The sequence below is a fragment of the Streptomyces sp. NPDC017890 genome, assembly GCF_044328675.1.
GTDB lineage: Bacteria > Actinomycetota > Actinomycetes > Streptomycetales > Streptomycetaceae > Streptomyces.
The window spans coordinates 1-230686 of the sequence record NZ_JBIRHU010000011.1 but is presented as its reverse complement, the minus strand read 5'-3'; the positions used below and the strand labels follow the sequence as shown (position 1 = coordinate 230686).

The window sequence follows — 230686 nt, the reverse complement described above, 5'->3', positions numbered from 1 at the left end:
GGTCACCGCGCACGGGCACTGACCGGCGGATCGCCAGGTGTCTATGGTGATCAGGTGAGCGAGCAGACGCAGGAGCGGGCCCGGGAACGGGAAGCGGACGCGGAGCGCCGCGTGGTCGTCGTGGGCGCGGGCATGGCGGGGGTGCAGACCGCCGTCGCCCTGCGGGAGCAGGGCTTCACCGGCACCGTGACACTGATCGGCGCGGAGCCGCACCAGCCGTACGACCGCCCCCCGCTGTCCAAGGCCGTCCTGCTCGGCACGGCCGAGGGCTCCGCCTTCGACGTCGACTTCGAGGCCCTCGGCATCACCCTGCGGCTCGGCTGCGAGGCCCTGGGCGTCCGCCAAGGCGCGCACGTACTCGACACCTCCGCGGGGCCCGTGCCGTACGACGTCCTCGTCCTCGCGACCGGCGCCGAACCGATCCGGCTGCCCGGCTCGGAGGGGGTGCCCGGCGTGCACCTGCTGCGCACCCTGGACGACGCCGAACGGCTGCGCCCGGTGCTCGCCCGGCAGCACGACATCGTGGTCGTCGGCGCGGGCTGGATCGGTGCCGAGTTCGCCACCGCCGCGCGCGAGGCGGGCTGCGCGGTGACCGTCGTGGAAGCCGCGGGACGGCCCCTCGCCGACGCGCTGCCCGACGAGGTCGCCGCGCCGATGGCGGCCTGGTACGCCGACGCCGGCGCCGTACTGCGCACGCACGCGCGCGTGGAACGCGTCGAGCCCGGCGGCCCGGGGGAGCCCGGCCACGTGGTGCTCGACGACGGCTCGCGGCTGCCCGCCGGCGCGGTCGTCGTAGGCATCGGCGCCCGGCCCGCCACCACGTGGCTCGCCGGCTCCGGGGTCGACCTCGGCGCGCACGGGGAGGTTCTGGCCGACGACCGCCTGCGCACCTCGATGCCGGACGTCTACGCGGTCGGCGACTGCGCCTCCTTCCCCTCCGGCCGCTACGGCGAGCGGCTGCTCGTGCACCACTGGGACAACGCCCTCCAGGGCCCGCGCACGGTCGCCGAGAACGTCATCGGCGCCACCACCGGCGAGGCCCCGGCGGCCTACGATCCGGTGCCGTACTTCTGGTCCGAGCAGTTCGGCCGCTTCGTCCAGTACGCCGGTCACCACACGGACGCCGACACCACTCTGTGGCGCGGCGACCCCTCGGGACCCGCCTGGACGGTCTGCTGGCTGCGCGAGGACCGCCTGGTCGCCCTGCTGGCGGTGGGCCGCCCCCGGGACCTGGCCCAGGGCAGACGCCTGATCCAGGCGGGCGCGACGATGGACCCGCGGCTGCTGGCCGATCCGGCCAGGCCGCTGAAGGCGGCGGCCGCGTAGTCCGCCCACGTTCACCCGTTTTCCGCACTCCGACCGGCCCGGCCCGCCGGCCGTTGCGCGCTCTCCGGTCCGGTTCGCCGGCCCGGGTCGGACGGGTCCGGCTTCCGACTGTCAGTGCCAGATGGCAGGCTTGAGCCGTGACCGAGATTGACGCAAAGATCGATGCTCTCGTGCCTGCCTGGCTCACCGTCCCCGACATCGCCGAGATGCTCGGCGTCGAGGTGACCCGCGTACGCCAGCTGATCAAGGAAGGCCAGCTCATCGCCGTACGCCGCGGTGAGAACCGCGCGCTGCACATTCCCGCGGCCTTCATCGACGAGGACAAGGTCGTCAAGGGCCTGGTCGGGACCCTGACGCTGCTGCGGGACGACGGCTTCACGGCCGAGGAGATGCTGGAGTGGCTCTTCACGCCCGACGAGACCCTGCCCGGCACCCCCGCGCAGGCGCTGAGCGAGAACCGCGGCACGGAGGTGAAGCGCCGCGCCCAGGCGCTCGCCGTCTGACCTGACACACACCGTTCAACGCACGGGCCGCGGCGCCACCGCGGCCCGTGAGCAACAGCCGTGCGGCCCACGCGGGCCCACGCCACCGAACCTGGGGGACCCGTATGCCCGACACCGACGCCACCGCCCGCGCCCGGCTCGCCGACGCCCGGCTCTACCTGTGCACGGACGCCCGCCGCGACCAGGGCGACCTGCCCGAGTTCCTGGACGCGGTGCTGGCCGGTGGCGTCGACATCGTGCAGCTGCGGGACAAGGGCATGGAGGCGGGGGAGGAGCTGGAGCACCTCGAGGTCTTCGCCGACGCCTGCGCCCGCCACGGCAAGCTCCTCGCGGTGAACGACCGGGCGGATGTCGCCCACGCGGCCCGCGCCGACGTGCTGCACCTCGGGCAGGGCGACCTGCCGGTGCCCGCCGCCCGGGCGATCCTCGGCGACGACGTCCTCGTCGGCCGCTCCACGCACGCCGAGTCCGAGGCCGCAGCGGCCGCCGTCCAGGACGGCGTGGACTACTTCTGCACCGGCCCGTGCTGGCCGACCCCCACCAAGCCAGGCCGCCACGCACCCGGACTCGGCCTGGTCCGCCACACGGCGTCCCTGGGCACCGACCGCCCGTGGTTCGCCATCGGCGGCATCGACCTCGGCAACCTCGACGAGGTGCTGGCGGCGGGCGCCCGGCGCGTCGTCGTCGTCCGCGCGATCACCGCGGCGGACGACCCGGGCGCGGCGGCCGCCGAGTTCGCGAAGCGGCTGCGGCAGGCGTAGGGCCGGGGCCCGTCCCCGGCGGGTACTGGCGGGTGCCGGAGGCATGTGTCGGAGGAGTGTGTCCAAGGGGTGGACAACAACTCGACAATGCGGACAAATGTCCCGCATCCGGTTGGGTGACCGCCGCCCGCCTGGCTAACCTGCCCGTATGGCCCTCGGAACCGCATCCACCAGGACTGATCGCGCACGCACCGTGCGCGACATGCTCGCGTCCGGCAAGACGACGTACTCGTTCGAGTTCTCCGCGCCGAAGACGGCCAAGGGCGAGAAGAACCTGTGGAGCGCTCTGCGGCGGGTGGAGGCGGTCGCGCCCGACTTCGTCTCCGTGACCTACGGCGCCGGCGGTTCCACGCGCGCGGGGACGGTCAAGGAGACCCAGCAGATCGTCGCCGACACGACGCTGACCCCCGTGGCCCACCTCACCGCCGTCGACCACTCCGTGGCCGAGCTGCGCAACATCATCGGCCAGTACGCCGACGCGGGCATCCGCAACATGCTGGCCGTGCGCGGCGACCCGCCCGGCGACCCCACGGCCGACTGGGTCCCGCACCCGCAGGGCCTGACGTACGCCGCCGAACTGGTCCGGCTCATCAAGGAGTCGGGCGACTTCTGTGTCGGCGTCGCGGCCTTCCCCGAGATGCACCCGCGCTCCGCCGACTGGGACTCGGACGTGACGCACTTCGTCGACAAGTGCCGGGCCGGCGCCGACTACGCGATCACGCAGATGTTCTTCCAGCCCGAGTCCTACCTGCGCCTGCGCGACCGGGTCGCCGCGGCCGGCTGCGAGACCCCGGTCATTCCCGAGGTCATGCCGGTGACCAGTGTGAAGATGCTGGAGAGGTTGCCGAAGCTCAGCAACGCCTCGTTCCCGGCCGAGCTGAAAGAGCGGATCCTCGGAGCACAGGACGATCCGACCGCTGTACGCTCCATTGGCATCGAGTTCGCCACGGAGTTCTGCGCGCGGCTGCTGGCCGAGGGTGTGCCCGGACTGCACTTCATCACGCTGAACAACTCCACGGCGACCCTGGAAATCTACGAGAACCTGGGCCTGCACCACCCACCGCGGGCCTAGACCGGTCGCACGTACTTACGACACACTGCGTAACGGCCACTGGGAGAGGGGCGTACATGGGCTGGACGGTCCTCTACATCGCGTTCGGGGGCGTCGCGCTGTGGCTGCTCGGTGAAGTGCTGCTGCAGTACAAGGCGCGGCTGCGCTGGCGACTGCTCGCCTTCGGCGGCTTCCTCGGTGTCGTGGTCGGTGTCCTGATCCCGTCCGTCATCGTCATCGGGCTGGGCGCGGCCGCCTTCGCGGTCGGCCAGACGTACGTCACGCTGTCGTTCCGCCGCGGCTTCGAGGCCGGCTGGGCGGTCAACGCCCCGGCGGGTCTCGTCGGCAAGCGGGTCCGTCCCGAACGGGGCCGCAAGGAGCCGACGCTGGAGGTGTCCGGCCTCGAAGCGGCCGAGGGCGGCCCGGACGGCCACGACGACCGTACGCGCGGTCACGCGCAGGGGCAGGACGACCTCCCGTACGGCCACGACGGCTACGACCGCGACGACGTCTTCACGCCGGCCCGCCCCGCCGACCCCCCGGCCGCGGAGGCCACCGCCGTCTACGCGCCGCAGCCCATGCCGGACGACACCGGCTCGTACGGTGTGTACGCCGACGCCGGATACGGCCACGACCAGCAGGCACCGGCCGCGGCCGCGCAGGGCACCGACCAGCCCTACGCCTACGACTACTCGGGCTACGGGCAGCAGCAGGGGTACGGCTACGACACCGGCGACCAGCAGCAGTACGCCGCCTACTCCGACCCGTACATCGGCACCCACACCTACGGCGGGGCTTCGTACGACACCGGCTCCTACGACACGACCGGCGGGCAGCAGTACGGCCGGCAGGGCTACGGGCAGGACCAGTACGCCGCCGGCACGCCCGGCGGCTACGGCGGCGAGACGCCGGCCGGCGGGGTGTGGGTGCCGCAGCAGCGCAGCACCGACGACCCCTACGGTGGCGAACTCCCGCAGGAGCAGACGTATCCGTACCAGGGCAACGGCCAGACCCAGGGCCAGACCCAGGGCCAGGGTTACGACGAGCAGTACCGCTTCTGACGACGCCTCCGGGACCGGGTCACCGGTCCCGGCCGCTCACTGGGAGCCCCGGAACTCCGGCCCCTCCACGACGAGTCCGGCGACCAGCGCGCCCGACATGCCAGCGTGCGGCAGCCCCCCGCCCGGGTGCGACCAGCCGCCGGCCGTGAACAGCCCGCCCGTACGCGTGCCGTTCGCCGCGTGCAGCAGGCGCCCGCCGGCCCCCGCCAGAGCCGGCACCGGAATCGCGCCGTCCGCCACCCCGGTCGCCGCCGCGACATCGGCCGGGGTGCGTACCTCGTGCCACAGAAGACGGTCGCGCAGATCCGGTACCGCACGCTCGGCGACGCCGATCAGGTGCTCCGCGTGGCGGGCGGACACATCGGCGGCAGCCCGGTCCACCCCGCCGCCCAGGGCGGGCACCACGGCGGTGAGCGTGACCGCCTCGTGGTCCGCGTCCGGGACCAGTCCCGGGTCATCGGGGCGCAGGACCGTGACGGTCGGCCGCGCCGCCATCGCGGGCTCGGCGCCGAACAGGCCGTCCAGCTCGGCCTCCCGGTCCTCCGCGTGCACCACCGTCCGGTGCGCCGTGCCCTCGGGACGGCCGCCCCGCAGCGCCAGCAGCACCGTCAGCCGGCTCGCCCCGCCGCGCTGCGGCGGCACCTCGCCGTCCCCCCGCACCGCCGACCCCCCGCAGAGGCGGTCCAGCACATCGGGCGCCACACCGGCCACCACGAACTCCGCCTCGGCGACGCCGCCTTCGGCCAGCTCCACGCCCGCCACCCGGCCGTCCTTCTCGACGACAGCCGCGACCTCGGCGCCGAAGTGGAACTCGACCCGGCGGGCCAGGCACCGCTCGTACACCGCCCGCGCCAGCTCCCGCAGACCGCCGCCACGCACGTACCACATACCGAAGGCGTACTCCATGTACGGCAGCACGGCGGTGTTCGCCGGGGCGGTCCGGGGATCCAGGCCGTACCCGAGGGCGTGGCTCTCCAGGAGGGCGGCGAGCCGGGTGTCCCGCAGCTCCCAGGCACCGATCTCGGCGAGCGTGCCGGCCCGGCGGGTACGCAACAGCCGCTTGTGCGGGACCGCCGGATAGGGCTCGCGCTCGGCCAGCACCGTCCAGTTCGGCCACAAGGGCTCCTCGAGGAGCGGGCGGCGCGTTCGGTCCCAGGTCTCCCGGGCTCGCACCAGGAAGTCGCCCCAGCGCTGCCCGGCGGCCGGGCCGAGCGCCCGGTCCAGGGAGGCGACGACGCCCGCCCGCGAGGCGTTCGGCAGTGAGACCTCCGTGCCGTCCGCGAACACGTGCCGTGACGACGGGTCGACCTGCACCAGCTCGACACACGCCTCCAGCGGCTCCTTGCCGGTCTTGACGAACAGGTCGCGCCAGACCGCGGGCAGGGGCAGCAGACCGGGACCGGTGTCGAAGGAGAAACCGGCCCGCTCGAAGCGGCCCAGGGCGCCCCCGTACGTCCCGGTCCGTTCGTACACCGCCACCCGGTGGCCTGCGACGGCCAGCCGGGCGGCGGCCGCCATCGCGCCCATCCCGGCGCCGATCACCGCAATCCGTGCCATGCCAGGGACTTTATCCGCCGCCACCGACAGTCCGGGTCCGGGGGCCGGGCCGCGCACCTGCGGGAACGGCCGGAGAGGGGCCGGAGCTGAGTACCGGGACGGGCGCGCGCGTGACCGGTCGGTGACGCGCCGCTGTGAGCCGGGGTGCGCACGACTGAGTACCCGTACCTAGCCCGGCAGATGAGTACGCGCGCGGATGGGGCACGACCTGCGGGAACGAGAGAGTGGAGGCACGGAGAGGGGCACGGCTCCGAACCGGCGACACGGGGCGCCGGAGCGGAGCCGGGCCCGCGATCCGCTCCTTCCGCCGACCGAGGCCGGCGGGAGCGAGGCACGGGGGAACCCGGGGGACCGACCGAGAACGGGGTTCCGACGGGGGGACGTACGGGGGAGCAGGAGAAGGCGCCGGTCCGACGGCGGCCCGCGGGGGACGCGGCCGCCACGGACCGGCGCTCTTCGTGTGCGGCCGGCGGCCCGTGCGCGGCTGTCTCAGGGGCGGCCGCTCACGCGCCCCTGAAGCAGCCGGGACAGGGCCGCGTGCACGTCGTCGAGGGAGCGTTCCGCCTGGAACGACTTCCAGTCCAGCGCCGCCACCAGAACCATGCCGACCAGCGCCGCGGCGGTCAGCGGTACGTCGATCTCCTCGCTGAACTCACCGCTCGCCACGCCCTCGCGCAGCACGCCCTCCACCACCGCGACGGCCTCCTGGCGGACCACCAGCAGCGTGGACTGCCAGGCCCGGTTGGTACGCCACAGCTCGGCCACGTACAGCTGGGTGAAGGCCGGGTAGCGGTCGATGAAGACGAGCCCCGCGCGGATCATCGCGTCCAGGGCGTCGACCCGGCCGCGGCCCTCCCGCGCCGTTCGCTCCGCCGCCTCCCGCAGGGACGCGGTGAGGAGCCCGACACCATGGCGCAGCAACTCCTCGAAGAGGACGGACTTGCTGGCGAAGTTGTAGTAGACCGTGCCCTTCGCGACCCCGGCGCGCTCGGCGATCTCGTCCACGGTGGTGGCGGAGAAGCCCTGCTCGGCGATGAGGGTGACGGCCGCCTCGTAGAGCTTTTGCCGGGTGGCCTCGCGACGGCTGCTGCCCTGCGAAGCGGCGCTGCTGCTTTCCATGGTCCCGATTGTCACAGCACCTTCCCCGGGGACGTCACCGCAGGGCCCGCGGCCGTCACAGGCCTGTCCGGGACGCGCCCGGTCCTGCCCCTCCACCGCGGCCGCGCGCCGGGGCCTGCGTGGAGCGTGGCCGGCACAAAAGGCGAACCGAACCCACGATCGATACAAAAGGCCAGGTCAAGACGGATTGTCAGTGGCATACCTCACGATGGGCACAAACGGCACCTCTTGCCAGGGCGTGCCGTCACGGAGACGACAGGAGGATCGTCATGGCCCACTCGTCCGCAGCCGCCGCCCGGCGGCGCCGCGCGGCCGGCCCTGCACCCTCACTGACCGGCCCGGCGAGCGACGTGCACCCCGTACTCCGCCGGACGACCGCCCCGCCCGCCGCCCTCGACCTGCTCGCCCAGGCCCGGTCCGGACTGGAGGAGGCCACCGCCCTCGAAACGCCGAACGAGCGATACGCGACGGCCCATCTCGCTGCCCTGCGCACAGCCGCCGCGGTGCTCGCGGCACGAGGCCGCCCCGAGACCACTCCACGGGCACGGGCCCGCATCCGCAGCGCCTGGGAGGTGCTCCCCGAGATCGCTCCCGAGCTCTCCGACTGGAGCGCGCTGTTCGCCGCGGGAGCCCGGCGCCGGGCGCGGGCCGAGGCGGGCATCCAGGGTGCCGCCAACCGGCGGGACGCCGACGACCTGATACGCGACGTGGCGATGTTCCTGCGGCTCGTGGAGCGGATGCTGGTCCTCCAGCCGGTCCTGCCCCAGCCCCGCCCCGACCCGGACCAGCCGGACACGGACCGTCCGGAGTCCGTCGGCGTCCAGCCGGACCCGGGCCGCCCGGAGGCCGTCGGACCGGGCCCGGACCGCCCGGGCCATCACCTGCCGGACGCGGGATGAGAGCCCCGGACAGCGGGGACACGGGGCACCCTGGGGGCCGGTGGTACGGGATGACCGGTCGGCTCACCGGAGGCAATAGGGTGGGAGACGCCTGAAGCCTGCCCCTTCCCGTACCCGGGCCGGGGCGGCAGCCCGTTCGCTCCGCCCGTGCCCGAGGCGGTGCCGCGCCGAGGAGTCAACTGCCGTGTCGGACCCGATGCGCCCGCCCGTCTCCCCCCACCGCCCGCAAACGGCGTCGCCGCGCTCCGAGCCCTCTCGTTCCCGCGCCGCCCTCCGGACCGCTGTGGTCTGGGACGTCCTCCAGGACGCCCTCGACCGTCGGGTCAAGGCCACGGGACGCCAGTCGCTGGACGTCCTGGACACCGGTGGCGGCAGCGGCAACTTCGCGGTACCCGCGGCCCGCCTAGGCCACCGCGTCACCGTCGTCGACCCGAGCCCCAACGCGCTGTTCGCCCTGGAGCGCCGCGCCGCCGAGGCCGACGTCGCCGACCGCGTCCGGGGCGTCCAGGGAGACGCCCACGGCCTCTTCGACGTGGTCGAACGGGGCGGCTACGACGTCGTGCTGTGCCACGGCGTCCTGGAGTACGTGGACGACCCCGCGGAGGGCATCCGCAACGTGGTGGCCGCGCTGCGCGCCGAGGGCGTCCTCAGCCTGCTCGCCGCGGGCCTCGGCGGGGCCGTGCTGGCGCGTGCCCTCGCCGGCCACTTCACGGAGGCCCGGCAGGCGCTCGGCGACCCGGACGGCCGCTGGGGCACGGGTGACCCCGTGCCGCGCCGGTTCACCGCCGAACAGCTCACCGCACTGGTCGAGGCCGCGGGGCTCCGGATCGGGGCCGTACACGGCGTGCGGGTCTTCGCCGACCTCGTCCCGGGAGTGCTGGTGGACACGGAGCCAGGCGCCATGGAGGCGCTGCTGAAGCTGGAGGCCGCGGCGGCCGAGCTGGCCGCGTTCCGCTCCGTGGCCACCCAGCTCCACGTGCTCGGTGAGACGCGAGGGGCCCAGGAGCCCTGAGCCGCCCGGTGGGGTAAGGCGCTGATCAGGGGCGCGACTGCAGATGGAGTACGCCACAGGCCCCCCGAACGGGGGCCAGTCGCCGTATGATCGAGGGAGACCGCCCGGCATGACGGGTCGGCCGCTGGGGAATGGGAACTTCAGCAGCCGGCACGGCCATGACGGAGACCGGTTGGCCAATTGGCGTAGAGGGGCGGGTTTCACGGGGGCGATTCCCTGCCTATCCTGAAGGGACCCCCCCGGGTCGCCCCGGCGACTGCACGATGAGGAGGACTCCGTGCCGCTCTCGGAGCACGAGCAGCGCATGCTCGAGCAGATGGAGCGAGCGCTGTACGCCGAAGATCCCAAGTTCGCGACAGCGCTCGAGGGAAGCGGGCTGCGTACGTACACCCGGCGACGGGTCTACCAGGCGGTCGCGGGCTTCCTCGTAGGTATTGCGCTCCTCATGGCCGGTATGGTCGCCCAGCAGGTCTGGCTCAGCGTGGTGGGCTTCCTCGTCATGCTGGGCTGCGCGGTCCTCGCCGTGACCGGCTGGCGCAAGGCCCCGAAGCCGGGCGAGCAGCCCGCAGCCGGTACCGGACCACAGGCGCGCCGTCAGGGGCGGCAAAAGCGCTCCATGATGGACCGCATCGACGAGCGCTGGCAGCGCCGTCGTGATGAGCAGCAGGGCGGTCAGTAGCCCTCGGGCAGCCGCTCACCAGGACATCCGCGTGAGGGGGTGGCCACCGCCGAGGTGGTCACCCCCTCACGCGTACCCATGTGTGCCCGGGGCCGGGGTCCGGAGAGAGCCGGGCCGGCGCACCCGGCGGGACGTGGTGGTCACCGGACAGGGCCGAGGGTCGGCGCTCCCGCACACAGCCCCAGCCCCGCCGGCCCGCCCCCGTCGGCCCGTGGTCCTTGTGTCCCGGTCTCGCGCTCTGGAGTCCTCCGGGCGTCGGCCCGTCGGCCCGTGGTCCTTGTGTCCCGGTCTCGTGCCCTGGAGTCCTCCGGGCGTCGGCCCGAGACCTGTCTTCCGCGTCCGGGCCTCGCAACCCGTCGTTCCCCGAGACGCGTCCCCCGCGCCCCGGTCCCGTGCGGCCGTGTCTCCGCGTCCTCGGCTCAGCCCTGCTGTCCCGATGCCTTCCGGAACGTCGGCCGGGCCGCCGCGGCACGCTGTTTCAGGCCCGTCCACCACGCCGACACCGCCCAGGACACCCGCACGGTCGAACGCGGGGCGAACCGTGCGCGCAGCCGCGTGCCGCGGCCGGCCGCGGCACGCAGACCGGCGCTCGCCCGGTGGACGTCCTCCGTGAGACCCGCCGTCGGGCGGGGCCGGGGCGCGTAGAGAACCTGCTCCACGGCATCCGCCACCCGGTGCACCGCCGCCGCGGCCGTCGGCTCGAGCCGCCCGAGCCGGACGATCCGGGCCGCCGCCATGCGCGGGGTCTGCGACTCCTCCGGCAGGATTGCGAAGTCCCATGCCGTGTCGGTCAGCTCCTGCCAGACCGCGAGAGTGTGCGGCACCGCGTCCGCCCCGGTCCGGCCGTGCGCTCCCAGCCGTACCGACCGGGTGCGCAGCCGCCACAGCATCGGCGCGAGCGGGACCAGCAGGACCGCGAGCCCTCCCAGGACCCAGGCCGGCACCACGTACCACTTCGGGCCGTCCCCGCCCGTGACCGGTGCGGCCGCCGCGGACTCGCTGGCGCAGGCGTCCAGCTTCTTGTCCTGGGCCGTGCAGCTCTCGCTCGCCGAGGGCGCCGCCGACGGCTCCGTCTCCGTGTTCCGGGACGGCAGACCGGGATCCGGCACCGAGCTGCCCGGCGTCTCCGGCAGGGTGTACGACGGGGTCGACCCACGCGTCGGAGTCGGCTCGAAGCGGGTCCAGCCCACACCCTCGAAGTACACCTCGGGCCAGGCGTGTGCATCCCGCAGCCCCACCGACACCGTGCCGTCCGCCTGCGGGGAACCCGGCGCGAAGCCGACCGCGACCCTGGCCGGGATGTCCAGGGTGCGGGCCATCGCCGCCATGGCGAAGGAGAAGTGGACGCAGAAGCCCTGCTTGTCCGCGAGGAAGCGGGCGATCGCCTGGGAGCCGCTGCCGACCTTGACCTGCGTGTCGTACTCGAAACCGCCGTTGACCGCGAAGTACTCCTGGAGCTTGACCGCCTGCTCGTAGGGGTTCGCCGCGCCGGCGGTGACCTCGCGGGCGGTCCGGGAGACCACGTCGGGCAGTGAGTCCGGCAGCTCGGTGTACTCCCGCTCCAGTGCCGAGGGCGGCTGCGGAGCGGCGGCGAGCTGGTCCGCGGTCGGCCGCACGTCCAGGCTCCGCACCTCGTACGTCAGTCCGCGCGTGTTCTGGCCATGGTCGCCGACCAGGGTCATGCCGACGGGTTCGTAGCGCCAGTTGCCCGCGACCTGCACGTCGCTCGGCGGGTACGGCATCGGCAGCCAGTCCTGGGCGTACCAGTCCGCGGCCGAGACGGTGGTCCGGGTCTCCGCGCGCTTGACGTCGGGGCCGAGGCCGACCGGCGTGGGGAACCTGCCGTCCGGCACGGCGGTGATGTTCCGCTTGGACGGCTTCCAGGTGGTGCCGTCGAAGTCGTCCAGGGACACGATGCGCAGGTACAGGTTCGACAGGTCGCTCGAGTCGGTGTCGACGGAGAGGACCTCTCGGTTCTCGTCCACGTTGAGACTGTCGCGCAGTGAGACCAGGGGGTTCACCGCGGAGATCGTGCCGCCGCCCCCGGTCCCGGAACCGACGCCCGTCCTGGCGCTGTCCAGCAGCCCGCCGTTCATCGCGGGCAGGGCCAGCGGCACCACCAGGGCGACGCCCAGCGCGAACGCGCCGATGCGCCGCCCGGTGCGGACCGGGGCGACCGCGCCGCTCTGCTCCCCGCCCGGGGTGCGTGGCGTGCCGCCGAAGACCCGGCCCCACTGCGAGAGCCGGTCACGTCCCTCGGCCAGCAGCAGCATCAGGTAGCCGGCCGCCGCGACGAGGAACCACAGCCAGTCGGTGCCGCCCTCGGACAGCCCCGCGGCCACCGAGTAGAGCGCCAGCAGCGGCAGCCCGGCGGGGGCGGCGCTACGGAAGGTCACCGCGAGGGTGTCCACCAGCAGCCCGATCACCAGGACACCGCCGACCAGCATCAGCCGGATGCCGTCGGACTCCAGCGGCGCCGGGATCGCGTACCGGGCGATGTCGTCGCCCCCCTGCTGCAGCAGGTCGGCGAAGCGCTGGAAGGCCTGCGGGCCGGGGATCAGCCCGGCGAGCGCCTGCTGCCGGGCGAAGACCAGGGTCAGGAGCACCAGCGTGACCAGGGCCTGCGCGGCGATGGTCAGGGGCCGGGCCAGCGGGACCCGGCGGGCCGCCGCGCCCACCCCGGCCTGGACCGCCAGCAGGAACGCGGCCTGCAGGATCCAGGTGGCCGGGTCGACCAGGGGCAGCAGCGCACACGCCGCCATCAATGTGGCCGCCCACGCGCACAGCGCCAGCCGCGCCCGACCACTCATCGCGTGCCCTCCCGGCCGGTGGTCGTCGTGGAGCCGGTGTGGCCGCGGTCGGCCGGTCGCTCGTGGCGTCCGGGTGCGGTCGCGCAGGCCTTCGGTGTCGGTCGTGCGGGTGCGTTCACCGCGTGCCCTCCCGGCCGATGGTCGTCGTGGAGCCGGTGTGGCCGCGGTCGGCCGGTCGCTCGTGGCGTCCGGGTGCGGTCGCGCAGGCCCTCGGTGTCGGTCGTGCCGGTGCGTTCACCGCGTGCCCTCCCCGCCGCTCGCCGTCGCGAGGCCGGTGCGTTCGTGGTCCGCCAGGCGCCAGAGTTCCTCCAGCGGGGCGCCCCGCGGCACGTTCACGGCGGTCCAGCCCGACTCGCGCAGCATCCGCAGCCGTTCCTCGTCCCTGCCCGACGGGCCGGGCACGCCGGCCGGTTCCCGCGACCAGGCCGCACTGTCCAGGAGGAAGGCGACGGCGCCGCCGCTGCGCTGCCGCATCTTGGCGGCCACCGCGGCCTGCTCCTCGTCCAGGTCACCGAAGAACGCCACCAGCAGCCCCTCGTTCCCGCCGCGCAGCACGTCGTACGCCCGGGACAGGCCGGTGCCGTCGGAGTGGTCGATCACCGCGAGGGTGTCCATCATCAGCCCGGCCGCGTCGGCCGTGCCCTGGCTCGCACCCGCGAAGCCGTCGGCGCCCTCGCCGGGCACCGAGTCGCCGGAGTCGGTGAGCAGCCGGACGGAGAAGCCCCGCTCCAGCATGTGCACCAGCACGGACGCCGCGCCCGAGACCGCCCACTCGAAGGCCGAGTCGGGGCCGGCGCCCTCGAAGGCCACGACCCGGGTGTCCAGGAGCACCGTGCAGCGGGCGCGCTGCGGCTGCTCCTCGCGGCGCACCATCAACTCGCCGTAGCGCGCGGTGGAGCGCCAGTGCACGCGGCGCAGGTCGTCGCCGTAGCGGTACCCGCGCGGGATCACGTCGTCGTCGCCCGCCAGCGCGAGCGAGCGCTGCCGGCCCTCGCCGTACCCCATCGCCTCGCCGCTCAGCCGCACCGGAGGCAGCGCCTCCACGCGCGGGATCACGGTCAGGGTGTCGTACGTCGAGAAGGAGCGGGTCAGCTCGCACAGCCCGAACGGGTCGGTCAGGCGCAGTTGGAGCGGGCCCAGCGGATAGCGGCCGCGCAGGTCGGAGCGGACCCGGTAGGACACCTCGCGGCGACCGCCCGGCTCCACCCGGTCGAGTACGAAGCGGGGGCGCGGTCCGAGCACGTACGGCACCCGGTCCTGGAGCATCAGCAGGCCGGTGGGCAGCCGTGAGACGTTGTCGATACGCAGGTGCACCCGGGCCTCGCTGCCCGCGGGTACCCGCCCGGGGGAGAGCCGGCGGCTGCCCGCGACCCGGTACCGGGTGCGGTAGAGCACGGTCGCGCAGACCAGCGGCAGCACGCCCAGCAGCAGTCCGACGCGGAGCAGGTCGCTCTGGCCGAGGACGTAGGCACAGACGGCGGCGGCGATGCCGGCGGCCAGGAAGGAGCGCCCGCGGGTGGTCAGACCGGTCAGGGCGGTGCGGATGCCGCCGCTCTCGCCCCGGTCGTCCTGGGACCGGGCCGTCCCCCCCGTGTCCATCACAGCCTCCGCGGCGGTTGCCGGTCGTACGCCGACGAGCCGTGGCCCACGCCGAAGCCCGTCTGCTGCTGCGGCGCCGCGGGCACCGGGGTGCGCTGCAGGATCTCGTGGACGACCTGTTCGGCGGTACGGCGGTTGAGCTGGGCCTGGGCGGTGGGCAGCAGGCGGTGGGCCAGGACGGCGACCGCGAGGGCCTGCACGTCGTCCGGCAGCGCGTACTCCCGGCCGCTCAGGGCGGCGGACGCCTTCGCCGCGCGCAGCAGATGCAGCGTGGCGCGCGGTGAGGCGCCGAGTCTGAGGTCCGGGTGAGTGCGCGTGGCGGCGACCAGGTCGACGGCGTACCGCCGCACCGGGTCGGCGACGTGAACGCCCCGGACCGCCTCGATCAGCTTGAGGATGTCGTGCGCGTGCGCCACCGGCTGCAGGTCGTCCAGCGGGTTCACCCCGCCGTGCACGTCGAGCATCTGCAGCTCGGCCTCCGGACTGGGATAGCCGATGGAGACCCGCGCCATGAAGCGGTCGCGCTGCGCCTCCGGCAGCGGGTAGGTGCCCTCCATCTCGACCGGGTTCTGTGTCGCCACCACCATGAAGGGGCTGGGCAGCTCATAGGTCTGGCCGTCGATGGTGACCTGGCGCTCCTCCATCGACTCCAGGAGCGCCGACTGGGTCTTCGGCGAGGCGCGGTTGATCTCGTCGCCGATCACCACCTGCGCGAAGATCGCGCCCGGTTTGAACTCGAAGTCGCGACGCTGCTGGTCCCAGATGGACACCCCGGTGATGTCCGAGGGCAACAGGTCCGGCGTGAACTGGATCCGGCGCACGGAACAGTCGATGGACCTCGCCAGCGCCTTCGCCAGCATGGTCTTGCCGACGCCCGGGACATCCTCGATCAGCAGATGGCCCTCGGCGAGCAGCACGGTCAGCGAGAGTCGTACGACCTCGGGCTTGCCCTCGATCACGCCCTCCACCGAACCGCGCACCCGCTCAACCACAGCGGTCAGATCAGTGAGGCTCGCTCGATCGTCATAGGTCGTCACCGGCCCTCCTCGGCCTTTCCCCGCGCTCCCTGGGAAGCGGGAGTACCCCAACTTGCCGGGCGGCCCCCGCGTCGCGGACCGGCCCACCCCGAATCACGGACAGCGCGCGGAAAAAGTTCCGCGCGACACCACTTCCCGCATTCTTGCTGCCGTTACCGATTCGTGTCACTCGCCTGTGGACAACTGGCCGCGATATGTCGGGCCTTACGGCCTTTGCGGCGCTTGCGCGGCGGAAGTCATCGGGGCGGGCGACCGGGTCAGGCGGGGTCGACCTCGCGCAGCAGGCCCGTCTTCACGTCGAAGACGAAGCCGCGCACGTCCTCGGTGTGCAGCAGGAACGGTGAGGTGCGCACCCGCTCGATCGACTGCCGCACGTCCTGGTCGGCGTCCCGGAAGGCCTCCACCGCCCACGCCGGGCGCTGGCCGACCTCCAGTTCCAGGTCGTGCCGGAACTCCTCGGTGAGGGTTTCCATGCCGCACCCGGTGTGGTGGATGAGGGCCACGCTGCGGGTGCCGAGCGCCCGCTGGCTGATGGTGAGGGAGCGGATCACGTCGTCGGTGACGACACCGCCCGCGTTGCGGATGGTGTGGCAGTCGCCGAGCTTCAGGCCGAGCGCGGCGTGCAGGTCGAGGCGAGCATCCATGCAGGCCACGACGGCGACACGCTGGACGGGGCGGGCGTCCATCCCGGGGTCGGTGAACGCGGCGGCGTAGCGCTCGTTCGCCTCGACGAGCCGGTCGGTGACGGTGTGGTCGCCGACTATGGCGGATTCGGAGCCGGCGGGTACCGATGCAGAAGTCGTCATATCCATGACGTTACTGGCCGTCCCCCTCCCTGGCCTGCTGTGAAGCGGGACAAAGAACGTCATCAGGGCTTGTTGTGAGCCAACCCACAGGGTGGCGCGAACGCGTCCGTACGAGTGAAAAGCGGCGCGGCACCGGTTTGCGGACGCCGGCGTCCGCGACGCGCAGGCCGGTTGATTGACCGGGCGACAGGGTGGACTAAAGTGACGCGAAGCGGGAGGCGAGGCTCTCCCCGCTGGACTGAACACCCCGGAGACCTGGGCGACGTCCCGCCAGATCTCCCCGCGTGCGCGGCGCGTACGTACGGCTCGGCCTCCTCCCGCTCCCGGCCGGCCGACGCTTCCGGCGCCGGCAGGCCTCCCCTTCACGAGCGGGAGGGGACCCGGCGGTACGTGTCGCCGCGCCGGACCTGAGAGGCCGCCCCACTTGAGCCAGAGTCGACACGTCCCGGTGATGCTCCAGCGGTGTCTGGACCTGCTGGCGCCCGCCCTGACGGAGCCGGGGGCCGTGGTCGTCGACTGCACGCTGGGACTCGGCGGGCACAGCGAGGCGCTCCTCGAGCGCTTCCCCGAGGCCAGGCTCGTCGCCCTCGACCGGGACAAGGAGGCCCTGCGCCTGTCCGGCGAGCGGCTCGCGCCGTACGGCGAGCGCGCCACCCTGGTGCACGCCGTGTACGACGAGCTGCCCGACGTGCTCGACCGGCTCGGCATCCCGCGCGTCCAGGGCGTGCTGTTCGACCTCGGCGTCTCCTCCATGCAGCTCGACGAGGCGGACCGCGGGTTCGCCTACGCCCAGGACGCCCCGCTCGACATGCGGATGGACCAGACGACCGGCATGAGCGCCGCCGAGGTCCTCAACACCTACCCGCCGGGCGAACTCGTCCGCATCCTGCGGGCGTACGGCGAGGAGAAGCAGGCCAAGCGGATCGTGTCCGCGGTCGTGCGCGAGCGCGAGAAGGAGCCGTTCAGCAACAGCGCTCGCCTCGTGGAACTGATCCGCGACGCGCTGCCGCAGGCCGCCAAGCGCACCGGCGGCAACCCGGCCAAGCGCACCTTCCAGGCCCTGCGCATCGAGGTCAACGGCGAACTGGCCGTCCTGGAACGGGCGATTCCGGCCGCCGTCAAGGCGCTCGACGTCAGCGGGCGGATCGCCGTGCTGTCGTACCACTCGCTGGAGGACCGGCTGGTCAAGCAGGTGTTCGCCGCGGGTGCGGCCAATACCGCGCCGCCCGGACTGCCGGTCGTCCCCGAGCGCTACGCGCCCAGGCTCAAGCTGCTCACGCGCGGTGCCGAACTTCCCACCGAGGAGGAGATCGCCGAGAACCGGCGGGCGGCACCGGCACGGCTGCGCGGAGCCCAGCGCATCAGGGAGGACATCGAGTGAGGCAGGCCAGGCGCGGGGGCGGACGGCCCTTGCGGGCCAAGGGAGAGCGAGTGGGCGGGAAACCCGAACTGAAGGGGAGGGCGGCCCGGCTGGCGCGGCTCCTCCCGCCCGTCGGCGGGCGCGGCCAGGCGGCCCGCGCCCCGTTCGTCCTCCTGGTGGTCGTCCTCCTCGGCGGCGGACTCATCGGGCTCCTGGTGCTGAACTCCGCCATGAGCGAGGGCTCCTTCCAGCTGGACGACCTGAAGCAGGAGACGAAGGAGCTCACCGACGAGGAGCAGTCGCTGCAACGGGACATCGACGCCTACTCCGCCCCGCGGGCCCTCCAGCGCCGCGCCCGGGAGCTGGGCATGGTGCCCGGCGGAGATCCCGCCTTCCTCGCCCCCGACGGCACGGTCAAGGGCTCGCCGAGCCCCGCGTCCGCCGCGGCCACCCCGCTGGTCATCGCCCCCGAGGCGCTCACGCAATCGCCCGCCACCGCTCCCCCCGGCACCGAGCCGACCGGCCCGGCCGCCACCGCGGCCACCCCCGCCCCGAACCCGACTCCCGGCAGGTGACGGAAGTGTCCGACAGGGAACCGCCGCGCCGCCGAGTGCCCGGACCCGCGAGGCCCGTCCGCCCGGGCGGACGGCGGCAGCCCGGCCGCGGCGCCCGGCCCGCCCGCCGACCGGGCGCGCCCTCGCCCGCCGCGCCCCGCGTCCTCCGGCTGGGCAGCCCGCGCCCGCGCCTGCGCCTGATCGGCCTCGTGCTGACGCTGGTGCTCTCCGCCTTCGTCGTACGGCTGCTCCAGGTGCAGGCCGTCGACGCCGGCACCTACGCCGCCAAGGCCGAGCAGAACCGCTACGTCGTCCACACCCTGCCCGCCGAGCGCGGCGGGATCACCGACCGCAACGGCGTGGCCCTCGCGACCACCGTGGACGCCTACGACATCACCGCCGACCCCACGATGTTCACCCGGGAGCAGCTGGAGGTCGGCGACGGCCCCGAGCAGGCGGCGGCGCTCCTCGCGCCGATCCTCGGCGAGGACCAGGAGGACCTGGTCGACCGGCTGCGCCCCGAGAACGAGGGACTGCGCTACGTCCGTCTCGCCCGCCGGCAGACCCCGCAGGTGTGGAACCAGATCAAGGACCTGAAGACCGCGCTGACGAAGAAGACGGAGACGGACAAGTCCGCGGTCAACGTCCTCGCGGGCGTCTTCGCCGATCCCAGCAGCAAGCGCGTGTACCCGGGCGGCGACCTCGCCGCCGGCATCCTCGGCTGGGTCGGCGCGGACGGCAAGGGCGGCGGCGGCCTGGAACGGAAGCTGAACGACACCCTGGCCGGCAAGGACGGCAAGATCCGCTACGCGCAGTCCGGGGGGCGCCAGGTACCCACCGCCGGTTCCACCGAGACGCCGGCCGTGCCCGGCAGCGACGTCGAGCTCACCATCGACCGCGACATCCAGTGGGCCGCCCAGCACGCCATCAGCGAGCAGGTGAGGAAGTCCAAGGCGGACGGCGGCTACGTCATAGTCCAGGACACGGCCACCGGCGAGATCCTCGCCATGGCCAACTCGCCCGGCTTCGACCCGGGCGACCTCGCCCACGCCGACCCGGACGCGCTGGGCAACGCCGCCCTTCAGGACGCCTTCGAGCCCGGCTCCACCGCCAAGGTGCTGTCGATGGCGGCGGTACTGGAGGAGAACGCCGCCACACCGATGACCCACCTCACCATCCCGAACCGGCTCAAGCGCGGCGACCGGCTCTTCAAGGACGACGTCGACCACCCGACCTGGTACCTCACGCTCAACGGCGTGCTCGCCAAGTCCAGCAACATCGGCACCATCATGGCCACCGGCGAGCTGGGCAGGACGCAGGAGGAGGCCAACAAGGTGCTCTACTCCTACCTGCGCAAGTTCGGCGTGGGCGGTTACAGCGGGCTCGGCTTCCCCGGCGAGACCAAGGGCATCCTGGCGCCGCCCGACCAGTGGTCGACGTCGCAGCAGTACACGATTCCTTTCGGCCAGGGCGTCTCCGTGAACGCGCTGCAGGCGGCCTCCGTGTACTCGACCATCGCCAACGGCGGCGTCCGCGTCGAGCCCACCCTCGTCCGCGGCACCAAGGGGGGCGACGGACGCTTCACGCCGTCCTCCGAGCCCAAGAAGACCCGTGTGATCAGCGAGAAGACGGCGAAGACCCTCGCGCAGATGCTGGAGTCCGTCGTCGACGACGAGGAGGGAACCGGCACCAAGGCCCGCATCCCCGGCTACCGCGTCGCGGGCAAGACGGGCACGGCCAACCGGGTGGATCCGGCCACCGGCAAGTACCGCGGCTACACGTCGTCGTTCGCCGGGTTCGCCCCCGCCGACAAGCCTCGCGTCACCGTCTACTGCGCCATCCAGAACGCCACCGAGGGCAGCTACTTCGGCGGCCAGATCTGCGGCCCCATCTACAAGCAGGTCATGGAGTTCACCCTGAAGACCCTCCAGGTCCCGCCGACCGGGGCCGCCCCCGCGAATCTCCCGGTCACCTTCAAGCCCTGATCCGGACCGACCAGTCCTGACCAGCACCGAGCCAGTACCGAGCCAGCGCCGATTCAGTACCGAGCCACCAGGAACCACCCGTGACGACGATCACCCCCGAGCCCGGGAACCAGAGCACCTCCCCCACCTCACTTCGCCCGGAAGCCGGTACGCCCGGTACGCTCACCGCCGTGCCACACGCTGATCAGTCCCAAACCACCCAGAAGGGCCACCCCGTGACCTATCCGGGACCGCCCCGGCCGGCGCGGATCTCCGCCACACCCCTCGCGGAACTCGCCGGTCAGCTGGGTGTCACCGTGCCGGACAGCGCCGCCCGGGTCACGGGCATCACCCATGACTCGCGCGCCGTCCGCCCCGGTGACCTGTACGCCGCCCTACCCGGAGCCCGTGCCCACGGCGCCGACTTCGTCACCCAGGCCGCAGGCCTCGGCGCCGCCGCCGTGCTGACCGACCCGGCAGGTGCGGAGCGCGTCGCCGCCACCGGCCTGCCGGCGCTCGTCGTCGAGGACCCGCGCGCGCGGATGGGCGAACTGGCGGCCACGATCTACGGCCACCCCGGCCGCGATCTCCTCCAGATCGGTATCACCGGCACCTCCGGCAAGACCACCACCGCCTACCTCGTCGAGGGCGGCCTGCGTACGGTGAAGTCCACCGGGCTCATCGGCACGGTCGAGATGCGCATCGGCGACGAGCGCATCAAGTCCGAGCGCACCACACCCGAGGCCACCGACCTCCAGGCACTGTTCGCGGTGATGCGCGAGCGCGGCACCGAGGCGGTCGCCATGGAGGTCTCCAGCCACGCCCTCGTGCTCGGCCGGGTCGACGCCTGCGTCTTCGACATCGCGGTCTTCACCAACCTCAGCCCGGAGCACATGGAGTTCCACTCCGGCATGGAGGACTACTTCCAGGCGAAGGCGCAGCTGTTCACGCCGGAACGCAGCAGACTCGGCGTGGTCAACGTGGACGACGAGTACGGGCGCCGCCTCGCGAACGAGGCCACCGTCCCGGTCGTCACCTACTCCGCCGAGGGCCACCCGGACGCCGACTGGCGCGCCGACCGGGTCGAGGTCGGCCCGCTGGACTCGACGTTCACCGTGCTCGGCCCGAAGGGCGAGCGGATCGCCGCCAAGTCGCCGCTGGCCGGCCCGTTCAACGTGGCGAACACCCTCGCCGCGATCGTCGCCCTCGCCGCCGCAGGCCTCGACCCGCAGGCCGCCGCCGACGGCATCGCCGCGGTGCCGGGCGTGCCCGGCCGGCTGGAGCGCGTGGACGAGGGACAGCCCTACTTCGCGGTGGTCGACTACGCCCACAAGACCGACGCGGTCGAATCCGTCCTGAAAGCGCTGCGCAAGGTCACCGAGGGCAAGCTGCACGCCGTGCTCGGCTGCGGCGGCGACCGGGACACCACCAAGCGGGAGCCGATGGGCGCCGCCGTGGCCCGGTTCGCCGACACCGCCGTACTGACCTCCGACAACCCCCGCTCCGAGGACCCCCTCGCGATCCTCGCCACCATGCTCCAGGGCGCGGCGTCCGTGCCCGCGTACGAGCGCGGCGAGGTGCAGGTCTTCGAGGACCGGGCCGCCGCGATCGCCGCCGCCGTCGCCCGGGCCGAGCCCGGCGACACCGTGCTGGTGGCGGGCAAGGGGCACGAGCAGGGCCAGGACATCGCCGGGGTGGTCCGTCCCTTCGACGACCGCCAGGTGCTTCGCGAAGCCATCCAGAAGACCCAGGGATGAAATCCCGAATGATCCAGATGATCCAGGGGATGAACTTGTGATCGCCCTCTCTCTCGCCGAGATCGCAGAAGTCGTCGGCGGGCGGATGCATGACATACCGGATCCGTCCGCGCAGGTCACCGGGCCGGTCGTCCGTGACTCCCGGGAAGCGGGGCCCGGCAGCCTCTTCGTCGCCTTCGTCGGCGAGCGGGCGGACGGCCACGACTTCGCGTCGGCGGTCGTCGGGGCGGGCGCGGTGGCCGTTCTCGGCTCCCGCCCCGTCGGCGTGCCCGCGATCGTCGTGGACGACGTCCAGGCCGCTCTCGGTGCCCTGGCCCGGCACGTCGTACGGCGCCTCGGCGCCACCCTCGTGGCGCTCACCGGGTCCGCCGGCAAGACCAGCACCAAGGACCTGATCGCCCAGGTGTTGCGCCGCAAGGCGCCCACGGTGTTCACGCCCGGCTCCATGAACAACGAGGTCGGGCTGCCGCTCACCGCGCTCACCGCCACCGACGAGACGAGGTTCCTCGTCCTGGAGATGGGCGCCCGCGGCATCGGCCACATCCGGTACCTCACCGAACTCACCCCGCCGAAGGTCGGCCTCGTCCTCAACGTCGGCTCGGCGCACATCGGCGAGTTCGGCGGCCGGGAGCAGATCGCCCAGGCCAAGGGCGAACTCGTCGAGGCGCTCCCGGCGGCCGAGGAGGGCGGCACCGCGATCCTCAACGCGGACGACCCGCTCGTACGGGCCATGGCCTCCCGAACGAAGGCGAAGGTGATCCTTTTCGGAGAGTCCGACGAAGCGGACGTCTCCGCCGAGAATGTGCGACTCACGGACAGCGGACAGCCTGCCTTCAGGCTTCACACACCCTCCGGTGCAAGCGATGTGACCATGCGCCTGTACGGTGAGCACCACGTGTCGAACGCGCTCGCCGCGGCCGCCGTCGCCCACGAGTTGGGCATGTCCGCAGACGAGATCGCCACCGCGCTCTCCGAGGCGGGCTCCCTCTCCCGCTGGCGGATGGAGGTCACCGAGCGCCCGGACGGCGTGACGGTCGTCAACGACGCCTACAACGCGAACCCCGAGTCCATGCGAGCCGCCCTGCGCGCGCTCGTGGCGATGGGCAAGGGACGCCGTACGTGGGCGGTGCTCGGTCGGATGGCCGAGCTCGGGGACGAGGCGCTCGCCGAGCACGACGCGGTCGGGCGGCTCGCCGTCCGGCTCAACGTCAGCAAGCTCGTCGCGGTCGGGGGCAGGGAAGCCCGATGGCTGCAACTGGGCGCATATAACGAGGGTTCGTGGGGTGAGGAGTCGGTGCACGTGTCCGACGCACAGGCGGCGGTCGACCTGTTGCGCAGCGAGTTGCGCCCAGGGGACGTCGTGCTCGTGAAGGCGTCCCGTTCGGTAGGTCTGGAGAGCGTCGCCGCGGCGCTGCTGGAGACCGGCGCCGAGGGTGAGGTTGCCGCCCGATGATGAAGCAGATCCTGTTCGCAGGAGTCATTGGCCTGTTCCTGACGCTGGTCGGCACCCCGCTGCTGATCAAGCTCCTGGCCCGCAAGGGCTACGGCCAGTACATCCGTGACGACGGCCCGCGCGAGCACGCCAGCAAGCGCGGTACGCCGACCATGGGTGGTATCGCCTTCATCTTCGCGACGGTCGCCGCGTACTTCCTCGCCAAGGTGATCACCGGCTACCTGGAAGAGCCCGGCGTCGACACCGCGCCGACCTTCTCGGGCCTGCTGGTGCTCGGCCTGATGGTGGGCATGGGCCTGGTCGGCTTCCTCGACGACTACATCAAGATCGTCAAGCGGCGCTCGCTGGGCCTGCGGGCCAAGGCGAAGATGGCCGGCCAGCTGATCGTCGGTATCGCCTTCGCCGTGCTCTCGCTGCAGTTCGCGGACAACCGCGGCAACACCCCGGCCTCCGACAAGCTGTCGTTCATCACCGACTTCGGCTGGTCGCTCGGCCCGGTGCTGTTCGTCATCTGGGCGCTGTTCATGATCCTGGCGATGTCGAACGGCGTGAACCTGACCGACGGTCTGGACGGTCTCGCCACCGGCGCCTCCGTCCTGGTCTTCGGCGCCTACACCTTCATCGGCGTCTGGCAGTTCCAGGAGTCCTGCGCCAACGCGCTGACCCTGACCAACCCCGGCGCCTGCTACGAGGTGAGAGACCCCCTCGACCTGGCTGTGGTCGCCTCCGCGCTGATGGGTTCCTGCCTCGGCTTCCTGTGGTGGAACACCTCGCCGGCCAAGATCTTCATGGGCGACACCGGTTCGCTCGCGCTCGGCGGTGTGCTCGCGGGTCTGGCGATCTGCTCGCGCACCGAACTGCTGATGGCCATCCTCGGCGGCCTGTTCGTCCTGATCACCATGTCGGTGGTCATCCAGGTCGGATCCTTCCGCCTCACCGGCAAGCGGGTCTTCCGAATGGCGCCACTCCAGCACCACTTCGAACTCAAAGGCTGGTCCGAGGTCCTTGTCGTGGTCCGTTTCTGGATCATCCAGGGCATCTGCGTGATCGTCGGACTGGGCCTCTTCTACGCGGGATGGGCAGCGGACAAGTGACCTCCTCCTCGGTGCCTTTCGACTTCCAGGGCAAGCACGTCACCGTCGCCGGCCTCGGCGTCTCCGGTGTCCCGGCGGCCAGGGTCCTGCACGGTCTGGGCGCGCGCGTCACCGTCGTCAACGACGGCGACGACGAGCGCGCGCGGGCGCAGGCGGCCGAGCTGGAGGCGCTCGGCGTCACCGTTCGCCTCGGTACTGCGTCCGTCGGCGGCTCCGCCGCGGACGCGACCCTGCCCGAGGGCACCGAGCTGATCGTCACCGCGCCCGGCTGGAAGCCGGACAAGCCGCTGTTCGCGGCGGCGCGCGAAGCAGGCGTCCCCGTCTGGGGCGACGTCGAACTGGCCTGGCGCCTGCGCGGCCTCGACGGGAGGAAAGCGGCGCCCTGGCTGGCGGTCACCGGCACCAACGGCAAGACCACCACCGTCCAGATGCTGGCGTCGATCCTGAAGGCCGCGGGCCTGCGCACCGCGGCCGTCGGCAACATCGGCGTCTCCCTGCTGGACGCCGTCACCGGCGACCAGGAGTACGACGTACTGGCAGTGGAGCTGTCCAGCTACCAGCTCCACTGGGCGCCCTCCCTGCGCGCCCACTCGGCCGCCGTGCTCAACCTCGCCCCCGACCACCTCGACTGGCACGGCTCGATGGAGGCCTACGCCGCCGACAAGGGCCGTATCTACGAGGGCAATCACGTCGCCTGCGTCTACAACGCGGACGCCACCGCCAAGCCGTCCACCGAGGACCTGGTCCGCGAGGCCGACGTCGAGGAGGGCTGCCGGGCCATCGGCTTCACCCTGGGCACCCCCGGCCCCTCCCAACTCGGCGTCGTGGAGGGCATCCTCGTCGACCGCGCCTTCGTGGAGAACCGGCAGAAGAACGCCCAGGAGCTCGCCGAGGTCTCCGACATCGACCCGCCGGCCCCGCACAACATCGCCAACGCCCTTGCCGCGGCGGCCCTCGCCCGCGCCTACGGGGTGTCCGCCGCCGCCGTACGGGACGGGCTGCGCGCCTTCACGCCCGACGCCCACCGCATCGCGCACGTCGCCGACGTCGACGGCGTGGCGTACGTGGACGATTCCAAGGCCACCAACACCCACGCCACCGAGGCCTCCTTGGCGGCGTACGACTCGATCGTCTGGATCGCCGGCGGGCTGGCCAAGGGCGCGACCTTCGACGAGCTGGTCACCGGGGCGGCCGAGCGGCTGCGCGGGGCGGTACTGATCGGCGCCGACCGCGCCCTGATCCGCGAAGCCCTGGCGCGACACGCCCCCGAGGTACCCGTGGTCGACCTCGACCGGACCGACACTGGGGCGATGCTCCAGGCCGTCCAGGAGGCCCAGCGGCTCGCCAGGCCCGGCGACACGGTCCTGCTGGCACCGGCCTGTGCCTCCATGGACATGTTCACCAACTACAACAAGCGCGGCGACGCGTTCGCGGAGGCCGTTCGCGAACTCGGCGCCTGACCCGGCAGCCTCCTGCGCCGGGTGACCTCGGGAAGACGCGTGGGACGGTCCATGCCGACGTACAGCGGAGGCCGCGATGCCGGGTAGTCCCCAGAGCCGTACCGGACGTCCGCCCGTACAGCGGACCGTCAAGCGACCCGCCACGCCGGGGCCGCGGCGCGAGAACCCCGCGCTCCGCCTCTACCACCGCCTCCGCCGTGCCTGGGACCGGCCGCTGACCGCGTATTACCTGATCTCCGGCGGCAGCGCGCTGATCACCGTGCTCGGTCTGGTGATGGTCTACTCGGCCTCCCAGATCACCGCGCTCCAGCTGTCGCTGCCGGGGTCGTACTTCTTCCGCAAGCAGGCCCTGGCCGCGCTGATCGGCGCCGGGCTGCTGGTGGCCGCCATGAAGATGCCGGTGAAGCTGCACCGGGCGCTGGCCTACCCGATCCTCGCCGGTGCCGTCTTCCTGATGATCCTCGTGCAGGTGCCGGGGATAGGGATGGCGGTCAACGGCAACCAGAACTGGATCTCGCTGGGCGGCTCCTTCCAGATCCAGCCCAGCGAGTTCGGCAAGCTGGCCCTGGTGCTGTGGGGCGCGGACCTGCTGGCCCGCAAGCAGGACAAGAGACTGCTGACGCAGTGGAAGCACATGCTGGTGCCGCTGGTGCCGGCCGCGTTCATGCTGCTCGGGCTGATCATGCTCGGCGGTGACATGGGTACGGCGATCATCCTGACGGCGATCCTGTTCGGTCTGCTCTGGCTCGCCGGCGCGCCCACGCGGTTGTTCGCGGGTGTGCTCTCGATCGCCGTGCTGCTCGGCTTCATCCTCATCAAGACCAGCCCCAACCGTATGGCCCGGCTCGGCTGTCTGTTCGCCGCCGACCCCGGTCCGAACGACTCGTGCTGGCAGGCCGTGCACGGCATCTACGCCCTCGCCTCGGGCGGGCTGTTCGGTTCCGGGCTCGGGGCGAGTGTGGAGAAATGGGGCCAACTCCCCGAGGCGCACACCGACTTCATCTTCGCCGTCACCGGTGAGGAACTGGGCCTGGCGGGGACGCTGTCGGTGCTCGCCCTGTTCGCGGCTCTAGGCTATGCGGGTATCCGCGTGGCCGGACGCACGGAGGACCCCTTCGTGAGGTATGCCGCGGGAGGCGTGACCACCTGGATCACGGCCCAGGCCGTGATCAACATCGGTGCGGTCCTCGGGCTGCTGCCGATCGCCGGTGTCCCCCTCCCGCTGTTCTCCTACGGGGGTTCCGCCCTGCTGCCGACCATGTTCGCCATCGGACTGCTCATCGCCTTCGCGCGCGAGGAGCCCGGTGCGCGGGCGGCGCTTGCGCTGCGGCAACCTCGCTTTGGTAGAAAGCGGGGAGCCGGGGGTACCGGCTCCAAGCGGAGCCCCCGGAGTTGGAACACGATGCGACGGCGTGCCTCGGTGGCGCGTTCGTCCGGAGAGCGGTGAATTTCGGTGCATGTCGTACTCGCCGGCGGAGGAACCGCGGGCCACATCGAGCCCGCGCTCGCCCTCGCGGACGCCCTGCGCAGGCAGGATCCGACCGTGGGGATCACGGCCCTGGGCACGGAACGCGGCCTCGAGACCCGCCTCGTACCCGAGCGCGGGTACGAACTGGCGCTGATCCCGGCCGTACCGCTGCCGCGCAAGCCCACCCCCGAACTGATCACCGTCCCGGGCCGGCTGCGCGGCACCATCAAGGCGACCGAGCAGATCCTGGAGCGCACCAAGGCGGACGCCGTGGTCGGCTTCGGCGGCTACGTGGCCCTGCCCGGCTACCTCGCGGCCAAGCGGCTCGGCGTGCCGATCATCATCCACGAGGCCAACGCCCGCCCGGGCCTGGCCAACAAGATCGGCTCGCGGTACGCCGCGCAGGTCGCCGTCTCCACCCCCGACAGCAAGCTGCGCAACGCCCGCTACATCGGCATCCCGCTGCGCCGCTCCATCGCCACCCTCGACCGGGCCGCCGTGCGCCCCGAGGCCCGGGCGGCGTTCGGGCTGGACCCCAACCTGCCGACGCTGCTGGTCACCGGCGGCTCGCAGGGCGCCCGGCGGCTCAACGAGGTGATCCAGCAGGTCGCCCCCTGGCTCCAGCAGTCGGGCATCCAGATCCTGCACGCGGTCGGCCCGAAGAACGAACTGCCGCAGGTACACCAGATGCCGGGGATGCCCCCGTACATCCCGGTAAGTTACCTGGACCGGATGGACCTCGCGTACGCCGCGGCCGACATGATGCTGTGCCGCGCGGGCGCGATGACCGTCGCCGAACTCTCCGCCGTCGGGCTCCCGGCCGCCTACGTTCCGCTGCCCATCGGCAACGGCGAACAGCGGCTCAACGCCCAGCCGGTGGTCAAGGCGGGCGGCGGACTGCTGGTGGACGACGCGGAACTGACGCCCGAGTGGCTGCAGCACAACGTCCTGCCCGTGCTCGCCGACCCGCACAAGCTGTACGAGATGTCCCGTGCCGCCGCCGAGTTCGGCCGCCGGGACGCCGACGACCTGCTCGTCGGCATGGTGTACGAGGCGATCGCCGCCCGTGCGCGCCGCTAGTCAGGAATGACGGAGGGCAGGGAGCGTGGCCGGACCGACCACCGCCGAGCGCGGTGTACGCCAGCAGAAGTCGTCCGGCCCGCCCCGGGCGCGGCGGTTCGGCCCGCCCCGCCTTCGTACGATCATCATCCTGGTCATCGCCCTCGTGTTCGCCGCGGGCGGGACCGTCTGGCTGCTCTACGGCTCCAACTGGACGCGCGTGGAGAACGTGTCGGTCTCGGGGACCCGTGTCCTGACACCCGCACAGGTGCGTGAGGCCGCCGACGTGCCCGTCGGTGACCCGCTGGTCTCCGTCGACACCGGGGCACTCGAGGCGCGGCTGCGACGGGAATTGCCCCGTATCGACGAGGTGGGCGTGGAACGTTCCTGGCCGCACGGAATCGTGCTGAAAGTGACGGAGCGTACCCCGGTCCTGATTGCCCAAAAGGGAAGAAAGTTCGTGGAAGTGGACGACGAAGGCGTCCGTTTCGCCACGGTGTCCCGGGCGCCGAAAGGCGTTCCCGCACTGAAATTGGAGCCCGCCCGTTCCGGAACGACGGCGGCGAGTCTGCGCCGATTCGACGAGGACCGTCTGGTCCGCGAGGCGGTGCGGGTCGCCGGCCGCCTTCCGGACGCGGTCGCGAAGGACGTACGGGTCGTCAAGGTCCGTACCTACGACGACATCTCGCTGGAGCTGAGCGGTGACCGGACCGTGGCGTGGGGAAGCGGTGAACTGGGCTCGCGGAAGGCGCGGGTGCTCACCGCGCTGATGAAAGCGACGCCCGACGCGCGGCACTTCGACGTAAGTGTCCCCACCGCCCCGGCGTCATCAGGGAGTTGACGGGTATACGTGCAGGCCAGCACCCTGGTTGGGCAGCGCTACGGCTGATCACATAGGGTGAAAAGAAAAACGGGAGGTTCGGCGTGTTCGTTGAACGTGCGCCACTTGTCGACTTAGTGTCCTGTTCGGAAGACTCCAAGGAACGGACACACTGGTAACCCTAAACTTCAGCGTTAGGGTTCGGGTCGGCGCTACGGACCGTCCCAATCGGCATCAGTCGTCGCTCGCGGGGGAGCAGTGCCCCGACGGTCCGACGACACGTAACTCGAGGCGAGAGGCCTTCGACGTGGCAGCACCGCAGAACTACCTCGCAGTCATCAAAGTCATCGGTGTCGGCGGCGGTGGTGTCAATGCCATCAACCGGATGATCGAGGTCGGTCTCAAGGGCGTCGAGTTCATCGCCATCAACACCGACGCGCAAGCTCTGTTGATGAGCGACGCCGACGTCAAACTCGACGTCGGCCGCGAACTCACCCGCGGACTCGGCGCCGGAGCCAACCCGGCCGTCGGCCGCAAGGCCGCCGAGGACCACCGCGAGGAGATCGAGGAGGTCCTCAAGGGGGCCGACATGGTCTTCGTGACGGCCGGTGAAGGCGGCGGCACCGGCACCGGCGGCGCGCCCGTCGTGGCCAACATCGCCCGCTCGCTGGGCGCCCTCACCATCGGCGTGGTCACGCGCCCGTTCACCTTCGAGGGACGGCGCCGCGCCAACCAGGCCGAGGACGGCATCGCCGAACTCCGCGAAGAGGTCGACACCCTCATCGTCATCCCCAACGACCGGCTGCTGTCCATCTCGGACCGCCAGGTCAGCGTGCTCGACGCGTTCAAGTCCGCCGACCAGGTGCTGCTCTCCGGTGTGCAGGGCATCACCGACCTCATCACCACGCCCGGCCTGATCAACCTGGACTTCGCCGACGTGAAGTCGGTCATGTCCGAGGCCGGTTCCGCCCTCATGGGCATCGGCTCGGCCCGCGGCGACGACCGCGCGGTGGCCGCGGCGGAGATGGCGATCTCCTCGCCGCTGCTGGAAGCCTCCATCGACGGCGCCCGCGGCGTACTGCTCTCCATCTCCGGCGGTTCCGATCTCGGCCTGTTCGAGATCAACGAGGCCGCCCAGCTGGTCAGTGAGGCCGCCCACCCCGAGGCCAACATCATCTTCGGCGCGGTCATCGACGACGCCCTGGGTGACGAGGTCCGGGTCACCGTGATCGCGGCCGGCTTCGACGGCGGCCAGCCGCCGTCCAAGCGGGACAACGTCCTCGGCGCCTCCTCCGCCAAGCGCGAGGAGCCCACCCCGGTACGGCAGAGCGAGAGCCGTCCGTCCTTCGGCTCGCTCGGCAGCGTCAAGCCGAAGGAGGACCCGGAGCCGGCCCCGGTGCCGGAGCCGGTGAGCGACCTGCCGCCGGTCTCCCCGCCGCCGGTCCCGCCGTCCCGGACCTACTCGGACAGCGCCGCCGAGGAACTGGACGTGCCGGACTTCCTGAAGTGATAGGACAGCGCGACACCGTGAACGGCGCGCACTTCGGCTTCACCGACCGGTGGGGCGGAGTGAGCGCCGTTCCGTACGAGGAGCTCAACCTCGGCGGCGCGGTCGGTGACGACCCCGGCGCCGTCACGGCCAACCGGGAGCTGGCGGCCAGGTCACTGGGCGTCGCCGCGGCCCGGGTGGTCTGGATGAACCAGGTGCACGGTGCCGACGTCGCCGTGGTCGACGGACCCCGGGGGGACGACCCGGTTCCGCGGGTCGACGCGATCGTCACCGCCGAACGCGGTCTCGCTCTCGCCGTACTCACCGCCGACTGCGTGCCCGTCCTGCTGGCCGACCCCGTCGCCGGCGTCGCCGCCGCGGCCCACGCGGGCCGGCCCGGCCTGGTCGCCGGGGTCGTCCCCGCCGCCGTACGGGCCATGACGGAACGCGGCGCAGACCCGGCCCGGATCATCGCCCGCACCGGACCCGCCGTGTGCGGCCGGTGCTACGAGGTGCCGGAGCGGATGCGGGCCGAGGTCGCCGACGCCGAACCGGCGGCGTACGCCGAGACGAGCTGGGGCACACCGGCGGTCGATGTGAGCGCCGGCGTGCACGCACAGCTCGAACGCCTCGGGGTGCGCGACCGGGCGCAGTCGCCGGTGTGCACCCTGGAGTCGAAGGACCACTTCTCGTACCGACGCGACCGCACCACAGGGCGGCTCGCGGGCTATGTCTGGCTGGACTGATGGGGCATGACGGACCGTAAGCAGGAACTCGCCGCGAATCTGGCGAAAGTGGAGGAGCGCATCGCCGCCGCCTGCGCGGCCGCGGGGCGCCGCCGCGACGAGGTGACCCTGATCGTGGTCACCAAGACCTATCCGGCGGACGATGTGCGCCTCCTTGCCGGACTCGGTGTGCGTCATGTCGCCGAGAACCGCGACCAGGACGCGGCACCCAAGGCCGCCGCATGCTCGGATCTGCCGCTTTCGTGGCATTTCGTCGGTCAGTTGCAGACCAACAAAGTACGGTCCGTGGTCGGCTACGCGGACGTCGTGCAGTCCATCGACCGGGCCAGGCTCGTCACGGCACTGTCCAAGGAAGCCGTGCGGGCCGGGCGTGAGGTGGGCTGCCTGCTCCAGGTCGCGCTCGACGCGGGAGAGGGTGGGCGAGGTGAGCGCGGTGGCGTCTCGCCCGCGGGAATCGAAGAGTTGGCCGACCTGGTCGCCGGATCGGAGGGGCTGCGGCTCGACGGACTGATGACCGTCGCCCCGCTCACCGGCGAATACGCGGGACGCCGACAGGCCGCCTTCGAGCGCCTCATGGATTTGTCGACCTACGTGCGCCGAACCCATCCGGCTGCGAACATGGTCTCCGCAGGGATGAGTGCGGACCTCGAAGAGGCCGTGGCCGCCGGAGCGACACATGTGCGCGTCGGCAGTGCGGTACTCGGAGTCCGCCCCGGGCTCGGGTAACGTCGCCAAGAAGTCGGACCACAGCAGAAAATATGGTCATTACCGCCGAAAGGCGGACGCAACGACCTCGTGGATCGCGGGCATTTGGCAGTCGTCAGCCGATCCACCACAGAGCGGAGGACTCAGAGCATGGCCGGCGCGATGCGCAAGATGGCGGTCTACCTCGGCCTCGTGGAGGACGATGGGTACGACGGCCGGGGGTTCGACCCCGACGACGACTTCGAACCGGAACTGGACCCGGAGCCCGAGCGGGACCACCGGCGGCACGAGCCGGCGCACCAGCCGCACGGTTCGCATCAGCCCCTGAGGGATGAAGAGGTGCGAGTCGTACAGCCGCCCGCGCAGCGCGAGCCGGTGCCCCGTGCCACTTCGCTCGCGGCGGAATCGGGCCGCCCGGCGCGTATCGCGCCCGTGGCATCCATCACACAAGAACGCGCAAGCCTGGAAAAGAGCGCACCGGTCATCATGCCCAAGGTCGTGTCCGAACGAGAGCCCTACCGGATCACCACACTTCACCCCCGGACCTACAACGAGGCCCGTACCATCGGGGAACACTTCCGTGAGGGCACGCCGGTGATCATGAATCTCACTGAGATGGATGACACAGATGCGAAGCGACTTGTCGACTTTGCGGCCGGTTTGGTGTTTGGTCTTCACGGCAGTATCGAGCGGGTGACGCAGAAGGTGTTCCTGCTGTCTCCTGCTAACGTCGATGTCACGGCGGAGGACAAGGCCCGCATCGCAGAGGGCGGGTTCTTCAACCAGAGCTGAGACGCACCACCGGTACAGAGCAAGAACGCGGATCCGACAACGGGTCCGAGAGATGGTTCAGGGGAGAGGGAAGCACAGGTCATGAGCGTGGTCCTGGATGTCGTCTACATCGCGCTGATGTGCTTCCTCATCGTGCTCATCTTCCGGTTGGTCATGGACTACGTCTTCCAGTTCGCCCGCTCGTGGCAACCCGGCAAGGCGATGGTGGTCGTTCTCGAGGCCACCTACACTGTCACCGATCCACCGTTGAAGCTTCTGCGGCGGTTCATCCCGCCGCTGCGTCTCGGGGGCGTGGCGCTCGACCTGTCCTTCTTCGTACTGATGATCATCGTCTACATCCTGATCTCGATCGTGAGCCGGCTGTGATCGATGAGAGAGATACGGGCTTGCCGAATGCCGACGACAACGTTGAGGTGAAGAGATGCCGTTGACCCCCGAGGACGTGCGGAACAAGCAGTTCACGACCGTCCGCCTCCGAGAAGGCTATGACGAGGACGAGGTCGATGCCTTCCTCGACGAGGTCGAAGCCGAACTGACCCGACTGCTCCGCGAGAACGAGGACCTGCGCGCCAAACTGGCCGCGGCGACGCGCGCGGCTGCGCAGAACCAGCAGAACATGCGCAAGCCCCCGGAACCGCCGCAGGATCAGCAGCACCAGCAGCAGGGCCCGCCCCAGCAGGGCGGTATGCCGCAGCAGGGCATGCGAGGTCCCGGCGCTCCGGTGCCCGCCGGCATATCGGGCCCGCCGCAGCAGCAGATGGGTGGCCCCATGGGTGGCCCGCCCCAGCTGCCGAGCGGTGCCCCGCAGCTGCCCGCCGGCCCCGGCGGACAGGGTGGCCCGCAGGGTCCCGGCCCGATGGGCCAGGGTCCGGGGCCGATGGGCCAGGGCGGCCCCGGCCCGATGCAGGGCCAGATGGGCCCCGGCCCGATGGGCGGCCCCATGGGCGGTCCGCAGGGTCACGGCGGCCCCGGTGGCCCCGGTGGCATGCCCGGTCAGGGCGGCCCCGGTGGCGACAGCGCCGCCCGTGTCCTGTCGCTGGCCCAGCAGACCGCCGACCAGGCGATCGCCGAGGCCCGTTCCGAGGCCAACAAGATCGTCGGCGAGGCGCGTTCGCGTGCCGAGGGTCTGGAGCGGGACGCCCGTGCCAAGGCCGACGCCCTGGAGCGGGACGCGCAGGAGAAGCACCGCGTCGCGATGGGCTCCCTGGAGTCCGCCCGCGCCACGCTGGAGCGCAAGGTCGAGGACCTGCGCGGCTTCGAGCGCGAGTACCGGACGCGGCTGAAGTCGTACCTGGAGTCGCAGCTGCGTCAGCTGGAGACCCAGGCGGACGACTCGCTCGCCCCGCCGCGTACTCCCGCGACGGCCTCCCTGCCGCCGTCCCCGGCGCCTTCCATGGCACCGGCCGGCGCGAGTGCCCCGTCGTACGGCGGCGGCAACCAGTCGATGGGCAGCGGGCCGAGCCAGTCCGGTCCGTCCTACAGCGGTCAGCAGCAGATGTCGCCGGCGATGACCCAGCCGATGGCTCCGGTACGGCCGCAGGGCCCGTCGCCGATGGGGCAGGCGCCTTCGCCGATGAGGGGCTTCCTGATCGACGAGGACGACAACTGACAGGTTGACGAACGGTAGTACGGCGTAGCAGCCGACAGCGTTCAGGGCGGGCCCCGGGTTTCTGACCCGGGGCCCGCCCTCGTGTGTGGTGCGGGTGCTGTGGGTGCTGGGCGAGGGGATGCTGTCGCAGCCCGGCGTTGCGAGGTGCCGCTGCGCCCACCCGTGCCGCCCCAGCTGCACGACTGCCCGCAGCCACGCGAAAGGCCCGCTTCCCCGTCGGGGGAGGCGGGCCTCTCGGTGATCGTCTCGGTTACGCCTTCCGCAGCCGGAACGTCAGGGACAGCCCCTCGTCCGTGAACGGCTCCCCGTACGTGTCGTCCGCCTCACCCTGCGCGAAGTCCGTCGCGAGGACCTCGTCGGCGATCAGGCCCGAGTGGCCGGTCAGGGCGGCGATCGTCGCCGGGTCCGTGGCCGTCCAGCGCAGCGCGATCCGGTCGGCGACGTCGAGGCCGCTGTTCTTGCGGGCCTCCTGGATCAGGCGGATCGCGTCACGAGCGAGGCCCGCGCGGCGGAGCTCCTCCGTGATCTCCAGGTCCAGCGCCACCGTCGCGCCCGAGTCGGAGGCGACCGACCAGCCCTCGCGCGGCGTCTCGGTGATGATCACCTCGTCGGGGGCGAGGGCGATCGCCTCGCCGTCGACCTCCACCGACGCCGTGCCCTCGCGCAGGGCGAGGGAGAGCGCCGCGGCGTCCGCGTTCGCGACGGCCTTCGCGACGTCCTGGACGCGCTTGCCGAACCGCTTGCCCAGCGCACGGAAGTTGGCCTTCGCGGTCGTGTCGACCAGGGAGCCGCCGACCTCGCTCAGCGACGCGAGGGACTCGACGTTCAGCTCCTCCGTGATCTGCGAGTGCAGCTCGGGGGTGAGCGCGTCGAAGCCCGCCACCGCGATCAGCGCGCGCCGGAGCGGCTGCCGGGTCTTGACGCCCGACTCCGCGCGCGTGGCACGGCCCAGCTCCACCAGGCGGCGGACCAGCACCATCTGCTTCGACAGCTCCGGGTCGATCGCCGACAGGTCCGCCTCAGGCCAGGAGGACAGGTGCACGGACTCGGGGGCGCCCGGGGTGACCGGCACGACCAGGTCCTGCCAGACCCGCTCGGTGATGAACGGGGTCAGCGGGGCCATGAGCTTGGTGACCGTCTCGACGACCTCGTGCAGCGTGCGCAGCGCCGCCTTGTCGCCCTGCCAGAAGCGGCGCCGGGAGCGGCGTACGTACCAGTTGGACAGGTCGTCGACGAACGCGGACAGCAGCTTGCCGGCGCGCTGTGTGTCGTAGGCGTCCAGCGCCTGCGTGACCTGGTCGGTGAGGGCGTGCAGTTCGGAGAGCAGCCAGCGGTCCAGGACCGGGCGCTCGGCGGGCTCCGGGTCGGCCCCGCTCGGGGCCCAGCCCGAGGTGCGGGCGTACAGGGCCTGGAAGGCGACCGTGTTCCAGTAGGTGAGGAGCGTCTTGCGGACGACCTCCTGGATGGTGCCGTGGCCGACGCGGCGGGCCGCCCACGGGGAGCCGCCGGCCGCCATGAACCAGCGGACCGCGTCCGCGCCGTGCCGGTCCATCAGCGGGATCGGGTCCAGGGTGTTGCCCAGGTGCTTGGACATCTTGCGGCCGTCCTCGGCGAGGATGTGGCCGAGGCAGACGACGTTCTCGTACGAGGACTTGTCGAAGACCAGGGTGCCGACGGCCATCAGCGTGTAGAACCAGCCGCGGGTCTGGTCGATGGCCTCGGAGATGAACTGCGCCGGGTAGCGGGACTCGAACAGTTCCTTGTTCTTGTGCGGGTAGCCCCACTGCGCGAACGGCATCGAACCCGAGTCGTACCAGGCGTCGATGACCTCCGGCACGCGCGTGGCCGCCTTGCCGCACCCGTCCTGCGGGCAGGCGAAGGTGACCTCGTCGATGTACGGGCGGTGCGGGTCCAGGGCGGACTGGTCGGTGCCGGTCAGCTCGGTGAGTTCGGCGCGGGAGCCGGCGACCGTGAGGTGGTCGTCCTCGCAGCGCCAGATGGGCAGCGGGGTGCCCCAGTAGCGGTTGCGGGAGAGGGCCCAGTCGATGTTGTTGTTCAGCCAGTCGCCGTACCGGCCGTGCTTGACCGCGTCCGGGAACCAGTTGGTCTTCTCGTTCTCCGCCAGGAGGCGGTCCTTGATCGCCGTGGTGCGGATGTACCAGGAGGGCTGCGCGTAGTACAGCAGCGCGGTGTGGCAGCGCCAGCAGTGCGGGTAGCTGTGCTCGTACGGGATGTGCTTGAAGAGCAGGCCCCGGGTGTCCAGGTCCTCGGTCAGCTTCTCGTCGGCCTTCTTGAAGAAGACGCCGCCGACCAGGGGGACGTCCTCCTCGAAGGTGCCGTCCGGGCGGACCGGGTTGACCACCGGCATGCCGTAGGAGCGGCAGACCTTGAGGTCGTCCTCGCCGAAGGCGGGGGACTGGTGGACCAGACCCGTGCCGTCCTCGGTGGTGACGTAGTCGGCGTTCACCACGTAGTGCGCCGGCGCCGAGCTGTGCCCGTCGGCTGCCTCGCCGGCGCTCGGGAACTCGACCAGCTCGAAGGGCCGCTGGTACCTCCAGCGTTCCATCTCGGCGCCGGTGAAGGACTGCCCGGTGGCCTCCCAGCCCTCGCCGAGGGCCTTCTCCACCAGCGGCTCGGCGACGACCAGCTTCTCCTCGCCGTCGGTCGCGACGACGTAGGTGACGTCGGGGTGCGCGGCGACCGCGGTGTTGGACACCAGGGTCCAGGGCGTGGTCGTCCAGATCAGGAGCGCGGCCTCGCCGGCGAGCGGGCCGGAGGTCAGCGGGAAGCGCACGAAGACGGACGGGTCGACGACCGTCTCGTAGCCCTGCGCCAGCTCGTGGTCGGACAGGCCGGTGCCGCAGCGGGGGCACCAGGGGGCGACGCGGTGGTCCTGGACCAGCAGGCCCTTGCCGAAGATCTCCTTCAGCGACCACCAGACGGACTCGATGTACTCCGGGTCCATCGTGCGGTACGGGTCCTGGAGGTCGGCCCAGTAGCCCATGCGGGTGGTGAGCTCTTCGAAGGCATCGGTGTGGCGGGTCACCGACTCGCGGCACTTGGCGTTGAACTCGGCGATGCCGTACGCCTCGATGTCCTGCTTGCCGGAGAAGCCGAGCTCCTTCTCCACCGCCAGCTCGACCGGCAGGCCGTGGCAGTCCCAGCCGGCCTTGCGGCCCACGTGGTACCCGCGCATGGTGCGGAAGCGGGGGAAGACGTCCTTGAAGACGCGTGCCTCGATGTGGTGGGCGCCCGGCATGCCGTTGGCGGTGGGCGGGCCCTCGTAGAACACCCACTCGGGGCGGCCCTCGGACTGCTCCAGGCTCTTGGCGAAGATCTTCTGCTCGCGCCAGAAGTCGAGCACCGCGTGTTCGAGCGCGGGCAGGTCGACCTGGGCGGGCACCTGGCGGTACTGCGGCTGCGTATTCAACGAGCTTCCTCCGGCGGACGTGCTGCCTTCCGTCGGAGGGACGAGAGCCGTGCTCCCGCGGTACCACCCTCCTTGGCCCTCCGGTGCTTCGTGTGCGCCGGTGAGCCCCCTCATTGGGGTCGCGAGCCGGTTCTACTCGCCGTGACCGTCCGGTCACGGCTTTCCTCCGGCGGCTCCGGGGTGATCTTCACGTCGCGCTCGCCCCCGGGCTCACACCGTCCCCGGGTCGCTCTGGGCTGCGTACGCCGCTACTCGTCCCCATCCACGCTTTTCGCTGCGCCCAGTGTACGGCGCCGCGGGGACAGCGGCCGACCGGTTTTGTCACCTGGGGGAGCGGGGGCGCCGTACGGTCTCCGGACGCCCGGGCGTGACCCGAATGCCGTCGTCGGGCGTCCGGCTCCCGGGCGGCCCGGCGGGCTCCGTCCCGGCGGATTACCCGGCGGGGAGCTGGGCACAACGCATGCATGCTCACCGCGCGGCGCGCGGTGGGCCGGCGAATCGGGCGGCGTGCCCCGTTGCCGCGGGACCCGAGTCGATTTATCGTCCCAGCACGATTCGCGCGCAAGATCACAATATGTGAAGGGGCCGCGGCCATGGTGGCGAAGAAGACCGCCGTACAGCAGTCGGAGGCGACTGCGAAGAAGTCCGCTGCCGAGAAGGCGACGGCCGCCGAGAAGACGCCGCCCGCGAAGAAGACGCCGCCCGCGAAGAAGACCACCGGGAGGAAGACCGCCGCGCAGGAGAGCACCGCGGGGGACGGCCCGGCGGAGAAGCCCGCGGCGAGGCGGCAGGGCGCGGCGGGGAAGACCGCGGCCGGGAAGACCGCGGCGAAAAAGAGCACGGCGAAGAAGAGCACGGCGAAGAAAGTGGGCGCGGCCGAGGCCGCGGAGCAGACGGGAGCCACGACGGTGGTTGCGAAGAAGACTCCTGGCACGGCCACGGCGGCCAAGTCCGCCGTTCCCAAGGCCCGCGACGCCGCGGACCCCGGCGACCTCGCGGTCCGTCCCGGAGAGGAGCCCTGGACCCCGGAAGAGGCCGAGGCGGCGCGCGGGGAGCTGCAGTCCGAGGCCGACCGGCTGCGCACCGAGATCGACTCCTCCGAGCGGTCGCTGCAGGGCATGATGCGCGACTCCGGGGACGGCGCGGGCGACGACGAGGCGGACACCGGCAGCAAGAACATCACGCGCGAGCACGAACTGGCGCTGGCCGCCACCGCGCGCGAGGTGCTCACCCAGACCGAGCGCGCCCTGGAACGCCTGGACGCGGGCACCTACGGCCTGTGCGAGAACTGCGGCAACCCCATCGGCAAGGCGCGCATGCAGGCCTTCCCGAGGGCCACCCTGTGCGTCGAGTGCAAGCAGAAGCAGGAGCGCCGGTACTGAGCAGGTAGGGGAGGGAAGGCGTGCCGTACCCTCGTCCTCAGTCAGGTACCTAGGTTGAGGGACTCACGTGGCAGAGGCGGAGCGCATCATCGGTACGCCGGACACCCCGGACGCGGCCGGGGACGGGCAGGAGCGGCCCGACGCCGAGCAGGAGCAGCCCCCGGAGCGCCCCCGGGGCAAGCGGCGGATCGCCGTGCTCTTCGCGGTCGCCGCGTTCGCGTATCTCCTCGACCTGGTCAGCAAGATGATCGTGGTCGCCGAGCTGGAGCACCAGGAGCCCATCGAGATCGTCGGGGACTGGCTGCGGTTCGTGGCCATCCGCAACGCGGGCGCGGCCTTCGGCATCGGCGAGGCCTTCACCGTGATCTTCACGGTGATCGCGGCGGCCGTGATCGTCGTGATCGCCCGCCTCGCGCGCAAGCTCTACAGCCTGCCGTGGGCGGTCGCGCTCGGCATGCTGCTCGGCGGCGCCCTCGGCAACCTCACCGACCGGATCTTCCGCGCGCCCGGCGTCTTCGAGGGCGCGGTCGTGGACTTCATCGCGCCCAAGCACTTCGCCGTCTTCAACCTCGCCGACTCGGCGATCGTCTGCGGCGGCATCCTGATCGTGATCCTCTCCTTCCGGGGCCTCGACCCGGACGGGACCGTCCACAAGGACTGAGCGCGCGGTCGGGAGTGTCCGACCCGTCCGGCATACTCGACGGGGTGAGCACGATTCCCGAGATCCGTACCCTGCCCGTGCCCGACGGCCTGGAGGGCGAGCGCGTCGACGCCGCCATCTCCCGCATGTTCGGCTTTTCCCGTACCAAGGCCGCGGAGCTCGCCGCGGCGGGCAAGGTGCAGGTCGACGGATCGGTGGTCGGCAAGTCCGAGCGCGTCCACGGCGGCGCCTGGCTCGAGGTCGAGATGCCGCAGGCGCCCGCGCCGGTGCAGGTGGTCGCCGAGCCCGTCGAGGGCATGGAGATCGTGCACGACGACGACGACGTGGTCGTGATCGTCAAGCCGGTGGGCGTCGCCGCCCACCCGTCCCCGGGCTGGAGCGGCCCGACCGTCATCGGCGGACTGGCCGCCGCCGGGTACCGCATCTCCACCTCGGGCGCCGCCGAGCGGCAGGGCATCGTGCACCGCCTCGACGTGGGCACCTCCGGCCTGATGGCGGTGGCCAAGTCGGAGCGGGCGTACACCTCGCTCAAGCGCCAGTTCAAGGAGCGCACGGTCGACAAGCGCTACCACACGCTCGTCCAGGGCCACCCCGACCCGACCAGCGGCACCATCGACGCCCCCATCGGCCGCCACCCCCAGCACGACTACAAGTGGGCCGTCACCGCCGAGGGCAAGCCCTCCGTCACGCACTACGACCTCATCGAGGCCTTCCGCGCCGCCTCCCTGCTCGACGTGAAGCTGGAGACCGGCCGCACCCACCAGATCCGCGTCCACATGGCCGCCCACCGCCACCCCTGCGTCGGCGACCTGACCTACGGCGCCGACCCCACGCTCGCCAAGCGGCTGCGCCTCACCCGCCAGTGGCTGCACGCCGTACGCCTCGGCTTCGAGCACCCCGGCGACGGACAGTGGGTCGAGTACGCCAGCGACTACCCGGAGGACCTCCAGCAGGCCTTGGACCTGGTCCGCGAGGAGACCTACGGATGAGCGCCCCGGACCGGGCACCGTCGTACGAGGTGCGGGTCGCCGAGGGCCCCGGCGACCGGGAGGCGTGCTTCGCGGTGCGCAAGGACGTCTTCGTCGTCGAGCAGAAGGTCCCCGAGGACATCGAGTACGACGCCCACGACGCCGGCGCCGTGCACGTCCTGGCGGTCCGGGCGGACGGCGTACCGCTGGGCACCGGCCGCCTGCTGCACGGCGAGGCCGCCGCCGCGAAGAACGGCGACGGCGACCCGGCCGTCGGCTCCCTGGGCCGACTCGCCGTGACCCGGGACGCCCGCGGAATGGGCGTCGGAGCCGCCCTGGTCCGGGCCGTCGAGGAGGCGGCACGCGCGCGTGGACTCACCGCCGTGGACCTGCACGCGCAGACCCACGCCCTGGGTTTCTACGAGCGACTGGGGTACGAGGCGTACGGGCCCGAGTTCCCCGACGCCGGGATCCCCCACCGCGCGATGCGGCGCGCCCTGTAACCGGGGCGCCGAACGGGCTGGTGGGGCCGGTGACGTGGCAGGCTTGAGGTCCGCCGTCACAGCCCCTAGACCCCACCGGAGCGCTGACCGTGGATCAGTTGGCCCTGTTGTTCATGCTGCTGCTCGGGGCCCTGCTGAGCGTCCCCGCCGGTGCCCGGCTCGGGCTGCCGGCGCCGGTGCTGATGACGGTCCTCGGGATCGTCCTCGCGCTGCTCGACTTCGTGCCCAACGTCGACATCCCGCCCGAACTCATCCTGCCCGTGCTGCTGCCGCCGCTGCTGTACGCGGCCGTGCGGCGCACGTCATGGAGGCAGTTCGCGGCCAACAGACGCCCGATTTTCCTGCTGGCGGTCGCGCTGGTCTTCGTCACCATGACCTGCGTGGCCGCGGTGGCCGGCGCCATCGTGCCGGGGCTGCCGATCGCCGCCGCCTTCGCGCTGGGCGCCCTGGTGGCGCCGCCCGACCCGGTCGCGGCGACCGCCGTCGCCGGGCAACTGGGGCTGCCGCGCCGCCTGGTGTCCATCCTGGAGGGCGAGGGACTGTTCAACGACGTCACCGCCATCGTCCTGTACCACGTGGCCATCGCCGCGGCGGTCGGCGGCACCTTCTCGCCGTGGCGGGCCGGACTCGACCTGGTGGTGTCCGCCGTCGTCGCCGTCGCGGTCGGTCTCGCGCTGGGCTGGGCCACCAACAAGCTGCTGAGCGTGCTGGGGGACGCCACCCTGCAGATCGGCCTGACGCTGCTGGTGCCGTACGGGTCGTACGTCCTGGCCGAGGAACTGCACGGCTCCGGAGTGCTCGCGGTGCTCACCACCGCGATGTTCCTCGCCGAGTACGCCTTCGACGCCGACGACGTGATGACCCGGCTCGCCGGGCACACCGTGTGGGACGTCGTCGACACGCTCGTCACCGGCGTCGCGTTCGGCCTGGTCGGCCTGGAACTGCACAACGCGATCCGCACGGCCTCCGGACGCTGGACCGAACTGCTCGGCTGGGCCGCGGTGATCGCCGGCGTGGTGATCCTCGTGAGGCTGGTGTGGCTGCTGCCGGCCACCTGGCTGACGAAACGGCTGCACGCCGGACGCGACCACGACGAGGACATCCCCACGTCCTGGCGGGAGACCGTCGTCATGTGGTGGTCAGGGATGCGGGGCGTCGCCTCGGTCGCGCTGGCGCTCGCGATCCCGCTGGAGACGGACGACGGGTCCGCCTTCCCCCACCGTGAGGAGATCGTCTTCATTGCGTTCGGCGTGATCATGGTCACGCTGCTGCTGCAGGGTCTGACGCTGCCGTGGCTGGTGGGCCGGCTCGGGGTGCGGGCGGACACCGAGCGGGAGAAGCAGTACGAGAAGGAGCTGGCCGTCCGGGCGGCCAGGGCGGCCAGGCAGCGGCTCAGGGAGATCGAGTCCGTCGAGGAACTGCCGGAGGAGCTGTCCGAGCAGATGCTGCGGCGCGCCTTCGACATCGGGCTGCGGATCAGTCCCGACGTCGGCGACGAGGAGCGACGCGAGGCGCAGGAGCAGCGGGACCGGCGGCTGAAACGGGTCCGCCGCATCCAGGGCGAGATGCTGAGCGCCGCCCGCCACGAGGTGCTGGCCGCACGCAGCGAGCCCGGGGCCGCCCCGGAGATCGTGGACCGCGTCCTGCGCCACCTCGACGTGCGCAGCCTGCGCTGAGGCGGGCCCCGCGCGGGTCACAAGCGCTTCGTCGGCTGTTCCGGGACGGAGCGGGGGGACCCGCCGGGGGAGCGGCGGGGACGCTGGAAACCGTCCCGGGACGGGCGCAGGGGCGCGTCCGCCGTGTTGATCCGCGGCAGGGCGTACGGGTGCTCGTCGGCGAGCCAGCGGATCATCCCCTCGCGGACCGTGACCCGTACCGTCCAGATGTCGTCGGCGTCCTTCGCCGTCACCAGGGCCCGCACCTGCATGGTGTTCGGGGTGGTGTCCGTGACGGTCAGGTTGTAGTCGCGGCCGTCCCAGGCCGGGCACTCGCGCAGGATGTCGCGCAGCCGCTCGCGCATCGGCTCCAGCGGCGCGGAGTGGTCGAGGTGCCAGAAGACCGTCCCGGTCATCTGAGGCGTGCCGCGCGACCAGTTCTCGAACGGCTTGGACGTGAAGTACGACACCGGCATGGTGATCCGGCGCTCGTCCCAGGTCCGCACGGTCAGGAACGTGAGCGTGATCTCCTCGACCGTTCCCCACTCCCCGTCGACCACGACCGTGTCGCCCATGCGCACCATGTCGCCGAAGGCGATCTGGAACCCGGCGAACATGTTGCTGAGCGTGGACTGCGCGGCGATGCCGGCCACGATGCCGAGCAGACCGGCCGAGGCCAGCAGCGAGGCGCCCGCCGCGCGCATCGCCGGGAACGTCAGCAGCATCGACGACACGGCGACCACGCCGACGACCGCCGAGACCACCCGCATGATCAGCGACACCTGGGTGCGGACGCGCCGTACCCGGGCCGGGTTCCGCTGGGCGTGGGCGTGGGCGTAGCGGGAGTACGACGTCTCGACGACCGCCGCGGCGATCCGGATCACCAGCCAGGCCGCCGATCCGATCAGCACCAGCGTCAGCGTCCGGCCGACGCCCTCCCGGTGCTCGGGGAACACCTGTGCCTCGACGTACGACCCTCTCAGCAGCGCCGAGCAGAGGAGGAGCTGGTACGGGATGCGGGCACGGCGCAGCAGCCCCCACAGGGGTGTCTCGGGGTGCCGTCCGTCGGCCTTGCGCAGCAGGAGGTCGGTGGCCCAGCCGATGACCAGGGTCAGCAGGACGGAGCCGCCGACCACGATCAGCGGGCGGAGTATGGTCTCCATCCCTCGAACGTAACCGCCGCGCCGCGCTGTGAACCTGTGACTTCCGTCCCGTCCCGGGTATCGACGCGACCGCGTTGTCACACCCGGCTGGCACCATGGCCCCATGAACATCGTGCTCTTTCACTCGACCCTTGGCCTCAGGCCCGCGGTGCGGCAGGCCGCCGACCGGCTGCGCGACGCCGGGCACCAGGTGTGGACTCCGGATCTCTTCGAGGGCCGGACGTTCGACACGGTCGAGGAGGGCATGACCCACCAGGAGGAGACCGGCAAGGAGGAGCTGCTGAAGCGGGCCGTGCTGGCCGCCGCCCCCTATTCCGAACGGGGACTGGTGTACGCCGGGTTCTCGCTCGGTGCCTCGATCGCGCAGACCCTCGCCCTCGGCGACCAGCGCGCCCGCGGACTGCTGCTCCTGCACGGCACCTCGGACATCGCCGCCAACGCCTCCGTCGACGATCTGCCGGTCCAGCTGCACGTCGCGGAGCCGGACGCCTTCGAGACGGACGACTGGCTCAGCGCCTGGTATCTCCAGATGGGCCGGACCGGCGCCGACGTCGAGGTGTACAGGTACGCCGGGGCCGGCCACCTCTACACCGACCCCGACCTGCCGGACTACGACGAGGAGGCGGCCGAGGCCACCTGGCGGGTGGCGCTCGGCTTCCTCGGGACGCTGGAGGAGGACGCGGACCGGGCCGGGGATCAGACCGGGGCGTAGACGCGCTCGACCCGCTGCGTTCCACTGCGGGTGCGGTACGAACGGGCCCACTTCGACGTGGCGTCCGGGTCGGTGCGGTCGGAGACGACGTAGTAGTCCATCTGCGTCCGGTCCGCGGTGATGTCCAGCACGCCGTAGCCGTGCCGGTCGGTGTCGACCCAGTGGACGTGCCGGTTCGCGGCCCGGATGACCGGTGCCGCGATCGCCGAGACCGTGCCCTCGGGGACCTTCACGATGTCGTCGAGGTTGTCGGAGGTCACCGAGGTGACGACGAACTCCGTGGCGGCCGAGGCGGACAGCGGGTACGTGGCGGCGTTGTACGGCACGTCGTTGGCCCAGGCCATGTGGATGTCGCCGGTCAGGAACACCGTGTTGCGGACGGCGTTCGCGCGCAGGTGCGCCAGCAGTTCGCGGCGGTCGTCGGTGTACCCGTCCCACTGGTCGGTGCTGAGGGCGAGGCCCTCCTTCGGCAGGCCGAGCAGCTCGGCGAGCGGCTTCAGCAGCTCGGCGGGGACCGAGCCGATCGCGAACGGCGAGATCATCACCGGGTTGCCCACCAGCCGCCACGTGGTGTCGGACGACGTGAGTCCGGCCTTGAGCCAGTCCAACTGGGCGCGGCCGGTGAGGGTGCGCTCCGGGTCGTCGACCTCGCCGTCGCCGAGCGACACCTGCTGCGAGCGGAAGGAGCGCAGGTCCAGCAGCGACAGGTCGGCCAGCCGGCCGAAGCGCAGCCTGCGGTAGGTGGTGCCGGCGATCGCGGGTCGCACCGGCATCCACTCGAAGTAGGCCTGCTCGGCGGCGGCCTGACGCGCCGCCCAGGTGCCCTCGGCGCCCTCGGTGTGGTTCTCGGCGCCGCCCGACCAGGTGTCGTCGGCGATCTCGTGGTCGTCCCAGATCGCGACGACCGGCGCGGCGGCGTGCAGCGCCTGGAGGTCGGTGTCGGTCTTGTACCGGCCGTGACGGACGCGGTAGTCGGCGAGCGTGAGGATCTCGTGGGCGGGCGCGTGCGGTCGTACGACGGTGTCGCGGGTGCCGTACTCGCCGGTGCCGTACTCGTAGATGTAGTCGCCCAGGTGCAGCCAGGCGTCCAGGTCTCCGCGGGCCGCGAGATGCCGGTACGACGAGAAGTGGCCGGCCTCCCAGTTGGCGCAGGAGACCACGCCGAAGCGCAGGCCGGTGACGGCCGCGTCGGCCGCGGGGGCGGTGCGGGTCCGGGCGGCGGGGGAGTCGGTGGGGCCGGCGGAGAAGCGGAACCAGTAGTCCGTGGCGGGCGCGAGGCCCCGGATGTCGGCCTTGACGGTGTGGTCGGAGGCGGCCGTCGCCGTGGTGGACCCCTTGGCGACGATGTTCGTGAACGCCTTGTCCGTGGCGACGACCCAGCTCACCTCGGTGTCCGGGCCCGCCCCGGAGCCCGGTATCGCCTCCGGTGTCGGGGTCACCCGGGTCCACAGCAGGACGCCGTCGGGCAGCGGGTCGCCGGAGGCGACGCCGTGCAGGAAGGCGGGGGCGGCGTCGGCGGCACCGGCGGGCAGCGCCGCGGCGAGCGGGGCGGCCAGGACGGCGCCGGCCGCCGCGGCCTTGACGACCGTACGGCGGCTCGGGGTACGGGTGTTCGCGCCATCGGCGGGCGACGGAACGGTGTTCTCGGATGATCTGTGTCGACTGGCCACGGACGATCAGGTTACTGATCGGTATGCGCGCGGGCGGGCGAACTCGCGAAAGTTCGCCCGCCCGTCGGCCGTGCTTCGGTGCGGCGTCACCCCCGCAGGGCCCTCGGCAGGGCCCTGCGGGGATCACGCGGGGATCACTTGGTGACGCCCGCGTCCTTGAGCGCCTTCTGCCACTCGGCGTCGGTGCCCGGGGTCTCGATCACCTTGTCGTTGATCTTGACGGTCGGGGTCGACTGGACGTCCTCGGCCTTCTGGAAGGAATCGCTCATCTTCATCGCCCAGGCGTCGTAGGTGCCCTTCTCCACGGCGTCCTGGAACTTCTTGTTGCTCTTCAGGGCCTCGACCGTGTCCGCCACCTTGATCAGGTAGTCGTCCTTGGCGAAGTCGTCGGTCGACTCCGACGGGTGGTGCTCGGAGGAGTAGAGCGCCGTCTTGTAGTCGATGAACGCCTCGGGGCTGACGTTCAGCGCGGCACCGAGCGCGCTCAGCGCGTTCTTCGAGCCCTCGCCGCCGAGGTTCCCGTCGAGGAAGGTGCCGATCGTGAAGGAGAGCTTGTAGGTGCCGTCCTCCATGCCCTTGTTGACGGCCTCGCCGACGCCCTGCTCGAAGGAGGCGCAGCCCGGGCAGCGCGGGTCCTCGTAGAGGTGGACGACGTTGTCGCTCTTGGAGTCGCCGAGGGTGACCGTGGTGCCGTTCTTGCCGGAGGTGTTGGCAGGGGCCACCACCTTGGCGTCGGCGGCCTTCTCCCAGCCCGAGGGCTCGTTCATCTGCATGACGGCGTAGCCGATACCGCCGGCTATCGCCAGCACGCCGACGATGGAGCAGGCCACGACGACCTGCCGCCTGACCTTGTCACGCTTGGCCTGACGCTCGCGCTCCTCGCGCAGGCGCTCACGGGCCGCCGACTTGGCCGCCTGGCTGTTCCGCTTGCTCATGGTGGTGATCTCTCCGGGGACGCGCACACGGGGGTGTGCGGAATACGTATGGGGGGACTGCTGGTGCTCGGTGACGGGTCACACGAGGGCGGCCGAGCACGGCGGTCCGCGCCGTCCCAGGGAGTGTGTGAGGATCCGCTCGCGGGCGCCGGTGGTCCGGACGGCCGAAGGCGCCGGGCGGCGCACCGCCGCCGGGGCCCGGCGTACGCTCACGGCCGCGACGGCGAGCAGCAGCGGCCGGAAGGTGGTCGCGGCCACCGCGCTCAGCAGCTGGGCCAGCGCCTGCTCGCCGCGCCGCAGCCAGGCCGCCGCCAGAAGGCCGACGGCGACGTGCGCGCCGAGCAGCAGCCAGGCGGTCGAGGGGCCGGCGTCGGCGAGCACGGTCGCCAGCCGGTCGGTCTCCGCGCCGGTCACCCGGGTCAGCGGGGCGGCGACACCGGCGTGGACGCCGGTCCCGTCGCCGCACAGCACGTCGAAGCCCACGGAGCGCAGCGGACCCGCGACCGGGCCGCCCGTCCGCCCGTAGCAGACGTGCTGGCCGGTGGTGAAGACCGTGTCGGCGGCCAGCTCCAGCGGGATCAGCAGGGCCGCGATCCGCCCGAAGCCCCGCTCGCGCCGCCCGGCCAGGGCGTACGCGATCAGGAACACGGCGGCGGCGACCGCTGCCACTGTGGGCAGCGGCAGGGGAACCCCGGACAGCAGCACGTGCGACGCGGTGCTGAGCGTCACGACGAATGCCGTGAACAGCGCCGCGCGTACGGCTCTGAGCGGGGTTCCGGATATGTCCATAGCGATTGGAGAGTCTGTCATGGGGCCCGGTAAGGGACCCCTAAAGGGTTCCTGTGCGAGAGCCGACGGTTACAGACCCGGAATCCGGCCGTTGCGGAACAGGTCGACGAAGGTCTGGTGGTCGGCACGCGCGCGTGCGCCGTAGCGGTGGGCGAAGTCGACCAGCAGGGGCCCGAAGCCCTCCTCGTCGGCTGCGATCGCCGCGTCGATGGCCCGCTCGGTGGAGAAGGGCACCAGGGACTCGCCGGACTGGTCGTCCGCCGCCGCGTGCATGGTCGCCGTGGCCCGGCCCAGGTCGGCGACGACCTCGGCGATCTCCTCCGGGTCGTCGATGTCGCCCCAGTCCAGGTCGACGGCGTACGGCGAGACCTCCGCGACCAGCTGGCCCGAGCCGTCCAGCTCGGTCCAGCCCAGCCACGGGTCGGCGTGCGCCTGGAGGGCGCGCTGGGAGATCACCGTGCGGTGGCCCTCGTGCTGGAAGTAGTCCCGGATGGCCTGGTCGGTGATGTGCCGGGAGACCGCCGGGGTCTGGGCCTGCTTGATGTAGATCACGACGTCGTTCTCCAGGGCGTCGCTGTTGCCCTCCAGGAGGATGTTGTACGAGGGCAGGCCGGCCGAGCCGATGCCGATGCCCCGGCGGCCGACGACGTCCTTCACGCGGTAGGAGTCCGGGCGGGCCAGGGACGACTCCGGGAGCGTCTCCAGGTAGCCGTCGAAGGCCGCGAGGACCTTGTAGCGCGTGGCGGCGTCCAGCTCGATGGAGCCGCCGCCCGGGGCGAAGCGGCGCTCGAAGTCACGGATCTCGGTCATCGACTCCAGCAGCCCGAAGCGGGTCAGGGAGCGGGCGACGCGCAGTGCCCCCAGCAGCGGCCCCTCCGCGGTGTCCAGCGTGAACGGCGGCACCTCGTCACTCTTGGCGCCGGTGGCCAGGGCGTGGATCCGCTCGCGGTACGCGCCCGCGTACACCCGCACCAGCTCGGTGATCTGCTCGTCGCTGAACGCCTTCGCGTACCCGATCAGCGCTACGGAGGCGGCGAAGCGCTTGAGGTCCCAGGTGAAGGGTCCGACGTAGGCCTCGTCGAAGTCGTTGACGTTGAAGATCAGCCGGCCGGTCGAGTCCATGTACGTGCCGAAGTTCTCCGCGTGCAGGTCGCCGTGGATCCACACCCGGGAGGTCCGCTCGTCCAGGTACGGGCCGCCGCTCTTCGCACCGAACTCCTGGTCCACGGTCAAATCGTGGTAAAAGAGGCATGCCGTGCCGCGGTAGAAGGCGAAGGCCGAGGCGGCCATCTTCCGGAACTTCACGCGGAACGCCGCCGGATCCGCGGCCAGCAGCTGGCCGAAGGCGGTGTCGAAGACGGCGAGGATCTCCTCGCCGCGGTGCTCCTCGTTGAGCTGCGGGACCGACATGCCTGGTGCCTCCTGGTGCGGGTGGTGCGTGACGAGTGGAGCGGATCTCCACTCGGAACAACGTTCGAAGGGATGCGGGAGTGCCCGCGCCCGGGGCCCTCGCCCCGACACGCGGGCCCGTCCTCGAAGGTACGCGCGGAACGCCTCGCAGTGTCAGTGGCGAGGCTTAGACTTCGACGCTGACCCCCGGACTGACCGCAGCCCGTAGCCCGTAGTTTCCTCAGGAGGCCGCACGTGTCCAAGCCGCCGTTCACGCACCTGCACGTCCACACCCAGTACTCGCTGCTGGACGGTGCCGCACGGCTGAAGGACATGTTCGACGCCTGCAATGAGATGGGCATGACACACATCGCCATGTCCGACCACGGCAACCTGCACGGGGCGTACGACTTCTTCCACTCCGCGAAGAAGGCCGGGGTCACCCCGATCATCGGGATCGAGGCGTACGTCGCCCCCGAGTCGCGCCGCAACAAGCGCAAGATCCAGTGGGGCCAGCCGCACCAGAAGCGGGACGACGTCTCCGGCTCGGGCGGTTACACCCACAAGACCATGTGGGCGACCAACAGCACCGGCCTGCACAACCTCTTCCGCCTCTCCTCCGACGCGTACGCCGAGGGCTGGCTGCAGAAGTGGCCCCGGATGGACAAGGAGACCATCTCCCAGTGGTCCGAGGGGATCGTCGCCTCCACCGGCTGCCCCTCCGGCGAGGTGCAGACCCGGCTGCGCCTCGGCCACTTCGACGAGGCCCTCCAGGCGGCCTCCGACTACCAGGACATCTTCGGCAAGGACCGGTACTTCCTGGAGCTGATGGACCACGGCATCGACATCGAGCACCGGGTGCGCGAGGACCTGCTGCGGATCGGCAAGAAGCTCGGCATCCCGCCCCTGGTGACGAACGACTCGCACTACACCTACGCGCACGAGGCGACCGCCCACGACGCCCTGCTGTGCATCCAGACCGGCAAGAACCTCTCCGACCCGGACCGCTTCCGCTTCGACGGCACCGGCTACTACCTGAAGTCGACGGACGAGATGTACGCCATCGACTCCTCCGACGCCTGGCAGGAGGGCTGCGCCAACACGCGCCTGATCGCCGAGATGATCGACACCACCGGCATGTTCGAGAAGCGCGACCTCATGCCGAAGTTCGACATCCCCGACGGTTTCACCGAGGTCACCTGGTTCCAGGAGGAGGTCCGCCGCGGCATGGAGCGCCGCTTCCCCGGCGGTGTCCCCGAGGACCGCCAGAAGCAGGCCGAGTACGAGATGGACGTCATCATCCAGATGGGGTTCCCGGGCTACTTCCTCGTGGTCGCCGACTTCATCATGTGGGCGAAGAACCAGGGCATCGCCGTCGGCCCCGGCCGAGGCTCCGCGGCCGGGTCGATCGTGGCGTACGCCATGGGCATCACCGACCTCGACCCCATCCCGCACGGCCTGATCTTCGAGCGGTTCCTCAACCCCGAGCGCGTCTCCATGCCCGACGTCGACATCGACTTCGACGAGCGCAGGCGCGTCGAGGTGATCAGGTACGTGACGGAGAAGTACGGCGCCGACAAGGTCGCCATGATCGGCACGTACGGCAAGATCAAGGCGAAGAACGCCATCAAGGACTCCGCGCGCGTGCTGGGCTACCCGTACGCGATGGGCGACCGGCTCACCAAGGCGATGCCCGCCGACGTCCTCGGCAAGGGCATCGACCTCAACGGCATCACGGACCCCACGCACCCCCGCTACAGCGAGGCCGGCGAGATCCGCTCGATGTACGAGAACGAGCCGGACGTGAAGAAGGTCATCGACACCGCCAAGGGTGTCGAGGGCCTGGTGAGGCAGATGGGCGTGCACGCCGCCGGCGTGATCATGTCCAGTGAGCCCATCGTCGACCACGCCCCGATCTGGGTGCGGCACACGGACGGCGTGACCATCACGCAGTGGGACTACCCGCAGTGCGAGTCGCTCGGCCTGCTGAAGATGGACTTCCTGGGCCTGCGCAACCTCACGATCATGGACGACGCCGTCAAGATGGTGAAGTCCAACAAGGGCATCGACCTCGACCTGCTGTCGCTGCCGCTGGACGACCCCAAGACCTTCGACCTGCTCCAGCGCGGCGACACGCTCGGCGTCTTCCAGTTCGACGGCGGACCGATGCGCTCGCTGCTGCGGCTGATGAAGCCCGACAACTTCGAGGACATCTCCGCCGTCTCCGCGCTCTACCGTCCCGGCCCCATGGGCATGGACTCGCACACCAACTACGCGCTGCGCAAGAACGGCCTGCAGGAGATCACGCCGATCCACAAGGAGCTGGAGGAACCCCTCCAGGAGGTGCTGTCCGTCACCTACGGCCTGATCGTCTACCAGGAGCAGGTGCAGAAGGCCGCCCAGATCATCGCGGGTTACTCGCTCGGCGAGGCCGACATCCTCCGCCGCGTGATGGGCAAGAAGAAGCCCGACGAACTGGCGAAGAACTTCGTCCTCTTCCAGGAGGGCGCCCGCAAGAAGGGCTACAGCGACGAGGCCATCCAGGCACTGTGGGACGTGCTGGTCCCCTTCGCCGGCTACGCCTTCAACAAGGCGCACTCGGCCGCGTACGGACTGGTCTCGTACTGGACCGCGTACCTGAAGGCGAACCACCCCGCCGAGTACATGGCCGGTCTGCTCACCTCGGTCAAGGACGACAAGGACAAGTCGGCCGTCTACCTGAACGAGTGCCGGCGCATGGGCATCAAGGTCCTCCCGCCCAACGTCAACGAGTCCATGTCGAACTTCGCCGCGCAGGGCGACGACGTGATCCTCTTCGGTCTCTCCGCCGTCCGCAATGTCGGCACCAACGTCGTCGAGTCGATCATCAGGTGCCGCAAGGCCAAGGGGAAGTACGCCTCCTTCCCCGACTACCTGGACAAGGTGGAGGCCGTCGTCTGCAACAAGCGGACGACGGAGTCGCTGATCAAGGCCGGCGCCTTCGACGAGATGGGACACACCCGCAAGGGCCTCACCGCGCAGTACGAGCCGATGATCGACAACGTGGTCGCGGTCAAGCGCAAGGAGGCCGAGGGCCAGTTCGACCTCTTCGGCGGCATGGGCGAGGAGCAGAACGACGAGCCGGGCTTCGGACTCGACGTCGTCTTCGGCGAGGACGAGTGGGACAAGACCTATCTCCTCGCCCAGGAACGGGAGATGCTCGGCCTCTACGTCTCCGACCACCCGCTCTTCGGCCTGGAGCACGTCCTGTCCGACAAGGCCGACGCGGGCATCTCCCAGCTCACCGGCGGTGACTTCGGCGACGGCGCGGTCGTCACCATCGGCGGCATCATCTCCGGCCTGCAGCGCAAGATGACCAAGCAGGGCAACGCCTGGGCGATCGCCACCGTGGAGGACCTGGCCGGCTCCATCGAGTGCATGTTCTTCCCGGCGACGTACCAGCTGGTGTCCACCCAACTCGTCGAGGACGCGGTGGTGTTCGTCAAGGGGCGGCTCGACAAGCGGGAGGACGTGCCCCGGCTGGTCGCCATGGAGCTGATGGTCCCCGACCTGTCCAACGCGGGCGCCAACGCGCCCGTGGTCCTCACGATCCCCGCCACCCGGGTCACCCCGCCGATGGTCAGCCGGCTCGGCGAGATCCTCACCCACCACCGGGGCGACAGCGAGGTCCGGATCAAGCTCCAGGGGCCGACGAAGACGACGGTGCTGCGCCTGGACCGGCACCGGGTGAAGCCCGATCCGGCCCTGTTCGGCGACCTGAAGGTGCTGCTCGGGCCGTCCTGCCTGGCGGGCTGAACGACCGAGGCGGTCGAAGCGACCGGGGCCCTCAAAGAGCCTGGGACCGTCAAAGGGCGGGACCGTCAAAGAGCCTGGGGCCGTCAAGGAGCCCGAGACTGCCGAAGGGCCGGGACCGCCGAAGGGCCGGGACCGCCGACGAGTCCGGGACCGTCGAAGCGACCGAGGGGCGTACCCGTTGCCGGGTGCGCCCCTCGGACGTGCGGGCCGCAACGGCCCGTCGTACCGGTGTCAGTTGTGGCCGAAGCGCTTCTGCCGCTTGCGGGAGGCGGCGTCGCCGGGCGTCAGCTGCGGGCCGTGCTGCTCCTCGCGGTCCAGCACGGGCGTCTCGGCCGTCCGCTGGGGGCGCTCGGCCTGGGGCTGCTTACGATCACGGTTGTTCTTGTTCTTGGCCATGGTGATCTACCTCCTGAGGGGGATCTGGGGACCAGGACCGGAACCAGATTCACACAGGCCAACAAAGAACGCATATCGGGCAATTACCGTCCGTGACGCGGTTCCTCGGGGTGCGAGGGCGGGCGGCCCGTGCGGAAACGCCACGCCGAAGATCGAGTTCGGGCCGTTAACCTCCGCGTGGTCGGGCAGACTCGAAGGAAGCCCGAAGCAAACCTCCCGGAAAGAGGGTGGATCGCGTGGACCGCTGCATCGTCCTGGTGGACGCCGGGTATCTGCTGGGGGCCGCCGCCAGTCTCCTCGCCGGAGAGCCCTCACGCTCGCGCATCACCGTCGATCACGCCGCCCTCATCCACGGGCTCCGTGACCGCGCCGAGTCCGACACGCAGCAGCCCCTGCTGCGCATCTACTGGTTCGACGGCGCCCCCGACCGCGTCCCCCAGCCCGAGCACCGCCGGCTGCGCGTGATGCCCCGGGTCACCGTCCGGCTCGGCGCGCTGACGCGCAGCGACGGCCGCTGGGCGCAGAAGGGCGTGGACGCCGCCATGCACGCCGAGCTGACCGAGCTGGCCCGCAACCGCGCCTGCTCCGACGTCGTCCTGGTGACCGGCGACGGCGACCTGCTGCCCGGCATGATGGCCGCCAAGGAGCACGGCGTCGCCGTCCACCTGTGGGCCGTGCAGGCCGCCGACGGCGACTACAACCAGTCCGAGGACCTGGTCGCCGAGGCCGACGAGCGACGCGTGCTGGACCGTACGTGGATCACCAAGGCCGTACGCGCCAAGGAAGTCGGCGGGATCTGCGCGCCGCCGCCCGTGCCCCGCCCCGAGATCGCCGCGATCCTCTCCGCACCGCTGCCCGAGTCCGCCCTGTCCGCCGCCGCCGAGCGGCGGCCCGCCGAGGAGCCGGAGCACCCCACGACGACCAGCGCCGCGCGCAACGGCTCCGAGGAGCGCGTACCGCCCGCCAAGGGCGTCCCCACCCCCAAGGACCTCGCCGCCCTGCGCGCCCCCGGCGTCGCCCACCCCGCCCCGCCCCCGCCGACCGCCACACTGCGCTGGTCCTCGGACAGGGGCTGGGTCGACCGGTCAGCCGCCGAGCCCTCCGAGGCCGTCTCGATGCCGACGCTGGCCCAGCTCACCACGGCCGAGCAGCGCTGGGCCGACCGCGAGGAGGACATCACCACGGTCGGCGGTGACCCGTACGAGGTCGGGCAGGTCTTCGCCCGCCGCTGGCTGGAGCGCCTCGGCGACCACGGCCACCTGCAGAAGCTCTCCGGGATGTACCCCCGCATCCCGCACCGCGTCGACGGGGAACTGCTGCGCTACGCGGCCCGCTTCGGACTGCTGGCCCACAAGGACGATCAGATCGACGAGCACGATCGGTACGCGATCCGGGCCGGGTTCTGGCGGGAGGTCGACCTCCGGACGGCGACCGAGCGCACCCCCGTGCCGGAGTGAGGCCCTCCGCGGCTGTCCCGGCTTTCCCCTGGCTTCCCCGCCGGCTTTCCTCCCGCTTTCCCCGGCTGAATCGACACTTATGGGCGGACCCGAGGGCGGGGCTGGGGGACGGACCCCGTAGTCTCGTCCCTTGTGAGTACGCGCGCGGCACAGGCACTTCGACCCGGTGGCGATGCCGTGTGCGTGGTGCGCGGGCTGACCAAGACCTATCCGCCGGTACGCGGCCGGCGCGGCGTTCCCGCCACCCCCGAGGTGCGGGCCACCGACGACGTGACCCTGGAGATCCGCCGCGGTGAGATCTTCGGACTGCTCGGGCCGAACGGTGCCGGCAAGTCCACCCTCGTACGCCAGCTCACCGGGCTGATGCGGCCCGACGGCGGCAGCGTGGAGATCCTGGGACACGACATCGTGCGCCACCCGGAGCGGGCCGCGCGGATCCTCGCCTACCTCGGGCAGGAGTCCAGCGCCCTGGACGAGCTGACCGTGTCGCTCGCCGCCGAGACCACCGGACGGCTGCGCGGCCTGGAGGTGCGGCAGGCACGCGCCGAGCGGGACGCCGTCCTGGACGAGCTGGGCCTGACCCCGCTCGCCGCCCGCCCGATCAAGAAGCTCTCCGGCGGGCAGCGCCGCCTGGCCTGCTTCGCCGCCGCGCTGGTGGGAGAGCGCTCGCTGCTCGTCCTGGACGAGCCGACCACCGGCATGGACCCCGTGGCCCGGCGCGCGGTGTGGGGTGCCGTCGACCGGCGGCGCGCCGAGCGCGGCACCACCGTGCTGCTCGTCACCCACAACGTCATCGAGGCCGAGACCGTCCTCGACCGGGTCGCCGTCCTCGACCGGGGGCGCGTGATCGCCTGCGACACGCCCTCCGGACTCAAGGAGAAGGTCGCCGGCGAGGTCCGCGTCGACCTGGTGTGGCGCGAGAGCGCACCGCTGAACGTGCCGGAGGTCGCGGCCCTGCGCGACCGCGCCGCCGAGTCGGGACGCCGCTGGACGCTGCGGCTCGCCCCCGAGGAGGCCCGCGCGGTCGTCGCCACCGTCACCGGTGGCGCCGCCTTCGCCGCCCTGGACGACTTCACCCTCGCCACGCCCAGCCTGGAGGACGTGTACCTGGCGCTGGGCGGCGCCGCGCGGCAGGGGCTGGTGAGGGCTTGAGCACCCGAACGGTGAGCACATCGGCCGCCGCGTCCGTATCCGTCAGGGCGACCGCTTCGAAGGACACCGACCGAAGCCTCGAAGGACCCAACGAAGGGGAGCACCGCGACGTGAGTGTCGTACCCGCCGATGTCCTGCCGGGCGGTGCCCTGGCCGCCGACGAGCAGGGCGGCGCCGGCGCGGCCGAGCTCGGCCCCAAGGCACGGCTGTGGCCCTCCCTGGTGGCCGTGTACCGGGCGCAGCTGTCCCGGGCGCGGGTCGCGCGCATCCCGCTGCTGTTCGTGGCCACCTTCCAGTCGATCGGCATCATGATCCTGATGCGCGGGGTCGTGGACGGCGGCGGCGAGGCACAGGCCGTGGTCGCCGGGTCGGCGGTGCTCGTCGTGGCCTTCGTCGCGCTGAACCTCCTCGCCCAGTACTTCGGCCAGCTGCGCGCGAGCGGCGGCCTCGACCACTACGCGACGCTGCCGGTGCCCCCGGCCGCCGTGGTGCTGGGCGCAGCGGGCGCGTACGCGTCCTTCACCGTGCCGGGGACCGTGGTGACGGCGGTGTTCGGATGCCTGCTGTTCGGGTTGCCGATGACGCACCTGTGGGTGCTGGTGGCCGTGATCCCGCTGGCGGGCGCCGCTCTCGCCGGGCTGGGCGCGGCCCTGGGGCTGCTCGCGCCCCGTCCGGAGTTCGCCACCCTCCTCGGCCAGCTGGGCATGTCGGCGGCGCTGCTGCTGGGCGTGCTGCCGGCCGAGCGGATGCCGGAGGTGGTCCGCCTGGCGCGGGACCTGCTGCCCTCCACGTACGGCGTGGAGGCCTTCGCGCGCACCTTCGGGGACCAGCCCGACTGGGCCTTCGTCCTCGGTGACCTCGCGGTGTGCGCCGTGGTCGGCGTGATTTCGCTGGCGGTCGCCACCTGGGCGTACCGTCGGGCCGCCGTCCGGTGACGCGCCGCACAGGCGGGTTTGGCACGATGGCGGGGTGACCGCACCTCTGACTCCGCCACCGCCACCGAACGAACGCTCGTCGTATCAGGGCGGGCCGGTGCCGCCGCCCGTCGGTGCGCACGCGATGGGCGCCGCGTCCGGCGCCACGCACGACCACCACGGCGAACAGGACGGCCCCGGGATGTTGACCGAAGTGCGTCAGGCCGCCGTGACCGTGGTGGCGGTGGCGCTCTCCGGGGCGCTGCTGGGCGTGCTGTGGTGGCAGCTGGCACCGAGCGTGCCGCTGGTCGGCGGCGTGCTGGGGGACAGTTGGGCGGTCGTCCCCAAGAACCCCGAGGGCGAGCGGGTGGTCGGTGTCGACGGCGTGTTCACGCTGCTCGCGCTGGCGTTCGGCGTACTCAGCGCGGTGGTCGTCTTCCTGCTGCGGCGGCGCGGGGGCGTGCCGCTGGTGGTGGCGCTGGGCGTCGGCGGGCTGCTCGGGTCGCTGCTGGCGTGGCGGGTCGGCGTGTCGCTGGGGCCCACCCAGGACGTGATCGCCCACGCGAAGGACGTGGGCCAGGGGGTGACGTTCTCCGCGCCGCTGAAGCTGGGCGCGAAGGGAGCGTTGCTGGCGTGGTCGGTGGCGGCGCTGGTGGTTCACCTGGCGCTGACGGGGCTGTTCGGGCCCAGGGACCCGGATCCGGACCCCTGGCCGGAGCCGCGGCGGTAACCGCCGGGACCGTACGGGGAGAAGCCGGCGCAGGCCCCGCTGGGCGGGGCGGCGGCCGTGGATCGCCCTGCGCTTTCTGATGCGCCACCTGCGTTTGCGGGTTCTCTTCGACATGTTCTGTCCGACAACCGAGAACGGGGCGCCCGTCGAGGAGGTGCGCGATGTCACGCGCGGCCGATCGGGGCGAGGACCGCTTCCGTCAGCTCGGCCAGGGCGTCGGGGGTGAGTTCGACCTCGAGGCCGCGGCGGCCCGCCGAGACGCAGATCGTGGCGTGGCCCGAGGCGGACGCGTCCAGGACCGTCGGGAGTCGCTTGCGCTGCCCCAGGGGCGAGATGCCGCCCCGCACATAGCCCGTGGTGCGCTCGGCCAGGGCCGGGTCGGCCATCGCCGCGCGCTTGCCGCCGACCGCGGCCGCCAGCGCCTTCAGGTCCAGCTGGCCGGCCACCGGCACCACGGCGACCGTCAGCGCGCCGTCGACGTCCGCCACCAGCGTCTTGAAGACCCGCTCCGGCGAGACGCCCATCGCCTCGGCCGCCTCCTCGCCGTAGGACGGGTGGGCGGGGTCGTGGTCGTACGCGTGGACCGTGTACGTCGCTCCGGCCGCCGCGAGGGCGACCGTCGCGGGGGTGCCGCCGGACTGCTGCTTCTTGGACTTCTTCGCCATGGGGCCAGTACCTCAGTTGAGACTCGTGGGACCGCGCGTCAGGTCAGCCGCCGGCAACGACGGCAGCGTACGGATGACGGCCGTCTCGGAGCGAAGGAGTTTCAGCTCGTCCCTCAGGCGGGAGGCGGTGTCCGGGGCCTGGAGCAGACGCTGCTTGGTCGGCGTGTCCAGCATCATCGCGGCGGCGACCAGGTAGGAGACGACACCCGGTTCGTCCGGCAGTTCGGCACCGGTCGCCAGCGACCGTTCGCGCGCCCCCGCCAGCCGCTTCTGGTACTGCCGGAAGGACCGCAGCACCCCTTCGGCGAGCGCCCCCGCCCCGTCGCCGGGTTCCTCGGGCAGCGGCTCCAGCTCGGCCGTCAGGAACGGGCCCGAGGCATCCACCGAGAGCAGCCGCACCCGGTTCGTGCCGGTGGCCAGCACCTCGAAAGTGCCGTCGGCGCGTTCGCGGATCGTCGCCGCGTCCGCGATGCAGCCCACCTTGTGGAACGCGTTGACCGGGTCGGGCCCGAACCCGGCCGTCGGTCCGCGCTCGAGCGTCGTCGTCGGGTCGGGCAGACCGGGTGCGCTCCGGGCCACCTCGTAGCCGTCGCGGATCGCCACGACGGCGAACCGGCGCGGTTCGTCCTCGGGAGACTTCAGCAACTCGCGCATCATGGCGCGATAGCGCTCCTCGAAGATGTTGAGCGGGAGCACCAGCCCCGGGAACAGGACCGAGTTCAGGGGGAAGAGGGGGAGCCGGACGGTGGTCACGACCCAGAAGCCTAATGGTCGCCGGGGCGGCCGCGGCCGCCCTGCCCACTTCGTGGCCGCACTGAACCCGTCGCCCCCGGTGCGGCGGCCACCGCCGCACGGACGTCGGCGCGCACCTGGAGGAAGCGGCCGAGCGGGTCGTCCGCGTCCCGGTCCCAGGGGAAGGACGTGACGTACGGGCCGGTCAGACGCAGTTGCTCCGCCGCGTCCTGGCTGCGCTCCAGGCGCACCAGGACGTACGCCAGCAGGTTCCGCAGCTCGGCCGGCCGGGGGTCGGCCGCCGGGCGGGCGGCCGAGAGGGCGATCGCGCGGTCGGCCGCCGCGTCGAGGCGGGCCCGGTGCACGCGGTCCGCGGCGCCGCCACCGCTCGCGGTCAGGCAGGTGAAGGCCGCCCTCAGCGGCAGCGCCCGTACGAGCGCGTTCTCGGGCGCGTCCTGCGCGGCCGTCTCGGCGAAGTCCAGGCACTCGCGGTGGGCACCGGGCGAGGCGGCGGCCAGGTAGTCGAGGGCGGCGACGTGGCATCCGTAGTGGTGCGGGGCGCGGAGGACCGCCTGCGCCCACAGGCGCTCGAACTCGAGGTGCCCGGAGTGCGCGCCCCGAGCCGTGTCCAGCGCGGTCCGCCACGGCACCGGGTCGCGTCCGGCGGCCTCGGCGGCGGCCGTGACGGCGGGGGCGATCTGGCGCAGCAGTTCTGTGCGGGCCGGCGAGTCCCAGTGGCGGTCCACCGTCAGCCGGGCGCCGACCAGCAGGGCGTCGGGGTCGTCGGGGGCGGCGGCGCGCCAGTCGTCGAGCCACGCGGAGCGTGCGCGCGCGAAGGCGGCCAGCCGGCTCGCGTAGCGGTCGCGGTGCTCCCACTCGGCGTTCTCGCGGGTGCGGGCGAGGAGGCCGGCGGCGGGGGCGTACTCACCGCGCGCCGCCGCGACGAGCGCGGGGGCGAGGCGGTCGTCGGGGGCGTCGAGGAGCACGTCGTCGTCTTGGGCGGGCCGGGACGTCCGGGGGCGGGCCCGGGCCGCCGTCCGGAGGAACGCGCGCAGCATGGCCAGTACGACGGCCGACGGTTCGCGATGGTTGTGCGGTTCGGCTCTGCCTTCGGCCGTTCGTGTCCCACCCGCACCATCCGTGCGAATCCCGCCGTCGGGCACAGGCGGCCCCGGCGCGGCCTTCCCGCTGTCGGTGGCTGTCGGTGGCTGTCGGTGGCTGTCGGCCCGGAGGGCGTTCTCAGCGCCTTCGGCCGGGGGCGGGCGGAAGCCCCGGCGGGAAGCCCTGCGCCCTCCGGACGGGGCGTGCTGCCCCGGCGAGTGCGGTGCCGCCCTCGGCGGCGGGTGTCGCGCTTCCCGCCGGGCGGGGCGGCGAGATTCCGCGGACTCGAGGGTGTCCTCGCCCGTGGAAAGAACCTGCAGACCCAGGCCGAGCGGCCCGACCACCCGGGCCGAGGCGGCCGCCGGGCCCCTGGACACGGGCCATGAGCGACTCGTCGGTCCAGAATCCCCCGCCGCCCCGGGCGTTGGAGCCACTTGCCGGGCGAGGTGCCTTGCCCCCGGGGCGGGGTGCCGCGCCCGCCCAGGGGGCTGCCGTGTCTCCCCCGGGGGCGGGGCCCTGCGTTCCTCGCCGGGAAGGCGGTCAGTTCCGGCGGAGAAGCCGCGTCGCTCCCGCCGCGACCGTGGTCGCCAGGACCCAGCCCAGCAGGATCAGGGCCGTCGCCAGCCACTGCCAGCCGTCGCGCAGCTGCCAGGAGCCGGCCTGGCCCAGGTCGATGACCGGCAGCAGCAGGTCGAGGGCGAAGAGGGCGGGGTTCCAGTCCGGATGCTCGCCGCTCTTCAGCGGCGGCGGGTCGGCGCGCGCGAAGGCGAGCGAGCCGGCCGCCCACAGCACCGCCATCCACACCGCGGCCCGACCCGGACGGTAGCCGTAGGCGACCGTCCAGTCCTGGGCGTAGCCCACCAGCTTCGCGGCGACGGGCAGGCTCTCGCGGCGCCGCCGGTGCTTGGCGAGCAGCACCTCGCGGGCGTCCTCGTCCTCGCCGCCGGCCCGCAGCACCGCGGCGAGGCGCTCGTACGGCTCCGGGTGGTACTCGGCGGTCGCGGCGCCCACCCAGCGCAGCCGCTTCGCCAGCGGGAACGGCCCCCGCGGCACCAGGTTCTCGTAGGCGAAGCCGCCCATGTGCAGCCGTCCCGGGCCCGGCCAGCTGTCCGCCCGGTCCATCAGGTTGACCACCCGCGCCCCCGACAGCACCACCCGGCCGCGCGCCGGCCGCTGGCCGAGGAACCGCAGCTCGGGCGTCTGCACCCGGCGCAGCGACAGCTCCTGCTCGTCGGTGAAGGTGAACCGGGCGTGCTCGAAGTCGACGGCGTCGCCGAACCGCCCGTCGTCCAGCCGCACCCCGCCCTCGCACTCGAACCGCTGGATCCGCGTCCCCTGCGCCGGAGTCGTCCCCCGCAGCAGCGGGCTGCCGAGCCCGGCCGGGGTCAGGTACAGCGTGCGCTCCACCGTCAGCTGCGGGGCGTTCAGCGCGTGCCGCGTGTACGGGTTGAGCAGCCGGGCACCGCGCAGGCTCAGCGAGACGCCGACCTGGGCGCTGCGCAGACTCACCTCGCCGTACGACTCCAGCATCTCGGCCTGGAGGTCCTGGCCGACGCTCAGGCCGTCCGCGGCGATGGAACGCCCGCTGCGGTCCCGGTGCACGATCGCCTGGTTGAGCAGCAGGTCGGTGCCTATCTGCGCGTCGGTGAGCCGGATGCCGGCCCGGAACCGGCAGCGCGGCAGGTGCAGATCGCCCTCGGTCTGCAGCCGGGCCGCCTCCAGCCGCGGCACCGCGCAGTCCACCAGCCGTACGGTCGTGAAACGGGTCTCCGGCAGCAGGACCTCCCGCTCGAACCGGCAGCGCCGCAACTCGACGTAGGGCACCACGGTGCCGCCCGAGAGCTCCATCGTGTCGCTGATCCGCACACCCACGAGTTGCAGCGAGGACACCCGGCCCGCGAGCGCGGGAGGACCGTCGAGAAGCAGCCAGCACACGATGCGGGCCCGCACCGTCCGCTCGGGCCCCCACGGATGCCCGCCGTGCGGGTCGTCGGCGAACGCGTCGCCGCTGCTCAGGTCGTAAACGCTGCCGTTGCGGAAGGCCTGCCACATGCCGGCCTCGGTGGCGGTCAGGTCGTCCGGCAGCTCTCCGTCACGGTGGCCGGCCCCCTCGGTCACGGCGCTTCACTCCCTCCCCGGCTACTCGTCGGTCGCTCACACTTCGTACAACCGTTCATGCCCACTGGGTGACATCTTGAACACTCACAGTGAGGTCGATCCGTCGGGGCCCGGCGTGGGCCGCGAGGGGCCGTCGCGTTCTGTATCAGCCATTGATACGCGCGGACGGTGCCCGACGCGGGTCTGAGAGAATTGGTTCCGTGATCTCCCGAATCGATCTGCGCGGCGACGCCCTCCCCGAGGGCCCCGCCCTGCGCGACCTGCTGCCCCGAGCCGACTTCGACGTCTCGGCCGCCCTGGACAAGGTGCGTCCGATCTGCGAGGCCGTGCATCATCGTGGCGACGCGGCGCTGATCGACTTCGCCGAGCAGTTCGACGGCGTCCGGCTCGACCAGGTGCGGGTTCCGGCCGCCGCGCTCACCCGCGCGCTGGAGGAGCTCGACCCCACCGTGCGCGCGGCACTGGAGGAGTCCGTCCGCCGCGCCCGCCTCGTCCACCGCGAACAGCGCCGCACCACCCACACCACGCAGGTCGTCCCCGGCGGCTCGGTCACCGAGAAGTGGGTGCCGGTCGAGCGGGTCGGCCTGTACGCGCCCGGCGGGCGCTCGGTCTACCCGTCGTCCGTGATCATGAACGTCGTGCCCGCGCAGGAGGCCGGCGTCGAGTCGATCGCGCTCGCCTCCCCGGCCCAGGCCGAGTTCGGCGGCCTGCCGCACCCGACGATCCTCGCCGCCTGCGCCCTGCTCGGCGTCGACGAGGTGTACGCGGCCGGCGGCGCCACCGCCGTCGCGATGTTCGCGTACGGCACCGAGTCCTGCCCGTCCGCCAACATGGTCACCGGCCCCGGCAACATCTGGGTGGCCGCCGCCAAGCGCTACTTCACCGGAAAGATCGGCATCGACGCCGAGGCCGGCCCGACCGAGATCGCGGTACTGGCCGACTCCACCGCAGACCCGGCGCACGTCGCCTCCGACCTGATCAGCCAGGCCGAGCACGACCCGCTGGCCGCGGCTGTCCTGGTCACCGACTCCGTGGAACTCGCGGACGCGGTCGAGAAGGAACTCCAGCCGCAGGTCGAGGCCACCAAGCACATCGACGACCGGATCGTGCCCGCGCTGAGGGGCCGCCAGTCCGCGATCGTCCTGGTCGACGGCCTGGAGGAGGGCCTGCGCGTCGTCGACGCGTACGGCGCCGAACACCTGGAGATCCAGACAGCCGACGCCGCAGCCGTCGCCGACCGCGTCAAGAACGCCGGCGCGATCTTCGTCGGCCCCTGGGCGCCCGTCTCGCTCGGCGACTACGCGGCCGGGTCCAACCACGTCCTGCCCACCGGCGGCTGCGCCTGCCACTCCTCGGGCCTGTCGGTGCAGTCCTTCCTGCGCGGCATCCACATCGTCGACTACACGCGTGACGCGCTCGCCGAGGTCGCGCACCACGTGGTGACGCTCGCGGAGGCGGAGGACCTGCCCGCGCACGGGGCGGCGATCAAGGCACGGTTCGACTGGAAGGTCCCGGACGGCAAGTGACAGGCATCGACGATCTCCCCGTACGGGACGAGCTTCGCGGCAAGTCCCCCTACGGCGCGCCCCAGCTGGACGTGCCGGTACGGCTGAACACCAACGAGAACCCCTACCCGCTGCCCGAGGCGCTGGTCGATCGGATCACCGAGCGGGTCCGCGAGGCAGCCCGCGACCTCAACCGCTACCCGGACCGGGACGCGGTCGAGCTGCGCGCGAAGCTCGCCGAGTACCTGACGAAGACCTCCGGGTACGCCGTGGACGGGCGGGGCGTCTGGGCGGCCAACGGCTCCAACGAGGTCATCCAGCAGCTGCTGCAGACCTTCGGCGGTCCGGGCCGCACCGCGATCGGCTTCGAGCCGTCGTACTCGATGCACGGCCTCATCGCGCGCGGCACCGGCACGGGCTGGATCTCCGGCCCGCGCCACGAGGACTTCACGATCGACGTCCCCGCCGCGCAGAAGGCGATCGCCGAGCACCGCCCGGACGTCGTCTTCATCACCACCCCCAACAACCCCACAGGCAACGCGGTCCCGGCCGAGACGGTCCTCGCCCTCCACGAGGCGGCGCAGGCCGCCAAGCCCTCGATGGTCGTGGTCGACGAGGCCTACATCGAGTTCAGCCACGGCGCCTCGCTGCTGCCGCTGCTGGCAAACCGGCCGAACCTGGTCATCTCCCGCACGATGTCCAAGGCGTTCGGTGCGGCGGGCCTGCGCCTGGGCTACCTCGCCGCGCACCCGGCCGTCGTCGACGCCGTCCAGCTCGTACGGCTGCCGTACCACCTGTCGGCCGTCACCCAGGCGACCGCGCTGGCCGCCCTGGAACACACGGACACGCTGCTGAAGTACGTCGAGCAGCTGAAGACCGAGCGGGACCGGCTGGTCGCCGAGCTGCGCGCGATCGGCTACGAGGTGACCGAGTCCGACGCGAACTTCGTCCAGTTCGGGCGGTTCGCGGACTCCCACGAGGTCTGGCGGAAGATCCTCGACCGGGGCGTCCTGGTCCGGGACAACGGCGTACCGGGCTGGCTGCGGGTCACCGCCGGCACCCCGGAGGAGAACGACGCGTTCCTCGACGCGGTACGTGAAGTCAAGAAGGAGCAGAACACATGAGCCGCGTGGGACGCGTGGAGCGCACGACCAAGGAGACCTCGGTCCTCGTCGAGATCGACCTCGACGGCACCGGCAAGACCGACATCGCCACCGGCGTCGGCTTCTACGACCACATGCTCGACCAGCTCGGCCGGCACGGTCTGTTCGACCTGACCGTGAAGACCGACGGCGACCTGCACATCGACTCCCACCACACCATCGAGGACACCGCCCTCGCACTGGGCGCCGCCTTCAAGCAGGCCCTCGGCGACAAGGTGGGCATCTACCGCTTCGGCAACTGCACGGTCCCGTTGGACGAGTCCCTCGCCCAGGTCACCGTCGACCTGTCCGGCCGCCCCTACCTCGTGCACACCGAGCCCGAGAAGATGGCGCCGATGATCGGCGAGTACGACACCACGATGACCCGGCACATCCTGGAGTCCTTCGTCGCCCAGGCCCAGATCGCGCTGCACGTGCACGTGCCCTACGGGCGTAACGCGCACCACATCGTGGAGTGCCAGTTCAAGGCGCTGGCCCGGGCCCTGCGCTACGCCTCGGAGCGCGACCCGCGCGCGGCCGGCATCCTGCCTTCCACGAAGGGTGCCCTGTAACCCATGAACGGTACGTCCACCGCGCTGATCGTCGTCGGCCTGTTCTTCATCGGCGGCATCATCTCCTTCGCCAAGCAGCAGATGCCCAAGGGCCTGATCGTGCTGCTCTCCATCGGCGCCGCGATGTGTCTGTTCGCGGGCGTACTGAGGCTGGAGGTGTGGAGTTGACCGCCACCACCAAGCGGGTCGTCGTCTTCGACTACGGCTTCGGCAACGTCCGCTCCGCCGAACGTGCCCTCGCGCGCGCGGGAGCCGACGTCGAGATCACCCGTGACTTCGACAAGGCCATGAACGCCGACGGGCTGCTCGTCCCGGGCGTCGGCGCCTTCGCCGCCTGCATGGAGGGCCTGCGGGCCGCGCGCGGCGACTGGGTCGTCGACCGCCGGCTGTCCGGCGGGCGCCCGGTGATGGGCATCTGCGTCGGCATGCAGATCCTGTTCGCGCGCGGCATCGAGCACGACGTGGAGGCCGAGGGCCTGGACGAGTGGCCCGGCACCGTCGGACCGCTCCAGGCCGACATCGTGCCCCACATGGGCTGGAACACGGTCGAGGCGCCGGCCGACTCGCAGCTCTTCGCGGGTCTGGACGCGGACGCCCGCTACTACTTCGTGCACTCCTACGCCGTCCACGAGTGGACCCAGGAGTCGCACAACCCGCTGATCGCCGCCCCCAAGGTGACCTGGTCCACGCATGGCAAGCCCTTCGTGGCGGCCGTGGAGAACGGCGCCCTGTGGGCCACGCAGTTCCACCCGGAGAAGTCCGGCGACGCCGGCGCCCAGCTCCTCACCAACTGGATCGAGACCCTGTAGAGATGAGCCCGGTAGAGATGAGCAAGCTCGAACTCCTCCCCGCCGTCGACGTCCGCGACGGCCAGGCCGTCCGCCTCGTGCACGGCGAGTCCGGCACCGAGACCTCCTACGGCTCCCCGCTGGAGGCCGCTCTCGCCTGGCAGCGCTCCGGCGCCGAGTGGCTGCACCTCGTCGACCTGGACGCCGCGTTCGGCACCGGCGACAACCGTGAGCTGATCGCGGAGGTCGCGAAGGCCATGGACATCAAGGTGGAGCTCTCCGGCGGCATCCGCGACGACGCCACCCTCGCCGCGGCCCTCGCCACCGGCTGCACCCGCGTGAACCTCGGCACGGCCGCCCTGGAGACCCCCGAGTGGGTCGCCAAGGTCATCGCCGAGCACGGTGACAAGATCGCCGTCGGTCTCGACGTACGCGGCACGACCCTGCGCGGCCGGGGCTGGACCCGCGACGGCGGCGACCTCTACGAGACGCTGGCCCGCCTCGACAAGGAGGGCTGCGCCCGCTACGTCGTCACCGACATCGCCAAGGACGGCACCCTCCAGGGCCCCAACCTGGACCTCCTGAAGAACGTCTGCGCGGCGACCGACCGCCCGGTCGTGGCGTCCGGCGGCGTGTCGTCCCTGGACGACCTGCGCGCGATCGCCGGTCTCGTCCCGGCCGGTGTCGAGGGGGCCATCGTCGGGAAGGCCCTCTACGCGAAGGCGTTCACCCTGGAAGAAGCCTTGGAGGCTGTGTCGTCATGACATCCGAAGCCGTACGGCGCGTGCAGAGCGGAAGTCCCTGGGAAGACTCTTTCGGTTTCGCACGTGCCGTGGCGGCGGGTGATCGAGTCATCGTGGCGGGCACGACCGCCTTCAAGGGCGACCTGCTGTACGGCGACGGCGACCCGTACGAACAGACCAAGGTCGCCTTCGCCACCGCGGTCGAGGCGATCGGCGAGTTCGGGCTGGACATCGAGTCCGTGATCCGGACCCGTGTGTACCTGGCACATTCACGGGACGTCGACGAGGTGGGCCGAGCCCACAAGGAGCTGTTCGACTCCGTACGCCCGGTCACGACCCTGCTGGTCGTGGAGGGCTTCATGGACTCGCGGGTCCTGGTGTCGGTGGAGCTGGAAGCATTCAGAGGACAGTAAGAGGCATCGAAGGAGCCGTGGATTCATGACCCTGGCGGTCCGAGTCATCCCCTGCCTGGACGTGGACAACGGCCGGGTCGTCAAGGGCGTCAACTTCCAGAACCTGCGCGACGCGGGCGACCCCGTCGAGATGGCCAAGGTGTACGACACCGAGGGCGCCGACGAGCTGACGTTCCTGGACATCACCGCCTCGTCGGGCAACCGCGAGACGACGTACGACGTGGTGCGCCGCACCGCCGAGCAGGTGTTCATCCCGCTGACCGTGGGCGGCGGCGTGCGCACCGCCGACGACGTCGACAAACTGCTGCGGGCCGGCGCGGACAAGGTGGGCGTGAACACGGCCGCCATCGCCCGCCCCGACCTGATCCGCGAGATCGCCGAGCGCTTCGGCCGCCAGGTCCTCGTCCTGTCGGTCGACGCCCGCCGCACCGAGGCGGGCACCTTCGAGGTGACCACCCACGGCGGCCGGCGCGGCACCGGCATCGACGCGGTGGAGTGGGCGCACCGCGCCGCCGAGCTGGGCGCGGGTGAGATCCTGCTGAACTCGATGGACGCGGACGGCACGAAGGACGGCTACGACCTGGAGATGATCGCGGCGGTTCGCAAGCACGTGACCGTCCCCGTCATCGCCTCCGGCGGCGCGGGCCGCCTCGCCGACTTCCCGCCGGCCGTCGGGGCGGGCGCGGACGCGGTGCTGGCGGCGTCCGTCTTCCACTTCGGTGATCTGCGGATCGGGCAGGTCAAGAGCGCACTGCGCGAGGCGGGACACCCCGTCAGGTAGGCACGGGCGGACACGCCTGCCGCACCCCGGAGACGCGAAAGGAAAATTGCGCAACAAGTGTTGTGCAATTTTTCTTTCGTAACTTACGGTGGTGGCATGCCGAGCCGGGAGAACCAACCGATCACCGACCTGGGCACCCTCAAAGCCCTGGCCCACCCCCTGCGCATGCGGCTCTACCGAGGGCTGCGCGTCGCCCGCACGGCGACCGCCTCGCAGCTCGCCGAGCAGGTCGACGAGGCCGTCTCGCTGGTCAGCTACCACCTGCGCAAACTGGCCGAGCACGGGCTGGTCGAGCAGGCCGAGCCGCAGAGCGCGGACGGCCGGGAGCGCTGGTGGCAGCCCTCCTCGAACAGCGTGAGCATCCGCGACGAGAACTTCCGCGACGCCCCCGAGCGGGCGGCCGCCCACCTCGCCGCCACCCGGCTCTTCCACGAACAGCGCGCCGACATGTACCGCCGCTACCTCGACGAACGCCCCACCTGGGGCCCCGAGTGGAACTCCGCCGCCCCCGACAACGAGTCCCTGCTCCGGCTGACCCCCGCCGACCTCGGCGAACTGGCCGCGGAGCTGCTCGCCCTGGCGAAGAAGTACGACGAGCGGGGCCGGGCCGCCGAAGCCGCCGGCGACACCGAAGGACGCGAGAACGTCGCGCTGCACGTGTACGGATTCCCCTTCCGTGGCTGAGAGGGGCACGTCCGTGCCGGACACACTCACACCCCGGGTCGCCGCCCCCGGCCGCGCCGCCCACCGCGACCCCAACGTCCTGCGCTGGGTCGCGGCCTACACCGCCTCCACGCTCGGCGACAGCATCTTCTTCCTCGCGCTGTCCTGGGCCGCCGTGCAGCACGGCAGCCCCGCCGAGGCCGGGATCGTCACGGCCGTGAGTGCGGTGCCGCGCGCCCTGCTCATGCTCGGCGGGGGAGTGATCGTCGACCGGCTGGGACCGCGCAGGGTCGTCATCGGCAGCGACACCGTACGGTGCGCGGCGGCCCTCGTGGTGGCCGCACTGCTCTTCGCGACCGACCCCGGGCTGTGGCTCCTCGCCGTCCTCGCCCTCGTCTTCGGCGCGGTGGACGCCCTCTTCCTGCCCGCCGTCGGGGCGCTCCCGGCCAGGATCACCGGCAAGGACCAGCTCGCCCGCGTCCAGGGCATGCGGGGCCTCGCCATCCGCTTCTCCTCCGTCGTGGGCGCCCCGCTCGGCGGCCTCGGTGTGGCGATCGGCGGCGCGGCGGCGGCCTTCGCCGGCGCCGGTCTGCTGATCGCCGTGTCCGTACCGCTGCTGATATCCGTGCGGATGCGCGAGCTTCCCCCCGACGACGCGCCGCCCGCCCCGGGCGGCACCGCGTGGCGGGACCTGCGGGACGGGCTCGGGTACATCCGCCGGCACCGCGTCCTCGGGCCGCTGATGCTGGTCATCGCCCTCGGCGACCTCGGCTTCGTCGGCCCGCTCAACATCGGCCTGACCCTGCTCGCCGACGAACGCGGCTGGGGAGCCTCCGGAATGGGCTGGGTACTCGCCGGCTTCGGGGTGGGCGCGGGGACGGCGGCCCTGCTGCTGACCGTCCGGGGACGCGTGCCGCACGCCGGGTACGTCATCGCCGGCGCCCTCATCCCCGGCGCGGCCGCGATCGGCGCGCTGGCGCAGGCGCCCGCCCTTCCCGTCGCCGTCGGGACGGCGCTGCTCATCGGCCTGCTCGCGGGGCTCAGCGGCGCCCTGTGCGGGGCTCTGCTCCAGACCGGGTCAGCCCCCTCCTACCTGGGGCGCGTCACCGCGGTCGGCGGCATCGTCAGCCTCGGCATCGCCCCGCTGAGCATGCCGCTGTCCGCCGCCGCCATCGGCGTCTGGGGCACCGGCCCGGTCTTCGTCGTCAGCGCCGCGGTCTGCGGCCTCGGCGGGGTCGTCGCCCTGTGCGCACCGGGGGTACGCCGGGCCGAACTGCCGAGGTGACCGGCGGACCTCAGATCCCCAGCTGCCTCGTCTCGTGCAGCCGGGCGATCGCGTCCTTCTCGCCCTCCAGCTCCACCTTCGCGGCGCTCTGCCGGCCGTAGGCGAACAGCAGCAGCTCGGACGGCTCGCCCGTCGCCGTGACCACCGGCGTGCCGCGGTGGGCGACCGTCGTCTGGCCGTTCGGACGGCGCAGCACCAGTCCCGTCGGGATGCCGCGGCCCATCAGGCGGGCGGTGCGCTCCAGGCGCGACCACAGGCCGTCCTGGAAGACCGGGTCCAGCTCGCGCGGCGACCAGTCCGGCTGGGCACGGCGCACGTCCTCGGCGTGCACGTAGAACTCCACCGTGTTCGCCGCCTCGTCGACCTGCTTGAGCTGGAACGGCGAGAACCGCGGCGGGCCGGTGCGGATCAGCTGGATCAGCTCCTCGTACGGCTTCGCGCCGTACTCCTCCATCACCCGGTCGAGCCGGGACGCCAGCTGCTTGATCAGGGTGCCCCCGGCGGCGTCCGGCCGGCGCTCGCGCACCACCACGTGCGCGGCGAGGTCCCGGGTCCGCCAGCCCTCGCACAGGGTCGGACCGTCCGGCCCCGCCGTCTCCAACAGGTCCGCGAGCAGAAGTCGTTCACGCTTGGCGAAAGTCGACATGCTGTCAGCCTACGGCCGCCGACCGGGTCCGCCCAATGGACAGCGCCGGGCCGTGTCCGTCCCGCGCGGCACAATGGGCGCATGACCAGCAGCTCCCCCCGGCGGCCCAGCCCGCTCGCCCCGGAGATCGCCGACCGCCTCAAGCGCAGCGCCGACGGCCTCCTGCCCGCCATCGCCCAGCAGTACGACACCGGGGAGGTGCTGATGCTCGGCTGGATGGACGACGAGGCACTGCACCGCACGCTGACGACGGGTCGCTGCACCTACTGGTCGCGCAGCCGCCAGGAGTACTGGGTCAAGGGCGACACCTCCGGACACCTCCAGTGGGTGAAGTCCGTCGCCCTGGACTGCGACGCCGACACCGTCCTGGTCAAGGTCGACCAGGTCGGCGCCGCCTGCCACACCGGCGCGCGCACCTGCTTCGACGCGGACGTGCTCCTCGCGGACGGCGCGGGCTCCGGCGCGCCCGGCGCGGATCAGTAGGGTCTGCCGACATGGACGACACGGACGTCATGGACCTCGACACCTTCCGCAAGCTGGCCGCCGACCGCCGGGTGATCCCGGTCAGCCGCAAACTCCTCGCCGACGGCGACACCCCGGTCGCGCTGTACCGCAAGCTCGCCGCCGAACGCCCCGGCACCTTCCTGCTGGAGTCCGCGGAGAACGGCCGCACGGCGTTCCAATGGTCCCGCTACTCCTTCGTCGGCGTCCGCAGCGCCGCCACCCTCACCGAGCGGGACGGCGAGGCCCACTGGCAGGGCACCCCGCCCGTCGGCGTTCCCACCGACGGCGACCCGCTCGCCGCCCTGCGCGCCACCGTCGAGGCCCTGCACACGCCCCGCGACCTCGCCCACGACCTCGGCCTGCCGCCCTTCACCGGCGGCATGGTCGGCTACCTCGGCTACGACATCGTGCGCCGCCTGGAGAAGGTCGGTCCCGGCGAGCGCGACGACCTGAAGCTTCCCGAGCTGACCATGCTGCTCACCAGCGACCTCGCCGTCATGGACCACTGGGAGGGCTCGGTCCTGCTGATCGCCAACGCGATCAACCACAACGACCTCGAAACGGGCGTCGACGAGGCCTACGCCGACGCGATCGCCCGCCTGGACGCCATGCAGGCCGACCTCACGCGCGCGGTGGCCCAGCCCCCGGCCGCGCTGCCGCCCTCCGAGCTGCCCGAGTACACCGCGCTGTGGGGCGGCCCCGACTTCCAGGAGGCCGTCGAGGACATCAAGGAGCGCATCCGGGCGGGCGAGGCCTTCCAGGTCGTGCCCTCCCAGCGGTTCGAGACGCCGTGCACGGCGAGCGCCCTGGACGTGTACCGGGTGCTGCGGGCCACCAACCCCTCCCCGTACATGTACCTGCTCCGCCTCGACGGCTTCGACGTCGTCGGGTCGTCCCCCGAGGCGCTGGTCAAGGTCGAGGACGGGAGCGCCATGGTGCATCCCATCGCCGGCACCCGCCCCCGCGGCGCCACCCCGCAGGAGGACCAGGCCCTCGCCGACGAGCTGCTCGCCGACCCCAAGGAGCGCGCCGAGCACCTCATGCTCGTCGACCTCGGCCGCAACGACCTGGGACGGGTCTGCGAGCCCGGCTCGGTCGAGGTCGTCGACTTCATGTCCGTGGAGCGGTACTCGCACGTCATGCACATCGTCTCGACGGTCACCGGCCGCGTCGCCCCGGGCCGCACCGCCTTCGACGTCCTCACCGCCTGCTTCCCGGCCGGCACGCTCTCCGGCGCGCCCAAGCCGCGCGCGCTGCAGATCATCGACGAACTCGAACCCTCCCGGCGCGGCCTGTACGGCGGCTGCGTCGGCTACCTCGACTTCGCGGGCGACTCCGACACCGCCATCGCCATCCGCACCGCCCTGCTGCGCGACGGCACCGCCTACGTGCAGGCCGGCGCCGGGGTCGTCGCCGACTCCGACCCGGCCGCCGAGGACACCGAGTGCCGCAACAAGGCGGCGGCGGTGCTGCGGGCGGTGCACACGGCCAACCGGCTGGGGCAGTAGAGCGGTCCGGACCGAGGCGGTGGGACTGTCGGGCCCGGACGGCGGGGCGGTCCGGCCGGGAGAGCGGGGCGCTCCGGCCGGCACGGTGACGGTGGGGGCGGTCCGGCCGGGACGGTGGGGCGATTCTCACGTCCGCCAATCCGAGCCCCGGGTGACGGTTCGCCCGGGGTTCGGGTGATAGTGGAGTACGTGACAGCCGTTCCTCACCCCCGTACCCCAGCCGCAGGACCCGCCCGGGCCGGCCGCCGGAGCCTCGCCGCCGCCCTGCTGTGCGGCGCGCTCGGCGCGGCCGTCGCCCTGCTCGCCACCCGGCAGGAGTGGGCGGAGGGCACCGCGACGGTGGCCGGCGGCGCGTTCCCCCTGACCGCCAAGGGCAGCGACGTCACGGGCGTCCCCGCGGCGCTCGCCATAGTGGGCCTCGCCGCGCTCGTCGCCGTCTTCGCCGTCCGCCGCGCGGGCCGGTTCGCCGTCGCCGCCTTGCTCGCGCTGAGCGGCGCGGGCACCGTCGCCGCGGCCCTGGCCGGCGCCTCCGACAGCTCCGCGCTGGACGACAAGGCCGCGAAGGCCGCCGGCGACACCTCCGCCACCGTGGACGCCCTCTCCCACACCGCCTGGCCGTACGTCGCGGCCGTGGGCGGCGCCCTGATCCTGCTGGCCGGACTGCTCGCCCTGCGCTACGGCCGCCTGTGGCCCGCCATGTCCGGCCGCTACGAGCGGGACGGCACCCCGCGCCCGCGCCGCAAACCCCAGGCCGTCGACCCGGACCGACCCGAGGACCTCTGGAAGGCCCTCGACCGGGGCGAGGACCCGACCGGCGCCTGACCACCCGAGGTTGGCCCGCGCGCCCGCGGGCACCCGTGGACGCGGTACGCGCACCCTGCCGCCGTCACGCGCGCGTGGGAGCACCCCCGCTCACGGCGCGCGCGCCCGTGCGGGACAATGGGCGTGAGCGTCCCGCTCAGACTTGGCACACAGCAACGAGGAGCAAGCAATGTCGGGCAGCAGCCACGGTCACACCCCGGCCGCCTGGACGGGTGTCATCATCGCCTTCATCGGTTTCTGCGTCGCGGGCGTGTTCATGGTGGCGGCCCAGCCGGTGGGCTTCTGGGCCGGCATGGTGGTCGTGCTTCTCGGCGGTGCCGTGGGCGGCGTCATGCGCATGATGGGCCTCGGCCAGCCGAAGTCGAACCACCCCGTGCACCAGGTCGCGGGCGAGCGCGAGCCGGCCGGCGCCAAGGGCTGACCGCACGGCGGTCGCGGTACTTCCCGAGCGGTACTTCCCGGGGGGCGGATCGGCACGAGGTGCCTGAGCCGCCCCTCACGTGCGTGTACGGCCCGGCAGGGGCAGAATGCGGAGCGTGGACGCCGAGACCGGGAAGCCGACGCGGAGCACGACCGTGACACGGGGCGCGCCCGCCCTCCTGGGCCTGGCCGTCCCGGCTGGCGTGCTCGCGGCCGTCGTAGGAGCCTTCGCGTACGTGGCACGCGTGGACCCGGGCGAACCCGGCCACTACCCCGTCTGCCCCCTGCTGCGCTTCACGGGCGTCCACTGCCCCGGCTGCGGCGGTCTGCGCAGTGCCCACGCGTTCGTCCACGGGGACGTGCTGACCGCGCTGCACGCCAACGCGCCCGCCGTCCTCGGCTACCTGGGCTTCGCCGTGCTGTGGACCGTCTGGGTGGTGCGCGTGGTGCGCGGCCGCCCCGTGCGGATCGACCTCGGCCCCGTCCACCTGTGGACACTGGGGGCGTTGCTGCTGGTCTTCACGGTGGTCCGGAACCTGCCCTTCGGTGGCTGGCTCCGCCCTTGATCACCCGGTGGACGTCCGGCACCGGGCACCTCCCGCCCGAGCCGTGCGAAGCTGGTCCGCGGACGGGGCGGGACCGGCGTCAACCGGATGCGAGGCCCGTGCCCCGCTCCGGATACCATCACAGTGACCACAGGTTTCGCCGTCTGAAAGGGGGCCGCTCGCGTGAGTGTGCTCGACGAGATCATCGACGGAGTCCGTGCCGACCTCGCGGAGCGGCAGGCGCGCGTCAGCCTCGACGAGCTCAAGGAGCGCGCGGCCAAGGCTCGCCCCGCCAAGGACGGCGTGTCCGCGCTGCGCGGCGACGGCGTCAAGGTCATCTGCGAAGTCAAGCGCTCCAGCCCGTCCAAGGGCGCGCTGGCCGCCATCGCCGACCCGGCGGGACTCGCCGCGGACTACGAGGCGGGCGGCGCCGCCGTCATCTCCGTCCTCACCGAGCAGCGGCGCTTCGGCGGTTCGCTGGCCGACCTGGAGGCGGTCCGCGCGCGCGTGGACATCCCCGTGCTGCGCAAGGACTTCATCGTCACCTCGTACCAGCTGTGGGAGGCCCGCGCGCACGGCGCCGACCTCGTGCTGCTGATCGTCGCGGCCCTCGAGCAGCCGGCGCTGGAGTCCCTGATCGAGCGGGCCGAGTCCATCGGCCTCACCCCGCTCGTCGAGGTGCACGACGAGGACGAGGTCGAGCGCGCGGTGGACGCCGGCGCCAAGATCATCGGCGTCAACGCGCGCAACCTGAAGACGCTCGAGGTCGACCGCGGCACGTTCGAGCGGGTCGCCCCGGAGATCCCCGCGCACATCGTCAAGGTCGCCGAGTCCGGCGTCCGCGGCCCGCACGACCTCATCGCCTACGCCAACGAGGGCGCCGACGCCGTCCTGGTCGGCGAGTCCCTGGTCACCGGCCGTGACCCCAGGACGGCGGTCTCCGACCTGGTGGCGGCCGGGGAGCACCCGGCACTGCGGCACGGGCGCGGCTGACCCCGCTACACTCGCCGACGATGACGCTCCCGCTCACCCCGACCGCCAGGGACCCGTATGCCCGCCTCGCGCGCGGCTGCCGGCCCCGGGGCTGCCGCGCGCCCGCGCGCAGGGTGCACGGTCGCAGGGTGCGGTACGTCCTCGGAGACGAACCCGGGCAGGTCAATGGCATGCGATGGCCTCAGCGCCCCGTAAGGGGCGCGGGGAACTGCGCGAGCAACCAGAGACGGCCTGAAGGGGCCTGACGACCCGCGCCCCACGGCGAAGGTGCCCACACCAGACACTCACCGTGAGGTTCACGCATGCCCAGCAACTTCTTCATCCCCGACCCGGAGGGGCAGGTCCCCAGCGCCGAGGGCTACTTCGGCGAGTTCGGCGGCAAGTTCATCCCCGAGGCCCTCGTCGCGGCGGTCGACGAGGTGGCCGTCGAGTACGACAAGGCGAAGGCCGACCCCGAGTTCGCCCGCGAGCTGGACGACCTGCTGGTCCACTACACCGGCCGCCCGTCGTCCCTCACCGAGGTCCCCCGTTTCGCCGCGGAAGCGGGTGGCGCCCGGATCTTCCTCAAGCGCGAGGACCTCAACCACACCGGCTCCCACAAGATCAACAACGTGCTCGGGCAGGCCCTGCTGACCAGGCGCATGGGCAAGACCCGCGTGATCGCCGAGACCGGCGCCGGCCAGCACGGCGTGGCGACGGCCACCGCCTGCGCGCTCTTCGGCCTCGACTGCACCATCTACATGGGCGAGATCGACACGCAGCGCCAGGCCCTGAACGTGGCCCGCATGCGCATGCTCGGCGCCGAGGTCATCGCCGTGAAGTCCGGCAGCCGCACGCTGAAGGACGCGATCAACGAGGCCTTCCGCGACTGGGTCGCCAACGTCGACCGCACGCACTACCTGTTCGGCACCGTCGCCGGCCCGCACCCCTTCCCGGCGATGGTGCGCGACTTCCACCGCGTCATCGGCGTCGAGGCCCGCCGCCAGCTCCTGGAGCAGGCCGGACGCCTCCCGGACGCCGCGATCGCCTGCGTCGGCGGCGGCTCCAACGCCATCGGCCTCTTCCACGCCTTCATCCCCGACGCGGACGTCCGCCTCATCGGCTGCGAGCCCGCCGGACACGGCATCGAGACCGGCGAGCACGCGGCCACCCTGAGCGCGGGCGAGCCGGGCATCCTGCACGGTTCCCGGTCCTACGTCCTCCAGGACGACGAGGGCCAGATCACCGAGCCGTACTCGATCTCGGCCGGACTGGACTACCCGGGTATCGGCCCGGAGCATTCCTACCTCAAGGACTCCGGCCGCGGCGAGTACCGTGCGGTCACCGACGACGCCGCCATGCAGGCCCTGCGCCTGCTGTCGCGCACCGAGGGCATCATCCCGGCCATCGAGAGCGCCCACGCGCTGGCCGGCGCCATCGAGGTCGGCAAGGAGCTGGGCAAGGACGGGCTGATCGTCGTCAACCTCTCCGGCCGCGGAGACAAGGACATGGACACCGCCGCCCGCTACTTCGGGCTGTACGACACCGACGCCGAGGTCGCCGCCGACGAGGCAGGCACCGCCGAGATCGAGGGGGACGCCAAGTGAGCGGGAACGTACAGCTGCTGAACGACACCCTCGCCGCGGCGAAGGCCGAGGGCCGTTCCGCCCTCATCGCCTACCTCCCCGCCGGGTTCCCGACCGTGGACGGCGGCATCGCGGCGGTCAAGGCCGCGATCGACGGCGGCGCCGACGTCGTCGAGGTGGGACTGCCGCACAGCGACCCCGTCCTCGACGGGCCCGTCATCCAGACCGCCGACGACATCGCCCTGCGCGGCGGCGTGCGCATCGCCGACGTCATGCGCACCGTCCGGGAGGCGCACGCGGCCACCGGCGCGCCGATCCTCGTCATGACGTACTGGAACCCCATCGACCGCTACGGTGTCGAGCGCTTCACCGCCGAGCTGGCCGAGGCGGGCGGCGCCGGGTGCATCCTGCCCGACCTGCCGGTCCAGGAGTCGGCGCTGTGGAGGGAGCACGCCGACAAGCAGGGACTCGCCACCGTCTTCGTGGTCGCGCCCAGCAGCAGGGACGCCAGGCTCGCCGAGATCACCGCGGCCGGCAGCGGATTCGTCTACGCCGCCTCGCTCATGGGCGTCACCGGCACCCGCGAGTCGGTCGGCGCGCAGGCCGAGGACCTGGTGCGGCGCACCCGCGCCACCACCGGCATCCCCGTCTGCGTCGGGCTCGGCGTCTCCAACGCCGCGCAGGCCGCCGAGGTGGCCGGCTTCGCCGACGGCGTGATCGTCGGCTCGGCGTTCGTCAAGCGCATGCTGGACGCTCCCGACGACGCGGCCGGCCTGGAGGGCGTCCGCACCCTCGCCGCCGACCTGGCGAAGGGCGTGCGCGGACAGGCGTGACGGCAAGCACGTGACGGGGTCCCCCGTACGGGTGGACCTGTGACCGGGGAGGCGCGCTGCGCCTCCCCGGTTCGTTCTGCGGGGTGTGAGCGAGAAGAACCGAGAGGGAAAGCGCACCGCCCGTCAGAAGCTGGCGGCCGAGCGCGAGAAGCAGAAGTCCAAGGACAAGCGCCGGCGCGCGCTGATCGTCGGCGCGAGCGTGGTCTGCGTCCTGGGGCTCGCGGCGGTGATCGGCGTGGTCGCCGCGAACGCGGGCAAGGACGACGGCAGCGAGGCGGCGGGCCCGGTCGTGGCGCCCTCCGGGGCGCAGGGCAAGGACAGCCTCGCGATCCCCGTCGGCAAGGAGAGCGCGAAGTCCACGCTCACCGTCTGGGAGGATTTCCGCTGCCCGGCCTGCAAGGCCTTCGAGCTGGCGTACCGCGACACGATCCACGAGCTCACCGAAGCCGGGCAGCTCAAGGTCGAGTACCACCTGGCGACGATCATCGACGGCAACATGGGCGGAACAGGCTCCCGCAAGTCCGCCAACGCCGCCGCCTGCGCCCAGGACGCGGGCAGGTTCACGTCGTACCACGACGTGCTGTTCACCAACCAGCCGGCGGAGTCCGACGACGCCTTCGCCGACGAGAGCAAGCTGCTCGACCTGGCACGCGAGGCCGACGGCCTCGACACCACCCTCTTCCAGGAGTGCGTCAGGAACGGTACGCACAACAGCTGGGTGGAGAAGTCCAACAAGGCCTTCCTCGACGGCGACTTCGGCGGCACGCCGACCGTCCTGCTGGACGGCGAGAACATCTACCAGGACGGCTCCCTGACACCGGCGAAGCTGAAGCAGATGGTGCGGGACGCCAACAAGTAGCGCGGCGACGGACGGTTCCGGAGCGCCTGCGGGGCGCTCGTTCCGTCCGCCCGTTACGGACCCGTAGCCGGGCTGCCCTCCGCGGGTCCCGCCCGACACGGTAGCGTCGACCCTGCCATGGAACTTGCCTTCATTCCCAGCCCGTCGCGCGGGGTGCTGAACCTCGGTCCCATCCCGCTGCGCGGCTACGCGTTCTGCATCATCATCGGCGTCTTCGTTGCCGTCTGGCTAGGCAACAAGCGCTGGGTCGCCCGGGGCGGGCGGCCCGGCACGGTGGCCGACATCGCGGTCTGGGCCGTTCCGTTCGGCCTGATCGGCGGCCGGCTCTACCACGTGATCACGGACTACCAGCTGTACTTCAGCGAGGGCCGTGACTGGGTCGACGCCTTCAAGATCTGGGAGGGCGGCCTCGGCATCTGGGGCGCGATCGCGTTCGGCGCGCTGGGTGCCTGGATCGGCGCCCGGCGGATGGGCGTCCCGATGCCCGCGTACGCCGACGCCGTCGCCCCCGGCATCGCCCTCGCGCAGGCCATCGGCCGCTGGGGCAACTGGTTCAACCAGGAGCTGTACGGCAAGGCCACCGACCTCCCCTGGGCCGTGGAGATCACCTCGTCGGCAGACGGCCGGGTGCCGGGCACGTACCACCCGACGTTCCTGTACGAGTCGCTGTGGTGCATCGGCGTCGCCGTGCTCGTCATCTGGGCCGACCGCCGCTTCGAGCTCGGCCACGGGCGGGCGTTCGCGCTGTACGTCGCCGCGTACTGCGCGGGCCGGTTCTGGATCGAGTACATGCGCGTCGACGACGCCCACCACATCCTGGGTCTCAGGCTGAACAACTGGACCGCGCTCCTCGTCTTCCTGCTCGCCGTGGTGTACCTGGTGCTCTCGGCGCGGATGCGGCCGGGCCGCGAGGCCGTCATCGAGCCGGGCGCGGAATCCTCCGGCGGTGACGCCGGGGACGACGCGAAGGACGCCGCCGGCGCCGGTTCCGAGGATGCCGGGGACGGCACCGTGAAGCACGAGACCGGCGTGAAGGACGAGACGGACGTGAAGGACGAGACCGGCGTGAAGGACGTGAAGGACGGAGCCGACTCGGCCAAGAAGGGCTGACGGCCCGCCGCCGTACGTCGCCGAGGGCGCCCGGAACTCTCCGGGCGCCCTCGGCGTATGTCAGGACAGGGCGGGCCGCCGGGCCAGCGACAGGGTGCGCTGGGCCGTCGCCACCACCGCCGCGTCGATGAACCGTCCGTCCGGCAGCGCCAGCGCGCCCGGCTGGGCGGTGGCCGCCTTGACGATCGTCTCCGCCTCCTCCAGCTCCCGCTCGGTGGGCAGGTACGCCCGCTCGATGATCGGCAGCTGGCGCGGGTGGATCGCGGCGCGCCCCAGGAAGCCCAGGGCGCGGCCGTGGGCGCAGGACGCCGCCAGGCCCTCGAGGTCCCGGGTGTCCGGATGCACCGTCTGCGACGGCGGTACCAGGCCCGCTGCCCGCGCGGCCACGACCACGCGAGAGCGCGACCAGTCCAGGCCGGCGTCGCCGCGTACGCCGAGGTCGGCGCGGAGGTCCGCCTCGCCGAGGGCGATACCGCGCAGCGACGGATGGGCGCCGGCGATGAGGTGGGCCCGCTCCACGCCGAGGGCCGATTCGAGCAGGGCGTACAGCGGTGGCCCGCCGGTGGCCGTCGCGACGCCGGTGATCTGTCCGGGGGACGTCACCTTGGGCAGTCGCAGCCCGGACAGCCCCGGCAGCGCGGCCAGCGCCGCCAGGTCCGCCGCGGCGAGTGGCCCGTCCAGGGCGTTGACGCGGACGTGGACCGGCACCGGCTGCGGCTCGGTGAGCAGCTCGGCGGTGGCCTCACGGGCGTAGTCCTTGCGGTCCGGGGCGACCGCGTCCTCCAGGTCGACCACGACGACGTCGGCACCGGCGGCCAGCGCCTTGGCGACCACCCGGGGCCGGTCCCCGGGGGCGTACAGCCAGGTCAGCGGGGATGCGGTCATACGACGCCCTCCTCGCGCAGCTCCTTCACGTCCGCCGGGGTGAGGCCCAGCTCGGTCAGCACCTCCTCGGTGTCCGCGCCGTGCGGGCGGCCCGCCCAGCGGATCGCGCCGGGGGTCGCGGAGAGCCGGAAGAGGACGTTCTGCATGCGCAGGGGGCCCAGCTCGGGGTCGTCGACGGTGGTGACGGTGTCGAGGGCCCGGTACTGCGGGTCGGACATCACGTCCCGTACGTCCTGGACCGGGGCGACCGCCGCCTGGGCCTTCTCGAACTCGGCGAGCACGTCGGCGCGGCTGTGCCGGGCGATCCAGTCGCCGACCGCCGCGTCGAGCACGTCGGAGTGCCGGGCCCGGTCGGTGCCCGTGCCGAACCAGGGCTCGTCGATCAGCTCCGGGCGGCCCACCAGGCGCATCACGCGCTCGGCGACCGACTGGGCGGAGGTGGAGACGGCGACCCAGGTGCCGTCGGCGGTGCGGTAGGTGTTGCGCGGGGCGTTGTTCTGCGAGCGGTTGCCGGTGCGCGGCTGGACGTGGCCGAGCTGGTCGTACCAGGTCGGCTGGGGGCCCAGCACGGTCAGGATCGGCTCGATGATCGCCATGTCGACGACCTGGCCCTCGCCGGTGCGTTCCCGGGCGGCCAGCGCCGTCATCACGGCGTACGCCGTCGCCAGCGCGGCGATGGAGTCGGCCAGGCCGAACGGCGGCAGCGTCGGGGGAGCGTCCGGCTCGCCGGTCATCGCGGCGAAGCCGCTCATCGCCTCGGCGAGCGTGCCGAAGCCGGGGCGGCGGGCGTACGGGCCGAACTGGCCGAAGCCGGTGACGCGGGTGAGGACCAGCCGGGGGTTGACGGCGGACAGTTCGTCCCAGCCCAGGTCCCACCTCTCCAGGGTGCCCGGGCGGAAGTTCTCGATGACGACGTCCGCGGTCGCGGCGAGGCGGAGGAGGGTGGTGCGGCCGGCGGGCTTGGACAGGTTCAGGGTGATCGTGCGCTTGTTGCGGCCCAGCAGTTTCCACCACAGGCCGATGCCGTCCTTGGCGGGGCCGTGGCCCCGGGAGGGGTCGGGCCGGTCGGGGTGTTCGACCTTGACGACCTCGGCGCCGAAGTCGCCGAGCATGGTGGCGGCGAGCGGGCCCGCGAAGAGGGTGGCGAGGTCGAGGACGCGCAGACCGGTCAGTGGGGAGGCCGGGGAGGCGGGGGAGGCGGGGGCAGGGGTCACGCGGGGCTGGGGCATGGGCGGGTGGCCTCCCGGTGGGTGAGGTGGGCGAGGGTGTCGAAGCCGGTGCCGTCGAAGTCGCCGACGGAGGTGGCCAGGCGGTTCTTCAGCGGTGCCGTCCAGTGCTCGGGCAGGGCGGCGGGGGAACCGGCGAGGAGGCCGGCGACGCTGCCGGCGGTGGCGCCGTTGGAGTCGGTGTCCCAGCCGCCGGACACGGCACGGGAGACCGAGCCGGTGAAGTCGCCGTCCGCGTGGGTGAGGGCGGCGGCGATCAGGGCCGTGTTGGGGACGGCGTGGACCCAGTGGTGGGTGGGGGAGTGGCGGGCGTGGAGCGCGTCCACGACCGTGTCGAAGCCGGTGTGCGTCCCGGCGAGGCGGATGGCGTGGCGGACGGCGGTCGCGAGCCGGGAGCCGGGCGGTACGACCGTGAGGCCCGCGCGCAGGCAGGCGTGGACGTCATGGGCACCGGTGGCGGCGGTGGCGATGACGGCCGCCGCGAACATCGCCGCGTAGACGCCGTTGGCGGTGTGGGTGAGGGTGGCGTCGCGGTGCGCCTGCGCGGCAGCGGCTGCCGGGTCGCCGGCGTTGGTCCAGCCGTGCACGTCGGCCCGGATCAGGGCGCCGATCCACTCGCGGAACGGGTTGCGGTGGCGGGCGGTGTGCGGGGGTTCGAGGCCGCCGAGCAGGTTGCGGTAGGCGAGGCGTTCGGCGGTGAAGGTGCGGCCGGCGGGGAGTTCGTCGAGCCAGAGGCGGGCGACGTCGGCGGTGGTGAAGTTCCTGCCGTGGCGTCGGAGGAGCAGGAGGCCCAGGAGGGGGTAGTTGAGGTCGTCGTCCTCCGGCATGCCGTCGATGTTCTCCGCGAGGGAGGTGGGTGCGGAGCGGCGGTTCCACGGGTACGCGGTGGTGAGGTCCCCGGGCAGGCCCCGGGCGGTGAAGTACGTGGTCGGGGGCCAGTTGCCGGCGGCCCGGGCGAGGAGCCGGATGCCGGTCAGGGGGAGCTTCTCGACCGGTTTGCCGAGGAGGCAGCCGGCGGCCCGGCCGAGCCAGGCGGCTTCGAGGCGGGCGCAGGACACGGTGACGGCCGAGGATCGGGGTGCGGGCCAGCCCGGGCACAGGGCCTTGATCCGGTCCAGGTCCGTGGGCTCCGCGTCGGCCAGCGGGCTCGGCAGGCCGGACAGTTCGTCCAGCAGGTCCTCCGCGAGCCGCCGCAGGCGGCGGGAGGCCGGCCGGGAGGAGGCCCCCGCCCGGGCGGGGGCCTCGCAGCCGCCCGCCGCCCGCCAGCGCGCCGCGACCGCCGACGGGTCCCGGCCGTCCTGCGCCGCCTGGCGCAGCTCGTGGCCGATCAGGTCCTCGGGCTGGACCCAGGTCAGCCGGAGCATCCCGCACCCCCGATCGCGGTGAACGCCCGCTCGTGCGCGCGGCGCCGCGTCACGTCGCGCTCGAAGACCTCCCGGGCCACCGAGGTGAGTGTCGACGCCGGTTGCCACAGGTCCAGGCGGCTCGCCTCCGCGACCGTCTTCGCCCAGTCCTCCGGGACCGGTGAGCCCAGCGCCCCGGCCAGCGCGCCCGCCATCGTGGCGATGGAGTCGCAGTCGCGGCCGTAGTTCACCGCGCCGAGGACCGCGTGCCGGTAGTCGCCACCGGCGACGAGGAGCATGCCGAGGGCGACGGGCAGTTCCTCGATCGCGTGCAGCCGGGACGGGCGGCGGGCGCCGAGCGAGGGCGCGCGGTAGTCGGCGCCCACCGTGTCGTACGGGGCGACCGCCTCCCGCAGCGGCACGAGCGCCGACTCGAACTCCGAGTACCGCGAGGCCACTTCGCAGACCGCCTCGATCGCCGCCCGGGTGCCGTCCTTCGCCAGGGACAGACAGGCCGCCACCACCGAGGCCGGCGTCGCCCCGGGCAGGCAGGCCGCGGCCACCGCCGCCGCGAGGACACCGGCCGCCTCACGGCCGTACGACGACTGGTGCGCGCCCGCGACGTCCAGCGCCTCGGCGTAGGCGCCCGCCGGATGGCCCGCGTTGACCAGGCCGACCGGGGCCATGTACATCGCGGCACCGCAGTTGACGATGTTGCCGGTGCCCGCCTCGCGCGGGTCCACGTGGCCGTAGTGGATCCTCGCCACCAGCCACTTCTCCGCCAGGAAGATCCGCTGGAGCGGGATGGCCTCCGCCTCCAGTTCCGGAATCCAGCGCGGGTCGGTCATCAGGTCCGGGACCAGGTGCTCGGCGACCGAGTAGGCGTCGAGGTGGTCGCGGACCGTGTCGTACACCCGTACCAGCGCGTGGGTCATCAAGGTGTCGTCGGTGATGTGGCCGTCGCCCTTGTGGTACGGGGCGATGGGGCGGGCGGTGCGCCAGGCGCCGCCGTTCCAGGGGCCGACGACGCCGTGGACGCGGCCGCCGTGGCGTTCGAGGATCTGCTCGGGGGAGTAGCCCTCGACCGGGCCGCCGAGGGCGTCGCCGACGGCCGCGCCGACGAGGGCGCCGGTGACGCGCTCCTCCAGGGTGGCCGTGCCGCTTTCCGTTGTGCCGGGTGTCCTCATGTCATGTCTCGTCCTTCTCGTCCCTGTGGTCCTTCCGGGCCTTCTGGTCCTTCTCGCCGGGACGGTTGCGTGGCGTGCAGGAGTCCGGCGAGTTCGACCAGGTCGGTGCCGGTGAGGCGGGGCAGTACGCAGCCGGGCAGGGTGCGGCAGGCCTCCCTCCAGGACGCGGGGACGGACGTGCCGCCGCCCAGCGCGCCGGTGAGGGCGCCGGCCAGTGCGGGAGCGGAGTCCGCGACCCTGGAGAGGCAGGCCGCCGCCGGTACGGCCTCCGCGACGCGGCCCCGGGCGGCGGTGGCCAGCGCGAGGGCGACCGGGACGGTCTCGGCGGCGGCGATGCCGTAGCTGTAGACGTGGTCGACGATCCTGTGCTCCAGCAGTGGGACGAGAGCGAAGGCGCTCTCGGCGTCCGCCGCCAGTGCCAGCGCCAGGCGGGCGTTTCGGCCGATCTCCGTTTCCTCGGGGAGTTCGGCGAGCGCGGCCGTCACGCAGGTACGTACGTCGGTGCCGTCGAGAGCGCACGCCACTGCCGCCGCCATGGCCCGGGCGCCGTGCACGCCGTCGCCGTCCTGGGTGTAGCGGGCGTCGAACTCGGCGAGGTCGGCGGCGAGCCGCGGGGCGCCGGGGTGGGCGACGGCGAGGACGCAGGCCCGGACGCAGGCGGCGTCGTCGAAGTAGTGCGGGTTGTCGTGGCCGGTGGCGGGCGGGCGCAGGCCGGTGGCGAGGTTGCCGAGCCCGGCCCGTACCGAGATGCGGGCGCGCAGCGGAAGTACGGCCGACTCGACCTCGGGGGCGCGGTCTGCCGCGGCGGCCACCTCGCTGGCGACGGCGTTCCAGGTCAGGTCGATCGCGGCACGCATCCGCCGCTCCCGGCTGAGGTCGCCGAGCGCGCTGTCGTCCCCGGCGCGCAGCACCGCCTCCGCCGCGAAGGCGGCCCACTCGGCGTCGTCCGACGGTCCGAGGCGGAGCGGCTCCGAGGGCTGGTTGAGGGCGATGGGGACGGGGAGGGTGGTGGTCGCGTTCTGCTCGGCGAAGGTGTCCAGTTCGCGGGTGAGGCGGCGCGTCCACTCGGGCATCCGGGCGGCCCGGTGCCGGGCGGCGGGCCAGCCGGCGGCGTCCCCCGCGGCGAGCCCGAGGAGAAGGCCCTCGATACGGTCGGGCCCCGGCGCCGCGCGGGCCGGCGTGGCGGACCCGGGCTCGGCTCCCGGCCGGTGCCCGCTCCCGGCGGGCGCCGACTCCTCCGGCGCGCCGGGCGGGGCGACGTACGCGGTGGTGGCCGGCTCCTCACCGGCGGCACGGGACCTGCTCACGGCCCCACCCCCGTCGCCGCGTCACCGTACGGCACGGTTCCGGGCCCGGCGCGCCCTGCGGGGTCCGGCTCCGGTACGGCGGTGCCGCGCGGTGCCGGGCCCTGGTCCGCCGCGGCGAGAGGGGCGCTGCGTACCCGGTCGCCGTGCTCCGCGAGCGCGCCGCCCGGTACCGGAGCGAGCCGGTCGTCCCGTACCGGAGCGAGCCCGTCGTCCGGTGCGGACTTCTGGTCTCGGTGGGGTGGGGGCTTCTGTCCTCGGTTCGGTGGGGGTTCCGGGTCTCGGTCCGGTGCGGACTCCTGGCCTCGGTCCGGTGGGGGCCCCTGTGGTCGGTCCGGTGCCGGTTCCAGTCCGCGGGCCGACCCGGCGGGCCCTGGTACGGAGCCGTCGGCGGGTCCCGGTACGGAGCCGTCGGCGGGCGCCCGTACGGGGCCGGTGTGCCGTGTGGCGTGCTCGCCCGGGGCGGGGGCGTCGCGGGGGCGGGGGCTCCCGCCCCGTGGGCCGTTGCGGGCCCGGGCGGTGCGTGAGCGGTCCTCCCGGTCCTCCGCGTCCCGGTCCTCCGCGTCCCGGTCCTCCGCGTCCCGGTTCTCCGCGCTCCGCGTCTCCGCGTCCCGCGTCAGCAGGTCCGCGACCTCCAGCACATGGTGGCCCGCCATCGACGGCAGGCAGCTGCCGCGGGCCGGGCCGATGGCCGCCGCCCACTCGGCCGGGATCGCGGCGGCGCCCCGGGACGCACCGGCCAGGGCGCCGGCCACCGCCGCCGTGGTGTCGGCGTCGCGGCCCATGTTGACGGCCGTCAGCACGGCGTCCGTGAAGTCGCCGTCGGCCGCCGCGTACGCGCCGAAGGCGAGGGCGACCGCCTCGGGGGCGAGGTCGGTCCAGGGGTAGCCGCCGATGACCACCGCGGAGCGGACGGCGCGTTCGCCGAGGTGGGCCGCGGTCATCGCGCGGCGCAGGCAGCGGGCCGTCCAGGAGTCGTCCGGGACGACGGCCAGGGCGGAGGCCACGACCGCGACGGTCGGCGCCCCCGCCATCGCCGCCGCGACACCCGCCGCCACCGCCTGGCCGCCGTAGATGCCCTCGCCGTCGTGGCTGACCGAGCCGTCGATCGCCACCAGCCGGGCAGCCTCGGCGGGCCGGCCCGCCGCGAACACGCCGTGGGGCGCGGCCCGCATGGCCAGTCCGTCGCTCCAGGCGTGGCGGTGCTGGGCGGAGACGGGGGCGGCCAGACCGCGGCGCAGGTTCTCCAGGGTGCCGCGTTCGCTGAAGCCCGCGCCCCGGAACGGGCCCTCCTCCCGGTCCGCGATCCACTCGTGCCAGGCCGTCTCGACATGGCCGGGGGTGAGTGCGGAGCCGTATCGGGCCAGCAGCAGGCCCGAGAAGATCGCGTACTCGGTGTCGTCGGTGCCGGCCGGCTTCTTCGCCACGTATCCCGTGATCCGCCCCCAGCGGGCGCGGATCTCGGAGGGCAGCATGTTCTCGGCCGGCGCCCCGAGGGCGTCGCCGACGGCCAGCCCGAGCAGCGCGCCGCGGGCCCGTTCGCGGAGTCCGACGGCGTCCCCGGGCGCGGGGGCCGGGGGAATGCAGGCGGTGGATGCCATGCGGCCTCTCCTCTCCCTTTGCGGATGTGTCCCCGGTGCGGTGCGCAGCGCAGCCTCACAGGCTTCAGCGTCACCCGGTCGACATATGTGCACACAAGATCACGGATGAGCGTCGGGAGGTAAAACCGCAGGTAAGCCCAGCCTTTCCTTGCTGGCGACGTGGAATTTGCCGACGTAGATTGGTTGTTGTCGAGAAGTAGAACGTGTCCAAGCTAGTTTTTCCGGGGGATCCCGCATGGCCATCATCGAAACCGAGGCGCCGCTGCACGAGGCGCACCGCGACAACCACACGCACCGCGACGTGAACGGCGGCTGGCTGCGCCCCGCCGTCTTCGGCGCGATGGACGGCCTGGTCTCCAACCTCGCCCTGATGACCGGCGTCGCGGGCGGCGCGGCCGCTCAGCAGACCGTCGTCCTGAGCGGGCTGGCCGGGCTGGCCGCCGGCGCCTTCTCGATGGCCGCCGGCGAGTACACCTCCGTCGCCTCGCAGCGCGAGCTCGTCGAGGCCGAGCTGGACGTGGAGCGCCAGGAGCTGAGGAAGCACCCGGCGGACGAGGAGGCCGAGCTCGCCGCGCTCTACGAGGCCCGCGGCGTCGAAACCGGCCTCGCCCGCGAGGTCGCCCGTCAGCTGTCCCGCGACCCCGAGCAGGCCCTGGAGATACACGCCCGCGAGGAACTGGGCATCGACCCCTGCGACCTGCCGTCGCCGCTGGTCGCGGCCGTTTCGTCGTTCGGGTCCTTCGCGCTGGGCGCCCTGCTCCCCGTCCTGCCGTTCCTGCTCGGTGCCAGTGCGCTGTGGCCCGCGGTGGTGCTCGCGCTGGCCGGGCTGTTCCTGTGCGGCGCGGTGGTCGCCAAGGTCACGGCACGCAGCTGGTGGTACAGCGGGCTGCGGCAGCTCGTCCTCGGTGGCGCGGCGGCCGGTGTGACGTACGTCCTGGGCAGTCTGTTCGGAACGGCCGTAGGATAGCTCGGCTCGGACTTATGCGTCGGACCGCATAAGTAACCGTTACTCGCTGGTTTCGAGCGTGTGATCCCCGGGCATGAGCCGTAAGCGCTGCAGGCAACGAGGCCCGCCGCGCGCCCGCGGAGTGAGCGACGGCGCTTCCTCCGCGTCTCGGACCGACGGGCATCGATCTGTCCGCTTCGGTCTCCACAGCCTCCACCGCCGGGTGTGCGGAACCCCGCCGCGACCCCTCGGTGTCCACATGTTGGAACGGATTATCCCGCTTTCCGAGAACCGCTCCATCATGTAATCTGCACCAAATTTTGCACACACGCAGAGGGCCAACGTCGTCCCTCGGCACTTTGCACCTGCCAGATGACGACGACGGGAGAGCCGATGCGTACGCCGCGCCAGCCGTCCCAGCACTCCGCGAATGGCCAGAACCGGTCCTTCATGGATGCTCGCCCTGCCGCGCAGGGTATGTACGACCCCCGCAACGAGCACGACGCCTGCGGCGTCGGTTTCGTCGCCACTCTCACCGGCGAGGCTTCGCACACCCTGGTCGACCAGGCGCTCACCGTGCTGCGCAACCTGGAGCACCGGGGCGCCACCGGCTCCGAGCCCGACTCGGGCGACGGCGCGGGCATCCTCTCCCAGGTACCGGACGCCTTCTTCCGCGAGGTGGCCGGATTCGAACTGCCCGAGGCCGGGGCGTACGCCGTCGGCATCGCCTTCCTGCCGGTGGACGGCACCGAGGACGCCGTCTCGCGAATCGAGACGATCGCGACCGAGGAGGGCCTCACCGTCCTCGGCTGGCGCGAGGTCCCGGTCGCCCCGCAGATGCTCGGCGCCACCGCCCGTTCCACCATGCCGGTCTTCCGCCAGATCTTCGTGACCGACGGCACGTCGCAGGGCATCGCCCTCGACCGCCACGCCTTCGCGCTGCGCAAGCGCGCCGAGCGTGAGGCCGACGTCTACTTCCCGTCGCTGTCCGCGCGGACCATCGTCTACAAGGGCATGCTGACCACCGGCCAGCTGGAGCCGTTCTTCCCGGACCTGTCCGACCGCCGCTTCGCCTCCGCGATCGCGCTCGTGCACTCCCGGTTCTCGACGAACACCTTCCCGGCCTGGCCGCTCGCCCACCCCTACCGCTTCGTCGCGCACAACGGCGAGATCAACACGGTCAAGGGCAACCGCAACTGGATGGTCGCCCGCGAGTCCCAGCTCGCCTCCGACCTGTTCGGCTCGTCCCCCGACCTGGAGCGGCTCTTCCCGATCTGCACGCCGGACGCCTCGGACTCCGCCTCCTTCGACGAGGTCCTGGAACTGCTGCACCTCGGCGGGCGTTCGCTGCCGCACTCCGTGCTGATGATGATCCCGGAGGCGTGGGAGAACCACGAGTCCATGAACATCAAGGACTCGGCCCGGCGCGCCTTCTACCAGTTCCACTCCACGATGATGGAGCCCTGGGACGGCCCCGCCTGCGTCACCTTCACCGACGGCACCCAGGTCGGCGCCGTCCTCGACCGCAACGGCCTGCGCCCCGGCCGCTACTGGGTCACCGACGACGGCCTCGTCGTCCTCGGCTCCGAGGTCGGCGTCCTGGACATCGACCCGGCCAAGGTCGTCCGCAAGGGCCGCCTCCAGCCCGGCCGCATGTTCCTCGTGGACACCGCCGAGCACCGCATCATCGAGGACGACGAGATCAAGGCCCAGCTCGCGGCGGAACAGCCGTACGCCGAGTGGATCGAGGCCGGCGAGATCGAGCTGTCCGACCTGCCCGAGCGCGAGCACATCGTGCACACCCACGCCTCGGTCACCCGCCGCCAGCAGACCTTCGGCTACACCGAGGAGGAACTGCGCGTCATCCTCGCGCCGATGGCCAAGGCCGGCGCCGAGCCGATCGGCTCCATGGGCACCGACTCACCGATCGCCGCGCTCTCCGACCGCCCCCGGCTGCTCTTCGACTACTTCACCCAGCTGTTCGCGCAGGTCACCAACCCGCCGCTGGACGCGATCCGCGAGGAGCTGGTCACCTCCCTGCGCTCCTCCCTGGGACCGCAGGGCAACCTGCTCGACCCGACGGCCGCGTCCTGCCGCAGCGTCCTGCTGCCCTTCCCGGTCATCGACAACGACGAGCTGGCCAAGCTCATCCACATCAACGCCGACGGCGACATGCCCGGCTTCAAGGCCGCGACCCTCTCCGGTCTCTACCGGGTGCACGGCGGCGGTGACGCGCTGGCCGCGCGCATAGAGGACATCTGCGCCGAGGCCGACGCCGCCATCGAGAACGGCGCCCGGCTCATCGTCCTGTCCGACCGCCACTCGGACGCCGAGCACGCACCGATCCCCTCGCTGCTGCTCACCGCGGCCGTCCACCACCACCTCATCCGCACCAAGCAGCGCACCCAGGTGGGCCTGCTGGTCGAGGCCGGTGACGTCCGCGAGGTCCACCACGTCGCCCTGCTCATCGGCTTCGGCGCCGCCGCCGTCAACCCGTACCTGGCGATGGAGTCCGTCGAGGACCTGGTCCGCGCGGGCACCTTCCTGCCCGGCGCCGAGCCCGAGCAGGCCATCCGGAACCTGATCTACGCCCTCGGCAAGGGCGTCCTCAAGGTCATGTCCAAGATGGGCATCTCCACCGTCGCCTCCTACCGCGGCGCCCAGGTCTTCGAGGCCGTCGGCCTGGACGAGGCCTTCGTCGCGAAGTACTTCAACGGCACCGCCACCAAGATCGGCGGCGTCGGCATCGACGTCATCGCCAAGGAGGTCGCCGCCCGGCACGCCAAGGCGTACCCGGCCAGCGGCATCGCGCCCGCCCACCGCGCCCTGGACATCGGCGGCGAGTACCAGTGGCGCCGCGAGGGCGAGCCGCACCTGTTCGACCCGGAGACGGTCTTCCGCCTCCAGCACTCCACGCGCTCCGGCGAGTACGACATCTTCAAGAAGTACACCGAGCGCGTGAACGAGCAGTCCGAGCGCCTGATGACGCTGCGCGGCCTGTTCGGGTTCAAGAGCGACCGGCAGCCGATCTCCCTCGACGAGGTCGAGCCCGTCTCCGAGATCGTCAAGCGCTTCTCCACCGGCGCCATGTCGTACGGCTCCATCTCCCAGGAGGCGCACGAGACCCTCGCCATCGCCATGAACCAGCTGGGCGGCAAGTCCAACACCGGTGAGGGCGGCGAGGACCCGGAGCGCCTGTACGACCCGGCGCGCCGCTCCTCGATCAAGCAGGTCGCCTCCGGCCGCTTCGGCGTCACCTCCGAGTACCTGGTCAACGCCGACGACATCCAGATCAAGATGGCCCAGGGCGCCAAGCCCGGCGAGGGCGGCCAGCTGCCCGGCCACAAGGTGTACCCCTGGGTCGCCAAGACCCGCCACTCCACGCCCGGCGTCGGCCTGATCTCCCCGCCGCCGCACCACGACATCTACTCCATCGAGGACCTGGCCCAGCTGATCCACGACCTGAAGAACGCGAACCCGCAGGCGCGGATTCACGTCAAGCTGGTCTCCGAGGTCGGCGTCGGCACGGTCGCGGCGGGTGTGTCGAAGGCGCACGCGGACGTCGTCCTCATCTCCGGCCACGACGGCGGCACCGGCGCCTCGCCGCTGACCTCGCTGAAGCACGCGGGCGGCCCCTGGGAGCTCGGCCTCGCCGAGACCCAGCAGACCCTGCTGCTCAACGGCCTGCGCGACCGGATCGTCGTCCAGACCGACGGCCAGCTCAAGACCGGCCGGGACGTCGTCATCGCCGCGCTGCTCGGCGCCGAGGAGTTCGGTTTCGCGACCGCGCCGCTCGTCGTCTCCGGCTGCGTCATGATGCGCGTCTGCCACCTGGACACCTGCCCGGTCGGCATCGCCACCCAGAACCCGGTGCTCCGCGACCGGTTCTCCGGCAAGGCCGAGTACATCGTGAACTTCTTCCGGTTCATCGCCGAGGAGGTCCGCGAGATCCTCGCCGAGCTGGGCTTCCGCTCCATCGAGGAGGCCGTCGGCCACGCCGAGACCCTCGACGTCACCCGCGCCGTCCACCACTGGAAGGCACAGGGCCTCGACCTGGAGCCGCTGTTCCACGTGCCCGCGCTGCCCGAGGGCGCGGTGCGCCACCAGACGGTCCTCCAGGACCACGGGCTGGAGAAGGCGCTCGACAACCAGCTCATCAAGCTCGCCTCCGACGCCCTGGGCGCCTCGGACGCGACCGACGCCGTCCCCGTGCGCGCCCAGGTCGCCATCCGCAACATCAACCGCACGGTCGGCACCATGCTCGGCCACGAGGTCACGAAGAAGTTCGGCGGCGCGGGCCTGCCCGACGACACCGTCGACATCACCTTCACCGGCTCCGCCGGCCAGTCCTTCGGCGCCTTTGTCCCGCGCGGCATCACGCTGCGCCTGGAGGGCGACGCCAACGACTACGTCGGCAAGGGCCTGTCCGGCGGCCGGATCGTCGTCCGCCCCGACCGGGGCGCCGACCACCTCGCCGAGTACTCCACCATCGCCGGCAACACCATCGGCTACGGCGCCACCGGCGGCGAGATGTTCCTGCGCGGCAAGGTCGGCGAGCGCTTCTGCGTCCGCAACTCCGGCGCGCTGGTCGTCTCCGAGGGCGTCGGCGACCACGGCTGCGAGTACATGACCGGCGGCCACGCGGTCGTCCTCGGCGAGACCGGACGCAACTTCGCGGCCGGCATGTCCGGCGGCGTCGCCTACGTCATCGACCTCGACCGCGACAACGTCAACGCCGGCAACACGGGCGCGATCGAGGCACTCGACGACACCGACCGGCAGTGGCTGCACGACGTGGTGCGCCGCCACCACGAGGAGACGGGCTCGACCGTCGCCGAGAAGCTGCTCGCCGAGTGGCCCGCCGCCGTGGAGCGCTTCAGCAAGATCATTCCCAGTACGTACAAGGCAGTGCTCGCCGCCAAGGACGCCGCCGAGCGAGCCGGTCTCTCCGAGACCGAGACCACCGAGAAGATGATGGAGGCGGCGACCAATGGCTGATCCCAAGGGCTTCCTGAACCACGGACGCGAGGTCGCCCAGACCCGCCCCGTCGAGGAGCGCGTCAAGGACTGGAACGAGGTCTACGTCCCCGGCTCCCTGCTGCCGATCATCAGCAAGCAGGCCAGTCGGTGCATGGACTGCGGCATCCCGTTCTGCCACAACGGCTGCCCGCTCGGGAACCTGATCCCCGAGTGGAACGACTACGCCTACCGCGAGGACTGGCAGGCCGCGCAGGAGCGCCTGCACGCCACGAACAACTTCCCGGAGTTCACCGGCCGGCTGTGCCCGGCCCCGTGCGAGTCGGCGTGCGTGCTCGGCATCAACCAGCCGCCGGTCACCATCAAGAACGTCGAGGTCTCGATCATCGACAAGGCGTGGGAGACCGGGGACGTCGCCCCGCAGATCCCCGAGCGCCTTTCCGGCAAGACCGTCGCCGTCATCGGCTCCGGCCCGGCCGGTCTCGCCGCCGCCCAGCAGCTCACCCGGGCCGGCCACACCGTCGCCGTCTACGAGCGCGCGGACCGCGTCGGAGGCCTCCTGCGGTACGGCATCCCCGAGTTCAAGATGGAGAAGCGGCACATCAACCGCCGCATCGAGCAGATGCGCGCCGAGGGCACCCGCTTCCGTACCGGTGTCGAGATCGGCCGCGACCTCAAGGCCACCGACCTGAAGAAGCGCTACGACGCCGTCGTCATCGCCGCCGGCGCCACCACCGCCCGCGACCTGCCGGTCCCCGGCCGCGAGCTCCAGGGCATCTACCAGGCCATGGAGTACCTGCCCCTGGCCAACAAGGTCCAGGAGGGTGACTACGTCGCCCCGCCGATCACGGCCGAGGGCAAGCACGTCGTCGTCATCGGCGGCGGCGACACCGGCGCCGACTGCGTGGGCACCGCCCACCGCCAGGGCGCGGCCTCCGTCACCCAGCTGGAGATCATGCCCCGCCCGGGCGAGGAGCGGAACCCGGTCTCCCAGCCGTGGCCGACCTTCCCCATGCTGTACAAGGTCACCTCGGCCCACGAGGAGGGCGGCGAGCGGGTCTACGCCGTCTCCACCACCCACTTCGAGGGCGACGAGGACGGCAACGTCCAGTGGCTGCACATGAGCGAGGTCGAGTTCATCGACGGCAAGCTCACCCCCAAGCCGGGCACCGAGCGCAAGATCCCGGCCCAGCTGGTCACCCTCGCCATGGGCTTCACCGGCACGGACCGGGAGAACGGACTGGTCGACCAGTTCGGCCTGGAGCTCGACGCACGGGGTAACATCGCCCGGGACGCCGACTTCCAGACCAACGTGCCGGGTGTCTTCGTCGCCGGTGACGCCGGCCGCGGCCAGTCGCTCATCGTCTGGGCGATCGCGGAGGGCCGCTCGGCCGCCCGCGGCGCCGACAGCTTCCTGACCGGAGCCAGCGAACTGCCGGCCCCGATCCGCCCGACGGACCGCGCCCTCGCGGTCTGACGGACGGAACAACCGAAGAACGTCCCGCACAAAGGCGTGCGGAACACTGATGGCGCCTGCCCTGTCCCCGACCGGACAAAGGGGCAGGCGCCGTCGCATGCGCGGCTACGGCGGCCTGTACGTCTCCCCGTACGACCCTTACAGCGGGATCTCTCCGCCTGTCAGCTCCGAGACCCTGACCACCGCCGTCACCGCCAGCAGCACCACCAGCCCCACGCACGCCCCCACCTGCACCGTCACCCGGCGCCCGTCCCGGGGCGCGTACGCGTACGCCAGGCCCAGCGCGCCGCCCACCAGCAGGCCGCCGAGATGGCCCTGCCAGGAGGTGAGCCCGGCGGACACCACCAGCCACAGCAGCAGGAACGCCATGAAACGGTTGACCGAGGCCGTGTCCGCGCCCACACGGCGGTGCAGGACGTAGTACGCGGCACCCAAGCCGAAGATCGCGCCCGACGCGCCGACCGAGGACTGCCCGGGGTCGGAAAGCACCAGCTGCAGGACGGACCCGCCGAGCGCCGACAGCAGGTACAGGACGGCGAAACGGACCCGGCCCAGCATCAGCTCCACCACCCGCCCCAGCTGCCACAACGCGACCATGTTCATCGTGATGTGCAGGATCCCGAACGTCCCCTCGAAGGGCGACAGGTGGAGGAAGGCACCGGTGAGCATCCGCTCCCACTCACCCGCGACGATCCCCTCGGCGCGGAAGTCCCCCAGGTACACGCCCCGGTAGACGTAGTGGCCGCCGTCCGGGCCGACCAGTCGCGCCGCGACCATCGAGAACCGGTCCACGATCTCCGGCCGCACCACCTCCGCCAGGTACGCGAGGAGGCTGAGCCCGAACAGGACGTACGTCACCACAGGCGTCGTCGAGACCCGCCCGCCGACGATCGTCCGCGCCTGCCGGAGCGACCGCGCCCCCTCCTTCACACACTCGGGGCAGTGGTGCCCCACGGACGCCTCCCGCATGCAGTCGGGGCAGATGTGACGCTCGCAGCGGGTGCAGCGGACGTGGCACTCCACCGCGGGATGGCGGTAGCAGGTGGTGACGGCGGACTCGGAATCCACGGCCGGCTCCTCGGGACGGGACGGACGGTGAGCCGGTGGGGACGGCGGCGAACAAAATAGCGAACGCCTGTGGACGAGCTGAAAGGAGGGTCGCGCCGTGCCGTAACCTCGGCAGCCAGATGCCGTAAGTCCCAGGGATGACGGGGGAGTCCGCATGGCCGCGATCAGTCTCACCAAGGTGCGGGAGACCGCCCCCGCGCTGGTCGAACCGTACAAGAGCGCCGGGGTGTCGCTGACCAAGCACGGACTGGAGGGGACCCGGGCGGCGGTCTACCTCGTCGTCGACTACTCCGGCTCCATGAAGCCGTACTACAAGGACGGCAGCGTACAGGCGCTCGCCGACCGGGTGCTCGGACTGTCCGCGCACCTCGACGACGACGGCACCGTACCGGTCGTGTTCTTCTCCACGGACGTCGACGCCGTCACCGACATCGCGCTCGCCGACCACGAGGGGCGGATCGAGCGGATCGTGGCCGGCCTCGGACACATGGGCAAGACCAGCTACCACCTGGCCATGGACGCCGTCATCGACCACTACCTGGACAGCGGCGCCCGCCACCCCGCCCTGGTCGTCTTCCAGACCGACGGCGGCCCCATCAACCGGCTCGCCGCCGAACGGTACCTGTGCAAGGCGGCACCGCTGCCCCTGTTCTGGCAGTTCGTCGGCTTCGGCGACCCCGGCAGCCGCCAGTTCGAGTACCTGCGCAAACTCGACGACCTCGCGGTCCCGGCCAAGCGGGCCGTCGACAACGCCGGGTTCTTCCACGCGGGCCGCGACCCGCGCAAGGTGACCGACGCCGAACTGTACGACCGCCTGGTCGGCGAATTCCCCCAATGGCTGGTGGCCGCACGCGCGCAGGGCATCGTGCGGCCCTAGGAACCCCCGGGACGGGACGGCCGGTGAGGGGTCAGTGCGTCAGCGAGAACCCCAGCACCACACCCGCCGACACCTCCACCGTCCCCGGCGCGAGATCTCCGGCCGAGCCGCCGCCCCCGCCGCCGTGGCCGCGGTACTGGCGGAAGGACTCGGCGTCCACGTCCTGGATGTGCACCACCGGGCCCAGCCGCACCCCCGCCGCCTCCGTGTACACCTCGGCCTTGCGCCGGGCGGCCGCCACCGCCCTGCGGCGGGCCTCGTCGCGCATCGCCGGCTTGTCGTGCACGTCGAACTCGACGCCGTCGATCCGGTGCGCGCCCGCGTCGACCGCGTCCACGATCAGCCGCTGGAGATCGTCCAGCGCCCCGGTCTCCACGGAGTACGAGGTCTGGCAGCGGTAGCCGAGGAACCTCCGCTCGCCGCCGTAGCCGTCGTACTCCGAGCTGAGCTTGAGCCGGGAGCCCGAGACCGAGGTGTCCGGTATCCCGTGCCGGCGCAGCACGTCCCGCAACCGCGTCACCGCCGTGCCCGCCTCCTGGAACGCCCGGTCCGGCGCGGGCTCCAGCACGTCCACCGCCAGCTTCAACCGCACCAGCTGCGGCTCGGCCCGCACACTGCCCGCACCGAAGACACTGATCCCCCAGGGCTCGTCGATCGTCTCAGTCATGCGCGCATTGAAGCACCGCACGCCCGTTCACGTATCGCACTCCAGTACCGTCCGGCACAGCCCGCACCGCGCCCGCACCCGCCCCCGCACCGGCACCCTGATCCGCTGATGACAGGTCGGGCACGGGAACGACACCCGCAGCGGCCCCCGCCCGCCCGGCGTGAAGGAGTACGGCCCGTCCACCGGAAGGGCCGCGGCACCATGCGGGTCCTGGGCATGACGCCGGTCCCGCGCATACCGGCGTCGGCCCGCCCAGCCCGCACCGGTCAGCGGCGGCTGCTGCTCGTCCCGGCGCGCCCGGGCCATACCCTTCACGTACGCCGTGTAGGCCTGCGCACTGGTGAACCACACCGACGGGTCCTCACCGAACACCAGCGCCCGCTTCGCCAGGACGTAGCCGAACTCCTCCGGCGTCAGATACCCCAGCTTCTGCGACGACGCCGAATCCTCCCGATAGGCGTCCAGCAGCAGCCAACCGGCACCCAGATACGTCGTCGCCGTGTCGGTGAGGATCTCGTTGTCCCGAAGACCGGCGAAGGACAGGTCGAGACGGTGCAGATACACGTGCATCACCTCGTGCGCCAGGGCCGCGCCGATGTCCCGGCGATGCGCGCGGAACCGGTCGTTCAGCTCGATGAAGTACTCCGGACCCGCCGCGAGCTCGACACTCGCCGCATGCGTCATCTCCCGGAAGGACACGATCATCCGCGCATCCGGAAGACGGTAATGACGCACCAGCTCGTGCGCCACCCGCTGCGCGCCCAGATACAGGTCATCGGTGTCGCAGAACGCCACGTCCGCCGGCGCCACGCTGGCCGAGAACGTCCGCACGGTGTCGCACGACAACCGCCTGTACAGCGCGGTGACGGCCGCCCGCACCGTCTCCAGATGCGGGAAACCATGCTCGACCGGTCCGCCGTTCGCCACGCCCGACCCCCAAGACGCCCGAAGCCCTGCCCCCACTGTACGAGGACAGCCGGGCCGCCGGGCGTTCACCGCCTGAGACGGTCAGCCACGGCCCGCAATCCGCCCTTAGGGTGAACACCCATGACCACCAGCCACACCGGTACCGGTGCCGTCGACCCCGCCGTCCGTGAGGAGCTGGCCCGGCTGCGGGACAGCATCGACAACATCGACGCAGCCGTCGTCCACATGCTCGCCGAACGCTTCAAATGCACCCAGCAGGTCGGCCACCTCAAGGCCCGGCACCAGCTGCCGCCCGCCGATCCGACCCGGGAGGCGAAACAGATCGCCCGGCTGCGCACCCTCGCCGAGAGCGCCAAACTCGACCCGGCGTTCGCCGAGAAGTTCCTGAACTTCATCATCGCCGAGGTCATCCACCACCACGAGCGCATCGCGGAGGACAACGGCAACGGCAGCGCCCCGGCCTCCGACTGACTCCGCGGGCCCCGCGCCCCCACCCACGGGGGCGCACGCCGGAGAGCACGCCGGCCACCGCGGCGGACCGGACAAACCCCGCGTACCCATCCGCCTCTGTGCCCTGCCGACCGCATCAGGCAGCATGTCGTGCATGTCCGTACTGACGCGCGACGAAGCGCAGACCCGAGCCCGGCTCCTCGACGTCCACCACTACACGATCGACCTCGATCTGACCCGTGGGGACGACACCTTCGACTCCCGCACCGTCATCCGCTTCACCGTCCGCGGCGAGCCGGACACCACGGACACCTTCGTCGAGATCAAGCCCGCCGAGCTGCGCACCGTCACCCTGGACGGACACCCCCTCGACCCGGCCGGCCTCGACGACAACCGGCTGACCCTGAAGAACCTCACCCCCGGCGAGCACGAGCTGCACGTCGAAGCGGCCATGCGCTACTCCCGCACCGGCGAGGGCATGCACCGCTTCACCGACCCCGCCGACGGCGAGACCTACGTCTACACCCAGCTGTTCATGGACGACGTCCAGCGCGTCTTCGCCGCCTTCGACCAGCCCGACCTCAAGGCCGTCTTCGACCTGACCGTCACCGCACCCCAGGGCTGGACCGTCCTCGCCAACGGCATCACCGAACACACCGGCGACGGCCACTGGAAGGCCGCCACCACCCCCCTCATCTCCACCTACCTCGTCGCAGTCGCCGCCGGCCCCTGGCACTCCGTACGCACCGAACACCGCGGCCTGCCCTTCGGCCTCCACTGCCGCCGCTCCCTCGCCCCCCACCTGGACGCCGACGCCGACGAACTCCTCGACGTCACCCGCGGCTGCTTCGACCGCTACCACGAGAAGTTCACCGAGCCCTACCCCTTCGACTCCTACGACCAGGCGTTCGTCCCCGAATTCAACGCCGGCGCCATGGAGAACCCCGGCCTGGTCACCTTCCGCGACGAATTCGTCTTCCGCTCCGCCGTCACCGACACCCAGCGACAGACCCGCGCCATGGTCATCGCCCACGAGATGGCCCACATGTGGTTCGGCGACCTCGTCACCCTCAAGTGGTGGGACGACATCTGGCTGAACGAGTCCTTCGCCGAGTACATGGGCTACCAGACCACCGCCGAAGCCACCCGCTTCACCGACACCTGGACCGACTTCGGCGTCGCCCGCAAACCCTGGGGCTACGACGCCGACCAACGCCCCTCCACCCACCCCGTAGCCCCCGAAAACGTCCCCGACACCGCCTCCGCCCTCCTCAACTTCGACGGCATCTCCTACGCCAAGGGCGCCTCCGCCCTGCGCCAACTCGTCACCTGGCTCGGCGAGAAGGACTTCCTCGCCGGCATCAACACCCACTTCGACCGGCACAAGTTCGCCAACGCCACCCTCGCCGACTTCATCGACTCCCTCGCCGCCACCACCGACCGCGACGTCCACGCCTGGGCCGACGCCTGGCTGCGCACCACCGGCGTCGACACCCTCACCCCACACGTCACCGGCGACAACGGCACCCGCGCCCTCACCGTCCACCGCACCGGCACCCGCCCCCACCGCATCGCCGCAGGCCTCTACGACCAGGACCTCACCGACCAGGGCCGGTTCACCCTGCGCGAACGCCTCGACCTCGACATCCCGCAGACCGAACCCCGGCCCATCGGCAAACGCCCCGCCCTCATCGTCCTCAACGACGGCGACCTCACCTACGCCAAGATCCGCTTCGACACCGACTCCTTCCAGACCCTGCGCACCAGCCTCTCCGGCCTGCCCGACCCCCTCACCCGAGCCGTCGCCTGGAACGCCCTGCGGGACGCCGTCCGCGACGGCCAGCTCCCCGCCACCACCTACCTCGACATCGCCCGCGCCCACCTCCCCCACGAAACCGACCTCGCCCTCGTCGACGGCGTCCTCACCTTCGCCGCCACCCAGGTCGCCGACCGCTACCTCACCCCCGCACAACGGCCCGCCGCCCTCACCACCCTCACCGACCTCTGCCGCGACCTCATCCGCCGCACCGAGGACGGCGACCACCCCGGACTGCGCCTCATCGCCGTACGCCACCGCATCGCCACCGCCGCCCACCCCGACACCATCGCCGCCTGGCTCGCCGACGGCAGCATCCCCGGCGGACCCGAACTCGACCCCGAACTGCGCTGGCGCATCCTCACCCGCCTCGCCGTCCTCGGCGCCACCGACGAAGCCGCCATCGCCGCCGAACTCGAACGCGACCCCAGCGACACCGGCCAGGAAGGCGCCGCCCACTGCCGCGCCGCCCTGCCCCACCCCGACGCCAAGAGCCGCGCCTGGCACGCCATGTTCACCACCGACGACCTCTCCAACTACCTGTTCACCGCCACCGCCAAGGGCTTCTGGCAGCCCGAACAAGCCGACCTCGTACGCGACTACGTACCGCGCTACTACACCGAAGCCGTCGCAGTCGCCGCCCGCCGCGGCCCCGCCATCGCCGACGCCGCCGGCCGCTGGGCCTTCCCCGCCCACGCCGTCGACACCGACAACCTGCGCCTCGGCCAGGAATGCCTCACCGACGCCGACCCCACCCCCGCCCTGCGCCGCAAACTCACCGACCAGCTCGACGACCTCGCCCGCGCCCTGCGCGTACGGGAGACGAACACCCACTGACCCCGACGCGGCCGGCCCCCAGCCCGGGGCCGGCCGCAGGCATACCACTTTCGGGTTGTGATCTTGAGCTGTCCGGGCGTACGCACACCACCGCGTACAAGCTGGAACCCCCCGCCGAACCGCGCCCGGAGGACAGCCCATGGGCCTGCCGCCCCTCGCCTCGGGCCCGCACGGCCCCGACGCCCTACGACCCCTGCTCGACACCGTCCTCGACGCACTGCACGCCGGCACCACCGCACGCGGCGGCCCCCTGCCCGCAGGCGGCCCCGACACCGTCACCGCCCGCCTGGCGGACGCGGCCGGCGACATCCTGCCCGACCACGGCGACCCCGATGCCCTCCGCACCCTGGTCACCGCACTCGCCGAAGGCGCCGCCGACCCCGCCCACCCCCTGTGCGCCGCCCACCTGCACGGCCCACCCCTCGCCGTAGCCACCGCCGCAGACCTCGCAGCGAGCGCCCTCAACCCCTCCCTCGACTCCTGGGACCAAGCACCCGCCGCCTCCACCCTCGAAACCCTCGTCACCCGCGCCCTCGCCCGCGAAACCGGCGCCGCCGACGCCCTCATCACCACCGGCGGCACCGAATCCAACCAACTCGCCACCCTCCTCGCCCGCGAAACACACGGCGCGGGCCTGCGACTCATCCACGGAGCCAACGCCCACCACTCCGTACCCCGCGCCACCTGGCTACTGGGCCTGCCCGAACCCGTCACCGTCCCCGCCCCCGCCGGCACCCTCGACCCCGCCGCCCTCGACGAAGCCCTGACCCAGATCCCCGGACCACACCTCGTCGTCGCCACCGCCGGCACCACCGACGCCGGCCTCATCGACCCCCTCCCCGAAATCGCCGACCGCTGCACCGCACACGGCGCCCGCCTCCACATCGACGCCGCCTACGGCGCCGGCCTCCTCTTCAGCGAACAGCACCGCCCCAAACTCGCCGGACTCGAAGCCGCCCACACCGTCACCCTCGACCTGCACAAACTCGGCTGGCAACCCATCGCCGCCGGCCTCCTCACCGTCAAGAACCCCGACGACCTCACCGCCCTCCACCACCACACCCACTACCTCAACGCCGACGACGACACCGACGCCGGACTCCCCGACCTCCTCGGCCGCTCACCCCGCACCAGCCGCCGCCCCGACATCCTCAAAATCGCCGCCACCCTCAAAACCCTCGGCCGCACCGGACTGGGCGCACTCGTCGACCGGGTCTGCGCGCTGGCCGAGGAGTTCGCCGCCCTCGTCCACCACCACCCCCGCTTCGAACTCCACGCCCCACCCACCATCAGCACCGTCCTCTTCCGCCCCACCCACACCACCGACGCCACCGTCGCCGCCCTGCGCCGCACCCTCCTCACCACCGGCCAGGCCGTCCTCGGCCGCGCCCACGCCGACGACCGGCTCTGGCTCAAGGCCACCCTCCTCAACCCCCACACCCACCCCGACGACCTCGCCACCCTCCTCACCCTCGTGGAAAACGCCCTGAAAGGACACACCACGCGATGAACACCCCCACACCCCACACCCCCGACACCCCCCACGACCTCGTCGGCATCGGCATCGGCCCCTTCAACCTCTCCCTCGCCGCCCTCGCCGACCCCCTCACCCACCTCCACACCGTCTTCTACGACCAGCGCCCCGCCTTCCACTGGCACCCAGGCCTGCTCATCGACGGCGCACGCATCCAGGTCCCCTTCCTCGCCGACCTCGTCACCCTCGCCGACCCCGCCAGCCCCTGGACCTTCCTCAACCACCTCAAGACCCGAGAACGCCTCTTCCCCTTCTACTTCGCCGAACGCTTCCACATCCAACGCACCGAATACGACGCCTACTGCCGCTGGGTCGCCGACAACCTCCCCACCCTCCGCTTCCACCACCAGGTCGACGCCGTCCGCTGGAACCCCGAACGCGACCTCTTCGAAGTCGACTACACCCAACTCGGCCCCGAGGGAGAAGCCGAAGCCCTCGGCCGCACCCACACCCGCAACGTCGCCCTCGGCATCGGCACCGAACCCCACATCCCCGACCCGCTCAAACCCCTCGCCGAAGCCCCCGGCGTCCCCGTCATCCACGCCGCCCACTACCTCGACCACCGCGAAACAATCCTCACCGCCGACCACATCACCGTCATCGGCACCGGCCAGTCCGGCGCGGAAATCTTCCTCGACCTGCTACGCCACCGCCCCACCGGACACGAAAGACTCCACTGGCTCGGCCGCACCGAAACCTTCGCCCCCATGGAGTACTCCAAACTCGGCCTGGAACACTTCACCCCCGACTACACCCGCTACTTCCACGCCCTCACCGAACCCGTCCGCGACCGCCTCGTCACCGCACAGTGGCAACTCCACAAAGGCATCGACGCCGACACCACCGCCGCCATCCACGACGAGCTCTACCGCCGCACCCTCGACGGCGGCTGGCCCGACACCGTCCTCACCCCCGGCGTCCACGTCCGCACCGCAGGCCGCATCGCCACCACCCAGATCGAACTCCACCTCGAACACGCCCAGCAGAAAACCCGCTCCCGCCTCACCACCAACGCCGTCATCCTCGCCACCGGCTACCGCGAACGCCCCCTCGACCGCCTCCTCGCCGGCCTCGACCCCTACATGCGGCTCGACAACAGCGAACGCCCCCGCATCGACGAACACTTCCGTCTCCTCCTCGACCCCTCCGTCACCGGCTCCGTCTACGTCCAGAACGCCGAAACCCACACCCACGGCGTCGGCACACCCGACCTCGGCCTCGCCGCCTGGCGCAGCGCCACCATCCTCAACGACCTCACCGGACAGCAGCCCTACCCACTACCGCACCGCACCGCCTTCACCACCTTCGGACTGCAGAACGGACTGCCCCAGATCCCCTCCGCACGCCACCACCGGACACTCACCCCCCTGGCGGACGGAATCTGAGACAGCCCCGGAAAAGACCGGCTCAGAACACCGGCACACCGTCCCGCGTCAACGACCAGCCCACCGACGCGAAGTCACCCGGGTCCAGCACACCCCTCGCCGTCACCCACTCCGCGATCCGCGTACGGATCTCCGTCGACTCCGACCACAACTCCCTCGCCGACGCCACATGCGGGAAGGCACCACCACCATTGGCCCGGTAGTTGTTCACCGCCAGCACGAACTGCTGCGCATCCACCAGCGGAGCACCGCCGTAGGCGAGATTCCTGATCCGCGAACCGGGCGCCCGCGCGACATCGATCTCGTACGTCAACCCCGACACGTAGTCGTAGTTGTAGTCCGGACGGCCGTTCGCATTGGTCAGCTTCTCCACGTCCACCGGCGCACCGGCCGCCGTCCGCACGTAGTACTCCGCCGAGAACTCCAGGTACTCCCGCAACTGGGCACCCGTCATCAGCTTCGCCACCAACGTGTTGTCATACACGTACAGACTCGACAGATCCCGGATCGTCACATCCCCGGCCGGGATCTCCGAGGTCCGCGAGAACGGCGACGCCTGCGCCAGCACCGGCAGCGCGGCGAACTCCGTACCGGCCAGCGCCTCCCTGACCACATCCTCCTGCACCCTGGTGATCAGATCGATGATCGGAGCATCCTTGTAGCGCGCCTCCGCGGTCGTCAGCGTCTCGGTCGCCGTGCCGACCACCTGATTGACGTACGCCACGACCTTCGCGTGCTCGTCCGCGAGCAACTCGGTGATCTTCGGGTCGTCCGCGACGGTGTTCGAGTTCCGCAGCGACGCCTTCACCGACTCCACCCGCCAACGACCCCGCTCGAAGACCAGCTCGAAGTCGAAGAGAGTGAGCCGCTCGGCATAACACAGCGGCTCCGACAGCACGACCGTCCTCCCGGTCTCCTCGTTGACGACCTTCAGCTCCTCGATCTCCGTGTGCGCGTGCCCCACCAGAATCGCGTCGATACCCGGCACCAGCCGGGCCACATCGGCCGCCGCGTTCTCGACATACGGCACCTGATCACCGTACGAGGACGTCCCGGACGACCCGGAATGCGCCGACACCACCACCACGTCCGCACCCATCGAACGCAGCTTCGGCACCCACTTGGCCGCCTGCTCCTCGAGACCCGGGAACGCCAGCTTCCCCTGCACGTACGCCTTGTCCCAGATCGCGATACCCGGATTGGTCAACCCCAGCACCGCCACCCTCACCGGCGGCGCGCCCTTCACCCGGAACGTCTTCATGAAATACGGCGGGAAGGCCGGCCTCAGCGTCTTCGCGTCCACCGCGTTCGCACCGAGCAACGGAAAGTCACACTGCTCCTCGAACTTCCGCAGCGTCTCGATGCCGTAGTTGAACTCGTGATTGCCGAGCGCCACCGCGTCGTACCCGATCGCGTTCATCGCCTGCGCCATCGGGTGCACCGGACCACCCTCGGCGGTGATCGGATCGACCTTCGCGTAGTAGTACGTCAACGGAGTGCCCTGGATGGTGTCGCCCGCGTCCAGCAGCAGCGTGTTGCGGCGGCCCTTCTCCTCACGGACCTGGTCCACCAGCGTCGAGACACGGGCCAGCCCCTGCGCGTTGCCCGCCGCGTCCGCGTACTCCGTGTCCTTGAAGTAGTCCCAGTTGAAGACGTGCCCGTGCAGGTCGGTCGTGCCCAGCACCGTCAGCGCGTACCGCTTCGGCTTCTTACGACCACCCCCGTGCGCGGGGGCCGCCCCGGCCGCCGGAGCCGCCACCGCGCCGGCCAGCGCGACACCCGCCCCCGTCACGGCGGACCTGCTCAGGAACTTCCGGCGGTTCAACGGCATGGCTGACTCTCCTCGGTGACCCGTGAACAACTGTGGCAACGCGCGTAGATTCCGTCCTGGGCGCGACGTCTGTCAAGAGGCGGCAACCGGATGAAATGCTCATCGGAGCAGCACCGCGCACAATTCAACTCTTGTCAATAACCCTTTACTCAAAGGTTGTTGAGTGGACATGCGCGGCCAATTCGCTACCCGTCGGTAAGTCATAGGCTCTGACCCATGCGCCGAGCAAAGATCGTCTGCACACTTGGGCCCGCCACCGACTCGTACGACCAGATCAAACACCTGGTCGACGCCGGAATGGACATCGCCCGCTTCAACTTCAGCCACGGCACCCACGCCGAACACGAAGAGCGATACCACCGCGTCCGCAAAGCATCCGACGAGACCGGCCGCAGCGTCGGCACCCTCGCCGACCTTCAGGGCCCGAAGATCCGACTCGGCCACTTCACCGAAGGCCCCGTACTCCTCGAACGCGGCGACACCTTCACCATCACCGTCGAAGAAGGCACCGCCGGTGACCGCCACACCTGCGGCACCACGTACGCCGGCCTCGCCACCGACGTCACCCCCGGCGAACGCATCCTCGTCGACGACGGCAAAGTCTGCCTCGAAGTCACCCGCATCGACGGCCCCCGAGTCCACACGACCGTGATCGAAGGCGGCATGGTCTCCGACCACAAGGGCCTCAACCTCCCCGGCGTCGCCGTCTCCGTCCCCGCCCTCTCCAAAAAGGACGAGGACGACCTCCGCTGGGCCCTGCGCAACGGCTTCGACGTCATCGCCCTCTCCTTCGTCCGCAGCGGACGGGACGCCCTCGACGTCCACCGCATCATGGACGAAGAAGGCCGCCGCCTCCCCGTCATCGCCAAGATCGAAAAACCTCAGGCCGTCGACAACATCGAAGACATCGTCGCCGCCTTCGACGGCATCATGGTCGCCCGGGGCGACCTCGGCGTCGAAATGCCCCTCGAACAGGTCCCCATCGTCCAAAAGCGCGCCATCAAACTCGCCAAACGCAACGCCAAACCGGTCATCGTCGCCACCCAGATGCTCGACTCCATGATCGACAACGCCCGCCCCACCCGTGCCGAAGCCTCCGACGTCGCCAACGCCGTCATCGACGGCACCGACGCGGTCATGCTCTCCGGCGAGACCAGCGTCGGCAAACACCCGACCGAGACAGTGCGCACCATGGCCCGCATCGTCGAGGCCGCCGAAGAGGACATCCTCGCCAAAGGCCTCCCCCCACTGACCGACCGCAACAAACCCCGCACCCAGGGCGGCGCCGTCGCCCGCGCGGCAGCCGAGATCGGCGACTTCCTCGACGCCAAGTTCCTCGTCGCCTTCACCCAGTCCGGCGACACCGTCCGCCGCCTCTCCCGCTACCGCTCGCCCATCCCACTGCTCGCCTTCACCCCCGAACCGGCGACACGCTCACAGCTGAGCCTGACCTGGGGCGTGGAGACCTTCCTCGGCCCGCACGCGGACTCCACGGACGCGATGGTCGACCAGGTGGACGAACTCCTCACCCGCTACGGACGCTGCCAGAAGGGCGACGTGGTGGTCATCACGGCCGGCTCACCGCCCGGGGTGTCGGGCACGACCAACCTGGTCCGGGTGCACCACATCGGGGAGGACGACAGCCCCACGTAGGCCGGTCGTCAGTACTTGGGGCCGACGTGGGCGTCCATGAGGGCTACGGAGGCTTTGCGGGCTACGGAGATGGTGACGGCCGCGCGGCTTTGGTTGAGTGACTTCCACTCGACGCCGACGCGGTCGAGAGCAGCGGTGAAAAGCCTGATGATGTCGGTCGATGTGTTGGTGAAGAAATACCTGGGGTATTCGTAACGCTTGCGCTCGCCGCCGACGAGCCGGGTGGTCCAGTTGGTGATCCGGCAGCCGTCGGAGTGGATCAGGCCCCGGATGAACTCCCAGGGGTGGACGTCGACGATCTCTTGCTGCCAGGGTTCGAGTGCGATGGTGCGGTCGTGCTTCCTTCCAGGCCCGTGCTGGGGGAAGAGGCAGTGCAGGTGCTTCGAGTAGACCTTCACGTTGTGGCAGCCGGTTCTGCGGACACGGCAGACCGAGTTGTCGGGGAAGACCGCACGCATGGCCTGTTCGCAGTCGTCCATGAGCCCGGGCCATGAATCGGCGCAAGCGATCATGAGGTTCGGCACGCGGTGTTCGGAGTAGTGGCTGACATGGCCATCGCCGAGGTAGAGACCCAGTAGGTAGTTGTAGGCGGGCTCGTCCAGTTCCCGTCCATGACACCTGGGGCAGCTCGGATCGTGCTTGCCAGGGCATTCGCCACGCTTGGCCAGGTCCAGGTGCTTCCAGTAGCTGATCGTGCCCGCCGGGATGTTCAGAGCTCGTGCAACGTCCGCGTTCTTCGCGCCGCCGCGCAGCAGTGTGAGGGCTTTCTGTCGCACGTCAGTGCTGTGGAAGTTCATGCGATTACGGTGCGTCAAGGCGGGGACGCGGCGTGCAGCAGAAAGCGGAGGATCACGAGAACGTGATCCTCCGCTTTTGCCGTCTGTGCCGGGTACGGGACTCGAACCCGTATGTCCTTTCGAACAGATGTGTTTGAGACATCCGCGTATGCCAGTTCCGCCAACCCGGCCGGTCAGCCTTCAGGAGTGTACCGGTTCACCCTAGGCCGCCGCAGCTAGGTAGGCTCTTGTCAGCAGTACTGCCTGCCCCGGAACAAGGAGCGCCCACGTGACCGCCCCCGAGTCGCCCCAGCCCGCCGACGTGCCCGAAGACGAGAAGTCGCACGTTCCTCCGCTGACGACCCGTGTCGTCATCGCCGAGGACGAGGCCCTGATCCGGCTCGATCTCAAAGAGATGCTGGAGGAGGAGGGGTACTCCGTCGTCGGTGAGGCCGGTGACGGTGAGCAGGCCGTGGAGCTGGCCCGGGAGCACAAGCCCGACCTGGTGATCCTCGATGTGAAGATGCCCAAGCTGGACGGCATCTCCGCGGCGGAGAAGATCGCCGAGGAGAGCATCGCGCCGGTGCTGATGCTGACCGCGTTCTCGCAGCGCGACCTGGTGGAGCGGGCGCGGGACGCGGGTGCGATGGCGTATCTCGTGAAGCCGTTCAGCAAGAGTGATGTCGTGCCGGCGATCGAGATGGCCGTGTCGCGGTTCACGGAGCTGAAGGCGTTGGAGAAGGAGGTCGCGGACCTGAGTCTGCGGCTGGAGACGCGGAAGCTGGTGGACCGGGCGAAGTCGGTGCTTCAGACGGAGTACGGGCTGACGGAGCCGGCGGCGTTCCGGTGGATCCAGAAGACGTCGATGGACCGTCGGATGTCGATGCAGCAGGTGGCCGAGGCGGTCATCGAGGACGCGGAGGAGAAGAAGGCGTCCAAGGGCTGAACCTGCCGAGGGGTACGAACGAGGCCCGCGTCCCTGTGGGGGGCGCGGGCCTCGTCGTGCGGTCGGCCGGTTCGGGTCAGTCTTCGCCGAGGTAGGCCTTGCGGACGGATTCGTCGTGGAGGAGGTCTTGTCCGCTGCCGGTCAGGACGATGTTGCCGACTTCCATGACGTGGCCGTGGTCGGCCAGGGAGAGGGCGGCTTGGGCGTTCTGTTCGACGAGCAGGATGGTGGTGCCTTGGGATTTCAGTTCGGCGATGGTCGACATGATCTTCTGCATCATGATGGGTGAGAGGCCCATGGAGGGTTCGTCGAGCATGAGCAGTTTGGGTTGGGACATCAGGGCGCGGCCCATGGCGAGCATTTGCTGTTCGCCGCCGGAGAGGGTGCCTGCGGCTTGTTTTCTGCGTTCGCCGAGGATGGGGAAGAGGTCGTAGGCGCGTTGGATGTCTTTTTCGATGCCGGGTCTGTCGCTGCGCAGGAAGGCGCCGAGGCGGAGGTTGTCCTCGATGGTCATGCGGGGGAAGATGTGTCGTCCTTCGGGGGAGTGGGCGAGTCCGAGGGAGACGATTTGGTGTGCGGGGATTTTCTTGAGTGATTTGCCGCCGAATTTGATTTGGCCGCCGACTGGTTTGAGGAGGCCGGAGAGGGTGCGGAGGGTGGTGGTTTTGCCGGCGCCGTTGGTGCCGATGAGGGTGACCACTTCTCCGGCGTCGACTTTGAAGGAGATGCCTTTGACGGCTTCGATCTTGCCGTAGGCGACGCGGAGGTCTTCGACCTCGAGGAGTGCGGTCATCGGTCGTTCTCCTTGCCGGCCGCGGTGTTCTTGGTGGTGTCGGCCTGGGCGTGGGCTTCGGCGGCTTCCACTTCGGCGGCCTCGGCGGCGCCGGGGTCGTTTGCGAGGGGTTCGCCGAGGTAGGCGGCGATGACGCGTTCGTCGCCCTGGACGGTGGCGCTGTCGCCTTCGATGAGTTTTTCGCCTTGGACGAGGACGGCGACGCGGTCGCAGAGGTTGAAGATGAAGCGCATGTCGTGCTCGATGACGAGGACGGCGATGCCCATGTCGCGGATGGCGAAGACGAGTTCTTCGGTGGCCCGGGTCTCCTGGGGGTTCATGCCGGCCGTCGGTTCGTCCAGGAGGAGCAGGCCGGGTTCGCTGGCGAGGGCGCGGGCGATTTCCAGCTTGCGTTGTTCGCCGTAGGGCAGGTTTCGTGCGAGGTGGTCGGCTTTGGCGGCGAGGCCTATGAACTCGAGGAGTTCTGTGGCGCGTTCGCGGCTGGCGGCTTCGGCTTTGTGGAAGCCCGGGCCGCGCAGGACGGCTGACCAGAAGCCTTCTTTGGTTCGGGTGTGGCGGCCGACGAGGACGTTTTCCAGGACGGTCATGTTGCCGAAGAGGCGGATGTTCTGGAAGGTGCGTGCGATGCCGGCGGCGGTGACTTTGAAGGATTTGGCGGGCAGGATTTGGTCTTGGTAGCGGACTTCGCCTTCGGTGGGGATGTATAGGCCGGTGAGGCAGTTGAAGAAGGTGGTTTTGCCGGCGCCGTTGGGTCCGATGAGGCCGACGATCTCGCCGCTGTTGACGGTGAGGTCGACGCCGTTGACGGCGGTGAGGCCGCCGAAGCGCATGGTGACGCCGCGGGCGTCGAGGACGGGGGTGCCGGGGGTGGGTGTGCCCGGGGTGTCCTTGGTGGTGGTGTCGGTGGTCATGGTGGTCAGGCCCCTGTCTTGCTCAGGGTGGTCGGTGCTTCGGCTTCTTCGTGGAATTCCAGCTTGCGGCGCCTGTTGGCGATGAGGCCTTCGGGTCGGAAGCGCATGAGGAGGACGAGTGCGAGTCCGAAGGCGAAAAGCTGGTAGTCGCCGAGGAACTGGAGCTTGTTGGGGATCAGGAAGAGCAGCGAGGCGCCGATGAGGGGGCCTGCGATGGTGCCCATGCCGCCGAGTACCACCGCGGCGAGGAGGAAGGCGGAGTTGGGTGGGGTGGTGCCGGCGAAGAGGTACTGCTCGGGGGTGACGGTGTAGGTGACGTGTGCTTGTACGGTGCCGGCGAGGCCGGCGAGGGTGGCGCCGACGGCGAAGGCGATGAGTTTGACGCGGAAGCCGTTGATGCCCATGGCGAGGGCGGCGGTTTCGTCTTCGCGGATGGCGACCCAGGCTCGGCCGATGCGGGAGTCGCCGCTGCGTCGGAAGACGAGGACGACGACGGCCGTGATGATGAGCATCAGGAAGAAGTAGTTGGCGAACCGGCCGATGGTGAAGCCGGCGATGTCGTGCTGGACGCCGAGGTCGAAGCCGAGGATGTTGAGGTCGGGGATGGACGAGACGCCGTTGGAGCCGTTGGTGAGGTCCGGACCCGAGGTGCCGTCCAGGTTGTTGGCGGTGATGCGGAAGATCTCGCCGAAGCCGAGAGTGACGATGGCGAGGTAGTCGCCGCGCAGCCGCAGGGTCGGGGCGCCGATGAGGACGCCGAAGACCAGGGATGCCAGGGCGCCGACGATGACCGCGGCCCAGAAGGGGAAGTGGACGTCGAACGGTGAGCTGGGCGATCCGGAGACCAGTGCGGCGGCGTAGGCGCCGACGCCGAGGAAGGCGACGTATCCGAGGTCGAGGAGGCCCGCGAGGCCGACGACGATGTTGAGGCCGAGGGCGACGGTGGCGAAGATGAGGATGTAGACGCCGAGGGTGGCGTACTGGTCGTCGGACTGGGTGAAGGGGAAGCATGCCGCGGCGATGAACGCGCCGCAGACGGTGATGTTCTGGTGTCGGGCGGTGATGACCGTGATCTGGGCGATCAGGCCGGACCGGTGCACGGCGGTGAAGCCGAACCCGGCGACGATCAGGAAGCCGACGAAGAGTTCGTCGTACTCGGTGCCGATGCCGTAGGTGAAGACCAGCAGGGCGATGGCGAGGACGGCGACGATGATCAGGATTTCGGCGTAGGAGGGCAGTGCGCGCGCGGGTCGCGGTGTGCCGGTGGCGAACGCCGCTTTGACGATCTGCCAGTTGTGTGCGGTGGTGTGCTTGAACTGCTCCCAGCCGGTGTCGTCGGGGTCGAACGGGTCGGGTTCGGGGCGTTCGAAGGGCAGGGCGAGCGAGCCGAGGAGGGCGGTCAGGGTGGCGGCTGCGGCGACGTAGGCGCCGGGTTCCAGGTTGACCAGGCCGCCGAGTTGGGCGCTGATCGCGGTGATCGTGTACCAGGTGGTCGTGAAGGTGGCGAGGGCGGCGAATTTGACGGCCGCGTCGGCGCCGGCGGGTACGAGCCAGCGCAGTCCCTTGATGCCGTACGAGGCAAGGCCGAACAGGGTGGTGAGGGCGCCGGCGACCAGCACCAGCACCTGGAGGCCGCCCGGGTAGCCGTAGACGGTGAGGTCGCCGGGGAATTCGGCGGTCCAGGTCCAGGCGAGGAAGGTGGAGACGATGGTGAGGATGCCGCCGCCGGTGGCGAGGGCGCGGCCGATGGGCGCGGGGATGCCGATGAGGCCGGTGGTGTCTCCGGCGGCGGTGGGGCCGGAGGGCTTCTGAGCGGTGGTCTGTGTGGTCATCGGTGTCACGCCCTGTCCGCAACGCGTTCGCCGAGGAGGCCCTGTGGCCTGAACAGCAGCACGAGGATGAGGAGGATGAAGGCCCAGACGTCGGCCCAGGTCTGGCTGCCGAATTTGTCGAGGCCGGGTATGTCGGCGATGTAGGCGGCGGCCAGGGTTTCGGCGACGCCGAGGACCACGCCGCCGATCATGGCGCCGTAGATGTTGCCGATGCCGCCGAGGACGGCTGCGGTGAAGGCCTTGAGACCGAGGATGAAGCCCATCTTGAACTCGATCTGGCCGTACTTGAGGCCGTAGGCGACGGCTCCGACGGCGGCGAACACGGCGCCGAGGGCGAAGGCGACCACGATGATGCGGTCGGTGTTGACGCCCATCAGCTTCGCGGTGTCCGGGTCCTGGGCGGTGGCTTGCATGCCGCGTCCGGTGCGGGTGCGCATCACGAAGTAGGCGAGGATGGCCATGCTGGCGGGGGCGGCGAGGAGCAGGAAGATGTCGCCGGTCTGGATGGTGACGTCGCCGATGTGGAAGGGGCCGCCGTCGATCTGCGGGAAGGTGCGCGCGGACTTGGCGTCCGGGTACCAGGCCCATACCGCCTGCTGGAGGGCGAGGGAGAGGCCGATGGCGGTGATGAGGGGCGCGAGTCGTGGGGCGCCGCGCAGGGGGCGGTAGGCGAACCGTTCCGCCCCGACGGCGACGGTGACGGAGACCGCCATGGCGCCGAGCAGCATCAGGGGCAGGGCGATCATCATGGAGGTGCCGTCGGGCAGGATGTATATGTAGACCGTGAGCGCGCCGAAGGCGCCGGTCATGAAGATCTCGCCGTGGGCGAAGTTGATGAGCTGGACGATGCCGTAGACCATTGTGTAGCCGATGGCGATCAACCCGTACATGGATCCCAGTAGCAGGCCGTTGACCAGCTGCTGCGGCAGTTCGTTCACCGCATGTCCTCCGAGACTTTCGGACTATCGACGGATGTGGCCGGATGTGAGTCCGCGCGGGGCGCTGGTGGAACAGCGCCCCGCGCGGCTCGTGGGCTGTGGTGCGGGTGGTTCAGCCGGTGTAGGTGCCGGACTTGACGGCCTTGAAGGCTCCGTTCTCGACGGAGTAGACGGTGAGCTGCTTGTTGGTGGCGTCACCGAACTCGTCGAAGGAGACCTTGCCGGTCACACCGTCGAAGGAGACGTTCTGCATGGCCTCGGTGACCTTGGCGCGGGCGTCGTCGGGAAGCTTGCCGTCGTTGTCCTCGACGACCTTCTTGACGGCTTCGATGATTGCCCAGGCGGAGTCGTAGGAGTAGCCGCCGTAGGCGGCGTAGTCCTCCTTGTAGCCCTCCGTCTTGTAGTCGGCGACGAACTTCTTGGCGGAGGCGAGTTCCTCGACGGGCGCGCCGACCGAGGTGGCCAGGTCGCCGGTGCTGGCGGAGCCGGCGAGCTTGATGAAGGTGTCGTCCTTGATGCCGTCGCCGCCGACGAGCGGGATCTTGGCGCCGGCTTCCTTGATCTGCTTGCTGAGCGGGCCGGCCTGCGGGTATTCGCCGCCGTAGTAGACGACGTCGGCGCCGGAGGCCTTGACCTTGGTGGCCACCGAGGCGAAGTCCTTGGTGTCGGGGTTGATGTGCTCGGTGCCGACGACCTGGCCACCGAGTTTCTTGAACTCTTCGGTGAAGGTGCCGGCGAGTCCTGCGCCGTAGGTCTTCTTGTCGTCGATGACGAAGACCTTCTTCTTCTTGGCGTCGTTGTAGACGTACTGCGCGGCGAACGGGCCCTGGATGGCGTCGGTGGTGGCGGTGCGGAAGTACGAGTCGTACTGGCGGACCTTCTTGGTGCGCCAGTCGGGGCCCTGGGTGAGGGAGGGGCCGGTGTTGGCGGGGGAGACCTCGACCAGTTTCGCGGTGTCGAAGACCTTCTGCATGGACTCGCCGACCGAGGAGTTCAGCGGGCCGACCACGCCGAGGACCTGCTTGTCGGCGACGAACTGGGTGGCGTTCTGCTGGCCGACGGAGGGCTGGCCCTGGTCGTCGAGGGCCTCGGTCTTGAAGGTGATGCCCTCGACGTACTTGTCCTTGTTGGCAGTCTTCGCGGCGAGGTCCGCCGAGTTCTTGATGCCGAGGCCCAGCGCGGACAGGTCGCCGGTCAGCGGGGCGTCGACGCCGATGACGACGGTGGTGCCACCGCCACCGCCGTTGCCGGAGTCCGAGCCGCCGTCGTCGTCGCGCGAGCCGCAGGCGGTGAGGGTGAGCGCCCCCGCCGCGAGAGCGGCGGTGATGGCGATGAGCGAACGTTGACGCACGATCAGTCCTTTCCCTGGCACGGCCGCTTCCCCGTGGAGGCGGTCGAGTCGAGCGCTGGGCCGAAGTGACAATCGGACTGCGCGGTGACTGGCCGTGACTCTAAGCGTGTGTGGGGAAGGTGGAGGAGGGTCTGACTCAGGCTGTGACGCTCTTGTTATGACACGGGGTAATGCAGAGCGGTACTGGCAGCGAAGAAGGGCGGAATTCCGGCCGATTCGCCCTGTCCGCATGGTGAGAACTCGCAGGACCACAGGTGTGTGTTCAGGTGTCTGAGGCGTTTTGGTGATTACCTGGAATCGTTGCCGCAAGCGTCCCGGATGGCCTGTGAGAGGTGTTGTGCATAGCGTTGCCCCAGGATGAAACTGTGGGCTTCTATTGCGCGCGTATTACGCAGCGTTACATCCAGAAAAGGGAGTCCGGGATTCCGCGGTGCTTCATCGCATTCCGTCACCCGGAGCGTGACAATGATCTTGCGGGCGGAAAGCGGCTTTGTCCGGAAAGGTGCGGCGGGGGACGACGTCATCGAAAGACCGGCGTAGGGCTGGGCCAGCCGCGTCACGGTGACGGGTGGTCCGGACCGCACGCTCAGCCGCACCGCGAAGCTGAAACTGCCGGGCTCCGCGTTGCCGGGGCCGGGAACGGCGTCCATGTAGTCGAGGTCGACCGCCTGGGAGGGAGGTGGCGGTGGGGGAGGCGGCGGTTGCCGCGGCCGGTCGGCGTACAGATAGCCGCCGCCCGCCAGGAGGGCGAGTGCCGCGGCGGCGGTGAGGGCGGTCCGGCGGTGGCGGTCGTAGTGCCGGGCGAGACGGCCGCGCGGCCGGCCGCGAAGCCCGGAGGCGTCCGGGGCGTCCCAGGCGTGGGTGCCCTCGCCCGGCTCGAGGGGGCCGGTGCCGCTCACCGCTGCCACGGGCCGTCGCTCGGACCGCCGTCGCGGTACTGCTCGACGCACGCCGCACGCACCCGGCGGCCGGTCAGCTCCTCGGCGGCCCGGGCGCCCTGGTCGCGCTTCGTGGCCCGAGCGGCGTCCATGACCTCCCGGAGGATGTCGTACTGCCGGTTGGACAGCCCCATCGACTGGTAGTCGCCGTAGGGCTCGCCGCCGTGCAGCATCTCGTGTGCCCAGTAGCCGACGGCGCTCACGCACAACTCCGCAGGGGGCGGAGTCCGTCGACCCGTCGCCGACGCGGGCGCTTCGGTGGCGGCACCGGAACCGGCCTTGTCGGTACCGGAGTTGACGCAGGCGGTCGCCAGGGCGGCGGCCGTCAGCGCCAGGGCGAGCGCGACCGGGGCGGGCGCGACCCGCCTGTGCGGGCGCCGGTCGGGCGGGCGCCGTTCGGAGGTGCGCCGGTCGGGCGTGTGCCGTTCACAGGTGCGTAATTCGGGCGTGAACCGGAATCGCCGAGCCGCCGCCCCCGGCCAGGGGGCCTCTCCCCGTCCCATGCCCCGACGCTAGAGCGCCGGGCGGCCGACGGCAATGCCGTGGCCGCGGAGCGAAAGGGGCGGGCGGCCGGGGGGCGTTCGGCGGTGAGACCGCCGGGTCTGCCGGGTCTGCCGGGTCTGCCGGGCGATTTCCGCGTCCGGTGGTACGCCGCTCAGCCCGTCGCGCCCGCCCGAGTTCCGTCGCCGGGGTTGACGTCCCGCAGCAGGCAGGTCAGCCGGGCGGTGCACACGCGCCGGTCCTGCTCGTCGCTGATCACGATCTCGTACGTCGCCGTCGACCGGCCCCGGTGCACCGGCGTGGCCACCCCGGTGACCAGCCCGGAGCGGGCCCCGCGGTGGTGGGTGCAGTTCAGGTCGACGCCGACGGCGATCTTGGAGCTGCCGCCGTGCAGCATCGAGCCGACCGAGCCGAGCGTCTCGGCCAGTACGGCGGAGGCGCCGCCGTGCAGCAGTCCGTACGGCTGGGTGTTGCCCTCCACCGGCATGGTGCCGACGACCCGGTCGGCCGAGGCCTCGAGGATCTGGACGCCCATGCGTGTCCCGAGGTGCCCGGCGGAGAAGAGCGCCGGCAGGTCGACGCCGAACGCGGCGTACTCGTCGATGACCTCCTGCGGGAACTGCACCTGCTGCTGCTCGCCCATGGGCCCGGCTCCGTTTCGTCGCTGCGTCTGTCCGATCCGCCGGCCGGCCCGGTGGGGCCCGCCGGCTCGACTGAGCAAACGCTCAGTCGGTCGCCGATTGTTCCAGACGGACGACGACGGACTTGCTGGCCGGGGTGTTACTGGTGTCCGCGGTGGCGTCCAGCGGCACCAGGACGTTGGTCTCCGGGTAGTACGCCGCCGCGCAGCCCCGGGCCGTCGGATAGTGCACGACGCGGAAACCGGGAGCCCGCCGCTCCACCCCGTCCTGCCACTCGCTGACCAGGTCGACGTACGAGCCGTCCCGGACGTCCAGCTTCCGGGCGTCCTCCGGGTTGACGAGGACCACCCGGCGGCCGTTCCTGATACCCCGGTAGCGGTCGTCCAGGCCGTAGATCGTGGTGTTGTACTGGTCGTGCGAGCGCAGTGTCTGGAGCAGCAGTCGTCCCTCGGGCAGCTCGGGGTACTCGACCGGCGCGGCGGTGAAGTTGGCCTTGCCGGTGGCCGTCGGGAAGCGGCGCTCGTCGCGCGGCGCGTGGGGAAGGGCGAAGCCCCCGGGGTGCGCCACGCGCGCGTTGAAGTCCTCGAAGCCGGGGACGACGCGTGCGATGCGGTCGCGGATCGTGGCGTAGTCCTTCTCGAACTCCTCCCAGGGTGTTCGGCTGCTCTCGCCCAGCACGCGGCGTGCCAGCCGGCACACGATCGCCGGCTCGGACAGCAGGCGCGTGCTCGCGGGCTCCAGCCGGCCGCGGGAGGCGTGCACCATGCCCATGGAGTCCTCGACGGTGACGAACTGCTCGCCGCTGCCCTGGAGATCGCGCTCCGTGCGGCCCAGGGTGGGGAGGATGAGCGCACGTGTGCCGGTGACGGCGTGGGAGCGGTTCAGCTTCGTGGACACGTGCACGGTGAGGCGGGCGCGGCGCATGGCCGCCTCGGTGACCTCTGTGTCGGGGGACGCGGAGACGAAGTTGCCGCCCATGGCGAAGAAGACCTTCGCGTCGCCGTCGCGCAGCGCGCGGATGGCGCGTACGACGTCGTAGCCGTGCTCGCGCGGCGGGGCGAAGCCGAACTCCTTCTCCAGGGCGTCCAGGAACGCGGGCGCCGGGCGCTCGAAGATGCCCATGGTGCGGTCGCCCTGCACGTTGGAGTGGCCGCGCACCGGGCAGACGCCCGCGCCGGGACGGCCGATGTTGCCGCGCAGGAGGAGGAAGTTCACGACCTCGCGGATGGTGGGCACGGAGTGCTTGTGCTGGGTCAGACCCATCGCCCAGCACACGATGGTGCGCTCGGAGGCGAGCACCATGCGCAGGGCTTCCTCGATCTCCGCGCGGGTGAGGCCGGTCGCCGTGAGCGTCTCGTCCCAGTCGGCGGCGCGGGCGGCCTCGGCGAACTCCTCGTAGCCATGGGTGTGTTCCTCGACGAAGGCCTCGTCGACCGCGCCCTCCGTCTGGAGGATCAGCTTGTTGAGGAGCCGGAACAGGGCCTGGTCGCCGCCGAGGCGGATCTGCAGGAACAGGTCGGTGAGGGCGGCGCCCGCGGTGAGCCCCTTGGGGGTCTGCGGGTTCTTGAAGCGCTCCAGGCCGGCCTCGGGCAGGGGATTGACGCTGATGATCCTCGCGCCGTTCGCCTTGGCCCGCTCCAGGGCGGAGAGCATGCGCGGATGGTTGGTGCCGGGGTTCTGGCCGGCCACGATGATCAGGTCGGACTTGTAGAGGTCCTCCAGGAGGACGCTGCCCTTGCCGACGCCGATGGTCTCGCCGAGGGCCGAGCCGGACGACTCGTGGCACATGTTGGAGCAGTCCGGCAGGTTGTTGGTGCCGAGCTCGCGAGCGAAGAGCTGGTAGAGGAACGCGGCCTCGTTGCTGGTGCGCCCGGAGGTGTAGAAGACCGACTCGTCGGGCGAGTCCAGGGCGGCGATCTCCTCCGCGACGATGTCGAAGGCGCGCTCCCAGGTGACCGGCTCGTAGTGCTCGCCGCCCTCAGGGAGGTACACCGGGTGCGTGAGCCGTCCCTGCTGGCCCAGCCAGTAGCCGCTGCGGGTCGCGAGGTCGGCCACGGAGTGCGCGGCGAAGAACTCCGGGGTGACCCGGCGCAGGGTGGCCTCCTCGGCCACCGCCTTCGCGCCGTTCTCGCAGAACTCCGCCTTGTGCCGGTGGTCCGGCTCCGGCCAGGCGCAGCCCGGGCAGTCGAAGCCGTCCTTCTGGTTGACGCTCAGCAGCGTCAGCGCGGTCCGCTTCACGCCCATCTGCCGCTGCGCGATCCGCAGGGTGTGGCCGATGGCCGGGATACCCGCCGCCGCGTGCTGCGGGTCCGTGACCTGCGGCGCGTCCTGAACCGGATCACCCTTGGGCGGCTTGGTGGCCATCGCGCGCTCCTTCGCGTACACGTGTGAGGTACGTCTCCGATCCTCGCACGCCCCGCCGACGTCGACGGCGGCCGGGCGTGACGGGGAGCGGGAGCAGTGTTTGCGGCGGTGGTGGCGGGAGGCGGTGGGTGGTGGTGCCCGTCCGGCGGCGGTGACGGGAGGCGGTGGGCGGTGGTGCCCGTCCCGCGGTTCGGCCCGGTCACGGCGTGGGAGCGCGAGCGCGGGGCCGAGTGTCAGTGGCACGTGGCAGGATCGGGGTCGTGGCGAAGACAGCATCGAAGAAGACCGACAGCACCTCCGGCGGCCGTCCGCGGCTGATGCTCATGGACGGGCACTCGCTGGCGTATCGCGCGTTCTTCGCGCTGCCCGCGGAGAACTTCACGACCGCGACGGGCCAGCCGACCAACGCGATCTACGGTTTCGCGTCGATGCTGGCCAACACGTTGCGCGACGAGTCGCCCACGCACTTCGCGGTGGCGTTCGACGTCTCCCGCAAGACCTGGCGGTCTCAGGAGTTCACGGAGTACAAGGCGAACCGCTCCAAGACCCCGGACGAGTTCAAGGGCCAGGTCGAGCTGATCGGCGAGCTCCTGGACGCGATGCACGTCTCCCGGTTCGCCGTCGAGGGCTTCGAGGCGGACGACGTGATCGCCACGCTCGCCACACAGGCCGAGGCCGAGGGCTTCGACGTGCTGATCGTCACCGGCGACCGGGACTCCTTCCAGCTGGTCAGCGAGCACACCACGGTCCTGTATCCGACCAAGGGCGTCTCCGAGCTGACCCGGTTCACTCCGGAGAAGGTCTTCGAGAAGTACGGACTGACCCCCGCGCAGTACCCCGACTTCGCGGCGCTGCGCGGCGACCCGTCCGACAACCTGCCGGGCATCCCGGGCGTCGGCGAGAAGACGGCCGCCAAGTGGATCAACCAGTTCGGATCGTTCGCGGAGCTGGTCGAGCGCGTCGACGAGGTCAAGGGCAAGGCCGGGCAGAACCTCCGCGACCACCTGGAGTCCGTCAAGCTCAACCGCCGGCTCACCGAGCTGGAGCGGCGGGTCGAGCTGCCGAAGACGGTCGGTGACCTGGAGCGGCCCGCGTACGACCGCAAGGGCGTCGCGGTGATCCTGGACACCCTGGAGATCCGCAACCCGTCCCTGCGGGAGCGGCTCTACGCCGTCGACCCCGGCGCGGAGGAGGCCGAGGAGACACCGGTCCTGGTGGACGGCGTGGAGCTGGACGGCACGGTGCTGAGCACGGGTGAGCTGGCCGGCTGGCTCGCCGAGCACGGCACGCGGCCCCTCGGCGTGGCCACGGTCGACACCTGGGCGCTGGGCACCGGCTCGGTCACCGAGGTCGCGCTCGCCGCGCCCGACGGGAAGGCGGCCTGGTTCGAGCCGTCCGAGTTGGACGAAACCGACGAGACGGCGCTCGTGGCCTGGCTGTCCGACGCGGACCGGCCGAAGGTCTTCCACAATGCGAAGGGCGCGATGCGCGTCTTCGCCGAGCACGGCTGGAGCGTCGCCGGGGTGGGCATGGACACCGCGCTCGCCGCCTACCTGGTCAAGCCGGGCCGCCGCTCCTTCGACCTGGACGCGCTGTCCCTGGAGTACCTGCACCGCGAGCTGGCCCCCGCCGCCGCGGCCGACGGCCAGCTGGCCTTCGGCGCGGACGACGGCGCCGAGGCCGAGGCGCTGATGGTGCAGGCCCGCGCCATCCTCGACCTCGGTGAGGCTTTCGAGGGCCGCCTGGCCGACGTCGGCGCCGCGGACCTGCTGCGCGACATGGAGCTGCCCACGTCCGCGCTGCTGGCCCGTATGGAGCGGCACGGCATCGCGGCAGACCGCGCCCACCTGGAGGCCATGGAGCAGATGTTCGCGGGCGCCGTGCAGCAGGCGGTGAAGGAGGCGCACGCGGCGGCCGGCCGCGAGTTCAACCTGGGCTCGCCCAAGCAGCTCCAGGAGGTTCTCTTCGGCGAGCTGAACCTCCCCAAGACCAAGAAGACCAAGACCGGCTACACCACCGACGCCGACGCCCTGGCCTGGCTGGCGGCCCAGACCGACAACGAACTGCCGGTGATCATGCTCCGCCACCGTGAGCAGGCCAAGCTGCGCGTCACGGTCGAGGGGCTGATCAAGACGATCGCCGCGGACGGCCGTATCCACACCACGTTCAACCAGACGGTCGCCGCGACCGGCCGCCTCTCGTCCACGGACCCCAACCTGCAGAACATCCCGGTCCGTACCGACGAGGGCCGCGCGATCCGCCGTGGCTTCGTCGTCGGCGAGGGCTTCGAGTCCCTGATGACCGCCGACTACAGCCAGATCGAGCTGCGGGTGATGGCCCACCTGTCCGAGGACGAGGGCCTGACCCAGGCGTTCACCTCCGGCGAGGACCTGCACACCACCGCCGCCGCGCAGGTCTTCTCCGTGGAGCAGTCCGCGGTCGACGCGGAGATGCGCCGCAAGATCAAGGCCATGTCGTACGGCCTGGCGTACGGTCTGTCGGCCTTCGGCCTCTCCCAGCAGCTGAACATCGAGGCCGCCGAGGCCCGTGGCCTGATGGACGCCTACTTCGAGCGGTTCGGCGGGGTACGGGACTATCTGCGCCGGGTCGTCGACGAGGCACGGGCGACGGGTTACACGGCGACGCTCTTCGGTCGCCGCCGGTACCTGCCCGACCTCAACAGCGACAACCGGCAGCGCCGTGAGGCGGCCGAGCGCATGGCACTGAACGCCCCGATCCAGGGCACGGCGGCCGACATCGTCAAGATCGCCATGCTCAACGTGGACAAGGCGCTGCGCGAGGCCGGCCTGCGGTCCCGCATGCTCCTCCAGGTCCACGACGAAATCGTCCTGGAGATCGCCCCCGGCGAGCGCGCGGCGGCGGAGGAACTCGTCCGCCGCGAAATGGCTGACGCGGTGCGGCTCAGGGTGCCCTTGGGCGTCTCGGTGGGCGTGGGCCCGGACTGGGAGTCGGCAGCGCACTAGCCTCCGGCGGTTGGCGGTTGGCGGTTGGCGGTGGCGCTTGGTGGTGGGCGGTACGGGGCCGGGGAGTGGTGCGGGATTCCGGCCCCGCGTCGTCCCCGCGGCCCACGCCGCGCGAACTCGCCGTGCCGGGGCACGGGGCGTCGGGCGCGGTCGCTGGGCCGGGGCACGGGGCGTCGGATGCGGTCGCCGGCCGGCCGACGCCGCCGCTCCCGCGGTCCCGCCCGCCCCGCCGGGCCCGTCACTCAGGTGGCCCCCGAGGAAACGCCCCCGCGCCTGTCGCCCGTGAGGATGCGGGCATGGGTATACGCATGCTCCACCACCGGACGACACCGGCACGGGCAAGCACAGACGGACCCGCCCGTCTGCCTTTCCTACGGGTTCCGGTCGTCGCGCCGGGCGCGAGTACCGGCCGCGTTCCCGTCACTCTCACGACGGCCCTGCGCCGCACCGCGGCCGGCCTCCGCCGCGGACTCGCCCACCGGGACCCTGCCGCCGCGCCCCCGCGCGAGACGCCAGCCTGGAGCCTGTGGGCCGACCTGGCCCGCGGCTACCTGGCGCTCGCCCGCACGCTGCTGCCGCGGTCCCGCCCCGCACACAACTTCACCGTGTTCGTCGCGAAGGCCGACGCCCTCAGCGCGCGACCCGGCGGTCCGGCTCCGTACCGACGTCTTCCGGGCTTCCGGGGACCGGAGCCCGACGCAGCGCCCTGACCCCCACTGCGTACAGCAACAGCCCCGGGACGAGCCCCGCGCCCACCCCGAAGCACACCGTGGGGATCAGCTCCCAGGGCTTCGCGGCGGATCCCCAGGAGTCCCACCACCGGGTCGCCCGCTGCACCGCCCCGGCCACCGCGCAGCCGCCCAGCACCGCCCAGGCCCAGCACCGGTCCCCCGCCGAGAGGACCGGAACGCCCGGCGGCTCGGCCCGGGGCACCCGGCGCAGTGCCCGTACCAGGAACACGGCGATGACGACCGCGGCCACCGCGGAACCGCCGTACTGGAGGTACCAGTACAGCGGTGAGCCCGCGATCTCCCGGCCCAGGACCGGGAACACCCGCATCCCCCAGCGGTCGAGGTGCGTGAACGCGTCCCACACCACGTGCGTCAGCGCCCCCAGCACCGCCGACGCGTACCACCGCACCACGAGGGACGGCCGTACGCGCGCGCGTGGCGCCCCGCAGCGCAGCAGGGCGGCGGCGCGTGACTGCCGGGCCCGCGGCAACAGGGCCACCAGCGGCTCGCGGATCAGCAGCCACAGGCCCACAAGCGCCCAGGCGATGATCACATCGGTGGTGAAGACGCCCGGGAAGGAGTGGGTGACATCCCCGAACTCCATCGCCCCGGACAGGAAACTCGCCGCGTAGTAGGTCACGTCGGGCGAGAAGGAGCCCGCCACCAGCACGGCCGGGACCAGCCGCCCCCGGCCGGTCCCGTCGCCCCGTACGGCGGGCAGCACGGCGGCCGCATGACTGAGGGTGAAGGGCAACGAAACTCCTCTTATGGCCAACCGGTGAATATCGGGCACGAACGGGTGCCCGTGCAAAGCAAGTTGTCGTAGGGTCGCCTGCGGCACCGTACTGGTCGGACAGACGAACACCATGCTCGGAAAGTTGCGGTGCAACCATCGCCACGGACCGGTCGTCACAACAGGGCGGGTACAACGGGCGGAACAGCCGAAAGGCTGACGGAGACAGACGCGCACGCGTCCACGGGAGGGGTTCACTCTATGGCGGCGCAGTTCGACAGGAGACTCCGCAAGGCGGCGGTCACCACCACCGTGGCGGCGGTCGCGGTCGCGGCCCTGTCCGCGTCCCAGGCTCCCAACGTGACGGCCGACGCCCACGGCAGACAGACCACCGCCGACAACGTGCCGGCGTCCGACACGCCCCCCACGGAGAGCGCCACCGGCAACTCGCCGTACTACACGGACCTGCCGCCGCTCAACAGCCCCAGCCCCGCACCGACCATCGGCACCCCCGCCTCCCGTGGCACGGCCGAGGCGGGCATCCCCGCGACCGTCCTCGACGCCTACAAGAAGGCCGAGTCGGCGCTGCGCCAGTCCAAGCCCGGCTGCAATCTGCCGTGGCAACTCCTTGCCGCCATCGGCAAGGTGGAGTCGGGCCAGGCCCGCGGCGGTCGAGTCAGCGCCGACGGCACCACCACCAGCCCCATCATCGGCCCGCAGCTCGACGGCAACGGCTTCGCGCTCATCAAGGACACCGACAACGGCGTCTACGACGGCAACAGCACCTACGACAACGCCGTCGGCCCCATGCAGTTCATCCCCTCCACCTGGGCCTGGGCGAGCCGTGACGGAAACGCCGACGGCAAGGCAGACCCCAACAACATCTACGACGCCGCGCTCGCCGCCGGCCACTACCTGTGCCGCTTCGACTGGGACCTGTCCACCCAGGCCGACCTCGACCGCGCCATACTCAGCTACAACAACTCGCAGGACTACCTGCGTACGGTCCTGTCCTGGCTGGAGCACTACCGCAAGGGCACCCACGAGATCCCGGACGGCACCGGCACCCTGCCCGTCGACCGCAGCGACGACAACCCCGTGACCGTGCCCAGCCCCTCGCCCGGCGGAACCGGCGCGACCACCGGCCCCCAGGCCCCGGGCACGCAGACGCCCAGCCCCGGGAATCCGGTCGACCCCACCGCGCCCACCAAGCCTTCGGACCCCGGCACCGGCTCCCCGAGCCCCGGTCCGTCCGCACCGACCGATCCCGGGTCACCGTCCGAGAACCCGACCCCCACCGACACGGTGCACCACCTGGAGAACGCCGGCACCACAGGTCTCACCGCGATCGCGGGCGACACGTTCGCCGAGAAGATCAGCACCCGCGCCGAGACCAAGGCGGGGAAGGCCGTCGGCAAGGTACGGATCCGCTTCACCATCGTGGGAGACACGGACGCCACCTTCACCGGCGGCGAGAAGGTCGCCGCCGTCGCCACCGACGACGCCGGCGTGGCCGTCGCGCCCTCGCTGGTGGCGGGTGAGGAGACCGGCGGTTTCACCGTGCGGGCCACCGTCGTCGGCCGCACCGTCGCCGGTCTCGACTACAAGGCCACCGTCACCCAGCGCGTCGCCGACGCCCTCGCGCGCACCGGCGACACCGTCCTGACGTGCACGCCGGGCGGCGAGTTCGCCGACCGGGTCGAGGTGCGGGCCACACACCGGGGCGCAGCCGCGGACAAGGTCGCCGTCACCGCCACGCTCGTCAAGTCGGTGCTCGACCCGGCCGAGAACGACAAGGGCCCCTACTTCAAGGACGCCGACGGCAAGGCGGTCCGCACCCTGACCGGTCTGAAGACCGGCGCCAAGGGCCTGCTGCAGCTGCCGAGACTGTACGCGGACGACACCACCGGCACGTTCGTGCTCCGCCTCACCACCGCGGGCGGCGCCACGCTCGACGTCCGTCTGAAGGTGGCGGGGACGGAGCCGTCGCCGGGCCCGTCCACCGAGTCGCCCGACGCCTCGCCCAGCCCCTCCACCGAGCCGTCGACCGAGCCCGACGCGTAGATCCTGCTGCTCCCGTCCGGACGGCCGAGGGCGCCCCTCCGCTGCGGCGGCGGGACGCCCTCGGGACGTCGTCACTCCGTCACTCCGTCACGCCGTCACTTCCCGAGCCGGGCCTTCGTGTGCCGCGTCGGCTCCGCCGTGGCCGGGTCCTCGGGCCACGGATGCTTCGGATACCGGCCGCGCAGCTCCGCCCGTACGCCGTTGTAGCCGTCCTTCCAGAAGGAGGCCAGGTCGGCGGTGACCGCGGCCGGACGGCCGGCGGGGGAGAGGAGGTGGACCAGGAGCGGCACCCCGGCGATCTCCGGTGAGTGCTGGAGCCCGAACATCTCCTGCAACTTCACCGCGAGGACCGGCTGCCCGGGGTTGTCGTAGTCGATCCGGATCCTGGATCCACTGGGCACGACGATCCGCTCCGGGGCGAGTTCGTCGAGCCGCGCCGCCTCCCCACCCGCCCAGGGCAGCAGCCGCGCCAGCGCCTGCCCGGCGTCGATCCGCGCCAGGTCGGCCCGTCGCCGGGCCCGGCTCAGCTCGGGTTCCAGCCACTCGTCCACGCGCGCGTGCAGCGCGTCGTCACGGACGTCGGGCCAGGGCTCACCGAGCCGCAGCCGCAGAAAGGCGAGCCGCTTGCGCAGCACGTCGGCGTCGGCCGACCAGCGCAGCAACCCGAACCCCTCCTGCCGCAGCCCCTCCAGCAGCGCGTTCCGCACGAGAGCGGGGTCGGCGCCGGCCGGCGGCCGCACCGCGAGCTCCACGGCCCCGAGCCGTTCGACACGCCGGGCCACGACGTCACCGTCGCCCCAGCGCACCTCGTCCCGCTCCTCCAGCAGCGCCCCCGCCGCGAGCCGGGCCGTCGCCTCGTCGACGACCGCCCCGAGCTGCACGCGCGCGTGCCCCTTCCCCACGGGCCGGTCGGCCACGGCGACGGCGATCCACGGAGCGCCCCGCAGCGCCGACGTATCCGACAGCTCGGCCCGGGTGCCGGAGGCCATCAGGTACGAACCGCCGTCCTTCCTGGCCACCCGTTCGGGGAAGGCCAGAGCGGCCACCAGCCCGGCGAGAGCGTCCTCGGCGAGGCCCGGCTCCCGCCGGCCTTCCCCCTGCCCCACGGCGCCCCGCAGTCGCCTCACCTCGGTCCGCCACCGAGTCCCGTAGGCATCGCCGCCCCGCCGAGCGGCCCGCAGCGCGGACGCCAGATCGTCTCCGTACTCCCGCGGCGGCTCCTCACTGAGCAGAGCGACCACCTCCGCCACCGCGTACGACGTCCCCGCACGGAGGCCGCCCGCACCGGCCGTGCCTTCCCTGCCGAAAGCGCTCCCGTCCGAGGTGCTCCCGTCCGAGGCGCCCCCGCCCGAGATGTCTCCGTCCGCCGTGCCGGTGTCCGAGGTTCCTCCGTCCCGGACGCTCCCACCGGAGGCCCCCGCGCCCGGCACCCCCGCGTCGAGCAGTGCCCGCCCCAGCCGCGGATGCAGGCCCAGGCGGGCCAGTCGTACGCCACGCCCGGTGGCCCGGCCGGCGGAATCCACCGCGCCCACGGCCGTCAGCACGGACCGCGCCGCCGCCATCGCCCCGCCCGGCGGCGGATCGAGCAGCGCCAGCCCGGACGCGTCCGGGTCACCCCAGCAGGCCACCTGCAACGCGAACGCCGTCAGGTCGGCCACCTTGATCTCCGGCGCCGGGAAACGCGGCAGACGGGCGTCCTCCGCCTCCGCCCAGCAGCGGTACACCGCACCCGGAGCCTCACGCCCCGCCCGCCCGGCCCGCTGCCGTGCCGCCGCCCGCGAGGCACGTACCGTCGTCAGCGCGCTCAGCCCGCGCGCGTGGTCCACCCGCGGCTCCCGCGCCAGCCCCGCGTCCACGACCACCCGCACGCCCGGAACCGTCAGCGACGACTCGGCCACCGAGGTCGCCAGCACCACCCGGCGCCGCGCCCCGGGAACCAGCACCGCGTCCTGCACGGCCGCCGGCGCCCGCCCGTGCACCTGGAGCACGTCGACATCCCCGAGGCTCCCCAGCTGTCCGGCGACCCGGGTGATCTCCCCGACGCCCGGCAGGAAGCACAGCACGTCCCCGTCCCGCTCGGCCAGCGCCCGCCGCACCACCGACGCCACGTGCGCGAGCAGCGCCGGGTCCACCCGCATCCCGTGCGGCGGCCGTACCGGACGCGCCGGCGGCGCCCACACCACCTCCACGGGGTACGACACGCCCTGCGCCTCGACGACCGGCGCCCCGCCCAGCAGCCGGGCCCAGCCCTCCGCGTCGGTCGTCGCCGACGCGGCCACCAGCCGAAGCTCCGGCCGCAGCGCCTGTCGCACGTCCCACAGGAACGCCGCCGTCGTGTCCGCGTCCAGATGCCGCTCGTGGCACTCGTCGAGCACCACCACGTCGACGCCCGTCAGCTCCTGGTCCCGCTGGAGCCGCTGCAACAGCACACCGGTCGTGACGACCTCCACGCGCGTGTGCCGTCCGACGACGCGTTCCCCGCGCACGGTGTACCCGACGCTCGCGCCGGGCCTCTCACCCAGCAGCCACGCCATGCGCCGGGCCGCCGCCCGCGCCGCGATCCGCCGCGGCTCGGCCACGACCACGCGCCGCTCGGGCCCCTCGCCCAGCAGTCCGGCCAGCGCGAGCGGCACCAGCGTCGTCTTGCCGGTGCCGGGCGGCGCGACCAGCACCGCGGTGCCGTGCCCCTCCAAGGCGTCGTGCAGAGCGGGCAGGGCACCGCGTACGGGCAGGGCGTCCAGGGCGTCGTAACGGATCACGCCCCCAGTGTCGTACGCCGGCGGAACCACCGATCGCGCGCGCGTGCGACCGCCGGCCGACTCAGTCCCGCTCGCACACGAAGATCGCCGTCCCCGGGATGAGCTGCCCGCGCAGCGGCGACCAGCCGCCCCACTCGGAGGTGTTCCACTCCGGCCACTCCGGCTCCACCAGGTCCACCAGCCGGAACCCCGACGTCACGACGTCCCGGACGCGGTCGCCGAGCGTCCTGTGGTGCTCCACGTACACCGCGCGGCCCTCGTCGTCCTGCTCGACGTACGGCGTGCGGTCGAAGTAGGAGGCCGACACCGACAGCCCCTCGGGGCCCGGCTCGTCCGGGAACGCCCAGCGCAGCGGATGCGTCACGGAGAAGACGAAGCGGCCCCGGGGACGCAGCACCCGGTGCACCTCCCGCAGCACCAGCCGCGGGTCGGCGACGAAGGGCAGCGCCCCGTACGCCGAGCACGCCAGGTCGAAGGAGCCGTCCGCGAAGGGCAGCACGGTCGCGTCGGCGCAGACCAGAGGGAAGGCGCCGCCGATGCGCAGGGCGTGCTGGAGCTGGCGGTGGGAGAGGTCCAGGGCCACCGGCCGGGCACCCTGGGCGATCAGCCAGCGCGAGCACTGGGCGGCGCCGGCACCGATCTCCAGGACGTCCTTGCCCTTCAGGTCCTCCGGCGGGCCGAGCAGCTCGGCCTCCACCTCGTCCAGACCCTCGGGACACCACACGAAGCGGTCGTCGCCGAGGAAGGTGCCGTGCTCGACCTGGTACTCGTCCGCGTTCCGGTCCCACCAGCCGCGGTTGGCGCGGGAGCTCTCCGTGACACCGGCGACACGCCGGGTGGCCTCGGGCTCGGCCCCTGTGGCTTCGGATGCTTCGGGCTCTTGGATGACCGGCTCCCTGGTACTAGTCTGCGGGCTCTTCTTGGTCTGCGGGCTCTTCCGCGCCGCCTGTCCCGCGTGTCACGAAAGGGACGTCCGGGGGTCCACGTGGCCTCAGGAGACGGCTTTTGTGCCGGGTATGCGACGATCCGCCCCGGGTGTGCGGCTTCGCGCATTGACCCTGCCCGGCTGTCCCCGTATGCTACAAGTTGCGCTGCGGGCCTGCGCACCTCAGACGTAGCAGGTCGCGCTCGCATCTGTTGTATGTCCCCTCGGTTCATGAGGTGTCATCCGTGTTTTCCGGTGACGCTTCCTTGGCTGTCCGGCTTCTGCAGAGCGAAACGGGCTCCCGGCGTAAGCAGTACCTACGACTTCAATGTCCGTACCGGAGCCCTTTCCCACATGACGAGCAGCACCGAGACCACCGCCACCACCCCGCAGGTTGCGGTCAACGACATCGGTAACGAGGAAGCCTTCCTCGCCGCGATCGACGAAACGATCAAGTACTTCAACGACGGCGACATCGTCGACGGCGTCATCGTGAAGGTCGACCGGGACGAGGTCCTGCTCGACATCGGTTACAAGACCGAAGGTGTCATCCCGAGCCGCGAGCTCTCGATCAAGCACGACGTCGACCCCAACGAGGTCGTCGCCGTCGGTGACGAGATCGAGGCCCTTGTTCTCCAGAAGGAGGACAAGGAAGGCCGCCTGATCCTCTCGAAGAAGCGCGCCCAGTACGAGCGGGCCTGGGGCACCATCGAGAAGATCAAGGAAGAGGACGGCATCGTCACCGGTACCGTCATCGAGGTCGTCAAGGGTGGTCTCATCCTCGACATCGGCCTCCGCGGCTTCCTCCCGGCCTCCCTGGTCGAGATGCGCCGTGTCCGCGACCTCCAGCCCTACGTGGGCAAGGAGCTCGAGGCGAAGATCATCGAGCTGGACAAGAACCGCAACAACGTGGTCCTGTCCCGCCGTGCCTGGCTGGAGCAGACCCAGTCCGAGGTCCGCCAGACGTTCCTCACGACCCTCCAGAAGGGTCAGGTCCGTTCCGGCGTCGTCTCCTCGATCGTCAACTTCGGTGCCTTCGTGGACCTGGGTGGCGTCGACGGTCTGGTCCACGTCTCCGAGCTGTCCTGGAAGCACATCGACCACCCCTCCGAGGTTGTCGAGGTCGGCCAGGAAGTCACCGTCGAGGTCCTCGACGTCGACATGGACCGCGAGCGTGTCTCCCTGTCGCTGAAGGCGACCCAGGAAGACCCGTGGCAGCAGTTCGCCCGCACCCACCAGATCGGCCAGGTCGTGCCCGGCAAGGTCACGAAGCTGGTGCCGTTCGGTGCGTTCGTCCGCGTGGACGAGGGCATCGAGGGTCTGGTCCACATCTCCGAGCTGGCCGAGCGCCACGTGGAGATCCCGGAGCAGGTCGTCCAGGTCAACGACGAGATCTTCGTCAAGGTCATCGACATCGACCTCGAGCGCCGTCGCATCAGCCTCTCGCTGAAGCAGGCCAACGAGGCCTTCGGTGCCGACCCGTCGACGGTCGAGTTCGACCCGACCCTGTACGGCATGGCCGCGTCGTACGACGACCAGGGCAACTACATCTACCCCGAGGGCTTCGACCCCGAGACCAACGACTGGCTCGAGGGCTACGAGACCCAGCGCGAGGCGTGGGAGACCCAGTACGCCGAGGCGCAGACCCGCTTCGAGCAGCACCAGGCGCAGGTCATCAAGTCCCGCGAGGCGGACGAGAAGGCCGCTGCCGAGGGTGTCGACACCGCGGGTGCGGCTCCGGCCGCGTCCGGTGGTGGCGGCGGCGGCTCGTACTCCTCCGAGGGCGGCGACAACTCCGGCGCCCTGGCGTCGGACGAGGCGCTTGCCGCGCTGCGCGAGAAGCTGGCCGGCGGTCAGAGCTGAACGCAGGCTGAGCAGGAGCTCATCAACGAGCGGTAGCTCGTGAACCGAGGGCCCGCACCCTTCCCGGGGTGCGGGCCCTCGGCGTGTCCTCCGCCCAACCCGAACTTCCGCCCACCCCGGCTTCCGCCCGCCCCGACCTTCGCCGTCCCGCCCTCCGCTCCGCCCGCCCGACCCTCCGCCTGTTCGACGCCTGTTCGATGCACGGACGGGGAATGCCCGGGCCGGGACCCTTGTTGTCCAGTACGAACACCAGGAGGGGAGCGGTCACTGTGCTTGATCCGCAGGGTTTGTACGCATGGGAGCCGAAGGGCTTGGCCGTCGTCGACATGGCACTCGCCCAGGAGTCGGCGGGGCTGGTCATGCTCTACCACTTCGACGGATACATCGACGCCGGCGAGACCGGCGACCAGATCGTCGACCAGGTCCTCGACTCGCTGCCCCACCAGGTCGTCGCCCGCTTCGACCACGACCGACTCGTGGACTACCGGGCGCGCCGGCCGCTGCTGACCTTCAAGCAGGACTCCTGGACGGACTACGAGGAACCCACCATCGAGGTGCGGGTCGTCCAGGACGCCACCGGAGCGCCCTTCCTGCTGCTCTCGGGGCCTGAGCCGGACGTCGAGTGGGAGCGCTTCGCCGCGGCCGTGCAGCAGATCGTCGAGCGGCTCGGCGTCCGCCTCTCGGTCAGCTTCCACGGCATCCCCATGGGCGTTCCGCACACCCGCCCCGTCGGCATCACCCCGCACGGCAACCGCACCGACCTGGTGCCGGGCCACCGCAGTCCCTTCGAGGAGGCGCAGGTCCCCGGCAGCGCCGAGGCGCTCGTCGAGTACCGCCTCATGCAGGCCGGCCACGAGGTGCTGGGCGTCGCCGCCCACGTGCCCCACTACATCGCCCGCTCCCCCTACCCGGACGCGGCGCTGACCGTCCTGGAGTCGATCACCGCGGCCACCGGACTGGTCCTGCCCGGCATCGCACACTCCCTGCGCACGGACGCCCACCGCACCCAGACGGAGATCGACCGGCAGATCCAGGAAGGCGACGAAGAACTCACCGCTCTCGTGCAGGGCCTGGAGCACCAGTACGACGCCGCCGCGGGCGCCGAGACCCGCGGCAACATGCTCGCCGAGCCCGTCGAGATCCCCTCGGCGGACGAGATCGGCCGCGAGTTCGAACGATTCCTTGCGGAGCGGGAAGGCGAGGGCTGACGCCACCCCATCGGCCTGCGGGACAGGCCACCGCCGGCAGGCCCTAAGCTTCCGCTCATGCTGAAGGTTGGCCTGACCGGCGGAATCGGCGCCGGCAAGAGCGAGGTGTCGCGGCTGCTCGTCGAACACGGCGCCGTACTGATCGACGCGGACCGGATCGCGCGCGAGGTCGTCGCGCCGGGGACCACGGGGCTCGCCGCGGTCGTGGAGGCGTTCGGAGAGGACGTACTCGCCGAGGACGGCAGCCTGGACCGGCCGAAACTCGGGTCGATCGTGTTCGCCGACCCGGAGAAACTGGCCTCGCTGAACTCGATCGTGCACCCTCTGGTCGGCGCCCGCTCCAGCGCCCTGGAGGAGGCCGCCTCGGACGACGCCGTCGTCGTCCACGACGTCCCCCTGCTCACGGAGAACGGCCTGGCACCGTTGTACGACGTCGTGGTCGTCGTGGACGCCGACCCCGCCACCCAGCTCGACCGGCTGGTACGGCTGCGCGGCATGACCGAGCAGGACGCCCGCGCGCGCATGGCCGCCCAGGCGACGCGCGAGCAGCGGCGGCAGATCGCGGACGTGGTCATCGACAACGACGTACCACTGGACGAGCTGCGGTCCCGCGTCGGAGAGGTGTGGGCCGAACTGACCCGCCGAGCGCACGCACCGCGCTGAACGGCGCGTCGAACCCGGACGCCCAGGGACTGCCATCCGGCGACCCGGCCGCCCCGGCCGCCCCAGGAATAGCGGTCCGCGGGCGGGCGTTGATCCCCTTCAGTGAGGGAAGGACTCTGCCGTGGCCGACACCAGCGGTTCGACCGGACGTACTCCGGAGACGGATGTCATCGACTTCCGTGCCGCCGAGCAACTGCTCGCGGCGCGGGACCCCCAGGGCGCGGTGAAACTGCTCGACGCAGTCATCGCCGCGCATCCGGAGAGCACTGCCGCGCGGCTGCTGCGCGCGCGTGCCTTCTTCGCTGCGGCGCAACTGAGACCGGCCGAGCTGGAGTTCACGATCGTCCTGGAGCGGGAGCCGGACAACGCGTTCGCCCACTTCGCGCTCGCCCGCACCTATGAGCGCCGTGGATGCCCCGACCAGGCCCGGCGCCACTTCCGGCTGGCGGCGGCTCTGGACCCCAACCCGGAGTACTTGCAGCAGGCGCGGTTCGACTCCTGACGGTCAGCTCTTCGGAGGCCCGTCCGGCGACTTGTCCGGAGGCCTGTCCGGCGACCTGTACGGCGATCCGTCCGGAGGCCTGTACGGCGGGATGCCCGGCCCGGGTTGGTAGTGGGGGCCCTGCCTGATGTGCCGGTGGATCACGGTCAGGTCGATCGTGACGACGAGCCACAGCACTCCGCAAGCGAGCGCCCACCCCGGTCGCCCGACGAGCGCGAAGGCGGCCGTTCCGAAGATCGCCCAGACCAGTCCCCACACGCACAGCCAGAAACGTGCCCGCAGGGCACTGCGCGCGGTTGTCGGTTCACTGCCAGTACGCATCGGATCGCCACTCCTGTGGAAAACATACTCCGGGAGCCGACGAGGGGAAAACGACGAGGGGGAACGACCGTGCCACCGGACCGACCCGTCCTGCCGGACGCCGACGCCCTGCCCGAGGTACTGCTCGACCTGGCGGTGCCGCACGAGGACATCAACACACTGGTGGGACTGAGCGGGGCGGTGGCGCACGACGCCGGAGTCACACGGCTGCTGGAGGAGTGCGTCCAGGAGCTGGTGCGGGACCTCGGAGAAGTGGCCGGGGACGACGCGGGCCGGAGGGGCGTGCGGCGGTTCGGGGAGCGTCTGGCCGAGGTGCCTCAGGCGCTGGGCGGATACTTCGCCGCGTACGTGTTCGTCGCGGCCCTGCCGTACACGCGCGCGTACCACCGAGAGCGCGGCATCCCGTCCGAGGTCACCCGGCACACCCTCGCCGACCTGGGACGGAACATGGCGAGCCACCGCAGGCGGCACGGCACGGGCGGGGTGCGGGCGCCGCAGTGGCTGGTGCACCACTTCCGGGGAGAGCTGTACCAGCTGGGGCGGCTGCAGTTCGAACGGGCCACGATCGGGCAGCGCACGGCACCGGTGCTGCGGAAGGCCGGGCTGGACGCGGTGCCGGGCGAGCCCTGCCTGAACCTGCACATCCCGGACTACCGCGGCCCGCTGACACCGGCCGCCTGCGACCGCTCGCTCACACGCGCCGGGGACTTCTTCCGGCGGCACTTCCCCGAGGAACCGTACCGCGCCGCGATGTGCCACTCCTGGCTTCTCGACCCGCAACTGAAGCGGTACCTGGCCGCGGACTCCAACATCGTCCGATTCCAGGAACGCTTCCGGGTGGCCCGCGAGGAGACCGAGCCTGCCGACGAGGAACCCGTCCGCTTCGTCTTCGGAAACCCCTGCCTGCCGGCCGAGGGGCTGCCGCGGCGCACCTCGGTGGAGCGGGCCGTCGGGGACCATCTGCGGGCGGGCGGCCACTGGTACATCGGGCACGGCTGGTTTCCCTTCTGACGGCTGGCTTCCGTTCTGACGACAGATGGTCGTTCCGCAGACCGGCCACCGTTCTGATCGTGCCGGCGGTGGGCGGGCCTGCGTGCCGGCGGTGGGCGGGCCTGCGTGCGTTCACTCGGTCGGGTGAACCGATGTGAGGTGGGAACGAGTGTGTGGGGGCGGCCCGTTGGACGGGCATGGAGCTGAAATTGCGAGAGGGACACCAGGGGACGGGGCCCGGAGCCATCACCCCGGACGGCTGCGCGGTCGAGCTCTACTCGCGGCTGCCCGCCGGAGACGAGCCGGCCGTCGTCGCTGCCGCCGTGCCCGGGGGAGCGCGCATCCTTGAGCTGGGCAGTGGGGTGGGACGCATGACCCATCCGCTGCTGGAGCGGGGGTTCACCGTCACAGCGGTGGACGAGTCCGCCGAGATGCTGGAGCACGTGCACGGAGCCCGGACGATATGCAGCCCGATCGAGGAGCTCAACCTGGGCGAGGACTTCGACGTGGTGATGCTGGCGTCGTTCCTCGTGCACACCGGGGACGTCGAGGTGAGACGGGGACTGCTGCGCACCTGTGCCAGGCATGTCGCGGAGGACGGCTGCGTACTGATCCAGCGGGAGGGCGCGGACTACCACACCGACTTGCCACGTGAGCGGGTGGACCCCAGCGGCTTCACCGTGCGGATCGTGTCGGCGGAGCCGGTCGGAGACGGCGTCAACTCGGTACGCGCGGAGTACGAGTTCCCGGACGCTGTCTGGACGCAGACCTTCCGGGCCCGGCCGCTGACCAAGGAGCAGTTCGAGGAGGCACTGGAGGAGGCAGGACTGGAGGTGGACCGGTATCTGACCGACGACGGGACTTGGGTGAGGGCGATACCAATGCCTCGGAGATAGCGGATCGCCGATGAGTTTCGGGCCGACGAGCGGTCTCAACTCCTGACAGCATCACGGACCGCTCGACTCAGGAGACCCCATGTCCGAGACCACCGCCCCCCTCGCTACCGCTGCTTCCGCCGCACCCGTCAACGCCCCGGACTCCGTCACGCCGACCCGCGGGCGAGGCGCCCGGATCACCCTGCGCACGGTGCAGGTGCTCCTCGCGCTGTTCTTCGCCGTCGCGAGCGCTTTCCCCAAGCTGATCGCGCACTCCTCGGCGGCCGAGACCTTCACCGAGATGGGCTGGGGCAACGCGGGCATGTACGTCATCGGGGTCCTCGAACTGGCCGGAGCCGTCGGACTGTTGATCCCGGTGCTGCAGTCGGTGGCGGCGACGGCGCTGAGTGCGCTGATGGTGGGCGCCTTCGTGGTCCAGCTCAGCTACTTCGACGGGGAGCAGGCGGTGACGCCGCTCGTCCTGATGGTGCCGCTCCTGCTCGTGGCCTGGGCCCGCCGCGAGCACAACGCGGAGTTGCCCCGGCTGGTGCGGGCCCGCCGCGGCTGAGCACCCTCGACGGTGCATGCTTTCCGGACTGCGCATGGATTACGGACTGCGCATGCCTTACGGACGGTGCGTGTCTGTCAGGGCTTGGTCTCGGCGTCCTTCCGGGAGCGGCTGAGCGCCTCCAGTCCGCGCAGGCGTTCCAGCTCGCGGCGGTCGCGCTTGGTCGGGCGGCCGGCGCCGCGGTCTCGGATGCCGGCCGGGGCGACGGCCTCGCGGGGCGGGGGCGGCGGGGAGTTGTCGATGTAGCACTGCGTGGCTACGGGGGCCCCGACGCGCTTGCGGATCAGCCGCTTCACGACGACGACGCGTTCCCTGCCCTCCTGCCGCAGGCGCACCTCGTCTCCGACGCGCAGGGAGTACGCGGGCTTCACGCGCTCGCCGTTCACCCGGACATGGCCGCCTCGGCAGGCGGTCGCGCCGAGGGAGCGGGTCTTGATGAGGCGGACAGCCCAGATCCAGCTGTCCACGCGGACGGTCTCGCCGTTCTGCGGCCCGGCCGCCTCGGCGGCGGCGATCGCGGCGGCGGTCTTCGCGTCGGCCGGGTCGGGCTTCGGCGCGGTGGCCTTGTCACCAACCGTGTCATCGGCCGTCGCCCCGGCCGTCGTCCGGGTGGTGTCCTGTAGGCCGGTCACCCCGCCGTCCCTGCCCTCGTCATGCTCGGAAGCCATGGCTCGACCTTAACCGCACGGACCGGTGAGAGGGGCGCCTATTCTGCCCCGCCGACCCGGCCCAGGGCCCCGGGGCCCGCCCGCCTCGCGGTCCAGCGTGTTCCGTCACGTTCCGGGGATGGTCTTACGGTGGAAGCATGGACATCAGGGGCCTCTCCGTACTCGACCAGCGGATCGCGGGGTGCCGGGCCTGTCCGAGGCTGGTCTCCTGGCGGGAGGAGGTAGCCCGTACCAAGCGGGCGGCCTTCGCCGACTGGACGTACTGGGGCCGGCCGGTGCCGGGCTTCGGCCCGCCGGACGCGCGACTGCTGATCGTGGGGCTCGCCCCCGCGGCCCACGGCGGCAACCGCACCGGCCGGATGTTCACCGGCGACCGCTCCGGAGACGTGCTGTACCAGGCGTTGTACGACGTGGGTCTCGCCTCGCAGCCCACCGCGGTCCGTGCCGACGACGGCCTGGAACTGTACGGCGTGCGCATCACCTCGCCGGTGCACTGCGCCCCGCCCGCCAACAAGCCCACCCCCGCCGAGCGCGACACGTGTCGTTCCTGGCTCGTCCAGGAACTGGGCCTGCTGCGGCCGACGCTGCGGGCCGTGGTGGTACTGGGTGCCTTCGGCTGGCAGGCGGCGCTGCCCGCGTTCGCCGAGGCGGGCTGGCCGGTGCCCCGTCCCCGTCCCGCCTTCGCGCACGGCGGGCACGTCACGCTGGACGCCCCCGACGGGGTGGGCCTGGACCTCTTCGGCTGCTTCCACGTCAGCCAGCGCAACACGTTCACCGGCCGGCTCACCCCCGAGATGCTCCGGGAGGTGCTGCGCACGGCGGCCGAGGCGGCGGGGCTGCCCGGCCGGTAAAGGGGATGAGCCGTTCCGAGCCGACGGCGTACGGTGCCCCGATGGGCCTGTATCCGGAGATCGAACCGTACGACCACGGCATGCTCGACGTCGGCGACGGCAACCGCGTCTACTGGGAGACCTGCGGTAACCCGCACGGCAAGCCCGCGCTGGTGCTGCACGGGGGACCGGGGTCCCGCACCAGTCCCGACCTCAGACGGTACTTCGACCCCGCCGTGTACCGGATCGTCCTCCTCGACCAGCGTGGCGCCGGACGGTCGGTTCCCCGGGCGAGCGACCACGACACCGACATGAGCGTCAACACGACCACCCACCTCATGGCGGACCTGGAGCGGCTGCGCGCCCACCTGGACATCGAACGCTGGCTGGTGTGGGGCGTGTCGTGGGGATCGGTCCTGGGCCTGCGGTACGCGCAGACCCACCCGGGTGTGGTGTCCGAGCTGGTGCTGACCGGGGTAGCGACCGGATCCAGCGCCGAAGTGGCCCTCCTGACCCGCGGGCTGGGAAAGATCTTCCCCGAGGCCCACGAGCGGTTCCTCGCCGAGTTGCCGGCCGGAGACCGCGACGGCAACCTGGCCTCGGCGTACAACCGGCTGCTGGAGTCACCGGACGCCGCGGTCCGGGAACGGGCCGCGCGTGCCTGGACCGACTGGGAGACGGCGATGATCCCAGCGCCGCCACGCTCGGTCGCCCGGTTCGAGGACCCGGACTTCCGCATGGGCTTCGCGCGTACCGTCACGCACTACTGGGGCAACGACCACTTCCTCGGCGACGGTGACGGCAACGGCGACGGTGACGACGAGGGCGTGGTCCTGAGGGACGCGCACCTGCTGCGGGGCATCCCCGGCACCCTGGTGCAGGGCAGCCTGGACTTCGGCAACCTGCTCGGCATCGTCTGGCGGCTCCACCACGCCTGGCCCGACAGCGAGCTGGTGGTCGTGGACGAGGCCGGGCACGACGCCGGGGCGACCGGTGACGCCGTACTGGTGGCGGCGACGGACGCGTACGCACGCACCGGTGCCTGAGGCGCCGCCGCGGGGTGCGGCCGCTCCACGCACGGTCGGCCACCCGGCCGCATCAGCGTCCCTGGGCAGTACACCTAGGGCCGCCACACGTACCGCACGTCCGGCTCCCGCTCCTCGTTGCCGGTGCCGTCCGTCCACTCCACCGCCGTGAAACCGTGCTGCTCGTAGAAGCGGTGTGCGGGCGCGTTGACCTGAAAGGTCCACAAGGAAAGCCCGTCCGGTCTGCGTTCCTTGGCCAGTGCGACGAACCGGTCCCCGATTCCACGCCCCCGCCAGTCCGGGGCGAGGTACAACTGCGACAGCTCCTCTTCCTCCAGCACCATCACGCCGACGACATCACGGCCGGCCGCCTCCGCCACCCATGTCTCGTGCAGGGGCACCACCACGTGGCGGAAGTAGTCCAGGACCTCCTCGTCGGTGCGGGGCCGGACCACGGTCGGCAGTGCCGCGGCGAAGGACCGCAGCCAGACATCGGCCGCCGCCCGGGCGTCGTCGCCCGACGCGCGCCGCAGGACGACCGGTTCCGCCCCCTCCCGGCTCACGGACGTATCTCCTCCGGAACGACCGCCGTCGCCGTGATCTCCACCAGCTGCCCCGGGTACCCGAGACAGCTCACCCCGAGCAGCGTCGAGGAGTGCGGTCCTGCGCTGAGCCCGGATGCCTCGACGACGTCCCAGACGGCGGACAGCGCGGCGGTCTCACCGCTCACCACGTACACATCGGTCGAGAGCACGTGCCTCAGCTCGCTCCCGACAGCGCGCAACTGCTCGGTGAGGTTCGCGATCACCTGCTCGGCCTGACGGACCGGGTCGCCCTCCCCGACCAGCTTCCCCTCCGCGTCGAGCGGAACGGACCCGGCCAGGAAGGCGAGCTTCGTGCCGGCTTCGACGACGGAGGCATGGGAATAGGCGGGCGGCGGAAAAAGGCCGGGCACGTCGACGCGCTGGATCACGTGGGCTCCTGGGGCGGTCCGGAGAACGGGCAACTTCCTGATCATCGGTACTCCGGACCTCCTCCGCATCCGAATTTCCCTCGCGGCCCGCGACCCGGCCGCCTAGGCTTCCGGCGTCCGTCACGCCGCCCCACCGCCAGGAGTCCGAAGCAGTGCCCACCCTCACCGACCAGGACTTCCTCGACACGACCGCCGACCGGCTCGCCGCCCTCCCCGCCGTCCGGGCGGTCACCCTCGGCGGCTCCCGGGCCCGGGGCACCCACGGGCCCGACAGCGACTGGGACCTGGCGGTCTACTACCGGGGCGCCTTCGACCCGGACGACGTGCGTGCCCTCGGCTGGCCCGGCGACGTCTCCGAGATCGGCGGCTGGGGCGGCGGTGTCTTCAACGGCGGCGCCTGGCTGACGATCGACGACCGCCCGGTCGACCTGCACTACCGCGACCTCGACGTGGTGGAACACGAGGTGGCTCAGGCGGAGGCCGGGCGTTTCGGCGTCGAGCCGCTGATGTTCCACCTGGCGGGCATCCCGACGTACCTGGTCGTCGCGGAGCTCGCGATCAACGAGGTGCTGCGCGGCGAACTTCCCCGCCCCGCCTACCCGCGGGCCCTCCGCGCCACCGCCCCCGAGCGCTGGTACGGCGCGGCCACGGCCACCCTCGCCTACGCCAAGGCCGGCCACGCGCCCAAGGGCGCCCTCACCCAGGTCGCCGGCGCGATCGCCCTCGCCGCGACCCAGACGGCGCACGCGGTACTGGCGGCGCGCGGGGAGTGGGTCACCAATGAGAAGGGACTGGTCGAGCGGGCCGGCCTGGGCGGGATCGACGTACTCCTGACTCAGCTCTCGCCGCTTCCGGTGCCGTTGGCGCGGTCGGTCTCCCAGGCCGAGGAACTGCTGCGCGGGGCCATGGAAGCAGCCCTGCATGGCCAGGTGTAGCTGACCCGCCCTCCCGGCGTGCGGGACCCGGACGGGGCCCCGGGCCGGGGTCTGCTCATGGCCGGCGACCTCGCGGCGGACGACTGGAGCGTCGCAGTGCCCCGTGACCGCTGACCAGGCTCACGGGGCACTGACCGTGTCTGCGGCCAGCGGCCGACCATGCCCCGGTGGCCCCGGTGGCCCCGGTGGCCCCGGTGGCCCCGGTGGCCCCGGTGGCCCCGGTGGCCCCGGTGGCCCCGGTGGCCCCGGTGGCCCGGTGGCCCGGTGGCCCGGTGGCCCGGTGGCCCGGTGACCCGGTGGCCCGGTGACCGGTGACTTGGGGACCTGGCGAGCCTGGCAGCCGGCCGGGGTGCCTGATCCGAGGTGACGACCGGCCGGTCGTCACCTCCCCGAAACACGCTCGTTCCCGCGCCCTCGAAAGCCCGACGTACGCTTACCGACACGCCCCACAGCCCGGCCACCGTCGCCCGAAGGCTCACCTCCGCCTCCGCCCGGACGACAGGAGCTCGCGTTTCGTGCACCGCGCCGCCCTCACCCTCCCGCCCTGGCTCGCCCACGCCCTGAACGCCCAGCGCGGGCCCGTCCCCTGGAGCGCGGTGATCCGGGGCGCGCTGGCCGGCGGGCCGCTGCTGCTCGCCGCCGTGCTCGCCGACCGGGCCTCCCTGGGAGTCGTCGCCGCCATCGCCGCCATGCTGGCCGGGATCAACGACCGGCCGGGCAGCCGCCGTGCCTCCGTGCGGCGCATCGGTGTGCCCGCGCTCGCGGGAGGGGGCGGGTTGCTCGTCGGGACGTACGCCGGGCAGCATCTCGGGGCCGTACCGCTGACCCTGGTGCTGACCGGGCTCGGACTGGTCGCCGGGGGTGTCAGCGCCGTCGGGGCCGTGGCTTCCGGGGCCGGGACGCAACTGCTGGTCACGAGCGCCGTCGGGGCCGGGATGCCGCTGCCCGGCCCCGGGTGGCAGAGCGTGCTGGCCTTCCTCGCCGGTGCCGGATGGCTGCTCGCGCTGCGGCTGGTCCTGCCCACGCCCGGCTCTCTCACCGGAGACCTCCGCCTCGGTTCCCGCCCCGGTTCCCGCCCCGGTTCCCGCCTCGACTTCCGCTTCGACGGGGAGCGGGTGGCCGTCGCCGATGTCTACGACGCCGTCGCCGCGCTCCTGGAGGCGGTCGGTACGGAGCACGCCGCCGCTCGCCGGGCCGCGCTCACCGCCGCCCTCGACCACGCGCAGGACGCGCTCGCCGGGCCCCGGCTGCGGCGCCCCGCCTCGTCTCCGGCAGAACGGAGACTGCATGCCCAGTACGCCGCCGCGCTGCCCCTCGGCGAGGCCGCGACCGCGCTCGCCTGGGCGGAACGGGCCGTGCCCGCGCGGGCCGCCGATGGGCCCCGGCGGCTCGCCGCTGCCGTCCGCGGCAGCACCCACGCCGGCCCCCTGCCCGCCCCCAGCCGCACCGACCCCGCCCTGCGCGCCCTCGACGACGCACTCCTGCACGCCGCCGAGGCCTTCGACCGGGGCAGGGGCCGGGACCTGCACACCCGCAGGCGGCCGGGTACCTCCCCGGTACGCACCGTCCTCGGTGCCGGCGGACGGGAGTACGGGCTGCGCGTCGGCCTGTGCTTCGGGGCCAGTGCCGCCGTCGCGCAGGTCCTGCACCACGGGCACTGGTACGGGTCGCACCAGCACTGGTACTGGCTGCCCGCAACCGCCGTCTTCCTCGTCAAGCCCGACCTCGGCCCGCTCGTGTCCCGGGTGCTGTGCCGGGCGGCCGGGACCGTCCTCGGGGCGGTCCTCTTCGCCGGGTTCGCCGCCCTGCTGCCCCGGCCGGACGGACTCGTCGCGCTGGTCGCCGTCTGCGGTGCCCTCGTGCCGGTCGCCGCGCGGCACTTCGCCGCCCAGACCACCGTCGTCACCGTCCTCGTCCTGTCCCTGGTCATGGTGGGCGGCGAACCCCAGGCATCCCTCAGTCGCATCGGGGAGACGCTACTGGCCTGCGCGATCGTGCTGGTCGTCGGACATCTGCCGTTGCCGGGGCAGCGGGGAGGCGGCGTCCGTGCCCGCACCGAGGCCGCAGACGCCGCCGCGCAGGCCTACCTCGCCCACGTACTGAGCGAGTCCGACGACCGCGCCACCCGGTGGACGCTGCGCCGCGAGGCCTATCGCACGCTTGCCGAGGCCCGCGCCGCGATCGCCCTCGCCGCCGCGGAACTGCCCGCCCTGGCCCGGCACTCCGCGGGCGCGGAGGAGGTCGCCTCGGTCCTGGAACGGCTCGTCGACACCACCACCGCGTGTGCCGTGCACCTTGACGACACCGGCGGGCTCACGGCCCGCCACACCGAACGGCTCGCCGGACTGCGGGACGAACTCGACGAGCGGCGCGGGCACGTGGGCCGGCCCCGTACGTTGACGGGATGACGCCTTCTTCCCATGAGAAGCCGAAGCCCGCTGATTCCCATGAGCAGCCCGCCGACCTCGTGATCACCGGCTGTACCGTCCTCGTCCACGACGACCGGGAACGGATCGGCTTCGAGGAGGACGCGGCCGTCGTCGTACGTGACGGAGTCGTCGATTCCGTGACGACGACCGCCGCCGTGGCCGGCCTCCCCGCGGCCGACCGCATCGACGCACACGGCCAGGTCGCCCTCCCCGGCCTGATCAACTGCCACACGCACGCGCCGATGGTCGCCCTGCGCGGGCTCGCGGAGGACCTGCCCACCGAGGAGTGGTTCAACGACGTCGTGTGGCCCGTCGAGTCCAACCTCACCGAACGGGACGTGGAGCTGGGCGCCCGGCTCGCCTGCGCCGAGATGATCCGCGCCGGCGTGACGACGTTCGCGGACCACTACTTCGCCATGGACGCCGTCGCCACCGTGGTCGCCGAGTGCGGGATGCGGGCGCTGCTGGGCCAGGCCTACTTCTCGTCGCAGGGCCCCGAAGGGCGGGAGAGGTCGCTGGAGTTCGCGCTGCGGCACCGGGGCTTTGCGAACGGCCGGATCACGACGGCCCTGGCCCCGCACGCCCCCTACACCGTGACCGACGCCGACCTCGCCGCCACCGCCGCACTCGCCCGCGACCACGGCCTGCCCGTGCATCTGCACGCCGCCGAGAACCGCGGCCAGACCGACACCAGCCTCGCCCGGCACGGGGCCACCCCGATCGAGGTACTGGAGCGCGCCGGCATCCTCGACGCCGACGTGCTCATCGCGCACGGCACCGGCATCGTCGAGGCCGATCTGCCGATCCTCGCGCGCGCGGGCGGCCGTACGGCTGTGGCGACCGCGCCCCGCGGGTACCTCAAGTTCGCCTGGCCCACCACCACACCCGTGCGAGCCCTGCGCGACATCGGCGTCCCCGTAGGACTCGCCACGGACGGCGCCGCCTCCAACAACTCCCTCGACGTGTGGGAGTCGATGGCCCTCACGTCCCTGATCCAGAAGTCCACCGAGGGCGACCCGCGGTGGCTGACCTCCCGCCAGGCCCTGCACCACGCCACGGTGCAGAGCGCCGACGCGGTCGGCCTCGGCGACACCGTCGGCCGCATCGCGCCGGGCCGGCGGGCCGACCTCGTCCTCGTCGACCTCACCGGGCCGCACACCCAGCCCGTGCACGACCTCGCCGCCACCCTCGTGCACAGCGCACGGTCCGCGGACGTGCGCACGACGATCGTCGACGGGCGCGTCCTCATGCGGGACCGCCGGCTGCTGACCCTCGACGTCCCCGCGGTGGTCCGGGAACTGGGGGAGCGGCTGCCCGCCCTGACCGACCGCCGTCACGGCCGGCGCGTCCAGGAGTACGACACCTGAAGACCGTACGGAGCTGAACACCGAGGTCAGCGGCTTGCCGGCGCCCTCCCGAAAAGAATCTTGCCGAGTCGCGATGAGTTCCGCTCCGCCCACCGGTCACCACCCCTGACGGACCGTCGCGTGTCGCACAGGAGGAGCTGGACCCATGACGCTGCCCGAGATCGTCACCCGCGCGAACTGGCGCGCGGCGCGCGAGGCCTTACTGGTCAAGGAGAAAGCGGCCACCCGCGCGCGTGACGCGCTCAACGCCGAGCGGCGTGGGCTGCCCATGGTGGAGGTCGACAAGGAGTACGTGTTCGAGGGCGGCGACGGCAAGGGCACGCTGCTCGATCTCTTCGAGGGACGCGACCAGCTCGTCGTCCACCACTTCATGTTCGCGCCCGAGTGGGATGCCGGCTGCCGCAGCTGCTCGGCGTTCCTGGATCAGGTGGGTCACCTCGCGCACCTCAGGGCCCGCGGTACGACGTTCGCGGCCGTCTCGCGGGCCCCGTACCCGAGGATCCTGCCGTTCAAGGCAAGGATGGGCTGGACGCTGCCCTGGTACTCGTCCTACGTCAGCGACTTCAACACCGACTTCGAGGCGACCCTCGAACACGAGGGCGAGCTCGTCGAGCGGCCCGGCATCAGTTGCTTCCTGCGGGACCGCGACCGGGTCTTCCACACCTATTCGACGTACGAACGCGGCCTCGACGGACTCGGCTCGACCGGCAGCCTGCTCGACCTGACCGCGCTCGGCAGGCAGGAGCAGTGGGAGAAGCCCGAGGGGCGGGCGTCGGCCCTTGGTGCGCCTGCGGGAAGCGAGAGCATCCGTTACCACGACGAGTACGAGGACTGACACACACCGTAACGAAAAGACCCGAACGGCTGAGGCGCCGCTCACACTTTGCGGTGAACGAGTGTCAACTACGTCTCAGTACCATCACCGGGTGAGGCGTTCGCTCCATGGTTGGCGTTTGACTCTACGAGTACAGCGCTACATGGAGGTGCGGGGTGAACGGGCGAACGGTGCTCGAGCGTTTTCCCGCCGGCGGGCCGCGAGGGTCCTGGCCGGCGGAGGAGTTCGCGAACGCGCGGCGTCTGGAGGGCCTGCCCGCCGAGGTCGTCATGGACCTCGCCACGGACATGTTCCTGGTCATCGTCCGCGGCGACGCCGCCGGCGGCTCGGCGGCCTGAACGCGGCGGCGCCGCCGCGGCGAAGGGGGTCCGTCGTCGAGCGGCTGTCGGAGATCCTGACCGACGCGCCGGTGGCTCGGCCCGCCTGGACGCGGCGGCGCCTACGCGCTCACCGGCCGTGACCATGTGGGTGTCGTGTCCGTCAGCCGGCACAGGGCGAGGTAGAGCGGTATGGGCGGGGTGTAGGGGACCGTGTTGTCGGGACGGTGGATGAGGTCGGGGACGGCCGGCGCGTCGGGAACGAACGCGCCGGTCGCGTACCGTGCGGGGGCGGGCCACTCCAGGGCGTAGTCGGAGTCGGACGGAACGATCCACCACCAGTGCGCCTCGTCGGCGTAGACACACCCCACGCGCGGCAGCCGAGGCAGCACCAGAGGGCCGAAGCGGGCGGGTACGGTCACGGCGTCGCAGCCCAGCGGAGCCGTCATGCCGTCCGGCACGGGCAGCCGCCGAAGCGTCCCGGAGAGCGCCCCGGGCGCGTCCAGCCCGCGCTGGAGGCGGACCAGGGTGTCCAGGCCGAGCGGTCGGATGCCGTACGCAGCCCTCATGGTCATTCGGTCCCCGTTCCGCGGCGCGCCTGGTGGTGACGTCCCTCCGCCTCGCCGCCGTCACCCGTGCCGCCGGCGGGGCCGGGCTTCGGGCGGGCGCCCCAGCCCAGGTCGTTGTGGGGCTCCGACGGATCGGGCGGCCCGTCGGCCTCGCGTGGCAGCTCGGCCCAGACCAGCAGTCCGGGGCCGTGTTCGTGGGCGCCCCAGGCGTCGCACAGGGCGTCGACGAGGAGCAGCCCCCTGCCGTGCTCGTCCTCGGGCTGCTGATCGGCCGAGGGGTGGGGCTGGCCGGGGGCGCAGCCCTCGTCGCGTACGGCTATGCGGACCAGGTCGGCGCCGTCGTGCAGCTCGCACACTATGTGTCTGCTCGCGGTGTGCACGATCGCGTTGGTCACCAGCTCGGAGACCACCAGGGCCGCGGTGTCACAGGTGTCCTCGCACACCGACCAGCCGTTCAGCCGGGCGCGCGTCAGGCGTCTGGCCTGCGCGGGAGAAGCGGGATGGGCGGCCAGCTCGAAACGGAACCGACGCTCGGCGGCGGCGGCCACCGAAGGGTCGGCTCGCATGGCGGCACCGAGGCCCAGGGGGCCGACGGCGGCGTCTGTTCCTAAGGGCGCGGACGGAATCACGCTTGCCACTATCGCCCCGCCGTGAACACTTGGCAAGAGCCACTCTGAAAAATGCAGAGTGCTGTGTGACGGCCTGGACGGCCGTGGCACACTGCTCGCAACAGCACGTCGAGCGGCGCCACTTCAGATCACCGAAGGCCCTGCACAGGCTTTCGAACGGGTCTTCGAATGGCGCCGCCGGGCTGTTCGCGCGAGGACGCGCAGGCAGGATTCGGGACTCTTCAGGAGGTGGGCGGTGAGCGAGCCGCGGTCCGCGCCGACGGTCGGACAGGTCGTCCTCGGCCGGCGCCTGCTGGACCTGCGGGAACGCGCAGGTCTCAAGCGCGAGGAAGCCGCCCGCATCCTGCGTGTCGCCCCCGCCACGGTCCGCCGGATGGAGATGGCCGAGGTCGCCCTCAAGATCCCGTACCTCCAGCTCCTGCTGAAGGCCTACGGCATCGGCGATGAGGAGGCCGACGCCTTCGTCCAGCTGGCCGAGGACGCCAACAAGCCCGGATGGTGGCAGCGCTTCCACGACATCCTGCCGGGCTGGTTCTCCATGTACGTCAGCCTGGAGGGCGCGGCCTCCCTGATCCGCTCCTACGAGCCCCACTTCGTCCCCGGAGTGCTGCAGACCGAGGACTACGCGCGCGGGGTGCTCCGCTCGGGAGCCATCGGGCAGACCCGGCCCGACGACATCGAGCGCCACGTCGATCTGCGCATGCAACGTCAGGAACTGCTCACCCGTCAGGACGCGCCCAGGCTGTGGGTCGTGATGGACGAGACCGCGCTGCGCCGCCCCGTCGGGGGCCCGCAGGTGATGCGTGCCCAGATCGACAGGCTGCTGGAGGCCACGAAGCTGCCCAACGTGACGCTGCAAGTCGCCCCGTTCTCCAACGGGCCGCACCCGGGCACGTACGGGCCCTTCGTGCTGTTCCGATTCGCCATGCCGGAACTGCCGGACATGGTCTACAGCGAGTACCTGACCGGCGCCGTCTACCTCGACGCGCGCACCGAGGTGGCGACCCATCTCGAGGTCATGGACCGCATGGCGGCGCAAGCCGCCACGGCACATCGCACGAAGGAGATCCTCCGGGATCTCCGCAAGGAGCTGTGAATGAACCGCACCAAACCCCAGCGCTCGCCGCGGACCCGCAGCGAGCGGATCCACAACGAGCGGATCTACAACGGCATGCCCGCCCGTGAGCTGGGCAGCGAGGGCTGGCACAAGCCGTGGAGCGGCGGAAACGGTGGCAACTGCCTGGAGGCGATGAAGCTCGCCGACGGCCGGATCGCGGTACGGCAGTCGACCGATCCCGACGGGCCGGCGCTGATCTACACCTCGGCCGAGATGACGGCCTTCATCGAGGGAGCGAAGGCGGGAGAGGCGGACTTCCTGCTGTCCTGAGACGTGCGCTCTGTTGTTGCTTGTTTCCTAAGCTGTTCGGCACTGAATTGATCACCCACCGTCGTCACCTGTAACCGCCACAGCTACCCCCTAACGGTCATCCGTAACCGCCACCTGTGGCCAGAGCCCATTCGCCGTCGCCCTTCGTCAGGACACCCCAGCACCTTGGAGCTCGTGACCGGGCAGCACCACGCCGAGATCGACATGAGCAGGCCGCACCCCGCGCGGATGTACGACTGGTACCTCGGTGGCAGGAACAACTACCCGGTCGACGAGGCGATGGGCCGGCAGATGCTCACCCTCGACCCGAGGGTGCCGGCAATGGCCCGGGTGAACCCCGACGTCCGGGATCCGGACGCCGTCCTGGACGGCGCCAGGAAGATCCTGGACTTCGACCGGGCCCGTCGCGCTGTCCCCGGTGGCGCTGCTGCACTTCGTCTCCGCCGAGGACGGCGCGCACGAACTGGTCGGCAGGCTGCCGGCGGTGCTGCCGCCCGGCAGTCACCTGGTGATGACCCACGCGACGGCCGACTTCAGGCCCGAGGAGTCGCGGGCGGCCACCGAGAAGCTCAGGGCCGCCGGAGTCACCCTGGCCCTGGGCTCACGCGAGGAGTTCGCCCGCTTCTTCGCCGGCCTCGACCTGGACGGGCCCGGCGTCGCCGTGCCCCCTCTGTGGCGTCCGGAACTCGGCGAGCCGGTCGCCGGGGCAGGAGGCCGGGTTCATTCCGGGGTACGGGGCAGTGGCCCGTGAACCGTGACCCGCAGGCTGCGCCCGACAGGCTGCGACCGGGCGGGCTGTGACCGTCAGGCTGTGACCCGCTGATCGTCCCGCGGTGGCTGTCCGCTCGCTCAGGTGAGGGCCAGTACGTACGCCACCGCCGCCGCGGCCGAGGCAGCCGTGCGGACGTGGTTCCACGCCGTCCACTCGCGTATGTAGGAGGGCCATCGGGCGGCCGCCTCCGCGGAGCCCGGCTCCAGCCGGAGCAGTGCGGAGTTGCGCGGCACATTGGCGGCCGCGGTCACCCCGAACGATCCGAAGAGGAACAGCGCACTGCCCAGCAGCAGCTCCACCGCGGCCCCGTCCGGCCGCACAACCAACGTCACCACAGCGATCACAGCGGCCAGCACCGCCGTGCCGAGGAACAGGAACATGAACGCGGGCCGCACCGCGGCCGTGTTGATCGCGTTCATCGCGGCGACTCCCTGCGCGGGCGGCAGCGCCGCGAGCCCTCGCATGACGAACGTCGAGAACGCGCAGAACGCGCCGGCCGTCAGACCCGTTCCGAGCACACCCAGCACCGTCAGCACGAAGAACGGTCCATCGATCATTTCCTGTCAGCTCCCCACGTCGAGTCGATGCCGCTCGGCACCGTCGGCCGTCGACCACCCCGAGTCAACCTGCGTACGGCCACGGTGACCATGGCCGATCGACGCGAGCGCATACGCCGGCGTCCAGGCGGGCGGGGCCGGCGACTGACGCATCATGGGCAGGTGCGACTGGAAGCGATCACTTGGGACAGGCTCGGCGACCTGCTCGCCGAGCGCCTGCTCGACCTCGAGCCCGCCGACGGCAGCGCCTGGCCGCGCGTCGCCTTCGACGGCGCCCCGGCAGCCCGCCCCGGGGACCTCGCCGACCGGGTCTCCGAGGCGCTGCGCATCCGCGGCCGGCCCTCCCTCGTCGTCGGGACACAGGGCTTCCTGCGCCCCGCTTCGCTCCGCCTCGAGTACGGGCACCAGGATGTCGAGTCCTACTACAACGGCTGGCACGACACCGGCGCTCTGTGGCGCGAGGTCTTCGACCCCCTCGGGCCCGGTGGCGACGGGCGCGTTCTCCCCGACCTGTGGGACCCGGTCACCGACCGGGCCACCCGCAGCTCCTACGTCCGCCTCCCACCCGGCGGCGCACTGCTGCTGCACGGTCCCTTCCTGCTGCGCCACTGGTTCCCCCTCGATCTGAGCATCCACCTCGTCCTCGGCCCCGGCGCACTGCGCCGCCGCACTCCCGAGGCCGAGCACTGGACCCTGCCCGCCTTCGAGCGCTACGAGGAGGAGACTGATCCCTCCGGCACCGCCGACGTCCTGGTGCGTGCCGACGATCCACGGCATCCCGCGTGGAACGGCTGACGCGCCCGGTGGAGGCCGGGCGGCCTGTAGGTCTACGACCTCGCCCACCCGTACACGTCCGTGGAGATCAGCGGCACCACCGCGGACACCCCGAGAAGGGCGACAGGGTCCGCGTGGACGTCCCTGTCGTGCCACGGGAGGCCGTGGGCTTCTCGACCTGAGCGGCCCGGGCCGTCGTCAGAGCCAGCCGTTGCGCCGGAAGCCCCGGTGCAGCGCCAGGCAGGAGACGGCTATCACGCCTATGACCAGGCCGTAGCCGTACCGCCAGCGCAGTTCCGGCATGTGGTCGAAGTTCATGCCGTACATCCCGCAGACCATCGTGGGCACGGCGACGATCGCCGCCCAGGCGGTGATCTTGCGCATGTCCTCGTTCTGCGCGACCGTCACGCGGGCGAGGTGTGCCTGGAGAATGGAGTTGAGCAGCTCGTCGAATGCCGCGAGTTGCTCAGTGGCACGCAGCAGATGGTCGGCGACGTCGCGGAAGTAGGCCTGTATCTCCGGCTCGATCACCCGGGCCGGGCGTGTGGCCAGTTCCTCAAGCGGCCGGCCGAGCGGCACAACGGCCCGTTTGAGTTCGAGGAGTTCGCGCTTGAGCTGGTAGATCCGCCCAGGATCGACCCGCGCGCCGTGCTCTGCGAACACCTCCGTCTCGACATGGTCGATGTCCGCCTGGACCGCCTCGATGACGCTCAGGAAGTCGTCCACCACGTGGTCCGCGATCGCGTGCAGCACAGCCGACGGCCCCTTGGCGAGCTGGGCGGGATCCGACTCCAGTCCTTCCCTCAGTGGTCCCAGCGAGCCGTGCCGGCCGTGGCGCACGGTGATCACGAAGTCCTGGCCGACGAACACCATGATCTCGCCGGTGCTCACCACCTCGCTCGTGGCCGTGAGTTCCTCGTGCTCCACGTAGCAGACTGTCTTGAAGACGGCGAAGAGCGTCTCGCCGTACCGCTCCACCTTCGGACGCTGGTGAGCCTCGATCGCGTCCTCGACCGCCAGCGGATGCAGGTCGAAGAGCTCCGCGACGCCCGCGAACTCCTGGTCCGTCGGCTCGTGCAGGCCGAGCCAGACGAAGCCGGTTCCCCGCCCCCGCATCCGCTTCACCGCGTCGACCGGATCGCCGCCCTCCGGAGTGCGGACACCGTCCCGGTAGGTCACGCAGTTCACCACCGAGGAACCCAGCGGGGAGCGGGCGGGATGGCTCAGGTCCACGCGCGGGCGCCGCCGGGCCAGCCTCGCCACCTTGCGGAGACCGCCGGCCCTCCCCAGGCCGCCCGTGACCTTCCGTAGATTTCCTGCCATCGTCATCCGTGTCTCCCCGTGTGGGTCCCCTCACGCCGTGCTTCTCGCGCCAGTCTGCCAGGCCTGCGGGATCGGTGGATCAGCCTGTGGGAATAAAGCGTTCCGCTTTGTTCCCCCCTGTGGACAGGGCTCTTGGACCGGAGCGGACACGGACCGGACTCGAATCCGGACCTGGGCTGGACGCGGAAGCGGACCGTGGCGCAGGCGCGGACCCGGCCGGTCGGCTGCGTGGGGTCCTCGTGCCGGAGCGGCCTGAACGCCGGAGCGTCGACCTCTTCGGGCAAGCCGGACAACTGGGATGATCGGCGCATGACGCGAACCGACGGATACCTCCTCGACAACGGGCAGGCCGAGGCGGCGGAGCGCTTCGACGCCTTCGCCACTGTCTTCGATCCCACGACGTTCCGGCACCTCCAGGCGCTCGGTGTCGGCCCCGGCTGGCGCTGCTGGGAGGTTGGGGCCGGCGGCATCTCCGTGGTGTCCTGGCTGGCCAAGACGGTGGGCCGGACCGGCAAGGTCCTCGCGACCGACATCGACACCTCATGGGTCGCTCCGGTCGGCCGGCCTCCGGTCGAAGTCCGCGTGCACGACGTGGGTGCGGAGGAAGCGCCGGGGAAGGGCTTCGACCTGGTGCACGCCCGGCTGGTGCTCGTTCATGTCCCGGACCGGGAAAGGGCGTTGCGGTCGATGGTCCAGGCCCTGCGCCCGGGAGGACGCCTCCTGGTCGAGGACGCCGATCCCGCGCTGCAACCCCTGGTCTGTCCCGACGAGCACGGCCCCGAGCAACAGCTGGCGAACCGGCTGCGGCACGGCTTCCGCCAACTGCTGGCTCACCGCGGTGCCGACCTCTCCTACGGCCGTCGGCTCCCGCGTCTCCTGCGGGAGGCAGGGCTGCGCCGCGTGGAGGCCGACGCCTACTTCCCGGTCACCTCACCCGCGTGCGCCGCCCTGGAGTCCGCGACGGTCCGTCAGGTCCGCGACCAGCTGGTTGACGCCGGGGTGGCCACACGCGAGGACATCGACCGCCACCTCGCGAACGTCGCGTCCGGCGACATGGACCTCGCGACGGCTCCGATGATCTCGGCGTGGGGGCGCAAGGCGTAGGGAGCGGGGTTCCGGTCGAGCCGGTCGAGCCGGCGTCTGCCCTTGCGTGGCGTGCTGCGGGCCGCGGCGAGGCGCTGAGGATCCACGCAGCGGCACGGCCCTCAGCGCTGCGGATCGGTCGGCCGGTGCCCCTGGGCGTCGGCATTCCGAGCCCGCCGCCCTCGCCAGGTGGCCTCCGCCGGTGAGAAGCGGGCGGCACGCACCGGCGTCGTCGCGCACCGGCGTCATCCCGCACTGCCGTCATCCCGCACCGAGCCGCCCGCGTCCTGCCACCACTGCCACGGCACTCCCCCTGACGCACCGCCCTCGCCTGCGTCGCCCTCTCACCCGTACCGGCCGACCTGCTGTCAGTCCGTTGCCCGTGGAGGTCTCCCACCCACCCGCTCGACCGCCCTCGCCCCCGCCCGGCACCCCGCGGTCGCCGCCTGCTCGGCCCCCGCGCCCGCGAGCAGCGACGCGAGGAACACGCCGGTGAACGCGTCACCGGCGCCCGTACTGTCCCGCGGCGACGCCGGGGCGGCGGGGACACGCGCGCACACGGCGCCGGACCGGGCCACCACGGCCCCCTCCGCGCCCTGCTTGGCGACCACCAGCGGGACGTGCCGGCTCAGCTCGGCCGCCGCGTCCGCCGGATCGGGCAGCCCGGTGAGCAGGCACGCCTCGTCACGGCTGGGCAGCAGGACGTCCACTCCCGCGACCAGGTCCAGGAAACGCTCGACGCCCAGCCCGGCGAGGAACCCCGCCGACGCCGGGTCCAGGCTGACCGGCACCCCCCGCGCGCGTGCCGCCGCCAGGGCGACCGGCACCAGAGCGCGGCTCGGCTCCGAGAACAGGAGGTAACCCGACAGGTGCAGCCACGCGACGCCGTCCAGCAGCCTGTCCGACCAGTCGCCGGTCCCGAGCCGCAGCGACGCCCCACCGTCCGTCAGCAACGTCCGCTCGGCCGAGTCGCCCGTGTCGACCAGGCAGACCACTGTCCCCGTCGGCGCCTCCGCGTCGACGACCAGGAGAGGACGCACACCACGGGCCACCAGCTCCCCCTCGTGCCAGACCGCCGCGTCGGCGCCGACCCGTCCCAGCAGCCGCACGTCACCGCACCCTCCGTACGCGGCCCAGCAGGCCACGTTGGCACCCGCCCCACCGGGCAGCCGGCGGATCGAGGCCGCAGTGTCCGTCCCGGCGGCCAGCGGCCCCCGGTGCCGGGCGACGACGTCCGTGATGACGTCCCCGACGACCAGCAGCGCGCCGCCCGGCCCCGCGGTCACGCCCCGGTCCAGGCCGCCGCGACGCGGGCCGCCAGCCGGACGTTCCCGCGCACCGCCGCAAGGTTGGCGCGCAGCGAGGCGCCGTCGGTGTGCCGTACCAGGTGGTCGAGCAGGAACGGTGTGACCGCCTGGCCCGTGACCCCCTCCTCCTCGCACGCCTTCAGCGCGTCGGCGAGCACCCGCGCGTGCAGCGCGGGATCCAGCTGCTCCTCCTCGGGAACGGGGTTGGCGACCACGAGCGTGGACCTCGGCCCACCGAGCGTGTCCTGCGCCCGCATCACCGCAGCCACCTGCTGAGGGGTGTCCAGCGTCCAGTCCACCGGATGCCCGGAGTCGGACAGGTAGAAGCCGGGGAAGCGGTCCGTACCGTAACCGGCCACCGCGACGCCCAGGGTCTCCAGCCGCTGCAGGGTCGCCGGCACGTCCAGGATGGACTTCACGCCCGCGCAGACGACCGTGATCCGGGTGCGTGCCAGCAGGCCGAGGTCGGCCGACTCGTCCTGCGTCACCGTCCACTCCCGGTGCACGCCGCCGAGCCCACCGGTCGCGAACACCCGTACGCCTGCCTGGGCCGCCAGCAGGGCGGTCGCCGACACGGTGGTCGCCCCGCTCGCGCCGGCGGCCACCGCGAGCGGCAGGTCGCGGTGGCCCAGCTTGCGGATGCCGTCGTCGTTCGCGACCCGCTCCAGCTGCTCCTCGTCCAGGCCGACGTAGGGCTGTCCGTCCAGCACGGCGATGGTCGCCGGTACGGCGCCCTCTCGCCGTACCGCCTCTTCCAGCTCCCGCGCCACCAGCAGATTGCGCGGGCGCGGCAGCCCGTGCGCGATGATCGTCGACTCCAGCGCCACCACGGGATGACGCGCCTCGATCGCCGCCCGTACCTCTTCCGACATCATCAGCATCACGCGTCTGCCTCCTGTCCGGCGGTTCTCCCTCATCCCTGGCGGGCGGGACACCGGGCCAAACCCTCGTGGAGCCACGGCCGGCCTCTTGCGGTTCTTGGGGGAGGCCACGAGGCTGGCAGCCATGACGGACAACACGACACGTCTCGACCATGTCGTCCTCTGGGTGCGCGACCCGGTCGCCGCGGCCGACTTCTACGAGAAGACCCTGGGGCTGGAGCCCCTGAGGGTGGCGGAGTACGCCGCGGGGACCGTGAGCTTTCCCTCCGTGCGCCTCAATGACGAAACCATCCTCGACCTGGCGCCGCGCTCGCTGGCGGAACGCATGCGAGTGGTCCCGGGCGCCGACAGGAGCGCGGGCCACCCCGTCAACCACATCTGCCTGTCCCTGCCACCGCACGACTTCGAGGCACTGCGGACCCGCCTGGAGGAACAGTCCATTCCGGTCTCGGAACTGTCGTACGACTCCTACGGCGCCCGCGGCCTGGCCCGGCGCAGCTTCTATTTCGGCGACCCCGACGGCAACATCGTCGAGGCACGGCACTACGCGTAACCCCTCCCGGCACCACCCGGCCGGCCGGGCGTCAGAACAGTGGCTCGGGCAGCACGCCCTCCAGGGCGAGCAGCTGCCGCTTGGTGTCCACGCCGCCACCGAACCCGCCGATGCCGCCGCCGCTCTCGACGACCCGGTGGCACGGCACGACGACCGGCAGCGGGTTGGCCCCCATGGCCATGCCCACCGCCTGAGCGGCGCCCGGCTGGCCGACCCGGCCGGCGAGGTCGCCGTAGCCGACGACCGAGCCATAGGGAACGCCCGAGGCCAGCTCGCGCAGCACCTGGCGGTTGAAGCCTGAGATCAGCGACCAGTCCAACGGCAGGTCGAAGTCACGCCGCCTGCCCGCGAAGTAGGCCTCCACCTGCCCTATGGCCTCGGTCAGCAGCGGGGAGCCGGGTGCCTCGACGGGCTCCGTGCCCAGCCGGGCCGCGAGTCTCTCGAGTGCCCGGTCACGCGCGGCGTCGGTGGCGTGGAACACCACGTTGACCAGACCGTCGCGGGTGGCGGCCAGCAGCAGCGGACCGATGCCGGTGCCGATGACGGTCCACACGACCCGCTGTTCGTACTGTCCATGGCTGTCCATGCGCCCACGGTACGGGCAGCCACTGACAACGCCCGGGACGGGACAGCGGAGAACGCCTCCGTTCGCTGCCCCCGGCAGGACGGGGTCACCGGTCCGCCGGGTCCTCGCCCACGGCGTCCCGCACCACGTCGGGCTTGTTGGTGATGATGCCGTCGACGTCGTACCCGGCGACCCGTCGGGCGGTGTCGACGTCGTCGACCGTCCAGGTGAAGACCTCCAGCTGCCTGCCGTGCGCTCCCGTGAAGGCGTGGACCGAGGAGACGTAGCCCGTGGAGAGGGAGCCGTGCGACGGGTTGATCTGGTCGGTGAACTCGGCGTACGCGGGGAGGTCCGACACGGGCGGCGTGCCGAGGAACCCGGTCTTGACGGCCGGCTTCAGTTCATGGACGGTCCGGATGCTGTCCGCGCTGAAACTCTGCACGACCAGCCGGCCGGCCACATGCCGCCGGTCGAGCCAGCCCTCGTTCGCGAGTACCTTGAGGGTCTGCTGCTCGATGCCCGGGTACAGCTGGGGGTTCTTCAGCTCCAGCAGCAGCTTCTGGTGATTGTGCTCCACGCGGTCCACGTACTGCTTCAGTGTCGGCACGCGCGCGCCCGCGTACCGGGACCCGAACCAGCTCCCCGCGTCCAGCCGCGCGATCTCCGCGGCGGTGAAGTCCTTCACCTTCCAGGGCGACCGGTCGGGGAAGACCTCCTCCACATTCGTCGTACGGCTCAGGCTGTCGTCATGGAGGACGACGAGTTCGCCGTCCCGGGTGCGCTGGACGTCGTTCTCCACCCAGCGGATGCCCAGCTCAGCCGCCTTGTCGACGGCGACCAGCGTGTTCTCCGGCGCATACCCGGAAGCGCCCCTGTGGGCGACGACCGAGGGCCCGTCGTCACTCTGGGCGGCCCGGGCATGCGAAAGCGGAGCGAGCAGGGCGACTCCCAGAAGCGCGGTGGTCGTGACGGCTACTGTGCGCACGTGCATGCGTACTCCTCGCGTCGAGCGATCACGGACAGCACCACTGTGGCATCAGAGAGTCAATGGGAGAGGGGCGCAGAATGGCCACGGACTGAACGGAGTTGCTCAACTCCACTCACCGGGGCCGCACAAGTGGGGCAAACCCGTGATTCTTTGCCGGAGAATCGTTCGACCATTCCGGTGGGAGGCATACTCTCTGCCTCGACCCTGACCGTTGACGCGGTCCCGGGAGGGGGGCGCAGATCACGGAGATTCCGGCACACGACCGGGGCGCGAGAAGGCGGAAGGGCAGCCGCACATGCAAAGCACGGTCGAGGGATTCAACTACGGGCTCGTCACACCGCTGGTGGCTTACCTCATGGCCTGTCTCGGCGGTGCCCTCGGTCTGCGCTGCACCACCAGGTCCATGCGGGCCCCCCGGGCCTGGCGCCCCGGATGGCTCGCCCTCGGCTCGGCGGCGATCGGCTCCGGCATCTGGACCATGCACTTCGTCGCGATGATGGGCTTCACGGTCGAACACACGCCGATCCGCTACGACTGGCTGATGACCTTCGCCAGCCTGGCCGTCGCCATCGTGATGGTGGGCATCGGGATCTTCATCGTCGGCTACCGGGGCGCGCGGGGAACGGCCCTGTTCACCGGCGGCACCATCACCGGCCTGGGCGTCGCCTCGATGCACTACCTGGGCATGGCCGGGATGCGCCTGGACGGGCAGCTGACGTACAACACGTTCACCGTGGCCGTCTCCGTCGTGATAGCCATGGCCGCCGCCACCGCCGCCCTGTGGGCGGCCGGACAGGTCCGCGGTTTCCTGTGGAGCGTGGGCGCCAGCCTGATCATGGGACTGGCCGTCACCGGCATGCACTACACGGGCATGGCCGCCCTCGAGGTCCATCTCCACGGCACGACCGACCCCTCCAGCGGAGGCTCGCCCGCCGAACTGCTCGCCCCCATGCTGATCGGCCCCCTCGCCTTCCTCCTCCTCGCCGGGGTCGTCGTCGTGGTCGATCCGCTGATGGTCATGGGAGAGCCCGCCGCGACCCCCGCGCAGCGAAAGCCGGGCGTCCCCGCCCACACCCGGGCCCCGCACACGGCCCGCCGGCCGGCCCACCACCCCGAGCACCCCACGCGCCGCCCCCTCGTCCACCGGCGCTCCCGCACCCCGCAGAACCGCTGATCCGGACCCGTTGTCAGTGCGGGGTCGTACGGTGGAACCCATGCGGCCCGTTTCCCAGATCGAACGCACGGTGGCGCCCTTCGAGGTCGTCAGCCCCTACCAGCCGAACGGCGACCAGCCGGCGGCCATCGCCGAGCTCGCCCGGCGTGTCGAAGCAGGCGAGAAGGACGTCGTCCTCCTCGGCGCGACCGGCACCGGCAAGTCCGCCACCACCGCGTGGATGATCGAGAAGCTCCAGCGCCCCACCCTCGTGATGGCGCCGAACAAGACACTGGCCGCCCAGCTGGCGAACGAATTCCGCGAGCTCCTGCCGAACAACGCCGTCGAGTACTTCGTCTCGTACTACGACTACTACCAGCCCGAGGCCTACGTCCCGCAGTCGGACACCTACATCGAGAAGGACTCCTCGATCAACGAGGAGGTGGAGCGCCTGCGCCACTCCGCGACCAACTCACTGCTCACCCGCCGTGACGTCGTCGTGGTCGCCTCCGTCTCCTGCATCTACGGCCTCGGCACCCCGCAGGAGTACGTGGACCGCATGGTCCCGCTCCGGGTCGGCGAGGAACACGACCGGGACGAGCTGCTGCGCCGCTTCGTCGACATCCAGTACACGCGCAACGACATGGCCTTCGCCCGCGGCACCTTCCGGGTGCGCGGCGACACCATCGAGATCTTCCCGGTCTACGAGGAGCTCGCGGTCCGCATCGAGATGTTCGGTGACGAGATCGAGGCCCTGTCCACCCTCCACCCGGTCACCGGCGAGATCATCAGCGACGACCAGCAGCTGTACGTCTTCCCGGCCTCCCACTACGTCGCGGGCCCCGAGCGCCTGGAGCGGGCCGTGGGCGACATCGAGAAGGAGCTGGCGGAGCGTCTGACCGAGCTGGAGAAGCAGGGCAAGCTCCTGGAGGCCCAGCGACTGCGGATGCGTACGACGTACGACCTGGAGATGCTCCGCCAGATCGGCTCCTGCTCCGGCGTCGAGAACTACTCCATGCACTTCGACGGCCGCCTGCCCGGTTCCCCGCCGAACACTCTGCTGGACTACTTCCCGGACGACTTCCTGCTCGTCATCGACGAGTCGCACGTCACCGTGCCTCAGATCGGCGCCATGTACGAGGGCGACGCGTCCCGCAAGCGGACCCTGGTCGACCACGGATTCCGGCTGCCCTCCGCGCTGGACAACCGCCCGCTGAAGTGGGAGGAGTTCCAGGGACGCATCGGGCAGACCGTGTACCTGTCGGCGACCCCGGGCACCTACGAGCTCTCCCGCTCGGACGGCGCCGTCGAGCAGATCATCCGCCCCACCGGCCTCGTCGACCCGGAGGTCGTCGTCAAGCCCACCGAGGGCCAGATCGACGACCTGGTGCACGAGATCCGCAAGCGGACCGAGAAGGACGAACGCGTCCTGGTCACCACGCTCACCAAGAAGATGGCCGAGGACCTCACCGACTACTTCCTGGAGCTCGGCATCCAGGTGCGTTACCTGCACAGCGACGTCGACACCCTGCGCCGCGTCGAACTGCTCCGGGAGCTGCGGGCCGGCGAGTACGACGTCCTGGTCGGCATCAACCTGCTCCGAGAAGGCCTCGACCTCCCGGAGGTGTCCCTGGTGGCCATCCTCGACGCCGACAAGGAGGGCTTCCTGCGCTCAGGCACCTCCCTGATCCAGACCATCGGCCGCGCGGCGCGCAACGTCTCGGGCCAGGTCCACATGTACGCCGACAAGATCACGCCGGCGATGGAGAAGGCCATCGACGAGACCAACCGCCGCCGCGAGAAGCAGGTCGCGTTCAACAAGGCGAACGGCATCGACCCGCAGCCGCTCCGCAAGAAGATCAACGACATCGTCGCGCAGATCGCCCGCGAGGACGTCGACACCGACCAGCTGCTCGGCTCGGGCTACCGCCAGTCGAAGGACGGCAAGGGCGCCAAGGCCCTCGTGCCCTCCTTGGGAGGCCAGGCGACGGGTGGTGCCAAGGCGGCCAAGGGCAGGGCGAAGGAGACGGCGGTGACCGACCGCCCGGCGACCGAACTCGCCGCACAGATCGAGGAGCTCACCACTCGTATGCGGGCGGCCGCCGCGGACCTTCAGTTCGAGATCGCCGCCCGGCTGCGCGACGAGGTCTCCGAGATGAAGAAGGAACTGCGCCAGATGAAGGAGGCCGGCCTGGCCTGACGGCCCGCCCCGGGCACGCGCTGTGTTGCAAGACCGACACAAAGTGCGGGCTCGGGTGGGGCACTGTCAGTGCCCCTGCGTAGGGTTCTGGTCAACCGCGGGGACCGCGGCAACAGGGGACCGCTCGAGAGGGGATCAGCGCGTGACCGTCAACATGACCAAAGGTCAGGCCATCAGTCTGCAGAAGAACGACGGCGGCAGCCTGACGTCGGTGCGCATGGGTCTCGGCTGGCAGGCGGCTCCCCGGCGCGGCCTGTTCGGCTCGCGCACCCGGGAGGTCGACCTGGACGCCTCCGCCGTCCTGTTCGCGGACAAGCAGCCGGTCGACGTCGTCTTCTTCCGCCACCTGGTGAGCGACGACGGCTCGGTGCGTCACACCGGGGACAACCTCGTCGGCGGTGTCGGTCAGGGCGGCGACGACGAAGCCATCCTCGTCGACCTGCAGCGCCTCCCGGTCCACATCGACCAGATCGTCTTCACCGTGAACTCGTTCACGGGGCAGACCTTCCAAGAGGTGCAGAACGCGTTCTGCCGGCTGGTCGACGAGACCAACGGCCAGGAGCTCGCCCGCTACACGCTGGCGGGCGGTGGCGCCTACACGGCCCAGATCATGGCGAAGGTCCACCGGGCGGGCCAGGGCTGGGCGATGACCGCCATCGGCTCCCCGGCCAACGGCCGCACCTTCCAGGACCTGATGCCGGCGATCCTGCCGGTCCTGTAGCAGGCCGACAGGGAGCCGGCCGGTCCCGTGAGCGGGACGGGCGGGCGCCGCACGGCACATCACGAGTGACGCACGAGTGACACAGGGGGAAAGGCGATGACGGCCGAGCTGACGCGGGGACAGAACCACCCGCTTCCCCGGGCCCGTCTCGAGATCCGGGTCTCGGCCGGCACACCGATCGTGGCCGGAGCCACGCTCGGCGACGAGAACGGCAAAGTACACGGCGTCGAATGGGTGGCCCACCCGGGCTCACCCACCCTGCCGGGTCTGGAGGTCTCCCGTCAGGCAGCCGCCGACCATCGTCTCGCGGTGGACCTGGAAGCCGTGCCGGACGCCGTGCACCGCGTCAGTGTGCTGCTCGCCCTGCCCGCCGGCGGGACGGGGCCGGCCCGTTTCGGGGCCGTCGCGGCTCCCTTCGTCGCCGTCACGGGTCTCGACGGCGGCGAGGTCGCCAGCTACACCATCACCGGCCTGGAGGCCGAGTCCGCCGTCGTCGCCCTGGAGCTCTACCGGCGCCAGGACGCCTGGAAGGTGCGCGCCGTCGGCCAGGGCTATGCGGGAGGCCTCGCCGAGCTCCTCACCGACCAGAACCTGCCCCAGGCCCACGAGCTCGCCGGGAAGATCCAGGAGGCGATGGCCGGCGGCCTGGCCCGTTCGGTGCCGGCGCCGCCGGCTCCTGGGGCCCGGACGGCCGACGGCAACCGCTCACGGCAGGCCGCCGCCCCGGCGCACGGCCCGGACCACGGCGCCACCGCATCCCAGGGCACCACCGCATCCCAAGGCACCGGCCCCGTGCCCCCGGCGTCCCCGGTGTCCCCGTGCGACTCCCAGCCCGGCCCGCAGGCGCCCGGCGTCCCCGGACAGCACGGCACGCAGCAGCCGCACCGGGAGGGACCGGGGGACTCCGGCAGCGGCCCGATCGACTACAGCCACCCGCGCCGGCAGAACGCCGCTCCGCCTCCGCCCCCACCGGTCGCGCCCCCGGCCACACCCGGACAGCCCGCCCGGCCTGTCGCGGGCGATGCCACCGGCTGGTCCATGGAGGAGCGGCTCTACAACCAGGTGTGGGGCATGTTCGAGGACCTGGCGCGCACCACGGCCGCGTACCGAAGCGCCGTCGACTTCGCCGACTCACGCATGGAGAAGGAACTCGACCAGGCCCTGTCCGACCCGCGCAGCCGGATCGGCGGTCAGGGCGACGCCGCCCGGGAGGCGGCGCGTGCCCGGCACGCCCAGCTCGTCTCCCAGGCCCAGGAGGTCCTGGACCGGGACGTCGCTCAGCTCGCCGCCGAGGCGGAAGTGGTCGAACCCGCCCTGCCGGCGGCCTACGCGCGGTGGGACAACCCCGTCTGGCACGCCTACCGCGTTCCCATGGAGATACCCATGGCCCTGCGGCTGGGCGATCTCCATCTGCCCGAGTCGCCCCGCATCAGCATCCCGTTGCTGGCCCGGCTGCCGCTGGAGCGCGGCCTGTGGATCGACAGTGGCCGTTCCACCTCGCTCGACGGCTCGTTCACCGACTCCCACGAGGTGCGGCGGCTGGGCCTGGACGCCGCGGTCGCGCACGCGGCCAGGCTGCTCGCCGTTCATCCGGCGGGCGAGTTCACCGTGCACGTCATCGACCCGGCCGGATCGGGGGCGCAGGCACTGGCACCACTGGTGCACAGCGGTGTGCTCGCGGCCCCGCCCGCGCTGGGGGCCGCCGGGACGGCGGACGTACTCGCACGCCTCACCCAGCGCGTCGACCTGGTGCAGATGGCGTTGCGCGCGGGCGCTCCCGACGCGCTCCCGCCCGGTCTCGACACGTCCCAGCAGCTCTTGATCGTCAACGACTTCCCACACGGCTTCGACGACCGGGCGGTGAACCAGCTGCGCTATCTGGCCGACGAGGGGCCGACCGTGGGCGTCCACCTGATGATGGTCGCCGACCGTGAGGAGTCCGCCGGGTACGGGCCGCTGCTCGACCCCCTGTGGCGCTCGCTGCTCCGGCTGACGCCGGTGGCCGACGACCACCTCGCCGACCCCTGGGTCGGGCATGCCTGGACGTACGAGCCCTCGCTCGTGCCCCCCGGCAGCCAGGTGCTGCAGCAGGTGCTCGCCCAGGTCGCCGCGGCCCGCCGTCCGAGGGAGCGCTGACCGCCCCCGAGCTGGGCTTTTGAGCTTAATTTGCGAATCTCTTTACCATCCCTTGGGGAATGGGGTACTGTCGTCCGTACGGAGGGGAGTACTCCCTGTCTGTGCGGCGTACCCGTCAATACGGATCAGGCCAGATCCCGGGGCGTCGGCCCGTGGGCTCCGAACGCGTCACGCGTCCCGGACCCGGGTGGAAGAGACCTCCGGCAGCGACGACGCTGACATCTGCCGTGTGACGTACTGCCGGAGGCGTAGTAGTGGAAGTTTCTGTGACCCTGTGGGTCCTGACCGTCGTGGGCCTCGCTGCCCTGATCGGGGCCGATTTCTTCATCGGCCGCAAGCCGCACGACGTATCGATCAAGGAAGCCGGGATCTGGACGGCCGTCTGGATCGCCCTGGCGGGCCTCTTCGGAATAGGCCTGCTCGTCTTCGGTGGCGGCCAGCCCGCCGGCGAGTTCTTCGCGGGCTACATCACCGAGAAGTCCCTCAGCGTGGACAACCTCTTCGTCTTCATCCTGATCATGGCGAAGTTCGCGGTGCCCTCGCAGTACCAGCAGCGAGTGCTCCTCATCGGTGTCCTCGTAGCCCTGGTCCTCAGGACCATCTTCATCGCGGCGGGTGCCGCGATCATCGCCAACTTCTCCTGGGTCTTCTACATCTTCGGTGCCTTCCTCATCTACACCGCCTGGAAGCTCATCCAGGAGGCGCGGGCAGACGAAGAGGACGAGGAGTTCGAGGAGAACAAGCTGCTCAAGGCGGCCGAGCGCCGCTTCGGCGTCGCCGACCGATACCACGGCACCAAGCTGTGGATCGAGGAGAACGGCAAGCGCATCATGACCCCGATGCTGGTCGTGATGCTCGCGATCGGCACCACCGACGTGCTCTTCGCACTCGACTCCATCCCGGCGATCTTCGGCCTGACCCAGGACCCGTACATCGTGTTCACGGCCAACGCGTTCGCCCTGATGGGTCTGCGGCAGCTGTACTTCCTCCTCGGCGGCCTGCTGAGGAAGCTGGTGCACCTCTCCTACGGCCTGTCGGTCATCCTGGGCTTCATCGGCGTCAAGCTGGTGCTGCACGCCCTGCACGAGTCCGGTGTCCACGTCCCCGAGATCAGCATCCCGGTCTCGCTCGGTGTGATCTGCTCCGTCCTGATCGTCACCACGATCACCAGCCTCCGCGCCTCCAAGAAGCAGGCCGAGGCGGAAGCGCTCGCCACCAAGGGCGACGACGCTCCGAAGGACAGCATCGAGGCCTGACCACGCACGACCCCGAGTCGGACGTGGGAGACCACCACCGGGAGCGGCGAGGCGGCGAAGAGCCGCCCGCCGCTCCCGGCGTACGCCGTGGGGAAGGACCCTGAGCCTGCCCCGAGTGCGCGGTGGCCGGTCGCACCCGTTCCCCGGTCCGCGTGACAGGGAATGCGGCGTCCGCCGCCCCCTGCGACGATCACCGCATGGTCACTCGTCCCAGGGCGCTCCTCACACAGTGGACGACCGTCACGCCCGTGGCCGCGGTCGTGCTGCTGGCCTTCACCTGGGGACGCGACCTGCCCGGCGCGGTCGTCGCACTGCTGACGGTCGTCCTCGCGTCGGCCGTACTGGCCGCAGTGCACCACGCCGAGGTGGTCGCCCACCGGGTCGGGGAGCCCTTCGGTTCCCTGGTCCTCGCCGTTGCCGTCACGGTCATCGAGGTCGCGCTCATCGTGACCCTCATGGCGGACGGCGGCGACAAGAGCGCGACCCTGGCCAGGGACACGGTCTTCGCGGCCGTGATGATCACCTGCAACGGCGTGTTCGGTCTCAGCCTCCTGGTCGCCTCCCTGCGGCACGGCACCGCGGTGTTCAACCCGGAGGGCACCGGCGCCGCCCTCGCGACGGTCGCGACCCTGGCCACGCTCAGTCTGGTGCTGCCGACGTTCACCACCAGCGCGCCCGGCCCGGAGTTCTCCACCGTCCAGCTGACGTTCGCCGCCCTCTCCTCGCTGGTCCTCTACGGCCTGTTCATCGCGACCCTCACGGTGCGGCACCGCGACTACTTCCTCCCGATCACCCGCCAGGGCGACGTGATCACCGTCGAGGACCACGCCAACGCACCGTCCGCCCGCACCGCCCTGCTGAGCCTGGGGCTGCTGGCCCTGGCCCTGATCGGCGTGGTCGGCCTGGCGAAGGGGGTGTCGCCCACCATCGAGGACGGAGTGGCGGGGGCCGGACTGCCCCACGCCGTCGTCGGCGTCGTCATCGCCCTGCTGGTACTGCTCCCCGAGACGATCGCCGCCCTGCGCACCGCGCGCCGCGACCGCGTGCAGACCAGCCTGAACCTCGCGCTCGGCTCGGCGATGGCCAGCATCGGTCTGACCATTCCGGCGGTCGCCCTGGCCTCCGTATGGCTTTCCGGACCGCTGGTCCTCGGTCTGGGCTCCACCCACATGGTGCTGCTCGCCCTGACCGTGGTGGTGGCCTCGCTGACGGTGGTGCCCGGCCGCGCCACGCCTCTGCAGGGAGGCGTCCACCTGGTGCTGTTCGCGGCCTACCTGGAACTCGCCGTCAACCCGTAGACGGGGGCGGGACGTCAGTACGTGACGGTGATGCGCCGGGCGGGCCCGTCGACCCGTACGGTGCCCCCGTACGGGATGACGACCTGCGGATCGGTGTGGCCGAAGTCCACGTCGAAGACGATCGTGGCCTCGGGAGCGTAGGCCCGCATCACCCGCAGTACCGCCTCACGCTGCTCCGCCGCGTACCGGGCGCTCTCCTCGGGGCTGTTGGGGCGCTCGAAGGTCCAGGTCTTCGGGCGGGCCATCAGCAGCGCGGAGAAGCGGCGGAGCAGGCCGCGCTCGCCCATGTTGCGCAGGGTGCGGAAGACCTCCTGCGCGCTCGGCATCTCCTCCGAGGTCTCCAGGATCAGCACGCCGCCGTCGTACTCCGCCGGGTCCCGCGCGATCTCGCGGTCGGCCATCAGCAGCCAGCCGAGGATCTCCAGGCAGCCGCCCCACGTGCGCCCCTCGGTCACCCGGTCGGCGTTCACCCAGGACCAGCCCGAACCGGGCCGGGACCCGGGTTCCTCGTCGAAGGTCGCAGGGTCGGCCCAGTCGCGGTCGACGTCGTTCCAGCGCTCGGCGGGCCGCAGCTCGTACGGGCCCGAGGTGAACAGCGCCGCGCGCACGGAGTCGGCGGTCTGCGGGTGCATGGCGCCGGGACGCCCCAGCTCGACCATGACGCTCGTGCCGTGGTAGCCGACGATTCCAGTGTTGCGCAGGTAGGCGAGCAGGTTCGTGTTGTCACTCATGCCGAAGAACGGCTTCGGGTTGGCTCGTATCAGCTCCCGGTCCAGCAACGGCAGCACGGTGATCTGGTCGTCGCCGCCGATCGACGCGATCACGGCCTTGATCCCGGGGTCGGCGAAGGCCGCGTGGATGTCGGCGGCCCGTTCACCGGGCGTGGAGCCCATCTTCCGGCTGGCCGGATACTCGACCGGCTCCAGGCCGTACTCCTTGCGCAGCCGCTCCAGGCCCAACTCGTAGGGGAGCGGGAAGAGTCCCGGCAGCCCCGAGGCGGGGGAGATCACCGCGACACGGTCGCCCGGCGACGGCTTGGGCGGGTACACGATCGTCGTCATGGGCGGAGGGTACGGCCGGCCGGGTTGTCGGCGCACCGTGATAAACCGGGGTCCGAGCGGCGGTCACGCAAGGGCCGCCGCACCCCGAACGGACCGGAGGAACCGTGCCCCGCACCCTGGCCAACGCCCCGATCATGATCCTCAACGGCCCCAACCTGAACCTGCTGGGTCAGCGCCAGCCGGAGATCTACGGCTCCGACACGCTCGCCGACGTCGAGGCCCTCTGCGTGAAGGCGGCGGCGGCGCACGGCGGCACCGTGGACTTCCGGCAGTCCAACCACGAGGGCGAACTGGTCGACTGGATCCACGAAGCCCGGCTGAAGCACTGCGGGATCGTGATCAATCCCGCCGCCTACTCGCACACCTCCGTCGCCGTCCTGGACGCGCTCAACACCTGCGACGGGCTGCCGGTGGTGGAGGTCCACATCTCCAACATCCACCAGCGCGAGCCGTTCCGGCACCACTCCTACGTGTCGCAGCGCGCCGACGGAGTCATCGCCGGGTGCGGTGTGCAGGGGTACGTGTTCGGTGTGGAGCGGATCGCGGCACTGGCCGGGGAGGGGCGGGCCCAGGCCTGAGGGGCCTGAGTTCCGGGGCCGCCGGCCGGGAGCGCGCACTGCCCACCGGTGCGCGGGCGCGTGCGGAGGTCGTGTCGCACGGGCGCGTGCGGAGACGCGGGCGACGTGCGCCCGCCGCGCGCGCCCGTCATTCACCAGCCGCGTGCGCGCCACTCCGGCAGGTGCGGCCGTTCCGCGCCGAGCGTGGTGTCGTTGCCGTGCCCCGGGTAGACCCACGTCTCGTCCGGGAGAGCATCGAAGACCTTCGTCTCCACGTCGTGCATCAGGCTCGCGAACGCCTCCGGGTCGTCGTGTGTGTTGCCCACACCGCCCGGGAAAAGGCAGTCCCCGGTGAACACATGAGGATGCCCGTGCGGGTCGTCGTACACCAGGACGATGGAGCCCGGCGTGTGCCCGGCCAGGTGGCGCGCGGTGAGCTCCACCTGGCCCACCCGGATCGTGTCGCCGTCGTCGACCGGGACGTCGGTCGGCACGGGGATGCCCTCCGCGTCGTACCGGCCCGCGTAGGTACGGGCACCGGTGGCCGCGACGACGTCGGCGAGTGCCTGCCAGTGGTCGCCGTGCCGGTGGGTGGTGACGACGGACGCGATGCCGCCGTCACCGATCGTGCCGAGCAGCGAGTGAGCTTCGTTCGCGGCGTCGATCAGCAGCTGCTCGTCGGTGGCCCGGCAGCGCAGCAGGTAGGCGTTGTTGTCCATCGGGCCGACCGCGACCTTGGTGATCATCAGGTCCTTGAGCTCGTGCACGTCGGCGGGGCCGCCGACCCGCACCTCTCCGCTGTAGGTCATGACGGCCAGCCTAGCGCCGGGAGGCGGCCCGCAGGCCGCCGTCCACGTGCTACAGCGGGGGCAGCGACGGCAGCGGGCCGCCCTCCACCGTCAGCGCGGACCCCTCGCGGCGCCCGGCGAGCCAGCCGAGCAGGCCGGCCGGGGAACCGGTGACGGTCACCTCGGGGTGGCTCGCCTCCCGGCCCGTGCTCCACGCGCGCGTGCCGTCGGTGAGCCGGGTGGACGGTACGTCCGGGTGCCCGGCGAAGCGGGCGGCGAGGAAGCCGGTCTCCCGCTCGGTGAACTCCGCCGGAAGGTCCTCCAGCTCGTATCCGATGCCCAGGTCCACGTGGTGCAGCTCCACCTCGGCCCACCGTCGGAACGGCAGCCGGAAGGCCGAGTCGGTGACCCCGCCCCGTAGCTCCACGGTGCGCGACCAGTCCGCGGTCGCGGCCGAGGCGTCCTGGAACCGGGCCGCGCTCTCGCGCACGTCGGCGAGCTGGGAGTCGAGGGGGCGCGGGGCGTCCCGCTCGATGTCGGCGTCCCGGACCTCGCCGGAGACGTACATGGGGCGTCCTTCGAGGACGTTCACGAGGGCGTCCGCGTTGCGGGCGAGGTGGGCGAGGACGTGGCCGCGGGTCCAGCCCGGAAGCCGTGACGACTCCGTCACGGACGCGTTGTCCAGTTTCCCGACCGCGGTGAGCAGCCGCTCGGTAGCGTCACGTACAGACGCCAGGTCATGCGCGTGATCAATCATGGTGCTGACCCTAGACCGCGTCACACCTTCGAGTGAAGGCGGCGGACGACACCCGCAAATCGAATGCGCGTGCTATATGGTCGGACGCGGCGTCGGGCATGCTGGGGAGTCGGGGTTTGTTGACAACCGGTGAATCCGACCGGCGTTGTCAGTGGCTCCCCCTAGTCTGAGAAAGACGGGGGCCTCGCCCCTGTCACTTCTCTCAAGAAAGGTGCGGACCGGCGTGGCCGACCGTCTCATCGTCCGTGGCGCGCGCGAGCACAACCTGAAGAACGTCTCGCTCGACCTGCCTCGTGACTCGCTCATCGTCTTCACGGGCCTGTCCGGGTCGGGCAAGTCCTCCCTGGCCTTCGACACCATCTTCGCCGAGGGCCAGCGGCGCTACGTGGAGTCGCTCTCCTCCTACGCCCGGCAGTTCCTCGGCCAGATGGACAAGCCGGACGTCGACTTCATCGAGGGCCTCTCCCCGGCGGTCTCCATCGACCAGAAGTCGACCTCGCGCAACCCGCGCTCCACGGTCGGCACCATCACCGAGGTCTACGACTACCTGCGCCTGCTCTTCGCCCGCATCGGCAAGCCGCACTGCCCCCAGTGCGCCCGGCCGATCTCGCGCCAGTCGCCGCAGGCCATCGTCGACAAGGTCCTGGAGCTGCCGGAGGGCAGCCGCTTCCAGGTGCTGTCGCCGCTGGTGCGCGAGCGCAAGGGCGAGTTCGTCGACCTCTTCGCCGACCTCCAGACCAAGGGCTACTCCCGCGCGCGGGTGGACGGCGAGACCATCCAGCTCTCCAACCCGCCCACGCTGAAGAAGCAGGAGAAGCACACCATCGAGGTGGTCGTCGACCGCCTCACGGTCAAGGACACCGCCAAGCGCCGCCTCACCGACTCCGTGGAGACCGCCCTCGGCCTCTCCGGCGGCATGGTCGTGCTCGACTTCGTCGACCTCCCCGAGGACGACCCCGAGCGCGAGCGCATGTACTCCGAGCACCTGTACTGCCCGTACGACGACCTGTCCTTCGAGGAGCTGGAGCCCCGCTCCTTCTCCTTCAACTCGCCCTTCGGCGCCTGCCCCGACTGCTCCGGCATCGGCACGCGCATGGAGGTCGACCCCGAGCTGATCATCCCCGACGAGGACAAGTCCCTCGACGAGGGCGCCATCCACCCCTGGTCGCACGGGCACACCAAGGACTACTTCGGCCGCCTCATCGGTGCCCTCGCGGAGGCGCTCGGCTTCCGGACCGACATCCCCTTCGCAGGCCTGCCGCTGCGCGCCCGCAAGGCCCTGCTGAACGGCCACAAGACCCAGGTCGAGGTCCGCTACCGCAACCGGTACGGGCGCGAGCGCAGGTACACCACGGCCTTCGAGGGCGCCATCCCCTTCGTCAAGCGCCGGCACAGCGAGGCCGAGAGCGACGCCAGCCGCGAGCGCTTCGAGGGCTACATGCGCGAGGTGCCCTGCCCCACCTGTGAGGGCACGCGCCTCAAGCCGCTCGTCCTCGCGGTCACGGTCATGGGCAAGTCGATCGCCGAGGTCTCCGCGATGTCCATCAGCGACTGCGCCGACTTCCTGGGCGAGCTGAAGCTCAACGCCCGCGACAAGAAGATCGCCGAGCGCGTGCTGAAGGAGGTCAACGAGCGACTGCGCTTCCTGGTCGACGTCGGCCTGGACTACCTCTCGCTGAACCGTGCGGCCGGCACCCTCTCCGGCGGCGAGGCCCAGCGCATCCGCCTGGCCACCCAGATCGGCTCCGGACTCGTCGGCGTGCTCTACGTCCTCGACGAGCCGTCCATCGGCCTGCACCAGCGCGACAACCACCGGCTGATCGAGACCCTCGTCCGGCTCCGCGACATGGGCAACACGCTCATCGTCGTCGAGCACGACGAGGACACCATCAAGGTCGCCGACTGGATCGTCGACATCGGCCCCGGCGCCGGCGAGCACGGCGGCAAGGTGGTGCACAGCGGCTCCCTGAAGGAGCTGCTGGACAACGCCGAGTCGCAGACCGGTCTGTACCTGTCCGGCAAGAAGGCCATCCCGCTGCCCGACATCCGGCGCCCGCGCGACCCCTCCCGGCAGCTCACCGTGCACGGTGCCCGCGAGAACAACCTCCAGGACATCGACGTGTCCTTCCCGCTGGGCGTCTTCACGGCCGTCACCGGTGTATCCGGCTCCGGCAAGTCGACCCTGGTCAACGACATCCTGTACACGCACCTGGCGCGCGAGCTGAACGGCGCACGGAGCGTGCCCGGCCGGCACACGCGCGTGGACGGCGACGACCTCGTCGACAAGGTCGTCCACGTCGACCAGTCGCCCATCGGCCGCACCCCGCGCTCGAACCCGGCGACGTACACCGGCGTCTTCGACCACATCCGCAAGCTGTTCGCCGAGACGACCGAGGCGAAGGTCCGCGGCTACATGCCCGGCCGGTTCTCCTTCAACGTCAAGGGCGGCCGCTGCGAGAACTGCGCGGGCGACGGCACGATCAAGATCGAGATGAACTTCCTGCCGGACGTCTACGTCCCGTGCGAGGTCTGCCACGGCGCCCGGTACAACCGGGAGACCCTGGAGGTCCACTACAAGGGCAAGTCCATCGCCGACGTCCTGAACATGCCGATCGAGGAGGCGACCGACTTCTTCGAGGCGGTCCCCGCCATCTCCCGGCACATGAAGACGCTGAAGGACGTCGGCCTCGGCTACGTCCGTCTCGGCCAGTCCGCGACCACCCTGTCCGGCGGTGAGGCCCAGCGCGTCAAGCTCGCCAGCGAGCTGCAGCGCCGCTCCACCGGACGCACGGTCTACGTCCTGGACGAGCCGACCACCGGTCTGCACTTCGAGGACATCAGCAAGCTGCTGGCGGTCCTGGCCGGCCTGGTCGACAAGGGCAACACGGTCATCGTCATCGAGCACAACCTCGACGTGATCAAGACCGCCGACTGGGTCGTGGACATGGGACCCGAGGGCGGCGCCGGCGGTGGCCTGGTGGTCGCCGAGGGCACACCCGAGCAGGTCGCGGACGTTCCCGCCAGCCACACCGGCAAGTTCCTGCAGGACGTTCTCGGCGCCGACCGGATCAGCGACGCGGCCACGGGGAAGCCCCCGCGCAAGGCGACGAAGACGGTGGCGGCCAAGACCACCGCCACGAAGACCGCCACCAGGGCGGTCACCGGCACGGCCGCGAAGAAGACGGCCACCAAGACGGCGAAGAAGGCCACCAAGACCGCCGCGAAGAAGACCACGCGGGCCAGCAAGGCCTGAGCGGGTGCCGCACCGGGTGAGTGAAACCTGGAACTCACCCGGTCTACGGCGCCTGCCACGGGTACACCGACGCGCCGGGCCCCACGGGATCATCCGTGGGGCCCGGCGCGTCGTTCGCGCGGCCCGCGCGCTCAGGCGCCCGTCGGTTCCACGAACTGCATGTCGAGCTGGATCTTCACCACCTCCCCGAGCAGCCCCGGAGCGAAGTCCAGACCGAACTCGCTGCGCCGGATCTCACCCGTCGCCTCGAACCCGGCCTGCCGGCCGTCCCCGCCGGGCATGGCTCCCAGCCCCCCGAACTCCACGGCGAGAGTCAACGGACGAGTCACGTCGCCGATCGTCAGCTCACCCTCCATGGTCCAGTCCTCGCCGTCGCCCGACACCCGCGTGGAGCGGTAGGACATCGTCGGCCGCTTCGCCACGTCGAGCAGATCGGAGGCGCGCACGTGCGCGTCCCGGTCGGCGTTCCCGGTGTCGATGGAGGCCATGTCGACCGTGGCGGAAACCCGCACGTCCTCGACGTGCTCCCCGACGAACAGTTCGGCCCGCACGCCGCCGAAGCGCCCGCGCACCTTGGCGATGCCGAGGTGGCGGATGGTGAAGTTCACGGACGAGTGAAACGGGTCCAGGGCCCACTGGCCGGCGGCGATCGGCAGGGGAGAGGCGGCGGTGGTCGCGGTGGTAGCGGTGTCGTTCGTCATGCCCTCCACCCTGCGGACGGCGCGCCCCGCCAGGGAGACCGGCCCGAGCGTGGTAGTCGCAGGGCCACCCTTTCGCCCGCGCGCGTTGGTACGTTCCACAGGTGAGCGACAACGAGTTGGGCACGTACCTGCGGACCTGGCGCGAATCCGTCACCCCCGCGGAGGCAGGGCTCCCCGCCGGCCCCCGCCGCCGCACCCCGGGCCTGCGCCGCGCCGAACTGGCCACGCTCGCCGGAGTCAGCGTCGAGTACCTCACCCGGCTGGAACAGGGACGCGACCGCAACCCCTCCGTCCAGGTACTCGGCGCCCTCGCCGACGCGCTGCACCTGTCGCTGCGGGACCGGGTACTGCTGCGCCGCCTGACCAAGGAGGCGGACGGCGGCGACCCACTGCTGTGCGCCGCGGCCCCGCCGCTCGGCCGGGCCGCGCGCCCCACCGTGCGGGCGGTGCTGGACCGCTTGGAGCCCGCCCCCGCCGTGGTGCTCAACTGGATCGGCGACGTCCTCGCCCACACCGGCGGCTACGCGCGGCTGACCGGGCCGATCGGGCTGCTCGACGACGAGCGGCCCAATCTGCTCCGTTACCTGTTCACCGACGAGCGGGCCCGCGCCGCCTACCCCGACTGGGACCGCGTGGCGGACGACCTGGTCGCCCAGCTCCGCCACGAGGCTCCGCTGCGGGACCCGTACGTGGCCGAGCTGGCCGACGAGCTGACGGTGACGGCGGGGGCGGTGTTCGCGGACCGGTTCGCCGCCCTCGGCGTGGCCCCGCGACGCGTCGGCACCCAGCACATCGAGCACCCGGAGGCCGGACCGCTGCGGCTGCTGCACGAGACGCTGACGCTTCCCGAGGAGGGTCAGCGGATCGTCGTACACCTGGCCGCGGACGACGCCACGGCCGCCGCCCTGGACCGTCTCGACGGCCGTCGCCCCGGCGCCCTGCGGGCGGTGCGGCCGGCAGGCTGACCAGCGAGACGGAAGCCGGCGCCGTGGACGTTCAGGCGGTCACCTCGTGCGCGTACGGCGGCTCCGCGCCCGCGCGCGAACAGGTGACCGCCGCCGCGCGGGCGGCGAAGCCCAGCAACCCCGTCCAGCCCTCTGCCCCCAGGGCGGCCAGCGCCTGCTCACCGAGGGCGTCCCGTACCGCGAGGCCGTGCAGCAGCGCCGCGTTCACCGTGTCGCCCGCGCCGATGGTGTCGACCACGTCGACCCGCTCGCCCGGCACCGCGTACTCGCCACCGTCACGGGTGTACGCCGTCAGCCCGGCACCGCCCCGGGTGACCACGACCGCCGCCGGGCCCGCCGCCAGCCACTGACGGGGGGTGCCGCCGAGCCACTCGGCGTCCTCCGCGGACAGCTTCAGCAGCGACACCGACGGCAGCCAGCTCATGAACCGGGCCCGGTAGGCGTCGGGGTCCGGGATCAGCCCGGCCCGGATGTTCGGGTCCAGCGCCGTGAACACGCCCCGCGCGGCCGTCTCACGCAGCAACTCCTCGTACGCGCTCGCCCCCGGCTCCAGCACCAGCGAGCAGGTCCCGAAGGAGACCGCACGGGTGCGGGACGGCAGCGTGGCCGGCACCGAGAACAGCCGGTCCGCCGTTCCGTCCACGTAGAAGGAGTACGCGGCCGAGCCGTCCGCGCCCACCGAGGCCACGGCGAGTGTCGTCGGCTCGGGTCCGCGCTGCACCGGCGAGACGTCCACACCGGTCTCCCGCAGTCGGCCGAGCAGCGCCTCACCGAAGGCGTCGTGCGACACCCGGGAGCAGAAGGCGGCGGGGGAGCCGAGGCGGCCCAGCGCGACGGCCGTGTTGTACGGGCCGCCGCCGAGTGCCGGACGCAGCGTGGCGAGGGCGCCCGTGCCCTGCGGTACCAGGTCGATCAGTGCCTCACCGGCGACGACGATCACGGGAGGGTCCTTTCGTGGGTGTTTGCGGAGGCGTGCGCAAACCGTTGGGACTGCTCGGACTGGACTGCTCGGACTGCTCGGGACAGCCGCACGATGTGCGGTGGACGAAGGCGCAGGGCAGCCGTACGGTCCGCGCCGGCCGGTCCGGCGCGGCGAGGCGTTCCAGCAGCAGCCGGACGGCCTGGGAACCGAGCTCTTTGCTGGGCTGTGCGACGGCGGTGAGCCGGGGCGAGAAGAGGTCCGCCCAGGCGAAGTCGTCGAAGCAGCACAGCGCGAGGTCACCGGGCACGGACAGACCGTGTCCCCGCAGGGCGCGCAGCGCGCCGATGGTCATCGCGTTGTTGGCGGTGACCATCGCCGTGGGCGGCACCGCCAGGGACAGCAGGGCCGCCGCCGCGTGTTCACCGCCGCCCGCCTCGGAGTCGCCGTGGACCACGAGGCGTTCGTCGTAGGGCAGCCCGGCGGCGGCGAGGCCGTGCCGGTACCCGGTGATCCGCTCGCGCGTCGTGCTGAGCCCGGGCCGGCCCGCGACCAGGCCGATCCGGCGGTGGCCGAGCCCGGCGAGATGGTTGACCAGCCAGGTCGTCGGCTCGGCGCTCTCGGCGCAGACCTGGTCGAAACGCGGAGCGCCCTCGCCCTCCGGCGCGTCGACGACCCGGTCGAGGAACACGGTCGGCATGCGGTGGCGTCCGATGTAGGCGAGGAGGTCGCGCGGGTCGGCCGAGGGCGCGACGATCATGCCGTCCACGCGCCGCTCGTGCAGCAGCTGCACGACCTTGCGCTCGTGTCCGGGATCGTCGTGCGGGTCGGCGATGAGCAGGCTGTAGCCGTGCTCCAGGGCGGCGGCCTCGACGCCCTGGAGGATCTCCGTGAAGTACGGGTTGCTGATCGCCGACACCGCGAGCCCGATGGAGCGGGTGCGCGAGGTCACCAGGGAGCGGGCGAGGGTGTTGGGGGTGTAACCGAGCTCCTCGATGGCGTCCAGCACCGCCTGGCGGGTGCGCGGCAGCACGGGACGGGTGTCGTTGAGCACGTGCGAGACGGTCGCCACGGAGACCCCGGCGCTCCGTGCGACATCGGCCATGGTCGCCATCGGCGTGCCCCCTTTCGCGTACTGCCGCGCAGTGATCCGCGCAGTGATCCGCGCGCTGATCCGCGTTCACTGCACTGGCGGGGACCGTATCCCATCGGGAGCTGGACGTAAACGTTTGCGCAAGCGTTTACGCAGCCGCCGCCGCGCCCTCACCTCACGGCGACCGACCCGAGCCCCACCCCATCGGACGCCCGCGGGCGCCGGATATCGTCGGCCTGCACATTCCCTGACCAGTGGAGATCCCATGCCCGGCCGTCCCGTCCCGAGCCGCCGTACCGTCCTGCGCTCGGCGGCCCTCACGCCTGTCGCCGGACTCGGCCTGGCCGCCTGCTCACCGGGCGACGACGGCGCCGCGCCCGCCAGGCCGACCGGGCCCGTCGACCTCGGGGCGGACGGCGAGGTCGCCAAGGGCGCAGCCAAGCTCTACCGGGACCAGAACGTGGTGGTCAGCCGGGCCGGGGACGGCTCCCTGAAGGCGTTCAGCACGGTGTGCACGCACGCGCGCTGCCCCATCAACAAGCTGGAGGGGACAAAACTGATCTGCCCCTGCCACGGCAGCGAGTTCGACGCCCGGACCGGCGAGGTGCTGCACGCCCCGGCGAGCGTGCCGCTCATCGAGCTCGGGGTCGAGGTGAAGCAGGGCAGGATCGTCGCGAGCCCCGACATCTGATTCAGTCCGTGGGATCAGGTCATCCGCGCGCGGCCCCGGGGGATACGTGGTCGCGGGATCCGTGATCCGCGCGCGGCCCCCGGGCGATCCGTCCGTGGGATCAGGTGATCCGCGCCCCGCACCCGTCAGAAGCGCCCGCTCAGTCCCAGTCCCACCCGATCCCCAGCATCCCCGACCGCACCCGCGGCTCCACGAGGTGCACCGAGTGGTGCCGCCCGCTGAGGGCCAGCTCCTGCCGGCCGCCGCGCGGTGCCGCCGGTGAGTGCTGAGTGAACCGGTGGCAGCGCACCGGCAGGGCCGCGGCGTCGAACCGCACCTGGAGCGCGTACTGCCCGCCCGCCGAACCGAATCCGCGGACGTACTCGCGCGACGCCCCCGCCGTGCCGTCCTCGACGCCGTAGCGGAAGAGGTGGGTGTCACCGGCCCGCAGACGCGTGTCGAAGAGCAGCTCGGTCACGAGCACGCCGGTGTCGTGGTGGGTGCGGACGCGGCCCGTGCGGCAGTTCTCCAGCGCGTGGACGGTCATCCGCGCGGGAGCGCATCCCGGGTCGCCGTGGTGGACGGCGACGAAACGGTCGACGCCGTCGCGTTGGGCGCGGACGATGTGCTGCGACTCGCGGCCCGCGAGCTGGCGGCGCGGCCCGATCATGATCCGTTCGTGGTGGCCGAGGGTGTGCACCCCGCCCTCCGGTGACGGATGGTCCAGCTCGGACAGCAGCCGGTCCAGGACACCGGAGGCCTCCGCACAGGCGCGGTAGGAGCGGGCCGCGGGCCCGCCGGGCCGCGGTGTCTCGTCGGCCTCCGCGAGGAGGCGTATCAGCGACTCCTCGGGCAGCTGCAGGATCTCCTCCAGCGCCCGCACGGCGCGCAGCGACTCCGGGCGCTGGGGGCGCCGGGCGCCCTGCTGCCAGTAGCTCAGACTCGTGACGCCCACCTTCACCCCGTGGCGCGACAGATGGTGCTGCACGCGTTGCAGCGGCAGTCCGCGAGCGGCGATCGCGGCGCGCAGGGCCACGTGGAAGGGGCCACCGCGCAGGGCCGAGTCGAGTTCCGCCGTGGCGACGTCCAGATGCTGTGTGGCGTGCGGCATACAGGGGCTGCCTTCCTGTGAAGTTCAAGACGGCTGGTCAGACCGTTCGAAGAGGGTCACCCGGAGCCGCCCCCGGTCGCGGCGCAGAGGTCTTCACATCCGTACGCCGCGCTGCTCCAAGGCCCCGAGTCCCCCGCATTGAAGCGTGTTGACCAAGTCCCGACAACACCTGAAGCCCGACCGTGACGCGCTCCTGGCCGAGAACGCACCGATCCGCCGTCCCGAGGGCACCGGATGTGTCCGACCTGCCCCCGACCGTTTTCCCCGGCCCGCGTGACGGGGTCGTCCACGGGACCCCGCGACGGGGTCGTCCACCGGGCCACCGGCCCGTCGTCCACAGCCCGCCGGAGTGTCGGTCCTCGCCAGTAGGGTGTGAGTCATGGCCGACCCCTCCAGCTACCGCCCCAGGCCGGGAGAGATTCCGGACTCCCCGGGGGTGTACAGGTTCCGTGACGAGCACCGCCGGGTGATCTACGTCGGAAAGGCGAAGAGCCTGCGCCAGCGCCTGGCGAACTACTTCCAGGACCTGGCGAACCTCCACCCCCGCACCCGCACCATGGTCACCACGGCCGCGTCCGTGGAGTGGACCGTGGTGTCCACGGAGGTCGAGGCGTTGCAGCTGGAGTACTCGTGGATCAAGGAGTACGACCCCCGCTTCAACGTCAAGTACCGCGACGACAAGAGCTACCCGTACCTCGCGGTGACGATGAACGAGGAGTTCCCGCGCGTGCAGGTGATGCGCGGACACAAGAAGAAGGGCGTGCGCTACTTCGGGCCGTACGGGCACGCCTGGGCGATCCGCGACACGGTCGACCTCCTGCTGCGCGTCTTCCCGGTGCGCACCTGTTCCGCCGGCGTCTTCAAGAACGCCGCCCGTACGGGCCGCCCCTGCCTGCTCGGCTACATCGGCAAGTGCTCGGCGCCCTGCGTCGGCCGTATCTCCCCCGACGACCACTGGGACCTGGCCGACGAGTTCTGTGACTTCATGGCCGGCCGCACCGGTACCTACCTGCGCCGCCTGGAGACGCGGATGGCCGAGGCGGCCGAGGAGATGGAGTACGAGCGGGCGGCGCGCCTGCGCGACGACATCGGGGCCCTGAAGAAGGCCATGGAGAAGAGCGCGGTCGTGCTCGCCGACGCGACCGACGCCGACCTGTTCGCGGTCGCCGAGGACGAGCTGGAGGCGGCCGTACAGATCTTCCACGTGCGCGGCGGGCGTGTACGCGGTCAGCGAGGCTGGGTGACGGACAAGGTGGAGGAGATCACCACCGGCGCCCTGGTCGAGCACGCCCTCCAGCAGCTGTACGGAGAGGAGACCGGGGACGCCGTCCCCAAGGAGGTCCTGGTTCCCGCCCTGCCCGACCCGGTGGAACCGGTCCAGCAGTGGCTGACGGAGCGCCGCGGGTCGGGTGTGTCACTGCGCATCCCGCAGCGCGGCGACAAGAAGGCGCTGATGGAGACCGTCCAGCGCAACGCCCAGCAGGCGCTCGTGCTGCACAAGACCAAGCGCGCCTCGGACCTGACGACGCGCTCGCGCGCGCTGGAGGAGATCGCCGACGCCCTCGGCCTGGACAGTGCCCCGCTCCGGATCGAGTGCTACGACATCTCGCACCTCCAGGGCGACGACGTCGTGGCCTCCATGGTCGTGTTCGAGGACGGGCTGGCCCGGAAGAGCGAATACCGCCGGTTCCAGATCAAGGGCTTCGCGGGACAGGACGACGTCCGTTCCATGCACGAGGTCATCACCCGCCGCTTCCGCCGCTACCTCGCCGAGAAGGAGAAGACCGGCGAGTGGGCGGACGGGGAGGAACTCGACGCCGGCGAGCAGCACACGACCGGCCGAGCCGCGACGACCGGCCAGGCCGTCTCGGACGGGCCGGCCGCGACGGGTGGCCTGCCTGCCCCGCACGGGCCGGCCGCGGCGGGTGGCCGAACCGCGACGACCGGCCGGCCTGCCTCACACGAGCCGGCCGTGACGACCGGCCAAGCCTCCACGGGCGGGCAGGCCGCCACGGATGGCCAACCGGCCGCGGGCGGGCAGGCCGCCCCGAATGGCCGAGCCGCCACGGACGATGAAGCCCTCACGGACGGGCCGGCCCTGAAGGACGACGACGGCCGGCCCAAGCGCTTCGCCTACCCGCCCCAGCTCGTCGTCGTGGACGGCGGGCAGCCGCAGGTCGCGGCGGCCCAGCGGGCCCTGGACGAGCTCGGCATCGACGACATCGCCGTATGCGGGCTCGCCAAGCGCCTGGAGGAGGTCTGGCTGCCCCGCGAGGACGACCCGGTCGTCCTGCCCCGCACCAGCGAGGGCCTGTACCTGCTGCAGCGGGTCCGCGACGAGGCGCACCGCTTCGCGATCACCTATCAGCGCGTCAAGCGCGCCAAGCGCTTCCGCTCCAGTCCGCTGGACGATGTGCCCGGCCTGGGGGAGACCCGCAAGCAGGCGCTGATCAAGCACTTCGGTTCGGTGAAGAAGCTGAGGTCGGCCACCATCGACCAGATCTGCGAGGTGCCGGGCATAGGCCGCAAGACGGCCGAGACCGTCGCCGTGGCCCTAGCCCGGGCCACCCCGGCCGCGCCCGCCGTGAACACGGCGACCGGAGAGATCATGGAGGACGAGGACGGGGCACCCGAGACGACGGCGGATGCCCCGGGGGAGCCCGTGTCCGCGGGCACCCCGGACGAACAACGGGGGCAGGAGAGATGACCGAGTACGAGACACAGCCCACAGCGGGGCCGGAACAGGCCAACGGCACGACCGGAGAGGGCGCGGGCCCGCAGACGGCCGGCTCCGACCGGGGCCGGGACAACGGAGCACAGGTGAGTACGGGCAAGGAAGCAGCCGGGGCGCAGGAGGCGGCCATCCCCGAGCTGGTGATCATCTCCGGCATGTCCGGGGCAGGCCGCTCGACGGCCGCCAAGTGTCTGGAGGACCTGGGCTGGTTCGTCGTCGACAACCTCCCGCCCGCGCTGATCCCCACCATGGTGGAGCTCGGCGCCCGCTCGCAGGGCAACGTGGCACGGATCGCGGTCGTCGTCGACGTCCGCGGCCGGCGCTTCTTCGACAACCTGCGTGAATCCCTGGCGGACCTCGACGCCCGCGGCGTCACCCGGCGGATCGTCTTCCTGGAGTCCTCCGACGAGGCACTGGTGCGCCGCTTCGAGTCGGTACGCCGCCCGCACCCCCTGCAGGGCGACGGCCGTATCGTCGACGGCATAGCGGCTGAGCGGGAGCTGCTGCGCGAGCTGCGCGGCGACGCCGACCTGGTGATCGACACCTCCAGCCTCAACGTGCACGAGCTGCGCGCGAAGATGGACGCCCAGTTCGCCGGCGAGGAGGAGCCCGAGCTGCGGGCCACCGTCATGTCCTTCGGCTTCAAGTACGGCCTGCCGGTCGACGCCGACCTGGTCGTGGACATGCGCTTCCTGCCCAACCCGCACTGGGTCCCGGAGCTGCGCCCGTTCACAGGCCTGAACGAGGAGGTTTCCTCGTACGTGCTCAACCAGCCCGGGGCCAAGGAGTTCCTCGACCGGTACACCGAGCTGCTTCAGATGATCGCCGCGGGCTACCGTCGGGAGGGCAAGCGCTATGTGACCGTCGCCGTCGGCTGCACCGGCGGCAAGCACCGGTCCGTGGCCATGTCGGAGAGGCTCGCCGCCCGGCTCGTCGCCGAGGGCGTGGAGACGGTGGTCGTCCACCGGGACATGGGACGGGAATGACAGGACGTACTCCGCGGCTGAGCAGGCTGCGCCGGGTGGTGCCCGAAGGGCGCGGCGGCAGACCAGCCGACGCCCGAGCCGCCCGGCCCGAACAGGCGCGCGGCGGCAAGCCGCGCCGCCGGGGCACCCAGCCCAAGGTCGTCGCCCTCGGCGGCGGCATGGGCCTGTCCGCCTCGCTCGCCGCACTGCGCCGGATCACCGGCGATCTCACCGCCGTCGTCACCGTGGCCGACGACGGCGGCTCCAGCGGCCGCCTGCGCGACGAGCTGGGTGTCCTGCCGCCCGGCGACCTGCGCAAGGCGCTGGCCGCGCTGTGCGGCGACGACGACTGGGGCCAGACCTGGGCCCGCGTCATCCAGCACCGCTTCCAGTCCCAGGGCGACCTGCACGAACACGCGGTCGGCAATCTGCTGATCGTCGCCCTGTGGGAGCAGCTGGGCGACCACGTCCAGGCGCTGGACCTGGTCGGCAAGCTGCTCGGCGCGCACGGGCGGGTGCTGCCCATGTCCGCCGTGCCGCTGGAGCTCCAGGCCCTGGTCAAGGGGCACGATGCGGACCGGCCCGACGAGGTGGACACCGTACGCGGGCAGGCGACCGTGGCGCTGACACCCGGCGAGGTGCAGTCCGTGCACCTGGTGCCGAACGACCCGCCCGCCGTCCCCGAGGCGGTCGACGCCGTCCTGGACGCGGACTGGGTGGTGCTCGGCCCCGGCTCCTGGTTCTCCTCGGTCATCCCGCACCTGCTCGTGCCCGATCTGCTGGACGCGCTCGTCGAGACGAAGGCCCGCCGGGTGCTCTCCCTGAACCTCGCCCCGCAACCCGGAGAAACCGAGGGCTTCTCCCCGCAGCGTCATTTGGAGGTTTTGGGACGACACGCCCCTAAACTCGCCCTGGACGTGGTGCTGGCCGACGAGGCCGCCGTGCCCGACCGTGACTCGCTCGCCGACGCCGCGAAACGGTTCGGCGCCGCGGTCGAACTGGCTCCGGTCGCCCGGACCGACGGGACCCCGAGGCACGACCCGGAGCTGTTGGCCGCCGCGTACGACCGTATTTTTCGGATGCATGGAAGGATCGGCCCATGGCGATGACGGCAGCGGTGAAGGACGAAGTTTCCCGGCTCCCCGTCACCCGTACCTGCTGCAGGAAGGCGGAGGTATCCGCCCTTCTGCGGTTCGCCGGCGGCCTTCACCTGGTGAGCGGGCGCATCGTGATCGAGGCCGAGCTGGACACCGCGAGGGCGGCCCGGCGGCTCAAGCAGGACATCCTGGAGATCTTCGGGCACAGTTCCGAGCTGATCGTGATGGCGCCGGGCGGACTGCGCCGCGGTTCGCGTTTCGTCGTCCGGGTGGTCGCGGGCGGTGACCAGCTGGCCCGCCAGACCGGCCTGGTGGACGGCCGGGGCCGCCCGATCCGGGGCCTGCCGCCGCAAGTGGTCTCGGGGGCCACCTGCGACGCCGAGGCCGCCTGGCGCGGAGCCTTCCTGGCGCACGGCTCGCTCACCGAGCCCGGCCGCTCCTCCTCCCTGGAGGTGACCTGCCCGGGCCCCGAGGCCGCCCTCGCCCTGGTCGGCGCCGCCCGCAGGCTGTCGATCCCCGCGAAGGCGCGAGAGGTACGCGGCGTGGACCGGGTCGTCGTCCGTGACGGTGACGCGATCGGCGCCCTGCTCACCCGGCTCGGCGCCCACGACTCGGTGCTGGCCTGGGAGGAGCGGCGGCTGCGGCGCGAGGTCCGCGCCACCGCCAACCGCCTCGCCAACTTCGACGATGCCAACCTGCGCCGTTCGGCCCGCGCGGCCGTCGCCGCCGGTGCCCGGGTCCAGCGCGCCCTGGAGATCCTCGCCGACGACGTGCCCGAGCACCTCGCCGCCGCGGGCCGGCTCCGCATGGAGCACAAGCAGGCCTCCCTGGAGGAGCTCGGCGCCCTCGCCGACCCGCCACTGACCAAGGACGCCGTCGCCGGCCGCATCCGCCGCCTGCTGGCCATGGCCGACAAGCGGGCCTCGGACCTCGGCATCCCCGGCACGGACGCGAACCTCAGCGAGGAGTTGGCGGACAACCTCGTCGGCTGACCGAACACGCGCCGGCCCGTCGCACACGGACGTCGAGAAGCCGGTCCGGGCGCCCACCTGGGTGACCGGCACCGGCTTTCGCGTGTCCATGCGGCGCTCTTGACTCGATCATGGGCTGTCATGAGCCTGGCATGTGTTCGCTGCTGTGGCGGACACAGGCCTGTCGGACAGGCCTCATCTAGGGGGGTTCATGAGACGAAGAGCGAGATCGATCCTCGCCGTCGGCGCGCTCCTTATCGGCGGAGCGGGCTTCGCACCCATCGCCCAGGCACAGCCGGCGGACCCCGCCACCGCGGACGCCGACGAGGTGAAGGTCTTCCGCGCCGACGTCACCCAGGAGCAGGTACCCCTGCTGCTGGCCGCCGGCCAGGACGGCCACGAACTCGGCGAGCGGGTCCCCGACGAGGGCACGGCCACCGTCGAGGTCTACCTCACCGACCAGCAGGCCGGGAAACTGGAGAAACAGGGACTCGACCTCACCGAGCACACCCTCTCCACCCGGGCCGAGAAACGCGTCAAGGACGCCGCCGATGGCGTCTTCCGCCCGTACAGCGGCAGCGGCGGCCTGAAGGAGGAGATCCTCCGGACCGCACAGGAGAACCCCCGCCTCACCAAGGTCGTCTCCATCGGCAAGACGGTGGACGGCCAGGACATCCTCGCGCTGAAGCTCACCAAGAACGCGAAGAAGTCGAAGGACGGCTCCAGGCCGGCCGTCCTCTACATGTCCAACCAGCACGCCCGGGAGTGGATCACCCCGGAGATGACCCGCCGGCTGATGCACCACTACCTGGACAAGTACGACGAGGACCGGCGGATCAAGAAGCTGGTCGACTCCACCGAACTGTGGTTCCTGCTGTCGGCCAACCCCGACGGCTACGACTACACGTTCGAGAACACCGACAACCGCCTGTGGCGCAAGAACCTGCGCGACAACAACGGCGACGGCACCATCGGCACCGGTGACGGCGTCGACCTCAACCGCAACTTCGCCTACAAATGGGGCTACGACGACGAGGGCTCGTCCCCCAACCCCACCAGCCAGACCTACCGCGGCGCCGGCCCGAACTCCGAGCCGGAGACCAAGGCCCTGGACGCCTTCCAGAAGCGCATCGGCTTCACGTACGGCATCAACTACCACTCCGCCGCCGAACTCCTCCTCTACGGGGTCGGCTGGCAGGTGGCCACCCACACCCCCGACGACGTCCTCTACGAGGCGCTCGCCGGCACGCCCGGCAACTCCGCGATCCCCGGCTACCACCCGCAGGTCTCCTCGGAGCTCTACACCACCAACGGCGAGGCGGACGGCCACGCGGCCAACGTCAACGGCATGGCGATGTTCACCCCGGAGATGTCGACCTGCCAGACCATCTCCGAGCAGGACCCCGACGACGAGTGGAACGCGGGCGACTGCCAGTCGGGCTTCAACTTCCCCGACGACGAGAAGCTGATCCAGCAGGAGTTCGCGAAGAACATCCCCTTCGCACTCTCCGTCGCCGAGAGCGCCGCCCACCCCGACCGGCCGTCCTCCGCGGTCGGCCTGGAGGCCGCCGACTTCACCCCGGCCCCCTTCGCCACGTCCTACTCGCGCGGCGCCGACCAGGAGGTCTCCGTCGTCGTCCGCAAGTCGGTGCGCGACAAGGAGCTGAAGTACCGCGTCAACGGCGGACGCGTCCACGACATGGCCCTGAAGCCCTGGCGGGGCGGCGAGACGTACGGCGGCGAGGACAACCTCCACTTCGACGAGTACCGGGCCAAGGTCAAGGACGGCGACCGCGGTGACAAGGTCGAGGTCTGGTTCACCGGCGAGACGAAGCAGGGCAAGCCGACCGAGAGCGAGCACTTCACCTACACGATCGCCGAGCGGCCCCGCGCGGACGTCCTCGTCATCGCCGAGGAGGGCGCGAAGGCCGCGCAGACCCAGACGTACGTGGACGCCCTCAAGGCCAACGGCCACCGGGCGGCCGTCTGGGACGCGGCCACGCAGGGCGCGCCCGACGCGCTCGGCGTCCTCGGCCACTTCGACACCGTCGTCCACTACACCGGCGCCGCGGAACCCGGCAACGCCACCCAGCTCCAGCTGCGCGCCTTCCTCAACGAGGGCGGCAGGCTGATCGAGGCGGGGGAGCGGGCCGGCGGCAGCGTCGACCTCGGCGGCGGCAACATGTCCGACGACTTCAGCCAGTACTACCTGGGCGCCTACACCCGTACGTCGGCCCCCGGGGCCGCCGGATTCACCGGCTCCGGCCGGCTCGACGGAGCCGCCGGCGCGCTCGGCGACGCACCCGGCAACCCGCTGGACGCCGCCGGCACCTACAGCGTCACGTCGGACCAGCTGCCCGCCGACACCTACCCGCAGTTCGCGAGCGAGGGCGCCGGGGAGTTCCCGGGGACGGTCAACCCGTACGGTCCCCACGCGGGTGAGTGGATGGCCGCCGCCGTCCACACCGACGACGCCTACAAGCGCCTCACCCGCACCGTCGACCTCACCGGCGTCACCGCCGCCGACCGGCCCACGCTCCGCACCCAGCTGCTGTGGGACACCGAGGGCGGCTACGACCACGCCCTGGTCGAGGCGCACACCACCGGCGCCGACGACTGGACCACGCTCCCCGAGGCCGGCGGCGCGACCGGCACGGCCGTGCCCGCGGAGTGCGCGGCCGGGTTCTACGTGGGCGAGCACCCCTGGCTGGAGCGCTACCTGACCCTGTCCGACGACGGCTGCTCCGCGGCCGGCACGACCGGGCGGTGGAACAGCCTCACCGGCTCCTCCGGGGGCTGGCAGCAGGTCGAGTTCGACCTGGGCGCCTACGCCGGGAAGTCCGTCGAGGTCTCGATCGCCTACGTCACCGACCCCGGCAGCGGCGGACGCGGCGTCCTCGCCGACGACACCTCGCTCGTCGTCGGCGGCACGGCCACCGCGACCGAGGGCTTCGAGACCTCGCTCGGCGCCTGGCAGGTGGCCGGGCCGCCCGCCGGCAGCCCCGCCGTGCTGAAGGACTGGACCCGCGCCGGGACCCTGTTCCAGACGTACGGCGCGGTCACCACGGACGACACCGTGCTGCTGGGCTTCGGCCTGGAGCACCTGACCGATCCGGCCGCCCGGACGGCTCTGGTCCGGCAGGCGCTGCGTGCCCTGGACGAGTGAAACCCGGACCGCTGGGGACTGAGACGGTGTAGCCGAATCGGGTGACCGGTCCCCGTGGCCCAGGGCGGTCCGTACCCCTACTGGCGGGTACGGACCGCCCTGCCGGGTATGGGGCGTCTCGATGTCACCCCCGAGGCCCCGGAGAGGTAGGGTCGGAGGTGGTCGGGGACATCCCAAATACAGCTCGCCGGCACATCGGGCCGGCGTACCAACGAGGAGATCGGTTCGTGACGATCCGCGTAGGCATCAACGGCTTTGGCCGCATCGGTCGTAACTACTTCCGCGCGCTGCTGGAGCAGGGTGCAGACATCGAGATCGTGGCTGTCAACGACCTGGGTGACACCGCGACCACCGCCCACCTGCTCAAGTACGACACCATCCTCGGGCGTCTCCCGTACGAGGTCTCGCACACCGAGGACACCATCACCGTCGGCGACAAGACCATCAAGGTCCTCGCCGAGCGCAACCCCGCGGACATCCCCTGGGGCGAGCTGGGCGTCGACATCGTCATCGAGTCGACCGGCATCTTCACGAAGAAGGCCGACGCCGAGAAGCACATCGCGGGCGGCGCGAAGAAGGTCCTCATCTCGGCCCCGGCCAAGGACGAGGACGTCACCATCGTGATGGGCGTCAACCAGGACAAGTACGACGCGGCGAACCACCACGTCATCTCCAACGCCTCCTGCACCACCAACTGCGTGGCGCCGATGGCCAAGGTCCTCGACGAGAACTTCGGCATCGTCAAGGGCCTGATGACGACGGTGCACGCGTACACGAACGACCAGCGCATCCTGGACTTCCCGCACAAGGACCTGCGCCGCGCCCGTGCCGCCGCGGAGAACATCATCCCGACCACCACGGGTGCCGCCAAGGCCACCGCGCTGGTCCTCCCGCAGCTCAAGGGCAAGCTGGACGGCATCGCCATGCGCGTCCCGGTCCCCACCGGCTCGGTCACCGACCTCGTCCTGGAGCTCGGCCGCGAGGTCACCAAGGAAGAGATCAACGCCGCCTTCCAGAAGGCCGCCGAGGGCGAGCTCAAGGGCATCCTCGAGTACACCGAGGACGAGATCGTCTCCTCGGACATCGTCAACGCCCCGGCGTCCTGCACCTTCGACTCGTCCCTGACCATGGTCCAGGACGGCAAGAACGTGAAGGTCATCGGCTGGTACGACAACGAGTGGGGCTACTCCAACCGCCTCGTCGACCTCACGGTCTTCGTCGGCAACCAGCTCTGATCGACTCGGACTCAGCAGGCACCGCGATGCGGTGGCAGGGCTCGGACAGCGCAAGGCCGCGCTGCCCGAGCCCTGCGTCGCGTCCGCAGCGACCAGCCCTCGTAGGATCACGAGCGATCACGAGAACCCCAGGAGCCCTCTGCATGAAGACGATCGACGAACTGCTCACCGAAGGCGTCGCGGGCAAGCGCGTCTTCGTCCGCGCCGACCTGAACGTGCCGCTGGACGGCACCACCATCACCGACGACGGCCGCATCCGCGCCGTGGTGCCCACCGTCAAGGCCCTGGCCGACGCGGGCGCGCGCGTGATCGTCGCCTCGCACCTGGGCCGCCCCAAGGGCGCCCCGGACCCGGTCTTCTCCCTGGCCCCCGCCGCCGCCCGCCTCGGTGAACTCCTCGGCACCGACGTCGCCTTCGCCGAGGACACGGTCGGCACCTCCGCCGAGTCCACGGTGGCCGGCCTCGATGACGGCCGGGTGGCCGTCATCGAGAACCTCCGCTTCAACGCCGGCGAGACCAGCAAGGACGACGCCGAGCGCGCCGCCTTCGCCGACAAGCTGGCCGGCCTCGCGGACGTCTACGTCGGCGACGGCTTCGGCGCGGTGCACCGGGGGCACGCCTCGGTCTTCGACCTGCCGAAGAAGCTCCCGCACTACGCCGGGTACCTCATCGCCACCGAGGTCGGTGTCCTGAAGAAGCTCACCGACGACGTCAAGCGCCCCTACGTCGTCGCCCTCGGCGGCGCCAAGGTCTCCGACAAGCTCGCCGTCATCGACCAGCTGCTCGGCAAGGCCGACCGGCTCCTCATCGGCGGCGGCATGGCGTACACCTTCCTCAAGGCGCAGGGCCACGAGGTCGGCATCTCCCTCCTCCAGGAGGACCAGATCCCGACCGTCAAGGAGTACATGGAGCGCGCGGAGAAGAACGGCGTCGAGCTGGTCCTCCCCGTCGACGTCCTGGTCGCGTCCGAGTTCCCGGACCTGAAGACCAAGGCCCCGGCCAACCCCGCCACCGTCGCCGCGGACGCCATCCCGGCCGACCAGGAGGGTCTGGACATCGGTCCCGAGACCCGCAAGCTGTACGCCTCGAAGCTCGCCGACGCGGCCACCGTCTTCTGGAACGGCCCCATGGGCGTCTTCGAGCACCCCGACTACGCCGAGGGCACCAAAGCGGTCGCCCAGGCCCTCGTCGACGCCCCGGGCTTCACCGTGGTGGGCGGTGGCGACTCCGCCGCGGCCGTCCGCACCCTCGGCTTCGACGAGAACGCATTCGGCCACATCTCGACCGGCGGCGGCGCCTCCCTCGAATACCTCGAGGGCAAGACGCTCCCCGGCCTCGCCGCACTGGAGGACTGACCTCAATGACCACCCGCACGCCGCTGATGGCGGGCAACTGGAAGATGAACCTCAACCACCTCGAGGCCATCGCCCACGTCCAGAAGCTCGCCTTCGCCCTCGCGGACAAGGACTACGACGCCGTCGAGGTCGCCGTCCTCGTCCCCTTCACCGACCTGCGGTCGGTGCAGACCCTGGTCGAGCACGACAAGCTCAAGATCAAGTACGGCGCCCAGGACATCTCCGCCCACGACGGCGGGGCCTACACCGGCGAGATCTCCGGCCCGATGCTGGCCAAGCTCCGCTGCACCTACGTCGCCATCGGCCACTCCGAGCGCCGCCAGTACCACGCCGAGACCGACGAGCTGGTCAACGCCAAGGTCAAGGCCGCCTACAAGCACGGCCTGACCCCGATCCTGTGCGTCGGCGAGGAGCTGGACATCCGCGAGGCGGGCAACCACGTCGCCCACACCCTCGCCCAGGTCGAGGGCGGCCTGAAGGACCTGCCGGCCGAGCAGGCCGAGACCGTGGTGATCGCCTACGAGCCCGTGTGGGCCATCGGCACCGGCAAGGTCTGCGGCGCCGAGGACGCCCAGGAGGTCTGCGCGGCCATCCGCGGCAAGCTCGCCGAGCTGTACTCGCAGGAGCTGGCCGACAAGGTCCGCATCCAGTACGGCGGCTCGGTCAAGTCGGGCAACGTCGCCGAGATCATGTCGCAGGCCGACATCGACGGCGCGCTGGTCGGCGGTGCCTCGCTGGACTCGGACGAGTTCGTCAAGATCGTCCGCTTCCGCGACCAGTAGGCATGCCGGTCGACCTGCGGATCGACCAGTGAGTATGCGGTAGCGGCGATACGTCGTACCCTTGCGGGGGCATGGTGGCCTGCTGTCATCGTGCCCCCGTCGTTCATCCGAAGCCGAGGAAGTTGGTCCAGCCGTGGTTATGGGGTTCTCGATCGCCCTGATCGTCTTCAGCCTGTTGCTGATGCTGCTGGTGCTGATGCACAAGGGGAAGGGCGGCGGCCTCTCCGACATGTTCGGTGGCGGCATGCAGTCGTCCGTCGGCGGCTCCTCGGTCGCCGAGCGCAACCTCGACCGGATCACCGTGGTGGTCGGTCTCCTGTGGTTCGCGTGCATCATGGTGCTCGGCCTTCTGATGAAGGCGAACAACTGACCGCGGTCAACTGATCAGCGGCGCCCAGACGGCACGCACTCGCGCACGTCTTTCGCACGTAAGGCCCCATGTCCGGTACGCGCTTCACAGCGCGGCCTATCATGGGGCCTGCGTCTTGCGTTTGGGCTTGTAACTCCAATCACTGGACGCGCGTTGGGCCTTACGTAGACTGAGGCGCTCGCAGCGAAGCGAAACGCCGACTCGCTTCGCGGCACCATCACGCAGGGAGTTACGACCGTGGCAAGTGGCAACGCGATCCGTGGAAGCCGGGTCGGGGCGGGGCCGATGGGCGAGGCCGAGCGCGGCGAGTCCGCGCCGCGTCTGCGCATCTCCTTCTGGTGCTCCAACGGACACGAGACACAGCCGAGCTTCGCGAGCGACGCCCAGGTCCCGGAGACCTGGGACTGCCCGCGCTGCGGCTTCCCCGCCGGACAGGACCGGGACAATCCACCGGACCCGCCGCGCACCGAGCCTTACAAGACCCACCTCGCGTACGTGCGCGAGCGCCGCAGCGACGCGGACGGCGAGGCGATCCTCGCCGAGGCGCTCGCCAAACTGCGGGGCGAGATCTAGTTCAGATCCGCTGCACACCGGGTTCAGCCTCCTTCAGCCTTCTGCGGTCCTTTTTCGTCTTCTTCTGTCTCCTTCGGCCTTCCTCGGTCTTCTTCGGCCAGTTTTCTTCAGCGCTGATCAATTAGGTTGGAACAGCCGGGACAGCTGGGACACCCAAGGAAGCAGGCTGAAGACCGACATGAACGAAGACGGCCGTACCAGGCTCAACCAGACGCCCGAATGGACCGCGCTGGCCAAACACCGCGAGGAGTCCGGCGAGGTGCGGCTGCGTGAGCTGTTCGCCGCCGACCCGGGTCGCGGCACCGGCTGCACGCTCCGGGTGGGAGACCTGTACGTCGACTACTCCAAGCACCTCGTCACCGACGAGACCCTGCGGCTGCTGCGCGAGCTGGCCGCCGCCACCGACGTGTTCGGGCTGCGCGACGCCATGTTCCGCGGCGAGAAGATCAACACCACCGAGGACCGGGCGGTGCTGCACACCGCCCTGCGCGCCCCGCGGGACGCGGTGATCGAGGTCGACGGCGAGAACGTCGTGCCCAAGGTGCACGCGGTACTCGACAAGATGGCCGACTTCGCCCACCGGGTCCGCTCAGGGGAGTGGAAGGGCCACACCGGCAAGCGCATCAGGAACGTGGTCAACGTCGGCATCGGCGGCTCCGACCTGGGCCCCGCCATGGCCTACGAGGCGCTGCGCGCCTTCACCGACCGCGAGCTGACGGTCCGTTTCGTCTCCAACGTCGACGGCGCCGACCTGCACGAGGCCACCCGGGATCTCGACCCGGCCGAGACGCTGTTCGTCATCGCCTCCAAGACCTTCACCACCATCGAGACGGTCACCAACGCCACCTCCGCCCGGACCTGGCTGCTGAACGCGCTCGGTGACCAGGCCGCCGTCGCCAAGCACTTCGTGGCCCTGTCGACGAACGCGGAGAAGGTAGCCGGCTTCGGCATCGACACGGCCAACATGTTCGAGTTCTGGGACTGGGTCGGCGGCCGCTACTCGTACGACTCGGCGATCGGCCTCTCCCTGATGATCGCCATCGGCCCGGACCGCTTCCGCGAGATGCTCGACGGCTTCCACCTCGTCGACGAGCACTTCCGCACCGCCCCCGCCGAGTCCAACGCCCCCCTGCTGATGGGCCTGTTGGGCATCTGGTACGACAACTTCCTGGGCGCCCAGTCGCACGCGGTCCTGCCGTACAGCCACTACCTGTCGAAGTTCACGGCATACCTCCAGCAGCTCGACATGGAGTCCAACGGCAAGTCCGTCGACCGCGACGGGCGCCCGGTGGAGTGGGAGACCGGCCCGGTCGTGTGGGGCACGCCCGGCACCAACGGGCAGCACGCCTACTACCAGCTGATCCACCAGGGCACCAAGATCGTCCCGGCGGACTTCATCGGCTTCGCCGAGCCGGTGGCCGAACTGAGCGACGAGCTGAAGGCCCAGCACGACCTGCTGATGGCCAACTTCTTCGCACAGACCCAGGCGCTCGCCTTCGGCAAGACGCCCGACGAGGTGCGCGCCGAGGGCGTCCCGGAGGAGCTGGTTCCGCACAAGACGTTCAAGGGCGACCACCCGACGACCACGATCCTCGCCCGCGAGCTGACCCCGTCGGTGCTCGGACAGCTCGTCGCACTCTACGAGCACAAGGTGTTCGTCCAGGGCGCGGTGTGGAACATCGACTCCTTCGACCAGTGGGGCGTCGAACTCGGCAAGGTCCTCGCCAAGCGCGTCGAACCCGCCCTCACCGACGGGGCCGAGGTCCCCGGCCTGGACGCCTCCACCAAGGCGCTGGTCGCCGCCTATCGGGAGCTGCGCGGGCGGAAGTGAGCCAAGAGCGGGGAGGGGCGGTGAGGGCCTGTCGCCCCGGCCGCCCCTCCCCGCTCCCGTCCCACGGGACGATCAGGCCGATGCCGGCGGATACAGCGACCTCGGCAGCCGCGAGGCCGCTGCCGTGTCCAGGAGCCACAAGGTGCGGGCACGGCCCTGTGCCCCGGCTGCCGGGGCCTGGATCTCGCCGGTGCCCGAGAGGGCCATGGCGACCGCGTTCGCCTTGTCCTCGCCCGCCGCGAGCAGCCACACCTCACGTGCCGCGCGGATGGCCGGCAGGGTCAGGGAGACGCGGACGGGCGGCGGCTTGGGGGAGCCGTGGACGCCGATCACCATGCGGTCCGTCTCCCGTACCCCCGGGTGCTCCGGGAAGAGCGACGCCACGTGCGTGTCCGGCCCGACGCCGAGCAGCAGGACGTCGAAGGACGGCACCGCCGCGTGGTTCTCGGGGGCGGACGCCGCGGCCAGCTCCTGCGCGTACGCGGCGGCGGCGGCCTCCACGTCCGAGCCGTGCGGGCCGTCCGACGCCGGCATCGCGTGCACCCGCTCCGGGTCCAGCGGCACCGAGTCGAGCAGCGCCTCGCGCGCCTGGGTGACATTGCGCTCCGGGTCGCCCTGGGGCAGGAAGCGTTCGTCACCCCACCACAGGTCCAGGCGACCCCAGTCGACGGCGTCCCGGGCCGGGGACCCGGCGAGGGCCGCGAGCAGCCCGTTGCCGTTGCGGCCGCCGGTCAGGACCACGGACGCGCTGCCCCGGGAGGCCTGCGCGTCCACGATCTTCGTGATCAGCCGGGCCGCCGCGGCCTCGGCCATCAGCTCCTTGTCGCGGTGCACGACCAGCTGGGGAGTGCTCACTTCGCCGCCGCCTTCTTCACCGGTGCCTTGTCCTGCGCCGCGTCCTTCGCGGGAGCTTTCGCAGCCGTCCCCACGGGAGCGGCGACCGCGACGGCCCCAAAGTCCCCTTTGGCCGAAGTGCCCGACGCGGCCGGTGCGGCCGGTGTGTTCAGCCGGTCCACCCCGTACCGCAGCGCCGAGGCGTACGTGTCGTCCGGGTCGAGGCGTCGCAGTTCCTCCGCGATCAGCTCGGCCGTCTCGCGGCGCTTGAGCGCCACCGCACGGGCAGGCTGGCCCTGGATGGACAGGTTCGCCAGCGAGCCGTCGGCCCGGTCCAGGACGACCGGACCGCAGTCGGTGTCCATCCGGACCGCCGTCAGACCAGGACCGTTCGACGCCGAGCGCCGCACCGGCACGTCCAGCCGGTCCGCCAGCCACATCGCCAGCAGTTCGCAGCTCGGGTTGTACTCCTCGCCCTCCACCTCGACCGCCTGCACCTTGCAGTCGACCTGGTCGAGGGCCGCCGCCAGCATCGAGCGCCACGGCGTGATGCGGGTCCAGGACAGGTCGGTGTCGCCCGGCGTGTAGGCGTCGGCGCGGGCGGCCAGCTCCCGTACCGGCTCCTCGCAGGCATAGGTGTCGGTGACCCGGCGCTGGGCCAGCGCGCCCAGCGGGTCCCCGGCCGGGTCCAGCGGCGCGTTCACCGGCCACCACACCACGACCGGCGCGTCCGGCAGCAGCAGCGGCAGGACCACCGACTGGGCGTGCTCGACGACGTCGCCGTACAGCCGCAGCACGATCGTCTCGCCGGTGCCCGCGTCGGCGCCGAGGCGCACCTCGGCGTCCAGCCGGGACTTCGTACGGTCCCGGGGCGAGCGCGACACGCGCTTGATCACGACGAGCGTGCGCGAGGGATGCTCGTGCGCGGCGTCGCTCGCGGCCTTCAGCGCGTCGTAGGCGTTCTCCTCGTCGGTGACGATGACCAGCGTGAGCACCATGCCGATGGCCGGGGTGCCGATCGCCCGGCGGCCCAGCACCAACGCCTTGTTGATCTTGCTGGCCGTGGTGTCCGTGAGGTCTGTCTTCATGGGCGGCGCCAGCTCCGTCCGTCTCGTTCGAGCATGTGGTCCGCCTCGACGGGTCCCCAGGTGCCGGCCGGATACTGGGCCGGGACGCAGTGCTCGTCCCAGTACTCCTCGATCGGGTCGAGGATCTTCCAGGACAGCTCGACCTCCTCGGTCCGTGGGAAGAGGTTCGCGTCGCCGAGCAGCACGTCCAGGATGAGGCGCTCGTACGCCTCCGGACTCGACTCCGTGAAGGACTCGCCGTAGGCGAAGTCCATGGACACGTCCCGGATCTCCATCGACGTGCCCGGGACCTTGGAGCCGAAGCGGACGGTGACGCCCTCGTCGGGCTGGACGCGGATCACGATCGCGTTCGAGCCGAGTTCCTCGGTGGCCGTGGAGTCGAACGGGGAGTGCGGGGCCCGCTGGAAGACGACCGCGATCTCCGTGACGCGGCGGCCGAGGCGCTTGCCGGTGCGCAGGTAGAAGGGGACGCCCGCCCAGCGGCGGTTGTCGATCCCGACCTTGATCGCGGCGTAGGTGTCGGTCTTCGACTCCGGGTCGATGCCCTCTTCCTCCAGGTAGCCGACGGCCTTGGCGCCGCCCTGCCACCCGGCCGCGTACTGGGCGTGCACGGTGTCCCGGCCCAGGTCCTTGGGGAGGCGGACCGCGCCGAGCACCTTGGTCTTCTCCGCGGCCAGCGCGTCCGCGTCGAAGGAGGCCGGCTCCTCCATCGCGGTCAGCGCGAGCAGCTGGAGCAGGTGGTTCTGGATGACGTCACGGGCGGCACCGATGCCGTCGTAGTAGCCGGCCCGGCCGCCGATGCCGATGTCCTCGGCCATCGTGATCTGGATGTGGTCGACGTAGGACCGGTTCCAGATGGGCTCGAACATCGTGTTGGCGAAGCGCAGGGCCAGGATGTTCTGGACGGTCTCCTTGCCCAGGTAGTGGTCGATGCGGAAGACCTGGTCCGGGGCGAAGACCTCGTGGACGATCCCGTTGAGCTCCTCGGCCGACTTCAGGTCGTGGCCGAACGGCTTCTCGATCACCGCGCGGCGCCAGGAGCCGTTCGACTGGTCGGCCAGCTGGTGCTTCTTCAGCTGCTGGATGACCACGGGGAAGGACTTCGGGGGCACCGAGAGGTAGAAGGCGAAGTTGCCGCCCGTGCCCTGCGCCTTGTCCAGCTCGTCGATGGTGCCGCGCAGCCGCTCGAACGCCTCGTCGTCGTCGAAGGTGCCCTGGACGAAACGCATGCCCTGGCTGAGCTGCTGCCATACCTCCTCGCGGAACGGAGTGCGGGAGTGCTCCTTGACGGCGTCGTGCACGACCTGGGCGAAGTCCTCGTGCTCCCAGTCTCGGCGGGCGAAACCGACGAGCGAGAAGCCCGGCGGCAGCAGACCACGGTTGGCGAGGTCGTACACGGCGGGCATGAGCTTCTTGCGGGAGAGGTCACCGGTGACGCCGAAAATGACCAGACCCGACGGCCCCGCGATACGCGGGAGCCGTCGGTCTGCGGGGTCACGCAGCGGGTTGCTGCTTGACAATTTTTAGCCCTCCGAGGGGGCGAGGCGCTTCAGCTCCGCCTCGGTCGACTTCAGCAGGTCGTTCCAGGAGTCCTCGAACTTGTCGACGCCCTCCTTCTCCAGCAGATGGACCACCTCGTCGTAGCCGATCCCGAGCTTCTCGACCGCGTCGAGGTCGGCGCGGGCCTGCTCGTAGGTGCCGGCGACGGTGTTGCCGGTGATCTCGCCGTGGTCCTCGGTGGCGAACAGGGTCGCCTCCGGCATGGTGTTCACCGTGTTGGGCGCGACCAGGTCGGTGACGTACATGGTGTCGCTGTACGCCTTGTCCTTCACGCCGGTCGACGCCCACAGCGGGCGCTGCTTGTTGGCGCCGGCCTTCTCCAGGGCGTTCCAGCGGTCGGAGGAGAAGATCTCCTCGTACGCCTGGTAGGCGAGCCGGGCGTTGGCGACGGCGGCCTTGCCGCGCAGGGCCTTGGCCTCGTCGGTGCCGAGCGCGTCGATCCGCTTGTCGATCTCGGTGTCCACGCGGGACACGAAGAAGGACGCCACCGAGTGGATCTGCGACAGGTCCAGGCCGCGTTCCTTGGCCTTCTCCAGGCCGGTCAGGAAGGCGTCCATGACCAGGCGGTAGCGCTCGAGGGAGAAGATCAGCGTGACGTTGACGCTGATGCCCAGGCCGATGACCTCGGCGATCGCCGGGATACCGGCCTCGGTCGCCGGGATCTTGATCAGCGTGTTGGGCCGGTCCACCAGCCAGGCGAGCTGCTTGGCCTCGGCGACCGTGGCCTTCGTGTTGTGCGCGAGGCGCGGGTCCACCTCGATGGAGACCCGGCCGTCCTTGCCGCCGGTGGCGTCGAAGACGGGGCGCAGGATGTCGGCGGCGTCGCGGACGTCCGCCGTGGTGATCATGCGGATGGCCTCTTCGACCGTGACCTTGCGGAAGGCGAGGTCGGAGAGCTGCTGGTCGTAGCCGTCGCCCTGCGAGATCGCCTTCTGGAAGATCGACGGGTTGGTGGTGACGCCCACGACGTGCTGCTGGTCGATCAGCTCGGCGAGGTTGCCGGACGTGATGCGCTTGCGCGACAGGTCGTCCAGCCAGATCGCGACGCCTTCATCGGAGAGGCGCTTGAGTGCGTCTGTCATGGAAAATGCATCTCCTACGTGTCGTGTACGAGCGTCAGCGCTGAGCTGCGGTCAGCGATTCCCGGGCGGCGGATGCGACGTTCTCGGCAGTGAAGCCGAACTCGCGGAAGAGCACCTTGCCGTCCGCCGAAGCACCGAAGTGCTCCAGGGAAACGATGCGGCCGGCGTCCCCGACGTACTTGTGCCAGGTGAGACCGATCCCGGCCTCGACCGCGACACGGGCCTTCACGGAGGGGGGCAGGACGCTGTCCCGGTACCCCTGGTCCTGCTGCTCGAACCACTCGACGCACGGCATGGACACCACACGGGTCGGCACACCGTCGGCCTGGAGCTGCTCGCGCGCCTCCACGGCGACGTGCACCTCGGAACCGGTGGCGATCAGCACGACCTGGGGCTCGCCGCCCTCGGCCTCGAACAGGACGTAGCCGCCCTTGGCCGCGTCCTCGTTCGGCTCGTACGTCGGCACGCCCTGTCGGGTGAGCGCCAGGCCGTGCGGCTGGCCCTTGCCGAACTCCTTCGTCCAGCGCCCCAGGATCTCGCGCCAGGCGATCGCGGTCTCGTTGGCGTCGGCCGGGCGGACCACGTTCAGGCCCGGGATGGCGCGCAGCGAGGCCAGGTGCTCGACGGGCTGGTGGGTCGGACCGTCCTCGCCCAGACCGATGGAGTCGTGCGTCCACACGTACGTCACCGGCAGGTGCATGAGCGCCGACAGCCGCACCGCGTTGCGCATGTAGTCGGAGAACACCAGGAAGGTGCCGCCGTAGATGCGGGTGTTGCCGTGCAGCGCGATGCCGTTCATCTCCGCGGCCATCGCGTGCTCGCGGATGCCGAAGTGGATGGTGCGGCCGTACGGGTCCGCCTCGGGCAGCGGGTTGCCCGCCGGGAGGAAGGAGGACGTCTTGTCGATCGTCGTGTTGTTCGAGCCGGCCAGGTCGGCCGAGCCGCCCCACAGCTCGGGGACGACGGCGCCGAGCGCCTGGAGCACCTTGCCGGACGCGGCGCGGGTGGCGACACCCTTGCCCGTCTCGAAGACCGGGATCTTCTCCTCCCAGCCCTTGGGGAGCTCGCCCTTGGCGACCCGCTCGTACTCGGCGGCGCGCTCCGGGTTGTTGTCCCGCCACTGCTGGAAGGACTTCTCCCACACGGTGCGGGCCGCCCGGCCCTTCTCCAGCGCCTTGCGGGTGTGGCCGATGACCTCGTCGGAGACCTCGAACGACTTCTCCGGGTCGAAGCCCAGGACGCGCTTGGTCGCGGCGACCTCGTCGTCGCCGAGCGCCGAGCCGTGCGCGGCCTCGGTGTTCTGCGCGTTCGGGGCGGGCCAGGCGATGATCGAACGCATCGCGATGAAGGACGGCCGGTCGGTGACCTTCTTCGCCGCCTCGATCGCGTCGTAGAGCGCGTTCGGGTCCAGGTCGCCGTCCGGCTTCGGGGCGACGCGCTGCACGTGCCAGCCGTACGCCTCGTACCGCTTGCAGGTGTCCTCGGAGACGGCGGTCTCGGTGTCGCCCTCGATCGAGATGTGGTTGTCGTCCCACAGCAGGACCAGGTTGCCCAGCTTCTGGTGACCCGCCATCGAGGACGCCTCGGCGGAGATGCCCTCCTGGAGGCAGCCGTCACCGGCGATGCAGTAGACGAAGTGGTCGAACGGGGAGGTGCCCTCGGCGGCCTCCGGGTCGAACAGGCCGCGCTCGTAGCGTGCGGCCATCGCCATGCCCACGGCGTTGGCGACACCCTGGCCCAGCGGGCCGGTCGTCGTCTCCACGCCGGTGGTGTGGCCGTACTCCGGGTGGCCGGGGGTCTTGGAGCCCCAGGTCCGGAACGACTTCAGGTCGTCGAGCTCCAGGCCGAAGCCGGCCAGGTACAGCTGAGTGTAGAGAGTCAGGGACGAATGGCCGGCGGACAGCACGAAACGGTCGCGCCCGACCCAGTCGGCGTCGGCGGGGTCGTGCCGCATCACCTTCTGGAAGAGGGTGTAGGCGGCGGGCGCCAGGCTCATCGCCGTACCCGGATGGCCGTTGCCAACCTTCTGTACGGCATCGGCGGCCAGGACGCGGGCGGTGTCCACGGCCCGCTGGTCCAGTTCGGTCCACTCGAGGTCTGCGGTGGTCGGCTTGGTGCTCACCCTGAGTCAGGGCTCCTCTCCACATGTCGGATGCCGGTGCGCGTGGGCGCCCACCGGCTGCCGGCGCGTCCTGAGTCGGCCGGCCGTTGTTGAGCCTACCCCCGTAAGTACGTGCGTTTTTCCGCTGGAAACCAGACTGCCGGGACTCTTCCGGATCCGCCTGTCGACTGGGTGAAACCGCATTCGGCATGTGAATACGGGGCCGCTCATCTGACTGCTCAATCGACTCTCCGAACGCACGTCGGAGCACCCCTCTCAACACGACCCCACCCCCGCGAGGGCCGAGGTATGGGCAACGTCTAAAGTGGCGTGGTACGCGCGAGCCTTTACCGCCACTTCACGCGGTCGGGCTTGCTGGGATGTCTCTGTCAGGGGTGTGCGTGACGGCCGTTGAATCCCGTCCTGCGGGGGTTATCGGGACGAACCGGAGCCCGAGTCACCGGCCGTTCGGGGCCCGTGTCAAGGCGTTCGTGGCGTTGACCAAGCCGCGGATCATCGAGCTTCTGCTCATCACCACCGTTCCGGTGATGTTCCTCGCCGAGCAGGGTGTTCCGGATCTGAAGCTGGTGCTGCTGACCTGCGTCGGCGGTTATCTGTCCGCGGGCGGCGCCAACGCGCTGAACATGTACATCGACCGCGACATCGACGCGCTGATGGACCGGACCTCGCAGCGCCCGCTGGTGACCGGCATGGTCAGCCCGGCCGAATGCCTCGTCTTCGGCATCGCCCTGGCCATCGTCTCGACACTGCTGTTCGGCTTCACCGTCAACTGGCTGTCCGCCTGGCTCTCGCTCGGCGCGCTCCTCTTCTACGTCGTCGTCTACACGATGATCCTCAAGCGCCGAACGTCGCAGAACATCGTCTGGGGCGGCATCGCCGGCTGCCTTCCGGTCCTCATCGGCTGGTCGGCCGTGACCAACTCGATGTCCTGGGCGCCGATCATCCTGTTCGGGGTGATGTTCTTCTGGACGCCGCCGCACTACTGGCCGCTGTCCATGAAGGTCAAGGAGGACTACGCGCGCGTGGGCGTGCCGATGCTCCCGGTCATCGCCTCCAACAAGGTCGTCGCCCGGCAGATCGTCATCTACAGCTGGGTGATGGTCGCCGTGTCGCTGCTGCTGACGCCGCTCGGCTACACCGGCTGGTTCTACACGGCGGTCGCCCTGCTGGCCGGCGGCATGTGGCTGTGGGAGGCGCACGGGCTGCAGAACCGCGCCAAGGCCGAGGTGACGGGCGGCAAGCTCAAGGAGATGCGGCTCTTCCACTGGTCGATCACCTATGTGTCCGTGCTGTTCCTGGCGGTCGCGGTGGATCCCTTCCTGCGCTGAGCACTCGTGAGCGGGCGGGGTGCGTGGTCAAGGCCACGCACCCCGCCCGTCGCCGTTCGGGCTACCCGTCGGTAGCATCCTGGTCATGGCAGACACGCAGCAGGTTGACACGAAGGCAGGGTGGGCCGAGCGGTGGGCCGAGTACCGGCTGACCCGGATGGCCGGGCGGATCGACGCCTTCGCCAAGGCGCACGGCGGCGCCGAGGCCCAGGTGGCCTACCTCGGTGAGCGCGGCGCCCGGATCGTGCTGGTCGGCGAGGACGGCGCCTGGGGCGACCTGGTCGCGCGCTCCCACGAGGCCGCTCGGAGGGCCGTGGAGAAGTCCGGGATCACCGTCCACGACGACTTCGACGGCGAGTTCGCGGCCAAGGTGGAGACGGGCCCCTACGAGTGGTCGCGCATGGCCGGCATCCAGGTCGGCGGGCCGAGCAACACCTGAGACCGGGTTCACCCGTTAGGACCGTAGGAAGCCGCGAGGCCCACGAGCCGCGAGGCCCACGAGCCATGAGGCGCACGGTCCCAGCAGGGGGAGCCCGGATGATCGAAACGCCGTCCCTGGTGGACCAGTACTGCCACGGCGTCCTGAGAACGGAGCTGGGTCTCGGCACCTTCGAGGCCCAGCTGGCCCGCACCGAGGGCCCGCCCGCACCGGGCACCACCCTCTTCGACACCCAGACCGGTTTCGCGGTACGCCGCTGGTGCCCGCCCCTGCTGGGCCTGGAACCGCACTGCCCGCCCGCCCGCTACCTGGCCCGGCGCCGCGAACTCGGCGTCATGGAGGCGGACCGCAGGCTGCTGCGCGGCAGCGGCATCACCACCTACCTGGTCGACGCCGGCCTGCCCGGCGATCTCACCGGACCCGCGGAGATGGCCACCGCCGCGGACGCCGACGCCCACGAGATCGTCCGCCTGGAACTGCTGGCCGAGCAGGTCGCCGACACCTCCGGCACCGTGGACTCCTTCCTCGCCAACCTTGCCGAGGCGGTGCACGGCGCCGCCGCGAACGCGGTCGCCTTCACCTCGGTGGCGGGCGTACGGCACGGCCTGGCGCTCGCGCCCGAACCGCCCGGCCCCGGCGAGGTGCGGGGCGCCGCCGCCCGCTGGCTGACGGGACGCGAGGTCGGCGGCGAGCTGAGCGACCCGGTGCTGCTGCGGCACCTGCTGTGGAGCGCCGTCGCCTCGGGCCGGCCGCTCCAGCTGCACGCGGGGCTCGGCGAGCCGGGCCTGCGCATCGACCGCACCGACCCGGTCCTGCTGACGGACTTCGTCCGGGCCACCGCCGGCCTCGGCACCGACCTGATCCTGCTCCACGGCTACCCGTACCACCGCCACGCCGCCCACCTCGCCGGAGTCTTCCCGCACGTCTACGCCGACGCGGGCGCCGCCCTGGTGCGCACCGGTGCCCGGGCCGCGACGGTCCTCGCCGAGATCCTGGAGCTGGCGCCCTTCGGCAAGATCCTGTTCTCCAGCGGCGCCCAGGGCCTGCCCGAACTGCACGTGGTCGCCGCCCGCCTGTTCCGCGAGGCCCTGGGACGGGTGCTGGGCGCCTGGGTGGCCGAGGAGGCGTGGGCGCCCGGGGACGCGCAGCGGGTGGCACGGATGATCGCGGCGGGCAACGCGTGGCGGGTGTACGGGCTGGGCGACTGAGAAGGGCGATGGCTCGGTGAGGCGAGTGTGTGCGCCGCCGCGGGGTGGTCCGTGCCGGACCCGCCGACGGCGCGGGTGGTCCGTGCCGATCCGCCGGCGGCGCGGGTCGTCCGTACCGGACGTGACCGATCACGCCGTGGGCGAGGTCTTCCCCGCCCCGTGCGCGCACGCTCCGGTCAGCCGGACGCGGACGCCGACGCGAACCGTCCGGAGGCGGCGGGGACCGGGGTGACGGCGTCGTCGACGGGCCGCTCGCGCAGCGCCAGCAGAACCCTCAGCGCCGCGATCCACATGACGCACGAGCCGAACATGTGCAGGCCGACCAGGACCTCGGGGAGGTCGGTGAAGTACTGCACGTAGCCGATGGCGCCCTGGGCGAGCAGCACCAGGAACAGGTCGCGGGTGCGGGCCAGCGGGCCCTTGGGCGCGTCGACCGCCTTCAGCACGAACCACAGGGCGAACGTCAGCGTCACCACGACCCACGCCAGGACGGCGTGCACCTTGCTCACCGTCTCCCAGTCGAGCGGCATCCGCGGCACGTCGCTGGAGTCGCCCGCGTGCGGGCCGGCCCCGGTGACCACCGTGCCCACCGCGATCAGCAGCACGGAGACGCCGATCATCGCCCACACCAGCTGCTGGACCGCCTTGCCCACCAGGGGGCGCGGTGCCGCGTCGCCCTCCCGGGTGCGCTGCCACATCACGGTCGCGACCGCGATCAGCGCGGTCGACAGCAGGAAGTGGGCCGCGACGGTGTACGGGTTGAGGCCGACCAGGACCACGATGCCGCCGAGGATGGCGTTGCCCATCACGATCCAGAACTGCACCCAGCCCAGCCGCGTCAGGCCACGCCGGTACGGCTTCTCCGACCGCGCGGCGATGATCGCCCAGCCGACCGCGGCGCACAGCACGTAGGTCAGCAGGCGGTTGCCGAACTCGATGACGCCGTGGAACCCCATCTCGCTGGTGGTGGTCAGCGAGTCGTCGGTGCACTTGGGCCAGGTCGGACAGCCGAGGCCCGAGCCGGTCAGGCGCACGGCACCGCCGGTGACGACGATGGCCACCGCCATGACGAGCGCGGCGAGGGCCGCCCGCCGGACAGTCCGGGGCTCCGGGGTCCAGCGTGCGGCGATGAAGGCGAGCGGATTGCGCACGGCGGCTGCGGCGTCGGCGCGGGTCACGTTTGGCACGCCGTCCATCGTAGGCGCCCGCTTGTGCACGCTTTCACGAGGGTCCCGGTCCGCGGTGCGTGCCCTTACTCCCAGCGGAAGAACTTCCCGGCCGCCGCGAGTCCCACGACCGCCCAGGCGGCGAGGATCCCCAGGTCGCCCCAGGGCATCTGGGCCCCGTGCTGGAGGACGTCCCGCAGCCCGTCCGACAGGGCGGAGATCGGCAGCAGCCCCAGCACGTTCTGTGCCACGTCCGGGAACCTGTCCAGCGGCACGATCACTCCGCCGCCCACGAGCAGCAGCAGGAAGACCAGGTTGGCGGCGGCCAGTGTGGCCTCCGCCTTCAGCGTGCCCGCCATGAGCAGGCCGAGACCGGAGAAGGCGGCCGTGCCGAGGACCAGGAGCAGCAGTACGGCGAACGGGTCGCCGTGCGGCGACCAGCCCAGCGCGAAGGCGATCACCGTCAGCAGGATGATCTGGAGCACCTCGGTGACCAGGACGGACACCGTCTTCGCGGTCATCAGGGCCCAGCGCGGCAGCGGCGAGGCGGCCAGCCGCTTCAGCACCCCGTACCGGCGCTCGAAGCCGGTGCCGATGGCCTGCCCGGTGAACGCCGTCGACATCACGGCGAGCGCCAGGACGCCGGGCGTGAGGAAGTCGACGGCCTCCCCGGCGCCGGTGTCGATGATGTCCACGGAACTGAACAGCACCAGCAGCAGCGTCGGGATGACCACCGTCAGCAGCAGCTGTTCGCCGTTGCGCAGCAGCATCTTCGTCTCGAGCACGGCCTGTGCCGCGATCATGCGGCCGAGCGGCGCGGCACCGGGCCTCGGCGTGTAGGTGCCGGTGGTTGTCGTCGTCATCAGCGCAGTTCCTTGCCCGTGAGCTCCAGAAAGACGTCCTCCAGGGTGTGCCGCTCCACCGAGATCCGGTCCGGCATCACCCCGTGCTGGGCGCACCAGGAGGTCACCGTGGCGAGCAACTGCGGGTCGATCTTGCCGTTGACGCGGTAGGAGCCGGGGGTCAGCTCGGCGGCCGCGGAGTCCGCGGGAAGCGCCTTGAGCAGGGACGCGACGTCCAGTCCGGGCCGGCCGGAGAACCGCAGGGTGTTCTCGGCGCCGCCGCGGCACAGTTCCTCGGGCGAGCCCTGCGCGATGACCCGGCCGGCGTCGATGATGGCGACGTCGTCGGCCAGCTGCTCGGCCTCGTCCATGTGGTGGGTGGTGAGGATCACCGAGACGCCGTCGCCGCACAGGTCCCGTACGAGGTCCCAGGTGGCGCGGCGGGCCTGCGGGTCCAGGCCTGCGGTCGGCTCGTCCAGGAACACCAGCTCCGGGCGGCCTACCACGGCCATCGCGAGGGCGAGCCGCTGCTGCTGCCCGCCGGAGAGCCTGCGGTACGTCGTCCGGCCGCACGAGCCCAGCCCGAGCCGTTCGATCAACGCGTCGACGTCCAGCGGGTGGGCGTGCAGTTTCGCCACGTGGCGCAGCATCTCGTCCGCGCGGGCGCCGGAGTAGACGCCGCCGGACTGGAGCATCACGCCGATCCGGGGCCGCAGCTCGGAGCCCTGTCGCACCGGGTCGAGGCCCAGCACGCGCACCGTGCCGGAGTCCGGCCTGCGGTACCCCTCACAGGTCTCGACCGTGGTCGTCTTGCCCGCCCCGTTGGGGCCGAGCACGGCGGTGACACCCGCCCGGGCCGCCAGGTCGAGGCCGTCCACCGCGGTCTTCGTGCCGTACCGCTTCACCAGGGCCTGGACCTGGACCACGGGCTCGCTTCGCATGGGTCACGAGTCTAGGTAGGCGGACTCGGACTCCGGCGTGCGGGTGCGGGATCTCCTCCACAGGGGTGGGCGTGCGGCGCGGCCGTGGGCTGGTGGGTGCCGGCGCACGGCGCCGGCGTACGGCGCTCACACGGGCCTGTGCGCGGTCGCACCCCGGCGCTCGCAGTCGCTCGCGCCGTTACTCGCGGGGGCGGTGCAGCGGCAGCCACCGCTCCGCGTAGGCGACCGCGTCCGCCAGGGGAAACAGCCGGGTGGCGGCCGCGCCGACCCGCCCCTGTACGACGGGCCGGTCCCTCTCGAAGTCGTGCCCCAGCTCGTCGAAGCGGTCCGAGGTGATCGACACCTCGGTGACCCGCTCCCAGCCGACCGGTCCCGGCCGCCCCACCTCCACCAGCGGGGACGGAGTCCGGTACTCGGCGAGGTGGAAGGCCGTGCACGCCTCGTAGCCCGCGCCGAGCAGCAGGACCCGGGCGCCCAGCCGCTCCAGGACCGCCAGCGGACTGCGCTCGCCCAGCCGGCAGTCGGTCGCGTGCCCCGCGACCACCTCGGCGGCGCGGGGCCCGACGGCCGCGAAGGATGTCTGCGGGTGCGCGCTGCGCAGGGCGCCCGGCCAGGTGCGCACGGTCTCGGGGATCACCCCGACCCCGCGCGAGGGCGTGATCAGCGGGTCGTAGGCGGGCATCGCGGCGCGGACGGTGTCCCACCACTCCTCGGGCACCGGCGGGCTCTTCCACAGGGCCGGGTCCGAGAGGTCGCCGGTCTGGGCGGGGACCACCAGGGTGCCGTCCGGGCCGAGGGCGTCGAGCAGTCCCTGGACGACCGCGACGGGACCTCCGCAGACCCAGCCGAGGGAGCTGAGGGAGGAATGCACGAGGAGGGTGTCGTCGGTCCGCACGCCCAGCTCGCGCAGCCCGGCGGCGACCGTGCCGCGGGTGACGAGTGGGCCGGTGGGAGGGGGTGTGGGCATGCCGGGGAGTGTCCCGCAGGCCGGTCCGGGACGCCACCGGATCGATCGATCAAAGATCGTTTCCGCAGGTCAGATTAGGTATACCTAAGTGACGCAGGGCACCGCCCGAAGATCCGGACGCGGCTTGCCCGCCTCGGAGGAATTACGCAACAATGGCGTTGTGAAAAACGTTGGCGAGGCTCCGCAGGAGGAACTCGCGACCGGTGAGCGGTCCACCCGCAACCGCGTCGCGCGCTCCATCCTGGACCACGGGCCGTCGACCGTCGCCGAGCTCGCCGGACGCCTGGGACTCACCCAGGCCGCCGTCCGGCGCCACCTCGACGCGCTGGTCGCCGACGACGTGGTCGAAGCCCGTGAACAGCGGGTCTACGGCACGCGCACGCGCGGACGGCCGGCCAAGGTCTTCGCGCTCACCGACTGCGGCCGGGACGCCTTCGACCAGTCGTACGACAAGCTGGCCGCGGACGCCCTGCGCTGGATCGCCGAGCAGGAGGGCGGGGAGCAGGCGATCGCCGCCTTCGCCCGGGCCCGGATCGCCGGGCAGGCGGGCGCGTACCGCAAGGCGGTCGAGTCCGCCGCCCTGGACAAGCGCACGGAAGCACTGGCCAAGGCCCTCAGCGCGGACGGGTACGCTGCTACCGCGCGGAGCGCACCCCACCCCCAGCAGGGCGAGCAGCTGTGCCAGCACCACTGCCCGGTCGCCCACGTCGCAGAGCAGTTTCCGCAGCTGTGCGAGGCGGAGACGGAATTTTTCGCCGAGCTGCTCGGTACTCATGTACAGCGGCTCGCGACCATCGCGCACGGCGACGGGGTCTGCACCACGTTCATTCCGAAGACTTCGCACGCGCCGCCCACGGCGCACGCGCCCACGAACACCGCTAACGCATCTGCAAGCACGGCCGGGAGGAACCCCGCATGACTCTCCCCACGGAGACTGCTCACCCTGAGCTCGAGGGCCTGGGCAAGTACGAATACGGCTGGGCCGACTCCGACACGGCCGGCGCCTCTGCCAAGCGCGGCATCAACGAGGACGTCGTCCGCGACATCTCCGCGAAGAAGAACGAGCCGGAGTGGATGACCAAGCTCCGCCTCAAGGGCCTGCGCCTCTTCGAGAAGAAGCCCATGCCGAACTGGGGCTCGGACCTGTCGGGCATCGACTTCGACAACATCAAGTACTTCGTGCGCTCCACGGAGAAGCAGGCGGAGTCCTGGGAGGACCTGCCCGAGGACATCAAGAACACGTACGACAAGCTCGGCATCCCCGAGGCGGAGAAGCAGCGCCTCGTCGCCGGTGTCGCCGCGCAGTACGAGTCCGAGGTCGTCTACCACCAGATCCGCGAGGACCTGGAGGAGCAGGGCGTCATCTTCCTGGACACCGACACGGCCCTGAAGGAGCACCCGGAGCTCTTCAAGGAGTACTTCGGGACCGTCATCCCCGTCGGTGACAACAAGTTCGCCTCGCTGAACAGCGCGGTGTGGTCCGGCGGCTCCTTCATCTACGTGCCGAAGGGCGTGCACGTCGAGATCCCGCTCCAGGCCTACTTCCGTATCAACACGGAGAACATGGGTCAGTTCGAGCGGACCCTGATCATCGTCGACGAGGGTGCCTACGTGCACTACGTCGAGGGCTGCACCGCCCCGATCTACAAGTCGGACTCGCTGCACTCCGCGGTCGTCGAGATCATCGTCAAGAAGAACGCCCGCTGCCGCTACACGACCATCCAGAACTGGTCGAACAACGTCTACAACCTGGTCACCAAGCGCGCCGTGGCGTACGAGGGCGCGACCATGGAGTGGATCGACGGCAACATCGGCTCCAAGGTGACGATGAAGTACCCGGCCGTCTACCTGATGGGCGAGCACGCCAAGGGCGAGACCCTGTCCATCGCCTTCGCGGGCGAGGGCCAGCACCAGGACGCCGGCTCCAAGATGGTCCACATGGCGCCGAACACCTCCTCCAACATCGTCTCGAAGTCCGTGGCGCGCGGCGGCGGCCGCACCTCCTACCGCGGTCTCGTCGAGATCGGCGAGGGCGCCCACGGCTCCAAGTCGAACGTGCTGTGCGACGCGCTGCTCGTCGACACCATCTCCCGCTCCGACACGTACCCGTACGTCGACGTCCGCGAGGACGACGTGTCCATGGGCCACGAGGCGACCGTCTCCAAGGTCTCCGAGGACCAGCTCTTCTACCTGATGAGCCGCGGTCTGAGCGAGTTCGAGGCGATGGCGATGATCGTGCGCGGCTTCGTCGAGCCGATCGCCAAGGAGCTGCCGATGGAGTACGCCCTCGAGCTCAACCGGCTGATCGAGCTGCAGATGGAAGGCGCGGTCGGTTAAGACCCGCCCCCGTAGCAGTCGCCAGATTTCTGACGTAGGAAGAGAGCAGACCGACAGCCATGGCTGAGGCTCAGAACATCCCCGTGGGGTCCACCACCGCGGGCCAGATCGCGGTGGCCGCCGAGTCGACCGTCGCCACGCGCATGAGCGCACCCGCGTCCTTCGACGTGGCGGACTTCCCGGTCCCCCACGGCCGTGAGGAGGAGTGGCGGTTCACGCCGCTGGAGCGGCTGCGCGGGCTGCACGACGGCACCGCGGTCGCCACCGGCGACGGCGTGAAGGTCGACATCGACGCCCCCGAGGGCGTCGTCGTCGAGGCCGTCGGCCGCGACGACGCGCGCATCGGCCGGGCCGGCACCCCCGTGGACCGCGTCGCCGCTCAGGCCTACTCGGCGTTCGAGAAGGCCGGCGTGATCACCGTCCCCAAGGAGACGGTCCTCACCGAGCCGATCCGCATCGCCGTGCACGGCGAGGGCGGCACCGCCTACGCCCACCAGGTCGTCGAGCTGGGTGCCTTCGCCGAGGCCGTGGTCGTCATCGACCACACCGGTGACGCGGTCCTCGCCGCGAACGTCGACTACGTGCTGGGCGACGGTGCGAAGCTGACCGTCGTCTCGGTCCAGGACTGGGACGACAAGGCGGTGCACGTCGGCCAGCACAACGCGCTGATCGGCCGGGACGCCACGTTCAAGTCCTTCGTGGTCACCTTCGGCGGCGACCTGGTCCGGCTGCACCCGCGCGTCGCCTACGCCGGCCCCGGCGGCGAGGCCGAGCTGTTCGGCCTGTACTTCACCGACGCCGGCCAGCACCAGGAGCACCGCCTCCTGGTCGACCACAACGTCCCGCACTGCAAGTCCAACGTCGTCTACAAGGGCGCGCTGCAGGGCGACGACGCGCACGCGGTCTGGATCGGCGACGTGCTCATCGAGGCCGCGGCCGAGGGCACCGACACCTACGAGATGAACCGCAACCTCGTCCTCACGGACGGCGCCCGGGTCGACTCGGTGCCGAACCTGGAGATCGAGACCGGCGAGATCGTCGGCGCCGGTCACGCCTCGGCCACCGGCCGCTTCGACGACGAGCAGCTCTTCTACCTGATGGCACGCGGCATCCCCGAGATCGACGCCCGCCGCCTGGTGGTCCGCGGCTTCTTCGCCGAGCTGGTCCAGCAGATCGGTGTCCCGGACATCGAGGAGCGTCTGCTCGCCAAGATCGACGAGGAGCTGGAGGCGTCGGTCGCATGACCTTCGTACGCGTCTGTGGAGCGGACGAGCTGGAGGAGGACACCCCCAAGCGGGTGGAACTCGACGGCACCCCGGTCTCCGTCGTGCGCACCGAGGGCGAGATCTTCGCGATCCACGACATCTGCTCGCACGCGAACGTCTCGCTCGCCGAGGGCGAGGTCGACGACTGCCACATCGAGTGCTGGCTGCACGGCTCGCGCTTCGACCTCCGCTCGGGCAAGCCCGACAGTCTTCCGGCGACGCGCCCCGTCCCCGTATACCCCGTAAAGATCGAAGGGGACGACGTGCTCGTCTCCCTCACCCAGGAGTCCTGAGGCACCCATGGCAACGCTTGAAATCCGAGACCTGCACGTCACCGTCGAGGCCGACAACGCCACGAAGGAGATCCTCAAGGGCGTCGACCTCACCGTGAAGCAGGGCGAGACGCACGCCATCATGGGCCCCAACGGCTCCGGCAAGTCGACCCTCGCCTACTCCCTCGCGGGTCACCCCAAGTACACGATCACCGGCGGCACCGTCACCCTCGACGGTGAGGACGTCCTGGAGATGTCCGTCGACGAGCGCGCCCGCGCCGGCCTCTTCCTGGCCATGCAGTACCCGGTCGAGGTCCCCGGCGTCTCGGTCTCCAACTTCCTGCGCACCTCCGCCACCGCCGTCCGCGGCGAGGCCCCCAAGCTGCGCACCTGGGTGAAGGAGGTCAAGGAGGCCATGGAGCGCCTCAACATGGACCCCGCCTTCGCCGAGCGCAACGTCAACGAGGGCTTCTCCGGCGGTGAGAAGAAGCGCCACGAGATCCTCCAGCTGGAGCTGCTCAAGCCGAAGGTCGCCATCCTCGACGAGACCGACTCCGGCCTCGACGTCGACGCCCTGCGCGTCGTCTCCGAGGGTGTCAACCGCGTCCGCGAGACCGGCGAGGTCGGCACCCTGCTGATCACCCACTACACGCGCATCCTGCGTTACATCAAGCCCGATCACGTCCACGTCTTCGCGAACGGCCGCATCGCCGAGTCGGGCGGCGCCGAGCTGGCCGACAAGCTGGAGGCCGAGGGCTACGAGGCATACACGAAGGGTGGCGCATCCGAGTGACACAGCTGCCGGGCCTCCTCACCGTGCCTAATCTTCTGGGCGAGGCGATCCGCAAGGACTTCCCCATCCTGGACCGTCAGGTCCACGACGGACGGAAGCTCGTCTACCTCGACAACGCCGCGACCTCGCAGACCCCCCGCCAGGTCATCGACGTGCTCAACGAGTACTACGAGCAGCACAACGCCAACGTCCACCGTGGCGTGCACGTCCTCGCCGAGGAGGCCACGGAGCTGTACGAGGGCGCGCGCGACAAGGTCGCGGAGTTCATCAACGCGCCCTCCCGCGACGAGGTGATCTTCACCAAGAACGCCTCGGAGTCGCTCAACCTCGTCGCGAACATGCTGGGCTGGGCCGACGAGCCCTACCGCGTGGACCACGAGACCGAGATCGTCATCACGGAGATGGAGCACCACTCCAACATCGTGCCGTGGCAGCTGCTGGCGCAGCGCACCGGCGCGAAGCTCCGCTGGTTCGGCCTCACGGACGACGGCCGCCTCGACCTGTCCAACATCGACGAGGTCATCACGGAGAAGACGAAGATCGTCTCCTTCGTGCTGGTCTCCAACATCCTGGGCACCCAGAACCCGGTCGAGGCGATCGTGCGCCGCGCGCAGGAGGTCGGCGCACTCGTGTGTGTCGACGCCTCCCAGGCCGTCCCGCACATGCCGATGGACGTACAGGCCCTCCAGGCCGACTTCGTGGCCTTCACCGGCCACAAGATGTGCGGCCCGACGGGTATCGGCGTCCTGTGGGGCCGCCAGGAACTGCTGGAGGACCTCCCGCCCTTCCTCGGCGGCGGCGAGATGATCGAGACGGTCTCGATGCACTCCTCCACGTATGCCCCGGCTCCCCACAAGTTCGAGGCGGGCACGCCCCCGATCGCGCAGGCGGTGGGCCTGGGCGCGGCGATCGACTACCTCAACTCGATCGGCATGGACAAGATCCACGCTCACGAGCAGGCGTTGACCGAGTACGCGGTGAAGCGGCTGCTGGACGTCCCCGACCTGCGCATCATCGGCCCGACGACGGCCGAGGAGCGCGGTGCGGCGATCAGCTTCACGCTCGGCGACATCCACCCGCACGACGTGGGCCAGGTACTCGACGAGCAGGGCATCGCGGTCCGGGTCGGCCACCACTGCGCCCGCCCCGTCTGCCTCCGCTACGGAATTCCTGCGACCACGCGAGCGTCGTTCTATCTGTACTCCACGCCGGCCGAGATCGACGCACTGGTCGACGGCCTGGAGCACGTACGGAACTTCTTCGGCTGACGGGACGAGCGAAGAGCATGAAGCTGGACTCCATGTACCAGGAAGTCATCCTGGACCACTACAAGAACCCGCACGGGCGTGGTCTGAGGGATGGCGACGCCGAGGTGCACCACGTCAACCCGACGTGCGGTGACGAGATCACGCTGCGCGTGAAGTACGACGGCACGACCATCAGCGACGTCAGCTACGAGGGCCAGGGCTGCTCCATCAGCCAGGCGAGCGCCTCCGTGCTGAACGACCTGCTGGTCGGCAAGGACCTCGCCCAGGCGCAGAGGATCCAGGAGACCTTCCTGGAGCTGATGCAGTCCAAGGGCCGGATCGAGCCGGACGACGCGATGGAGGAGGTCCTGGAGGACGCGGTCGCGTTCGCCGGGGTCTCGAAGTACCCGGCCCGGGTCAAGTGCGCCCTGCTGAGCTGGATGGCATGGAAGGACGCGACGGCCCAGGCACTGGACGGCGCCGACGCCGAGAAGGAGACGACGGCATGAGCGAGACCGTGGAAATGAAGCCGGCCTCCGAGGAGGAGGTCCGCGAGGCCCTGCTGGACGTCGTGGACCCCGAGCTGGGCATCGACGTCGTCAACCTGGGCCTGATCTACGGCGTCCACATCGACGACGCGAACATCGCGACCATCGACATGACCCTGACGTCGGCGGCCTGTCCGCTGACGGACGTGATCGAGGACCAGGCCAAGTCCGCCACGGACGGCCTCGTCAGCGAGCTGCGCATCAACTGGGTCTGGATGCCGCCGTGGGGCCCGGACAAGATCACGGACGACGGCCGCGAGCAGCTGCGCGCGCTGGGGTTCAACGTCTGAGCACGCCCGCACCGCTTCACGAAACGGCGACGCCCACCGGGCGTCGCCGTTCTCGTTTCCGTTTCCGTGTGCGCACCCACCCCCGTTATGTACGCTCGTACACATGGGATATCTGCTCCTGGCCGGAGCCATCGCCGCCGAGGTCGCCGGCACCACCGCCATGAAGTACAGCGAGGGCTTCAGCAGGCTGGTCCCCTCGCTGCTGACGGCCCTCGCCTACGTGCTCTCCTTCGCGCTGCTCGCCCAGACCCTGAAGGTCCTCGCCGTCGGCACCGCGTACGCCATCTGGGCCGGCGTGGGCACCGCCGCCATCGCCGCGATCGGGGTGGCGTTCATGGGCGAGGGGATGACCGCCACGAAGGCCGCCGGGATCGCGCTGATCATCATCGGTGTGGTCGTACTGAACCTGGGCGGCGCGCACTGATGTCCCGGCGCTACGACCCCGAGCGACGCGGGCGCATCATCGACGCGGCCATCCGGGTCGTCGGACTGAAGGGCATCGCCGGTCTCACCCACCGCGCCGTCGCCGCCGAGGCGGACGTCCCCCTCGGCTCGACGACGTACCACTTCGCGACCCTGGACGAACTCCTGGTCGCCGCCCTGCGCCAGGCCAACGAGGGCTTCGCCGAGGTCGTCGCCGCGCACCCGGCACTGTCCGACCCCGAGGCCGACCTGCCCGGCGAACTCGCCCGCCTCCTCGGCGAATGGCTGGGCGGCGACCGCAGCGGCGTCGAGCTGGAGTACGAGCTGTACCTGGCAGCCCTGCGCCGCCCCGCCCTGCGCCCGGTCGCCGCCGAGTGGGCCGAGGGCGTGGCCGCTCTGCTCGCGCGCCGCACGGACCCGGTGACGGCCCGGGCACTGGTCGCCCTGCTGGACGGGATCTGCCTCCAGGTGCTGCTGACGGGGACGCCGTACGACGAGGGGTACGCGCGGGAGATGCTGGCGCGGATGCTTGCCCCCGGCCGGTGACCGGGGCGAACGCCGTACGAGCGGAACGGCGGCCCGCTGCCGCCCGGCACCCGAGACGGCCGAGGGGCCGACTCGCTTCCACGGGCGACGGCCGGTTAGGTTGCCCTCATGACCGACACGACTGCTCCCCGCACCACCGGCGCCGTGGCCGCCGGGCTCGCCACGATCGCCGCCGACGGCACCGTTCTCGACACCTGGTTCCCGGCTCCCGTGCTCTCCGCTGAGCCCGGGCCCTCCGGCACCGAACGGCTCACCGCCGAACAGGCCGCCGAACTCCTCGGCGGCGGCGCGACCGCGGCGGTCGGTCCGGACACCCGGCGCGGCGTCGAGGTGGTCGCGGTCCGCACGGTCATCGCCTCGCTGGACGAGAAGCCGGTCGACACGCACGACGTCTACCTGCGCCTGCACCTGCTCTCCCACCGCCTGGTCAAGCCGCACGGCCAGAACCTCGACGGCATCTTCGCCCACCTCGCCAACGTCGCCTGGACCTCGCTGGGCCCGGTCGCCGTCGACGACGTCGAGAAGGTCCGCCTCAACGCCCGCGCCGAGGGCCTGCACCTCCAGGTGACCTCGATCGACAAGTTCCCGCGCATGACGGACTACGTCGCCCCCAAGGGCGTTCGCCTCGCCGACGCCGACCGCGTCCGCCTCGGCGCGCACCTGGCCGAGGGCACCACCGTCATGCACGAGGGCTTCGTCAACTTCAACGCGGGCACGCTCGGCACGTCGATGGTCGAGGGCCGCATCTCCGCCGGCGTCGTCGTCGGCGACGGCTCCGACATCGGCGGCGGCGCCTCCACCATGGGCACCCTCTCCGGCGGCGGCAACGTGCGTATCACCATCGGCGAGCGCTGCCTGGTCGGCGCCGAGGCGGGCGTGGGTATCGCGCTCGGCGACGAGTGCGTGGTCGAGGCCGGCCTGTACGTCACCGCCGGCACCCGCGTGACGATGCCCGACGGGCAGATCGTCAAGGCCCGCGAGCTCTCCGGCGCCTCCAACATCCTCTTCCGCCGCAACTCGGTCACGGGCACGGTCGAGGCCCGCCCGAACAACGCGGTGTGGGGCGGCCTGAACGACGTCCTGCACAGCCACAACTGATCATCGGCGGCCGTGACCTGCGGCCACCCTATCGATCAACGTCCTGACCTGCTGCAGAGCTGTCGGCAGTTGTCGGTGTTGGTCATCGTTGAGCGCCCTTCCACGGCCCGAGGACGGCCCGGGAGGGCGCTCCCGTATCAGCTGACTCGCCGTGATCGCTGTATCGAAAGTGTCAGCGAGGAGGCTTGCGGCTACCGACTTCCTACGAAGAGGCCACGCAGCGTTGGCCGTGGGGTCTACTATCTGCACATCACACGGAGGTGGCATATGCCTAGGCATCAGTTCGCGTTGTACGAGATTCGGGTACGCAAGATCCAGGAGCCGAAATCGTATCGCCAGGTGTATAGCTTCAATCCGCGAAAGGATGATCTCTTCGACACCTATACCAAGTTCCTTGTGGATGGAATAGGGACGAAGGGTGCGACCGTCGAGCGGTCTGAGCGTTACGCGCGGCTGCACTCGATGGAGGAATCTCGGCGTACCCTCTGGTTTACTGTTGAATCCGGTAGGTACGGCACTCGGGGGAAGGTCGTTGATACCGGCACAGGGGACGATGCGTATGAAATACAGGATGATGACGCGGCAGCCTATCCGCTGAGGCAAGCGCTATTCGTCCCGACGGTGGGGGACTTTGCGCTTTGGGTCACGGAAGTAATCGGACACACGAGTGCAATCGGTGCACTCGGCCCGATGTTCCGCGACTGGTTCAAGGAGCGCTATGACTCCGAAAGGCTTTCGATCGATATCAACTACTTCCAAGACACAAACGCCTGGACGAAGTTCATAGAGGAATCCTCTCTGCAGGAGATCACTTACATCACGCGAGAGCGTGATGGGGACGACCGGAGTGTGGGCACGCGCGTTCAGGAGCACCGAATTAAAGCCGCTCGGCGTCTGCGGCTGCCCCGAGACTGGATCATGCGTGCGATCGAGAAGAGACTGCCGCCGGACTCTGTCTTCTCTGTGAGCGGGCTCCCTGAAGCTGACGAGGTGCGCCTCCAGATCGAACGCGGCGGCAGGTCCCGTACGATCGTCGTCGACCGGGACTGGCCGCGCTTCAACTATGCACTTGAGGGGCCCCGTAACGGCCCTCCCGGAGACGAAGTGTTCCGGCGCGAGGTGTTGTCAGAGGTAGGTGCTTCACTGGAGTACCTGGGCGCGGACCGGGGTGCCTGGATGATCTAGTCGACGTCGCATGAGGGGGCCGCTGTGAGTGGTAAGTGGGATGTTCGAGACATCGCGGCGGCCAACTTTCACACGTACGTGGATGCCGGCGGTAAGCGTAGGGTAGGCGATGTCATCGTTTTCGTCGGTATTCCGCTCTCGCTCGGCCTGGCTTGTGGGTTGCTAAGGCATTTTGATCATCTGCACATCTTGGACGTCTCTAAGCTCATCGGCGGAGTTGGAGTGTTTACAGGCCTGCTTTTCGGGCTCTTGACGAACGTCTTCACTCTAAGCTTGCGTGTTCGACGAGATGAAGGCTTGAACCCGGATCACGTAATCATTCGTGATGTACGTGAACTCTTTGCGAATTTGAGCTGGGCCGTTTTGGTTGGTCTTCTGCTTGTCGTGCTCCTCGTCGTGGTGACTGCAACACACGACCCCAAAAAATCGATCGGGGCTGTGTGGACCGGGCTCTTGGTGGCCACCTTCTCGCACCTTATTCTGTCGCTCCTTATGAGCCTTAAGCGCCTATGGTTTGCGCACCAAAATGTCTCCAACCTGCCACCTAAAATCGCATCGTAGGTCGGCGGAGCGGCTTTGGGCTGGAGCTGCTTTGGGGCGAGTGATCATGGCCCCGTAAGCTTCAGGCGAGTCGGGCAGTCTGTGGACCTGCCCGTTGAAGCACGACGTTGGGGCCATGATCTTAGAGGCTCGCCCCAAAGTGGCTGCCTAAAGCCGTGGAGCCGACCGCCCCAGCCACAGAGGGTGTCTCCCCCACTTCATGCCCGCAGCCGTCGAGCGCGCCGCCGGGCGCGGCCAGCCGGGGCGAAGACAGGAGGCAGGCCGCGCCGCAGAGGCGGCGCGCGCCCGCGCCGTGCGCGGGCCTTGATGAACGTAGGGAAAGTTCTACCGCGTCCATGATCCGGAACGGACACTCCCGGGCTGTCGGCTGCGTGCCCGTCTCGGCTACCGTGCGACCTATGCCCTCTGGATTGGACACGCCCCAAGGCGCTGCCGAACTGGCCGAGTCGCTGTTGCCCCCGCTCGGGAACCGCTGGCTGCACACTCAGGCCGTCGCGGCGCGTGCCCAGGAGGCATCCGCGGCTGTGCCCGAGGAGGATCGCGAACTGCTCGTGGCTGCCGCCTGGCTCCATGACCTCGGCTATGCGCCCGAGCTTCGGGAGACGGGCTTCCACCCGATCGATGGGGCACGGCATCTTCAATCGCTCGGGGCGCCGGCACGGCTCGTGTGCCTGGTTGCTCACCACTCCGGGGCTGTCTACGAGGCCGAACAGCGCGGGCTTACTGCGGAGCTGGACGCCTACGAGCGGGAAGACTCGCCGGTCCTGGATGCCCTGATCTACGCGGACATGACGACCGGTCCGGCCGGGCAGTCCTTCGACTTCGATCGCCGCATTGACGAGATCCTGGAGCGGTACGCGGAGGGCAGCGAGGTGCACAGCGCGATCAGCAAGGCGCGTCCGTACCTCGGGGCCGCCGTCGAGCGGACGCGCGCTCGTCTCGCTGGTTAGCCGATGTGGGGAGCGGTCTCGTCGGACAGGCCGTGATCGATCCGCATCCGCATCGACGGGTGGATGTTCAGGCTGTCGAGTCGGCTAGGGTCCACGAACGCCACTTCCTTGCTCTCGCTGCTCGTGCGCAGCTCGCCGCCGACGATGCGGGCCCGGAAGCAGATGGAGAACTGCTGGCGGACCTCGCCGTCGTCGTACGCCATGACGTGAGCGGGGTTGGTGTAGATGCCGACCAGGCTCGTCACCTCGACGTCGAAGCCGGTCTCTTCCCTCGTCTCCCGTACGGCTGCGTCGGGGGCTGACTCGCCCACGTCGACTCCGCCGCCGGGCAGGGCCCAGAGGTTGTTATCGGTCTTGTGGATGAGCAGGACTTCCCCGGCCTCGTTGACCGCCACCGCGGTTACTGACGGGACGATGCTGTTCGCCTTCGGGGCGTCCGGGTCGTTGAAGTAGTCGATGCGGGCCATGGGTCAAGCCTCGCACGTCCGGGGGCTGGTGGCGGTTGTGCCGGCACACCCCTACGCGGGACCTCCGCGCTCCCAGGCGTAGTCGAAGCTGCGCATGTAGTGCCGGAACGTCCGGGCTCCCGGGATGTAGCGGAAGTGCAGGACCGGGTTCTGTCCGGCCGGTGCTCCGAGGACGTGCGGGTTCACCAACACGTCGTCGTCGAAGCGGTAGATCGAGTTGTAGAGGATCGTGTCGTGCAAGCGGACCTCGACGCCGGGAGTTGTCATCGCCGGTTCGAGGTAGCGACGTGTGATGCGGGCGCGTGCGGCCAGGTCGCCGCCGATGCCCTCCTCCTCGCCGCGCTGGCGGACCATTTCGGAGTCGGGGTCTCCCAGGAGGATCCGGATCTGTGCTCCGGCCTTGGCCTTCTCCGCCAACTGGTCCGGCAGGTCCGGGTGGCTGTCGAAGAGGAACAGTCCCGCGTACACGAGGACGTCTACCTGGTCCTTCGCCTTCTCGATCAGCGACGACCACAGGGCGGTTGGCACGGCTCCCCGGTGCGGGTAGTACGTGATCAGTTCTGACGTGCTCGCGGTCTCCGCCTGCTTCTGCACGCTGGGCCAGATGTAGACCTCATCGACGCCGAGGAAGCTCGCGGCCTTCCAGCGGTGGCCCCGGTGCGGCGTGCGATCCGTCGTGATCCACCGTTCCACGCTCTTGGGGTCCACTCCGACGTGCTGAGCCACGGACTGGATCGTCTCGCCCTTTGCTGAAATCGCCGCGCGCAGACGCTCGTTCGCCATGACGTGTCCTCTCCTGGGACGCCGTAGGGACGTTTTGACGATAGCTCAGACGTCCCTAAACGTCCATACGGACCGTGATGCGTCCACTACCTCTCGCGGTCTCCTGATCTCACCGCGCCGCATTGCGGCTCATACGAGAACAGGAGAACAGACGATGCGTCAGATCCCCGTCGAGACCTCCACCGCCACCGTGATGGTGGCCCAGGCCCCCGAGCCGAAGATCCGAGACCGCCGTACCGGTGAGATCGCCACCGACGCCGAGACCGGCGCGACCCTGATGACCGTGAACGTGATGTTCGCCCTCAACGGCGACGTCGAGATCCTGAACGTCACCGTGCCGGAGACCGGCGTCTCCGGTGAGCTGGCCATGGGCACCCCGGTCGCGCTCACGGGGCTGATCGCCCGGCCGTGGGAGAACGAGTTCAACGGCCAGAAGCGGCACGGCATCGCCTTCCGCGCGGTCGCCGTCACCTCGCTCGCCGCCGACACGTCGAAGTCGAAGGCGGCCTGACCGTGACGTCGCTCATCGTCCTTCTGGCGCTGGTCGCCGCCGCTGCGGGGCTCCTGCGGTGGCGGCGCCCCGCCTGGTTCTGGCTGACCTTCGGGGTCACCTTCGCGGCCCTCCGGGTCCTGGTCCGGTACGGCTCGGTCATGGACGCCTGCGGCCTGACGGTTCCCGCCGCCCGCTGGCGCCTCGGCCTGGCCCGGATGACCAACCGGCCCGTCCCCGGCCCTCGGGCCCCGCGCATCCTCCGGGTGCGGCCAACCCGAACCGGCCTGGTGCTCCGGCTCAAGCTCCGGCCCGGTCAGGACGCCTTCGACGTGACCGCGTCGTGCGACCGGCTCCGGCACTCGTTCGCCATGTACGGCGTCACCTCTCGTGAGCTGCGCTCCGGCGTGGTCGAAGTGCGCATGACCGGCTATGACGTGCTCAAGCGGGTGCAGATGCCCGCCCTCACCGACACCCGTCCGATGCGTGTCCCGGTGGCCCTGCGCGAGGACGGCTCCGTCCACTTCCGCGACTACCGCACGGTTCCGCACGCGCTGACCCTCGGTGCCACGGAGTCCGGCAAGTCGGTCTATCAGCGCAACCTCGTAGCGTCGCTGGCTTCACAGCGGGTCGCCCTCGTCGGCATCGACTGCAAGCAGGGCGTAGAGCTGTTCCCGCTGGCGCGCCGCTTCTCCGCGCTCGCCGACAACCCCGACTCCGCCGCCGAACTCCTCGAAGCGCTCGTGTCCCACATGGAGGACGTCTACCAGCTCATCCGTGCCGAGCAGCGCATCACCGCTGACGTGCCGGACGCCGAGATCGCCGCCGACATCTGGGACCTGCGCGAGGACCTGCGCCCGATACCCATCGTGGTCCTGGTCGACGAGGTGGCCGAACTCGCCCTCTTCGCGACCAAGGACGAGGAGAAGCGGCGGGACCGGATCATCACCGCGCTCGCCCGTCTCGCCCAGCTCGGCCGCGCGGCCGGCATCTATCTGGAGATCTGCGGACAGCGGTTCGGCTCCGAACTCGGCAAGGGCATCACGATGCTCCGTGCCCAGCTCACCGGCCGTACGGCACACCGCGTCAACGACGAGTCCAGCGCCAACATGGCCTTCGGCGACATTGCGCCGGATGCCGTGCTGGCCGCGATCCAGATCCCCACGGACACGCCGGGCATCGCCGTCACGGGTGACTCCACGGGCGGCTGGGCCCGGATCCGTGCCCCGCACACCTCGCTGCGGCAGGCCGTGAACATCTGCAACCGGCACGCCGACCTGACCCCGGACGTCCCCGCTCTGGCTCCCTTCCGGCCCGCGCTCGGCGCTCCTGCTCCGGCCCTGGTGCCCGCCGTCGAGTCCGCTCCGGCTGCGGCCTGAGACCGCCCTCTCCCTGGCCTGACCCTCGCGAAGGAGGTGACGACATGACCCGCTCGATTCGCCCGGACGCCGTTCTCGTTCAGGCCGTGATCGCCGGAGCCTTGTCCTTCGCCCACCTGCACGACCTCGCCGCCGCTGCCGGGCAGACCGGCTGGAAGGCATGGGCCTACCCGGTCAGCGTCGACCTGCTGTTGGTCGCCGCCTGGCGACGGCTGCGCAACGACGGGCCGTCCCGGCTGGCCTGGTGCTGGTTCCTGATCGCCCTGGTGGCCTCGCTCGGCGCGAACGTCGCCACGGCCGGGTTCCTCGACCTGGAGAACCCGCCCGCTCTCCTCCGGCTCGGCGTCGCCGGGTGGCCTGCCCTCGCCTTCCTCGGCGGCACGCTGCTGGCTCACGCTCCCAACTCCGGCAACGAAGAGGGGGCGCCGGTGCCGTCGCAGACCACCGCAGGCCCTGTCTCCGCGCCGAGCCCGGAGCCTGCTCCCGCGGCTGAGCCTGAACCGGTCGCCGCTGAGGACGTGCCGGCACTACCGGTCGCTGACCCTGCCCCCGTGATGCCGGTCCCCGCCGCGCTGGTCGACCACGCTCGCAAGGTCGCCGCCGACCACGAACACCGCACCGGCGCCCGGATCGACACCGACACCCTGCGCGCGCGTCTCGGCGTCCCGCCGCACATGGCCGATGCCATCGCTGCCCAACTCGCCTGACCGACCTGGAAGGGAGACACGCCGATGACCCGTGACCCCGCCGACCTGACCGTCGCCGACTACCTCGACGGCGCACGCGAGATGACCGTCGCCAACCGGCCTTACCTCGCCCACCTGCTCGCCGAGGAAGCTGCCCAGCGCACCACCGACCCTGCCACGGCCGCCGGAATCCGCGCCTCGTTCCCCAACCCGACCACGACCCGAACGGAGACCGACTGACATGCCTGCCCGCGACTTCTTCCACTCCGTGATGCGGATCGGACCGGTGCAGATCGGCACCCACCGTGACCGTCACGGCCAGACCAAGTACGCCGCCGTGTGCAGCTCGGACGGCTGCGGCTGGTCCGCCGACTACACCAGCCAGTCCGCCGCACAGCTCGCCGCCCGCACCCACCGCTGCAAGGTCCGCTAGGAGGCCATCGTCATGGACGTCCCGCTTTGGTTCGCCCTGCTGATCGTCGGAGTCCTCGGCGTCAAGCTCATCCGCCCGCCCTGGTGGCTGATCGGCGTGCTCCTGCTCGGTGGGTTCCTCCTCGCCGACAGCGTTTTCGCCCCCGCCGTCGACGGCTTCGTCAAGTAGTCCACCTCGAAGGGAGAACACCCATGCTGCGTCCCAAGGTCCCGACCAATCCCGCACCGACCGGCTTCGTCTCCTCGCCCGCCGTCATCGAGCCGACCGCCGTCGTCCCGAGCGTCCAGGCCCCGCCGCCCGTCATGGCGGCTCCGGCGCCCGCTCGTCCCACGGTCCAGCTCACGCCCGGCTCCGTGCTCGCTCTCGTCGGTGGCGGTACCGCCGTGGTCCTCGTCGTCGGCGCCGTCCTCGTCTCGATGCTACTCGCGGTCGCCATCACCGGCGTTTCGGTCGCCGTGTGCGCCGTCGTCCTGCGCTCGCTGCTCGCCTCCGAGTCCAAACGGCGCTGAGCGGCCCCCGGAGCGGCCTCAACCGCCAAGTCTTGTCCGCTCCGGGCGCCCTCCCTGTCCGATCTCTCAACCGGAAGGAACCTCCATCATGACCGGCTCCGCCACGGCCACCGCCACATCCCCGCGGATCTGCCCGAACTGCGACGGCTTCGCCACCGCCGCCGTATCCTCCGGCGACCGCGACGCCTCCGGGCAACTGCCCACGTTCGCCGTCGACTGCCCGGCCTGCCACGGTGCCGGCACACTGCCCGCCTCCGTCGCCCAGCTCGCCGGGGGTCGCGCATGACCAACCCCGCGACCTTCGCGGGCCTGGACCCGGTCACCCTCTCCGACACGCTGAGGGTGGCCGGGTCTCCGGGCTTCGACCGCTGGCAGGACCAGGTCCGCCGCACCGGTGGCTGCGCCGATCCGGTCCACCTGTCGGGCTGGGTCATTCACAAGGACAAGACGACCGGCGAGACCCTGCACCACTACTCCACCGAGCATGAGCCGGGCGGACGCCTCCGAGTCGCCTGCGGCAACCGCCGTGCTTCTCGCTGCCCGTCCTGCGCCTGGACCTACGCGGGCGACACCTACCGTCTGATCCGCGCCGGGCTCGCCGGAGACGGGGACAAGGAGATACCTGCCACGGTCCGGAATCACCCCCGCGTCTTCGCCACGCTCACGGCGCCTTCGTTCGGCCCGGTTCACAACCGGCCTGATCACGGACGCTGCCGTTGCGGGACTCGGCACGCCTCGGACGACTCCGTCCTCGGTACCGCGCTGCACCCGGAGACGTACGACTACGCGGGCTGCGTCCTGTTCAACAACCACGCCGGTGACCTGTGGCAGCGGTTCACGAATCGCCTCCGGCGCGAGATCGCCGCCCGCGCAGGCCTGACGCAGCGCGAGCTGAAGGAGTGCGCTCGCCTCTCGTACGGCAAGGTCGCGGAGTTCCAGAAGCGGGGCGCCGTGCACTTCCATGCCGTGATCCGCATCGACGGGGCCGAGGGACCTGACTCCGCGGCTCCGTCCTGGGCCAGCACGGAGCTGCTCAGTGATGCGATTCGGGCCGCCGCCGATCACTCGTACACGACCGTCAGTGTCCCAGCCGCGGGGGACCAGCTTGCCCGTACGTTCCGGTGGGGCCGCCAACTCGACGTCCGGCCGGTCAAGGCGTTCGGGGACGGCTCCGATCTCACAGAGCAGGCCGTGGCCTCGTACGTGGCGAAGTACGCGACCAAGGCCGCCGAGAACACCGGAACCCTCGATCGCCGGGTGGGCGAACTCGCCGAACTCGACCGTCACGACGTCCCGGACCACGCCCGGCGCCTGATCACCGCATGCCGTCACTTGGACAGGCTGTACCCGGACCGGCGCCTGTGGGCTTGGGCTCACATGCTCGGCTTCCGTGGTCACTTCTCCAGCAAGAGCCGCCGCTACTCGACCACGCTCGGCGCCCTGCGACAGGCCCGTGCCGATTTCCGCGCCGCGCAGGAACGGGAAGCCCTCGCGCTCGAAGACCGCGAGCCTGACACCGTCCTCGTGCTGGCCGACTGGCAGTATGCCGGCCACGGTCACACCCCTGGTGAATCCGCCCTCGCCGCGACGATCGCCCGTGATCTGCAAGGCAATCGCGAGACCGCTCGCGAAGCTCTGGCAGAGCTGCACGCCGAGGGGGAGTGGTGACCATGCCGACTCGGCTGCCTGAGCGCTACCTCACGCCGGAAGACCTGGTCCAGCTCTTCGACCTCCCCAGCGTCGAGACCGTCTACCAGTGGCGGCGAAAGCGTCTGGGTCCCCGCGGCTTCCGGGTCGGCCGGCACCTGCGCTACGACCCGAAGGATGTGCAGAGCTGGGTGCAGTCCCGCATGAAAGGGGCTGCTGCCTGATGGCCGGACACGTGCAAGACCGCTGGTACAAGAACGTCCCGGGTCCGGACGGCAAGACCGTCAAGGTCAAGACCGAGCGGTACGGCGTCGGTCACCGCTACCGCGCCCGGTACATCGCGCCGGACGGCTCCGAGAAGTCGAGGAGCTTCCCGGACAAGCAGAAGCGCAAGGCTGACGCCTGGCTGTCCAACATCGAAGCCGACATGTCGCAAGGGCGATACATCGATCCTGCGGCGGGTGCGGTGACCTTCGGGCAGTACGCGAAGGAATGGATGGCGGGGCTCACGATCGACCCGGTGACCCGTGAGAGCGTCGAGATCCGGTTGCGGGTTCACGCCCTGCCGTACCTCGGTGACCGGCCCTTGGCGTCCTTCCGACCCTCGCACCTCCGCGCCTGGATGCGCCAGCTGGAGGAGACCGGGCGGGCCGCCTCCTACCGGCGGTCCATCTTCGCCAACGTGTCCGCCGTCTTCACGGCCGCCGTAGAGGACCGGGTCATCGCCGAGAACCCCTGCCGGGCTCGCTCGGTGCGGGCGCCTGCCCTCGACGGGCGCAAGGTCAAGCCGTGGTCGGTCGACCGGGTCATGGCCATGCACGAGGCGCTGCCGGACGTCTACCGGGAGATGGTGTCCCTCGGGGCGGGCTGCGGTCTCCGACAGGGTGAGATCTTCGGCCTGGCGGTCGAAGACGTCGACTTCCTCGGCGGCGTCCTCCGCGTCACTCGGCAGGTCAAGCTCATCCGTGGTGTTCAGGCGGTCTTCGGGCCGCCCAAGGGTGGCAAGGAACGCCACGTGCCGCTGCCCGAATCGGTCGCCACCGCGCTGGAGGCACACATCACCAGGCATCAGCCGGTGGACCTCACCCTGCCGTGGAAGACGCCGGACGGACCGCCCGTCACGGCCTCACTGCTGTTCGTCAACGCGGGGCGCCAGTCGCTGCACAGGACTCGGTTCAACCGGACCGTATGGCACCCGGCGCTCGTCTCTGCCGGCATACCCCTAGGCCGTGAGAACGGCATGCACGCGCTGCGTCACTTCTACGCCTCGGTCCTGCTGGACGCGGGGGAGAGCATCAAGGCCCTGAGCGAGTACCTCGGGCACCACGACCCGAGCTTCACGCTTCGCACCTACACCCACCTGATGCCGAACAGCGAGGCGCGTACCCGGGCCGCCGTCGATCGCGTCCTTCGCGGCCCGGACCACCCTCAGGACGGCCCCGATACGGCCCACGGCCCGGACCAGGCGTCTGACCTGGAGGGCGATCAGAACAGCCACAACTGACCACGGGCGGCCGCGGCCGGCGGCAGCCCTGTCGTCGTCGAGCGCCCTTCCACGGCCCCAGGACGGCCCGGGAGGGCGCTCGCGCGTCCAGCGCCTGCCTCGTCCAGCGCCTGCCTCGTCCAGTGCCTGCCTCGTCGGTCACTGGTCGTCGACGCCCAGGTCGGCGCGCATCGACTGCTTCAGTTCCCCCAGGTAGGGCCAGACCTCCTCGCGGAACTCGGCCTCCAGGTTCGCCAGTTCCTCCGCGTGGTCGGAAGGCGCTGATCCGTACTTCCTGAGCCTGCCGTATGCGGCGTTCAAGCGCTTCTTCGCCGTGCTGGAAGCGCGCGAGACGGCTTCCGGAGCGATCATCTGGGATTCCGCATAGCTGTCCCGGTAGGTGAGCCTGGCCGCTTCCAGATCAGTCAGGCGCGGGCTGACGTCCTCGCCGCGTTGAAGGGCGTGCAGGTAGTTCGTCATCGCCGTCAGGTACTGGCGTGCGGAAGTGTTCAGTGTGATGTAGCAGGCGCGCCGGCGTTCCAGGCTTTCGAGCTGCCGCTGCCTGGTCTGCTCCGCCCGGAGCATCTCCTCGGCGTGACCGTGCTCCTCGCGCCGTTGCTCGGCGGCGGCCTGGAGCTCCATGCGCTTGGTGCGGTCCGCGCGATTCTGTGTCAACAACGCGGCTCCCAGGGTTCCCGCCACGCCCACCATGGCGATCAGCAACCCCGCCCAACTGGTGCCCATGAAGCCCCCTTTCGCGCAAGCGGTGCACCGTCCCCCCGGCAGGAGCCCCCGGCGGCCGTCACCGCTTCATCGTCCTGTACCGCTTCAATAGCACGGTCAGGCGCGCGTGGTCGGCCGTTTCGTCGAGCTCGGTCAGGAGGAGTCGGTGCACAGTTCACGGAGCTCGCCCCACCAGCGGCGGCCCCGGTCGTCCCGGAGCCGGTGTCCGCGCGGTGCGCCCCGGGCCACGTAGCGCCTTCGGCTCACCGGGTGACTGCAGGCGGAGGGGTGGTGTCCCGCCAACGCGATGGAAGCGCATGCATCGCGCGCCCCCCGCACGTACGGCTGACTTCCCGTGACCTTCCGGTGGTCTTGGCGGATGAACCGGTGGACGCAGTGTCCGATCAGACGCCGATCCGACGAAACGAGGGGCCTGGTATGACGAACGAGCGGGCGAGGACCGTGGCGCGTTGGCTGGCCGGGGCAGGCACCGCGGTACTGGTGTGCTGGACCCCGGCGGGGACCGCGCATGCCGACGAGACGACCACCAATTCGCACAACGGCCCCCGGATGGGGCTCCTCAACGTCCACGTGGGGCAGATCGACGACCCGGCGGAGGACGTACTGGAACACACGCTGCTGTTCGGTGACGGTTACGCCTGGGACTGACCCGCGCCGGCGACCAGCTCTTCGTACGTCGCCAGCAACGCGTCGGTCGTCTCCCGGTCCGCGCCCCGCAGCGGTGCGCGGACAGGTCCGGCGGGGAGGCCGAGCGCGCCGAGGAGGGCCTTCGCGGTGACGGTGCCGGGCAGCCCCGCCGCCATCATCGACTCGATGAGCGGCAGCGCCCGCCGCTGGAGCAGGGCGGCCCGCCCGGTGTCGCCCGCGTCGAAGGCGTCGAGGACCGCGCGGAACAGGTCGGGCACGACGTTCGCGACCGTGCTGACGTACCCTGCCGCGCCGATCGCGTACAGGGCGAGCACCTGCTCGTCGCAGCCCGCGTAGTACGCCAGGCCGGTGCGGGACAGCACCTTCTGGGTGCCCAGGAGGTCGTAGGAGCAGTCCTTGACGGCGACGATCCGCGGGTGCCCGGCGAGGCGGACGAGCGTGTCGGGTTCGATGCGGGTGCCGGTGCGGCCCGGGATGTCGTAGAGGGCGAGCGGCAGCCCGCAGGCGTCCGCGACCTCCAGGAAGTGCGCCTCCAGGGCGTCCTGCGGAGGCCTGCTGTAGTACGGCGCGACCACCAGCAGGCCGTCCGCGCCGGCCTTCTCCGCGGCCAGCGCCAGCTCCACCGTGTGCCGGGTGTCGGCCGTGCCGACCCCGGCGACGAGTGAGCCCCGGTCCCCGACCGCCTCCCGCACCGCCGTGACCAGCGCCGCCTTCTCGGCGTCCGTGGTGGTCGGCGACTCACCCGTGGTGCCGGAGAGCACCAGGCCGTCACAGCCCCGGGACACCAGCCGGTCGGCGAGCCGCTGCGCACCGTCGAGGTCGAGCGCGCCGGCCTCGGTGAAGGGCGTGACCATGGCGCACAGGGCGCGGCCGAAGGGCGGAGGGGAGGGATGGTCGTCGGCTGTCGTCATGGGAGTAGTGTCGGGGGACTGATCGTGAAGCTCCACTTAATTCTGCTACGAGATACCTATAAGGAATGCTGCGTGATGCGCGCTCGGTGAGGGAAGGTGAGGGCAGGGGATAGTGCCGCTCGGCCGGGGGTACCCGGAGCGCTCCGAACCGAGAGGAGGCGGAACGTGACCGGGACCATGCACACCAGGCCGGTGCACGACGAGCAGCACTCCGTGGGTGAACTGGTCGGTCAGGCCACCGAACAGCTCTCCCGGCTCGTGCGCCAGGAAGTGACCCTCGCCAAGATGGAGCTGGCCGAGAAGGGCAAGCGTGCCGGGCGGGGCGGCGGGATGCTCGGCGCCGCGGGCGCCATCGCGTACGTGGGCCTGTTCGCCCTGGCCGGCACGGCCACCGCCGCGCTCTCGCTGGCGCTGCCCGTCTGGGCCGCGGCGCTCATCGTCACGGCGGTGCTCTTCGTCATCGCGGGCGTACTGGCCATGATGGGCCGCGCCCAGCTCCGCCGCGCCGTGCCCCCGAAGCCCGAGGCGACCCTCGGCAGCGTCAGGGCCGATGTGGATCAGATCAGGGAAAGGGCGCATCGATGACCGACGCGACGAGCGGGGACGGCAGGAGGACCGGGACCGGCTCCACCGCCCCGCCGGCCGGCGGGGCCAAAGGGCCCGACGAACTGCGGCAGCAGATCGAACAGACCCGGGGTCAGCTCGGCGACACCGTGGAGGAACTGGCCGGCAAGGCGGACGTGAAGGGCCGCGCCAAGGCCCGGGCCGCCGACCTCCGGGACAAGGCCGGCGCCATGACCGTGCAACTGCGCAGCTCCGCCGCACAGGCCGGGCACACCGCGCAGGACAAGGCGAGCCGGGCCGGGCACACCGCGCACGACAGGGCGGGCCGGGCCGGGCACGCCGTGGAGCGGCGCGTGCCGGGACGGGCGCGCGGCGCGGTCCAGGCGGGGCTCAGGCACCCGCGCGCGGTGCTGATCGCCGGGGCGGCGGCGGGCGCGCTGGTCGCGGCGAGCGTGCTGAGCCACCGCCGGCATCACGGGTACTGCTGAGAAGGTACCGGCGAGAACACGGCGTGGGGGGGGGGGGGGGGGGGGGGGGGGGCCCCCCCCCCCCCCCCCCCCCCCGCCCCGCGCGGGGGGGGCGGGGGGGGCCCCGGGGGCCGCAAAACCAACACAAGGAGAGTGGAACGCGGGG

At 71.3% G+C, this 230686-nt stretch carries 211 protein-coding genes, 1 tRNA gene and 3 pseudogenes (1 of these 215 cut by a window edge); 141 read left to right on the top strand and 74 right to left on the bottom strand.

The window, feature by feature from the left end; all coding sequences use genetic code 11:
• The 6 genes from ACH4F2_RS17070 to ACH4F2_RS17045 form a co-directional block, all read left to right on the top strand.
• On the top strand, positions 1–22 hold the final stretch of the coding sequence (locus tag ACH4F2_RS17070) for a hypothetical protein (protein WP_398133498.1). It extends 329 nt beyond the left edge of the window; the window shows 22 of its 351 coding nt (coding positions 330–351); the start codon falls outside the window, past its left edge; it ends in the stop codon at positions 20–22.
• Positions 23–54: 32 nt separating this feature from the next.
• Positions 55–1326: an NAD(P)/FAD-dependent oxidoreductase gene (locus tag ACH4F2_RS17065; RefSeq protein ID WP_398133497.1), complete on the top strand. Its 1272-nt coding sequence runs from the start codon at positions 55–57 to the stop codon at positions 1324–1326.
• 137 nt (positions 1327–1463) lie between these two features.
• Complete coding sequence (locus ACH4F2_RS17060) at positions 1464–1829, top strand: Rv2175c family DNA-binding protein (RefSeq protein ID WP_055416498.1); 366 nt, start codon at positions 1464–1466, stop codon at positions 1827–1829.
• A 104-nt stretch (positions 1830–1933) separates the two neighbouring features.
• Positions 1934–2590, top strand: coding sequence for a thiamine phosphate synthase (thiE, locus tag ACH4F2_RS17055; protein ID WP_398133496.1), 657 nt, complete (start codon positions 1934–1936; stop codon positions 2588–2590).
• A gap of 148 nt (positions 2591–2738) precedes the next feature.
• Positions 2739–3662, top strand: a complete 924-nt coding sequence (gene metF, locus ACH4F2_RS17050; protein ID WP_398133495.1) for a methylenetetrahydrofolate reductase [NAD(P)H] — start codon at positions 2739–2741, stop codon at positions 3660–3662.
• Between the two features lie 56 nt (positions 3663–3718).
• Positions 3719–4702 (top strand): hypothetical protein, encoded by a 984-nt coding sequence (locus ACH4F2_RS17045; RefSeq protein ID WP_398133494.1) that lies wholly within the window; start codon positions 3719–3721, stop codon positions 4700–4702.
• A gap of 36 nt (positions 4703–4738) precedes the next feature.
• On the opposite strand, the gene ACH4F2_RS17040 is transcribed toward ACH4F2_RS17045, so the two are convergent.
• Complete coding sequence (locus ACH4F2_RS17040; protein ID WP_398133493.1) at positions 4739–6259, bottom strand: phytoene desaturase family protein; 1521 nt, start codon at positions 6257–6259, stop codon at positions 4739–4741.
• Between the two features lie 489 nt (positions 6260–6748).
• Complete coding sequence (locus tag ACH4F2_RS17035) at positions 6749–7378, bottom strand: TetR/AcrR family transcriptional regulator (protein ID WP_398133492.1); 630 nt, start codon at positions 7376–7378, stop codon at positions 6749–6751.
• A 269-nt stretch (positions 7379–7647) separates the two neighbouring features.
• Between ACH4F2_RS17035 and ACH4F2_RS17030 the strand changes: the two genes are divergently transcribed.
• From ACH4F2_RS17030 to ACH4F2_RS17020, 3 genes are all read left to right on the top strand, one after another.
• Positions 7648–8277, top strand: coding sequence for an SAV_6107 family HEPN domain-containing protein (locus tag ACH4F2_RS17030; RefSeq protein WP_398133491.1), 630 nt, complete (start codon positions 7648–7650; stop codon positions 8275–8277).
• A 184-nt stretch (positions 8278–8461) separates the two neighbouring features.
• Positions 8462–9289, top strand: coding sequence for a methyltransferase (locus ACH4F2_RS17025; protein WP_398133490.1), 828 nt, complete (start codon positions 8462–8464; stop codon positions 9287–9289).
• Between the two features lie 277 nt (positions 9290–9566).
• The gene (locus tag ACH4F2_RS17020; protein ID WP_398133489.1) at positions 9567–9968 is read left to right on the top strand and encodes a spore wall synthesis complex protein; all 402 of its coding nucleotides are present in this window, start codon (positions 9567–9569) and stop codon (positions 9966–9968) included.
• Positions 9969–10387: 419 nt separating this feature from the next.
• Here ACH4F2_RS17020 and ACH4F2_RS17015 read toward each other — a convergent pair whose 3' ends face one another.
• The 4 genes from ACH4F2_RS17015 to ACH4F2_RS17000 form a co-directional block, all read right to left on the bottom strand.
• Positions 10388–12778 (bottom strand): DUF3488 and DUF4129 domain-containing transglutaminase family protein, encoded by a 2391-nt coding sequence (locus ACH4F2_RS17015; RefSeq protein WP_398133488.1) that lies wholly within the window; start codon positions 12776–12778, stop codon positions 10388–10390.
• 234 nt (positions 12779–13012) lie between these two features.
• The gene (locus ACH4F2_RS17010; protein WP_398133487.1) at positions 13013–14377 is read right to left on the bottom strand and encodes a DUF58 domain-containing protein; all 1365 of its coding nucleotides are present in this window, start codon (positions 14375–14377) and stop codon (positions 13013–13015) included.
• Entirely contained in the window at positions 14377–15414 is a 1038-nt protein-coding gene (locus tag ACH4F2_RS17005) for an AAA family ATPase (protein WP_398133486.1), read from the bottom strand. The genes ACH4F2_RS17010 and ACH4F2_RS17005 overlap by 1 nt, the downstream gene beginning before the upstream one ends.
• A 257-nt stretch (positions 15415–15671) precedes the next feature.
• Positions 15672–16220 (bottom strand): beta-class carbonic anhydrase, encoded by a 549-nt coding sequence (locus ACH4F2_RS17000; protein WP_398133485.1) that lies wholly within the window; start codon positions 16218–16220, stop codon positions 15672–15674.
• Positions 16221–16644: 424 nt separating this feature from the next.
• Here ACH4F2_RS17000 and rsmH point away from each other — a divergent pair, with 424 nt between their 5' ends.
• From rsmH to divIVA, 16 genes are all read left to right on the top strand, one after another.
• Positions 16645–17601, top strand: a complete 957-nt coding sequence (gene rsmH / locus ACH4F2_RS16995) for a 16S rRNA (cytosine(1402)-N(4))-methyltransferase RsmH (protein WP_398133484.1) — start codon at positions 16645–16647, stop codon at positions 17599–17601.
• 50 nt (positions 17602–17651) lie between these two features.
• A complete protein-coding gene (locus ACH4F2_RS16990) occupies positions 17652–18155 on the top strand; it encodes a septum formation initiator family protein (protein ID WP_398133483.1) in 504 nt (167 codons plus the stop codon).
• A complete protein-coding gene (locus tag ACH4F2_RS16985) occupies positions 18152–20119 on the top strand; it encodes a peptidoglycan D,D-transpeptidase FtsI family protein (RefSeq protein WP_398133482.1) in 1968 nt (655 codons plus the stop codon). The genes ACH4F2_RS16990 and ACH4F2_RS16985 overlap by 4 nt, the downstream gene beginning before the upstream one ends.
• A 215-nt stretch (positions 20120–20334) precedes the next feature.
• Entirely contained in the window at positions 20335–21855 is a 1521-nt protein-coding gene (locus tag ACH4F2_RS16980) for a UDP-N-acetylmuramoyl-L-alanyl-D-glutamate--2,6-diaminopimelate ligase (RefSeq protein WP_398133524.1), read from the top strand.
• A 37-nt stretch (positions 21856–21892) separates the two neighbouring features.
• On the top strand, positions 21893–23308 hold the full coding sequence (murF, locus tag ACH4F2_RS16975) for a UDP-N-acetylmuramoyl-tripeptide--D-alanyl-D-alanine ligase (protein ID WP_398133481.1): 1416 nt from the start codon (positions 21893–21895) through the stop codon (positions 23306–23308).
• Positions 23308–24402, top strand: coding sequence for a phospho-N-acetylmuramoyl-pentapeptide-transferase (gene mraY / locus ACH4F2_RS16970; RefSeq protein ID WP_398133523.1), 1095 nt, complete (start codon positions 23308–23310; stop codon positions 24400–24402). Before murF ends, mraY begins: the two co-directional genes overlap by 1 nt.
• 11 nt (positions 24403–24413) lie before the next feature.
• A complete protein-coding gene (gene murD / locus ACH4F2_RS16965) occupies positions 24414–25862 on the top strand; it encodes a UDP-N-acetylmuramoyl-L-alanine--D-glutamate ligase (RefSeq protein ID WP_398133522.1) in 1449 nt (482 codons plus the stop codon).
• A gap of 76 nt (positions 25863–25938) precedes the next feature.
• Positions 25939–27309: a putative lipid II flippase FtsW gene (gene ftsW / locus ACH4F2_RS16960; protein ID WP_398133480.1), complete on the top strand. Its 1371-nt coding sequence runs from the start codon at positions 25939–25941 to the stop codon at positions 27307–27309.
• A gap of 6 nt (positions 27310–27315) precedes the next feature.
• Positions 27316–28410 (top strand): undecaprenyldiphospho-muramoylpentapeptide beta-N-acetylglucosaminyltransferase, encoded by a 1095-nt coding sequence (gene murG, locus ACH4F2_RS16955; protein ID WP_398133479.1) that lies wholly within the window; start codon positions 27316–27318, stop codon positions 28408–28410.
• Between the two features lie 25 nt (positions 28411–28435).
• Positions 28436–29230, top strand: coding sequence for a cell division protein FtsQ (gene ftsQ, locus ACH4F2_RS16950; protein ID WP_398133478.1), 795 nt, complete (start codon positions 28436–28438; stop codon positions 29228–29230).
• Positions 29231–29516: 286 nt separating this feature from the next.
• Positions 29517–30719: a cell division protein FtsZ gene (ftsZ, locus tag ACH4F2_RS16945; RefSeq protein WP_398133477.1), complete on the top strand. Its 1203-nt coding sequence runs from the start codon at positions 29517–29519 to the stop codon at positions 30717–30719.
• Positions 30716–31444 carry a peptidoglycan editing factor PgeF gene (gene pgeF, locus ACH4F2_RS16940; protein ID WP_398133476.1) on the top strand — a complete coding sequence of 243 codons (729 nt, stop codon included), beginning with the start codon at positions 30716–30718 and terminating at the stop codon, positions 31442–31444. Before ftsZ ends, pgeF begins: the two co-directional genes overlap by 4 nt.
• A 6-nt stretch (positions 31445–31450) precedes the next feature.
• Positions 31451–32170 carry a YggS family pyridoxal phosphate-dependent enzyme gene (locus tag ACH4F2_RS16935; protein WP_398133475.1) on the top strand — a complete coding sequence of 240 codons (720 nt, stop codon included), beginning with the start codon at positions 31451–31453 and terminating at the stop codon, positions 32168–32170.
• Positions 32171–32299: 129 nt separating this feature from the next.
• On the top strand, positions 32300–32941 hold the full coding sequence (locus ACH4F2_RS16930; RefSeq protein WP_398133474.1) for a cell division protein SepF: 642 nt from the start codon (positions 32300–32302) through the stop codon (positions 32939–32941).
• 81 nt (positions 32942–33022) lie between these two features.
• Complete coding sequence (locus ACH4F2_RS16925; RefSeq protein ID WP_007448661.1) at positions 33023–33307, top strand: YggT family protein; 285 nt, start codon at positions 33023–33025, stop codon at positions 33305–33307.
• Positions 33308–33362: 55 nt separating this feature from the next.
• Positions 33363–34550 (top strand): apical growth/hyphal branching protein DivIVA, encoded by a 1188-nt coding sequence (divIVA, locus tag ACH4F2_RS16920; RefSeq protein WP_398133473.1) that lies wholly within the window; start codon positions 33363–33365, stop codon positions 34548–34550.
• A 250-nt stretch (positions 34551–34800) separates the two neighbouring features.
• Here divIVA and ileS read toward each other — a convergent pair whose 3' ends face one another.
• Entirely contained in the window at positions 34801–37980 is a 3180-nt protein-coding gene (gene ileS, locus ACH4F2_RS16915) for an isoleucine--tRNA ligase (protein WP_398133472.1), read from the bottom strand.
• A gap of 593 nt (positions 37981–38573) precedes the next feature.
• On the opposite strand from ileS, the gene ACH4F2_RS16910 reads away from it, so the two are divergent.
• From ACH4F2_RS16910 to ACH4F2_RS16890, 5 genes are all read left to right on the top strand, one after another.
• Positions 38574–39362 carry a TraR/DksA C4-type zinc finger protein gene (locus ACH4F2_RS16910; RefSeq protein WP_398133471.1) on the top strand — a complete coding sequence of 263 codons (789 nt, stop codon included), beginning with the start codon at positions 38574–38576 and terminating at the stop codon, positions 39360–39362.
• A gap of 67 nt (positions 39363–39429) precedes the next feature.
• Positions 39430–40023 carry a signal peptidase II gene (lspA, locus tag ACH4F2_RS16905; protein WP_398133470.1) on the top strand — a complete coding sequence of 198 codons (594 nt, stop codon included), beginning with the start codon at positions 39430–39432 and terminating at the stop codon, positions 40021–40023.
• Positions 40024–40067: 44 nt separating this feature from the next.
• Positions 40068–41012, top strand: coding sequence for an RluA family pseudouridine synthase (locus ACH4F2_RS16900; protein ID WP_398133469.1), 945 nt, complete (start codon positions 40068–40070; stop codon positions 41010–41012).
• Positions 41009–41494: a GNAT family N-acetyltransferase gene (locus ACH4F2_RS16895; protein ID WP_398133468.1), complete on the top strand. Its 486-nt coding sequence runs from the start codon at positions 41009–41011 to the stop codon at positions 41492–41494. Before ACH4F2_RS16900 ends, ACH4F2_RS16895 begins: the two co-directional genes overlap by 4 nt.
• An 89-nt stretch (positions 41495–41583) precedes the next feature.
• Positions 41584–43170, top strand: a complete 1587-nt coding sequence (locus tag ACH4F2_RS16890; protein WP_398133467.1) for a Na+/H+ antiporter — start codon at positions 41584–41586, stop codon at positions 43168–43170.
• A gap of 17 nt (positions 43171–43187) precedes the next feature.
• Here ACH4F2_RS16890 and ACH4F2_RS16885 read toward each other — a convergent pair whose 3' ends face one another.
• Positions 43188–44312 carry a mechanosensitive ion channel family protein gene (locus tag ACH4F2_RS16885; RefSeq protein ID WP_398133466.1) on the bottom strand — a complete coding sequence of 375 codons (1125 nt, stop codon included), beginning with the start codon at positions 44310–44312 and terminating at the stop codon, positions 43188–43190.
• 88 nt (positions 44313–44400) lie between these two features.
• Between ACH4F2_RS16885 and ACH4F2_RS16880 the strand changes: the two are divergent.
• Positions 44401–45024: pseudogene (locus ACH4F2_RS16880) on the top strand (dienelactone hydrolase family protein); the annotation flags it as partial.
• Here the strand turns inward: ACH4F2_RS16880 and ACH4F2_RS16875 are convergent.
• From ACH4F2_RS16875 to ACH4F2_RS16860, 4 genes are all read right to left on the bottom strand, one after another.
• On the bottom strand, positions 45009–46694 hold the full coding sequence (locus ACH4F2_RS16875; RefSeq protein WP_398133465.1) for an alkaline phosphatase D family protein: 1686 nt from the start codon (positions 46692–46694) through the stop codon (positions 45009–45011). The pseudogene ACH4F2_RS16880 and the gene ACH4F2_RS16875 sit on opposite strands and share 16 nt — an antisense overlap.
• Before the next feature lie 134 nt (positions 46695–46828).
• Entirely contained in the window at positions 46829–47629 is an 801-nt protein-coding gene (locus ACH4F2_RS16870) for a DsbA family protein (protein ID WP_398133464.1), read from the bottom strand.
• Between the two features lie 78 nt (positions 47630–47707).
• Positions 47708–48418 carry a hypothetical protein gene (locus ACH4F2_RS16865; RefSeq protein WP_398133463.1) on the bottom strand — a complete coding sequence of 237 codons (711 nt, stop codon included), beginning with the start codon at positions 48416–48418 and terminating at the stop codon, positions 47708–47710.
• Between the two features lie 69 nt (positions 48419–48487).
• Entirely contained in the window at positions 48488–49828 is a 1341-nt protein-coding gene (locus tag ACH4F2_RS16860; protein WP_398133462.1) for a DUF2252 domain-containing protein, read from the bottom strand.
• A 234-nt stretch (positions 49829–50062) separates the two neighbouring features.
• Between ACH4F2_RS16860 and dnaE the strand changes: the two genes are divergently transcribed.
• Positions 50063–53602 (top strand): DNA polymerase III subunit alpha, encoded by a 3540-nt coding sequence (gene dnaE / locus ACH4F2_RS16855; RefSeq protein WP_398133461.1) that lies wholly within the window; start codon positions 50063–50065, stop codon positions 53600–53602.
• Between the two features lie 231 nt (positions 53603–53833).
• Here dnaE and ACH4F2_RS16850 read toward each other — a convergent pair whose 3' ends face one another.
• A complete protein-coding gene (locus ACH4F2_RS16850) occupies positions 53834–53998 on the bottom strand; it encodes a hypothetical protein (protein ID WP_398133460.1) in 165 nt (54 codons plus the stop codon).
• A gap of 236 nt (positions 53999–54234) precedes the next feature.
• On the opposite strand from ACH4F2_RS16850, the gene ACH4F2_RS16845 reads away from it, so the two are divergent.
• The 4 genes from ACH4F2_RS16845 (at position 54235) to ACH4F2_RS16830 (ending at position 58251) form a co-directional block, all read left to right on the top strand.
• Positions 54235–55455 (top strand): NYN domain-containing protein, encoded by a 1221-nt coding sequence (locus ACH4F2_RS16845; protein WP_398133459.1) that lies wholly within the window; start codon positions 54235–54237, stop codon positions 55453–55455.
• Between the two features lie 177 nt (positions 55456–55632).
• Entirely contained in the window at positions 55633–56607 is a 975-nt protein-coding gene (locus ACH4F2_RS16840; protein ID WP_398133521.1) for an ABC transporter ATP-binding protein, read from the top strand.
• Positions 56608–56717: 110 nt separating this feature from the next.
• The gene (locus ACH4F2_RS16835) at positions 56718–57542 is read left to right on the top strand and encodes an ABC transporter permease (RefSeq protein ID WP_398133458.1); all 825 of its coding nucleotides are present in this window, start codon (positions 56718–56720) and stop codon (positions 57540–57542) included.
• A 34-nt stretch (positions 57543–57576) separates the two neighbouring features.
• The gene (locus ACH4F2_RS16830) at positions 57577–58251 is read left to right on the top strand and encodes an AAA family ATPase (RefSeq protein WP_398133457.1); all 675 of its coding nucleotides are present in this window, start codon (positions 57577–57579) and stop codon (positions 58249–58251) included.
• A 164-nt stretch (positions 58252–58415) separates the two neighbouring features.
• Here the strand turns inward: ACH4F2_RS16830 and ybaK are convergent, their stop codons facing one another.
• From ybaK to ACH4F2_RS16810, 4 genes are all read right to left on the bottom strand, one after another.
• Positions 58416–58916 carry a Cys-tRNA(Pro) deacylase gene (ybaK, locus tag ACH4F2_RS16825; protein WP_398133456.1) on the bottom strand — a complete coding sequence of 167 codons (501 nt, stop codon included), beginning with the start codon at positions 58914–58916 and terminating at the stop codon, positions 58416–58418.
• A 12-nt stretch (positions 58917–58928) separates the two neighbouring features.
• Positions 58929–59669 carry an LON peptidase substrate-binding domain-containing protein gene (locus tag ACH4F2_RS16820; RefSeq protein WP_398133455.1) on the bottom strand — a complete coding sequence of 247 codons (741 nt, stop codon included), beginning with the start codon at positions 59667–59669 and terminating at the stop codon, positions 58929–58931.
• 11 nt (positions 59670–59680) lie between these two features.
• Positions 59681–60706 carry a hypothetical protein gene (locus tag ACH4F2_RS16815; protein ID WP_398133454.1) on the bottom strand — a complete coding sequence of 342 codons (1026 nt, stop codon included), beginning with the start codon at positions 60704–60706 and terminating at the stop codon, positions 59681–59683.
• Positions 60707–61289: 583 nt separating this feature from the next.
• The gene (locus ACH4F2_RS16810) at positions 61290–62867 is read right to left on the bottom strand and encodes an oxidoreductase (RefSeq protein ID WP_398133453.1); all 1578 of its coding nucleotides are present in this window, start codon (positions 62865–62867) and stop codon (positions 61290–61292) included.
• A 200-nt stretch (positions 62868–63067) separates the two neighbouring features.
• On the opposite strand from ACH4F2_RS16810, the gene hisD reads away from it, so the two are divergent.
• The 10 genes from hisD to ACH4F2_RS16760 all read left to right on the top strand — a co-directional run bounded on the left by hisD (position 63068) and on the right by ACH4F2_RS16760 (position 70759).
• Entirely contained in the window at positions 63068–64393 is a 1326-nt protein-coding gene (gene hisD / locus ACH4F2_RS16805) for a histidinol dehydrogenase (RefSeq protein WP_398133452.1), read from the top strand.
• On the top strand, positions 64390–65496 hold the full coding sequence (locus tag ACH4F2_RS16800) for a histidinol-phosphate transaminase (RefSeq protein WP_398133451.1): 1107 nt from the start codon (positions 64390–64392) through the stop codon (positions 65494–65496). The genes hisD and ACH4F2_RS16800 overlap by 4 nt, the downstream gene beginning before the upstream one ends.
• The gene (hisB, locus tag ACH4F2_RS16795; protein WP_019328035.1) at positions 65493–66086 is read left to right on the top strand and encodes an imidazoleglycerol-phosphate dehydratase HisB; all 594 of its coding nucleotides are present in this window, start codon (positions 65493–65495) and stop codon (positions 66084–66086) included. The genes ACH4F2_RS16800 and hisB overlap by 4 nt, the downstream gene beginning before the upstream one ends.
• Before the next feature lie 3 nt (positions 66087–66089).
• Positions 66090–66254 carry a hypothetical protein gene (locus ACH4F2_RS16790; protein ID WP_179350155.1) on the top strand — a complete coding sequence of 55 codons (165 nt, stop codon included), beginning with the start codon at positions 66090–66092 and terminating at the stop codon, positions 66252–66254.
• Positions 66251–66895 carry an imidazole glycerol phosphate synthase subunit HisH gene (gene hisH / locus ACH4F2_RS16785; RefSeq protein ID WP_398133450.1) on the top strand — a complete coding sequence of 215 codons (645 nt, stop codon included), beginning with the start codon at positions 66251–66253 and terminating at the stop codon, positions 66893–66895. The genes ACH4F2_RS16790 and hisH overlap by 4 nt, the downstream gene beginning before the upstream one ends.
• A 17-nt stretch (positions 66896–66912) precedes the next feature.
• Positions 66913–67638, top strand: coding sequence for a bifunctional 1-(5-phosphoribosyl)-5-((5-phosphoribosylamino)methylideneamino)imidazole-4-carboxamide isomerase/phosphoribosylanthranilate isomerase PriA (priA, locus tag ACH4F2_RS16780; RefSeq protein ID WP_398133520.1), 726 nt, complete (start codon positions 66913–66915; stop codon positions 67636–67638).
• Positions 67635–68030, top strand: a complete 396-nt coding sequence (locus ACH4F2_RS16775) for a RidA family protein (protein ID WP_398133449.1) — start codon at positions 67635–67637, stop codon at positions 68028–68030. Before priA ends, ACH4F2_RS16775 begins: the two co-directional genes overlap by 4 nt.
• A gap of 25 nt (positions 68031–68055) precedes the next feature.
• Complete coding sequence (gene hisF, locus ACH4F2_RS16770) at positions 68056–68811, top strand: imidazole glycerol phosphate synthase subunit HisF (RefSeq protein ID WP_398133448.1); 756 nt, start codon at positions 68056–68058, stop codon at positions 68809–68811.
• 96 nt (positions 68812–68907) lie between these two features.
• Positions 68908–69495: an ArsR/SmtB family transcription factor gene (locus ACH4F2_RS16765; RefSeq protein ID WP_398133447.1), complete on the top strand. Its 588-nt coding sequence runs from the start codon at positions 68908–68910 to the stop codon at positions 69493–69495.
• A gap of 13 nt (positions 69496–69508) precedes the next feature.
• Positions 69509–70759: an MFS transporter gene (locus tag ACH4F2_RS16760; RefSeq protein ID WP_398133446.1), complete on the top strand. Its 1251-nt coding sequence runs from the start codon at positions 69509–69511 to the stop codon at positions 70757–70759.
• 10 nt (positions 70760–70769) lie between these two features.
• Here ACH4F2_RS16760 and ACH4F2_RS16755 read toward each other — a convergent pair whose 3' ends face one another.
• Positions 70770–71405 carry a TIGR03085 family metal-binding protein gene (locus ACH4F2_RS16755; protein ID WP_398133445.1) on the bottom strand — a complete coding sequence of 212 codons (636 nt, stop codon included), beginning with the start codon at positions 71403–71405 and terminating at the stop codon, positions 70770–70772.
• 81 nt (positions 71406–71486) lie between these two features.
• Between ACH4F2_RS16755 and hisI the strand changes: the two genes are divergently transcribed.
• From hisI to lgt, 11 genes are all read left to right on the top strand, one after another.
• Positions 71487–71888, top strand: a complete 402-nt coding sequence (hisI, locus tag ACH4F2_RS16750) for a phosphoribosyl-AMP cyclohydrolase (RefSeq protein WP_398133444.1) — start codon at positions 71487–71489, stop codon at positions 71886–71888.
• A gap of 29 nt (positions 71889–71917) precedes the next feature.
• Positions 71918–73417, top strand: a complete 1500-nt coding sequence (locus tag ACH4F2_RS16745) for an anthranilate synthase component I (protein ID WP_398133519.1) — start codon at positions 71918–71920, stop codon at positions 73415–73417.
• 180 nt (positions 73418–73597) lie between these two features.
• A complete protein-coding gene (locus ACH4F2_RS16740; protein ID WP_398133443.1) occupies positions 73598–74239 on the top strand; it encodes a TIGR02234 family membrane protein in 642 nt (213 codons plus the stop codon).
• Between the two features lie 169 nt (positions 74240–74408).
• Complete coding sequence (locus ACH4F2_RS16735; RefSeq protein ID WP_398133442.1) at positions 74409–74660, top strand: HGxxPAAW family protein; 252 nt, start codon at positions 74409–74411, stop codon at positions 74658–74660.
• A 106-nt stretch (positions 74661–74766) separates the two neighbouring features.
• Complete coding sequence (locus ACH4F2_RS16730) at positions 74767–75225, top strand: DUF2752 domain-containing protein (RefSeq protein WP_398133441.1); 459 nt, start codon at positions 74767–74769, stop codon at positions 75223–75225.
• A 162-nt stretch (positions 75226–75387) separates the two neighbouring features.
• The gene (gene trpC, locus ACH4F2_RS16725; protein ID WP_398133440.1) at positions 75388–76197 is read left to right on the top strand and encodes an indole-3-glycerol phosphate synthase TrpC; all 810 of its coding nucleotides are present in this window, start codon (positions 75388–75390) and stop codon (positions 76195–76197) included.
• A gap of 20 nt (positions 76198–76217) precedes the next feature.
• Positions 76218–76442 (top strand): tryptophan biosynthesis modulator TrpM, encoded by a 225-nt coding sequence (gene trpM / locus ACH4F2_RS16720; RefSeq protein ID WP_398133439.1) that lies wholly within the window; start codon positions 76218–76220, stop codon positions 76440–76442.
• A gap of 57 nt (positions 76443–76499) precedes the next feature.
• The gene (gene trpB / locus ACH4F2_RS16715) at positions 76500–77783 is read left to right on the top strand and encodes a tryptophan synthase subunit beta (RefSeq protein WP_398133438.1); all 1284 of its coding nucleotides are present in this window, start codon (positions 76500–76502) and stop codon (positions 77781–77783) included.
• A complete protein-coding gene (gene trpA / locus ACH4F2_RS16710) occupies positions 77780–78595 on the top strand; it encodes a tryptophan synthase subunit alpha (protein ID WP_398133437.1) in 816 nt (271 codons plus the stop codon). The genes trpB and trpA overlap by 4 nt, the downstream gene beginning before the upstream one ends.
• 85 nt (positions 78596–78680) lie before the next feature.
• On the top strand, positions 78681–79454 hold the full coding sequence (locus ACH4F2_RS16705) for a thioredoxin domain-containing protein (RefSeq protein ID WP_398133436.1): 774 nt from the start codon (positions 78681–78683) through the stop codon (positions 79452–79454).
• A gap of 117 nt (positions 79455–79571) precedes the next feature.
• Complete coding sequence (gene lgt / locus ACH4F2_RS16700) at positions 79572–80564, top strand: prolipoprotein diacylglyceryl transferase (RefSeq protein WP_398133435.1); 993 nt, start codon at positions 79572–79574, stop codon at positions 80562–80564.
• A 60-nt stretch (positions 80565–80624) separates the two neighbouring features.
• On the opposite strand, the gene ACH4F2_RS16695 is transcribed toward lgt, so the two are convergent.
• The 6 genes and pseudogenes from ACH4F2_RS16695 to ACH4F2_RS16670 form a co-directional block, all read right to left on the bottom strand.
• Positions 80625–81449 (bottom strand): HpcH/HpaI aldolase/citrate lyase family protein, encoded by an 825-nt coding sequence (locus ACH4F2_RS16695; protein WP_398133434.1) that lies wholly within the window; start codon positions 81447–81449, stop codon positions 80625–80627.
• Positions 81446–82678 (bottom strand): CaiB/BaiF CoA transferase family protein, encoded by a 1233-nt coding sequence (locus ACH4F2_RS16690; protein ID WP_398133433.1) that lies wholly within the window; start codon positions 82676–82678, stop codon positions 81446–81448. The genes ACH4F2_RS16695 and ACH4F2_RS16690 overlap by 4 nt, the downstream gene beginning before the upstream one ends.
• Entirely contained in the window at positions 82660–84039 is a 1380-nt protein-coding gene (locus ACH4F2_RS16685; RefSeq protein WP_398133432.1) for an ADP-ribosylglycohydrolase family protein, read from the bottom strand. Before ACH4F2_RS16685 ends, ACH4F2_RS16690 begins: the two co-directional genes overlap by 19 nt.
• Positions 84027–85205 carry an ADP-ribosylglycohydrolase family protein gene (locus ACH4F2_RS16680; protein ID WP_398133431.1) on the bottom strand — a complete coding sequence of 393 codons (1179 nt, stop codon included), beginning with the start codon at positions 85203–85205 and terminating at the stop codon, positions 84027–84029. The genes ACH4F2_RS16685 and ACH4F2_RS16680 overlap by 13 nt, the downstream gene beginning before the upstream one ends.
• Entirely contained in the window at positions 85202–86512 is a 1311-nt protein-coding gene (locus ACH4F2_RS16675; protein WP_398133430.1) for an ADP-ribosylglycohydrolase family protein, read from the bottom strand. The genes ACH4F2_RS16680 and ACH4F2_RS16675 overlap by 4 nt, the downstream gene beginning before the upstream one ends.
• A gap of 607 nt (positions 86513–87119) precedes the next feature.
• Positions 87120–88110: pseudogene (locus tag ACH4F2_RS16670) on the bottom strand (ADP-ribosylglycohydrolase family protein); the annotation flags it as partial.
• 235 nt (positions 88111–88345) lie between these two features.
• Here ACH4F2_RS16670 and ACH4F2_RS16665 point away from each other — a divergent pair.
• From ACH4F2_RS16665 to ACH4F2_RS16655, 3 genes are all read left to right on the top strand, one after another.
• Complete coding sequence (locus ACH4F2_RS16665; protein ID WP_398133429.1) at positions 88346–89077, top strand: VIT1/CCC1 transporter family protein; 732 nt, start codon at positions 88346–88348, stop codon at positions 89075–89077.
• A 429-nt stretch (positions 89078–89506) separates the two neighbouring features.
• On the top strand, positions 89507–94054 hold the full coding sequence (gene gltB, locus ACH4F2_RS16660; RefSeq protein WP_398133428.1) for a glutamate synthase large subunit: 4548 nt from the start codon (positions 89507–89509) through the stop codon (positions 94052–94054).
• On the top strand, positions 94047–95510 hold the full coding sequence (locus ACH4F2_RS16655) for a glutamate synthase subunit beta (protein ID WP_398133427.1): 1464 nt from the start codon (positions 94047–94049) through the stop codon (positions 95508–95510). The genes gltB and ACH4F2_RS16655 overlap by 8 nt, the downstream gene beginning before the upstream one ends.
• Before the next feature lie 138 nt (positions 95511–95648).
• Here ACH4F2_RS16655 and ACH4F2_RS16650 read toward each other — a convergent pair whose 3' ends face one another.
• Positions 95649–96578, bottom strand: coding sequence for a rhomboid family intramembrane serine protease (locus tag ACH4F2_RS16650; protein WP_398133426.1), 930 nt, complete (start codon positions 96576–96578; stop codon positions 95649–95651).
• A 154-nt stretch (positions 96579–96732) separates the two neighbouring features.
• Between ACH4F2_RS16650 and ACH4F2_RS16645 the strand changes: the two genes are divergently transcribed.
• Positions 96733–97455, top strand: a complete 723-nt coding sequence (locus ACH4F2_RS16645) for a vWA domain-containing protein (protein ID WP_398133425.1) — start codon at positions 96733–96735, stop codon at positions 97453–97455.
• A gap of 31 nt (positions 97456–97486) precedes the next feature.
• On the opposite strand, the gene ACH4F2_RS16640 is transcribed toward ACH4F2_RS16645, so the two are convergent.
• Together ACH4F2_RS16640 and ACH4F2_RS16635 are read right to left on the bottom strand one after the other, a co-directional pair.
• Positions 97487–98122 (bottom strand): SIMPL domain-containing protein, encoded by a 636-nt coding sequence (locus ACH4F2_RS16640; protein ID WP_398133424.1) that lies wholly within the window; start codon positions 98120–98122, stop codon positions 97487–97489.
• Positions 98123–98149: 27 nt separating this feature from the next.
• A complete protein-coding gene (locus ACH4F2_RS16635) occupies positions 98150–99049 on the bottom strand; it encodes a hypothetical protein (RefSeq protein WP_398133423.1) in 900 nt (299 codons plus the stop codon).
• Between the two features lie 120 nt (positions 99050–99169).
• Between ACH4F2_RS16635 and ACH4F2_RS16630 the strand changes: the two genes are divergently transcribed.
• The 4 genes from ACH4F2_RS16630 to ACH4F2_RS16615 all read left to right on the top strand — a co-directional run bounded on the left by ACH4F2_RS16630 (position 99170) and on the right by ACH4F2_RS16615 (position 105071).
• On the top strand, positions 99170–99520 hold the full coding sequence (locus tag ACH4F2_RS16630) for a chorismate mutase (RefSeq protein WP_398133422.1): 351 nt from the start codon (positions 99170–99172) through the stop codon (positions 99518–99520).
• A 133-nt stretch (positions 99521–99653) separates the two neighbouring features.
• Positions 99654–102152 (top strand): aminopeptidase N, encoded by a 2499-nt coding sequence (gene pepN / locus ACH4F2_RS16625; protein WP_398133421.1) that lies wholly within the window; start codon positions 99654–99656, stop codon positions 102150–102152.
• Between the two features lie 139 nt (positions 102153–102291).
• Complete coding sequence (locus ACH4F2_RS16620) at positions 102292–103662, top strand: pyridoxal phosphate-dependent decarboxylase family protein (protein WP_398133420.1); 1371 nt, start codon at positions 102292–102294, stop codon at positions 103660–103662.
• The gene (locus ACH4F2_RS16615; protein WP_398133419.1) at positions 103659–105071 is read left to right on the top strand and encodes a lysine N(6)-hydroxylase/L-ornithine N(5)-oxygenase family protein; all 1413 of its coding nucleotides are present in this window, start codon (positions 103659–103661) and stop codon (positions 105069–105071) included. Before ACH4F2_RS16620 ends, ACH4F2_RS16615 begins: the two co-directional genes overlap by 4 nt.
• Before the next feature lie 22 nt (positions 105072–105093).
• Here the strand turns inward: ACH4F2_RS16615 and ACH4F2_RS16610 are convergent, their stop codons facing one another.
• The gene (locus ACH4F2_RS16610) at positions 105094–106902 is read right to left on the bottom strand and encodes a bifunctional metallophosphatase/5'-nucleotidase (protein ID WP_398133418.1); all 1809 of its coding nucleotides are present in this window, start codon (positions 106900–106902) and stop codon (positions 105094–105096) included.
• 216 nt (positions 106903–107118) lie between these two features.
• Between ACH4F2_RS16610 and pyk the strand changes: the two genes are divergently transcribed.
• Positions 107119–108555, top strand: a complete 1437-nt coding sequence (gene pyk, locus ACH4F2_RS16605; protein ID WP_398133417.1) for a pyruvate kinase — start codon at positions 107119–107121, stop codon at positions 108553–108555.
• A gap of 8 nt (positions 108556–108563) precedes the next feature.
• Here pyk and ACH4F2_RS16600 read toward each other — a convergent pair whose 3' ends face one another.
• A complete protein-coding gene (locus tag ACH4F2_RS16600) occupies positions 108564–109352 on the bottom strand; it encodes a helix-turn-helix domain-containing protein (protein WP_398133416.1) in 789 nt (262 codons plus the stop codon).
• 86 nt (positions 109353–109438) lie between these two features.
• Positions 109439–109522: transfer RNA gene (locus ACH4F2_RS16595), tRNA-Leu, on the bottom strand.
• Between the two features lie 98 nt (positions 109523–109620).
• On the opposite strand from ACH4F2_RS16595, the gene ACH4F2_RS16590 reads away from it, so the two are divergent.
• On the top strand, positions 109621–110277 hold the full coding sequence (locus tag ACH4F2_RS16590; RefSeq protein ID WP_398133415.1) for an ANTAR domain-containing response regulator: 657 nt from the start codon (positions 109621–109623) through the stop codon (positions 110275–110277).
• A 76-nt stretch (positions 110278–110353) separates the two neighbouring features.
• On the opposite strand, the gene ACH4F2_RS16585 is transcribed toward ACH4F2_RS16590, so the two are convergent.
• The 9 genes from ACH4F2_RS16585 to ACH4F2_RS16545 all read right to left on the bottom strand — a co-directional run bounded on the left by ACH4F2_RS16585 (position 110354) and on the right by ACH4F2_RS16545 (position 120546).
• Positions 110354–111070, bottom strand: a complete 717-nt coding sequence (locus ACH4F2_RS16585) for an ABC transporter ATP-binding protein (RefSeq protein ID WP_398133414.1) — start codon at positions 111068–111070, stop codon at positions 110354–110356.
• Positions 111067–111981 carry an ABC transporter ATP-binding protein gene (locus ACH4F2_RS16580; RefSeq protein ID WP_398133413.1) on the bottom strand — a complete coding sequence of 305 codons (915 nt, stop codon included), beginning with the start codon at positions 111979–111981 and terminating at the stop codon, positions 111067–111069. The genes ACH4F2_RS16585 and ACH4F2_RS16580 overlap by 4 nt, the downstream gene beginning before the upstream one ends.
• A gap of 5 nt (positions 111982–111986) precedes the next feature.
• Complete coding sequence (locus ACH4F2_RS16575) at positions 111987–113813, bottom strand: branched-chain amino acid ABC transporter permease (protein WP_398133412.1); 1827 nt, start codon at positions 113811–113813, stop codon at positions 111987–111989.
• Between the two features lie 5 nt (positions 113814–113818).
• Positions 113819–114751, bottom strand: a complete 933-nt coding sequence (locus ACH4F2_RS16570) for a branched-chain amino acid ABC transporter permease (protein ID WP_398133411.1) — start codon at positions 114749–114751, stop codon at positions 113819–113821.
• A gap of 112 nt (positions 114752–114863) precedes the next feature.
• Positions 114864–116102 carry a branched-chain amino acid ABC transporter substrate-binding protein gene (locus ACH4F2_RS16565; protein ID WP_398133410.1) on the bottom strand — a complete coding sequence of 413 codons (1239 nt, stop codon included), beginning with the start codon at positions 116100–116102 and terminating at the stop codon, positions 114864–114866.
• Between the two features lie 287 nt (positions 116103–116389).
• Positions 116390–117001, bottom strand: a complete 612-nt coding sequence (locus tag ACH4F2_RS16560; RefSeq protein ID WP_398133518.1) for a Tat pathway signal sequence domain protein — start codon at positions 116999–117001, stop codon at positions 116390–116392.
• Complete coding sequence (locus ACH4F2_RS16555) at positions 116998–117543, bottom strand: hypothetical protein (protein WP_398133409.1); 546 nt, start codon at positions 117541–117543, stop codon at positions 116998–117000. The genes ACH4F2_RS16560 and ACH4F2_RS16555 overlap by 4 nt, the downstream gene beginning before the upstream one ends.
• A 152-nt stretch (positions 117544–117695) precedes the next feature.
• Positions 117696–118184 carry a PaaI family thioesterase gene (locus ACH4F2_RS16550; RefSeq protein ID WP_398133408.1) on the bottom strand — a complete coding sequence of 163 codons (489 nt, stop codon included), beginning with the start codon at positions 118182–118184 and terminating at the stop codon, positions 117696–117698.
• An 82-nt stretch (positions 118185–118266) separates the two neighbouring features.
• On the bottom strand, positions 118267–120546 hold the full coding sequence (locus tag ACH4F2_RS16545; protein ID WP_398133407.1) for an FdhF/YdeP family oxidoreductase: 2280 nt from the start codon (positions 120544–120546) through the stop codon (positions 118267–118269).
• Positions 120547–120806: 260 nt separating this feature from the next.
• On the opposite strand from ACH4F2_RS16545, the gene polA reads away from it, so the two are divergent.
• Complete coding sequence (polA, locus tag ACH4F2_RS16540; protein WP_398133406.1) at positions 120807–123530, top strand: DNA polymerase I; 2724 nt, start codon at positions 120807–120809, stop codon at positions 123528–123530.
• 630 nt (positions 123531–124160) lie between these two features.
• Here the strand turns inward: polA and ACH4F2_RS16535 are convergent.
• A complete protein-coding gene (locus ACH4F2_RS16535; protein WP_398133405.1) occupies positions 124161–125015 on the bottom strand; it encodes a DUF4184 family protein in 855 nt (284 codons plus the stop codon).
• Between the two features lie 240 nt (positions 125016–125255).
• Between ACH4F2_RS16535 and ACH4F2_RS16530 the strand changes: the two genes are divergently transcribed.
• Positions 125256–127058 (top strand): lytic murein transglycosylase, encoded by a 1803-nt coding sequence (locus tag ACH4F2_RS16530; RefSeq protein WP_398133404.1) that lies wholly within the window; start codon positions 125256–125258, stop codon positions 127056–127058.
• A 95-nt stretch (positions 127059–127153) separates the two neighbouring features.
• Here ACH4F2_RS16530 and ACH4F2_RS16525 read toward each other — a convergent pair whose 3' ends face one another.
• Together ACH4F2_RS16525 and ACH4F2_RS16520 are read right to left on the bottom strand one after the other, a co-directional pair.
• The gene (locus ACH4F2_RS16525; RefSeq protein WP_398133403.1) at positions 127154–129817 is read right to left on the bottom strand and encodes an ATP-dependent RNA helicase; all 2664 of its coding nucleotides are present in this window, start codon (positions 129815–129817) and stop codon (positions 127154–127156) included.
• Positions 129818–129878: 61 nt separating this feature from the next.
• Complete coding sequence (locus ACH4F2_RS16520) at positions 129879–130703, bottom strand: class I SAM-dependent methyltransferase (RefSeq protein WP_398133517.1); 825 nt, start codon at positions 130701–130703, stop codon at positions 129879–129881.
• Between the two features lie 393 nt (positions 130704–131096).
• Here ACH4F2_RS16520 and rpsA point away from each other — a divergent pair, with 393 nt between their 5' ends.
• The 4 genes from rpsA (at position 131097) to ACH4F2_RS16500 (ending at position 134978) form a co-directional block, all read left to right on the top strand.
• A complete protein-coding gene (rpsA, locus tag ACH4F2_RS16515; protein ID WP_003976820.1) occupies positions 131097–132605 on the top strand; it encodes a 30S ribosomal protein S1 in 1509 nt (502 codons plus the stop codon).
• A 269-nt stretch (positions 132606–132874) separates the two neighbouring features.
• Positions 132875–133813, top strand: a complete 939-nt coding sequence (locus tag ACH4F2_RS16510) for a PAC2 family protein (protein ID WP_398133402.1) — start codon at positions 132875–132877, stop codon at positions 133811–133813.
• Positions 133814–133870: 57 nt separating this feature from the next.
• Positions 133871–134476: a dephospho-CoA kinase gene (coaE, locus tag ACH4F2_RS16505; RefSeq protein WP_398133401.1), complete on the top strand. Its 606-nt coding sequence runs from the start codon at positions 133871–133873 to the stop codon at positions 134474–134476.
• Positions 134477–134597: 121 nt separating this feature from the next.
• On the top strand, positions 134598–134978 hold the full coding sequence (locus ACH4F2_RS16500; protein WP_398133400.1) for a tetratricopeptide repeat protein: 381 nt from the start codon (positions 134598–134600) through the stop codon (positions 134976–134978).
• A gap of 3 nt (positions 134979–134981) precedes the next feature.
• Here the strand turns inward: ACH4F2_RS16500 and ACH4F2_RS16495 are convergent, their stop codons facing one another.
• Positions 134982–135299, bottom strand: coding sequence for a DUF6343 family protein (locus ACH4F2_RS16495; RefSeq protein WP_398133399.1), 318 nt, complete (start codon positions 135297–135299; stop codon positions 134982–134984).
• A 69-nt stretch (positions 135300–135368) separates the two neighbouring features.
• Between ACH4F2_RS16495 and ACH4F2_RS16490 the strand changes: the two genes are divergently transcribed.
• The 3 genes from ACH4F2_RS16490 to ACH4F2_RS16480 all read left to right on the top strand — a co-directional run bounded on the left by ACH4F2_RS16490 (position 135369) and on the right by ACH4F2_RS16480 (position 137732).
• Entirely contained in the window at positions 135369–136310 is a 942-nt protein-coding gene (locus ACH4F2_RS16490; protein WP_398133398.1) for an acyltransferase domain-containing protein, read from the top strand.
• A 188-nt stretch (positions 136311–136498) separates the two neighbouring features.
• Complete coding sequence (locus ACH4F2_RS16485) at positions 136499–137185, top strand: class I SAM-dependent methyltransferase (protein WP_398133397.1); 687 nt, start codon at positions 136499–136501, stop codon at positions 137183–137185.
• Positions 137186–137264: 79 nt separating this feature from the next.
• A complete protein-coding gene (locus ACH4F2_RS16480) occupies positions 137265–137732 on the top strand; it encodes a DoxX family protein (RefSeq protein ID WP_398133396.1) in 468 nt (155 codons plus the stop codon).
• Positions 137733–137809: 77 nt separating this feature from the next.
• Here the strand turns inward: ACH4F2_RS16480 and ACH4F2_RS16475 are convergent, their stop codons facing one another.
• Positions 137810–138400 carry an RNA-binding S4 domain-containing protein gene (locus tag ACH4F2_RS16475; protein ID WP_398133395.1) on the bottom strand — a complete coding sequence of 197 codons (591 nt, stop codon included), beginning with the start codon at positions 138398–138400 and terminating at the stop codon, positions 137810–137812.
• Positions 138401–138537: 137 nt separating this feature from the next.
• On the opposite strand from ACH4F2_RS16475, the gene ACH4F2_RS16470 reads away from it, so the two are divergent.
• Entirely contained in the window at positions 138538–139251 is a 714-nt protein-coding gene (locus ACH4F2_RS16470) for a uracil-DNA glycosylase (protein WP_398133394.1), read from the top strand.
• Between the two features lie 41 nt (positions 139252–139292).
• A complete protein-coding gene (gene pip / locus ACH4F2_RS16465; protein ID WP_398133393.1) occupies positions 139293–140276 on the top strand; it encodes a prolyl aminopeptidase in 984 nt (327 codons plus the stop codon).
• 74 nt (positions 140277–140350) lie between these two features.
• Here the strand turns inward: pip and ACH4F2_RS16460 are convergent, their stop codons facing one another.
• Together ACH4F2_RS16460 and ACH4F2_RS16455 are read right to left on the bottom strand one after the other, a co-directional pair.
• The gene (locus tag ACH4F2_RS16460; protein ID WP_398133392.1) at positions 140351–140818 is read right to left on the bottom strand and encodes a GNAT family N-acetyltransferase; all 468 of its coding nucleotides are present in this window, start codon (positions 140816–140818) and stop codon (positions 140351–140353) included.
• Positions 140815–141228 (bottom strand): RidA family protein, encoded by a 414-nt coding sequence (locus ACH4F2_RS16455; RefSeq protein WP_398133391.1) that lies wholly within the window; start codon positions 141226–141228, stop codon positions 140815–140817. Before ACH4F2_RS16455 ends, ACH4F2_RS16460 begins: the two co-directional genes overlap by 4 nt.
• Positions 141229–141380: 152 nt before the next feature.
• On the opposite strand from ACH4F2_RS16455, the gene ACH4F2_RS16450 reads away from it, so the two are divergent.
• The 5 genes from ACH4F2_RS16450 to ACH4F2_RS16430 all read left to right on the top strand — a co-directional run bounded on the left by ACH4F2_RS16450 (position 141381) and on the right by ACH4F2_RS16430 (position 147132).
• Positions 141381–142163, top strand: a complete 783-nt coding sequence (locus ACH4F2_RS16450; RefSeq protein WP_398133390.1) for a nucleotidyltransferase domain-containing protein — start codon at positions 141381–141383, stop codon at positions 142161–142163.
• Positions 142164–142678: 515 nt separating this feature from the next.
• On the top strand, positions 142679–144571 hold the full coding sequence (locus ACH4F2_RS16445) for an FUSC family protein (protein WP_398133389.1): 1893 nt from the start codon (positions 142679–142681) through the stop codon (positions 144569–144571).
• On the top strand, positions 144568–145959 hold the full coding sequence (locus tag ACH4F2_RS16440) for an amidohydrolase (RefSeq protein ID WP_398133388.1): 1392 nt from the start codon (positions 144568–144570) through the stop codon (positions 145957–145959). Before ACH4F2_RS16445 ends, ACH4F2_RS16440 begins: the two co-directional genes overlap by 4 nt.
• Positions 145960–146104: 145 nt before the next feature.
• Positions 146105–146794: a DUF899 domain-containing protein gene (locus ACH4F2_RS16435; RefSeq protein ID WP_398133387.1), complete on the top strand. Its 690-nt coding sequence runs from the start codon at positions 146105–146107 to the stop codon at positions 146792–146794.
• A gap of 155 nt (positions 146795–146949) precedes the next feature.
• On the top strand, positions 146950–147132 hold the full coding sequence (locus ACH4F2_RS16430) for a hypothetical protein (RefSeq protein WP_398133386.1): 183 nt from the start codon (positions 146950–146952) through the stop codon (positions 147130–147132).
• A 101-nt stretch (positions 147133–147233) separates the two neighbouring features.
• Here ACH4F2_RS16430 and ACH4F2_RS16425 read toward each other — a convergent pair whose 3' ends face one another.
• Both ACH4F2_RS16425 and ACH4F2_RS16420 read right to left on the bottom strand, forming a co-directional pair.
• Entirely contained in the window at positions 147234–147686 is a 453-nt protein-coding gene (locus ACH4F2_RS16425; protein WP_398133385.1) for a hypothetical protein, read from the bottom strand.
• Positions 147683–148318 (bottom strand): ATP-binding protein, encoded by a 636-nt coding sequence (locus tag ACH4F2_RS16420; RefSeq protein ID WP_398133384.1) that lies wholly within the window; start codon positions 148316–148318, stop codon positions 147683–147685. Before ACH4F2_RS16420 ends, ACH4F2_RS16425 begins: the two co-directional genes overlap by 4 nt.
• Positions 148319–148544: 226 nt before the next feature.
• On the opposite strand from ACH4F2_RS16420, the gene ACH4F2_RS16415 reads away from it, so the two are divergent.
• From ACH4F2_RS16415 to ACH4F2_RS16405, 3 genes and pseudogenes are all read left to right on the top strand, one after another.
• Positions 148545–149405, top strand: coding sequence for a helix-turn-helix transcriptional regulator (locus ACH4F2_RS16415; protein WP_398133383.1), 861 nt, complete (start codon positions 148545–148547; stop codon positions 149403–149405).
• On the top strand, positions 149406–149696 hold the full coding sequence (locus ACH4F2_RS16410) for a DUF397 domain-containing protein (RefSeq protein WP_398133382.1): 291 nt from the start codon (positions 149406–149408) through the stop codon (positions 149694–149696). It abuts the gene before it with no gap.
• Between the two features lie 174 nt (positions 149697–149870).
• A pseudogene (locus tag ACH4F2_RS16405) lies at positions 149871–150454 on the top strand (SAM-dependent methyltransferase).
• 91 nt (positions 150455–150545) lie between these two features.
• Here ACH4F2_RS16405 and ACH4F2_RS16400 read toward each other — a convergent pair.
• Positions 150546–151025: a DUF1772 domain-containing protein gene (locus ACH4F2_RS16400; protein WP_398133381.1), complete on the bottom strand. Its 480-nt coding sequence runs from the start codon at positions 151023–151025 to the stop codon at positions 150546–150548.
• A gap of 162 nt (positions 151026–151187) precedes the next feature.
• On the opposite strand from ACH4F2_RS16400, the gene ACH4F2_RS16395 reads away from it, so the two are divergent.
• On the top strand, positions 151188–151820 hold the full coding sequence (locus ACH4F2_RS16395) for a uridine kinase (RefSeq protein WP_398133380.1): 633 nt from the start codon (positions 151188–151190) through the stop codon (positions 151818–151820).
• A 177-nt stretch (positions 151821–151997) separates the two neighbouring features.
• Here the strand turns inward: ACH4F2_RS16395 and ACH4F2_RS16390 are convergent, their stop codons facing one another.
• A complete protein-coding gene (locus ACH4F2_RS16390) occupies positions 151998–153128 on the bottom strand; it encodes a magnesium and cobalt transport protein CorA (RefSeq protein WP_398133379.1) in 1131 nt (376 codons plus the stop codon).
• A gap of 303 nt (positions 153129–153431) precedes the next feature.
• Here ACH4F2_RS16390 and ACH4F2_RS16385 point away from each other — a divergent pair, with 303 nt between their 5' ends.
• Positions 153432–154226 (top strand): class I SAM-dependent methyltransferase, encoded by a 795-nt coding sequence (locus tag ACH4F2_RS16385; RefSeq protein ID WP_398133378.1) that lies wholly within the window; start codon positions 153432–153434, stop codon positions 154224–154226.
• A gap of 347 nt (positions 154227–154573) precedes the next feature.
• Here ACH4F2_RS16385 and ACH4F2_RS16380 read toward each other — a convergent pair whose 3' ends face one another.
• Both ACH4F2_RS16380 and ACH4F2_RS16375 read right to left on the bottom strand, forming a co-directional pair.
• A complete protein-coding gene (locus tag ACH4F2_RS16380; protein WP_398133377.1) occupies positions 154574–155491 on the bottom strand; it encodes a carbohydrate kinase family protein in 918 nt (305 codons plus the stop codon).
• Positions 155488–156393 (bottom strand): pseudouridine-5'-phosphate glycosidase, encoded by a 906-nt coding sequence (locus ACH4F2_RS16375; RefSeq protein ID WP_398133376.1) that lies wholly within the window; start codon positions 156391–156393, stop codon positions 155488–155490. Before ACH4F2_RS16375 ends, ACH4F2_RS16380 begins: the two co-directional genes overlap by 4 nt.
• Before the next feature lie 124 nt (positions 156394–156517).
• Here ACH4F2_RS16375 and ACH4F2_RS16370 point away from each other — a divergent pair, with 124 nt between their 5' ends.
• A complete protein-coding gene (locus ACH4F2_RS16370; protein ID WP_398133375.1) occupies positions 156518–156946 on the top strand; it encodes a VOC family protein in 429 nt (142 codons plus the stop codon).
• A 31-nt stretch (positions 156947–156977) separates the two neighbouring features.
• Here the strand turns inward: ACH4F2_RS16370 and ACH4F2_RS16365 are convergent, their stop codons facing one another.
• Positions 156978–157532 (bottom strand): methylated-DNA--[protein]-cysteine S-methyltransferase, encoded by a 555-nt coding sequence (locus tag ACH4F2_RS16365; RefSeq protein ID WP_398133374.1) that lies wholly within the window; start codon positions 157530–157532, stop codon positions 156978–156980.
• Between the two features lie 85 nt (positions 157533–157617).
• Positions 157618–158502 carry a glycerophosphodiester phosphodiesterase gene (locus ACH4F2_RS16360; RefSeq protein ID WP_398133373.1) on the bottom strand — a complete coding sequence of 295 codons (885 nt, stop codon included), beginning with the start codon at positions 158500–158502 and terminating at the stop codon, positions 157618–157620.
• A gap of 292 nt (positions 158503–158794) precedes the next feature.
• Here ACH4F2_RS16360 and ACH4F2_RS16355 point away from each other — a divergent pair, with 292 nt between their 5' ends.
• The 6 genes from ACH4F2_RS16355 (at position 158795) to ACH4F2_RS16330 (ending at position 167263) form a co-directional block, all read left to right on the top strand.
• Positions 158795–159673: an MHYT domain-containing protein gene (locus ACH4F2_RS16355; RefSeq protein WP_398133372.1), complete on the top strand. Its 879-nt coding sequence runs from the start codon at positions 158795–158797 to the stop codon at positions 159671–159673.
• Positions 159674–159713: 40 nt separating this feature from the next.
• Entirely contained in the window at positions 159714–161852 is a 2139-nt protein-coding gene (gene uvrB, locus ACH4F2_RS16350) for an excinuclease ABC subunit UvrB (protein WP_398133371.1), read from the top strand.
• A gap of 142 nt (positions 161853–161994) precedes the next feature.
• The gene (locus ACH4F2_RS16345; protein ID WP_398133370.1) at positions 161995–162573 is read left to right on the top strand and encodes a TerD family protein; all 579 of its coding nucleotides are present in this window, start codon (positions 161995–161997) and stop codon (positions 162571–162573) included.
• A gap of 96 nt (positions 162574–162669) precedes the next feature.
• Complete coding sequence (locus ACH4F2_RS16340) at positions 162670–164709, top strand: TerD family protein (RefSeq protein ID WP_398133369.1); 2040 nt, start codon at positions 162670–162672, stop codon at positions 164707–164709.
• 254 nt (positions 164710–164963) lie between these two features.
• Positions 164964–165965 (top strand): TerC family protein, encoded by a 1002-nt coding sequence (locus ACH4F2_RS16335; RefSeq protein ID WP_398133368.1) that lies wholly within the window; start codon positions 164964–164966, stop codon positions 165963–165965.
• 197 nt (positions 165966–166162) lie between these two features.
• The gene (locus tag ACH4F2_RS16330) at positions 166163–167263 is read left to right on the top strand and encodes a calcium:proton antiporter (protein WP_398133367.1); all 1101 of its coding nucleotides are present in this window, start codon (positions 166163–166165) and stop codon (positions 167261–167263) included.
• Between the two features lie 14 nt (positions 167264–167277).
• On the opposite strand, the gene ACH4F2_RS16325 is transcribed toward ACH4F2_RS16330, so the two are convergent.
• The gene (locus ACH4F2_RS16325) at positions 167278–168324 is read right to left on the bottom strand and encodes a S66 peptidase family protein (protein ID WP_398133366.1); all 1047 of its coding nucleotides are present in this window, start codon (positions 168322–168324) and stop codon (positions 167278–167280) included.
• Between the two features lie 104 nt (positions 168325–168428).
• Between ACH4F2_RS16325 and aroQ the strand changes: the two genes are divergently transcribed.
• Complete coding sequence (gene aroQ / locus ACH4F2_RS16320) at positions 168429–168902, top strand: type II 3-dehydroquinate dehydratase (RefSeq protein ID WP_398133365.1); 474 nt, start codon at positions 168429–168431, stop codon at positions 168900–168902.
• A 131-nt stretch (positions 168903–169033) separates the two neighbouring features.
• Here aroQ and ACH4F2_RS16315 read toward each other — a convergent pair whose 3' ends face one another.
• Together ACH4F2_RS16315 and ACH4F2_RS16310 are read right to left on the bottom strand one after the other, a co-directional pair.
• A complete protein-coding gene (locus ACH4F2_RS16315; protein WP_398133364.1) occupies positions 169034–169690 on the bottom strand; it encodes an MBL fold metallo-hydrolase in 657 nt (218 codons plus the stop codon).
• Between the two features lie 49 nt (positions 169691–169739).
• A complete protein-coding gene (locus ACH4F2_RS16310) occupies positions 169740–170426 on the bottom strand; it encodes a maleylpyruvate isomerase family mycothiol-dependent enzyme (RefSeq protein ID WP_398133363.1) in 687 nt (228 codons plus the stop codon).
• Between the two features lie 223 nt (positions 170427–170649).
• Between ACH4F2_RS16310 and uvrA the strand changes: the two genes are divergently transcribed.
• Entirely contained in the window at positions 170650–173679 is a 3030-nt protein-coding gene (uvrA, locus tag ACH4F2_RS16305; RefSeq protein WP_398133362.1) for an excinuclease ABC subunit UvrA, read from the top strand.
• 131 nt (positions 173680–173810) lie between these two features.
• Here the strand turns inward: uvrA and ACH4F2_RS16300 are convergent, their stop codons facing one another.
• Positions 173811–174380 carry a YceI family protein gene (locus tag ACH4F2_RS16300; protein ID WP_398133361.1) on the bottom strand — a complete coding sequence of 190 codons (570 nt, stop codon included), beginning with the start codon at positions 174378–174380 and terminating at the stop codon, positions 173811–173813.
• Positions 174381–174481: 101 nt separating this feature from the next.
• Between ACH4F2_RS16300 and ACH4F2_RS16295 the strand changes: the two genes are divergently transcribed.
• Positions 174482–175345, top strand: a complete 864-nt coding sequence (locus ACH4F2_RS16295; RefSeq protein ID WP_398133360.1) for a helix-turn-helix domain-containing protein — start codon at positions 174482–174484, stop codon at positions 175343–175345.
• Between the two features lie 31 nt (positions 175346–175376).
• Here ACH4F2_RS16295 and ACH4F2_RS16290 read toward each other — a convergent pair whose 3' ends face one another.
• Both ACH4F2_RS16290 and ACH4F2_RS16285 read right to left on the bottom strand, forming a co-directional pair.
• The gene (locus ACH4F2_RS16290; protein ID WP_398133359.1) at positions 175377–176285 is read right to left on the bottom strand and encodes a carbohydrate kinase; all 909 of its coding nucleotides are present in this window, start codon (positions 176283–176285) and stop codon (positions 175377–175379) included.
• Complete coding sequence (locus ACH4F2_RS16285; RefSeq protein ID WP_398133358.1) at positions 176266–177378, bottom strand: LacI family DNA-binding transcriptional regulator; 1113 nt, start codon at positions 177376–177378, stop codon at positions 176266–176268. Before ACH4F2_RS16285 ends, ACH4F2_RS16290 begins: the two co-directional genes overlap by 20 nt.
• A gap of 244 nt (positions 177379–177622) precedes the next feature.
• Here ACH4F2_RS16285 and ACH4F2_RS16280 point away from each other — a divergent pair, with 244 nt between their 5' ends.
• Positions 177623–178048 carry a Rieske 2Fe-2S domain-containing protein gene (locus ACH4F2_RS16280; protein WP_398133357.1) on the top strand — a complete coding sequence of 142 codons (426 nt, stop codon included), beginning with the start codon at positions 177623–177625 and terminating at the stop codon, positions 178046–178048.
• A gap of 139 nt (positions 178049–178187) precedes the next feature.
• Here the strand turns inward: ACH4F2_RS16280 and ACH4F2_RS16275 are convergent, their stop codons facing one another.
• Positions 178188–179138 (bottom strand): hypothetical protein, encoded by a 951-nt coding sequence (locus tag ACH4F2_RS16275; protein ID WP_398133356.1) that lies wholly within the window; start codon positions 179136–179138, stop codon positions 178188–178190.
• 379 nt (positions 179139–179517) lie between these two features.
• On the opposite strand from ACH4F2_RS16275, the gene uvrC reads away from it, so the two are divergent.
• The 11 genes from uvrC (at position 179518) to pgi (ending at position 194217) form a co-directional block, all read left to right on the top strand.
• On the top strand, positions 179518–181845 hold the full coding sequence (gene uvrC, locus ACH4F2_RS16270) for an excinuclease ABC subunit UvrC (RefSeq protein ID WP_398133355.1): 2328 nt from the start codon (positions 179518–179520) through the stop codon (positions 181843–181845).
• Complete coding sequence (rapZ, locus tag ACH4F2_RS16265; protein WP_398133354.1) at positions 181842–182858, top strand: RNase adapter RapZ; 1017 nt, start codon at positions 181842–181844, stop codon at positions 182856–182858. Before uvrC ends, rapZ begins: the two co-directional genes overlap by 4 nt.
• Positions 182855–183946, top strand: coding sequence for a uridine diphosphate-N-acetylglucosamine-binding protein YvcK (gene yvcK / locus ACH4F2_RS16260; protein ID WP_398133353.1), 1092 nt, complete (start codon positions 182855–182857; stop codon positions 183944–183946). Before rapZ ends, yvcK begins: the two co-directional genes overlap by 4 nt.
• Entirely contained in the window at positions 183937–184926 is a 990-nt protein-coding gene (whiA, locus tag ACH4F2_RS16255) for a DNA-binding protein WhiA (protein ID WP_398133352.1), read from the top strand. Before yvcK ends, whiA begins: the two co-directional genes overlap by 10 nt.
• A 190-nt stretch (positions 184927–185116) precedes the next feature.
• Positions 185117–188071: a M14 family zinc carboxypeptidase gene (locus tag ACH4F2_RS16250; RefSeq protein ID WP_398133351.1), complete on the top strand. Its 2955-nt coding sequence runs from the start codon at positions 185117–185119 to the stop codon at positions 188069–188071.
• A gap of 227 nt (positions 188072–188298) precedes the next feature.
• Entirely contained in the window at positions 188299–189306 is a 1008-nt protein-coding gene (gene gap / locus ACH4F2_RS16245; RefSeq protein WP_398133350.1) for a type I glyceraldehyde-3-phosphate dehydrogenase, read from the top strand.
• A 143-nt stretch (positions 189307–189449) separates the two neighbouring features.
• Positions 189450–190661, top strand: a complete 1212-nt coding sequence (locus tag ACH4F2_RS16240; RefSeq protein ID WP_398133349.1) for a phosphoglycerate kinase — start codon at positions 189450–189452, stop codon at positions 190659–190661.
• Between the two features lie 5 nt (positions 190662–190666).
• Positions 190667–191443, top strand: a complete 777-nt coding sequence (gene tpiA, locus ACH4F2_RS16235; protein ID WP_398133348.1) for a triose-phosphate isomerase — start codon at positions 190667–190669, stop codon at positions 191441–191443.
• A 139-nt stretch (positions 191444–191582) separates the two neighbouring features.
• Positions 191583–191813, top strand: coding sequence for a preprotein translocase subunit SecG (secG, locus tag ACH4F2_RS16230; protein ID WP_055416354.1), 231 nt, complete (start codon positions 191583–191585; stop codon positions 191811–191813).
• 237 nt (positions 191814–192050) lie between these two features.
• Positions 192051–192386 carry an RNA polymerase-binding protein RbpA gene (locus ACH4F2_RS16225; protein ID WP_003976875.1) on the top strand — a complete coding sequence of 112 codons (336 nt, stop codon included), beginning with the start codon at positions 192051–192053 and terminating at the stop codon, positions 192384–192386.
• A gap of 178 nt (positions 192387–192564) precedes the next feature.
• Positions 192565–194217, top strand: coding sequence for a glucose-6-phosphate isomerase (pgi, locus tag ACH4F2_RS16220; protein WP_398133347.1), 1653 nt, complete (start codon positions 192565–192567; stop codon positions 194215–194217).
• A gap of 72 nt (positions 194218–194289) precedes the next feature.
• Here pgi and pgl read toward each other — a convergent pair whose 3' ends face one another.
• Genes pgl through tkt form a run of 5 tightly spaced genes read right to left on the bottom strand, consistent with a single transcriptional unit; the run spans position 194290 to position 200903 of the window.
• Positions 194290–195072 (bottom strand): 6-phosphogluconolactonase, encoded by a 783-nt coding sequence (gene pgl, locus ACH4F2_RS16215; RefSeq protein WP_398133346.1) that lies wholly within the window; start codon positions 195070–195072, stop codon positions 194290–194292.
• Entirely contained in the window at positions 195069–196139 is a 1071-nt protein-coding gene (gene opcA, locus ACH4F2_RS16210) for a glucose-6-phosphate dehydrogenase assembly protein OpcA (protein ID WP_398133345.1), read from the bottom strand. Before opcA ends, pgl begins: the two co-directional genes overlap by 4 nt.
• Positions 196136–197659, bottom strand: a complete 1524-nt coding sequence (gene zwf, locus ACH4F2_RS16205; protein ID WP_398133344.1) for a glucose-6-phosphate dehydrogenase — start codon at positions 197657–197659, stop codon at positions 196136–196138. Before zwf ends, opcA begins: the two co-directional genes overlap by 4 nt.
• Before the next feature lie 3 nt (positions 197660–197662).
• Complete coding sequence (gene tal / locus ACH4F2_RS16200) at positions 197663–198781, bottom strand: transaldolase (protein ID WP_398133343.1); 1119 nt, start codon at positions 198779–198781, stop codon at positions 197663–197665.
• 34 nt (positions 198782–198815) lie between these two features.
• Positions 198816–200903 carry a transketolase gene (tkt, locus tag ACH4F2_RS16195; protein WP_398133342.1) on the bottom strand — a complete coding sequence of 696 codons (2088 nt, stop codon included), beginning with the start codon at positions 200901–200903 and terminating at the stop codon, positions 198816–198818.
• A 374-nt stretch (positions 200904–201277) separates the two neighbouring features.
• Here tkt and ACH4F2_RS16190 point away from each other — a divergent pair, with 374 nt between their 5' ends.
• The 3 genes from ACH4F2_RS16190 to ACH4F2_RS16180 all read left to right on the top strand — a co-directional run bounded on the left by ACH4F2_RS16190 (position 201278) and on the right by ACH4F2_RS16180 (position 203878).
• The gene (locus ACH4F2_RS16190) at positions 201278–202231 is read left to right on the top strand and encodes a heme o synthase (protein ID WP_398133516.1); all 954 of its coding nucleotides are present in this window, start codon (positions 201278–201280) and stop codon (positions 202229–202231) included.
• Positions 202232–202316: 85 nt separating this feature from the next.
• Positions 202317–202670 (top strand): hypothetical protein, encoded by a 354-nt coding sequence (locus ACH4F2_RS16185; protein WP_398133341.1) that lies wholly within the window; start codon positions 202317–202319, stop codon positions 202668–202670.
• A 98-nt stretch (positions 202671–202768) separates the two neighbouring features.
• Positions 202769–203878: an amidohydrolase family protein gene (locus tag ACH4F2_RS16180; RefSeq protein ID WP_398133340.1), complete on the top strand. Its 1110-nt coding sequence runs from the start codon at positions 202769–202771 to the stop codon at positions 203876–203878.
• Positions 203879–204054: 176 nt separating this feature from the next.
• Here ACH4F2_RS16180 and ACH4F2_RS16175 read toward each other — a convergent pair whose 3' ends face one another.
• From ACH4F2_RS16175 to ACH4F2_RS16160, 4 genes are all read right to left on the bottom strand, one after another.
• On the bottom strand, positions 204055–205074 hold the full coding sequence (locus ACH4F2_RS16175) for a heme A synthase (protein ID WP_398133339.1): 1020 nt from the start codon (positions 205072–205074) through the stop codon (positions 204055–204057).
• A 56-nt stretch (positions 205075–205130) separates the two neighbouring features.
• Entirely contained in the window at positions 205131–205907 is a 777-nt protein-coding gene (locus tag ACH4F2_RS16170) for an ABC transporter permease (RefSeq protein ID WP_398133338.1), read from the bottom strand.
• Positions 205907–206827 carry an ABC transporter ATP-binding protein gene (locus ACH4F2_RS16165; protein ID WP_398133337.1) on the bottom strand — a complete coding sequence of 307 codons (921 nt, stop codon included), beginning with the start codon at positions 206825–206827 and terminating at the stop codon, positions 205907–205909. The genes ACH4F2_RS16170 and ACH4F2_RS16165 overlap by 1 nt, the downstream gene beginning before the upstream one ends.
• 178 nt (positions 206828–207005) lie before the next feature.
• On the bottom strand, positions 207006–207794 hold the full coding sequence (locus ACH4F2_RS16160; protein WP_398133336.1) for an aminoglycoside N(3)-acetyltransferase: 789 nt from the start codon (positions 207792–207794) through the stop codon (positions 207006–207008).
• Between the two features lie 160 nt (positions 207795–207954).
• On the opposite strand from ACH4F2_RS16160, the gene ACH4F2_RS16155 reads away from it, so the two are divergent.
• From ACH4F2_RS16155 to ACH4F2_RS16090, 14 genes are all read left to right on the top strand, one after another.
• On the top strand, positions 207955–208713 hold the full coding sequence (locus ACH4F2_RS16155) for a helix-turn-helix transcriptional regulator (RefSeq protein WP_398133335.1): 759 nt from the start codon (positions 207955–207957) through the stop codon (positions 208711–208713).
• The gene (gene sufB, locus ACH4F2_RS16150) at positions 208710–210131 is read left to right on the top strand and encodes a Fe-S cluster assembly protein SufB (protein WP_003976894.1); all 1422 of its coding nucleotides are present in this window, start codon (positions 208710–208712) and stop codon (positions 210129–210131) included. The genes ACH4F2_RS16155 and sufB overlap by 4 nt, the downstream gene beginning before the upstream one ends.
• Before the next feature lie 59 nt (positions 210132–210190).
• Positions 210191–211375 carry a Fe-S cluster assembly protein SufD gene (gene sufD, locus ACH4F2_RS16145; RefSeq protein WP_398133334.1) on the top strand — a complete coding sequence of 395 codons (1185 nt, stop codon included), beginning with the start codon at positions 210191–210193 and terminating at the stop codon, positions 211373–211375.
• Positions 211372–211689 carry a non-heme iron oxygenase ferredoxin subunit gene (locus ACH4F2_RS16140; RefSeq protein ID WP_398133333.1) on the top strand — a complete coding sequence of 106 codons (318 nt, stop codon included), beginning with the start codon at positions 211372–211374 and terminating at the stop codon, positions 211687–211689. Before sufD ends, ACH4F2_RS16140 begins: the two co-directional genes overlap by 4 nt.
• A gap of 7 nt (positions 211690–211696) precedes the next feature.
• Positions 211697–212461 carry a Fe-S cluster assembly ATPase SufC gene (gene sufC, locus ACH4F2_RS16135; protein ID WP_383647647.1) on the top strand — a complete coding sequence of 255 codons (765 nt, stop codon included), beginning with the start codon at positions 211697–211699 and terminating at the stop codon, positions 212459–212461.
• Positions 212458–213729: a cysteine desulfurase gene (locus tag ACH4F2_RS16130; RefSeq protein ID WP_398133332.1), complete on the top strand. Its 1272-nt coding sequence runs from the start codon at positions 212458–212460 to the stop codon at positions 213727–213729. Before sufC ends, ACH4F2_RS16130 begins: the two co-directional genes overlap by 4 nt.
• A 17-nt stretch (positions 213730–213746) precedes the next feature.
• On the top strand, positions 213747–214217 hold the full coding sequence (sufU, locus tag ACH4F2_RS16125) for a Fe-S cluster assembly sulfur transfer protein SufU (protein ID WP_030868583.1): 471 nt from the start codon (positions 213747–213749) through the stop codon (positions 214215–214217).
• Positions 214214–214546, top strand: coding sequence for a metal-sulfur cluster assembly factor (locus tag ACH4F2_RS16120; protein WP_073721574.1), 333 nt, complete (start codon positions 214214–214216; stop codon positions 214544–214546). The genes sufU and ACH4F2_RS16120 overlap by 4 nt, the downstream gene beginning before the upstream one ends.
• Positions 214547–214649: 103 nt before the next feature.
• Positions 214650–214970, top strand: coding sequence for a DMT family transporter (locus tag ACH4F2_RS16115; RefSeq protein ID WP_398133331.1), 321 nt, complete (start codon positions 214650–214652; stop codon positions 214968–214970).
• Complete coding sequence (locus ACH4F2_RS16110; protein ID WP_398133330.1) at positions 214970–215515, top strand: TetR/AcrR family transcriptional regulator; 546 nt, start codon at positions 214970–214972, stop codon at positions 215513–215515. Before ACH4F2_RS16115 ends, ACH4F2_RS16110 begins: the two co-directional genes overlap by 1 nt.
• A gap of 108 nt (positions 215516–215623) precedes the next feature.
• On the top strand, positions 215624–216613 hold the full coding sequence (dapD, locus tag ACH4F2_RS16105) for a 2,3,4,5-tetrahydropyridine-2,6-dicarboxylate N-succinyltransferase (RefSeq protein WP_398133329.1): 990 nt from the start codon (positions 215624–215626) through the stop codon (positions 216611–216613).
• A 267-nt stretch (positions 216614–216880) separates the two neighbouring features.
• Positions 216881–217798, top strand: coding sequence for a hypothetical protein (locus tag ACH4F2_RS16100; protein ID WP_398133328.1), 918 nt, complete (start codon positions 216881–216883; stop codon positions 217796–217798).
• A 24-nt stretch (positions 217799–217822) separates the two neighbouring features.
• Positions 217823–218359 (top strand): hypothetical protein, encoded by a 537-nt coding sequence (locus ACH4F2_RS16095; RefSeq protein WP_143645509.1) that lies wholly within the window; start codon positions 217823–217825, stop codon positions 218357–218359.
• 398 nt (positions 218360–218757) lie between these two features.
• Complete coding sequence (locus ACH4F2_RS16090) at positions 218758–219309, top strand: HD domain-containing protein (protein WP_398133327.1); 552 nt, start codon at positions 218758–218760, stop codon at positions 219307–219309.
• On the opposite strand, the gene ACH4F2_RS16085 is transcribed toward ACH4F2_RS16090, so the two are convergent.
• Positions 219306–219776, bottom strand: a complete 471-nt coding sequence (locus tag ACH4F2_RS16085; protein WP_398133326.1) for an NUDIX hydrolase — start codon at positions 219774–219776, stop codon at positions 219306–219308. The two genes, ACH4F2_RS16090 and ACH4F2_RS16085, sit on opposite strands and share 4 nt — an antisense overlap.
• Before the next feature lie 51 nt (positions 219777–219827).
• Positions 219828–220559: an XRE family transcriptional regulator gene (locus ACH4F2_RS16080; RefSeq protein WP_114531877.1), complete on the bottom strand. Its 732-nt coding sequence runs from the start codon at positions 220557–220559 to the stop codon at positions 219828–219830.
• Positions 220560–220713: 154 nt separating this feature from the next.
• On the opposite strand from ACH4F2_RS16080, the gene ACH4F2_RS16075 reads away from it, so the two are divergent.
• The 11 genes from ACH4F2_RS16075 to ACH4F2_RS16025 all read left to right on the top strand — a co-directional run bounded on the left by ACH4F2_RS16075 (position 220714) and on the right by ACH4F2_RS16025 (position 227207).
• Positions 220714–221070, top strand: a complete 357-nt coding sequence (locus ACH4F2_RS16075; protein WP_064727272.1) for a hypothetical protein — start codon at positions 220714–220716, stop codon at positions 221068–221070.
• A 2-nt stretch (positions 221071–221072) separates the two neighbouring features.
• On the top strand, positions 221073–222428 hold the full coding sequence (locus tag ACH4F2_RS16070; protein WP_398133325.1) for an FtsK/SpoIIIE domain-containing protein: 1356 nt from the start codon (positions 221073–221075) through the stop codon (positions 222426–222428).
• 44 nt (positions 222429–222472) lie between these two features.
• Positions 222473–223135 carry a DUF2637 domain-containing protein gene (locus tag ACH4F2_RS16065; protein ID WP_398133324.1) on the top strand — a complete coding sequence of 221 codons (663 nt, stop codon included), beginning with the start codon at positions 222473–222475 and terminating at the stop codon, positions 223133–223135.
• A 24-nt stretch (positions 223136–223159) separates the two neighbouring features.
• On the top strand, positions 223160–223354 hold the full coding sequence (locus ACH4F2_RS16060; protein ID WP_398133323.1) for a hypothetical protein: 195 nt from the start codon (positions 223160–223162) through the stop codon (positions 223352–223354).
• Between the two features lies 1 nt (position 223355).
• On the top strand, positions 223356–223547 hold the full coding sequence (locus tag ACH4F2_RS16055; RefSeq protein ID WP_308882996.1) for a mobile element transfer protein: 192 nt from the start codon (positions 223356–223358) through the stop codon (positions 223545–223547).
• A 12-nt stretch (positions 223548–223559) separates the two neighbouring features.
• Positions 223560–223715 (top strand): hypothetical protein, encoded by a 156-nt coding sequence (locus ACH4F2_RS16050; protein ID WP_114531874.1) that lies wholly within the window; start codon positions 223560–223562, stop codon positions 223713–223715.
• Between the two features lie 23 nt (positions 223716–223738).
• Positions 223739–224056 carry a SpdD-like protein gene (locus ACH4F2_RS16045; protein ID WP_398133322.1) on the top strand — a complete coding sequence of 106 codons (318 nt, stop codon included), beginning with the start codon at positions 223739–223741 and terminating at the stop codon, positions 224054–224056.
• A gap of 88 nt (positions 224057–224144) precedes the next feature.
• Entirely contained in the window at positions 224145–224342 is a 198-nt protein-coding gene (locus tag ACH4F2_RS16040) for a hypothetical protein (protein WP_398133321.1), read from the top strand.
• Complete coding sequence (gene repSA / locus ACH4F2_RS16035; RefSeq protein WP_398133320.1) at positions 224339–225724, top strand: replication initiator protein RepSA; 1386 nt, start codon at positions 224339–224341, stop codon at positions 225722–225724. Before ACH4F2_RS16040 ends, repSA begins: the two co-directional genes overlap by 4 nt.
• A 2-nt stretch (positions 225725–225726) precedes the next feature.
• Positions 225727–225927, top strand: coding sequence for an AlpA family transcriptional regulator (locus ACH4F2_RS16030; RefSeq protein ID WP_153180436.1), 201 nt, complete (start codon positions 225727–225729; stop codon positions 225925–225927).
• On the top strand, positions 225927–227207 hold the full coding sequence (locus ACH4F2_RS16025) for a tyrosine-type recombinase/integrase (protein ID WP_398133319.1): 1281 nt from the start codon (positions 225927–225929) through the stop codon (positions 227205–227207). Before ACH4F2_RS16030 ends, ACH4F2_RS16025 begins: the two co-directional genes overlap by 1 nt.
• A gap of 138 nt (positions 227208–227345) precedes the next feature.
• Here the strand turns inward: ACH4F2_RS16025 and ACH4F2_RS16020 are convergent, their stop codons facing one another.
• A complete protein-coding gene (locus ACH4F2_RS16020) occupies positions 227346–227930 on the bottom strand; it encodes a hypothetical protein (protein WP_398133318.1) in 585 nt (194 codons plus the stop codon).
• 417 nt (positions 227931–228347) lie between these two features.
• On the opposite strand from ACH4F2_RS16020, the gene ACH4F2_RS16015 reads away from it, so the two are divergent.
• The gene (locus tag ACH4F2_RS16015; RefSeq protein ID WP_398133317.1) at positions 228348–228578 is read left to right on the top strand and encodes a hypothetical protein; all 231 of its coding nucleotides are present in this window, start codon (positions 228348–228350) and stop codon (positions 228576–228578) included.
• Here the strand turns inward: ACH4F2_RS16015 and dapA are convergent.
• Positions 228563–229489 (bottom strand): 4-hydroxy-tetrahydrodipicolinate synthase, encoded by a 927-nt coding sequence (gene dapA, locus ACH4F2_RS16010; protein ID WP_398133316.1) that lies wholly within the window; start codon positions 229487–229489, stop codon positions 228563–228565. The genes ACH4F2_RS16015 and dapA overlap by 16 nt on opposite strands.
• Positions 229490–229654: 165 nt before the next feature.
• Here dapA and ACH4F2_RS16005 point away from each other — a divergent pair, with 165 nt between their 5' ends.
• On the top strand, positions 229655–230074 hold the full coding sequence (locus tag ACH4F2_RS16005) for a phage holin family protein (RefSeq protein WP_398133315.1): 420 nt from the start codon (positions 229655–229657) through the stop codon (positions 230072–230074).
• Entirely contained in the window at positions 230071–230541 is a 471-nt protein-coding gene (locus tag ACH4F2_RS16000; protein ID WP_398133314.1) for a DUF3618 domain-containing protein, read from the top strand. Before ACH4F2_RS16005 ends, ACH4F2_RS16000 begins: the two co-directional genes overlap by 4 nt.
• Positions 230542–230686 lie beyond the last annotated feature (145 nt).

Coding starts and splice junctions, on each gene's coding strand:
- ACH4F2_RS16775 (WP_398133449.1), top strand. CDS start 67,635: ATGACATCCGAAGCCGTACGGCGCGTGCAGAGCGGAAGTCCCTGGGAA.
- metF (WP_398133495.1), top strand. CDS start 2,739: ATGGCCCTCGGAACCGCATCCACCAGGACTGATCGCGCACGCACCGTG.
- ACH4F2_RS16610 (WP_398133418.1), bottom strand. CDS start 106,902: ATGCCGTTGAACCGCCGGAAGTTCCTGAGCAGGTCCGCCGTGACGGGG.
- secG (WP_055416354.1), top strand. CDS start 191,583: ATGGGGTTCTCGATCGCCCTGATCGTCTTCAGCCTGTTGCTGATGCTG.
- ACH4F2_RS16765 (WP_398133447.1), top strand. CDS start 68,908: ATGCCGAGCCGGGAGAACCAACCGATCACCGACCTGGGCACCCTCAAA.
- ACH4F2_RS16885 (WP_398133466.1), bottom strand. CDS start 44,312: ATGGAGACCATACTCCGCCCGCTGATCGTGGTCGGCGGCTCCGTCCTG.
- pyk (WP_398133417.1), top strand. CDS start 107,119: ATGCGCCGAGCAAAGATCGTCTGCACACTTGGGCCCGCCACCGACTCG.
- dapD (WP_398133329.1), top strand. CDS start 215,624: ATGACCGACACGACTGCTCCCCGCACCACCGGCGCCGTGGCCGCCGGG.
- ACH4F2_RS16085 (WP_398133326.1), bottom strand. CDS start 219,776: ATGGCCCGCATCGACTACTTCAACGACCCGGACGCCCCGAAGGCGAAC.
- ACH4F2_RS16930 (WP_398133474.1), top strand. CDS start 32,300: ATGGCCGGCGCGATGCGCAAGATGGCGGTCTACCTCGGCCTCGTGGAG.
- ACH4F2_RS16000 (WP_398133314.1), top strand. CDS start 230,071: ATGACCGACGCGACGAGCGGGGACGGCAGGAGGACCGGGACCGGCTCC.
- ACH4F2_RS16925 (WP_007448661.1), top strand. CDS start 33,023: ATGAGCGTGGTCCTGGATGTCGTCTACATCGCGCTGATGTGCTTCCTC.
- ACH4F2_RS16370 (WP_398133375.1), top strand. CDS start 156,518: ATGACGGACAACACGACACGTCTCGACCATGTCGTCCTCTGGGTGCGC.
- ACH4F2_RS16655 (WP_398133427.1), top strand. CDS start 94,047: ATGGCTGATCCCAAGGGCTTCCTGAACCACGGACGCGAGGTCGCCCAG.
- ACH4F2_RS16300 (WP_398133361.1), bottom strand. CDS start 174,380: ATGACGAACGACACCGCTACCACCGCGACCACCGCCGCCTCTCCCCTG.
- ACH4F2_RS16240 (WP_398133349.1), top strand. CDS start 189,450: ATGAAGACGATCGACGAACTGCTCACCGAAGGCGTCGCGGGCAAGCGC.
- ACH4F2_RS16435 (WP_398133387.1), top strand. CDS start 146,105: ATGACGCTGCCCGAGATCGTCACCCGCGCGAACTGGCGCGCGGCGCGC.
- ACH4F2_RS16630 (WP_398133422.1), top strand. CDS start 99,170: ATGACCACCAGCCACACCGGTACCGGTGCCGTCGACCCCGCCGTCCGT.
- ACH4F2_RS16185 (WP_398133341.1), top strand. CDS start 202,317: ATGGCAGACACGCAGCAGGTTGACACGAAGGCAGGGTGGGCCGAGCGG.
- ACH4F2_RS17040 (WP_398133493.1), bottom strand. CDS start 6,259: ATGGCACGGATTGCGGTGATCGGCGCCGGGATGGGCGCGATGGCGGCC.
- ACH4F2_RS16730 (WP_398133441.1), top strand. CDS start 74,767: ATGCGGAGCGTGGACGCCGAGACCGGGAAGCCGACGCGGAGCACGACC.
- ACH4F2_RS16400 (WP_398133381.1), bottom strand. CDS start 151,025: ATGATCGATGGACCGTTCTTCGTGCTGACGGTGCTGGGTGTGCTCGGA.
- ACH4F2_RS16865 (WP_398133463.1), bottom strand. CDS start 48,418: ATGGACATATCCGGAACCCCGCTCAGAGCCGTACGCGCGGCGCTGTTC.
- ACH4F2_RS16620 (WP_398133420.1), top strand. CDS start 102,292: ATGGGCCTGCCGCCCCTCGCCTCGGGCCCGCACGGCCCCGACGCCCTA.
- tal (WP_398133343.1), bottom strand. CDS start 198,781: ATGACAGACGCACTCAAGCGCCTCTCCGATGAAGGCGTCGCGATCTGG.
- ACH4F2_RS16040 (WP_398133321.1), top strand. CDS start 224,145: ATGACCGGCTCCGCCACGGCCACCGCCACATCCCCGCGGATCTGCCCG.
- yvcK (WP_398133353.1), top strand. CDS start 182,855: ATGACAGGACGTACTCCGCGGCTGAGCAGGCTGCGCCGGGTGGTGCCC.
- hisB (WP_019328035.1), top strand. CDS start 65,493: ATGAGCCGCGTGGGACGCGTGGAGCGCACGACCAAGGAGACCTCGGTC.
- opcA (WP_398133345.1), bottom strand. CDS start 196,139: ATGAAGACAGACCTCACGGACACCACGGCCAGCAAGATCAACAAGGCG.
- ACH4F2_RS16390 (WP_398133379.1), bottom strand. CDS start 153,128: ATGACGATGGCAGGAAATCTACGGAAGGTCACGGGCGGCCTGGGGAGG.
- ACH4F2_RS16180 (WP_398133340.1), top strand. CDS start 202,769: ATGATCGAAACGCCGTCCCTGGTGGACCAGTACTGCCACGGCGTCCTG.
- sufU (WP_030868583.1), top strand. CDS start 213,747: ATGAAGCTGGACTCCATGTACCAGGAAGTCATCCTGGACCACTACAAG.
- ACH4F2_RS16790 (WP_179350155.1), top strand. CDS start 66,090: ATGAACGGTACGTCCACCGCGCTGATCGTCGTCGGCCTGTTCTTCATC.
- ACH4F2_RS16020 (WP_398133318.1), bottom strand. CDS start 227,930: ATGGGCACCAGTTGGGCGGGGTTGCTGATCGCCATGGTGGGCGTGGCG.
- gltB (WP_398133428.1), top strand. CDS start 89,507: ATGGATGCTCGCCCTGCCGCGCAGGGTATGTACGACCCCCGCAACGAG.
- pgi (WP_398133347.1), top strand. CDS start 192,565: ATGAACGAAGACGGCCGTACCAGGCTCAACCAGACGCCCGAATGGACC.
- ACH4F2_RS16030 (WP_153180436.1), top strand. CDS start 225,727: ATGCCGACTCGGCTGCCTGAGCGCTACCTCACGCCGGAAGACCTGGTC.
- ACH4F2_RS16585 (WP_398133414.1), bottom strand. CDS start 111,070: ATGACCGCACTCCTCGAGGTCGAAGACCTCCGCGTCGCCTACGGCAAG.
- ACH4F2_RS16025 (WP_398133319.1), top strand. CDS start 225,927: ATGGCCGGACACGTGCAAGACCGCTGGTACAAGAACGTCCCGGGTCCG.
- ACH4F2_RS16735 (WP_398133442.1), top strand. CDS start 74,409: ATGTCGGGCAGCAGCCACGGTCACACCCCGGCCGCCTGGACGGGTGTC.
- ACH4F2_RS16550 (WP_398133408.1), bottom strand. CDS start 118,184: ATGGGCGAGCAGCAGCAGGTGCAGTTCCCGCAGGAGGTCATCGACGAG.
- ACH4F2_RS16870 (WP_398133464.1), bottom strand. CDS start 47,629: ATGAGCAAGCGGAACAGCCAGGCGGCCAAGTCGGCGGCCCGTGAGCGC.
- ACH4F2_RS16425 (WP_398133385.1), bottom strand. CDS start 147,686: ATGACCATGAGGGCTGCGTACGGCATCCGACCGCTCGGCCTGGACACC.
- ACH4F2_RS16060 (WP_398133323.1), top strand. CDS start 223,160: ATGACCCGTGACCCCGCCGACCTGACCGTCGCCGACTACCTCGACGGC.
- coaE (WP_398133401.1), top strand. CDS start 133,871: ATGCTGAAGGTTGGCCTGACCGGCGGAATCGGCGCCGGCAAGAGCGAG.
- mraY (WP_398133523.1), top strand. CDS start 23,308: ATGAAGCAGATCCTGTTCGCAGGAGTCATTGGCCTGTTCCTGACGCTG.
- hisF (WP_398133448.1), top strand. CDS start 68,056: ATGACCCTGGCGGTCCGAGTCATCCCCTGCCTGGACGTGGACAACGGC.
- ACH4F2_RS16600 (WP_398133416.1), bottom strand. CDS start 109,352: ATGAACTTCCACAGCACTGACGTGCGACAGAAAGCCCTCACACTGCTG.
- ACH4F2_RS16665 (WP_398133429.1), top strand. CDS start 88,346: ATGGCCATCATCGAAACCGAGGCGCCGCTGCACGAGGCGCACCGCGAC.
- pepN (WP_398133421.1), top strand. CDS start 99,654: ATGTCCGTACTGACGCGCGACGAAGCGCAGACCCGAGCCCGGCTCCTC.
- ybaK (WP_398133456.1), bottom strand. CDS start 58,916: ATGGCGAAGAAGTCCAAGAAGCAGCAGTCCGGCGGCACCCCCGCGACG.
- ACH4F2_RS16685 (WP_398133432.1), bottom strand. CDS start 84,039: ATGCTCCGGCTGACCTGGGTCCAGCCCGAGGACCTGATCGGCCACGAG.
- rapZ (WP_398133354.1), top strand. CDS start 181,842: ATGACCGAGTACGAGACACAGCCCACAGCGGGGCCGGAACAGGCCAAC.
- ACH4F2_RS16325 (WP_398133366.1), bottom strand. CDS start 168,324: ATGACGACGATCGTGTACCCGCCCAAGCCGTCGCCGGGCGACCGTGTC.
- ACH4F2_RS17030 (WP_398133491.1), top strand. CDS start 7,648: ATGGCCCACTCGTCCGCAGCCGCCGCCCGGCGGCGCCGCGCGGCCGGC.
- ACH4F2_RS16055 (WP_308882996.1), top strand. CDS start 223,356: ATGCCTGCCCGCGACTTCTTCCACTCCGTGATGCGGATCGGACCGGTG.
- ACH4F2_RS16275 (WP_398133356.1), bottom strand. CDS start 179,138: ATGCCGCACGCCACACAGCATCTGGACGTCGCCACGGCGGAACTCGAC.
- ACH4F2_RS16545 (WP_398133407.1), bottom strand. CDS start 120,546: ATGGCCACCAAGCCGCCCAAGGGTGATCCGGTTCAGGACGCGCCGCAG.
- ACH4F2_RS16160 (WP_398133336.1), bottom strand. CDS start 207,794: ATGCCCACACCCCCTCCCACCGGCCCACTCGTCACCCGCGGCACGGTC.
- ACH4F2_RS16120 (WP_073721574.1), top strand. CDS start 214,214: ATGAGCGAGACCGTGGAAATGAAGCCGGCCTCCGAGGAGGAGGTCCGC.
- ACH4F2_RS16340 (WP_398133369.1), top strand. CDS start 162,670: ATGACGGCCGAGCTGACGCGGGGACAGAACCACCCGCTTCCCCGGGCC.
- ACH4F2_RS16470 (WP_398133394.1), top strand. CDS start 138,538: ATGGACATCAGGGGCCTCTCCGTACTCGACCAGCGGATCGCGGGGTGC.
- ACH4F2_RS16640 (WP_398133424.1), bottom strand. CDS start 98,122: ATGACTGAGACGATCGACGAGCCCTGGGGGATCAGTGTCTTCGGTGCG.
- ACH4F2_RS16475 (WP_398133395.1), bottom strand. CDS start 138,400: ATGGCTTCCGAGCATGACGAGGGCAGGGACGGCGGGGTGACCGGCCTA.
- ACH4F2_RS16850 (WP_398133460.1), bottom strand. CDS start 53,998: ATGGCCAAGAACAAGAACAACCGTGATCGTAAGCAGCCCCAGGCCGAG.
- ACH4F2_RS16410 (WP_398133382.1), top strand. CDS start 149,406: ATGAACCGCACCAAACCCCAGCGCTCGCCGCGGACCCGCAGCGAGCGG.
- ACH4F2_RS16175 (WP_398133339.1), bottom strand. CDS start 205,074: ATGGACGGCGTGCCAAACGTGACCCGCGCCGACGCCGCAGCCGCCGTG.
- ACH4F2_RS16645 (WP_398133425.1), top strand. CDS start 96,733: ATGGCCGCGATCAGTCTCACCAAGGTGCGGGAGACCGCCCCCGCGCTG.
- ACH4F2_RS16755 (WP_398133445.1), bottom strand. CDS start 71,405: ATGTCGACTTTCGCCAAGCGTGAACGACTTCTGCTCGCGGACCTGTTG.
- hisI (WP_398133444.1), top strand. CDS start 71,487: ATGACCAGCAGCTCCCCCCGGCGGCCCAGCCCGCTCGCCCCGGAGATC.
- ACH4F2_RS16250 (WP_398133351.1), top strand. CDS start 185,117: ATGAGACGAAGAGCGAGATCGATCCTCGCCGTCGGCGCGCTCCTTATC.
- ACH4F2_RS16580 (WP_398133413.1), bottom strand. CDS start 111,981: ATGACCACCGACACCACCACCAAGGACACCCCGGGCACACCCACCCCC.
- ACH4F2_RS16745 (WP_398133519.1), top strand. CDS start 71,918: ATGGACCTCGACACCTTCCGCAAGCTGGCCGCCGACCGCCGGGTGATC.
- ACH4F2_RS16695 (WP_398133434.1), bottom strand. CDS start 81,449: ATGACCGCATCCCCGCTGACCTGGCTGTACGCCCCCGGGGACCGGCCC.
- ftsW (WP_398133480.1), top strand. CDS start 25,939: ATGCCGGGTAGTCCCCAGAGCCGTACCGGACGTCCGCCCGTACAGCGG.
- lgt (WP_398133435.1), top strand. CDS start 79,572: ATGGAACTTGCCTTCATTCCCAGCCCGTCGCGCGGGGTGCTGAACCTC.
- repSA (WP_398133320.1), top strand. CDS start 224,339: ATGACCAACCCCGCGACCTTCGCGGGCCTGGACCCGGTCACCCTCTCC.
- ACH4F2_RS16935 (WP_398133475.1), top strand. CDS start 31,451: ATGACGGACCGTAAGCAGGAACTCGCCGCGAATCTGGCGAAAGTGGAG.
- ACH4F2_RS16165 (WP_398133337.1), bottom strand. CDS start 206,827: ATGCGAAGCGAGCCCGTGGTCCAGGTCCAGGCCCTGGTGAAGCGGTAC.
- ACH4F2_RS16080 (WP_114531877.1), bottom strand. CDS start 220,559: ATGGCGAACGAGCGTCTGCGCGCGGCGATTTCAGCAAAGGGCGAGACG.
- ACH4F2_RS16440 (WP_398133388.1), top strand. CDS start 144,568: ATGACGCCTTCTTCCCATGAGAAGCCGAAGCCCGCTGATTCCCATGAG.
- ACH4F2_RS16045 (WP_398133322.1), top strand. CDS start 223,739: ATGCTGCGTCCCAAGGTCCCGACCAATCCCGCACCGACCGGCTTCGTC.
- ACH4F2_RS16480 (WP_398133396.1), top strand. CDS start 137,265: ATGTCCGAGACCACCGCCCCCCTCGCTACCGCTGCTTCCGCCGCACCC.
- ACH4F2_RS16910 (WP_398133471.1), top strand. CDS start 38,574: ATGGTGGCGAAGAAGACCGCCGTACAGCAGTCGGAGGCGACTGCGAAG.
- dapA (WP_398133316.1), bottom strand. CDS start 229,489: ATGACGACAGCCGACGACCATCCCTCCCCTCCGCCCTTCGGCCGCGCC.
- ACH4F2_RS16115 (WP_398133331.1), top strand. CDS start 214,650: ATGGGATATCTGCTCCTGGCCGGAGCCATCGCCGCCGAGGTCGCCGGC.
- whiA (WP_398133352.1), top strand. CDS start 183,937: ATGGCGATGACGGCAGCGGTGAAGGACGAAGTTTCCCGGCTCCCCGTC.
- ACH4F2_RS17000 (WP_398133485.1), bottom strand. CDS start 16,220: ATGACGACTTCTGCATCGGTACCCGCCGGCTCCGAATCCGCCATAGTC.
- ACH4F2_RS17015 (WP_398133488.1), bottom strand. CDS start 12,778: ATGAGTGGTCGGGCGCGGCTGGCGCTGTGCGCGTGGGCGGCCACATTG.
- ACH4F2_RS16065 (WP_398133324.1), top strand. CDS start 222,473: ATGACCCGCTCGATTCGCCCGGACGCCGTTCTCGTTCAGGCCGTGATC.
- trpB (WP_398133438.1), top strand. CDS start 76,500: ATGCCCAGCAACTTCTTCATCCCCGACCCGGAGGGGCAGGTCCCCAGC.
- ACH4F2_RS16330 (WP_398133367.1), top strand. CDS start 166,163: ATGGTCACTCGTCCCAGGGCGCTCCTCACACAGTGGACGACCGTCACG.
- ACH4F2_RS16075 (WP_064727272.1), top strand. CDS start 220,714: ATGCGTCAGATCCCCGTCGAGACCTCCACCGCCACCGTGATGGTGGCC.
- ACH4F2_RS16310 (WP_398133363.1), bottom strand. CDS start 170,426: ATGATTGATCACGCGCATGACCTGGCGTCTGTACGTGACGCTACCGAG.
- ACH4F2_RS16860 (WP_398133462.1), bottom strand. CDS start 49,828: ATGTCGGTCCCGCAGCTCAACGAGGAGCACCGCGGCGAGGAGATCCTC.
- divIVA (WP_398133473.1), top strand. CDS start 33,363: ATGCCGTTGACCCCCGAGGACGTGCGGAACAAGCAGTTCACGACCGTC.
- ACH4F2_RS16170 (WP_398133338.1), bottom strand. CDS start 205,907: ATGACGACGACAACCACCGGCACCTACACGCCGAGGCCCGGTGCCGCG.
- ACH4F2_RS16575 (WP_398133412.1), bottom strand. CDS start 113,813: ATGACCACACAGACCACCGCTCAGAAGCCCTCCGGCCCCACCGCCGCC.
- sufB (WP_003976894.1), top strand. CDS start 208,710: ATGACTCTCCCCACGGAGACTGCTCACCCTGAGCTCGAGGGCCTGGGC.
- sufD (WP_398133334.1), top strand. CDS start 210,191: ATGGCTGAGGCTCAGAACATCCCCGTGGGGTCCACCACCGCGGGCCAG.
- ACH4F2_RS16530 (WP_398133404.1), top strand. CDS start 125,256: ATGGCGGCGCAGTTCGACAGGAGACTCCGCAAGGCGGCGGTCACCACC.
- uvrC (WP_398133355.1), top strand. CDS start 179,518: ATGGCCGACCCCTCCAGCTACCGCCCCAGGCCGGGAGAGATTCCGGAC.
- tpiA (WP_398133348.1), top strand. CDS start 190,667: ATGACCACCCGCACGCCGCTGATGGCGGGCAACTGGAAGATGAACCTC.
- ACH4F2_RS16615 (WP_398133419.1), top strand. CDS start 103,659: ATGAACACCCCCACACCCCACACCCCCGACACCCCCCACGACCTCGTC.
- ACH4F2_RS16050 (WP_114531874.1), top strand. CDS start 223,560: ATGGACGTCCCGCTTTGGTTCGCCCTGCTGATCGTCGGAGTCCTCGGC.
- ACH4F2_RS16690 (WP_398133433.1), bottom strand. CDS start 82,678: ATGCCCCAGCCCCGCGTGACCCCTGCCCCCGCCTCCCCCGCCTCCCCG.
- ACH4F2_RS16280 (WP_398133357.1), top strand. CDS start 177,623: ATGCCCGGCCGTCCCGTCCCGAGCCGCCGTACCGTCCTGCGCTCGGCG.
- ACH4F2_RS16385 (WP_398133378.1), top strand. CDS start 153,432: ATGACGCGAACCGACGGATACCTCCTCGACAACGGGCAGGCCGAGGCG.
- ACH4F2_RS16680 (WP_398133431.1), bottom strand. CDS start 85,205: ATGAGGACACCCGGCACAACGGAAAGCGGCACGGCCACCCTGGAGGAG.
- ACH4F2_RS16495 (WP_398133399.1), bottom strand. CDS start 135,299: ATGCGTACTGGCAGTGAACCGACAACCGCGCGCAGTGCCCTGCGGGCA.
- trpM (WP_398133439.1), top strand. CDS start 76,218: ATGACGCTCCCGCTCACCCCGACCGCCAGGGACCCGTATGCCCGCCTC.
- sufC (WP_383647647.1), top strand. CDS start 211,697: ATGGCAACGCTTGAAATCCGAGACCTGCACGTCACCGTCGAGGCCGAC.
- pip (WP_398133393.1), top strand. CDS start 139,293: ATGGGCCTGTATCCGGAGATCGAACCGTACGACCACGGCATGCTCGAC.
- ACH4F2_RS16100 (WP_398133328.1), top strand. CDS start 216,881: ATGCCTAGGCATCAGTTCGCGTTGTACGAGATTCGGGTACGCAAGATC.
- ACH4F2_RS16015 (WP_398133317.1), top strand. CDS start 228,348: ATGACGAACGAGCGGGCGAGGACCGTGGCGCGTTGGCTGGCCGGGGCA.
- thiE (WP_398133496.1), top strand. CDS start 1,934: ATGCCCGACACCGACGCCACCGCCCGCGCCCGGCTCGCCGACGCCCGG.
- ACH4F2_RS16365 (WP_398133374.1), bottom strand. CDS start 157,532: ATGGACAGCCATGGACAGTACGAACAGCGGGTCGTGTGGACCGTCATC.
- ACH4F2_RS17045 (WP_398133494.1), top strand. CDS start 3,719: ATGGGCTGGACGGTCCTCTACATCGCGTTCGGGGGCGTCGCGCTGTGG.
- priA (WP_398133520.1), top strand. CDS start 66,913: ATGAGCAAGCTCGAACTCCTCCCCGCCGTCGACGTCCGCGACGGCCAG.
- ACH4F2_RS16285 (WP_398133358.1), bottom strand. CDS start 177,378: ATGGCGACCATGGCCGATGTCGCACGGAGCGCCGGGGTCTCCGTGGCG.
- ACH4F2_RS16140 (WP_398133333.1), top strand. CDS start 211,372: ATGACCTTCGTACGCGTCTGTGGAGCGGACGAGCTGGAGGAGGACACC.
- ACH4F2_RS16895 (WP_398133468.1), top strand. CDS start 41,009: ATGAGCGCCCCGGACCGGGCACCGTCGTACGAGGTGCGGGTCGCCGAG.
- ACH4F2_RS16815 (WP_398133454.1), bottom strand. CDS start 60,706: ATGCTGCGCGCGTTCCTCCGGACGGCGGCCCGGGCCCGCCCCCGGACG.
- ACH4F2_RS16360 (WP_398133373.1), bottom strand. CDS start 158,502: ATGCACGTGCGCACAGTAGCCGTCACGACCACCGCGCTTCTGGGAGTC.
- ACH4F2_RS17010 (WP_398133487.1), bottom strand. CDS start 14,377: ATGGACACGGGGGGGACGGCCCGGTCCCAGGACGACCGGGGCGAGAGC.
- uvrB (WP_398133371.1), top strand. CDS start 159,714: ATGCGGCCCGTTTCCCAGATCGAACGCACGGTGGCGCCCTTCGAGGTC.
- ACH4F2_RS16090 (WP_398133327.1), top strand. CDS start 218,758: ATGCCCTCTGGATTGGACACGCCCCAAGGCGCTGCCGAACTGGCCGAG.
- ACH4F2_RS16355 (WP_398133372.1), top strand. CDS start 158,795: ATGCAAAGCACGGTCGAGGGATTCAACTACGGGCTCGTCACACCGCTG.
- ACH4F2_RS16375 (WP_398133376.1), bottom strand. CDS start 156,393: ATGCTGATGATGTCGGAAGAGGTACGGGCGGCGATCGAGGCGCGTCAT.
- ACH4F2_RS17035 (WP_398133492.1), bottom strand. CDS start 7,378: ATGGAAAGCAGCAGCGCCGCTTCGCAGGGCAGCAGCCGTCGCGAGGCC.
- ACH4F2_RS16315 (WP_398133364.1), bottom strand. CDS start 169,690: ATGACCTACAGCGGAGAGGTGCGGGTCGGCGGCCCCGCCGACGTGCAC.
- ACH4F2_RS16555 (WP_398133409.1), bottom strand. CDS start 117,543: ATGGGACGGGGAGAGGCCCCCTGGCCGGGGGCGGCGGCTCGGCGATTC.
- ACH4F2_RS16110 (WP_398133330.1), top strand. CDS start 214,970: ATGTCCCGGCGCTACGACCCCGAGCGACGCGGGCGCATCATCGACGCG.
- rpsA (WP_003976820.1), top strand. CDS start 131,097: ATGACGAGCAGCACCGAGACCACCGCCACCACCCCGCAGGTTGCGGTC.